Below are 163,772 nucleotides of genomic sequence, written 5' to 3' on the forward strand. Positions count from 1 at the left end.
ACCCGTACGGCCATGACGCCTCCGTGCACACCGCGGAGACGCTGCCCTACGGGATGTACGAGGACACCTACCGGCCCGCCTACGAGGCCCAGGCGTACTTCGTCACCGAGCCGGTGCTGCCGTTGCCGCGGCAGGTGGCGGGCGGGCACCGCGTTCCCGAACCGGTGATCCCGGAGCCCGCCGCGCCCGAGGAGGCGGTCGGGCGTGCGACGCGCCGGCGCAGGGCGCGCTCCGCCGAGCGCCCGGAGTCCGCGATGCGCCGTCTGCTGCCGCAGGCGCTGGTCGTCGCCTTCCTGGCCGGCGGCACCACCGCCTTCGTCGCCAAGGACAAGGCGATCGAGCTGAGCGTCGACGGCGAACAGCGCACGTTGCACACCTTCGCCGACGACGTGTCGGAGCTGCTGGCCGAGGAGGGCGTGCGCGTGGGAGCCCACGACGTGGTCGCCCCCGCCCCCGGAGCGGCGCTCGCCAGCGGCGAGGAGGTCGCGGTGCGCTACGGGCGCCCCGTGCGGCTCACGCTGGACGGCCGGCGGCGCGAGGTGTGGACGACGGCGCACACGGTGGACGAGGCGCTCAGGGAGCTGGGGGTGCGCGCGGAGGGCGCGTACCTGTCGGCCGCGCGTTCCCGGAGCATCGGGCGTGCCGGGCTCACGCTGGACGTGCGCACCGAGCGCGCGGTCACGGTCATGGCGGACGGCCGCAGCCGCACGATCCGCACCAACGCGGCCACCGTCGGCGAGGCCGTCGAGGAGGCCGGCATCACCCTGCACGGCCAGGACACCACCTCCGTCCCGGCCGACAGCTTCCCGCGCGACGGGCAGACGGTGACCGTGCTGCGGGTGACCGGTGTCAGGGAGGTGCGCGAGGAGCAGATCCCCTTCGCGGTCGAGCGGACCGAGGACCCCTCCCTCTTCAAGGGCACCGAGGTGATCGAACGGCCCGGACAGCCCGGGCTGCGCCGGATCACCTACCTCCTGCGCACCGTCAACGGCGTCCGGGAGAAGCCGCGCAAGGAGAAGTCCGAGGTGGTGCGGGGGCCGAGCAAGGAGCTGGTGAAGGTGGGGACCAAGCCCCGGCCGAAGTCGGTGCAGGGCGCCGACCACCTCGACTGGCACGGGCTGGCCGCGTGCGAGTCCGGTGGCCGTCCGCACGCGGTGGACCCGTCGGGGAGCTACGGCGGGCTCTACCAGTTCGACACACACACCTGGCACAGCCTCGGCGGCAGCGGGCGCCCGCAGGACGCGCCGGCGGAGGAGCAGACGTTCCGCGCGAAGAAGCTGTACGTACGCGCCGGGGCCAGTCCCTGGCCGCACTGCGGGGCTCGCCTGCACAGGTGAGTGCGGGCCGCCCTGCGGGCGCGGGCCGGTGGAGTCCGGTCGCGCCCGTGCGGCGGAGCCGCACATCGATACGTTCCCGCGCCCCCGAGGAGTTGCGGCCCCGTCGGCCGCACACGCACCCTGCGCGGCCGCGGCCGGCACCGATGCCCTGGCAACCCCCGCATCCACACCCCCGTACCCTTGTCCCGTGACCAGCCCCACCCCCGACGCCCTCCTCGGCCCCGCCGACATCCGTGAGCTCGCGGCAGCGCTCGGTGTCCGTCCCACCAAGCAGCGCGGCCAGAACTTCGTGATCGACGCCAACACGGTCCGCCGTATCGTCCGTACCGCCGAGGTCCGCCCCGACGACGTGGTCGTCGAGGTCGGCCCGGGGCTCGGCTCCCTCACGCTCGCGCTGCTGGAGGCCGCCGACCGGGTCACCGCCGTCGAGATCGACGACGTGCTGGCCGCCGCGCTGCCCGCGACGGTCGCCGCGCGCATGCCGGAGCGTGCCGAGCGGTTCGCGCTGGTGCACTCCGACGCCATGCACGTGACCGAACTGCCCGGACCGCCGCCGACGGCCCTGGTGGCGAACCTGCCGTACAACGTGGCCGTACCGGTGCTGCTGCACATGCTCGAAACCTTCCCGAGCATCGAGCGGACGCTCGTGATGGTGCAGTCCGAGGTCGCCGACCGGCTGGCCGCCGCGCCGGGCTCCAAGGTGTACGGCGTCCCGTCCGTGAAGGCGAACTGGTACGCCGAGGTGAAGCGGGCCGGCGCCATCGGGCGCAACGTCTTCTGGCCCGCGCCGAACGTCGACAGCGGGCTCGTCTCGCTCGTCCGGCGGGCCGAGCCGCTCACGACGACGGCCTCGAGGCGCGAGGTCTTCGCGGTCGTCGACGCGGCGTTCGCGCAGCGGAGGAAGACCCTGCGCGCGGCGCTCGCCGGCTGGGCCGGGTCCGCACCGGCCGCCGAGGCGGCGCTGGTCGCCGCCGGGATCTCGCCGCAGGCGCGCGGGGAGTCGCTGACGGTCGAGGAGTTCGCTCGGATCGCCGAGCAGAAGGAGGCGGGCAAGTGAGCGTGACGGTACGGGTACCGGCGAAGGTCAACGTCCAGCTGGCGGTGGGTGCGGCCCGCCCCGACGGGTTCCACGACCTGGCCAACGTGTTCCTCGCGGTCGGTCTGTACGACGAGGTCACCGTCACGCCGGCGGACGAGCTGCGCATCACCTGCGAGGGGCCGGACGCGAGCGAGGTCCCCCTGGACGGCACCAACCTGGCCGCGCGCGCGGCCGTCGCGCTCGCCGAGCGCCGGGGCATCGAGCCGGCCGTGCACATCCACATCGCCAAGGACATCCCGGTCGCGGGCGGCATGGCGGGCGGCAGTGCGGACGGAGCGGGCGCGCTCGTCGCGTGCAACGCGCTCTGGGGCGCCGGCGCCTCCCGCGGCGAACTCCTCGCCATCTGTGCCGATCTGGGCAGCGACGTGCCGTTCAGCCTGGTCGGAGGCGCGGCCCTCGGTGTCGGACGCGGTGAGCGGCTGACCGCCCTCGAGGTCGGCGGCACCTTCCACTGGGTGTTCGCCATGGCCGGGCGCGGGCTGTCCACCCCGGCCGTCTTCCGCGAGTTCGACCGTCTCGCCGAGGGCCGTACGATCCCCGAGCCGACCGCCTCCGCCGACCTGCTCGACGCGCTCGCCAAGGGCGACCCCGAAGCACTCGCGGCCGCCGTCTCCAACGATCTGCAGCCCGCCGCGCTCTCCCTCTTCCCGGAGCTGGCCGACACCCTCGACGCGGGTCGCGGCGCGGGCGCGCTCGCCGCGCTCGTCTCCGGTTCGGGCCCCACGACGGCCTTCCTCGCCCGTGACGCGGAGTCCGCGTCGAAGGTCGCCGAGGTCCTGCGGAATTCCGGCACCTGCCGCACGGTGCGCACGGCGACGGCGCCCGCGTCCGGCGCGACCGTACTGCCTGCCTGAGGGCGCTGACCTGCGGCGGGAAGGGGCACGGCCGCCGCCGACTACGCTGGAAGGTCGATCCGTCCCCCTTGGCAGGAGTGAAATGGCCGTCAACCTGGTCAATGTCGAGAACGTCAGCAAGGTGTACGGCACCCGTGCCCTGCTCGACGGTGTCTCGCTCGGTGTGTCCGAGGGCGACCGGATCGGTGTGGTGGGCCGCAACGGTGACGGCAAGACCACGCTCATCCGGATGCTCGCCAAGCTGGAGGAGGCCGACACCGGACGCGTCACCCACTCCGGCGGGCTGCGCCTCGGCGTGCTCACCCAGCACGACTCCCTCGACCCCGCGGCCACCGTCCGCCACGAGGTCATCGGCGACATGGCCGACCACGAGTGGGCCGGCAACGCCAAGGTCAGGGACGTGCTCACCGGGTTGTTCGGCGGGCTCGACCTGCCCGGCTTCCCGAAGGGGCTCGACACCGTCATCGGGCCGCTGTCCGGTGGTGAGCGGCGCCGTATCGCGCTCGCCAAGCTGCTCATCGAGGAGCAGGACCTGATCGTCCTCGACGAGCCCACCAACCACCTCGACGTCGAGGGCATCTCCTGGCTGGCCCGGCACCTGCAAAGCCGCCGCTCGGCGCTGGTCTGCGTGACGCACGACCGCTGGTTCCTCGACCAGGTCTGCACCCGCATGTGGGACGTGCAGCGCGGTGACGTCCACGAGTACGAGGGCGGCTACTCCGACTACGTCTTCGCGCGCGCGGAGCGCGAGCGGATCGCCGCGACCGAGGAGGCCAAGCGGCAGAACCTCATCCGCAAGGAGCTGGCCTGGCTGCGCCGCGGCGCGCCCGCGCGTACCTCCAAGCCGCGCTTCCGGGTGGAGGCCGCCAACGAGCTGATCGCGGACGTGCCGCCGCCCCGGGACAGCAGCGAGCTGATGAAGTTCGCGTCCTCCCGCCTCGGCAAGACGGTCTTCGACCTGGAGAACGTCACCGTGCAGGCCGGACCCAAGGTGCTGCTCAAGCACGTCACCTGGCAGCTCGGCCCCGGCGACCGCATCGGCCTCGTCGGCGTCAACGGCGCCGGCAAGACCTCTCTGCTGCGGGCCATGGCCGAGGCGGCGCGGACCGAGGGCGAGACGCAGCCGGCGGGCGGCCGGGTCGCCGTCGGGAAGACCGTCAAGCTCGCCTACCTCTCCCAGGAGGTCGCCGAACTCGACCCCGCCGTGCGGGTCCTGGAGGCCGTGCAGCAGGTCCGGGAGCGCGTCGACCTCGGCAAGGGGCGCGAGCTGACCGCCGGCCAGCTGTGCGAGACGTTCGGCTTCAGCAAGGAGAAGCAGTGGACGCCGGTCGGTGACCTGTCCGGTGGTGAGCGCCGGCGCCTGCAGCTGCTGCGCCTGCTCATGGACGAGCCCAACGTCCTGTTCCTCGACGAGCCCACCAACGACCTCGACATCGAGACCCTCACCCAGCTGGAGGACGTCCTCGACGGCTGGCCCGGCTCGATGATCGTCATCTCCCACGACCGGTTCTTCGTGGAGCGCACCACGGACCGGGTGTTCGCCCTCCTCGGCGACGGCGCGCTGCGGATGCTGCCGCGCGGCATCGACGAGTACCTGGAGCGGCGGCAGCGGATGGAGGAGGCGGTCGCCGCACAGTCCGCCGCCACGGCGCCCAAGCCGGACACGTCCGAGAAGAGCGCCGCCGACCAGCGCGCCGCCAAGAAGGAACTCCAGCGGATCGAGCGCCAGTTGGACAAGGTCTCCGAGAAGGAGTCCAAGCTGCACGCCCAGATCGCCGAGAACGCAACGGACTTCGCGAAGGTCGCCGAACTGGACGGCCAGTTGCGCGATCTGGCCACGGAGCGCGAGGAACTGGAGCTGCGCTGGCTGGAACTGGCGGAGGACGCCTGATCCCTCCCGCATGTCACGCAGGGGGCGCGTGCGCTGCGTGAAGGGGGCGTGAAGGCGCATAACGACGGCGTCACGGGCCGGTCCTCCCTTGGGAACAGGGGAGGGCACGGCCCCGTCTGCTGTCTGTCCTTGGTGATAGAAAGAGCCGTCTGAGAACTGTCTGAGTACGACCTTGGGTCCGTGAACGAACCTCAGGGCGTGGCTAAAAATCAGTGAACGAGGGGGAAGAGCGCTGATGACTCAGCCGCCCAACCAGCCGCCGCAGGGCGGCTTCGGAGCACCGCAGGACCAGCCGCCGTACGGCGGCGGATTCGGGGCCCCGCAGTCGCCGCCGCCTCCGGCGGCCCAACCGCCCCAGGCACCGGCCCAGCCCCCGCAGCCCCAGCCCGGCTACGGCTACCCGCAGCAGCCCGGCCCCTACGCCCAGCCGGGCCCGTACGGAGCCCCCGGCGCACCCGGCCCGTACGCCCAGCCCCAGCAGCCCGGCCCGTACGCCGCCCAGCCCGGCTACAACTACCCGCAGCAGCCGCCCCAGTTCCCGGGCGCGCCCGGCACCGTGCCCGGCGCCCCCTACGGCGGGAAGCCGGCGTCCAAGGGACGGACGGCGCTCATCATCGGTGCCGCGGTGGCCGCGCTGGCCGTCATCGGCGGCACCGTCTACGCGGTCACGAGCGGGGACGGCGGCGACAAGAAGCCGGTCGCCCACAAGAGCGACGACGGCAAGCAGTCCTCCGGCGACCCGGTCAACCCCGGTGACGGCAGCGGCGACGGCGGTGCGGACCCGGAGAACCTCAACGCCGGCCGCAAGCCCGGCGAGGCGAAGGTGCTCTGGTACAAGACCGCGCCCGACGCCCCCGGTTCCGGCGCCGACGCGCCCGGCATGTGGATCACCGGCAAGACGGCGGTGAAGGCGGCGTACAAGCAGCTCGTCGCCTACGACGTCGGCAATGGCAACCCGGCCTGGAACCCCGTCTCCTTCCCGCAGAAGATCTGCGCGGTCACCCCGGACAAGTCCGCCGACGACAAGATCGTCGTGGCGTACATGAGCGGCGTCAGCGACCGCGCCAAGTGCAACCAGATCCAGCAGATCGACCTGAACACCGGCAAGAAGGGCTGGAGCGGAGAGGTCGCCGACGGCGCGCTGTTCGACAGCGCGATCAGCATCGAACTGAGCATCAGCGGAAAGACGCTGATGGTGGGCCGTTCGCAGTCGGGCACGGCGTACGACCTCGAGACCGGCCACAAGCTGTTCGACAAGAAGAAGTACGGCACGGACTGCTTCCCGACCGCGTTCGCGGGCGGCACGGGCCGGCTGGTCCAGGTCGCCTCCTGCGGCGCCGGCGGCAGCAACGAGCACGACGAGATCCAGGAACTCGACCCGGCCAGCGGCAAGGTGAAGTGGACGCAGCCGGTCAAGAAGGGCTGGACGGTCGCGCGCACGTACTCCCTCGACCCGCTCGTGGTCTACCTGACCAACGAGAGCAAGAAGGCCTGGAACATCTCCACCTTCACCAAGGACGGCAAGTTCCGCTCGGAGGTCAAGGTGAACGAGAAGTTCGCCCCGCGCTGCGGCTGGGCGATCCTCGAACGCGACCTGCAGGGCTGCCAGGGCGTCGCCGTCGACGGCGACACGCTCTACCTGCCCACCGACACCACGAGCGGCGCCAACGAGATCGTCGCGGTCAGCCTGGCCAACGGCAAGCAGAAGTGGCGCGTCAAGTCCCCCGTGGACGAGTCGATGTCCCCGCTGCGGACCGAGGGCGGCAAGCTGATCGCGTATGTGCACCCGTCGTACGACGCGGGCGGCCGGATCGTGTCGATCCCGATCTCCGGCGGCTCGCACACCCCGGCCAAGGTGCTGCAGAACCCGGCGGGCACCGCGCAGATCGAGGACGGCTTCTTCGACGGTGACGTCCAGTGGGCCGACGGGCGTTTCTTCATCTCCTCCACCCGGTTGTCCGGCAACGACGACTCGAAGGAGAAGCTGATGATGGCCTTCGGCAAGTGAGTCCCGGCCCGTCTCCCGTCATCCTTCCGCCGTCCGGCCCCGACAGCTTCACCGAGGTACCTCCGTCATGACCCAGCCGCCTCCGCCGCCCCCGAACCAGCCGCCGAACCAGCCCCCGCAGCAGGGCGGCTTCGGCCCGCCCCAGCCTGCGGCACCTCAGCCGCCGCAACCCCAGCCCGGCTACGGCTACCCGCAGGCACCCCAGCCGCCCCAGGCCCCGCAGCCCGGCTACGGCTACCCGCAGGCTCCGCAGGCACCCCAGGCCCCGCAGCCGCCCCAGCCCGGCTACGGCTACCCGGGCGCGCCGCAGAACCCGTACACCCAGCCGCAGGGCTACGGCTACCCGGGCGCTCCCACGGTGCCGATGGCTCCGCAGCCCGCGCAGTCCGGCGGCGGGAAGAACAACAGCGCGCTCGTCATCATCGTGGCGGCGCTCGTCGTGATCGGCCTGATCGTCGGCGGCGGAGTCTGGTACGCCAAGTCCTCCGGGGGCGACGGCAAGAAGGACGACACCGCGAGCTCCAGCGGGGGTTCGGGCGGCAAGGACGGCTCCGGGGGCACGACCTCGGGCGGCGGCAAGGAGAAGGTGCCGGCGAACACCGCCGCCAAGGTCCTCTTCAAGGTCCCGATGCCCAGGACGAACGACTCCGTCGTGACCGCGGGCTCCTGGCTGACCGACACGGTGTACGCCAAGAGCGGGATCGCGGAGATCGTCGGCTACGACCCCGCCAAGGGCTCCAAGCTGTGGACGCTCAAGCTGCCCGGCCCGGTGTGCACGGCCAGCAAGCACGTCACCGCGGACGGCAGGACGGCGATCGTCTTCCAGCCGAAGATGCCCGCGAAGGGCTCCACCGCGGGATGCAGCCAGGTCGCGGCCATCGACCTCGCCAAGGGCACCAAGCTGTGGACGAAGACGGTCAAGACCGGTGACTCCCTGATCAGCCTGGAGAACGTGACGGTCTCCCAGCACACCGTCGCGGTCGGCAGCACCAACGGCGGTGCCGCGTTCGACATCGACTCCGGCAAGCCGCTGTGGCAGCCGAAGCCGACGGACTCCTGCTACGACAACGGGTACGGCGGCGGCCCCAAGCTGGTCGCGGTGCGCAAGTGCGGCAGTTACGGCAGCGGCCAGCTGCACATCCAGACCATCGACCCGACCTCCGGGAAGGTGATCTCCGACTACCAGATGGCGACCGGCATCGAGTACGCCAGCGTCGTCTCGACCGACCCGCTGGTGGTGGCCGCCGACGTCGGCAACAGCGCGGGCGACGGCAGCGGCATCTCGGACTACTTCTCCATCGACAACAAGACCGGCAAGCTGCTCACCCGCATCTCGGCGCCCGGTGACACCTACGGCGGCCGCTGCGACGGCATCACCCGCGTCGAGGACTGCCGCGAGGTCGTCGCCGGCGCCGGCAAGCTGTACGTGCCGACCGAGCAGCACGACGGCACCGGCCAGTACAGCAAGACCAACGAGATCGTCGCCTTCGACCTGACCACCGGCAAGCAGACCGGCCAGCGCGCCGAGGCAGGCGACGGCTACACGATCTCCCCGCTGCGCATGGACGGCGGCAACCTGCTCGCCTACAAGCAGCCCCCCTACAACAAGGGCGGTCAGGTCGTCAGCATCGACGGCGGCTCCTTCAAGGCGACCAAGCTGCTGGAGAACCCGGCCGCGCAGGACGTGCGGCAGGCGGAGTCCACGATGGCCCCGGACTACGCGGAGATCCGGTACGGGCAGGGACGGCTGTTCATGTCGGCCGCGTACGCGCACAAGGTGTCGTACGGCAAGGAGTTTCTGCTGCTCGCGTTCGGCGCGGGCGGCTGATCGCACGCCCCCGGGCGCTTCGGAGCGCCCGGGGTGAATGCCAGGTATTACCAGGGAGTGCCCCGGATTTCGTCGATCCGGGGCACTTCTCCTTCATAGGGGCAGCGCGACGTCGAACAAGCGTGTAGCTTCCGGGGGGCATGAAGGCAGGGGCGCCGGGGGGCGGCCCTCTGTCGTGGTGGACCGGTGGGCGTCCATAGTGGGGCATCCATGGGGGGGACTGGGGGGTTGCTCTATGGGAGTGCGGCTCATGGTCGTCGACGACCATCGCCTGCTCGCGGAGGCGTTGGCGTCGGCGTTGAAGCTGCGCGGGCACCGGGTACTGGCGGCGGCGGCGCCGGCCGCGGGAGCGGCGGATCTGGTGATCGCGCGGGCGCCGGAAGTCTGCCTGCTGGGGACGGCGGCGCCGGCCGAGCCGGGGGCCTTCGACCCGGTGGTGAAGATCAAGCGGGACCGTCCGCAGGTGGCCGTGCTGGTGCTCGGCCCGGTGCCGTCGCCGCGGGGCATCGCGGCGGCCTTCGCGGCCGGTGCGTCGGGGTACGTACGGCACGACGAGCGGATCGAGGGGGTCGAGCGGGCCATCATGAAGGCCCGCGCGGGGGAGGCGGCGGTGGCACCGCTGCTGCTGCAGGGCGCCTTCGGCGAGCTGCTCAACCCGGCGGCCCAGCCCGATGACGAGGGGCAGCGGCTGCTGCAGATGCTGACGCCGCGGGAGGTGGAGGTGCTGGTGCGGGTGGCCGACGGCGAGGACACCCGGCTGATCGCGGCGGGCATGGGCATCGCCCCGAGCACGGCCCGCACACACGTCCAGCGGGTCCTGATGAAGCTGGGCGTGGGTTCCCGCCTGGAGGCGGCGGCACTGGCGGCCCGCACAGGCCTGCTGGACAGGGCGGGCCCCCTGACGGATCCAGGGGGGCCGGAGCTGTAGCGGGGCACGATCCGCAGGGAAGCGGCGTTACTCCGCCTGCTTCTCCTCCTGCTCCTCCGCCGGAGGCAACGGCGGGGGAGTCGGGCGCAGCTTCAGCCACGCCAGGAAGAAGATGCCGAGGAGCAGCATGCCGATGCCGGTCCACAGGTTGATGTTGATGCCCTGGGCCTTGTCGATGGCGGCCTGGGAGTCGGTGATGCCGACGATGGTGACCATGACGCCGTAGACGACGAAGAGGCCACCGATGATGCGGCGCAGGTCGAAGATGCGGGCCGCGGTCGCCGACTTGCCTTCCAGCTCGGTGACCTCCCGCTGGACGTCCTCCTCCGAGTAGTGGAAGTGCTCGTGCTCGGGACGGCGAGAGTGCTCGGTCATGGTTTCCTCATCCTCCCGCGGTCAGAACGAGAACGGGATGTAGCAGGCGGCGGCCAGTACGATCGCGCCCCAGCCCAGCAGGGCCGGCTTGCGGTACCAGGCGTCGTCGCCGGCGGCCGGCGGTTCGGCCATGCCGGGGGAGCGGGTGCCGTAGACCAGGCCCTGCAGCTCGTGGGCCGGCTTCGGCCGGGTGAACAGGGACACGACGAACATGACCACCGCGCCGGCGACGAAGCCCGCGATCGCGGAGACGAAGTTGGCGCCCTGGTCGGTCGGGATCGAGATGATGCCCTTCTTGTAGAAGACGAAGTAGTTGACCATCGCCGTGACGGTGCCGGCGAGCAGGCCCCAGAAGCCGGACTTGGCGGACGCGCGCTTCCAGAACATGCCCACGATGAAGACGACGAACATCGGCACGTTGAAGAAGGAGAACAGCGTCTGCAGGTAGGCCATGATGTTCGAGAACGACGAGGCCAGGAACGCCGTGCCGATGGAGGCGACGACGCCGATCGCGGTGATCAGGCGGCCGAAGCGCACGTAGTACGAGTCCTCGCGGCCGCGCACGACGTAGCGGCCCCAGATGTCGTTGGTGAACACCGTGTTGAACGAGGACACGTTGGCGGCCATGCCGGCCATGAACGCGGCGAGCAGACCGGTGACCGCGATGCCGAGCACGCCGTTGGGCAGCAGCTCCTGCATCAGGAAGGGGATGGCGTCGTTGTACTGGTAGCCGGAGGCGGGGGTGCCGAACCTCGGGACGATCGCGGCGGCGACCAGCCCCGGGATCATCACCAGGAAGACGATGAAGATCTTCGGGTAGGCGGCGATCAGCGGGGTGCGCTGGGAGGCGGAGAGGTTCTTCGCGGACAGGGCGCGCTGCACCTCGGCGAAGTTGGTGGTCCAGTAGCCGAAGGAGAGCACGAAGCCGAGGCCGAGGACGATGGTCAGCCAGTTGGCGCCGAGCGGGTTGGCGCTGCCGATGCCGGTGCCGCCCCAGGCGGTGGTGAAGTTGTGGCCGTGGGTGACGGTGAGCTTGTCGGTCAGGCCGCTCCAGCCGCCGACCTTCTTCAGGCCGAGGACGGTGATCGGGATGAGGGCCGCGAGGATCACGAAGAACTGCAGCACCTCGTTGTAGATCGCGGAGGACAGGCCGCCCAGCGTGATGTACGCGAGGACGAAGGCGCCGGCGACCACGATGGCGACCCACTGCGGCCAGCCGAGCAGGGCCTCGACGACGATCGCGAGGGCGTAGAGGTTGACGCCGGCGATCAGGACGGCGGCGAAGGCGAACAAGATCGAACTGAGCAGGTGGGCGCCCCGGTCGAAGCGCAGCAGCAGGAACTCGGGGACCGAGCGGACCTTGCTGCCGTAGTAGAAGGGCATCATCACCAGGCCCAGGAAGACCATGGCGGGGATGGCGCCGATCCAGTACCAGTGCACGGTGTAGGCGCCGTACTGGGCGCTGTTCGCGGCCATGCCCAGGATCTCCGTGGCCGCCAGGTTCGCCGAGACGAAGGCGAGGCCGGTGATCCAGGCGGGCAGCGAGCGTCCGGAGAGGAAGAAGTCGAGGCTGGTCTTCACCGAGTGCCGGGCCGCGAAGCCGATGCCGAGGACGACGACGAAGTAGATCGCCAGGATCGCGTAGTCCAGCCCGTTCGTGGGGAGCCGTAGCTGCGCCGCCAGTTCTGTGGGGGCATATGTAGGGGTTTGCATGAGAACTCGCTTCGTTGCGCGAACTGATCCGGAGCGGAACCTATGCCTCCGTGTTCAGCAATTGAACACTTCTGTTGATGTCCTTTGTTTGATTGTGATGATCCAGGGTGTTGTCGGGTTGTGGTTTGTTATGTTTGGTTGTGTTGAGTGATTGGGTGCGGACACGCCCCGGGGGCTGCTGCCCCAGGGGCGCTTGATCAAGGAGTCCGGCGTGAAGAAGACCTCGACCCGGCTGGCCGACGGTCGTGAGCTGATCTACTACGACCTTCGGGACGACACCGTGCGGGGCGTCGTCGACCGCCGCCCGCTGGACCGTACGGTCACCACGTCCGAGATCCGCCGCGACGTGCTGCTCGGCGACTCGGTGGCGATCGCCTCCCACCGGCAGGGCCGCACGTACCATCCGCCGGCCGACGAGTGCCCGCTGTGCCCGACGCGGGGCGAGCGGCTGAGCGAGATCCCGGACTCCTCGTACGACGTCGTCGTCTTCGAGAACCGCTTCCCGTCGCTGGCGGGCGACTCCGGCCGCTGCGAGGTCGTCTGCTTCACCTCCGATCACGACGCCTCCTTCGCCGACCTCACCGAGGAGCAGGCCCGCCTGGTGCTGGACGCCTGGACGGACCGCACCTCGGAGCTGTCCCACCTGCCCTCCGTCGAGCAGGTGTTCTGTTTCGAGAACCGGGGTGAAGAGATCGGCGTGACCCTCGGACACCCGCACGGTCAGATCTACGCCTACCCCTTCACCACGCCCCGCACCGCACTGATGCTCAGCTCGCTCGCCGCCCACAAGGAGGCGACCGGCGGGGAGAACCTGTTCGACGCCGTCCTGGAGAAGGAACTCGCCGGGGAGCGGGTCGTCCTTGAGGATGAACACTGGGCGGCCTTCGTGCCCTACGCCGCGCACTGGCCCTACGAGGTCCACCTGTACCCGAAGCGCCGCGTCCCCGATCTGCTCGCGCTCGACGAGGCGGCACGCACAGAATTCCCCCAGGTCTATCTGGAACTCTTGAGGCGCTTCGACCGGATCTTCGACAGGCGGGACGCAGGGAAGGAAGGGGCGCGGGACGGAGCGGAAGAAGGGGCGGGCGAGCCCCCCACGCCCTACATCGCGGCCTGGCACCAGGCCCCGTTCGGCGCGCTGGAGGAGTTCGACGGTGTGACGCGGGACGACTTCGCGCTCCACCTCGAGCTTTTCACCATCCGCCGCACTTCCGGCAAGCTGAAGTTTCTCGCGGGTTCCGAATCCGGCATGAGTGTGTTCATCAACGATGTGCCGCCGGAGCGCGCGGCCGAGCGACTGCGAGAGGTAGCTAGTTCATGAAGTACCTGGTGACGGGCGGGGCGGGTTACGTCGGCAGCGTGGTGGCCCAGCACCTGCTGGAGGCTGGACATGAGGTCACCGTCCTCGACAACCTCTCCACCGGCTTCCGTGAGGGCGTGCCCGCCGGTGCCGCCTTCGTCGAGGGCGACATCCGCGACGCCGCCAAGTGGCTCGACGCCTCCTACGACGGCGTGCTGCACTTCGCCGCCTCCTCGCAGGTCGGCGAGTCGGTGGTGAAGCCGGAGAAGTACTGGGACAACAACGTGGCCGGCAGCATGGCCCTGCTCGGCGCCATGCGCGAGGCGGGCGTCCGCAAGCTGGTCTTCTCCTCCACCGCGGCCACCTACGGCGAGCCGGAGCAGGTCCCGATCGTGGAGAGCGCCCCGACGAAGCCGACCAACCCCTACGGCGCCACCAAGCTCGCCGTCGACCACATGATCACCAGCGAGGCGAACGCCCACGGCCTGGCCGCGGTGTCCCTGCGCTACTTCAACGTGGCCGGCGCCTACGGGGCGTACGGCGAGCGCCACGATCCCGAGTCGCACCTGATCCCGCTCGTCCTCCAGGTCGCCCAGGGCCGCCGCGACGCGATCTCCGTCTTCGGCGACGACTACCCGACCCCGGACGGCACCTGCATCCGCGACTACATCCACGTCGCGGACCTGGCCGAGGCCCACCTGCTGGCCCTCACGGCCGCGCGGCCGGGCGAGCACCTGATCTGCAACCTCGGCAACGGCAGCGGATTCTCCGTCCGCGAGGTCGTCGAGACCGCCCGCAAGGTCACCGGCCACCCGATCCCCGAGGTCGTGGCCCCGCGCCGCGGCGGGGACCCGGCGGTCCTGGTCGCCTCGGCGGACACGGCCCGCGAGAAGCTGGGCTGGAACCCGTCCCGCGCGGACCTCGCGGGGATCGTCGCGGACGCGTGGGAGTTCGCGCGGCACATCGCAAGCACGGCAAGGGAGCAGTAGTGGCGGCACAGCAGGTCCGGGAGCGCTTCGCCGAGCTGTACGGGGCCGAGCCGGAGGGAGTGTGGGCGGCGCCCGGCCGGGTCAACCTGATCGGCGAGCACACCGACTACAACGACGGCTTCGTGATGCCCTTCGCGCTGCCGCACCAGGCCACCGCGGCGGTCTCCCGCCGCGCCGACGGCGTCCTGCGCCTGCACTCGGCGGACGTCGAGGGCGGGGTCGTGGAACTGCGGCTCGACTCCCTCGCCCCCGGGAGCGACGGGAACTGGACGGCCTACCCGGCGGGCGTGGTCTGGGCGCTGCGCGAGGCCGGGCACCCGGTCACCGGTGCCGACGTCCACCTCTCCTCCACGGTCCCGACCGGCGCGGGCCTGTCCTCCTCCGCGGCCCTGGAGGTCGTGATCGCGCTCGCGCTGGACGACCTGTACGGCCTCGGTCTGCAGCGCTGGCAGCTGGCCCGGCTGTGCCAGCGCGCCGAGAACGTCTACGTCGGCGCGCCGACCGGGATCATGGACCAGACGGCGTCGGCCTGCTGCGAGGAGGGCCACGCGCTCTTCCTCGACACCCGCGACCTGTCCCAGCGGCAGATCCCCTTCGACCTCGCGGCCGAGGGCCTGCGCCTGCTGGTCGTCGACACGCGGGTCAAGCACGCCCACAGCGGCGGCGAGTACGGCAAGCGCCGGGCCGGCTGCGAGAAGGGCGCGGCCCTGCTCGGCGTGGACGCCCTGCGCGACATCGCCTACGCCGACCTGGCCGCGGCCCTCACCCGCCTCGGCGACGAGGAGGAGGTCGTCCGCCTGGTCCGGCACGTCGTCACGGAGGACCAGCGGGTGGAGCGCGTCGTGTCCCTCCTCCGCGCCGGCGAGACCCGGGCCATCGGCCCGGTCCTCACCGAGGGCCACGCCTCCCTGCGCGACGACTTCCGCATCTCCTGCCCGGAGCTGGACCTGGTCGTCGACACCGCCCTCACGAACGGCGCGCTGGGCGCCCGCATGACCGGCGGCGGCTTCGGCGGCTCGGCGATCGTCCTCGCGGAGGCCACCGACGTGGACACCCTCACCAAGGCGGTCGAAGAGGCCTTCGCCGCGGCCGGCTTCACGTCCCCACGCGTCTTCGAGGCGGTCCCGGCGGCGGGCGCCCGACGCCTGAACTGACCCCACCGGTCTCCCACGCGGGGTCGGACTACCGGGACAAGACCCGCGACTACCCCGCCATGGGCATCCCCCACTACCTGATCCTCGACCCACGCGACGGAACGTGGACCTACCAGTGAGGTATCGGCCGGGCCGAGGGCCGACCCGCCTACGAGAACCGGCTGCACCTCCCGTACGGCAAGCCGGTCACCGTAGCCACCGACCTGGGCACCGGGACGATCGACACCGCCGGCCTGCCCGCTACAGCGCGAAGGACACGGGACTGGCCACAGAGCCTAAGCAGCCGGGACGTCACTCTTTGTGATGACGGCCACCGAATCCGGCGGTTACCGTGGACGGGCAGGCCGAGAATCCCGCCCATGGGAGGAACCATGACCGCCGAGCCCATCGCCGAGCCCGGCCACCGCTGGCCGGTGCCGCCCCGGGACGGATACACCGTGGACGACCTGTTGACGTTGCCCGACCTCCCGCCGCACACCGAGCTGATCGACGGGAGCCTGGTTTTCGTGAGTCCGCAGCGTCGCTTTCACGCCAAGATGATCGAGCTGCTGATGAACGGCCTACGTCGAACACTTCCGGACGACCTGAAGGTCGAGCGCGAGATGACCGTCGTCCTGGACCGCCGTAACGGCCCCGAACCCGACCTCTCCGTCGTTCGCGCCGAAGCCGTGGTCGACCTGGAACAGACCCGCTTCAAGGCCGCTGACGTCCTGCTCGCCGCCGAGGTCGTCTCCCCGGACTCCGAAGCCCGCGACCGCGACACCAAGCCCCGCAAGTATGCGGCGGCGGGCATCCCGCACTTCTGGCTGGTCGAGATGGGCGACGCGAAGAAGCACCCGGTGGTTCGGACCTACGAACTTGACCCCGTCTCCAAGGCGTACGGGCTGACGGGCACGCATCGCGAACAGCTCAAGCTCAGCGACCCGTACGACATCGCCATCGACATCACCCTCGACGCCCTCAAAGAGCTGTGACCGGCTCAATCGAGCCGCTTCGTCAGAGTGAACTCCGTGATGCCCGGCGGATAGTCGGGGATCACGCACACCACGTCGTAGCCCTGCTTCTTGTAGAACTCCGGAGCCTGGAAGTCCCACGTCTCCAGCCGGGCACTCGTGCAGCCGCGTTCCGTGCGGGCGACGTGTTCGGCCTCGGCGAGGAGACGGGAGCCGAGGCCCGTGCCGCGGTGCGCGGAGTCGACCCACAGGTAGGTGACGTGCATCCAGTTCGTCCAGGTGTGGCCGACCAGGCCTCCGGCCAGATCTCCCGCCGAGTCCAGCGCCCAGACGTGCAGCGGGACTTCGCGCTCCCCCGGTGTGCCCCGAAGCGCCGCCAGGACCGGCGAGGCCGCCGTGTTGGTGTCCCGCAGCCGGGAGCGGAGCAGATCACGTCGGGCTTTGTCGACTTCCGCCTCAATACGAAACATGCGGCACACCATAAACGTGCCGGACGGCCAGTTCTGCAAATCGGCTTCCGCTCTCTGCTCCCATCCGTACTCTGATGAACAGCACCGGTGGGGGCCGGTGCATATCAGGGGGCGAGACAGGCGGGTACGGCGCCTGCGGTGGGGGTAGCAGTTTCCGCAACGGCGGCGGTCGTGCGGTCGGCGTTCCTTCCGCAGGTGTCGTGCCCGCGCGAGTCGTCGTGCTCCGAACCTTGGTCATCCCCTGCTCCACGCGGAGCCCGGGGAAGGGGGTTTCGTGGTTCGTATCCGAGTCCTGGTCGTCGACGACCACCGTATCTTCGCCGAGTCGCTGGCCGCGGCGCTGGCCGCCGAGCCCGACGTCGACGTCTCGGCCGCCGGCAGCGGCCCCGCCGCGCTGCGCTGCCTGGAGCGCGCGGCGGCCGAGGGGCGCCGCTACGACGTCCTGCTCGTCGACGCCGACCTGGGCGGAAACCTGCCCGGCGTGCGCCCGGCCGTGCCGGTGCAGGAGGGCAACGAGGACGGCCTGGTCGACGGGATCTCGCTGGTCGCGGGCGTCCGCACGGCGCAGCCCGCGGTGCGCACGGTGGTCCTCGCCGAGAAGGACGACCCCCGGCGCGCGGCCCTCGCGCTGCAGGCGGGTGCCTCCGGCTGGGTCGCCAAGGACTGCTCGCTCTCCCGGCTGCTGACGGTGATCCGGGGGGTGCTGCGCGACGAGACCCATCTGCCGCCCGCCCTGCTCACCGGCGTCCTCAAGGAGCTGACGGCCGCGCGCAAGCACCGCACCGAGAGCGAGCGGCTGGTGGAGTCGCTGACCCCGCGCGAGCGGGAGGTGCTGCGCTGCATGGTCGCGGGCCTCGGCCGCAAGGCCGTCGCCGAACGGCTGTTCCTCTCCCCGCACACCGTGCGTACCCACATGCAGAACGTCCTCGGCAAGCTGGGCGTCCACTCGACCCTGGCCGCCGTCGCGCTCGCCCGGCGGGCCGGAGTCGGTCCGGTGGACCTGGGGTCTGCCGGGCGGGTCGTGCCGGAGGAGACCAACAGCGCCTGATCAGCCGCGTCGCGGGCGGGAGACGCCCGGCAGGCTAGCCGGGGATGTTGTCGAACGGGGCGGTCAGCTGGCGTAGCAGGCCGGCGAGTTCGGCGCGCTGGGCCCGGGACAGCTCGGCGAGGATCGCCCGCTCCTGCTCCAGCAGTCCCGCCAGGGCCTGGTCCGCGCGGTCCCGGCCCGTGTCGGTCAGCCGGACCAGTACGCCCCGCCGGTCGCTGGGGTCGGGCAGCCGCTCCACCAGGCCCTTCTTCGCGAGCCGGTCGATCCGGTTGGTCATCGTGCCCGAGGTGACCAGGGTCTGCGTCAGCAGCTGCCCGGGGGAGAGCTGGTACGGCGTCCCCGCGCGCCTGAGCGCGGTCAGCACGTCGAACTCCCAGGGTTCGAGCTGGTGCTCGGAAAAGGCGAGCCGGCGTGCGCGGTCCAGGTGCCGGGCCAGTCTGCTCACCCGGCTGAGCACTTCCAGCGGCTCCACGTCGAGGTCCGGACGCTCCCGGCGCCACGCTGCGACCAGCCGATCGACCTCGTCCTCCATGGAGATCAGTGTAGTGGTTGTGTCGACATGAAGTCTCTTGATCTCAAGTCTCTTGACATCAAGATATATCGCCGGGAGAGTGGAGCCATGACGACGCCCACCTGGGACCCCGCCCAGTACCTCCGCCACGCCGGCCACCGCGCCCGCCCCTTCGCCGACCTGCTCGCCCGCGTCCCCGCGCTCCCGGCCCAGCCGCCCGCGGGGCGACCGCGCATCGCCGACCTCGGCTGCGGCCCCGGCAACGTCACCGCCCTGCTCGCCGAGCGCTGGCCCACCGCGCACATCACCGGCTACGACAACTCGCCCGAGATGCTCGACAAGGCGCACGTCGACCACGAGGGCGCCACCGCAGGAGGCGGCCGCCTGGACTTCGCCCACGCCGACGCCCGCGTCTGGACACCCGAGGGGCCGCACGACCTGATCCTCTCCAACGCCACCCTCCAGTGGGTGCCGGGCCACGCCGACCGCTTCGCCGACTGGATCGCCGCCCTGAAGCCCGGCGGCGTCCTCGCCTTCCAGGTCCCGGACAACATCGACGCCCCGCTGCACGCCCTGATGCGGGAACTGGCCGCCACACCCCGCTGGAAGCCCCGCCTCGCCGACGTCCTGCGCCACGAGGACTCCGTCCACGCCCCCGGCACCTACCTGGACCGCCTCGCCCGCCTCGGCTGTGCGGCCGACGTGTGGCAGACGACGTACTTCCACGTCCTGGAGGGCGAGGACCCGGTCCTGGACTGGGTCAAGGGCACCGGCCTGCGCCCCGCCCTCACCGCCCTCGCCGACGACCCCGAGGCCCGCGACGCCTTCGTCACCGAGTACCGGGACCTGCTCCGCGTGGCCTACCCGAGCGCGCCGTACGGCACGGTCCTGCCCTTCCGGCGCCTGTTCGCGGTGGCCGTGAAGGAGGCCTGAGGTGATCACCGCCGTGGACCACGTACAACTGGCCGCACCGCCCGGCTCCGAGGACGTCCTGCGGGCGTACTACGCCGACGTCCTCGGCATGACGGAGATCCCCAAGCCGCCGGTGCTCGCCGCGCGCGGAGGCTGCTGGTTCCGGGCGGGGACCGTGCAACTGCACCTGGGCATCGAGCAGGCCACCACCGAAGGCGGAACGTGCGGCTTCCGGCCCGCGAAGAAGGCCCACCCGGGACTCCGGGTGACGGGCATCGAGGCGTACGCCGCCCGGCTGACGGCAGAGGGAGCACCGGTCACCTGGGACGACAGCCTCCCGGGCCACCGCCGCTTCTACTCCGAGGACCCCGTCGGCAACCGGCTGGAGTTCCTGGAACCCCGCTGCCCTCAGCTCTTGCGGTGACCTATCAGCCGGGGCTTCGGCTCCAGCCCGTCCAGACCGTGCCACGCCAGGTTCACCAGATGCGCCGCGACCTCCGCCTTCTTCGGGCGGCGCACGTCCAGCCACCACTGGCCGGTCAGGGCGACCATGCCGACCAGGGCCTGGGCGTACAGCGGGGCGAGCTTCGGGTCGAAGCCGCGCGACTTGAACTCGCGGCCCAGGATGTCCTCCACCTGGGTGGCGATGTCGGAGATCAGCGAGGCGAAGGAGCCCGTCGACTGCGGGATGGGGGAGTCACGGACCAGGATGCGGAAGCCGTCCGTGTACTCCTCGATGTAGTCGAGGAGGGCGAAGGCGGCCTGCTCGCACAGCTCGCGGGGATGCCCGGCCGTCAGCGAGCCGGTGACCATGTCCAGCAGCCGCCGCATCTCGCGGTCCACCACCACCGCGTACAGCCCCTCCTTGCCGCCGAAGTGCTCGTACACCACCGGCTTGGACACCCCGGCCTTCGCCGCGATCTCCTCCACCGAGGTGCCCTCGAAGCCCTTCGCGGCGAAGAGGGTGCGACCGATCTCCAGCAGCTGCTGGCGACGCTCCGCCCCGGTCATACGGGTCCGGCGCGCTCGCCGCGGCTTGTCGTTGCTGGGGGTGCTGGAGTCGGTCGCCACGGCGTCAATCATGCCGCCTTCGCGGGCTCCTTCCGGCGTCGGGAGCCGCCTTCGTCGGTGTTACGGCGCGAATCGATACGTGAGCGTGACGGCCAGCGCACGTCGTACGCCCAGCCGAGCATCTCGAACCAGCGGATGATCCGCGCCGAGGAGTCGATCTGGCCGCGCATCACGCCGTGCCGCGCCGAGGTCGGGTCGGCGTGGTGCAGGTTGTGCCAGGACTCCCCGCAGGACAGCACCGCCAGCCACCACACGTTGCCCGAGCGGTCCCGCGACTTGAACGGCCGCTTGCCCACCGCGTGACAGATCGAGTTGATCGACCACGTCACATGGTGCAGCAGCGCCACCCGCACGAGTGAACCCCAGAAGAACGCGGTGAACGCACCCCACCAGGACATCGTCACCAGACCCCCGACCAGCGGAGGCAGCGCGAGGGACACGACCGTCCACAGGACGAACTGGCGGGAGATCGCCCGGAGGGCCGGGTCCTTGACCAGATCCGGCGCGTACTTCTCCTGCGGCGTCTGCTCCTCGTCGAACATCCACGCGATGTGCGCCCACCACAGGCCCTTCATCAGCGCGGGCAGCGTCTCCCCGAACCGCCACGGCGAGTGGGGATCGCCCTCGGCGTCGGAGAACTTGTGGTGCTTGCGGTGGTCGGCCACCCAGCGCACCAGCGGGCCCTCGACCGCCAGCGACCCCATGATCGCCAGCGCGATCCGCAGGGGCCGCCTGGCCTTGAACGAGCCATGGGTGAAGTACCGGTGGAAACCGATCGTGATGCCGTGGCACCCCAGGAAGTACATGAAGACCAGCAGGCCCAGATCGAGCCAGCTCACCCCCCAGCCCCAGGCCAGCGGCACGGCCGCCACCAGTGCCAGGAACGGCACGATGATGAACAGGAGCAGCGTGATCTGCTCGATCGAGCGCTTCTGCTCGCCACCCAGAGTGGCGGAGGCGGGAGTGTCGTCGGCCGTACGGGATTCATCGATCACATCGGAACGTGAGGTCATGCGTGTCCCCTGTGGGGTTCGAGGGTTGGGACAGGGCGCCGGGCCGACCGGACCGAGCGGGACTCCAGCGATGTTTCCCTACGGTTCCGTAACCTACGGCGACGTAAGTATGGCAGCGTGCCGAGCTGCGGCAAGAGCCCCAGAACCTGCGCGTCCGCATCGACACCTATCCTTGAAGTCGGTCGGACAGCGCGGTCCGCTCTGATTCCTTCCCGGACGCTCCGGCCCGTATGCGGCACTCTCGCCGTGTGGTGGATGGTGCCCCGGGTTCCCTCCCAGACGAGCTTCAACACTGCAAGGAGCCGCACCTGTGAGCAGTGCCGACGACCAGACCACCACGACCAGCACCGAGCTGCGCGCCGACATCAGGCGGCTGGGCGACCTCCTGGGCGAGACCCTCGTCCGCCAGGAAGGTCCCGAACTCCTCGACCTGGTCGAAAAGGTCCGCCGCCTCACCCGCGAGGACGGCGAGGCCGCCGCCGAGCTGCTGCGCGGCACCGAACTGCAGACCGCCGCCAAGCTGGTCCGCGCCTTCTCCACCTACTTCCACCTGGCCAACATCACCGAACAGGTGCACCGCGGCCGCGAGCTGCGCGCCCGCCGTGCCGCCGAGGGCGGCCTCCTCGCCCGCACCGCCGACCGCCTCAAGGACGCCGACCCCGAGCACATCAGGCAGAGCGTCGAGCACCTCAACGTCCGGCCGGTGTTCACGGCACACCCCACCGAGGCCGCCCGCCGTTCGGTCCTCAACAAGCTCCGGCGCATCGCCGCGCTCCTGGACACCCCCGTCCTCGACTCCGACCGCCGCCGCCACGACGTCCGCCTCGCCGAGAACATCGACCTCGTCTGGCAGACCGACGAACTGCGCGTGGTACGCCCCGAGCCCGCCGACGAGGCCCGCAACGCCATCTACTACCTCGACGAGCTGCACGCCGACGCCGTCGGCGACGTCCTCGAGGACCTCACCGCCGAACTGGAGCGCGTCGGTGTCAAGCTCCCCGACGACACCCGCCCGCTCACCTTCGGCACCTGGATCGGCGGCGACCGCGACGGCAACCCCAACGTCACCCCCCAGGTCACCTGGGACGTCCTCATCCTCCAGCACGAGCACGGCATCAACGACGCCCTGGAGATGGTCGACGAACTGCGCGGCCTGCTCTCCAACTCCATCCGCTACGCCGGCGCCACCGAGGAACTCCTGGAATCCCTCCGCGCCGACCTGGAGCGGCTGCCCGAGATCAGCCCCCGCTACAAGCGCCTCAACGCCGAGGAGCCCTACCGGCTCAAGGCCACCTGCGTCCGGCAGAAGCTGGAGAACACCAAGCAGCGCCTCGCCAAGGGCACCCCGCACGAGGCGGGCCGCGACTACCTCGGCACCGGCGAACTGCTGACCGACCTCCGGCTCATCCAGACCTCCCTGCGCGAACACCGCGGCGCCCTGTTCGCCGACGGCCGCATGAGCCGCACCATCCGCACCCTGGCCGCCTTCGGCCTCCAGCTCGCCACCATGGACGTACGCGAACACGCGGACGCCCACCACCACGCCCTCGGCCAGCTCTTCGACCGCCTCGGCGAGGAATCCTGGCGCTACGCCGACATGCCCCGCGACTACCGGGCCAAGCTCCTCGCCAAGGAGCTGCGCTCCCGGCGCCCGCTGGCCCCCAGCCCGGCCCCCGTCGACGCGGCCGGCGCCAAGACCCTCGGCGTCTTCGAGACCGTCAAGCGCGCCCTCGAGGTCTTCGGCCCCGAGGTCATCGAGTCCTACATCATCTCCATGTGCCAGGGCGCCGACGACGTCTTCGCCGCCGCCGTCCTCGCCCGCGAGGCCGGCCTCCTCGACCTGCACGCCGGCTGGGCGAAGATCGGCATCGTCCCGCTCCTGGAGACCACCGACGAGCTGCGCGCCGCCGACACCATCCTCGAGGACATGCTCTCCGACCCGTCCTACCGGCGCCTGGTCGCGCTGCGCGGCGACGTCCAGGAGGTCATGCTCGGCTACTCCGACTCCTCCAAGTTCGGCGGCATCACCACCAGCCAGTGGGAGATCCACCGGGCACAGCGGCGCCTGCGTGACGTCGCGCACCGCTACGGGGTCCGGCTGAGGCTCTTCCACGGCCGCGGCGGCACCGTCGGCCGCGGCGGCGGCCCCTCCCACGACGCCATCCTCGCCCAGCCCTGGGGCACCCTGGAGGGCGAGATCAAGGTCACCGAGCAGGGCGAGGTCATCTCCGACAAGTACCTCATCCCGTCCCTGGCCCGGGAGAACCTCGAACTGACGGTCGCGGCCACCCTGCAGGCCTCCGCCCTGCACACCGCCCCCCGCCAGTCCGACGAGGCCCTCGCCCGCTGGGACGCGGCCATGGACGTCGTCTCCGACGCCGCCCACGCCGCCTACCGCAGGCTCGTCGAGGACCCCGACCTGCCGACGTACTTCCTCGCCTCCACGCCCGTCGACCAGCTCGCCGAGCTGCACCTGGGCTCGCGGCCCTCCCGCCGCCCCGGCTCGGGCGTCTCGCTCGACGGTCTGCGCGCCATCCCGTGGGTGTTCGGCTGGACCCAGTCCCGGCAGATCGTGCCCGGCTGGTTCGGCGTCGGCTCCGGCCTCAAGGCGCTGCGGGAAACCGGTCTGGACACCGTGCTCGGCGAGATGCACGAACAGTGGCACTTCTTCCGCAACTTCATCTCCAACGTCGAGATGACCCTCGCCAAGACCGACCTGCGCATCGCCCAGCACTACGTCGACACCCTCGTCCCCGACGAGCTCAAGCACGTCTTCGACACCATCAGGGCCGAGCACGAGCTGACCGTCCGCGAGGTCCTCCGGGTCACCGGCGAACAGGAACTCCTCGACGCCCAGCCCGTCCTCAAGCAGACCTTCACCATCCGCGACGCCTACCTCGACCCGATCTCCTACCTCCAGGTCGCCCTGCTCAAGCGCCAGCGCGACGCGGCCGCCACCGGCGCCGAACCCGACCCGCTGCTCTCCCGCGCCCTGCTCCTCACCGTCAACGGCGTGGCCGCGGGCCTGCGCAACACCGGCTGACCGCCACCGCACGACGAAGGTGCCCCCGAGGTCCGTACGACCCCGGGGGCACCCGCGCGTCCAGCCGCCTCAGCCCTGCCGGGCCCTGCGCCGCCAGGCCACCAGACCGCCCCCCCCGCACCGACCAGCACGGCAGCGACGGCCGACAGCAGGTCCACCGGGGCACCATTACCGGTCTCGGCGAGGTCGCCGCCGCCTCCCTGGGCGGACGGCGCGGAGGACGGTGCCGACGCCGAGTCCGGCGACGCGGCCTGCGACGGGCTTCCGGGCGGGGACGCGGACCCGCCCGCCGCCGCACCGGACGCCGACGCCGACGGCGACGCCGACACCGGTACGCATGGGGTGATCGATCTTCGAGTGGGGAACGGGGAAGATGTGGAGGGGGCGGTTCAGCTTCCGATCCCGCCCGACGGCCCGGCAATCACGAACAGGCAGCACACAGGCCCCCACAGACGTGAAGAACGCCCCAACCCCTCAGCGGGTCGCGAATCAGCGGGGCACGACATCGGACGGGGCCGACATCGAACGGGGCCGAAATCAGAGAGTCGCGACAAAAGCACCCGTCAGCAGCGCGATCCCCGACCCCGCCAGCACCCACGCCGCCCGCGTCAGACGCATACCGCCCGCCACCACCACCGACGCCAGCAGCAGCGCACCGCCCAGCGGAATCCAGGCGTACAGAATCCCCGCCGGCCCCGACCGCACCACCTCGTCGGTCCCCGGCTTCACCACCACGGCGTACGTCAGCCCCTCGCGCACCGCGACCGACTGCGCGATCTCCACGCTCGACCGCGCCCGTGCCCCCTCGGACACCGGCGTGAACGGGCCCCGGCACGTGTCCCCGGCACAGCTCGTCACCCTGATCGTGCCGCGCTCGCGCCCCTTCGTCAGCATCACGTGCTGCGCGGTCCCCCAGGAACCCCACACCCCGGTGAACACGATCAGCGCGGCGAACACACCCATCGTGGCGACCCGCCCGAACCGCAGCGCGGTCACGGAGGCCTGGCGAGCGCTGGCAGCTGTGGCAGGCATGGCCGGGATCATTGGCCATACGCCCACGACCGGTCAACTCCGGCGGCCGCCAAGGCCGGACAAGTCAGGAGTTGTACGCGCTCTGCGCCCGCTCCAGGCCCTCGATCACCAGACACTCCACCGCGTCCGCCGCACGGTCCACGAAGTAGTCCAGCTCCTTGCGCTCCGCCGACGAGAAGTCCTTCAGCACGAAGTCCGCCACCTGCATCCGCCCCGGCGGCCGCCCGATCCCGAACCGCACCCGGTGGTAGTCCGCCCCCATCGCCTTCGTCATCGACTTCAGACCGTTGTGCCCGTTGTCGCCACCGCCCAGCTTCAGCCGCAGCGTGCCGTGATCGATGTCCAGCTCGTCATGCACCGCGACGATGTTCGCCACCGGCACCTTGTAGAAGTCCCGCAGCGCGTTCACCGGACCGCCGGACAGGTTCATGAACGACATCGGCTTGGCCAGGATCACCCGCCGGTTCGCCGGCCCCATCGGACCGATCCGCCCCTCCAGCACCTGCGCCTGCGCCTTGCCCGCACGCTTGAACTTCCCGCCGATCCGCTCCGCGAGCAGATCCACCACCATGAACCCGACGTTGTGCCGGTTCATGGCGTACTCCGGCCCAGGATTACCCAGCCCGACGACGAGCCAGGGGGCACTTGCGGGGGTGGTCACGTCCGTGTCTCCTCACGTGCAACAGCCGCTGCTCCCCCGAGGGAAGCAGCGGCTGGAGCGTACAGCTACCGCTTCGGCGGTCGTACCGCTACGGCCGAACCGCCGGTCAGGCAGGCTCAGGCCTCGGCAGCCTCTTCGCCCTCGACGGCCTCGCCCTCGACGGCCTCCTCGACCTGCGCCTGCAGGACCTGCAGGACGACCGCGTCCTCGTCCACGGCCAGGGTCACACCGGAAGGCAGCTTGATGTCCTTGGCGAGGACGGAGGCACCGGCCTCCAGGCCCTCGACGGAGACGGTCAGCGCCTCGGGGATGTGGGTGGCCTCGGCCTCGACCGGCAGGGCGTTCAGCACGTGCTCGAGCAGGTTGCCGCCGGCGGCCAGCTCACCCTCGGCGTGGACCGGAATCTCGACCGTGACCTTCTCGCCACGCTTGACCAGCAGCAGGTCGACGTGCTCCAGGAAGCCCTTCAGCGGGTCACGCTGCACGGCCTTCGGGATCGCCAGCTCGTTGGTCTTGCCGTCGATGTCCAGGGAGATCAGGACGTTCGGCGTACGCAGCGCCAGCAGCAGCTCGTGGCCCGGCAGGGTCAGGTGCAGCGGGTCCGAACCGTGGCCGTACAGCACACCGGGAACCTTGCTGTCACGGCGGATACGGCGGGCGGCACCCTTGCCGAACTCGGTGCGCGTCTGGGCGGCGAGCTTTACCTCGGACATATTGATCACTCCTCGTAGGAATCGCGAACGGACAGGGTCACCCGGCCACGAACGGCCTGCTACGAAGAGCGCGTCGATAACGGACAGCCGATACCCGTATGAACAGGTACGGCCTCCCTCGCCGAGCAACTGGAGCAGTCTACTCGGCAGGGGAGGCCGTACCCAAAAGGATCTTCAGCTAGCCCGCCCGGCGGGCCTGCAGAAACCTCACTGCTCGTCGAAGAGGCTGGTCACAGACCCGTCCTCGAACACCTCACGCACCGCACTCGCGATCGTCGGAGCGATCGACAGCACCGTGATCTTGTCCAGATCCCGGCCCAGCTCCGCCGGCGTCGGCAGCGTGTTCGTGAACACGAACTCACTCACCCGCGAGTTCTTCAGCCGGTCCGCAGCCGGACCCGACAGCACACCGTGCGTCGCCGTCACGATGACGTCCTCCGCACCATGCGCGAACAGCGCGTCCGCAGCCGCACAGATCGTGCCACCCGTGTCGATCATGTCGTCCACCAGCACACAGACCCGGCCCTTGACCTCACCCACGACCTCGTGGACGGTCACCTGGTTCGCCACGTCCTTGTCACGCCGCTTGTGCACGATCGCCAGCGGCGCACCCAGCCGGTCGCACCAGCGGTCAGCCACCCGCACCCGGCCCGCGTCCGGAGACACCACCGTCAGCTTGTCCCGGTCCACCTTCTCGCCCACGTAGTCCGCCAGCTGCGGAAGCGCGAACAGGTGATCCACCGGCCCGTCGAAGAAGCCCTGGATCTGGTCCGTGTGCAGATCCATCGTCAGGATCCGGTCGGCACCGGCCGTCTTCATCAGATCCGCGACCAGACGCGCCGAGATCGGTTCACGACCCCGGTGCTTCTTGTCCTGCCGCGCGTAACCGTAGAACGGCACGATGACCGTGATAGACCGCGCCGACGCACGCTTCAGCGCGTCGATCATGATCAGCTGCTCCATGATCCACTTGTTGATCGGAGCCGTGTGGCTCTGGATCAGGAAGCAGTCCGCACCACGAGCCGACTCCTGGTAACGGACGTAGATCTCGCCATTGGCGAAGTCGAAGGCCTTCGTCGGGACAACCCCGACACCCAACTGCTGGGCGACCTCCTCGGCAAGCTCGGGGTGGGCGCGGCCGGAGAAGAACATCAACTTCTTCTCGCCGGTCGTCTTGATCCCGGTCACAGCACTATCTCCTCAGAGGTGTCTCAGCAGCGGATATGCACTCGTGCGGGTGTGCACTTATCACGGTACGCCGTGTTTGGCGCACCCGTTTCCGGTCAGTCCTCGCCCTCGCCCTTCCGGGTCGCGGCCTCAGCCGCCTTCGCGGCAGCACTCCCAGGACGCTTACGGGCCACCCAACCCGCGATATTCCGCTGCTGACCACGGGCCACAGCCAGCGAACCGGGCGGCACATCCTTCGTGATCACGGACCCGGCGGCGGTGTAAGCACCGTCCCCGACCGTGACAGGAGCCACAAACATGTTGTCCGAACCCGTCTTGCAGTGCGACCCGACGGTCGTGTGGTGCTTGCTCTCACCGTCGTAGTTCACAAACACGCTCGCGGCACCGATGTTCGAGAAGTCACCGATCGTCGCATCGCCGACGTACGACAGATGCGGAACCTTCGTCCCCTCACCGATCGACGAGTTCTTCGTCTCCACATACGTACCGATCTTGGCCTTCAGACCGAGCCGGGTACCCGGCCGCAGATACGCGTACGGCCCCACGGACGCCTGCTCACCGATCCGCGCACCGTCCGACACCGTGTTGTCCACACGAGCCCCGGCACCCACCCGGGTGTCCTTCAGCCGGCTGTTCGGCCCGACCTCCGCACCCTCACCGAGGTACGTCGAACCCGTCAGCTGCGTGTTCGGATGCACAACGGCGTCCCGCTCGAAGGTCACGGTCACGTCGACCCAGGTGGAGGCCGGGTCCACGACAGTCACACCGTCGAGCATCGCACGCGTCAACAGCCGGTCGTTGAGAATCCGACGGGCCTCGGCGAGCTGCACACGGTTGTTGATACCGGCGATCTCCCGGTGGTCCGCAGCCACGGAAGCCCCCACCCGATGCCCCGCCTCCCGCAGGATCCCGAGCACGTCCGTCAGGTACTCCTCACCCTGGCTGTTGTCCGTCCGCACCTTCTTCAGCGCATCCGCGAGCAACTGCCCGTCGAAGGCGAACACCCCGCTGTTGATCTCCCGGATCGCCCGCTGGGCCTCGGAGGCGTCCTTGTGCTCCACGATCGCGGTCACGGCACCGCTCGCGTCGTCACGGACGATACGGCCGTAACCGGTCGCGTCCGGGACCTCGGCGGTCAGCACCGTCACGGCGTTGCCGTCCCCGTGATGGGTCGCGGCGAGCTGCTGGAGCGTGTCGGCGGTGAGCAGCGGGGTGTCCCCGCACACGACCACGACGGTCCCGTCGACAGCCCCGCCCAGCTCCTCGAGCCCCATGCGCACGGCGTGCCCCGTGCCGTTCTGCTCCGCCTGCACAGCCGTCCGCACGCCGGGATCGATCTCGGTCAGGTGCGCGGCGACCTGCTCACGGGCGTGGCCCACGACGACCACCAGGTTCGCGGGGTCCAACTCGCGGGCGGCGGCCAGCACATGGCCCACCAGGGAACGGCCGCAGATCTGGTGCAGGACCTTCGGTGTGGCCGACTTCATACGGGTGCCCTCACCCGCTGCGAGAACGACGACGGCTGCCGGGCGAATGGCGCTCACGGGGTTGCCCTTCGGCTCTGGATGGTGGGGGTGACAGCCGAAGGATACCGGGGTGGGGTTGGGGGGATATGAGAGCGGGCCCCGACAGTGCAGTCAGGGCCCGAACCTAGGTCTTGTGTGCTGTGGCTCCCCCGCAAGGATTCGAACCTTGTCCTGCTGGTACCAAAAACCAGTGTGCTGCCAGTTACACCACGGGGGACAGCGCTCCAGACCTTACCCGAGACGTGCCTGCGCCTGGGCCACGATTCCGCTCCACCAGCCCTCGATTCGGTTGTACAAGTGGGCACTCCTGGCTACGACGATGACCAGGCAGCCGTGGTAGTCGTCGCCGGTGTTCTTGCGGACCGTCTTGGGGTTGTGCTTCTTCAGGGTCGGCTTCGCGAAGACGGACACGTCCACGTCGGCGACGGCCGCCCAGTGCCGGTGGGCTGCCTCCACGTCCGCCGACTCGTGGATGAGTACGCGGAAGGCCAGGCGCCCCCTGTCCACGTCGAGCAGGTCCAGCCACGCGAGATAGGTCTGGATCACACCGGGGTCGCTGTTGACGAAGACGGCCCGCTCGCGCCGGTCGTACGGCTTGCTCTTCGATCCTTCCGCCCAGTAGAGCGCGACCCCCACCATGAAGAGCTCGCGATCCGTCAGGTCCCCGATCTCCCGGAGGGCGGAGGTCTTGGACTCCTTGCGCTTCGCGCGCTCTGCGGTGCGGCACCTTGCCAGTCCCTCCTGCATGAGCGCCAGCTGTTCCTCCTGGGTGTACCGAGGGTCGGGCTTCGGCAGGTCCCGGACCCACAGCGACACCGAGCTCCTGGAGCAGCCCAGTGCGACCTGGATCTGGTCATAGGTCCACCCCTGCAGCCGCAGCTCCCGTGCCCTCTCGCGCAGCTCGTCCTTCGCCCTCGGCCGCTTCGTCCACTCCGGTGGGGGCTCCCCCTTCACCAGTTGGTTGAGGAGGTCGTTGTTGAAGATCTTCAGCTCGTCCCGGATCTGCCGGAGGCTGAGCCCCTCCCGCCGCAACGCGACCGCTCGCTCCCGCAACCCCTCGAAGTCCTCGTACTTGCTGCCCTTGCCGGGTGAATGTGTCATACGCATACCGTCCGGGCGGAATGTTCGCTTCCAGGTGTGAACGGGTGACGTTCAGTAGTTCGAGGGATACCGGCGGGTTTCGAGGTCATTCGATTAAGGGGTGTGGTCCGTGCCGGTGGGTGAAAGTCACCGGAAATGCCGTTGCCCGCGCCCGTAGGCTGGAGGCATGACCGCGACGGGGGAAGAGCATGCCGGGGCCCTGACCGGCCCATGGTGGTGGGGCAGGCGGCGCAGTGCGGTGCTCGACGGGAGTCTCGCGCTGGTGTCCGCGGTGGAGTGCGGTGCGGAGGGTATTCCGTTCGCGCGGGATGCCGGGATCCCGGTGTCGGTGGGGATCGTTTTCGGTCTGATCGCCGGTTCGGTTCTGCTGGTGCGCAGGAAGTGGCCGATCGCCGTGGTGCTGGTCGCGATCGCGATCACGCCGGCCCAGATGGGCTTCCTGATGGGCATCGTCGGGCTGTACACGCTGGCGGCGTGCGAGTTGCCGCGGCGGATCATCGTGGCGCTGGCGGGGATGTCGTTGCTGGGCACGATGATCGTGACGTTCGTGCGGGTGCGGCAGGACATGGCGCGGGGTGATCTGACCCTGGGTGACTGGTTCGTGCCGTTCGCCTCGATCACGACGTCTCTGGGGCTGACGGCGCCGCCGGTGCTGCTCGGGTTGTACGTGGGGGCGCGCCGCCGGTTGATGGAGAGTCTGCGGGAGCGGGCGGACAGTCTGGAGCGGGAGCTTCAGTTGCTCGCGGAGCGGGCGGAGGAGCGGGCCGAGTGGGCGCGTAACGAGGAGCGGACGCGGATCGCCCGGGAGATGCATGACGTGGTCGCGCATCGGGTGAGTCTGATGGTGGTGCATGCGGCGGCGTTGCAGGCGGTTGCGCGGAAGGATCCCGAGAAGGCCGTGCGGAATGCGGCGCTGGTGGGTGACATGGGGCGGCAGGCGTTGACCGAGTTGCGGGAGATGCTCGGGGTGCTGCGGGCCGGTGACGGTGCGGGGCGGCGTGCGGCGTCGGTGTCGTTGGCCGTGGTGGGGGTGGCGGAGGCGGTGTCGGAGGCGGTTGCCGAGGAGGCGGCCGGGGACGGTCCGTGTCTGTCGGAGCTGGAGGAGCTGGTCGGGCAGTCGGCGGCGGCCGGGATGGTGGTGGATCTCTCGGTCGAGGGGGAGGCGCGGCTGTATGCGGCGGAGGTCGAGCAGACGGCGTACCGGGTGGTGCAGGAGGCGTTGACGAACGTCCACAAGCATGCGGCGGGTGCGAAGACGTATGTGCGGCTGGCGCATCGGGGGGCGGAGATCGCGATGCAGGTGGAGAACGAGCCGCCGGAGCCCGGGTCGGGGTCGGCGGCGCGGTTGCCGTCGGGTGGCAACGGTCTGGTGGGGATGCGGGAGCGGGTCGTGGCGCTGGGTGGTGTGTTTGTCTCGGGGCCGACGGATGCGGGCGGTTTCCGGGTGTCGGCGGTGATTCCGGCGGCGTAGCCCGGGGCGTGGCGCGGGTCAGGCGACGGTGAGGCGTACGGGTTCGGTGCCGCCGATGAGGGTGGACAGGGCGTGGTCGATGTCGGGGCCGGCGTACCAGTCGCCGGTGTGGTCGAGGGTGTAGACGCGGCCTTCGCTGTCGATGGCGAGGAGGGCCGCGGTGCCGGCTTCCTCGCCGAGGGGGCTGACTTCGGTGCCGAGGGCGCGGCCGAGGTCGCCGAGGGTGCGGGCGTGGTGGAGGCCGTGCAGCGGGTCGAGGTGGAGGGTGGCGGGGGCGACCTGGCGGCCGGGGCCGCCGGGTTTGATGTGCAGTCCGCCGAATTCGGCCCAGGCTTCGACGGCGGCGGGGAAGACGGTGTGCCGGTGTCCGGCGGGTGAGGTGTGTTCGCGCAGGGCGTCGGCCCAGATCTCCGCCTGCTTTATGTCCCAGCGTCCGGGTTGCCAGCCGGCGGCGCGCAGGGCGGCGTCGACGGGTACGGGGAAGCGGGTGGTCGAGGTGCGGTCGGGGTGCATCGGCCCTTCGATCGTCGTGCCGGTTCGTGCCGGCTGGGTGGTTCTGGTGGGTGCCGGGTGGGCCGGGGTGTCAGTCGGTGGTGGTCGGGTCGACGATGCGGACGCCGAAGTGGGCGCTGAGGGCGGTGCAGGCGCGGCAGGGGGTGGCGAAGCTGCCGTGGAGGGGGTCGCCGTCCTCGCGTATGCGGCGGGCGGTGAGTTTGGCCTGACGGAGGATTTTGCGGGCTTCGCCGTTGGTCATGGGTTTGCGGGCGGCGCGTTTGCTGCGGGTGGCGTCGGCGGCGGCGATGTGCCGGGAGATGAGGATGGTTTCGGCGCAGCGGCCGGTGAAGCGGTCGCGTTGGGCGCTGGTGAGGGTGTCGAGGAAGTCCTGGACGAGGTGGTGGAGGGGTGGGGGCTGGTCGCCGCGGGCGGCGGTGCCGGTGAGGGTGGAGCCGCGTACGGAGAGGGCTGCGGCGACGGTGGGGAGGATGCCGTCGCGGCGGTGCAGGAGGGTGGGGGCGGGAGGTGTGTCGGTGCCGCTCCAGCCGATGCGAGGGTCGCCGGCCCGCACGTCGTTACCTCCGGTCTGCAAGGTATTCATGATCGTCTTCCCCTCCCCGGGCATCCCCCCGAAGGACACAGAGTGCCAAATGCCGTGGCTGGTGCGGAAGCTGGGGCGGCGCGACACGCCCGGGTTTGGGCGGGCTGTCACGAGGGGGTGACGGCTGGTCACGAAAGGGGAGGCGGGAAGTGCAGGTGTGGGGTGGAGGGCCGGTGACCGGGGTTCGTGTACCGCATAGGCTGTCGCCATCCGCGATCGACACCGCCGTTCAGGCCAGAGAGAACGCCGCAGGGGGCAACCGCCATGACGACAGGTCGGCTCGGGCAGCAAGCCGCGCCGCCGAACGCGGCCTATGCCGGGCAGGTCGTGCACTTCCCGGATCCGGTCCGGGCGGCACGTCACCCGAGAGGGGTACGCATCGACGAGCGCGGTTACCCGGATTTCTCGCCGTACGCGCGCGCGGCGGCGGAGATCGCCGATCCGCCGGAGGGTTTCGGCGTCGACGAGTTGCGGCTGACGGACTATGTGTCGGCGAACGCGGTTCTCGCGGCGTCGGGGCACGAGTTGTGGGACACGGTGCCCGCGGTGGCGACGCCGCACGGCTGGACGTGGCATCACGTGGTGGGTTCGCGGCGGCTGGAGTTGGTTCCGGTCGAGGTGAAGGCGTTGCTGCGGCATCACGGTGGTGTGGCGACGGCTCGGGTGGACCAGGGCAAGCGTGGTACGCGGCCGTTGCAGGAGACGCGTCCGGCGCACTTCGGGCTGTCGAAGTCGGGTGTGGCGGTGACGGAGTCGCAGGTTCAGGGTGTGGAGGAGGACCTGGGCTATCGCCTGCCGGGTGCCTACCGTTCGTTCCTGAAGGCGGCGGGTGGTGCCGCGCCGGTGGGTGCCGCGCTGGACGCCGAGTTGGGGCTGTTGCTGGATCAGCCGTTCTTCACGGTGCGGGACGAGGCGGCGGTCAATGACCTGGTGTACGTCAACAAGTGCCTGCGTGACCATCTGACGAAGGACTATCTGAGCGTCGGTTTCGTGCAGGGTGGTCTGCTCGCGGTGAAGGTGAAGGGCGAGCGGATCGGGTCGGTGTGGTTCTGCGCGTACGACGATGCGCGGGACGTGGATCCGTCGTGGTCCCCGGCGGAGCGGGTCGAGCGCCTGTTGCTGCTGTGCGGTGACGACTTCGACGCGTTCCTGTCGCGGCTGGCGGGTAATCCGCCGGAGTTGGAGACGGTGGCGAACCTGATGGTGGACGGCGGTTTCGCGCGTGCCGTTCCGGTCTCTTCGGCTGGGGAGTGAGCTTCGCGATGGTGACGTTCGCACAGGCGCAGGAGCGCGCCGAGGAGTGGATCAACGGTGATGTTCCCGCGTATCAGCATCGTGAGGTGCGGGTGCGGGAGTTCGAGCTGGGTTTCGTGGTCTGGGGTGAGGACCGTGCGGAGGGCCCGCGTTCGGACGCGGGTGCGCAGCGGCTGGTGATCGCCCGGGACAGCGGCGAGGCGACGCTGTGGCCGGCGCTGCCGGTGGGTGAGGTGATCCGCCGGTACGAGGAGGAGTACGGCCGCACCGAGGTCGAGGACGCGGTGCCGGTGCCGGCGGCTGCGCGGGTGGACCTGAACCAGACGTCGTTCCTGCTGAGTCCGCCGGAGTGGTTGCAGGAGGCGGCGGACAAGCTGGGGATTCCGGACCGTCGGGCGGGGTCGGCGCAGGACGCGGGTGCTGCGGCTGCGGCCGGCTCCGGTGCCGGGGCCGGTTCTTCGGGCGGGGGTTCCGTCGGGGGCGGGGCGCTTGCCGAGACGCAGGCCGGGGTGCCTGCGGCTGCCGACGCGCGGGCCGGGGCCGATGGTGCGGGTACGGCCGGTGGGTCCGGGAGCGGTAGCGGTGCGTCGTGGCCGGCTGCCGGTGCGCCGGGCGTGGGTGCGCCCGGTGGGGTGCCGGGCGTGGCGGAGGTGCCGGACGGGGCTACGCCGTGGGCCGGTACGGACACCAACGGGGATGCGGGTGAGGACCGTTCGGTGCCGTTGCCCGCGACGGTGTTCGCGCCGCCGTTGAGCGATGTGGACGTCGAGCCTTCGCGGTCGCCGGCGGTGGCGCCGGACGCGAAGACGGCGCTGATGTCCGGGGGCAGCCAGCTGCCGCCGACGGCGGTCGCGCCGGCGCTGGACGGTTCGAACGGGCCGGGTGCGCAGAACTTCCCGCCGGGAGCGCAGGGCGGTGCGCCCGCTCCGGGTGGTGCCCCGGGGGCGCCCGGCTTCGCGCAGGCGCCGGGTGCGCCCGGTGCGCCCGCTGCTCCTGGTGTGCCGCAGTACAGCACGCCTCCGCCGCCTCCGGGTGTGTCGTCGTACGGCTATCCGCAGGGTCCGGCGGGCCAGGGCACGCCCCCGCCGGGTGCGCCCGCCTACTCCCCGGCGCCGGGCACTGCGCCCGCGCCCCCTGCAGCGCCTGGTGCGCCGGGTGTTCCGCAGGGCAGCACGCCGCCTCCGGGCGCCCCGCAGTACGGCTATCCGCAGGGCCCGGGCGCGCCGGGTGCTCCCGGTGGCCCGCAGGGTGTCCCCGGGTACGGGTATCCGCAGGCGCCGGGCGTCGTCCCGAACGCGCCGCAGCCGCCGGCCGGCCCGGGTGTCCCGGGGCGTCCGCTCGCGCCGCATGCCGGGGACATCGCGGACGCCGCGACGAGCAAGGCCGCGCCGCCGCCGCGCAAGGGGCGCGGTGGACCGGGTGCGCCGCCTCCGCCGCCGGGTGTTCCCGGTGCTCCGGGTACGCCGGGCGCCCGCCCGGGGAGCACGCCTCCGCCGCCCGCGCCCGGCGCTCCGGGTGCGCCTGCGGGCGGGTACGTGCCGACGCAGCTGGTGTCGTCGCTCGGGCCCCAGGGGCCTGAGGCGCCGGGCGCTCCGGGCGTTCCGGGCGCGCCGGGGGGCGTGGACGCGCCGCAGGCGCCGGGCGCATTCCCGAACGCGCCGGGTGCCCCCAACCCGCCCGGTGCGCCGGGCGTTCCCGGTGGCACCCCTCCGGGCAACGTGCACCACGCGGCCACGATGCTGGCCGACCCGAATCAGATGGGAGGGGGCGCGCCGCAGCCTCCGGGCGCCCCTGGCATGCCCTATCCGCCCGGCGCTCCCGCAGCACCGGGCGCCCCTGGCATGCCTCCGGCCCCCGGCGCACCGCAGTCCCACGGCGCTCCCGGCGCACCCCAGCCCCCGGGTGCCCCGGGCATGCCCGGCGCCCCCGGTGCTTCCGGAGGCGGGCGTGGTGCGGTGCACCACGCGGAGACCGTGTTGGCCGCGCCTCCCGTGGGCGGTCCGGGCGTGCCCCCGCCGCCGCCCGCCCCCGGTGCACTCGGCGCGCCGGGCGCTCCCGGCATGCCGCCCGGCGTCCCGGGAGCCCCGCAGCCGATGCCGCCTGGTGCCGTGCCGTCGGGTGCGATGCCGCCGCCGGGCGGGCCCGGGCCGGGGCAGCCTCCGGCGTACGGCTACCCGCAGCAGGGGCAGCCGACGGTGGGCCCGGGCTATCAGGCCGTGCTGCGCTACCGCGCGCAGGACGGTTCGGAGCAGCAGCTGATCCGGCGTTCGGCGCCGGGCACGCCGCACCCGGAGTGGCAGATCTTCCACGAGCTGCGGGCCATGAACGTGCCGCCGGACCAGGTGCTGGAGCTGCACACGGAGCTGGAGTCGTGCGAGCTGCCGGGTGCGTACTGCGCGCGGATGATCCGGGAGCAGTGGCCGCAGGCGCGGATCACGAGCATCGCGCCGTACGGCACGGATCACGCGAGCCGGCAGCAGGGCATGCAGCAGTTGCTGGCGCACCAGGGCGAGCTGCACCAGGTGGCGGACGGTCCCGCGCGGCCGGCTCCGGTGCGGGCGCCGCTGGCGCCGGTGCAGGCCGTGCCGCCCGTCCCGCCGGAGGGCATCGCACAGGAGCTGGCGGCGGCGTTCGGGCCGGGGGTCTTCCGGTTCGACCAGCAGGCCGTCTCGCGGCAGGGCGTGCCGCCGGTCGTGGCGCACACGCTGGTGGTGGCCGGACTGCCGACGGACATGGCCCCGTTCTTCTGGGCGCAGGCCCAGCCGGGCCGGCCGGTGCCGACGCTGGCGGAGCTGGCGGCCGAGCGCGGGGTGCAGCCGGCCTCGGACGCGGGCTCGTACCTGGTGATGGGCACGGACTTCGGCCGGGCGATCTGTGTGCAGTACGGGACGGCGAACATCGTCGCGGTGCCCGTGGAGGCGGGCCCGGGCGGTGCGCCGGTGCCGCCGCAGTTCGTGAACACCGGACTGCCGGAGTTCGCGCGCTGCCTGGCGCTGCTGGGCCGGATGTGGCGGCTCAGGTTCGGGCTGAACCAGGAGCAGGCGGGCCGCTGGACCGTCGACTTCCAGGCTCAGCTGGCCTCCCTGGACCCGGCGGCGCTGGGTTCGCCGGAGAGCTGGTGGTCGGTGCTGCTTGAGCAGATGTGGGACGGGCTGCTGTAGGCCTGTCCGAGGACGATCGCATCATGCCCTTCACGCGTGCGTGAAGGGCATGATGCGCGGGTGGACCTGGAGCCGTTCCGGGGTGAGCCGGTGGCGTACTGCTACTGCATGTCGCGGCTCGGGGCACCGAGCGAGGATCCGGGCGTACCGCTCACGCCGGCGCTCGACGCCTCCTGGAGGGCGATCTGCCGGAGGCCGTACCGGCCGAGCGGCGGGACGTGGTCGTCAGCGGCAGCCCGGCGGTCGTCCATGCGCTGAGGGCCGCCGACCTGGTCGACGAGTACCGGCTGATGACCTTCCCGGCCGTCCTGGGCGAGGGGCGGCGGCTGTTCCCCGCGGGGAGTCCGCCCGCCGGCCTCGCGTGCCTGCCGGCCGAACAGGCCGGGACCGCCGTCCTCACCCGGCACCGGAGGGCGAAGCGATGACCGTCCGCTTCCTCGCCCTCCGGCTCGCGCCCGTCCGCAGCATGATCGTCACCCTGGCGGAGGACGTGCTCCGGACACCCCGCCCCGTGCCCCCGGACGGCCGCGCGAATCGAGAAGTGCGGCATGCCGCGAGATTCCGACCGTGACATGTCTGCGGAGTGTCGCGTTATGCCCACTTACATCAGATCCATCAGGATGTGCGCCACATCGTCCTGTCGTGTATGTCCGGTGGAGAGGGGTTCCCAGGGTGAGCAGCGCATCGATGACGCCGCACGGCTTCCCGACCGTGCGGGGGCGCGCCTACCGCCCCGGCCAGGTCGACGCGTTCATGGAGGCGCTGTCGCTGGACCGGGACGCCGCGTGGGAGCGCGCCGCGCGGCTGACCGTGCTCGCCAAGGACATGGGTGCGGAGGCCGCGCGGCTGCGCGAGGTGGTCGCGCAGCTCGCTCCCCAGACCTACGAGACGCTCGGAGAGCGGGCTCAGCACCTCTACCGGCTCGCGTTGCAGGAAGAGGCGGACGTCCGCGACCGTGCGCGGCGCGCGGCGGACGAACAGGTCGCGCAGGCCGAAGCGGAAGCCCTCGGCCTGTGCCAGGAGGCGCGGGAAGCGGCGGACGCGCTCCGCGCGGACGCGGACGAACGCGCCCGCCAGTGCCTCCTCGCGGCGCGCGCGGAGGCCGACGGCCTGCGCGTCGGTGCCCGGCTCGAAGTGAAGGAAGCGCGCGGGGAGGCGCTCGCCGCGCTGCGGGAGGTACGGCAGCGCACCGCCTGCATGCTCGTCGAGCAGTCCCGGGAGCTGGCCGAGAGGTGGGAGGCCACGGAACGCGAGGACGCCGAGCGGGCGGCCGCGCTGGAGGCCGGGGAAGCCGAGCGGCTCACCCGGGCCGAGGCCGCCCTCGCCGAGGCGGAACACGCCCTCGGCGAGGCGGAGGAGTTCGGGCGCCGCTGCCAGGAGGAGGCGCGCGTACGGGCCGCGGAGATCGTCGCCGAGGCGCACGCGCGCGAGGAGCGCATCGCCCTGGACACCGAGCGGGTGCTGCGCGAGCACAGCGAGACCTGGGACGACGTCCAGGCGCACATGGACCACGTGCGCAGCAGCCTCATCTCGCTGACGGGCAGGGCGACCCTGGAGTAGCCCCCCGCGCGGACGTCGTCAACCGCCTCTGCGTACCGCCCCGGCGAGGATCCATCCCTCCACGGCCTCGTACTGGCGCCGCTGTTCCTCCGCCTTCCGGCGGCCCGAGACGACCGTGCCCAGCCAGCCGAAGAAGAAGCCGGCCGGGATGGAGACGATGCCCGTCGTGGTGAACGGGAACCAGTTGAAGTCGGCGTGCGGGAAAGCCGATACGGGCGAGCCGGAGACGAGGTTGGTGCCCGGCATGAGCAGGAGCACGGTCAGCGAGCCCCCGAGGAGCGTGCCCATCAGCCCGCTGCGGGTGTAGCGGCGCCAGAAGAGGCCGTACACCAGGGCGGGTGCCAGGGCGGAGGCGCCCAGGCAGAAGGAGAGGGTGACCAGGGGCTGCAGGCTGTACTCCTGCACCATGGTGGCCAGCAGAATCGTCGGCACGCCTATGGCGAGCGCGGACAGCCGGGCCAGGGTCATCTCCCTGCGGGCCGGCATCTCCTGGACCCGGGCGGCGAACACGTCGTGGGCGAGGGAGTTGGCGCAGGCGAGGATCATCCCGGCCACCGAGGCGAGCAGGGTCAGGAAGATCGCCGTGGTGACCATGGTGAACAGGAAGGTCTCCGCGGTCGACACGCCGACACCGAACGCCGCCCGCGAACCCAGCAGGTAGGCCGTGTTGCCCTGCGGGTCGGCCGCCGCGATCGCGCCGCGGCCGACGAGCGCCGTGGCGCCGAACCCGATCACCGTGATGGCCAGGACGAACAGTGCCACGATCGACACCGCCCAGGACAGCGAGCGGCGCACCTGGCGGGCGCTGGAGGCGGTGTATGTGCGCATGGTGATGTGCGGCAGGCAGGCGCCGCCGAGCACGATGGTCAGCTCGGAGGTGATCATGTCCAGGCGGGCGCGCGGGTGCCCGGCGAACTCGAGCCCGGAGTGCAGGAAGGCCGGTCCGGCCCCGCTCTGCCGCGCCGCGGCGCCGAACAGGGCGCCCGGGTCCCAGTCGAAGCGGCGCAGGATCAGTACGGCGATCACGGCGCCCGATCCGACCAGCATCACGATCTTCAGGATCTGGATGAGGGCGGTGCCCTTCATGCCGCCGATCGCCGCGTAACTGATCATCAGCGCGCCGAGGCCGACGACGCAGCCGGTCTTCAGCGACTCGTTCGAGAAGCCGAGGATGAACGCCATCAGCTGTCCGGTGCCCGCGAGCTGGACCAGCATCAGCGGCAGCAGCGAGGCGATCGTCACCGCACAGGTGGTGATCCGCACACTGCGGCCCGGCATCCGGCGGGCCAGCGCGTCACCCATGGTGAACCGGCCCGCGTTGCGCAGCGGTTCGGCCAGCAGGAACATCAGCAGCATCAGCGACAGCGCCGTGCTGAGGGCGAGCACGACACCGTCGTAGCCGCACAGGGCGATCACCCCGCTGGTGCCCAGGACGGTCGCGGCGGAGATGTAGTCGCCCGCTATGGCCAGGCCGTTGCGCAGCGGGGACAGGGAGCCGTAGCCCGTGTAGAACTCGTCGAGGTCGTCGCGGTCCGGGCCGGCCATCACGCACAGCAGAAGCGTGAGGGTGGCGACGGCGGAGAAGGCGACCAGCGACATGCTCTGCGCGGAGCTGCTGAAACCGGTGAAGCCGGAGAGGTCCGCGGCGGCGTCGGCGGTCATCGGGCCGCTCCTCGCCGTGCGTCCAGTTCGGCCTCCTTGCGGATGCGGTCCGCGAGCGGGTCGACATGGCGGCGTGCGGTGTGCTCGTACAGCGCGATCGCCAGCCAGGTGACCGGGAGTTGGAGGAGGGCGAGCAGCAGGCCCGCCGGGATGCCGTCGACGGCCGTTTTCGTCATGACGTCCGGTGCGAACGCGGACAGGACGAGGAACAGGGTGAAGTAGCCGAGCGCGGTGAGGGCGGCGGTGCGGCGCTGCCAGCGGTAGGCACCGCGCAGGATGCGCAGGTCGCTGTGGTGGCCGAGGGGTTCGCGGGGCGGAGTGCGGCGTGGGCGGGACGGTTCGGGGGGCGGAGGCTGCCAGGGGTAGGTGAGGTACGACGGAGGGCGCGGCGGGTCGTAGGACATCCCGGGGCTCCTTGCGTGGCTCGGGTCCGTGGCGGCGGACCGCAGGGAGGTGGGGGGGTGGGAGGAAACGGAGTCACGCACGTTACTCGCCGGTTCCGAGGCGCGCGGGGTTTTCGCCAAACTGGACGGTCGGTATGCGCTTACCGCACGGGAACGGATCTGACCTCGGATGGCACCCGCGTCCACCGGGCGAGCCGGGGAGGATCGCACCGCTTCCCGTGCGGTCACTCCTGCCGCACCGGGAACTTCCGCGGCGCCACCACCAGCAGCACCAGGAAGGCCAGCGCAGCGGCCCCGGCCGCGCCGAAGTACACCGCGTGCACCGCCGCGGCGATCGCCCGCCGCGTCGCCTCCGGAGCCGTACCGCCGTCCCACGCGCGCGTGACGGACTCCAGGTCGCCCGCCCCGCCCAGCCTGGCCGCCAGCACCGCGTTGGCGACCGCGCCGAACAGGGAGGCGCCCAGGGTCTGCCCGGTCTGCCGGCAGAACAGCACCGACGCGGTCGTCGTCCCCCGCTCCGACCAGCCCACCGTCGACTGCACCCCGATGATCAGCGGCAGCTGGAACAGCCCCAGCACGGCGCCCAGCGCCAGCATCAGCAGCATCGGCTGCCACCAGGACCCGGGATACGGCAGGAACGGGAACGCGAGCAGGACCAGCGTGCCCGTGCCGATGCCGATCAGCGCGGTGTCACGGAAGCCGATGCGCCGGTACACGTGCTGACTGAGCGCCGCCGACCCCGACCAGGTCAGCGTCCACACACACAGCACGAGACCGGCGGCCGCCGGTCCGAGCCCGAGCACCGACTGGGCGTACGTGGGCAGGAACACCGACGGCGCCACCATCAGCAGCCCCAGCGCGCCGAACGCCAGATTGACGGCCGCGATCGTCCGGCGCCGCCACACCCACCCCGGGATGATCGGCTCCGCCGCCCGCCGCTCCACCCACACCACCACGCCCACCAGCGCGAACCCCGCACCGAACAGCGCGAGCGAGGGCGCCGACAGCCACGCCCAGGCCACCCCGCCCTGCACCAGCGCGGTCAGCAGCACCCCGCCGCACGCGAACACCGCGAGCGCGCCCGCCCAGTCCACGCGCGCGCGTGCCGCCTTCTCCCGCTCGGGCTCGTGCAGATGACGGACGATCAGCCACAACGCGGCCGTTCCGATCGGCAGGTTGACCAGGAAGATCCAGCGCCAGTCGGCGTACGCGGCCAGCACCCCGCCCAGCCCCGGCCCGGCCACCGCCGACACCGCCCACACCGTGGACAGCCTGGCCTGGATCTTCGGGCGCTCCGCCAGCGGGTACAGGTCGGCGGCCAGCGTCTGCACCGTCCCCTGCAACGCGCCGCCGCCCAGCCCCTGCACGATCCGGAACGCGATCAGCGCCCCCATGTTCCACGCGCCGGCGCACAGCAGCGAGCCCAGCAGGAACACGGCGGCGCCCGCGACCAGGACCGGCTTGCGGCCGAAGGTGTCGGACAGCTTGCCGTAGACGGGCAGGGTGACGGTGACGGCGAGCAGATAGCCGGAGAACAGCCAGGAGAAGACGGAGAACCCGCCGAGGTCGCCGACGATCTGCGGCACGGCGGTGGAGACGATCGTGGCGTCCAGCGCGGCCAGCGCCATCGACAGCATCAGCGCGGCGACGACCGCACCTCTCCTGCCGGTGCGCTGCTCCGTCGTGGCGCCGTCGCGTATCGCGGGTGTCGTACTCCCCACCGGATCCCCCCTCCCGTGCCCCCTGCACCTATCTCCGGTACGACAGCTTCCCACGGCCCGCGTGACTTGACCCTGACGCGACGGGAGGGTGGAGGCTTTCTGGGCCGGAGGGTGGAGCCGACCCTGAGAGGGACTCCACCCGGCGGTGGACCACCCCTAGGGGTATCTCCGTACTACGACCTGGGGAGGGTTCGTACCGCCGGAGGAGGAGATGGACCGGGTGCCGTCCTTAATCTGGCTTTACGCCGTCGGGGGGCGGCTGACCGAACCGGCGGGGGTGGGGTTTTCCCCCGCACAAGAGGGGGCTTCGCACCAGCGCGGGGCACACCCGCCGCACGCGAGACTCGACGCCGTACCCAGGACGACGCACCGGCACACCAGGGCGCGACGGCACACCTGCCAACCGATTTAGGAGATATACCGTGACATCGGCTGTTACCACTACCAGGCACGGGGGAACTGGCGGGCGTACGGCCGTTGCCGCGCGGGCGCGCCAGGTCGTCAAGGCGTACGGGTCCGGCGAGACCCGTGTCGTCGCCCTGGACCATGTGGACGTGGACATCGCCCGGGGCCAGTTCACCGCGATCATGGGCCCCTCGGGTTCCGGCAAGTCCACCCTGATGCACTGCCTCGCCGGCCTCGACACCGTGACCGGCGGGCAGATCTACCTGGACGAGACCGAGATAACCGGTCTGAAGGACAAGAAGCTCACCCAGCTGCGCCGGGACCGGATCGGGTTCATCTTCCAGGCGTTCAACCTGCTGCCCACGCTCAACGCGCTGGAGAACATCACGCTGCCTATGGACATCGCGGGCCGCAAGCCGGACCGGGAGTGGCTGGACCGGGTCGTGGAGACCGTCGGGCTCGCCGGCCGGCTCAAGCACCGGCCCACCCAGCTCTCCGGCGGCCAGCAGCAGCGCGTCGCCGTGGCCCGGGCACTCGCCGCCCGCCCGGAGATCATCTTCGGTGACGAGCCGACCGGAAACCTCGACTCGCGCGCGGGTGCGGAGGTCCTGGGCTTCCTGCGCCGCTCGGTGGACGAGCTGGGCCAGACCATCGTGATGGTCACCCACGACCCGGTCGCCGCCTCCTACGCGGACCGCGTGCTCTACCTCGCGGACGGCAGGATCGTGGACGAGATGTACCAGCCGACGGCCGATCAGGTCCTGGACCGCATGAAGGACTTCGACGCCCGGGGGCGCACGTCATGACCGTCCTGAAGACCTCGATGCGCAACTTCTTCGCGCACAAGGGCCGCATGGCGCTGTCGGCGGTCGCCGTGCTGCTGTCGGTCGCCTTCGTCTGCGGCACCCTGGTGTTCACCGACACGATGAACACCACCTTCGACAAGCTGTTCCAGGCGACCTCGTCGGACGTGACGGTCACCGCCAAGAGCTCCTCCGACACCGGCCAGACCACCTCCCGCACCGGCAAGCCGCCGGTCCTGCCGGCCTCCGTGCTCGGCAGGATCCGCGGGGCCCAGGGCGTCAAGGCGGCCGAGGGCACGGTGTTCTCCACCACGGTGACCGTGGTCGACGCCGACAAGGACAAGCTGTCGCCCAGCAGCGGCGCGCCCACCATCGTCGGCAGCTGGAACGGCAACGACGCCCGCACCATGAAGATCACCTCCGGTACGGCGCCCAAGGGTCCCGGCCAGGTCATGGTCGACGCGGACACCGCCGACAAGCACCACCTCAGGCTCGGCGACGACATCGGCATGATCAACGTCGTCGGCACGCACCACGCGCGCGTGTCCGGCATCGCCACCTTCACCGTCACCAACCCCGGCGCGGCGATCTTCTACCTGGACACGAAGACCGCCCAGCAGAACCTGGTCGGCCGGACCGGTGTGTACACCAACGTCAACGTCACCGCCGCCAAGGGCGTCACCGACGCGCAGCTGAAGAAGAACGTGACCGCCGCGCTCGGCCACGGCTACAAGGTGCAGACCGCCAAGGAGGTCGCCGACGCCAACCAGAAGAGCGTCGAGAGCTTCCTGAACGTCATGAAGTACGCGATGCTCGGCTTCGCCGGGATCGCCTTCCTGGTCGGCATCTTCCTGATCATCAACACCTTCTCGATGCTGGTCGCCCAGCGCACCCGCGAGATCGGCCTGATGCGGGCCATCGGCTCCTCCCGCCGACAGGTCAACCGGTCCGTGCTCATCGAGGCGCTGCTGCTCGGCGTGGTCGGCTCCGTCCTCGGCGTCGGCGCGGGCGTCGGCATCGCGGTCGGCCTGATGAAGCTCATGGGCACCATGGGGATGCACCTGTCCACGGACGACCTGACGGTCGCCTGGACGACCCCGCTGACCGGCCTGCTCCTCGGCGTCGTGGTCACCGTCCTGTCGGCCTACCTGCCCGCCCGGCGGGCCGGCAAGATCTCCCCGATGGCCGCCCTGCGCGAGGCGCACGCCCCGGCCGACGCCAAGGCGGGCCTCGTACGGGCCGCGATCGGCCTGGTCCTCACCGGTGCCGGCGTCGCGAGTCTCTACGTGGCGGGCACCGCCGACAAGGCCAAGGCCGGCTCGTCCTGGCTGGGCCTCGGCGTCGTCCTCACCCTGATCGGGTTCGTCGTCATCGGCCCGCTCCTCGCCGGCGGACTCGTCCGCGTCCTCGGCGCCGTCATGCTGCGGGTCTTCGGCCCCGTCGGCCGGATGGCCGAGCGCAACGCGCTGCGCAACCCGCGCCGCACCGGCGCCACCGGCGCGGCCCTGATGATCGGCCTGGCCCTGGTGGCCTGCCTGTCCGTGGTCGGCTCCTCCATGGTGGCCTCCGCCACCGACCAGCTCGACAAGACGGTCGGCACGGACTTCATCATCCAGCCGGACAACCCGCAGAACGGTCTCATCGCACCCCAGGCGGTCAAGGCCATCAAGGAGACCCCGGGTCTCAAGCGGGTCACCGAGTACCGGCCGGCCGTGGCCGACTTCACCACCCCGGACGGCCAGACGCTCAAGAACACCGACATCACGGCGGCCGACCCGACGTACGCGACCGACCTGCACAAGAAGACGGTCGCCGGGAACCTGAAGGACGCCTACCTGCCCGACTCGATGTCCGTCCACGAGAAGTTCGCCAAGGCCCACGGCATCCACATCGGCTCGAAGATCACCGTCGCCTTCAAGGGGGGCTCCACCGCCCACCTGACGGTCCGCGCGATCACCAGCAGCGACGAGGTGATCGACCAGGGCGCCAAGTACACGTCCCTCGCCACGCTCACCAAGTACGGGCCCGTCGACGACATGCCGCTCGACGCGCTGGTCTTCGCCACGGCCGAGGACGGGCAGCAGGCGGCCGCCTACAAGGCGCTGAAGGCGGCCCTGCACGACGACCACCCCGAGCTGACCGTACGGGACCAGACCGACTACAAGAAGGCGCTGAAGGACCAGATCGGCCAGCTGCTGAACATGATCTACGGCCTCCTGGCCCTCGCGATCATCGTCGCGGTCCTCGGTGTGGTGAACACGCTGGCCCTGTCCGTGGTCGAGCGCACCCGCGAGATCGGCCTGATGCGGGCGATCGGCCTCTCCCGCCGCCAGCTGCGCCGCATGATCCGCCTGGAGTCCGTGGTGATCGCCGTCTTCGGCGCCCTGCTGGGCCTCGGCCTCGGCATGGGCTGGGGCGCGACCGCCCAGAAGCTCCTCGCCCTGGAGGGCATGAAGGTCCTGGAGATCCCCTGGCCGACGATCACCGCCGTCTTCATCGGCTCGGCCTTCGTGGGCCTGTTCGCCGCCCTGATCCCGGCGTTCCGCGCGGGCCGGATGAACGTACTGAACGCCATCGCGACGGACTGAGGCCCTCGGGCCGACAGCCACCGCATACGGGGGTTGCGGGGGAATACCCGGTGCCGGGAAGTCTCATGGGACTTCCCGGCACCGGGCTTTTCGCCGCCCGCGCTCCCGGACCACCCGAGTTGTCCACAGCCTCCGACGCCCACAGCGGCAGCGTCGTAGGCTGGAGACCCCCGGCTGCCACCCGCGCCGGGCTACTTGCGTTGCCCACCTCCGGACGGACTACCCCCCATGAGCCTGCACGGTCTGCTCGACGCCGTCGTCAAGGACCCCGCCCTCGCGGAAGCGATCACGGCAGCCGCGGACGGCAACCGCATGCACGTCGACCTCGTCGGCCCGCCCGCCGCCCGCCCCTTCGCGATCGCCGCCCTCGCCCGCGAGGCCGCCCGCCCGGTGCTCGCGGTGACGGCGACGGGCCGCGAGGCCGAGGACCTGGCGGCAGCCCTGCGCTCGCTGCTGCCGCCGGAGGGGGTCGTGGAGTACCCCTCCTGGGAGACCCTCCCGCACGAGCGCCTCAGCCCGCGCAGCGACACCGTCGGCCGCCGCCTCGCGGTCCTGCGCCGCCTCGCCCACCCCCGCCCGGACGACCCCGAGACCGGCCCGGTCTCCGTGGTCGTGGCGCCCGTACGCTCCGTGCTCCAGCCACAGGTCAAGGGCCTCGGCGACCTGGAGCCGGTGTCCCTGAGGACGGGCCAGACGGCGGACCTGAACGAGATCGTGGAAGCCCTCGCGGCCGCCGCCTACGCGCGCGTGGAGCTGGTGGAGAAGCGCGGCGAGTTCGCCGTGCGCGGCGGCATCCTCGACGTGTTCCCGCCGACCGAGGAACACCCCCTGCGCATCGAGTTCTGGGGCGACGACGTCGAGGAGATCCGCTACTTCAAGGTCGCCGACCAGCGCTCCCTCGAAGTCGCCGAGCACGGCCTGTGGGCCCCGCCCTGCCGCGAGCTGCTGCTGACGGACAGCGTCCGTACGCGCGCGCGTGCCCTCGCCGAGGAGCACCCGGAGCTGGGCGAACTGCTCGGCAGGATCGCCGAGGGCATCGCGGTGGAGGGCATGGAGTCCCTGGCGCCGGTGCTGGTGGACGACATGGAGCTGCTGCTCGACGTCCTGCCCAAGGGCGCCATGGCCGTCGTGTGCGACCCGGAGCGGGTCCGCACGCGTGCCGCGGACCTGGTGGCGACGAGCCAGGAGTTCCTGCAGGCCTCCTGGGCGGCCACGGCGGGCGGCGGCGAAGCCCCGATCGACGTCGGCGCCGCCTCCCTGTGGTCCATCGCCGACGTCCGCGACCGCGCCCGCGAACTGGACATGATGTGGTGGTCCGTCTCGCCCTTCGCCGCCGACGAAGAGCTCGACTCGGACACCCTCAAGCTGGGCATGCACGCCCCCGAGACCTACCGCGGCGACACCGCCAAGGCCCTCGCCGACACCAAGGGCTGGCTCGCCGACGGCTGGCGCACGGTCTTCGTCACCGAGGCCCACGGCCCGGCCGCCCGCACCGTGGAGGTGCTCGGCGGCGAGGGCATCGCGGCCCGCCTCGACGCCGACCTCGGCGAGCTGAACCCCTCCGTCGTGCACGTCTCCTGCGGCTCGATCGACTTCGGCTTCGTCGACCCGGCGCTCAGGCTGGCCGTCCTCACCGAGACCGACCTGTCCGGCCAGAAGGCCGCCGGCAAGGACGGCGCCCGCATGCCGGCCCGCCGCCGCAAGACCATCGACCCGCTCACCCTGGAGCCGGGCGACTACATCGTCCACGAACAGCACGGCGTCGGCCGCTACATCGAGATGGTGCAGCGCACCGTCCAGGGCGCCACCCGCGAGTACCTGGTCGTGGAGTACGCCCCCGCCAAGCGCGGCCAGCCCGGCGACCGGCTCTACATCCCCACCGACCAGCTGGAGCAGATCACCAAGTACGTCGGCGGCGAGGCCCCCACCCTGCACCGCCTCGGCGGCGCGGACTGGACGAAGACCAAGGCGCGCGCCAAGAAGGCGGTCAAGGAGATCGCCGCCGACCTGATCAAGCTCTACAGCGCGCGCATGGCCGCCCCCGGCCACACCTTCGGTGCGGACACCCCCTGGCAGCGCGAGCTGGAGGACGCCTTCCCGTACGCGGAGACCCCCGACCAGCTCACCACCATCGCCGAGGTCAAGGAGGACATGGAGAAGTCGGTCCCGATGGACCGCCTGGTCTGCGGCGACGTCGGCTACGGCAAGACCGAGATCGCGGTCCGCGCCGCCTTCAAGGCCGTACAGGACGGCAAGCAGGTCGCTGTCCTGGTGCCCACGACCCTGCTGGTCCAGCAGCACTTCGGCACGTTCTCCGAGCGGTACTCGCAGTTCCCCGTGAACGTGCGGGCGCTCTCCCGCTTCCAGACCGACACCGAGGCCAAGGCCGTCCTGGAGGGCCTCAAGGACGGCGCGGTGGACGTCGTCATCGGCACCCACCGCCTGTTCTCCTCCGAGACCAGGTTCAAGGACCTCGGCCTGGTCATCGTGGACGAGGAGCAGCGCTTCGGCGTCGAGCACAAGGAGCAGCTGAAGAAGCTCCGCGCCAACGTCGACGTGCTGACCATGTCGGCCACCCCGATCCCGCGCACCCTGGAGATGGCGGTCACCGGCATCCGCGAGATGTCCACGATCACCACCCCGCCCGAGGAACGCCACCCGGTGCTCACCTTCGTCGGGCCGTACGAGGAGAAGCAGATCGGCGCGGCCATCCGCCGCGAACTGCTGCGCGAGGGCCAGGTCTTCTACATCCACAACCGGGTCGAGTCCATCGACCGCGCGGCGGCCCGGCTGCGCGACATCGTCCCCGAGGCGCGCATCGCCACCGCCCACGGCCAGATGTCCGAGTCGGCCCTGGAACAGGTCGTCGTCGACTTCTGGGAGAAGAAGTTCGACGTGCTCGTCTCCACGACGATCGTCGAGTCCGGCATCGACATCTCCAACGCCAACACGCTGATCGTGGAGCGCGGCGACACCTTCGGCCTCTCCCAGCTGCACCAGCTGCGCGGCCGCGTGGGACGGGGCAGGGAGCGCGGCTACGCCTACTTCCTGTACCCGCCGGAGAAGCCGCTCACGGAGACCGCGCACGAGCGGCTGGCCACGATCGCCCAGCACACCGAGATGGGCGCGGGCATGTACGTGGCCATGAAGGACCTGGAGATCCGCGGCGCCGGAAACCTCCTCGGCGGCGAGCAGTCCGGGCACATCGCGGGCGTCGGCTTCGACCTGTACGTGCGCATGGTCGGCGAGGCCGTCGCCGACTACCGGCGGCAGCTGGAGACCGGCGAGATCGAGGAGGAGCCGCCGCTCGAGGTCAAGATCGAGCTGCCCGTCGACGCACACGTCCCGCACGAGTACGCCCCCGGCGAGCGGCTGCGTCTGCAGGCCTACCGTGCCATCGCCTCCGCCAACACCGAGGAGGACATCAAGGCGGTCCGGGAGGAACTCACCGACCGCTACGGCAAGCTGCCCGAGCCGGTGGAGAACCTGCTGCTGGTGGCCGGGCTCAGGATGCTGGCGCGGGCGTGCGGCGTCGGGGAGATCGTGCTGCAGGGCACCAACATCCGCTTCGCGCCGGTGGAGTTGCGCGAGTCGCAGGAGCTGCGCGTCAAGCGGCTGTACCCGGGCACGGTCATCAAGCCGGCCGTGCACCAGGTGCTGGTGCCCCGCCCGAAGACCGCGAAGGTGGGCGGCAAGCCGCTGGTCGGCCGCGAACTGCTGGGCTGGGTCGGGGAGTTCCTCGCCTCCGTCCTGGGCTCGTAGGCGACGAGGAGGATTTCGGGGTCGCAGGCCTTCGGAGGGCGTGCGACCCCGCCGCCCCGCGCTCCGTTCCCGGCATCACGTGCCCCCGCACAACACCCACTGCACGGAATCTCCTCGGCGGCCCCCGTCGGAGGGACGCCGTACGGCCGTTACGGTGGTAGGCGGAACGATCCGCCCCGCATGTGAGGGCGGACCAGGGCGAACCAGGGGGGACGCGCGTGAGGCGTCTGAGGGGTGGGGCGGTCACCGCTGCGGTCGTGATGGTCGCGGTGGCCGGGTGCAAGGCAGAACAGGACAAGGGGGCCTCCGGGCCCGAGCGGACGGGAGGCGGGGGCGCCGCCCTCACCGCCGCCGAGTCGCTGCCCGTCAAGGGCCGCGCCCCGAAGACCGGTTACTCCCGGGCCCGGTTCGGCTCCGCCTGGGCCGACACCGACTCCAACTCCTGTGACACCCGCGACGACATACTCAAGCGCGACCTGAAGGACGTGAAGGTCGCCGGCGGGAGCTGCAGGGTCACGTACGGCCTCCTGGAGCCCGACCCCTACTCCGGCAAGGACATCACCTACCGGCGCGGCCGCAGCCAGGTCGACATCGACCATGTCGTCGCCCTCTCCGACGCCTGGCAGAAGGGCGCCAAGTACTGGGACCCCAGCAAGCGCATAGCCCTGGCCAACGACCCCCTCAACCTGCTCGCGGTCGACGCGAGCACCAACCGCGGCAAGGGCGACGGCGACACCGCCACCTGGGTGCCGCCCAACCAGGCCTACCGCTGCACCTATGTGGCGGCCCAGGTGGCCGTCAAGCAGAAGTACGGCCTGTGGGTCACCGCCGCCGAGAAGACCGCGATGACGAAGGTCCTCACCGCCTGCCCGAACCAGAATCTCCCCACGGGCGGTAACCCGACGAAGGCTCCGGAGCGGTTCCGGGCGCGCTGAGCGGGGCCGGCCCACGGCCGAAACCCGGGTGCACCGGCGACGGCACGGCAGGCACCATGGCGGGATGCCTGATCTGCTCTGGGACGACGTCGCCGACTGGTTCGACCCCGAGGAGACGGGCCCGTTGCCGGACCTGCGCGTGCCCGGCGCCTCGACCGCGGACTGGCAGGCCGTCCTGGACCTCGTACGGGACAGCGGCCTGCGGTACTGCTACGAGGAGGGCGACGCCGTTCTCCCGCTGCCACGGGCGGCGGCTGTGCTCTCCCGGCCCGCCGGCGCCGAGTGCCCGAACCTGAGCGTATGGCTGGCGCCCGACATAGTGGCGATCTTCCGCTTCTACGCCGACGAGGAGATCGACTTCGACGTGGATCTGCGGGAGTTGCAGGGCCAGGAGCGGCTCGACGTCCTGTGCGGATTCCTGCGGTCGATCGGCCGGCGCTTGGACAAGCCGGTGCTGATGGATCCGGAGGGCGGTCACGGGCATCCGATGCTCGGGTACGACCCGGCCACCGACCGGGTCCTCTTCCTCGCCGACTCCGACTGAACGACCGGCCCTCGACGACCGGCCGAATTCGCTGTCCCCGCGGGTGCGTGCCGCTTACGGTGACCTGCATGGACGTAAAGGTAAGCACCCTCGCCGAGCGGCCCGACCGGCTGCCGGCGGTGCTCGGGATGGCCGACACATGGCCCGAGTTCGTGACCAACGACCCCGTGGGCAGCGCCCACTACGGCCGCATCCCCACCGAACTGCCGCAGTACGCGCTGTTCGCCGAGGACGAGCGGGGCGAGGTCGTGGCCCACGCCTTCAGCGTGCCCTTCTCCCTCGCCGCCGAGGGCCGGGGGACCCTGCCCGCCCGGGGCTGGGACGAGATCCTGCTGTGGGCCTTCGCCGACCGGCGCCGCGGCACCCGCCCGGACACGGTCAGCGCGATCTCCGTCGTCATCGCGCCGCACGCCCAGGGCCACGGCCTGTCCGCCGTCATGCTCTCGGCGATGCGGGAGAACGCCCGCGCGCACGGCTTTTGCGAGGTCGTCGCCCCCGTCCGCCCGAGCGCCAAGCACCGCGAACCGCACACCCCGATCACCGAGTACGCCCACCGGGTGCGCCCCGACGGCCTGCCGGAGGACCCGTGGCTGCGTGTCCACGCCCGGGCCGGCGCCACCATCGACTCGATCGCCCCGGCCTCCATGACCGTGGGCGCCTCGCTGGAGGAGTGGCGCCGCTGGACCGGGCTGCCCTTCGACACCGCGGGGGACGTCGAGGTGCCCGGCGCGCTGGTCCCGGTCCGCTGCGAACCGGAGCGGGGGTACGCCGTCTACGTCGAACCCAACGTTTGGATGCGACACCCGCTCTGATCCGTGCCGGCGCGGCCCGTGCTCGGTGTGACCCGTGCGAGGCGTGGCTCGGCCGTCGGTCCCGGTGATCAGGACTTGGCGGCCGCGTCCTTCAGGGAGCCCACGACGTGCCCCGCCAGCTTGGTGGCGTTGGCGGCGCCGTTGTCGCTGCCGGCCGTGGACATCACGGTGACCACGGAGCTGCCCACGCGGGCGGCCACCAGGGTGGTGCCGTTCTCCCAGCGAGGGCTGGTGAGCGTGATGGTGTAGGCCTCGTCACCGAGTCCGGAGGTGTCGCGGCCGGAGAGCTTCACCTTGGCGTGCGCGTCCGTGTCCGTGAACGTGGCGCACGCGGTGGCGGCGTTGCGCACCTCCTTCATCACCGTAGTCGCGGTGGTGCCCTGGAACGCGTCGATCCCCTGGACCATCTCTTCGCTCTGGTCCTTGTTCGCGTAGTCGTTCTGCGCGAACGACACGCCCCCCTTGAAGCCGGTCACGTCGATCCACGAGGTGTTCTCGAACTTGGAGCAGTCCGGCTTCGCCGTGTTCCGGCTGCTCGGGGCGAGGAACTGGCTGCCGCTGTCGGCGGCGCCGTCCGCGACGGGGGTGAGGTGGGAAGGGTAGACCGACGCCGGTGCCAGAGCCTTCTTCAGCTGGGTGCCCGTCATCAGGCCGGCGTTGGGGTCCTTGGCCTTCGTCGCCTTGGCCGACGTGGTGGCGTCGGAGGAACCGGTGGAGCAGGCGGCCAGGGCCAGCGGGAGCGCGGCGACGGCGAGGACCTTGACGAAACGGGACGGAAGACGCATGGAATTTCCTTGGGGGAGTCGGTACTTGGTGTGCGGTGGTAGGTGCGAGGCAGTGTGGTGCGAAGCGGCACCGGAGGCGGGGCTCGGGTGCCTGGGCGCGGGACGTGAGTGAAACGTCCCGCGCCGGCCGGAGGCGGGAGCGCCTGCCGGGTCAGGCCGTCTTCTTCCAGCCGCCGCAGCCGGTCGTCTTGAAGTAGGCGTCCGTGGACCTGATGGTGACGACGGCCGTGCCGGCGACGTTGTCGTTGGCCAGCACCGAGTCGGTGTCGCCCGAGGCGCCCTTGGTGCGCTCCCAGTAGCACATGCCGTCGGTGTTGCCGGAGGAGCGGTAGGTGCCGGGCTTGATGTCGGAGCCGACCTGGTAGTCGCCGTTCCCGCCGAAGGCCGCCTTCTTCTTCTCGGCCGCCTCGGCACTCCCCGGGTCCTTCTTGCCGCCGGGCCGGTGCGCGGCGGAGGCCGAAGAGTCCTTGCCGCTGCTGTCGGAGCCGGCGTGCTTGCCCTCGCTGTCGGCGTTCGCGGACACGACACCGATGACGACGACCCCTACGACGGCGCCCAGCGCGATCTTGCCCTTCATCCCCATGACGGGACCCCCTCCGCTGGCGTGGCGACCGCCCCCTCCGGCTGGCCGCTCGTTCGCTGGGTCAATAAGACCAGAGCTTGTGAACCGAGTCAACACGGTTCACATCATTGAATGTGTACACGTGTGTGAAGGCGGGGATCTTGTGTACGCCGGTATGCTCGGCGCACACACGGGACGAGGGGGAGTGGGGCCGGTGCAGGACAACGCGACAGAGGTGACCGCGGCCGGTATCGCCCGGCTCGCCGGGGTGGGCCGGGCCGCCGTCAGCAACTGGCGCCGCCGGCACGCCGACTTCCCCAAGCCGGTCGGCGGCACCGAGACCAGCCCGTCCTTCGCGCTGGCCGAGGTGGAGGCCTGGCTGCGCAACCAGGGCAAACTCGCCGAGGTCCCGCTGCGGGAACGGGTCTGGCAGCAGCTCGCCGGCCATCCCGAGGGGCCGGTCACCGCCCTGGTGCACGCGGGCTGCGCCCTGCTGCTCATCCATGAGCGCCCCACTGTCTGGCTCGACGTGAGCGCCGGCTCCGACGAGCGGCTGGCCGCGATGCTGCCCGGCGCGCTGGACCAGGTGCTCAGCCCGCGCTTCGGCGCCGCACACGCCCGCGGTGTTCACACCGACCGTTCCGCGGGCTCCTCACCGGCTGTTGACGGTCCACTTCCTGTGAACACCGATACGACGGCTCACAGCGAGGCCGGCCCCCCGCCCGCTCACACCGCTCACACCGCACCCGCCCTCCAGACCCCGACCGGCCCCCAGCTCCTCCCCTCCGCCCCCCTCCTGCGCGGCGCCGCCGAGCTGGCCGCCGAGACGGGGGCGCGGCAGACCTTCGAGTTCCTGCTGGGCCGGCATCTGGACGCGAACCCGCGCCAGTACACGCTCACCCCGGCCGAACTCGCCCGCCTCATGGCCGACCTCGCCGGTCCCGCCCGCACCGTCCTCGACCCGGCCTGCGGCACCGGCGCCCTGCTGCGCGCCGTGGACCCCCGCCCCGGCCAGGAGCTGTACGCCCAGGACAGCGCGCCCGACCTCGCCGCGCTGACCGCGCTGCGGCTCGCCCTCAACACCCGGGCCACCGTGCGCGGCGCCGTCGGCGACACCCTGCGCGGCGACGCCCACCCGCAGCTGCGCGCCGACGCCGTCCTGTGCCATCCGCCGTTCAACGAGCGCAACTGGGGCCACGACGAACTCGCCTACGACCCCCGCTGGGAGTACGGCTTCCCCGCGCGCACCGAGTCCGAGCTGGCCTGGGTGCAGCACGCGCTGGCCCGGCTGGCCGAGGGCGGCACCGCCGTCCTGCTGATGCCGCCGGCCGCGGCCTCCCGCCGTTCCGGGCGCCGGATCCGCGCCGACCTGCTGCGCCGGGGCGCGCTGCGGGCCGTGCTCGCGCTGCCGGCCGGCGCGGCGCCGCCGTACAACATCCCGCTGCACGTGTGGGTGCTGCGCCGGCCGGACCGGACGCCCGCGGCGCCCGAGGTGCTGCTCGCCGACACCGGACGGTTCGCGGGCGAGGCGCGGGGCGGCCCGGACTGGCAGGCGGTACGGGACGCCGTGCTGGACGCCTGGCGGACCTTCGAGCGCGCGGGGCGGCTGGAGGAGCGGCCGGGGCTGGCGCGTTCCGTGCCGGTCATCGAGCTGCTCGACGACGACGTGGACCTCGCCCCCGCCCGCCATCTGCCACCCCCGGCCGTGGCCGACGGCGTGGAGCAGCTCGCGGCGGTGCGCGAACGCCTCGGCGAGACCCTGCGGCTGACCGCAGGCCTGACCCCGCCCCCCGCCGACCCGGTGCCGCCCGCACGCCGGCCGCTCACCACCGTCGGCGAACTCGCGCGCGGGGGCGCGCTGGTGCTGCGCACCGGCGGAAACGGCGGCCGCGCGCGCGTGCCCGTTCTCACCGACCATGACGTGCTCGCCGGAACGGCACCCTCGGGGACGCTTCCGGAGAGCGACGAGGAGGCCGTGCTGACCGAGCCGGGCGACGTCGTCGTACCGGTGCTCGGGGGTGGTTCGGTGGCGCGCGTGATCGACGAGGCGACGGGGGGCGCCGCCCTGGGGCGCAGTCTCGTGCTGCTGCGCCCCGATCCCACGGCGCTCGACCCCTGGTTCCTCGCCGGCTTCCTGCGCGGTACGGCCAACCACCGCCAGGCCAGCAGCTACGCGTCCACGGCCACCCGCCTGGACGTGCGCCGCCTGCAGCTGCCCCGGCTCCCGCTCGACGAACAACGGCGCTACGGCGCGCGTTTCCGCGCACTCGACGAGTTCGAACGGGCACTGCGCCATGCGAGCCGGCTCGGGGAGCAGCTCGTGCGCGGGATGTACGACGGGCTCACGGACGGCATCGTCGCGCCTGATTGACGGCGGCGCCCGGACAACGGTTCGGTACAACCCGGGCCGGTTGTCCGCGCCGGGCCATATGCTCGAAGCGACCATCGCACGAGTGGTGTTGTCCGCCCGGCCGAGCGCATCGGGCGGGCACGTACACCCATGTCAGGCATCAGGAGCAGTCATGCAGGGCCACGGCTACGCACGGCCGGTGAAGCAGCCGCCCCACATCGGGTGGCTGGTCTTCATGCGTGTGCTGTTCGTGGCGATCGGGATCTTCAGCCTCGGCTTCCTGACCTGGGCGATACTGCTGCGGCTGGCCGTCGTCACACGCAAGTCGCTGGACTGGGGCCTGTTCGTGGCGGTGCTGGCGGCCGACTTCCTCGCCATCGTGCTGCTGGGCAGCGAGCCCGGCGAGGAGGTCCACACCACGGGCGGTTACCTGGGGATGGCCCTGATCCTCGGCGTCCTGCCCATCGTCCTCGTGTATTACCTGGTGGCCGACGCCCGGCACTTCCAGAACCTGCAGAAGGCGTACGAGGCGAGCCGCGGGCTGTCCGGGTACGGCTATCCGCAGCCCGCGTCGCCGTTCACGGCGACGACCGGGGCGCAGACCCCGGTGCCCGCCCCGTCCCCGCCCGCCATGCCCCCGGCGGCGCACACGCCCGTTCCGCGGCCCCCGTTGACGACCCCGCCGCCCCAGCGTCCGGCGCCCGCCCGGATCGACCAGGTGCGGGCCGAGCTGGACGAGCTGAGCGACTACCTGCGCAAGCACGACGGCCACCAGGACGGCCGTGACGAGGGCAGGCAGGACGCCGGCCACGAGGGCGGACGGTGACCGTGGCGACAGGACGTGTCGTCGCCGGCCGGTACGAGCTGTCCACGCTCATCGGACAGGGTGGCATGGGCCAGGTCTGGACGGCGTACGACCAGCGGCTCGACCGGCGCGTGGCGGTGAAGCTGCTGCGCCCGGACAAGGTGGCCGGGCAGGAGGCGGACGAGCTGCGCCGCCGCTTCGTGCGCGAGTGCCGGGTCACCGCACAGGTGGACCACCCGGGCCTGGTCACCGTGCACGACGCGGGCAGCGAGGGCGAGGAGCTGTTCCTCGTCATGCAGTACGTCGACGGCGCCGACCTCTCCGACCACCTCGCCGAGCACGACCCGTACCCGTGGCAGTGGGCGGTCGCGGTGGCCGCGCAACTGTGCGCCGTGCTGAGCGCCGTGCACGCCGTGCCGATCGTGCACCGCGACCTCAAGCCGCGGAACGTGATGGTGAAGCAGGACGGCACGGTCACCGTGCTCGACCTGGGCGTGGCCTCGGTCATGGACACCGACACCACCCGCCTCACCCACACCGGCTCGCCGATCGGCTCACCCGCCTACATGGCGCCCGAGCAGGCGATGGGCGGTGCGGTCGGCCCGTACACCGACCTGTACGCGCTCGGTGTGCTGATGCACGAACTGCTCAGCGGAGACGTGCCGTTCGCCGGATCCACGGCGCTCGGCGTGCTGCACCGGCACCTGTACGAGCCCCCGCTGCCCGTGCGCCGTATCCGCCCCGAGGTCCCCGAGGCGCTCGAGGCACTGGTCCTGCGCCTGCTCGCCAAGGACCCGCAGCACCGGCCGGCCTCCGCACAGGAGGTGTACGAGCACCTGGCGCTGCTCCTGCCCGCGCGCGGGACACCCACCGGGGCGCCTCTGGACCCCACGCGCCCCTTCCTGCGCCCGCACGCCCCGTGGCCGGACCGGGCGCGGACGCCCGCGCCCCAGCCCGCCCCCGTGACACCCGTGCCGAACACGGCCGAGAAGCCCGACGTCGCCGCCGCCGTCGACGAGGTCAAGCGGCTCCTCGGGGAGGGCCGGATCACCCAGGCCGTCGACATACTCGGCGCGATCCTGCCCGCCGCGGCCGAACAGCACGGCGAGCACTCCCCGGTCGTGCGCACCCTGCGCAAGCAGTACGCGGCCACCCTCATGGACGACGGCCAGTACCGGCGCGCACTGCCCGAACTGCGCCGCCTCGGCGACGAACGCGCCGCCGAGGCCGGCCAGGCCGACCCGCAGTCCCTGCGCTTCCGCTACGAGGCCGCCCAGTGCCTGGAGCAGCTCGGTGAGCCGGCGGCGGCACTCGCCGAGTACCGCGCGCTGCTGCCGTACTACGAGAACCAGTACGTCTCCGGAGACCCGCAGCTCGCCCACGACGTGCGGCGCCGCATCGGCCACCTGCTGCTCGCGCTCGGCGACCGCCCGGCCGCCCACGACACGCTCGCGCGGCTGCTGATGGATGTCGAACGCTTCCAGGGCCCGGGACACCCGCTGGCCGCCGAGATCCGCCGCACCCTGCAGTGGCTGGGACAGGTGCGTGGCTAGATTTTGCTGTTCCCTGAGGGATTCTTGTGATCTTCGGGGGATCGCGTTTCCCGAAGGCAGGGGCGGCGCCGTATAGGTTGCGCTTCGCTTTTCGCCAGGCACGTACGAGCAGGGGTGGGGTTTCATGGCCGGTCATCGGCAGTCGAAGAAGCGCAGGTACACCACGTGGGCGGTGGCCGGAGCGGCCGTCGTCGCCGGTGCCGGCATCGCCGCGCAGACCTCCATGGCCGCCACCGCCTGGCCCGCGCAGAAGACGTTCACCGGCCGTGCGTTCGACACCTGCACGGCGCCCTCCGAAGCCACGATGAAGGCCTGGCACACCGGCTTCTACGGTGCCGCCGCCGTCTACGTGGGCGGCAAGAACCGCGGCTGCAACCAGCCCAACCTCACGTCCAAGTGGGTCACGGACGTCACCGCCATGGGCTGGAAGCTCATCCCCCTCTACGTCGGCTCCCAGCCGTCCTGCGGGTCCGGCGGCTCCGTGAAGATCAGCGCCGCCACCGCCGCGTCCGTCGGCAGGTCCGAGGCGGACGACGCGGTGGCCAAGGCGTCGGCGCTCGGCATCAAGGCCGGCAGCCCGATCTACCTGGACATGGAGGCGTACGACACCACGAACACGTCGTGCAACGACGCCGTGCTGACGTACGTCCGCGCCTTCGACAAGGAACTGCACGCGAAGACGTACCGCGCCGGTTACTACGGCTTCACCAGCTCCAGCGCCAAGGCCGTCGCCACCGCCACCGACAGGACGGACCTGCCCGGCAACCTCTGGTACGCGCTGTGGGACAAGCAGAACACCACCACCGCGGACTGGCCGTGGGGCGCCACCCAGTTCACCGGTCACAGCCGCGCCCACCAGTACATGGTCAACAGCAAGGAGGCGCACGGCGGCGTCACGCTCACCGTCGACCGTGACGCATGGGACGCGCCGGTGGCCATCACCGGCTGACGGCGGCACCGCCGGCGCGCGGCGGTGCCTGAAGTCCCGGTGAATCGTTGGTCGAATGGCTTGGCCAGAGCTGAGCCGCTGCCTACCATCGATCACCGCAAGACTTTGTGCACCGTCGCACAATCTCCTCGGGAGGTTTCCTTGCACCGCCGCCGTCGCACCGCGCTCGTCCTCTCCGCCGCGATCGCCACCGCGGCCCCCCTTCTTGCCGCCTGCGGAAGCGATGCGCACCCCGGCGCGGCAGCCGTCGTGGGAGGGCAGCGGATCACCGTCGCGCAGCTGGAGAACCGGGTCAACGAGGTACGCAAGGCGCAGCGGGCCGCGGTGCCGGACGAGACCCAGTACCAACAGGTCCTCTCCTCCACCAGCAGCCTCACCCGCGACACCCTGCACAACATGGTCCTGGACCGGGTGCTGCACCGCGCCGCGCAGGACGGGGGGATCACGGTCACCCGCAAGGAGGTCCTGCAGATGCGCGGCGGCCTGGAGCAGCAGGCCGGCGGCACCAAGGGGCTGGAGACGGCCTGGCTGCAGAAGTACGGCATCGCGCCCGCGCGGCTCGACGACAACCTGCGCCTCCAGCTGGAGGCGCAGAAGCTCGCCGCGAAGCTCGGCACCGACACGACCCAGCCCGCCTTCTGGAAGGCCCTGTCCAAGGCCTCCGAGGAACTCCACGTCGACCTCAACCCGCGCTACGGCTCCTGGGACGTGCAGAAGAGCAGCCGGGTGGACGCCAAGACGCCGTGGGTACGGGAGGTCACGGCGGGCGAGCAGCAGCAGACGGCCTAGCGGGCGGTCTCCGGGGTGCCGTAACGGTACGGCGGGCGGCCTGTGGACGCCCGTCGGTCATACGATCACACGGCACCCCTGCCCCTGTGGACAACCGATCCCGTCCCTCTTCACCGTGGGTTAGGTTCGGATCGTGAACGCAACCAGCCCCGAAGCCGCCCCCGGCCGCATCGTCCTGCTCACCACCAGCCACCGTGTCGCGCCCGGCCTGCTGTCCTGGCCCGCCTGGCAGGCGCTGCGCGCCGCCGACGCGGTGCTGTGCGCGGACGGTGCGCACCCGCAGCTGCCGTATCTGCGGGAGGCCGGGATATCGGTGGCGCAGGCGTCCCCCACCGCTCAGGAGCTGGTCGACGCCTGTGCCGGCGGGCGGACGGTGGTGGTCGTGGCCACCGGTGAGGGGGAGCCCGCCCTCACCGACGGCCTGGCCCGCCTGGCCGGCTCCGGCCGGGTGCGGATGCCGGAGCTGGAGCTGCTGCCCGCCTCCTACGACCTGCCCGGCGCCCGTCTCCTCGACCTCGTCCAGGTCATGGACCGCATCCGCCTCGAATGCCCCTGGTCGTCCCGGCAGACCCACCAGGGCCTGGCGAAGTACGGCATCGAGGAGGCGTACGAACTGGTCGAGGCGATCGAGGCCGGCGACCGCGAGGAACTGCGGGAGGAGCTGGGCGACGTCCTGCTCCAGGTCGTCTTCCACTCCCGCATCGCAGAGGAGGACCCGGAGACGCCCTTCTCGGTCGACGACGTGGCCGGCGGCATCGTCGCCAAGCTGATCCACCGCCACCCGCACGTCTTCGGCGACGAGAAGGCCGAGACCCCCGAGGACGTCAAGGAGCACTGGCTGCGCACCAAGGCCGAGGAGAAGCGGCGCACCTCGGTCACCGAGGGAGTCCCCCTCGGCCAGCCCGGCCTCGCCCTCGCCGCCAAACTCGCCTCCCGCGTCCGCACGGCGGGCCTGGACGTCGCGCTGCCGCAGGGGGAGGGCATCGGCTACGAGCTGCTGGCCATGGCGGTACGGGCCGAGGCGGAGGGCGTGGACCCGGAGGCGGCGCTGCGGGCGGCGGCCCGGGTGTACCGGGACGCGATCAAGGAGACGGAGGGCTGATTGCCCACAGGGCGTCAGGGCCCTTGTGCCTCAGTACCGTTGACCTGAACGTGGTCGTGAGGTGTGGGGGCGTGCGTGAGGCTGGAGTCGGAGCTGGCGAGCGTTGGGGCCGAGGTCCTCGTGGCGAGGCGGGACCCGGTGGAGTGGACCCGGGTGAGGAAGGCGTTCGCGGCCTGGTTCAAGAGCAACGGCGCTCCCGGCTACGAGACCGAACTCCGCGTCGACCCGTGGCCCGCGGCCGGTCTCACGGAGCTGGAGCGGAAGGTCTGGTTCACGCGGGTACGCATGACGCTCGACCATGCACCGGACAAGGGCGCGGCGGCTGAGCAACTACACCTCCTGATAGGGGAGTTCGCTCCCGCTCCGGACGAGGGACGCGCCCCCGCTCCGGGCCCGGAACAGCGCACACCTCGCGTCCCGGACCACGTCGACTTCCGGCGCGGCACCTTCCACGGACCGGTTGTCGGCGTCCAGAACAACTACGGCACGCAGCCGGGTGCCGGGTACGGAGACCCCGACAACTGGCCGACCGTGGAGGAAGTCGACCTGATGAGGCTCGGGGTGCGGCGCACCCGGCGGTTCGGGACCGAGACCGGTGTTCCGGCCTACGTCCCGCGGGATGTGGACGAGATGCTGCGGGGCTGGCAGGAGCGTGACGGCCTCCTCGTCATCACCGGCGGCCCGTCGTCCGGCAAGACGAGGACCGCCTGGGCCGCCATGTTCGACCACCTGCCGCTGCACGCCCGGGTCTACGTGCCCCCGCCGAGCGCGGACCTCCGAGGCCTCCCCGGACTGCTGCGCGGCCGCGACGACCCCCACGTCCTCTGGCTCGACGAGCTGGAACGCCATCTGGGGGACAACGCGCTCGACCTGGGCCTGCTCGCCGAGCTGGCCCGTCTGCGGGTACCGGTGGTGGCCACGATGAGCGACGAGGAGTACGACAGACACCGGTTCGGCGCCGGACCGGCGTCCCGGCTGCTGAGCCAGGCCAGGACGGTGCCGTTGAGTTCCCGGTGGAGCGAGGGCGAACTCCGGCGGCTCGCCCAGCTGGCTCCCGGCGACCCCCAGCTGGCCGACGCCCTCCGGTGGCGCGGTGACAGCGGAGTCACCCAGTACCTCGCCGTCGGCCCCGAACTGTGGGAGCTGTGGCGCCGCGCCGCCCTTTCCAACAGCCGCCATCCGCGTGGGCACCTGGTGGTGAGAGCCGCCATCGATCTCGTGCGCTGCGGTGTCACCGGGGACATCCCCAGGCAACTGCTGGAAGCGGCGTGCGTCTGCTACGGAGCTGCCCACGTGGCCGGGCTGCCGGAGACCGAGTCGTTCGAGGACGGGCTGGCCTGGGCCGCCGAGCGACGGCAGGCGGTGACCGGCATGCTGGTGCGGGGAGTGCCGAGACACGTGGGGGACAGTGACGAGACGTGGCGGCCGTACGGCTCGCTGGTCGCGGACGTGATGCGGGACCCGTCCTCGGCGCCGGTCCCGCTCGCCGTATGGCGCTGCGCGCTCGACGGGACCCGGTACGACGCCGACGTGCGCCGGGGAGTGCTGGTCAGGGCGTACGAGGTGGTCGAGCCCTGCGCGGAGGGCGGCGACGCCGAGGCGATGCAGGTCATGGGGCTGGTGGGTGAGGCCGCGGGGGACGAGGCGATGACGCTCGCGTGGTTCCGCAGGGCGGTGGACGCGGGGAGGACACAGCTGGCGGGACGCGTCGGAGAAATCCTTCTCGACCAGGGGAAGGCGGAGCAGGCGCTTCCGTATCTCCGGACGGCTGCCCAGGACTGCCCCGAGGGCTCGGAGGGCCCCACGGCCAGGCTTCTCGGGCAGGCCTACCTGACGCTGGCCGAGCAGTGGTTGGGAAAGGCCGCGAAGGCCGGTGATGCGGAGGCCTCCCACCAGCTCGGTGATCTGCTGCTCGGCAGGGGAGACATCGAGGAGGCGAGCGATCTCTACGTGACCGCCGAGTCCCATGGACACGCTCCGGCCGCCAGGAGCGTGGGTGTGCACCATCTGTTGCAGGGCGAGGGAGAGGCGGCCCAGGTCTTCCTGAGCCGCGCGGCCGACACGGGGGACGAGCGGGCGGCCGCCCTGCTGCACCTGATCACCGGCAAGGCCCAGACGGTGGCGGAGGCCGAGGCATCCTTCGAGGAGGCCATGGAAACGACTCCTTACCCGTGGGACCACACGAACCTCGGCGTCGTACTGGAGAAGCAGGGACGCGAGAGTGAGGCCCTGCGCCACTACGAACAGGGCTCCAAGCGGGGCGACGCCCACGGTGCCTACCGGCTGGCCCTCCTCCTCGAAGCAGACGGCAACGCCGACCGGGCGAAAGCCTGGTACCGCAAAGCCGCGGCCCTGGGCCACCCCGCTGCCCTGAAGGCGCTCGGCGAGACGTCCGGGAAGCCGGATACCGTCAAGGAGTGACCAGCCAGCCCAGCCACCCCCACCCCCCGACGGCCCCCGACCTCTTCACCTGGGAGTTCGCCGGCGATCCCTACCCCGCCTACGCCTGGCTCCGCGAGCACGCCCCCGTGCACCGGACCCGGCTGCCCAGCGGGGTCGAGGCCTGGCTGGTCACGCGGTATGCCGATGCCAAGCAGGCTCTCGCCGACCAGCGGCTGAGCAAGAACCCGGCGCATCACGACGAGCCCGCACACGCGAAGGGGAAGACCGGTATCCCCGGCGAGCGCAAGGCCGAGCTCATGACGCACCTGCTGAACATCGACCCGCCGGACCACACCCGCCTGCGCCGGCTGGTCAGCAAGGCGTTCACGCCCCGCAGGGTCGCCGAGTTCGCGCCCCGGGTGCAGGAGCTGACCGACCAGCTCATCGACCAGTTCGCCGAGCGGGGCTCGGCCGACCTCATCCACGAGTTCGCGTTCCCGCTCCCCATCTACGCCATCTGCGACCTGCTCGGCGTCCCGCGCGAGGACCAGGACGACTTCCGGGACTGGGCGGGGATGATGATCCGGCACGGGGGCGGGCCGCGGGGCGGGGTCGCACGGTCCGTCAAGAAGATGCGCGGCTATCTCGCCGAACTCATCCACCGCAAGCGCGAGGCGCTGCCCGCCGAGCCGACCCCGGGCGAGGACCTGATCTCCGGCCTCATCCGCGCCTCCGACCACGGTGAGCACCTCACCGAGAACGAGGCCGCCGCGATGGCGTTCATCCTGCTGTTCGCCGGGTTCGAGACGACCGTGAACCTGATCGGCAACGGCACCTACGCCCTGCTCACCCACCCCGAGCAGCGCCACCGCCTGCAGCGGTCGCTGGCCGCCGGGGAGAGGGACCTCCTGGAGACCGGGGTCGAGGAACTCCTGCGCTACGACGGCCCGGTGGAGCTGGCCACCTGGCGGTTCGCCACCCGGCCGCTGACCATCGGCGGGCAGGACATCGCCGCCGGGGACCCGGTGCTCGTCGTACTCGCCGCCGCCGACCGGGATCCGGAGCGGTTCGCGGACCCGGACGTCCTTGACCTGTCCCGCCGGGACAACCAGCACCTCGGGTACGGCCACGGCATCCACTACTGCCTCGGCGCCCCGCTCGCCCGTCTGGAGGGCCAGACCGCGCTCGCCACCCTCCTCACCCGCCTCCCCGACCTGCGGCTGGGGGCGGACCCGGCCGAGCTGCGCTGGCGCGGCGGGCTCATCATGCGGGGCCTGCGCACCCTCCCCGTGGAGTTCACGCCCGTCCCCTGAGCGCGGCTCGAACGGGCCGGACGCGGGCAGAGGTTCGCCCGGTCGAACATGACAGGGACTCTCTTCTGTGATCTTCACGTGATCTGCGCGGCATTAACTTGTGACAAGTGATCGTCTGCCGATACGTTCACTCATCAGCGTGGCCCCCGAGTTCCATCGGCCACGCCGGCCCCGCTGTCGCACGAAAGGCTTCCGCATGCTCTCCGGGAACGGTCGTCACCGTCGCCCCCGTCAGGCTCCGGCCCTCCTCGTCGCGGCCGGCGTGACCGGATCCGCCATCGCCATCCCGCTCCTCGGCGCGGCCAGTGCCAACGCGGCCGACGGCACCACGTGGGACAAGGTGGCCGAGTGCGAGAGTGGCGGCTCCTGGAGTGCCGACACCGGCAACGGCTACTACGGCGGCCTGCAGATATCCCAGGACGACTGGGACAAGTACGGCGGCACGAAGTACGCCTTCAGCGCCGACCAGGCCAGCCGTTCGCAGCAGATCGCCGTCGCCGAGAAGATCCTCGCGGACCAGGGCACCACCCCCTGGGCCACCTGTGCCCTGCTCTCCGGCATGACCTCGAAGTCCGGCTCCGTGGACGTCGACACGGGCGTCTCGGGCTCCGACTCGGGCTCCGGTCACTCCGGTGACTCTTCCCAAGCCTCGGGCTCGTCCGACTCGGACGACAACTCCGACTCCGGCGAGAATTCCGACTCGTCCGGACTGCCGGATTCGCCCTCCTCGTCACCCTCGTCCGACTCCTCCTCGGATGCGAAGGACAAGCCGTCCAACAGTGCCGACAAGGGTGCCGGCTCCAACAGTGCCGACAAGGGTGCAGACGCTCCCAAGTCAGACAAATCCGCATCGCCCGGGTCCGGGCAGGTGCAGGGCGGCGAGTCCGTCACCACGGATCCCGCAACGGAGGACTCGGACAATTCGTGGCAGACCAGCAGCTCTTGGAGCCTGGTCGACACCGGCGCCCTCAGTAGCGGCGGGCGCCACCGCGGTGGCAGTGCGGACGAAAGTGCGACAAGCGGTCAGAACGCCACCCCCTCGGGTCGCCACGCCGGCCGCGAGGCGGGCACCTACGTCGTCCACGAGGGCGACACCCTCGTCTCCATCGCCGACTCCCTTGATCTCGACGGCGGATGGCACACGCTCTACGCCGAGAACAAGAAGGCCATCGGCGCCGACCCGAACCACATCAGTGCCGGTCAGACCCTGAAAGTCGGTACCGAAAAGGGCGATGAGTAGCGGGAGTTGACGCCCCGCTTCGCTCGCTAATGTCCGTTTTGGTGAAAGTGTGGGATGAGTCTCAGAAGCCCTGATCGTCTTTGAAATTCCGCCGATCGCCTGCCTACGGTCAAGGCCGCTCGTCACCACGAGCCCCGGCATCCGCAACGCCGAGTCCTGCCAGCGGCCGCCCGGGAACAGTCGTCGCGTCATGCGCCGTAGGCAGGAGCGGGGGACCCAAGGTAAGCGCCAGGACCGGCAGTTGATGCCGGCACCGGCTTGGGGTGAAGCCGCGTCCCGTAAGGGTCGCGGCCGGGCAACTCAACCGGCCCGAATCCGACAGCTCACCTCGCAGGCGTCGGTGAGGGGATCGATCCATGCTGTTTTCCGGCAAGGGCAAGCACCGTCGTCCGTTCAAGGCCACCCGTGCCATCGCGCTCGCCGGTGTCACCGGCGCCGTCGTCGCCGCCCCGCTGATGGCGGCCGGCAACGCCTCCGCCGCCACCGCCTCCGAGTGGGACGCGGTCGCCCAGTGCGAGTCCGGCGGCAACTGGTCGATCAACACCGGCAACGGCTACTACGGCGGCGTGCAGTTCTCCGCCTCCACCTGGGCCGCCTACGGCGGGACGGCCTACGCCGCCCGCGCCGACCTGGCCACCAAGCAGCAGCAGATCACCATCGCCGAGAAGGTCCTCGCCTCCCAGGGCAAGGGCGCCTGGCCGGTCTGCGGCACGGGCCTGTCGAGCACCCCGTACAGCGGCACCGCGGCGGCCCCGTCGAGCGGCAGCTCCTCGAAGACCACCACGACCACCACCCGCGCCGCCGCGCCGCAGGCCGCCTCCCGCTCCGCCGAGCGCCCGGCCGCGAGCCAGACCGTCACCACCCCGACCGGCAAGAAGGTCAAGAAGGGCGACGGCGAGTACAAGGTGGTCAAGGGCGACACCCTCAGCACGATCGCCGAGAAGCACAAGGTCAAGGGCGGCTGGAAGAAGCTGTTCGAGCTGAACAAGGACGTCGTCCAGGACGCGAACCTCATCTACCCGGGCCAGCAGCTGCACCTGAAGTGACACCTGGCTCCCACCGGAACCACAGTGCTCTCACAAGGCCTGCCCCCAATCTGAAGGCCTCGTGAGGGTCATCCCCCCGTCCCCACGGGCTCCCCACCCCGGCGCGTCTTCCCCCGTACGCGCCGGGGTGGGGTTGTTTGTGTCCCCGGCCTGCTCCCCGCCCCGATTCCTCTCCGTCTCCCCGCCCGTTTCCCACTCTTCGGCCGGGCCTCATCCGCAGGCCTCTTTGTTCCGAGCCTGAACAATAGGTACGGTCTCCCTGTTCCTCCCTGTCCACGGGACGGTCGGTCGGTGGCCGACGCCCCTGGGACGGTTAGGCTCTAGGCGCAAGGCACACAAGCCCCGCACAACCAGCGTCACATCCACGAAGGAGATGCTCGTGCCGTCCATCGACGTCGTCGTAGCCCGGGAAATCCTGGACTCCCGAGGCAACCCCACGGTCGAGGTCGAGGTCGGCCTCGACGACGGCAGCACGGGTCGTGCCGCCGTCCCGTCCGGCGCCTCCACCGGTGCCTTCGAGGCCATCGAGCTGCGCGACGGTGACCCGAACCGCTACCAGGGCAAGGGTGTCGAGAAGGCCGTCCTCGCCGTCATCGAGCAGATCGGCCCGGAGCTGGTCGGCTACGACGCCACCGAGCAGCGCCTGATCGACCAGGCCATGTTCGACCTGGACGCCACCGACAACAAGGGCTCCCTCGGCGCCAACGCCATCCTCGGCGTCTCCCTCGCCGTCGCCCACGCCGCCTCCGAGGCCAGCGACCTCCCGCTCTTCCGCTACCTGGGCGGCCCGAACGCGCACCTGCTGCCGGTGCCGATGATGAACATCCTGAACGGCGGCTCGCACGCCGACTCCAACGTGGACATCCAGGAGTTCATGATCGCCCCGATCGGCGCGGAGTCCTTCTCCGAGGCCCTGCGCTGGGGCACCGAGGTCTACCACACCCTCAAGAAGGTCCTGAAGGGCAAGGGCCTGTCCACCGGTCTCGGCGACGAGGGCGGCTTCGCCCCGAACCTCGGCTCCAACCGCGAGGCCCTCGACCTCATCCTCGAGGCCATCAAGCAGGCCGGCTACATCCCCGGTGAGCAGATCGCGCTCGCGCTCGACGTCGCCGCGTCCGAGTTCTACAAGGACGGCAAGTACGAGTTCGAGGGCAAGTCCCGCTCGGCCGCCGAGATGACGGAGTACTACGAGGAGCTCGTGGCGGCCTACCCGCTCGTCTCCATCGAGGACCCGCTGTTCGAGGACGACTGGGCCGGCTGGAAGGTCATCACCGACAAGCTCGGCGACAAGGTCCAGCTGGTCGGCGACGACCTGTTCGTCACCAACCCGGAGCGCCTGGCCCGTGGCATCGAGGAGGGCACCGCCAACGCCCTGCTCGTGAAGGTGAACCAGATCGGTTCGCTGACCGAGACCCTGGACGCCGTCGAGCTGGCCCAGCGCAACGGCTTCAAGTGCATGATGTCCCACCGCTCCGGCGAGACCGAGGACGTCACCATCGCCGACCTGGCCGTCGCCACCAACTGCGGCCAGATCAAGACCGGTGCCCCGGCCCGCTCCGAGCGCGTCGCCAAGTACAACCAGCTGCTGCGCATCGAGGAGATCCTCGACGACGCCGCGGTCTACGCGGGCCGCTCGGCCTTCCCCCGTTTCAAGGGCTGACCCATCTCGGGCTAAGCCTTAGCCAGTCGTACGTACGTCCCCGTACTCGGTCCCGTACCGTGTGCGGGGACGTACGCACGTGAAGGGGAGGCGGGGACATGGCCGTGAAGGACCGGGACCGGTTCTCCACCGCGACCAGGCTCAAGCTGCTCGGCGAGCAGACGGCGGCCCGCGTCTACCGCTCCCAGACCAAGCGGCAGGCTCGCCGCTCCCGCCTCACCGGCCGCGCGGCGCTGCTCGCGCTCGTGCTGTGCTCGCTGATCGTCGCGCTCGCCTATCCGATGCGGCAGTACGTCTCCCAGCGCGCCGAGATCGCCGACCAGCAGCGGCAGCAGGAACAGGCCCGCAAACGGGTCGAACAGCTGCGCGACCTCAAGGCGCGCTGGCAGGACGACGCCTATGCCGAGCAGCAGATCCGGCGCCGGCTGCACTATGTGATGCCCGGTGAGACCGGGTACGTCGTGATCGACCCGGGCGCGGCCAAGCAGTCCCGCGCCGACCTCGGGGCCGCCCACCGGCCCTGGTACGCGAACGTCTGGGACGGGGTCGACAAGTCCGACGCCTCCGACCAGTGAACCGACAGAAAGACAGCTGAACACAGTCATGGAAACGCCTCCGCCGCCCACTCCGCGTACCGAGCCGACCGACGCGGACGTCGAGGCCTTCAAGCAGCAGCTCGGGCGTCCGCCGCGCGGGCTGAGGGCGATCGCGCACCGGTGCCCGTGCGGGCAGCCGGACGTCGTGGAGACCGCACCGCGGCTGCCGGACGGCACGCCCTTCCCGACGACGTACTACCTGACGTGCCCGCGCGCCGCCTCGGCGATCGGCACGCTGGAGGCGGACGGCGTCATGAAGGAGATGACGGAGCGGCTGCAGAACGACCCCGAGCTGGCCGCCGCGTACCGGGCCGCGCACGAGGACTACATCCGGCGCCGGGACGAGATCGAGGTCCTGGAGGGCTTCCCGAGCGCGGGCGGCATGCCGGACCGGGTGAAGTGCCTGCACGTGCTGGTGGGCCACTCGCTGGCCGCCGGCCCGGGCGTGAACCCGCTCGGCGACGAGGCGATCGCCATGCTGCCGGAGTGGTGGCGCAAGGGGCCGTGCGTGCAGCCGCTCGTGGCGCCCGACCCGGCGGACGAGCACCCGGGCGAGGAGGGCGCGGTCCTCGACCCCGCCGAGGCCCGCAGCGGCTTCTTCGCCGGCAGGCCGCCGGTCGCCGAGGGCTTCTCGCGTGTCGCGGCCGTCGACTGCGGTACGAACTCGATCCGGCTGCTCGTCGCCGACGTGAACCCGGCGACCGGTGAGCTGCTGGAGCTGGACCGGCGCATGACGATCGTGCGGCTCGGCCAGGACGTGGACCGCACCGGCCGGCTGGCGCCCGAGGCGCTGGAGCGGACCTTCGCGGCCTGCCGCGAGTACGCGGACGTCATCCGTGAACTCGGCGCCGCCAAGGTGCGGTTCGTCGCCACCTCGGCCTCCCGGGACGCGGAGAACCGGGACGACTTCGTGCGCGGTGTCGTCGACATCCTCGGTGTCGAGCCCGAGGTCATCAGCGGCGACCGGGAGGCCGAGTTCTCCTTCACCGGTGCGACGAAGGAGCTCAAGGGCCGCGAGGACCTCGCCAAGCCCTACCTGGTGGTCGACATCGGCGGCGGCTCCACCGAGTTCGTGGTGGGCGAGGACCGCGTACGGGCCGCGCGGTCCGTCGACGTGGGCTGCGTGCGGATGACCGAGCGGCATCTGGTGCAGGACGGCAAGGTGAGCGACCCGCCCACCGCGGAGCGGATCGCCGCGATGCGGGCCGACATCGAGGCCGCCCTGGACCTGGCCGAGGAGAGCGTCCCGCTGCGCGAGGCGCGGACCCTGGTCGGCCTGGCCGGCTCGGTCACCACCGTGTCCGCGATCGCCCAGGACCTGCCCGAGTACGACTCCGCGCGCATCCACCACTCCCGCGTCTCCCGCGACCGCGTCCGTGAGATCACCGAGCGGCTGCTGCGCTCCACGCATGCCGAGCGCGCCGCGATCGCGTCCATGCACCCGGGCCGGGTCGACGTCATCGGCGCGGGCGCCCTCGTGCTGCTCGCGATCATGGAACGGACCGGGGCCGAGGAGGTCGTCGTCAGCGAGCACGACATCCTCGACGGCATCGCGTGGTCGGTGGCGTAGCTCTCTTTTGTTACTGGTCGGTAGCTGTCGGCTGAGCAGGTCGGATAACGTCTGAGCGGGACTGAGGGGCCCTCGAGGGCCCCTCGGTGACGGCCGGTCGGAAAAGTTCGTGAAGTTCTTCACAAGGAATTCCGTCTCGCGGAACCAGGAAAAGGGGCCGGTTGGCCCTTCCGGGGGCTTCCAGGCTGTTTGAACATGTTCAGACGGTGGGTGGAGCAGGGGCCCGGAGGGGGGTGCTCCAGGGGTGTTGCGAGGTGCTCACAACCACCCCGGTCACCCAGAGAGGCAGCTCACGCGGCCTTGACAACGGGGCAGACCGCCCAGGTGTTCACCCTCGGCGCCATGACCTGCGTCACGCGGGTCGCGGAGTTTAGCACAGGGCCTGTCGGACCTTGTGAAGGGGCGCACGAGCACCCCTCCCGGGCCGGGTGGATACTCGATGGCATGAGCACCACGGAGCGTCCCAGGATCCTCGTAGTAGGCGGTGGGTACGTAGGCCTGTACGCAGCTCGGCGCATCCTCAAGAAGATGCGCTACGGCGAGGCGACCGTCACGGTCGTCGACCCCCGGTCGTACATGACCTACCAGCCCTTCCTCCCCGAAGCCGCCGCCGGCAGCATCTCCCCTCGGCATGTCGTCGTCCCGCTGCGACGCGTGCTGCCGAAGGCGGAGGTCCTCACCGGCCGGGTCACCACCATCGACCAGGACCGCAAGGTCGCCACGATCGCCCCGCTGGTGGGCGAGGCGTACGAGCTGCCTTTCGACTACCTCGTCATCGCGATGGGCGCGGTCTCCCGCACCTTCCCGATCCCCGGCCTCGCCGAGCAGGGCATCGGCATGAAGGGCATCGAGGAGTCCATCGGCCTGCGCAACCACGTCCTCGAGCAGCTGGACAAGGCCGACTCCACGACCGACGAGGAGATCCGCCGCAAGGCGCTCACCTTCGTCTTCATCGGCGGTGGCTTCGCGGGTGCGGAGACCATCGGCGAGGTCGAGGACATGGCCCGGGACGCGGCCAAGTACTACAAGAACGTCTCCCGCGAGGACATGCGCTTCGTCCTCGTCGACGCCGCCGACAAGATCCTTCCCGAGGTCGGCCCCAAGCTCGGCCAGTACGGCAAGGAGCACCTGGAGAGCCGGGGCGTGGAGATCTACCTCTCCACCTCCATGGACTCCTGCGTCGACGGCCACGTGGTGCTGAAGAACGGCCTCGAGGTCGACTCCAACACCATCGTCTGGACCGCCGGCGTCAAGCCGAACCCGGCTCTCGCCCGCTTCGGCCTGCCCCTCGGCCCCCGCGGCCACGTCGACTGCGAGCCCACGCTCCAGGTCGCCGGCACCGACTACATCTGGGCCGCGGGCGACAACGCCCAGGTGCCCGACCTCGTCGGCCGCAAGGCGGGCAACGAGAACGCCTGGTGCCCGCCGAACGCCCAGCACGCGCTGCGCCAGGCGCGCGTCCTCGGCGACAACGTGATCTCCGGTATGCGGGGCTTCCCGCAGAAGGAGTACGAGCACGGCAACAAGGGTGCGGTCGCCGGTCTCGGCCTGCACAAGGGCGTGGCGATGATCGTCATGGGCAAGATGAAGATCAAGCTCAAGGGCCGCCTCGCCTGGTACATGCACCGTGGCTACCACGGTCTGGCGATGCCGACCTGGAACCGCAAGATCCGCGTCTTCGCCGACTGGACCCTCGCCATGTTCCTCAAGCGCGAGGTCGTCTCCCTCGGCGCCATGGAGAACCCGCGCGAGGAGTTCTACGAGGCCGCCAAGCCGGCGCCGGTCGCCGCCGCCAAGACCGAGGCGAAGGCCAAGGCCTCCTGACCTCCGGTCGTCCGACAGCCCGAAGGGGCCGCCCGCCATCCGTGGTGCGGGCGGCCCCTTCGTCGTGTGCGCCGTACCGTCGCAGGGAGCCGACCGTGCCGTCAGTGGGGTGATCTCTGCACGCGCCGCCCCGGCATCCCCGGCGCGGGTGGTACAGGAGCCACGTGAGCACGCAACCGCCGCTCGGCCCGCCACCCGGCCCCCTGTTCGGGGTCCCCGGCTCCGGTCAGCCGCCTCCCCGGCGCCCCTGGTGGCTCAGGCCGCCCGCGCTCATCGGCGCTGCCGCCGCCGTGGTGGCGATCGCGGTGGGGCTCGTGATCCTGCTCGGCGGCCCCGAGCCGGCACACGAACGTGTCGAGACCGCCGCGCAGGCCCGGGACCTCGCGAGACGCGTGGCCCTGAAGCCCACGGACTGGGGGTCCGGATATCTGCGCAGCACCCCCTACGAGACCGGCGACGTCACGGAGTCGGTCGCCGACGCCAGCTGCTACCTCGTGGTGCAGACACCGGTGAACATGCTGGCCGCGCTGGAGCGCAACGCACAGAGCCCGGACCGGAGGGTCGTCAACACGTCGACGGTCATCGTCCACCGGAACGCCGCGTCCGCCGCTGCGGGCATCACCCGGTTCCGCATGGACGCGCGGCGATGCCGGACGGAGTACGACTCCGCGAGCAAGCAGAAGTGGGAGGACGTGAGGGCGGTCGACGTTCCGGGCCTGAAGGGCTTCGACGAGGTCGCGGGCGAGGAGGGCCACCAGGTCGTCGACGAGACGGGCCTGAAGCTGGACGAGTACTACACACAGCTCACCGGCCGCAAAGGGCAGGTCCTGATGCAGGCGACCGTCGCCCGCTCGGGCGGCCAGGGGCGCGACCGCGAGGAGGCGGTGCACGCCCTCACGCTCATGCTGAGCCGCCTGTAGCGGGCGCCGGGTCACAGGGACCGGGTGGTGGTGCCGCTCGGCAGCTGGAGGCTGCTGAGGAACTGCCGGTAGTCCGCGTCCATGGTCTTCCGCGTGTCCTTGGTGCCGATGGCCAGGATCTGGACCATGTGGTCGCCGAGATCGACGAAGCGGGTGTGGCCGGCCGTGCCGTCACGGGCGGACAGGGCCGCGTCGACCACCGGCTGGCCGGCGTCCGTGGTGCTGTCCCGGACGTCGTGAGCGGTGAGCCGTTCGTCGGCGGACCGGGAGCCCTTGTTGTAGTTGTCCAGCGCGTTCTTGAGGCTGCCCCGCAGGTCCCACCGGCCACCGCCGCCCGGCGCGTCGTAGACCACGAAGCCGATGGCACCGTAGTCGGTGGCCACCTGGTAGGCGCGGCCCTGGATGCCGTTCACGGTGCACTTCTGCATCTGGGCGTCCCCGGGCAGCTCGGCCGTGACGCCGCTCGGGTCGTCGGTGGTCTGCGTCCAGTGTGCGGCGGCGTCGGCGACGGCCGCCGTGGCGGCTGCCGGGGGCGTCGACGGAGCGGCGAAGGCACTGGTGGGCAGCAGCACGCCGCCGGTGATCACGGTGGTCGAAGCGGCGAGCAGGGCAAGACGTCGGAACCTGGCGGGACGGGTCATGGGAGTTCACATCCAGAAGTGGGAGAGAGGGGAGTAAACGGGATGTTCTGCCTCTATTAGCCTCTTGTTGGGCAAGCGGGGCATGACCCTGGATCTCGTGACTTGACCGAACGCGGTCCCCGGCGCTAACGCGGGAGTGTGATGGTTCGGCCGTCGTGTCGGCAGGAGCGTGCGGAGGGGAATGACGTCGGCGTGCCGGGTCGTTTCCCTGCCGGCCGGACGGAGACGATCCGGCGGGCAGCCGATTCCTTTCACCGGAGGTGCGCCATGGCCGAAGCCGCGTCGCGGCTGAGGAGTCTTGCCGAGCAGATGCTGGGAGTCCCGCTCCCGGTGCGGCTACGAGCCTGGGACGGGTCACAGGCGGGTCCGCCGGACGCGCCGACGCTCGTCGTGCGCAACCGCCGCGCCCTGCGTCACATGTTGTTCAAACCGGGCGAGCTGGGCCTCGCCCGTGCCTGGGTCGCCGGAGACCTGGACATCGAGGGCGACCTGTACACCGCGCTCGACGCCGTGGCCGGACTGGTGTGGGAGCGCGGGGAGGACTCCCGCAGCCTCGCCCAGGCACTGCGCGACCCCGAAGTACGGGCCGCCGCGCGAGAGCTGCTGCGGCTCGTCGGGCCGCCGATCCCGCCCGCCCCGCCGCGCGAGGAGGTCCGCCGGCGCCGTCATCTGCACACGCGCCGCAGCGACAAGGAGGCCATCAGCCACCACTACGACGTCGGCAACGACTTCTACGCGATCGTCCTCGGACCGTCGATGGTCTACTCGTGCGCGTACTGGGAGGACGGCGGCACCCTGGAGTCCGCCCAGCGCGACAAGCTCGAACTCGTCTGCGCCAAGCTCGGCCTGAAGGAGGGGCAGCGGCTGCTCGACGTCGGCTGCGGCTGGGGTTCGATGGCCGTCCATGCGGCCCGTGAGCACGGCGTGAGCGTCGTCGGGGTCACGCTGTCGCAGGAACAGGCCGCGTACGCCCGTAAGCGCGTCGCGGACGAGGGTCTGACCGACCGGGTGGAGATCAGGGTCCAGGACTACCGGGACGTCGTGGACGGCCCCTACGACGCCATCTCCTCCATCGGCATGGCCGAACACGTCGGCGCCGAACGCTACCTGGCGTACGCGCGCAGTCTGTACGCCCTGCTGAAGCCCGGCGGACGGCTGCTCAACCACCAGATCGCCCGTCGCCCGCAGCACGACGAATCCGGGTACGAGACCGACCCGTTCATCGACGCCTACGTCTTCCCGGACGGCGAACTCGCCCCGATCGGCACCACCGTCACCCAGCTGGAGCGCGCCGGCTTCGAGGTCAGGGACGTGGAGTCGATCCGCGAGCACTACGCCCGCACCCTGCGCCGGTGGGTCGCCGGCCTGGAGGCCGACTGGGACCGCGCGGTCCGCCTCACCAGCCCGGGCCGCGCCCGCGTCTGGCTCCTGTACATGGCCGCCAGCGCGCTCGCCTTCGAACACAACCGCATCGGCGTCAACCAGGTCCTGGCGGTCCGCACCCCGGAGTCCGGCGGGTCCGGCCTGCCGCTGCGCACCCGCACCTGGAACTCCTGAGACGGCAAGGGCCCCGCTCCGTACCGGAGCGGGGCCCTTGGTCCGTCGTACGGCTACTCGGCCTTGATCGCCGTCAGCATGTTCAGCCGGGCCGCGCGCCGGGCGGGCCACAGGGCGGCCAGGATGCCGACCGCCGCGGCCAGCAGCAGGAAGACCGCCATCCGGCCCCAGGGCAGGACCAGTTCGTACGTGGCCATCTTCGTGCCCAGCAGCTCACCGGCCGCCCAGCCGAAGAACACGCCCAGACCGATGCCGAGCACGCCGCCGAACAGGGAGATCACCAGGGACTCCAGGCGGACCATCCGCTTGACGGCGGCCCGGTCCAGGCCGATCGCGCGGAGCATGCCGATCTCCTGGGAGCGCTCGAAGACCGACATGGCCAGGGTGTTGATGACGCCGAGGACCGCGACGATCACCGCCATGCCGAGCAGGCCGTAGAGCATGTTCAGCATCGTCGTGAACATCTTCGCGATGTCGTTGGAGATGTCCTGCTTGTCCTGGACCTTGATCGCGGGGTTGGAGCCGAGCGCCTTCTCCAGCCGGTCCCTGACCGAATCGGAGGCGCCGTCCGCCGTCTTGACCATGACCTGCATGTCCGAGGCGTCGCGCAGGTGCGGGGTGAGGACACTGTTGTCGATCATGATCCCGTTGAGCATGTCGTTGCCCTCGTAGACCCCGGCGACGGTCAGCTTCTGCGCCTTGCCGTCCTCGTAGTGCACGGTGAACCGCGAACCGGCCTTCCAGCCGTAGTCCTTGGCCCGGTCCTGGTCCACGACCACCTGCGCGCCGCCGACCTTGAAGGTGCCGTCGGACACCTTGAGGTCCGTCAGCTCGCTGATGGCCGAGCCGTTGACCCCGGTCAGGAACTCGGTCTGCCCGTCGACGCGGGACACCGCGTTGCGCAGCGGGCTGCTGGCGGTGACGTCGGAGTCGGCGGCGATCTTCTTCGCCACGTCGGGGGAGAGCGGGCTGCGGCTGGCCATCGAGACGACGTAGTCGGCACGGATCGCCGAGCTGGCCATCTTGTCGATCGACGTCTGCAGGCTGCCCGCCATCACCGTCATACCGGTGATCAGGGTCAGGCCGATCATCAGCGCGGACGCCGTGGCCGCCGTACGGCGCGGGTTGCGCACCGAGTTCTGGCGGGCCAGCTTGCCCGAGACACCGAACACGCGCAGCACCGGGGCGGCGGCCGCGATCAGCGGGCGGGACAGCAGCGGGGTCAGGATGAACACGCCGATGATGAGCAGGACCGCACCGAGACCCATCGGGCCCTCGGCGGCGTCGGCGTCCATCGTGGTGGCCATGAGGACCACCGCGACACCGGCCGCCGAGAACAGCGCGCCGAGCGTGTTGCGCAGCACCAGCGACCTGGTGGTGGCCTGGGCGTGCACGCTGCTCATCGCCGCCACCGGCGGGATCTTCGCGGCCCGGCGGCCCGGCAGCCAGGCGGCGAGCACGGTGATGACGACGCCGACCGCGAGGGCGGCCACGACGGTGCCCGGCGTGATCACCAGCGGCCCGTCCGGCACGCTCGCGCCGAAGGAGCTCAGCAGGCTCCGCAGCCCCGCGCCGATGCCGACACCGGCGACCAGACCGGTCACACCGGCGACGGTGCCGACCACGAACGCCTCGATCAGCACCGACCGGGTGATCTGCCGGCGGGAGGCACCGACCGCCCGCAGCAGGGCCAGTTCCCGGGTGCGCTGGGCGACCAGCATGGTGAAGGTGTTGGCGATGATGAACGTGCCGACGAACAGGGCGATACCGGCGAAGACCAGCAGGGCCTGCTTCAGACCGCTCATCGAGGAGGAGATCTCCCGCGCCTGGTCGTCGGCGAGCTGCTTGGCGGTGGTGGTCTCCACCAGTTTCGACGGCAGCGCCTGGTTCAGCGCGGCCCGCAGCGCGGTCTGGCTGGTTCCCGCCGCCGCCTTCACGTCGATCTCGTCGTACGCGCCCTTCTTGCCGAACAGCGCCTGGGCGGTCGGCGTGTCGAACAGGGCGAGGCTGCCGCCCGCGGCCACGTTGCCGTCGTCGGTGGTGAAGATGCCGCTGACGCGCGGGGTGAGCACCGGGCCGTCGACCGAGATGCGCACGGTGTCGCCGACCTTGTAGCCGGCGCGCTCGGCGGTCCTGGAGTCGATCAGGACCTCGCCCCTGCCGCTGGGCGCGTGGCCGCTGACCAGCGGGTAGCGGGCGTCCTTGGTGCCCCAGTAGTTGCCGCCCTCGGACTGCCAGCCGCCGCCGAGCAGCTTGCCGTCCTTGTCGGCGATCGCGGTGAAGCCGGTGACGACACCGGTGGCGGAGGCGGCGCCCGGGACCTTGCCCGCCTTGTCGAGCAGTGTCTGGGTCAGTTCGGGGGTCTTGCCGACCTTGTCGCCCTCGGAGGCCTGGTACTTGGCCGTGACGGCGACGTCGACATGGTCGAAGCCCTTGGCGGAGCTCTTCTGGTAGGCCTGGGAGATGGTGTTGGTGAAGACCAGCGTCCCGGACACGAACGCCACGCCGAGCATGACGGCGAGCACGGTCATCAGGAGCCGGGCCTTGTGCGCGAGTACGTTGCGCAGGGCGGTGCGGAACATCAGCTGGTACGGCCCTTCGCGTCGAACTGCTTCATCAGGTCGAGCACGGAGTCGGCCGTGGGGCCGTGGATCTCGTCCACGATCCGCCCGTCGGCGAGGAAGACCACGCGGTCCGCGTAGGCCGCGGCGACCGGGTCGTGGGTCACCATGACCACCGTCTGGCCCAGCTCCCGAACGGAGTTGCGCAGGAAGCCCAGCACCTCGGCGCCGGAGCGCGAGTCGAGGTTTCCGGTCGGCTCGTCACCGAAGATGATCTCGGGCCTGGAGGCGAGCGCGCGGGCGACGGCGACGCGCTGCTGCTGGCCTCCGGACAGCTGCGAGGGCCGGTGGCTGAGCCGCCCGGAGAGGCCGACCATCTGGATGACCTGGTCCAGCCACGCCTTGTCGGCCTTGCGGCCCGCGATGTCCATCGGGAGGGTGATGTTCTCCAGCGCGGTCAGCGTGGGCAGCAGGTTGAAGGCCTGGAAGATGAAGCCGATCTTGTCCCGCCGCAACTTGGTGAGCTGCCTGTCCTTCAGGGAGCCCAGCTCGGTGTCGCCGATCCGCACGGACCCCGAGGAGAAGTTGTCCAGGCCCGCCACGCAGTGCATCAGCGTGGACTTGCCGGAGCCGGACGGGCCCATGATCGCGGTGAACTCGGCCTGCCGGAAGTCGACGGAGACCCGGTCCAGGGCGACCACCCGGGTCTCGCCCTGCCCATAGATCTTCGACAGCTCCGTGGCGCGTGCGGCCACGGCCGTGGTCCGGCCGGCGGTGGGTGTGGTGGTCACGGGAAGGTGCTCCTGTCGGGACGACGTCGGTTCGTGGGGACGTATCCATCGTCCCGGCCGCCGGTGCCCGTGTAGTCAGTCGCTGATCCGGTTCCGAGGGGCGACTCCGGTCGGACGGAACGGGCCCGAGTCATACCTGGGGAGGACGGGCGACCCTGACGCCCGCAAGGTCCAGAACCGGACGACCGCCCTCGTTCGGTAGGTGAAATTCCGTCATTCCGCGTACGCACGCGCCCACGCCACGTCACGCTATTGGCAAGTGCGGATGGCTCGTTCCATGGGCTGATGCACCCTCAGACGTCAATAAAATAAGACAACATCGGGCCGTCCCCTCCGCTGTTCGAGGGATGCGCACCGATAGGCTCAAAAATCGAAGCGGAGCCCATGGCCTGCCCGGATGGTGGAATGCAGACACGGCGAGCTTAAACCTCGCTGCCCCTTCGCGGGCGTGCCGGTTCAAGTCCGGCTCCGGGCACTTTCCGCCGCCCCGCACAGGCTGCGGACCGCCCTCGGGCTCAGCCGAGGTAGAGATCCCTGTGCGCGGCCACGAACGTCTCGACCGACTGTGCGGGGACACCCGTCACCCGTTCGACGTCGTCGGAGGCGCGGTCGTAGCGGTTCTCGCGGTGCAGCCGTGCCATCGTGGCGATGTGCTGTTCGGTGTGCGGCGGCAGGCCCGCCTTCGCGAGCACCTCCTCCCGCCACTGGTCCAGGGGCATGTCCGTGTAGGTCACCGGACGCCCGAGCGCTCGCGAGAACTCCTCGGCCATCTCCGTCATGTCGAGCGTGCGGGGGCCGGTCAGCTCGTAGACCTTCCCGATGTGCGGCGCCGGGTCGGGAAGCACCTCGGCGACCACCCGGGCGACGTCGACCACGGCAACCGGCGAGGTGCGCCCGGTGCCGAACGGCAGCGCGATCGTGCCGTTCGCCCGGATCGACCGTGCCGCCAGCGTGGTGAACAGCGGATTGTCCAGGAACGACGTCGGCCTGATGTGCACCACCGGCAGGCCCGACCAGTTCAGCACCTGCTCCGCCAGCCAGTGCAGCCGCTGCTGGTTCGACTCGGAGGTGCTGGTGGCGGTCATCTGGGAGACGGTCATCTGGGACATGTCGATCAGGCCGTCCAGTTCTCCGTGCTCCCGGGCGACGCTCGCCACCACGGTGGCCGCCAGCAGATGGTCCGGTGACACGGGCATCGCGAAGTACATGCTCCGCACACCCTTCAGGGCGCCCGCGACGCTCTCGGGCCGGGTCAGATCACCGAGCACGACCTCCGCGCCGAGCGCCCGCAGCGCGGCGGCACGCTCGTCGTCGCGGCGGACCATCACGCGCACGGGCACGCCCTGCGCGCGCAGTTGCCCCAGGGCGGTGCGGCCGACGTCACCGGCGTTGGCGATGAGGACGAGGTCGCTGGAAGCCATCGGTCGATCTCCTTCCGAGGGGCCGGACACAGTGGGGGGAATCGCGTCGTCGCTTCGGCCCCGGGCATCTGGAGCATAGGCTCGTACGGCGGAGGGGGCCTCCGGAGGAGACCGTGCCCCCCGACCGACCTGCCCCGCCGATCCGTGCACCGACGTGACCGTTGACACCCGACGCCCGCGCCCGGAGACTCCCCTCCCAAGTGCGTGAAGAAAATTTCACCAGGCGAACTGAATGCGTGTCAGAGGGAAGGGGCCGCCGATGCGCACCACCGTCGGGATCATCGGAGCCGGTCCGGCCGGGTTGCTGCTCGCGCGGCTGCTGCACCGCGCCGGCATCGACTCGGTCGTCCTGGAGAGCCGCGACCGCGCCTACGTGGAGCACCGGCAGCGCGCCGGGATCCTGGAACAGGGCACGGTGGACGTGCTGCGCGAGGCCGGGGCCGGACGGCGGATGGAACGGGAGGGGCTCAGGCACGACGGCATCGAACTGCGCTTCGGCCGACGGCGTCATCGCGTCGACCTCCCCGGGCTCACCGGCGGGCGGTCCGTGACGGTCTACGCCCAGACGGAGGTCTGCAAGGACCTCATCGCCCTCCAGCTGGAGGAGGGCGGCCCGCTCCTGTTCGGGGCGGAGGCCCTCGCCGTCGAGGGCGCGGAGGGCGACCGGCCGCGGATCCCCTTCCGGCACCAAGGGCGCGAGGACGTGCTGGAGTGCGACTACGTCGTCGGCTGTGACGGCTTCTGGGGCGTGGCCAGAAAGGCCTTCCCGGCCGCCGTCTCCCGGGTGTTCGAACGGTCGTACCCCTATGCCTGGCTCGGCGTCCTCGCCGACGTCGCCCCCTCGCACGACGAACTGGTCTACGCCCGCCACGACCGAGGCTTCGCCCTGCTGTCCATGCGTCCGCCCGTCGCCCGCCGGCGCCCTTGCGGGGAAGCCGCTCCGCTCTCCGTCGAATCCTTCGTGTCCCGGCTCTACCTCCAGGTGCCGGCGGACGCGAGGGCCGAGGAGTGGAGCGACGACGCGGTCTGGGCCGAACTGGAGACGCGCTCGGCGACCGACGACGGCTGGACGCTGGAGCGTGGCCCGATCACCCAGAAGTCCGTCACCCCCATGCGCTCCTTCGTGCACGAACCGATGCGCCACGGCCGGCTCTTCCTCGCCGGTGACGCCGCCCACATCGTGCCGCCCACGGGTGCGAAGGGGCTGAACCTGGCCGTCGGGGACGCCGTGACCTTCGTCCGGGCGCTCGTCCACCAGCGGGAGACCGGCTCCCCCGGCCTCCTCGACGCCTACTCGACGACCTGCCTGCGCCGCGTCTGGCAGGCCGAACGGTTCTCCTACGACATGACGACCCTGCTCCATCGCGCCCCGGACGCCACCGACTTCGACGCCCGCCTCCAGCTGGCCCGGCTGGAACGGATCGCCACCTCCCGCGCGGCCGAGACCGATCTGGCCGAGGCCTATACCGGCTTCTCCTTGGACTGAGCGGCCCATGGCCGGGAATGAGCCTTCCGGTTAGCGTGTTGCGCAGCACGGCAGGGGAAAGATCCTTCCCAGGTATCACGGTCGATCCTTTGCCAATCCATTACTCTTGAGGCCGAGGCCCCGCACGGCGGCCATGGAGGAGTGAAATGAGGAGCAGCAACCCGGTCTTCTCGCGACGGGGGTTCAGCCGCGACAACGGCTACGCCGGCTTCAACACCGCAGCGCAGGCCGGGTACGCACAGGGCAACCCGTACGCGCAGAACCCCTACGCCCAGAACCCCTACGGCCAGCAGGGTGTCGGCGCTCCGCCGCAGGCCCCGGCCACCACCGGCCGGATGACGATGGACGACGTCGTCATGCGTTCGGCCCTCACGCTGGGCACGGTCGCCGTCGGCGCCGTCCTCGCCTGGGTGCTGCTGCCGGTCTCCACGACCAGCTACGGCCTCGCCTTCGGCGCCGGGATCATCGCGATGGTCCTGGGACTGGTGCAGAGCTTCAAGCGCACCCCGTCGCCCGCGCTCATCCTGGGCTACGCCGCCTTCGAGGGCATCTTCCTCGGCGTCATCAGCGAGATCTACAACAGCCGCTGGAGCGGCGCGCCCTTCCAGGCGGTGCTCGGCACCATGGCGGTCTCGGCCGCGACCCTGCTGATCTACAAGGCCGGCTGGATCCGCGTCACCGCCCGCTACGCCCGCATCGGCATGGCCATCGCCATCGCCTTCGTCCTCGTCATGGCGGTCAACCTGCTGCTGGTCGCGTTCGGCGTGGCCGAGCACGGCGGCCTGCGCAGCATGGGCCCGCTCGGCGCGATCGTCGGCATCATCGCCATCGTGCTCGGCGCGTTCTTCCTGACCCTCGACTTCAAGCAGATCGAGGACGGCATCGCCTACGGCGCCCCGCGCAGCGAATCCTGGCTCGCCGCGTTCGGCCTCACCATGACCCTGGTGTGGATCTACGTGGAGATGCTGCGGCTGGTGGCGATCTTCAGCAACAACGACTAAGCCGACACGCCGGTCGTACGAGAGGGCCCCGGGCTGTCACCACTTGCGGCTGCCAGCCGCGTGGTGCCGGGGCCCTCTCGGTGTCTCAGAGCAGCTTGCGGGCTGCCCTCCTCAGGTCGTACTCGTGGACGAGCGCCTTCGCGTGGCCGTACGCGAGGTCGTACTCGTGCCGGAGCCAGCTGACCTTCTCCTCGAAGCGGAACAGGGCGGGGCCTTCTTCAACGGTGCGCAGCCAGTCGGAGACTTCGCGGCCGGTGCAGTGCGGAATGCGGGCGAGCAGATTGCGGTGGGTCTCCTCGGAGAAGAGCTGGGACATCGGCGCCTCCGAACGCAAAGGGGATGTAAGCCGGTCCTTCACGTCACCGTGCCTGAGCGTTCGCGTATTGGCAACAGTGCGGCGCGTTACGCTCGGCGCGTGGTTGATACGACGCCCTTGACCCGAGCAGTGGATCACTTCGCCGACCGGTTGCGGGCGGCTCCGCAGAGCCGGCTCCAACGCGGCGCCGCGGCCGAGGCCTTGGCCGTGGCCAGGGAACTCTCACGGCGGGCACAGCTGCTGGAGGAGCCCGCCGCGGAGCCCCGGGAGATGCCGGACGCCGGCATGTTCGCGGCAGCCGACCAAATCATGGTGGCCGGGCACGACTTGGCGGTGCTGCTGGAGAACGCGGACCAGGTCACCGAGGCCGTGGAGCTGGTGGAGGAGGCCCGTAAAAGAGCCGGGGTCTGACGTCGGAGCCGTCAGAGCGACGCGATGACCCGGTCGGCCAGGATGTAGACCGTGTCCTTGCCGCAGGCGAAGGTCAGGGTGTAGGCGCCCGAGATGCCCGAGCCGCCGAGGAGGTACGGGGTCTCGCCCTTGCGCAGGGCCGCTGCCAGGTGCTCGGCCGTCTCACGGTGGCCGGGGGTCATGCACAGGGTCGTGCCGTCGGCGAAGACGTAGACGTCGAGGGTGCCGAGGGGGCCGGGGCGTACGTCGGAGAGCTCGACCTGGTCGGCGGCCAGCTGCTCCAGTGTGGTCACCGTGCGCTCGTGGTCGTTCACGGCGGGCGACTGCACCGGCACGAAGTCGGGGTGCGAGGGGTGGCGGCGGCGGGCCGCGGCCAGCTCGGGTGAGTCCGTCGGGGCGGCTCCCTGGACGAAGTCCTTGGGGGAGAACTCGTCGGCCTCCGTGGACGGCTCGGCCGCCGGCTCCAGCGGCTCCAGACCGGCGAAGTCGGCCTGCCGGGGCAGGAACAGGTCGTTCTCGGGGAGGCCGAGCAGAGAGGGCGCGTCGGAGGCGTCACGGGCCTCCTGGGCGGCCCAGAACGCACGGGCCTCGGCCAGCTCGCGCTCACGCTCCTCGGCGAGCGCCTCGGCCACGGCCGCGCGTATCTCGTCCGTGTCGGCGGCCGTGCGGGCCGCGGGCAGCAGTGCTCCCAGGGCGGCGGCCTGGTTCTCGGCGAGCTGGGCCTGCAGCTCCGCGAGCTGGCGGCGCAGCTTCAGCACGGTGCGCAGGACGGCGACGCCCACGGCGCCCGTGGCGGCCGTGGTGAGCAGCAGGGCGATGGGCAAGGCGCTCACTGACGTACTCCCAGGTTCAAAGTCGACCCCCGACTTCCTAACATCAGCTTGAAGGGCGGACTAAGCAGCTGTCAGTGCGTAACGTCACGAAACGGACAGGACTTTGGGCTCATGGTTTCGCCCGTCACCGCGCTGACCTGCGCTGACCTGCAGCGATACCTCCGGCGAGGGAGATAGGTCACATCCTGGGGGAGATTGGATCACAAAAAGACCCAGAACCCGGGTGTTTTCCGGGTTCTGGGTCGATTCCTGACCTTCCGTACCCGCTCGGCTACCGAGGGTGGATCAGGTCAGCTGAGGCGCTCGATGACCATGGCCATGCCCTGGCCGCCGCCGACGCACATCGTCTCCAGGCCGAACTGCTTGTCGTGCCACTGCAGCGAGTTGATGAGCGTGCCGGTGATGCGGGCGCCGGTCATGCCGAAGGGGTGGCCGACGGCGATGGCGCCGCCGTTGACGTTCAGCTTGTCGATGTCGATGCCGAGGTCACGGTAGGAGGGGATCACCTGGGCGGCGAACGCCTCGTTGATCTCGAACAGGTCGATGTCGTCGACGGTCAGGCCGGCGCGCTGCAGAGCCTGCTTGCTCGCCTCGACCGGGCCGAGGCCCATGATCTCGGGGGAGAGGCCGGAGACACCGGTCGACACGATGCGGGCGAGCGGGGTCAGGCCCAGCTCGCGGGCCTTGGTGTCGCTCATGATGACCAGCGCGGCCGCGCCGTCGTTCAGCGGGCAGCAGTTGCCGGCCGTGACCAGGCCGTCCGGGCGGAAGACCGGCTTGAGGCCCGACACGCCCTCCAGGGTGACGCCGGCGCGCGGGCCGTCGTCCTTGCTGACGACCGTGCCGTCGGGGAGGGTCACCGGGGTGATCTCGCGCTCCCAGAAGCCGTTCTTGATGGCTTCCTCGGCGAGGTTCTGCGAGCGGACGCCGAACTCGTCCATGTCCTGGCGGGTGACGCCCTTCCAGCGGGCCAGGTTCTCGGCGGTCTGGCCCATCGAGATGTACGCGTCCGGGACCAGCCCGTCCTCACGCGGGTCGTGCCACGTGGTGCCCTCCTGCTCGGCGACGGCGGCGGTACGGGCCTCGGCCTCGGCGAAGAAGGGGTTGTGCGTGTCCGGGAGGCCGTCGGAGCTGCCCTTGAAGAAACGGGACACCGTCTCGACGCCGGCCGAGATGAAGACGTCGCCCTCGCCGGCCTTGATGGCGTGCAGGGCCATGCGGGAGGTCTGCAGCGAGGAGGAGCAGTAACGGGTGATCGTGCAGCCCGGCAGGTGGTCCATGCCCATCTGCACGGCGACGATGCGGCCGAGGTTGTGGCCCTGCTCGCCGCCGGGGAGGCCGCAGCCGAGCATCAGGTCGTCGATGTCCCGCGGGTCCAGCTCAGGGACCTTGGCGAGCGCCGCCTGGATGATGGTCGCGGTCAGGTCGTCGGGGCGCAGGTCCTTGAGGGAACCCTTGCCGGCGCGGCCGATGGGGGAGCGGGCGGTCGAGACGATGACGGCTTCGGGCATCACGGCTCCAGGTGGGCTGACGGTGTTTGGCAGGGCCGGTTGGGAAGTTACCCGTACGTATGGCCCAGGTCACCGGTGTCACGGTGTGACACTGGCCGCAATTTACTAAGCGCTTGCTTTGCCGGTCACGGGGACGGAGCCGCGGGCTCGGCCTCGGGCACCCGGCGCCGCCGCCTGCGCTTGAGCAGGGCCCACGGCCCGCGCGGACCGGTGGGCATCGCCGCCGTGACCTCCGTGCCCGCCTCCGACGCAGCCTCCGCCGCAGCCCGTGCGACCGGCAGGAAGCCCTCGCGGCGGGACACGTCGGGCCGCTCCTCCTCCGGCCACAGCCCGAGCGCCGCACACACGGTGGGCAGTATGGCCATCGCCGCCGTCGCGTACCCCTCCGCCGAGGGGTGGTAGTTGTCCGGCCCGAACAGCTCCCGGGGATTCGCCTCGAACTCGGGCCCGAGCAGATCACCGAGCGACACCGTCCGCCCGCCCTGCTCCACCACCCCGATCGTCTGCGCCGCCGCCAGCTGCCGCGAGGCCCGGCGGGCCAGCCACCGCAGCGGCTGCTGCACCGGCTCGATGGTGCCGAGGTCGGGACACGTGCCGACCACCACCTCCGCGCCGGCCGTGCGCAGCCGCCGTACCGTCGCCGACAGGTGCCGTACCGAACGCGTCGGCGGCATCCGGTGCGTGACGTCGTTCGCGCCGATCATGATCACGCAGATGTCGGGGAGCGGATAAGGGGACGAGAGCACCAGCGCCACCTGACGGTCCAGGTCGTCCGACTGCGCCCCCGGCAGGGCCACGTTCCGCAGCTCCACCGGGCGCTCCGCCACCGCGGACAGTCCCGACGCCAGCAGCGCCCCCGGTGTCTGTCCCGCCCGGTGCACACCCTGCCCGGCCGCCGTCGAGTCGCCGAGCATGCTCAGCCTGAGCGGCGGTTCACCGGGGAGGCCGTACGAGGTGCCGTACACGCCCTCGGCCACCGGCACCCGTCCGCCGCTGCCGTTGCCCACGTGGCGCCGGGCCAGCCGCACCTCCGCCAGCAGCAGGCCGACGGCGGCCGCCCCGACCAGCCCGACCCCGCCACCGCCGTACGCCGCTCCGGCCGCGATGCGCCGGGCCACCCTCGCCCTCGACATGCTCGTCATGCGTCGCCGCCACCTCCTCGTAGCCGTACATCCACTCCTTGCCCCGTACAGCCCGTTCGTCAATCTCAACGGGGAGTGAACGCCCGCGCCACGTCACCCAGGGGCCGTAGGCTGGCGGAACCACATACGACCACTGTTTTTTGCAAGCAACCGGAGACAACGGTGCAATTCCACGACTCGATGATCAGCCTCGTCGGCAACACCCCGCTGGTGAAGCTCAACAGTGTGACCATGGGCATCCAGGCGACCGTCCTGGCCAAGGTGGAGTACTTCAACCCGGGCGGCTCCGTGAAGGACCGCATCGCCCTGCGCATGATCGAGGCCGCCGAGCAGAGCGGCGAGCTCAAGCCGGGCGGCACCATCGTGGAGCCGACCAGCGGGAACACCGGCGTCGGACTCGCCATCGTGGCCCAGCAGAAGGGCTACAAGTGCATCTTCGTGTGCCCCGACAAGGTGAGCACCGACAAGATCAACGTGCTGCGGGCGTACGGCGCGGAGGTCGTGGTCTGCCCGACCGCCGTCGCCCCTGAACACCCGGACTCGTACTACAACGTCTCCGACCGGCTGGTCCGCGAGACGCCGGGCGCCTGGAAGCCCGACCAGTACTCCAACCCCAACAACCCGCTCTCGCACTATCACTCGACCGGCCCCGAGCTGTGGGAGCAGACCGAGGGGAAGATCACCCACTTCGTGGCGGGCGTGGGCACCGGCGGCACCATCTCCGGCACCGGCCGGTACCTGAAGGACGCCAGCGACGGCAAGGTCAAGGTCATCGGCGCCGACCCCGAGGGCTCGGTCTACTCCGGCGGCTCCGGCCGGCCGTACCTGGTCGAGGGCGTGGGCGAGGACTTCTGGCCCACCGCCTACGACCGGACCGTGGCCGACGAGATCGTCGCCGTGTCCGACAAGGACTCCTTCCAGATGACCCGGCGCCTGGCCAAGGAGGAGGGCCTGCTGGTGGGCGGCTCCTGCGGCATGGCCGTCGTGGCCGCGCTGGAGGTCGCCGAGCGACTGGGCCCGGACGACGTCGTCGTCGTGCTGCTCCCCGACAGCGGCCGCGGCTACCTCAGCAAGATCTTCAACGACGAGTGGATGGCCGACTACGGCTTCCTGGAGGACGAGGGCCCCAGCGCCCGCGTCGCCGACGTCCTCAACGACAAGGAGGGCGGCTCCATCCCGTCCCTGGTGCACATGCACCCGGAGGAGACCGTCGGCGAGGCCATCGAGGTGCTGCGCGAGTACGGCGTCTCGCAGATGCCGGTCGTCAAGCCGGGCGCCGGTCACCCGGACGTGATGGCCGCCGAGGTCGTCGGATCGGTCGTCGAACGGGAGCTGCTGGACGCCCTGTTCAACAAGCGGGCCTCGCTCGACGACCCGCTGGAGAAGCACATGTCCTCCCCGCTGCCCCAGGTCGGCTCCGGCGAGCCGGTCGGCGACCTGATGTCGGTGCTGGGTTCGGCGGACGCGGCGATCGTCCTGGTCGAGGGCAAGCCGACCGGAGTGGTCAGCCGGCAGGACCTGCTGGCGTTCCTGGCCAAGGGCGGGAACAAGTAGCGAACCTGCGGTGAACCGGCCGTGGCGGCGGCGAACTTGCGGTGACCACGGCCGATCGAGCCGTTCCGGAAGTGGTACGAGCGTGTCACGTGCGCGCAGCACCCGCTTAACACGGGTCAGGCAGATTAGTGGGTGCCGGCAGGGCGGGAGCGGCTCCCCGCCCCGGCCGGCGCCGAACGGCGCCAAGGACCTCCGGAGCGGCTCCCGGACCATCCATGGACGCCTAGGACGCGCAAGCCCGGCCCTGACCCGGCCCGCGTCCCTCGCGGGGACCGCCGTCGTCCCGCCCCCCGGCAACGGGGGTGCGGCGGTCCCCGCGCACCATCTTCCTCAGCGGGAGTGAGCCGATTCCCAACTGCCCAGCAGGGCAAGCCGTTCCGCCGTCTCCGACCCAGGCTCGGGGGTGTACACCACGATCGTCTGCTCCGGGTCCGCCGGGACGGTCAGCGTCTCGTACGGGAGGGTGAGCAGGCCCGCCACGGGGTGCCGTACGCGCTTCACGCCGTACGCGCACTCCTTGACCTCGTGGTCGGCCCAGAGCCGGCGGAAGTCCTCGCTCTTGAGGGAGAGTTCGCCGACCAGAGCGCACAGTGCGGCGTCGTCGGCGTACGAGCTCGCGCCGATGCGCAGGTTGGCCACCGTCTGGGCGGCCACCGCGGCCCACTCGGGGTAGAGGTCCCGGGCGGCGGGGTCGAGGAAGACCTGGCGCGGCATGTTGCGTTCGTCCGGTGCCATGCGGCTGAAGCCGCCCACGGCGTCGCCGAGCGCGTTCCAGGCGAGCACGTCCATGCGGCGGCCCAGCACGAACGCGGGGGTCCGCTCCATGCTGTCCAGCAGCAGCTGCACGCCCGGCCGTACCCGGGGCGCGGCCGGACGGCGCTCGCGGCGCCCGCGCGGCCGGGCCACCGTCCGCAGATACGTGTGCTCGGTCTCGTCCAGCCGCAGCACCCGCGCGATCGCGTCCAGCACGGCGTCCGAGACGGACGGACCGCGCCCCTGCTCCAAGCGGATGTAGTAGTCCACGCTCACACCCGCGAGCTGCGCCACCTCCTCGCGGCGCAGGCCCGGTACGCGGCGCCGCCCGTGCACGGGCAGCCCCACCTCCTCGGGCTGGATGCGGGCGCGGCGCGAGCGCAGGAAGTCTCCTAGGTCCCCGTCCATGGGTCCGATCGTAGGGGAGCGGCGGTCTCCCAGCCTGGTACTGGCAGACCCAGGAAAAGCGCATCCCTGGGTACGGCGGCCGGACCCGGCGAGGGTGGTGCCAGCCGCCGGGGAGACGCCCCGGCACCCAACGGGGAGAACACCCATGTCGTACGAGAACCTGTCCGGCCGTACCGCCGTCGTCACCGGCGCCGCCAGCGGCATCGGCGCGGCCGTCGCCCGGCAATTGGCCGCGCAGGGCGCCCGGGTGGCGCTGTTCGCCCGGCGCGCGGACCGGCTGGAGGCCGTCGCCGGGAAGATCCGGGCGGAGGGCGGCGAGGCGCTGGTGGTGGCCGCCGACGTCACCGACGACGCGTCCGTCGAGGCCGCCCGGGACCTGGTCCACCAGACCTACGGGCGCGTCGACCTCGTCGTCAACAACGCCGGTGTGATGCTGCCCAACCCCGTCGACGACGGCCGGATCGACGAGTGGCAGCGCATGCTCGACACCAACGTGACCGGCGTGCTGCGGGTCATCCGCGCCTTCACCGCCGACCTGGTGGCCGCGGCCGCCGAGGGCCGCACCGCCGACCTGGTGAACGTGTCGTCCATCGGCGCCCACGTCACCTTCCCCAACTACGCGGTGTACGGCGCCACGAAGGCCGCCGTCACCTACCTCTCGCAGTCCCTGCGCACCGAGTTGGGGCCGCGTGACGTACGGGTCACCAATGTCGAGCCCGGGCTCACTCGGACCGAGCTGAAGGCGCACGTCGGCAACGCGGAGCTGTCCGGGCAGCTGGACGGCATGCTCCAGGCGATCGGCGGCCTCGCGGCGGATGAGGTCGCGGACGTCGTCGCCTACGCCACCAGCCGCCCCCGGCACGTCAACCTGCGCCAGATCATGGTGCTGCCGACCCGGCAGGCGTGAACCCCTCAGTCCTCCCGGGAGGCCCGGCGCCCGGCGAGGATCTCCGGGTTGTGCCGGACCGCCTGGGCCGCGTTGACGGCGACGATGCCGACCCAGGTGGTCACCACCCCGGTCAGCCCCGCGAGAGCGCCGCCGATCGCGGACAGCGGGATCGCCAGCACCAGCGAGACGATCGCGAGGCCGAAGCGCTCGGCCCAGCTCTCGCCGCCCCTGGGCCGCCGGGAACCGCGGGCGTCCGCCATCCGCTGCTCGGCCAGGTGCCGCCGCACCCGGCGGTCCACCACGTCGTCGATCCGCTGGTCGACCTTCTCCAGGAACGACTCGACGAGTGCGGAGTCGTACTCCTCGCCCAGTTCCCTGCGTGCCCGCACGGTGGCGTCCAGGTCCTTCTTCAGGTCCACGTCCCGTGAGTCCAGTGCGCTCATGCGCTCCACCCTAGGGAGCGGTCATCCCCTCCGCACGGGGGACAACCCCCCTCTTCGGCGCGGCCGGCGGGACGCGGTCAGGGCAGCAGGGAGACGAGCCCCGTGTCGAGGTCGAAGCGGGCGGCCGCGACGTGGGCCGAGGTGAAGGCCGGATCGGCGCGGATCGCGTCCCGGACCCAGGCCGTGTGGGCGCGCATGGTGTGCTCGGCCCAGTCGCCGGTCAGCGCCCGGGTGCGGCGGGCGGCGGGGGCGATCTCGTCCACCAGCAGTTCCAGGTGGCCCGGCGCCGGCGCGCCCGTGCGCAGATGATCGAGCGTGGCGGCGACGGCCCCGCAGCGCTCGTGCCCGAGCACCAGCACCAGCGGGACGCCCAGCTCCTGGACGCCGTACTGGACCGAGCCGAGCACGGCCTCGTCCAGCACCTGGCCGGCGGTCCTCATGCACAGCACGTCGCCGAGTCCGAGGTCGAAGACCAGCTCCGGGGGCACCCGGGAGTCGATGCAGCCGACGATCACCGCGAACGGGTCCTGTGCGGCGGCCAGCAGGCGGCGCCGGCCGGGGCTGTCGTGCGGGTGCCGGGGGTGGCCGGCGGCGTAGCGGCGGTTGCCGGCGAGGAGCTCGTCGAGGGCGGCGCGCGCGGTGTGCGCCGCGCTCGGTGGGAGGGGACGGGGACCGGGGGCGGCCGTCGCCGGGGCGGCGGTCAGGGCGGTGACGGCGGTGGCCGTCAGGAAGGCCCTGCGGTTGGAGGCCATGACGCTTCCTCAGGAGTCGTGCCAGTAGCGCGTGTTCACCGTAAGCAGCCGTACGGTCACCCTGAGTGTCGGTTTAACGACACTTGGTTGTTTCGTCGTCGGATCATCGCCACGGCGATACCGCCCCTTGCCCGGCTGCATAACGTCATGCAGAGTTCTTGGTGTGTGAATAGCTGAGGGGAGTCCAGGCGTGCTGTCGTCTCGTATCGGGGGTGTGCCGGCGGAGCGCGCTGTACTCTCCCGGGGCGCGGGGGAAGGGGCGGGTCTCGCCCCGCTCGCAGCGTCGGCCCGGAGGGGGAGCACGGCATGAGCGTGGACAGGAGTACCGGTGTGACGACCGAGGGAGCGGCCGAGGAGGCTCCCGAGCTGATGTCCGTCGTGGCGGACAGCCCGGCCGCCCGGCTGCAGGTGCTCTTCGAGGGGCACCGGCTCACCCCCACCCAGCGCCGCATCGCGCACAGCATGGTGCGCCGGGCCGCCGACGTGCCCTTCCTGTCCAGTGTGGAGCTGGCCGAGCTGGCCGGGGTCAGCCAGCCGTCGGTGACCCGGTTCGCCGTCGCCCTCGGCTTCGACGGCTACCCCGCGCTGCGCAGGCACCTGCGCGAGGTCGTGCCCGCCGAACCGGCCGCGGAGGCGGGCTCCTACAACGAGTACCAGCAGGCCGTCGAGGCCGAGATCGAGAACCTGAAGCACCTCGCGGAGCTGCTCGCCGACCCGCGCCCGGTGCAGCGGGCCGGCCGGGTCCTGGCCGCCTCCCGCCCGCTGCCGGTGCTCGGGCTGCGCGCCGCCGCCTCCCAGGCGTACGGCTTCGCGTACTTCGCCGCCAAGGTCCACCCGGACGTCCGGCTGCTCAACGAGGGCGGCACGATGATCCATGACCGCATCGACGCGGCCGTCCGCGCGGGCGCCACAGCGCTGCTGTGCTTCGCGCTGCCCCGGCATCCGCGCGAGGTCGTCGACACCCTCGCCTACGCCAAGGAGGCGGGCCTGACCGTCGTGACGGTCGCCGACTCCGCCTTCGCGCCCGTCGCCAAGTACTCCGACCTGCTGCTGCCCGCCGCCGTCGGCACCGGACTCGCCTTCGACACCGCGTGCGCGCCCATGCTGCTCGGGCGGGTGCTGCTGGAGGCGGTCTGCGACGACCTGCCGGACGCCCAGGCGCGGCTGGAGGAGTTCGACGCGAACGCGGCGGCCCGCGGACTGTTCGTCGAATAGGCCGCACGGGCCGAGCGGCCCGGCGCGCTCTCAGACTCGTCTCACGTTCGCCCGTTACCGTGCCCGGCCGACAGCACTGTGCCGGGACGAGGAGGCGGATCGTGGCGCGCGGAGGACATGGACTGGCCCGGGTGGCCGTCGTCGTACGGGCCGGGGCCGCACCACTGTGGTGGTTCGGGGTGTTCGCCGCGGGGACCGGGGTCCTGCTGCCCGGGGTGACCGGGCGCCGGATCGGCGTGCTCGCGGGAGCCGCGCTGTTCCTGATCACCGCCGCCGTCGTGGCGCTGACCCGGCGCAAGGAGTACGCCGCTCTCGCCCGCGGGGCCGCCCGTGCCGGCAAGTTCGACGTCCTGCAGGACCGGGCGGTGACGGTGCGCAGCTGGCGCCGGGGACACCGCTGGTGGCTGCTGCTCGCCTTCGCCGTCGCGTTCGGCAGCTCCTTCGCGGTGCCCGCGGCCGGGGGCATGCTGCTCGCCGGGGCCGGCACCGGGCTGCGGCTGAAGGCCGCCTGGCTCGGGCGGCGCGAGCGGGCCGAGGACACCCTGCTGTGGGTGCGGGTCGACTGGCTCGACCGCCGGGGCGGGAGCCCGGCGGGCGCGGCCGTGAAGGGCCTGCGCGGCACGGGCCTCGCGGCCGGCGACGCGGCCCCGGGCGGGACCCGCCGCCGCTCCGCGGCGCTCGTCTGACCTGTCAGACCTCCAGGACCGCCTCGATCCCCTTCAGCTGGTGCCGGGCCATCGCGAGGTTGGCCCGGCTGGCGTCCAGGACCAGGTAGAGGAACAGGCCGTTGCCGCCGCGGCCCTTGAGCAGGCGGATCAGGTGGTACTGGTCCGACAGCGTGATCAGGATGTCCTCGATGTCGCCCTTGAGGCCCAGGTGCTCCATCGTGCGCATCTTGGCGCGGATCACGTCCGTGTTGCCGGCGGCGGCCACGTTCAGGTCGAAGCTCTTGCTGCCGCCCATCGTGCCCAGCGCCATGCCGCTCGTGTAGTCGACGAGCGCGACGCCGGTGGCGCCCTCGATGGAGGTCAGCGCCTCTTTCAGTGCGGTCTCGGTGTTGGCCATGGTGGTCCTTTCAGCTGTCGGTTGCGGTGCGCGCTTCGGTCGTGGTGCGTGACGCGCGCGTGGTTCTGTTCCGTGGTGCGGATGTGGTCCTGGTGGCCGGGCGGCCCGCTTCCGCGGCGGCTTCGGCGGCGTCGAGCAGCTCCCCGACGCGGGCGGCCGAGCGGCGGCCCTCCAGATGCAGCCGGCCGACGTTGACCCGGTCCTCGGCGAGCAGCGTCAGCACGGCGGTGCGGCCGGCCGCGTAGGTGGCGACGTAGCCGTTCTCGCCGCGCACCAGCAGTTCCCGGAAACCGTCGTTCCCGGTGGCGTCGGCCATCCGTACGGCGACGCCCAGCGCGGCCGCGGTGAGTGCCGCCAGCCCCTCCGGGTCGACACCGGGGGTGTCGTGGGCGACGGCGAGACCGTCGACGCCGGCCGCGAGGGCTCCGGTGAGCTGCGGCACGCGGGTCCGCAGCCGACGCAGTTCGTCCAGGACGGCGTCGAGGTCCTGTGCGGACACCATCAGCTCTCTCCTCTCGGCGGGTTGGTGCCGTTCAAAGCGCCTCCAGCGCATCCCTGAGCCTCTTCAGCAGCGCGATGTCGGGGTCGGTGACCGTGAGCGGGGGAGCCGGGGGAACCGGCGGCGGGGCGGGGGCCGCGGGTATCGGCCTGAGGAGTCCGGCCGCCGAGAGGCGGCGTACGTCCACCAGCGTGTGGAACGCCTGCCGGCCCAGGTTGCGGGCGATCTCCGGGGCCGTGCGGACGCCGTCCACCCGGTCCAGGACCGCGCGCTGGCGGGGAGTGACCGGCGCCGTGGCGACCGGGTCGGCGCGGATCAGCGGCGCGCTGTCGGTCGCCGGGTCCGGCCACAGACGGTGCAGCAGCAGCCGGCGGCGCAGCGTCTCGCGTTCCAGCGCGATGACCGGGACCGAGGGCAGCGGGCCGGGGCGGGGCGCCCGCGTGTACCGGAAGCGGCCCGGGGCGCTGCTCGGCGACAGGGCGAAGTACCCGGCGTCGTACAGCGCGTCCAGGTGGCACAGCTCCAGCGCGCCCTCCGGCAGCAGCCCGGCGTCCAGCAGCAGCCGGGCCGCGTCCGCCGGGCCGTCGGCCTGCCCGGTGGCCCGCTGCCAGGCGGTCGTGGCCAGGGTGCCGTGGGCCGTGAGGAGCACGTCGAGACCAGGGGCATGGGGGCTCTCGGCGTGCACCACCCGGCCCTCGACGAGGTGCAGGGTGCCGTGCTCGCGGACGAGGACGCCGGTGGCCTGTTCCTCGGCGAGCCGCCGGAGCATCGGGGACAGCGCGCCCGCCGTACGGTCCTGGACCGCGGCCCTGTCCCGCACCGGCAGCGGCGGAGGCGTTTCGACCATCGTCATCCCAGCACCAGCCGGGCGGCCATCTCGCCGAGCCGGATGCGGGCGAGGGCGAGATTGCCCTCCTCGCGGCCCAGCCACAGGTGCAGGAAGACGCTGCTGTCGAAGGACGTGTCCACGAACCGCAGCAGGTGGTAGCTGTCGTGGTTGCTGACGATCACGTCCTCGACGGGCGGGCCGAAGTCGTCGCCGTCCCCGGCCGCGAAGGCGCCGTGTTCGGCGGCGAGCCGGGCCAGTTCGGCGGCCTCGGCGGCGGTGGTCTCGTGGTCACCGCCGGGGGCGTCCCCGACGGTGCCCAGGGCCAGTCCGCTCGTCCAGTCCACCAGGGAGGCTCCCCGCGCACCGGGCAACCGCATCGCTTCCAGCAAGCACTCGTCGATTCCGGGCACCCTGGCTTCCCTCCCGCCTGTGACTCCGGTTGAGTGACAGGGACACTACGCAACGTGTGCGCGAGGGGTGAGTCCTTTGGCATTTTCCGGTGGAACATGCGCCCGGCGTACTAGTGTGGGTCAACTGACGACTGTTTTCGGGCAGTTGACCCAGTTGTTCGAGATGTACCCGAGGTGCGTCAACGGCTCCCGGGCGTGCGCAGGGTGGTGAGCGTGGACGCGTGCGCCCCACCGGACTCGGCCACGACCTCCGCCACGGTCTGCGGCTCCCGCACGGTCGCGAAGGCCACGCCTCCCGTGCCGTCGGGTGCGAAGCCGTAGATCCCCGGCCGGGCGAGGGAGTTGTAGGCGTAGTGGTGGGCGAAGTAGTACGCGCCCGTGTCCAGTGCCGCCGCGTAGTCGCCCTGCTCCAGCAGGGGCAGCGTGCGCCCCTCGGCGAGCAGGTCGCCGGAGAAGCAGGCCGGGCCGGCCACGTCCTGCACCACCTCGGGCCCCGACCGGGGCCGCCCCTTGGGGTCGTACGCGGCGATCCGCAGCGGCCACGCCCCGGGTGCGTACACGGTCCGCGCGGCCACCTGCACGCCCGCGTGCGTCACCGCGATCCGCCGCCCGCCGGAACTCTTGGTGTACTCCACCCGCGCCACCACCGTGCCGTGCCTGGCCAGCAGCGACCGCCCGAACTCGGTCACCAGCCCGTACCGCCCGTCGAACAGCCCCGGCACCTCCTCGGCCAGCAGGCGCGCGTACTGCGCGTACGTCGGTGCCGTCGCCTCCGCCGTGAAGTCGACCGGCAGCCCGCCGCCGATGTCCAGCGTGTCGATCTGCCGCCGCCCGATCCGCGCGTTGATCTCCTCCGCGAGCGCGTACGTCTCCGCCACGCCCCGTGCCAGCAGCGGCAGCGGGATGCCCTGCGAACCGGTGTGCGCGTGCAGCCGGGTCAGCCACGGCCGGTCCGCGTACGCCCGCACGACCCACTCCCGGGCCCCCTCGTCGCGCAGCGCCACCCCGAACTTGGACGTCTGCGTCGCCGTCGAGGTCGCCCCGATGGTGCCGCCGCCGATCTGCGGGTTGACCCGGATGCCGAGCGGCGAGGAGCCGGGCGCCACGGGGGTGCCTCCCGTGCGCTTGGGGCCATGGTGGACGAGGGCGTCGAGCCGGTCCAGCTCCTGCGGGTTGTCCGCGTTGACGGCGACGCCCAGCGCGAGCGCCTCGCGCAGCTCGGCCGGGGTCTTGGCGGGCGAGTCGAGCACCGTCCGGTCCGGCGGCACCCCCGCCGCCCGCGCCAGCGCCAGCTCGCCCGGGCTCGCCACCTCCGCGCCGATGCCCTCCTCGTGCAGCAGGCGCAGTACCGGCACCAGCGGGGTCGCCTTCACCGCGAAGGCGTGCAGCACCGGCGTGCCCGGCGCCGTGACCGCGTCGAACGCCGCCCGCAGGGCCGCCGCCGACTTCCGGATGCCGGTGACGTCCAGCAGCGCCACCACGGCCGCGTCCGGCCCCAGCAGCCCCTGCTCCACAGCGCCGCGCACCGCTTCGTCCCGCCGGGCGGCCCGCTCCCGGGCCTCGCTGTCGGTGTCCTGGTCCACGCCTGTCCTCCTGTCGCCCTGCCCTGCCGCCGTATCCGCGTGTTCGGGTGATTCCAGCCAAACACCCACGACGCGCGGACGGGCTGCCGCCGATGTATTGACTAGTTCTATTCAGGAAGTCAGGATGTGAATAGAGATAGCAACAGGAGGAGGCAGACGATGTCGGGACCCCGCCCCGTACGAGCACCGCGCGGCACGGAACTGAGCACCCTGGGATGGCAGCAGGAAGCCGCTCTGCGGATGCTGCAGAACAACCTCGACCCCGAGGTCGCCGAGCACCCCGACAAGCTCGTCGTCTACGGCGGCACCGGCAAGGCCGCCCGTGACTGGCGCTCCTTCGACGCGATGGTGCGCACGCTGCAGACCCTCAAGCAGGACGAGACCATGCTGGTCCAGTCCGGCCGCCCGGTCGGCGTCATGCAGACCCATGAGTGGGCCCCGCGTGTCCTCATCGCCAACTCCAACCTGGTCGGCGACTGGGCCAACTGGGAGGAGTTCCGCCGTCTGGAGGCCCTCGGCCTGACCATGTACGGGCAGATGACCGCCGGCTCCTGGATCTACATCGGCACCCAGGGCATCCTCCAGGGCACCTACGAGACCTTCGCCGCCGTCGCCGCGAAGAAGTTCAACGGCACCCTCGCCGGGACCATCACCCTCACCGCCGGCCTCGGCGGCATGGGCGGCGCCCAGCCGCTCGCCGTGACCATGAACGACGGCGTCGCCATCTGTATCGACTGCGACCCGCGCGCCATCGAGCGCCGTATCGAGCACCGCTACCTGGACGTCAGGGCCGACAACCTCGACCACGCGCTCCAGCTGGCCACCGAGGCCCGTGACCAGCGCAAGCCGCTCTCCATCGGCGTCCTCGGCAACGCCGCCGAGCTGGTCCCGCAGCTGCTCGCGATGAACGCCCCGATCGACATCGTCACCGACCAGACCTCCGCCCACGACCCGCTGTCGTACCTCCCGGTCGGCGTGGCCTTCGAGGACATGGCCGACGCCGCCGCCAAGGACCCGGCCGGCTTCACCACGCGGGCCCGTGAGGCGATGGCGAAGCACGTCGAGGCGATGGTCGGCTTCATGGACGCCGGTGCCGAGGTCTTCGACTACGGCAACTCCATCCGCGGCGAGGCCCAGCTGGCCGGCTACGCGCGGGCTTTCGCCTTCCCCGGCTTCGTCCCCGCCTACATCCGCCCCCTGTTCTGCGAGGGCAAGGGCCCCTTCCGCTGGGCCGCCCTGTCCGGCGAGGCCTCGGACATCGCCAAGACCGACAAGGCGATCCTGGAGCTCTTCCCGGAGAACGAGTCCCTGCACCGCTGGATCAAGATGGCCGGCGAGCGCGTCCACTTCCAGGGCCTGCCCGCCCGCATCTGCTGGCTCGGCTACGGCGAGCGCGACAAGGCCGGCGAGCGCTTCAACGACATGGTGGCCTCCGGCGAGCTGGCGGCCCCGCTGGCCATCGGCCGCGACCACCTCGACTGCGGCTCCGTCGCCTCCCCGTACCGCGAGACCGAGGCCATGCTCGACGGCTCCGACGCGATCGCCGACTGGCCGCTGCTGAACGCCATGGTCAACGTGGCCTCCGGTGCGTCGTGGGTGTCCATCCACCACGGCGGCGGCGTGGGCATGGGCCGCTCCATCCACGCCGGCCAGGTCACGGTGGCCGACGGCACGAAGCTGGCCGGCGAGAAGATCCGGCGCGTCCTCACCAACGACCCCGGCATGGGTGTCATCCGGCACGTGGACGCCGGGTACGACATCGCGGAGTCGGTCGCGCAGGAGCGCGGGGTCCGGGTGCCTATGCGCGAGGGTGACCAGGCGTGACCTTCCACAGCATGTGGGCGGAGCTGCTGCCGATCGGCCGCAGCTCCGCCTCCGGCGGCTACCGGCGCTACGCCTGGACCGGCGCCGACGCCGAATGCCGGACCTGGTTCCAGGAGCAGGCCGAGGCGCGGGGGCTGGCCTACGAGGTCGACCGGAACGGGAACCAGTGGGCCTGGCTCGGGGATCCCGCCGCCGGTGACGCCGTCGTCACCGGGTCGCACCTGGACTCGGTGCCGGACGGCGGCGCCTTCGACGGGCCTCTCGGGGTCGTGTCCTCCTTCGCCGCCCTGGACGAGCTGCGAGCGCGGGACGTACAGCTCACCAAGCCCCTGGCCATCGTCAACTTCGGCGATGAGGAAGGGGCCCGGTTCGGGCTCGCCTGTGTCGGGTCGCGGCTCACCGCCGGGGAGCTGACCGTCGAGCAGGCGCAGCGGCTCACCGACGGCGAGGGGATCACCCTCCCGAAGGCCATGGAGGCCGCCGGGTACGATCCCGAGGCCATCGGGCCCGACCCGGAGCGGCTGTCCCGTATCGGCGCCTTCGTCGAGCTGCACGTCGAGCAGGGCCGCGCGCTGGACCTGTCCGGTGACCGGGTCGGCATCGCCAGTGCCATCTGGCCGCACGGCCGCTGGCGCTTCGACTTCCGGGGCGAGGCCAACCACGCGGGCACGACGCGACTCGTGGACCGGCGTGACCCGATGCTGTCGTACGCCGAGACCGTCCTCGCCGCCCGCCGGGAGGCCGAACTCGCCGGCGCCGTCGCCACCTTCGGCAAGATCTCCGTCGAGCCGAACGGCGTCAACGCCATCCCCTCCCTGGTGCGGGGCTGGCTCGACTCCCGCGCCGCCGACCAGCAGACCCTGGACACGGTCGTCGGCGGTATCGAGAAGGCCGCCCGGGAGTACGCCGACGCCCACGGCATCGACCTCGACGTCGTCCGGGAGTCCTTCACCCCGGTCGTCGAGTTCGACCACGCCCTGCGCGACGAACTCGGCCGCATCCTGGGGACTTCGAGCGACCGCCTGAAGGTGCCCGTGCTGGGGACCGGTGCCGGACACGACGCCGGAATCCTCTCCGGGCGCATCCCGACCGCCATGCTGTTCGTGCGCAACCCCACCGGTGTCTCGCACTCCCCGGCCGAGTTCGCGGCCGAGGACGACTGCGTGGCCGGCGTGAGCGCGCTCGCCGACGTACTGGAAGGACTGGCCTGCAGGTGACCAAGGGAACCTACTGGTTGGAGCACGCCTGGCTCGGCACGAACGTCGAGCCGGGCGTGGCCCTCGACGTCGAGAGCGGGCGGATCACCGCCGTCCGTACCGACGTCCCCACCCCGCCGCCCGGCGCCGAGATCCTGCGCGGCCTCACGCTGCCGGGTCTGGCGAACGCCCACAGCCACGCCTTCCACCGGGCGCTGCGCGGCACGGTCCAGGTCGGCTCCGGGACCTTCTGGACCTGGCGCGAGGTGATGTACTCCGTCGCCGACCACCTGACCCCGGAGACCTACCACGCGCTCGCCCGCGCGGTGTACGCCGAGATGGCGCTGGCCGGCATCACCTGTGTCGGCGAGTTCCACTACGTGCACCACGCCCCCGGCGGCACCCCCTACGCCGACCCCAACGCGATGGGCGAGGCACTGATCGCGGCCGCCGCCGACGCAGGTATCCGCATCACCCTCCTCGACACCGCCTACCTCTCCTCCGGCTTCGGGGCCGAGCCCAACGTCCACCAGCTGCGCTTCTCCGACGGCAGCGCGGAGGCCTGGGCCGAACGCTGTTCAGTTCTCAAGGAGCGGGATCACGCGCGGATCGGTGCGGCGATTCACTCCGTACGGGCCGTACCCGCGGACCAGTTGGCGACCGTGGCCCGCTGGACCGAGGAGCGGCGGGCCCCGCTGCATGTGCACCTGTCGGAGCAGACCGCCGAGAACGACGCCTGCCTCGCCGCGCACGGCTGTACCCCCACCCGGCTGCTCGCCGACCACGGAGTCCTCGGGCCGCGCACCACCGGCGTGCACAACACCCACCTCACCGACGAGGACATCGCACTGCTCGGCGACTCCGGCACCGGCACCTGCATGTGCCCGACGACCGAGCGCGACCTCGCGGACGGCATCGGCCCGGCCGTCGCCCTCCAGCGGGCGGGCTCCCCGCTCTCCCTCGGCTCCGACAGCCACGCCGTCATCGACCTGCTCGAAGAGGCGCGCGCGATGGAGCTGAACGAGCGGCTGCGCACCCGCACCCGGGGCCACTGGACCGCCTCGGCCCTGCTGCGCGCGGCCTCGGCGGACGGCCACGCGGCACTGGGCTGGCAGGACGCGGGTAGCCTGGAACCGGGTGCGCTCGCCGACTTCACCACCGTCGCCCTCGACTCCGTCAGGACAGCGGGGCCGGTGCCGCGACTCGGCGCGGAGACCGCCGTATTCGCCGCCTCCGCGGCGGACGTACGCCACACGGTCGTGGGCGGCCGCCATGTCGTGCGAGACGGCGTCCATACCCTCGTGCCGGACGTTCCGTCCGCGCTGGCGGACTCCATCGAGGCCCTGCGAGGCTGAAACCCATCGTCATCCCTGAGGACACCATGAGCAGCAGCACCGTCATCACCAACATCGCCACGCTGGTCACCAACGACCCCTCCCTCGGTGACGGCTCCCCTCTCGGTCTGATCCAGGACGCGGCCGTTGTCATTGAGGGCGACCGCATCGCGTGGACCGGTGAATCCAGCAAAGCACCCGCCACTGACAACCGGGTCGACGCGGGCGGCCGGGCGGTGCTGCCGGGCTTCGTGGACTCCCACTCCCACCTGGTCTTCGCCGGTGACCGCACGCAGGAGTTCAACGCCCGCATGTCCGGCCGCTCCTACACCGCGGGCGGCATCCGCACCACGGTCGCGGCCACCCGCGCCGCGACCGACGCGGAACTCGAGGCCAACCTCACCCACTACCTGGCGGAGGCCCTCCGCCAGGGCACCACGACCTTCGAGACGAAGTCGGGCTACGGCCTCACCGTCGAGGACGAGGCCCGCGCCCTGCGCATCGCGGCTCAGCACACCGACGAGGTGACCTACCTCGGCGCCCACATCGTCTCCCCCGACTACGCCGACGACCCGGCGGCCTACGTCGCCCTGGTCACCGGCGAGATGCTGGACGCCTGCGCGCCGCACGCCCGCTGGATCGACGTGTTCTGCGAGAAGGGCGCCTTCGACGGCGACCAGGCCCGCGCGATCCTCACCGCCGGCAAGGCGAAGGGCCTGCTCCCGCGCATCCACGCCAACCAGCTCTCCTACGGCCCCGGCATCCAGCTCGCCGTGGAGCTGGACGCGGCCAGCGCCGACCACTGCACCCACCTCACGGACGAGGACGTCGACGCGCTCGCCAACGGCAACACGGTCGCCACCCTCCTTCCCGGCGCCGAGTTCTCCACCCGCGCCGAGTGGCCCGACGCCCGCCGTCTCCTGGACGCCGGTGTCACGGTGGCCCTGTCGACGGACTGCAACCCGGGCTCGTCCTTCACCTCCTCCGTCCCCTTCTGCATCGCCCTGGCCGTCCGGGACATGCGCATGACCCCCGACGAGGCGGTCTGGTCCGCCACGGCGGGCGGTGCCGCGGCCCTCCGCCGCACCGACATCGGCCGCCTCACCCCGGGCGCCCGAGCCGACCTGACCCTGCTGGACGCCCCCAGTCACGTCCACCTGGCCTACCGGCCGGGAGTGCCGCTGGTCAGCGAGGTGTGGCGCCAGGGCGTACGGGTGGTGTGACCTCGGTCCTCACCCGACCTGTTCTCGCGGGGCCCCGGCCCTCACCGGGGCCGCCCCGCGTGCCATTTCGACGCGCTCCCGTCGTCAGGCTCCAGCCCCACGTCGTAGCCGCCGGTGGCGGTCACGGCCGTGCCCCGGTCGATGTCCGGCACGATCAGCCCGTCGTCGTGCACGGAGAACCTGAGGTTCTCCCCGTTGCCGCCGTCGACCGAGGAACACGTCCAGACGCCGACGCCGCGGTCCGTCGCGCCGCGGCTGTCGAGGCAGAAGTCGTCGTCGGCGTACGACTGGACGACCTGGCGCCCGGCGTCGACGCGCCACAGTTGGGTGTCGGTGCCGTCGCACGGTGCGGTGACCACGTCGTCGCCGTTGTCGAACCAGCCGTCCCGGAGGTCCGCGGCCCGGACGTCCAGGCACCACCCCGTCGCGTTGTTGACGATCGGGGCGTAGGTGCCGTTCGGCGCGTGGGTCGCCGGAGCCTGCTGCGGCTTGGGCGTGGGCTTGGGCGGGGGAGCCGCCGGCGTGGTCGGCCGGTGCGAAGTCCTGGTGGGGGACGGGGACTTGCTCGTGCGCGAGGGCGTCGGTGACGGGGACGGGGAAGGGGACGGGGATGCCGAGACCGTCACCGGTGGGGGTGCGAGGGTCGCCGCGACCGGCCGGCCGTGGGGGTCGTCGGAGCGGGTCAGGAGGAACACCAGGAGCGGGGCGAGGGCCACGCCCAGGGCCGCGGAGGCCAGCAGGTAGCGGCGTTGGGGCCGCCAATCCGGGCGTGTCGTCAGCGGCTTGGGCGCAGGGGCCGTCGTGGCGCTGTTCCGGATGTACGACGTTCCCCGCCAGGGCAGCAGGCCTTCCGCCAGCGCCTGCCTCGGGGTGTCCCGCAGGGCGGCCAGGTCCTCGATCGCGGCCGCGCAGTAGGGACAGTGCGCCCGGTGGGCGTCCAGGTCGGCGCTGTAGCGGGGCCCGTCCGGCCGTACCGCCTCCTCGATCAGCCGGCGGAAGTCGGCGCAGCGCGGGTCGTCGGAGGCGGCCAGACGGTGTCTCAGGCAGGCCTGGGCCAGCGCCTTGAGAGCCTGCGGGGTGTCGTAGACGACGTCGGCGGGGCCGAGGCCGAGGAACGCGGCGGTTCGCTCCGGGGGTTCCTCTTCGAGGACGCCGTACCAGAGCAGGCCCTGCAGGCGCGACGAGAGCAACTGGAACGCGGGGAGCAGGGACGGGGTCGGCCCGTCGGGCAGACCGCCGGCGTTCAGCACCAGCAGCAGGGCGGGGTCCAGGCCCGCCGCGCGCTCGTCGCGCGCCCAGAAGGCCGTCGACCGGGCGGCCAGGAGCAGCAGGTGGTGCCGAAGGGGGACGGTCGGCTCGGTGCCGCGTGCCAGGTCGCGGGCCGCGGTGGTGAGGGCCTCCGCGGCCAGCCGGCGGGCGGTGGACTCGCTGGTGGTGCACAGGCGGGCGTAGGCCAGGACCGACGGCTGGTGCCGGCGGCGCAGTTCCTGCAGCGCCGGGTAGGCCGTCGCGGAGGCGGAGCGCAGCAGTTCGGTGAGCCGCGCGTCCGGCACGTCCTCGATGCCCTCGCCCGAATCGGTCCGGTCGCCCTGAGTCATGCGTGCCCTCCGTCCCCCATGGTCCTGACGTACCAGTCGGTTTGGGTGGCCCATGGTGGTGGAGGGGCGCCCTTCGGAAAAGATGTTACCGAGGGTAACCGGATAACGGTTCACGCAACGTCCCGTCGCGTCCGACGAGTTCGAGCAGCGGCACGGCCGAGTGCCGCGTACGGCGAGGTGTTCCGCGCGGCGGTGTGCCCGTACGACGAGGCACCCCCGCGCGGCGAAGCACCTCTGAACGGCGAAGCGGCCCGGCGTGTTCCGCCGGGCCGTGCCGCGTGAGTCGACGGAGGGCCTGCCCTCCCGCCACTCCTCCGGTCGCTCGCGCGCCGTCACTCCTCGACGGTCAGCCCCCTGCGCAGCCGCACCAGCGTCCGCGACAGCAGCCGCGAGACATGCATCTGGGAGATGCCCAGTTCCTCGCCGATCTCCGACTGGGTCAGGCCCGCGACGAAGCGCAGGGAGAGGATCTTCCGGTCCCGGGGCGGGAGTTCGGCGATCAGGGGCTTCAACGACTCGACGTACTCGATGCCTTCGAGTCCGTGGTCCTCGTACCCGATGCGGTCCGCCAGCGCGCCCTCGGAGTCGTCCTCCTCGGGCTGGGCGTCCGGGGAGGAGGCGGTGTAGGCGTTCGAGGCCGCCATGCCCTCGAGGACCTCGTCGTTGGACAGGCCGAGCCGTTCGGCGAGTTCCCCGACCGTGGGGGCGCGGTCCAGCTTCTGGGCCAGCTCGTCCCCGGCCTTGGCCAGGTCGAGGCGCAGCTCCTGCAGCCGGCGCGGTACGCGTACGGACCACGAGGTGTCGCGGAAGAAGCGCTTGATCTCGCCGATGATGGTCGGCATCGCGAAGGTGGGGAACTCCACACCGCGAGTGAGCTCGAAGCGGTCGATCGCCTTGATCAGGCCGATGGTGCCGACCTGGACGATGTCCTCCATCGGTTCGCTGCGGGAGCGGAACCGGGAGGCCGCGAACTTGACGAGCGCGAGGTTCAGTTCGACGAGTGTGTTGCGCACGTACGCGTACTCGTGCGTGCCTTCCTCCAGCGACGCCAGCCGCTCGAAGAGGGTCTTGGACAGCGCCCGCGCGTCGACAGGGTCGACCTCGTCGAAGGGCGGAATCTCCGGGAGCCCCGCGAGGGGGGCGTGGGTGTCGACGGGATCGAGGGGGTGATCCAGTTGTTCCCGTGGGGGTGTCGACGTCGCGATACGGGTAGGCGATTCGTCGAGCCGGGGTGACATGGGTGTCCTCCGTCGTTCTCGGCATATGGCTGCCGAAGCCAATACGTGCACTGCGGTGTGCGGCGCCTCCGAAGCCGGCGTGTAGGGATGTGTGTCCCTACTAGCCCTACCCGCTTCGGTGAGTCGATCGCAAGTACGTTCCGTAGTGACCTGTCCTACTATGTGAGGTTGTTCGGGTGTCAGAGAGTGTGAGGAAGGCGTAGTGTTCGAGTGCGTCAACAGCAGCCACGACCTCGGGAGAGAGAGACGGCATGGACCACGGGACGGTCGGCAGCGCACAGTCGGGCCGGCTTCTGGTGGAGGTGCGCGAAGTGGGCTCCAGCGCCGTACTGACACCGGCGGGTGAGCTCGATCACCACACCGCCGATCTGCTGCGCGAGCCGCTCGACGACTTCCTGGGCAAAGGGTTCTCACGTCTCGTGGTGGACTGCTCACGGCTGGAGTTCTGTGACTCCACCGGCCTGAACGTATTGCTCGGAGCCCGACTGAAGGCGGAGGCCGCCGGTGGTGGAGTCCACCTGGCCGGAATGCTCCCGGTGGTCACCCGGGTGTTCGAGATCACGGGAGCGACGGCGGTCTTCACCGTCCATGACTCTCTGGAGGCGGCGCTGGCCGGCGAAGCCGACTGAGCCCCGCGCCCCGGCCGTCCCCTGCGGGGCGGCCCGGCGTGGCGCGCGGCATGCCCAGAACGGGGGTGTTCTCCCGGATCATCCGGGCAGGAGGATGCTGAGCGCGTCGGCCGTCGGGGGGCGGACCGCCCGGGTGACCGGCGAAACGGCCCCGGCTTGACGTATGAGTTATTGAGTCGTGTGCTTTTGAATCGTGTACTGGTGAATCGGTGAGGTGAAGCGCTGATGAGCACCACCCGGCCTTACTCGCCGGGCGACCGCGGCCCGGAGCCGAGCGGCGCTTCCGGGACGTCCGAGGGGGGTGCGCCGGAGGACGGCGTGCCCACGGGGGCAGCCGCGCCGTCCGTGCCGTCCGAGGGTGTGCGGGAAACCCCGCGGGAGACCCCGGGGCGGCAGATCCGCAGGCTGCGCCTGGACGGTGAGAGCGGGGTCGTGCCGCTCGCCCGTGACTTCGCCCGCCAGGCGCTGTACGCGTGGGGCTGGCTGCCGGCCGCCTCCGCCGACCGGCGGGCCGCCGCCGAGGACGTCCTGCTCGTCGTGTCCGAGCTGGTCACCAACGCCTGCCTGCACGCCGAGGGTCCGGAGGAGCTGCTCCTCGCCCGTGACGACAAGGCGATCCGGGTGGAGGTGGCCGACCGCGGCGCCGGTCAGCCGGCCCCCCGCACCCCGCACCGCGCCGGCCGCCCCGGCGGGCACGGCATGTTCATCGTGCAGCGGCTGTGCCTGGACTGGGGCGTCGTCCGCACGCCGGGCCGCTCGGGCAAAACCGTCTGGGCGGAACTGAGCGCTCCTGCCTGAGTGTCCGGGTGGCCGGCCGGACGCAGTCACCGTGGCCCCCGTCTCCACTCGAACCCCCTTTCCCACACGCCGGATCGACACAACTCCGGCGTGCGCCGCGTCTTCCCTCCTCAAGGCCCCCGGCGTACCTTGACGGCCGAATCTGATATGCCGTCAGGAATGAATGGGGTGGACCGAACGTGTCGTACCCGAAACGAACCGCCGCGCTCGTGTCCGCCGCGGCCCTGGCCGGCTCGGCGGTGCTGCTGGCCGCGCCGGCGGCCCACGCCGACGTCGTGGACGTCAACTACCACTGCAAGACGCCGATCGGCGACAAGAGCGCCCTCTCGCCCATCGACATCAAGGGCGTCAAGAGCGGCAACAGCTACAAGATCACCATGTCCTGGCAGAAGGGCGTCTCCTCCAGCCCGGTCGAGCTGGGCAAGGGGGCGATGAAGCCGAGCGCCACCATCGTCGTCGGCGGCGCAGACAGCGGCACCCTCGCCGTCACCGGTCCGGCCAACGCGGCCGCGATACCCGCCAACACCCCCATCAAGATCAGCGACTTGAGCGGCTCCTACACACCGGAGAAGAGCGGCAAGGTCACCTTCACGGCGGGCACGCTCACCATCAAGGCGCTCGGTACGACGACCACCTGCACCCCCACCAACAGCCCCAAGCCGTCCCTGACGCTGGACGTGACGGCGGCCGGCGGATCGTCGTCCTCCTCCTCGTCCTCCTCGTCGGGGGGCTCCGGCGGGCAGCTTCCGCAGACCGGCCCCGAGGACTCCGCCGTCGCCCTCGGCACCCTCGGCGGAACGGTTCTTCTTGCGGGCGCGGCGGGCGCGTTGTGGCTGACCCGGCGGAACCCGGCCACGCGCCGCTGAACCAGCCGCACGCCGCCGAACCGCAGCCTCCGACCGCTGGAGCCGCCCATGCCGTCCGCCGCCGCCCGTGTCCTCGGCCTCGCCCTGTTCCTGCTGCCGGTCTCCGCACCGCACGCGGAAGCCGCGGCAGCCTGGTCCCTCGCGCCCGCCGGCACCGGACGCCCCTCCTTCTACGCCGAGGGCGCCCCGGGAACGGTCCTGCAGGACACGGTGTCCGTGACCAACCGGGGCCACAAGCCGCTCACCGTCCGGCTGCGCGGCACCGGCGTGCGGATCGCGTTCGCCCGGACCGGGCTGCGCGTCCCCGCGCGCACCCGCGCCGAGGTGCCGTTCACGGTGACCGTGCCGGCCGGCGCCGCACCCGGCGACCGCTCCGGCACCATCACCGCCCGGGGCGCGGACGGCCGTACGGCGGCCGTCCCGCTCCGGCTGCGCGTGGGCGGCCCGGCCCTGTCCGCGCTGACCGTCGAACATGTGGCGGTGCACGGCGACCGGATCACGTACGAGCTGGTCAACCGCGGTACGACCACCCTCGTACCGAAACTCGCGGTCCGTGCCGACGGCCTCTTCGGCCCGGTCCTCGACCGCCCCGCCCGCAGCCTGAAGGTCCACCTGGCCCCGGCGTCCCGGCGCACCCTCAGCGAGCCGTGGCCCGGCCGGCCCTCGCTGGACGCCGTCGACGTGCGGCTGACGGTCACGGCGGCGGGCGGCGCCCACGACACCACGCACACCTCCGCCCGGTTCGTGCCCTGGGGCGGGGTGACCGCGGCCCTCGGGGCGCCGGTGGCGGCGGCCTCGCTGGTGGCCGTACGGCGGAGCAGGCGTCGTAGGAGCAGCACCGAGGACGGCGAACACACGGACACGGAAGTCGAGCCGACGGGAGCGGTGACGTGAGCGGCACAGCCGAAGGGGCGCGCCGGAAAGGGGCCCGGATGCCCGTGCTGACGGTGGTGCTCGCGCTGCTCCTGCTGCCGCTCTGCGCCCCCGTGGCCGCGGCGGACGGGCCCGACGTGAAGCTGTCCACGGCCCAGGCGGGCACGGGCGGTTCGGTCACCGTCAGCGGGAGCGGCTGGCGGCCGCACACGCTGCTGATGATGCTGATCTGCGGCCGGTCCACCCCGTCCCGGGGCGTGATCGGCGGCACCAACTCCTGCGCCAACGGCGACGGCCGGGCCGTGACCACCGACGCCGGCGGGTCCTTCACCAGGAAGCTGCCGGTCGCCGAGCCGCCCGTGCCGTGCCCCTGCGTGGTGCACGTCGCCACGGTGACCGGTGCGAAGGCCGAGGCGGACGCCGTTCTCCAGGTCGCCGGACACCCCGTCGCCCCGCTGCCCGCCGAGCCCGCCGGCGGCCGGCTGTCGATCCTCTCCGACACCCGGCTGACCGGTTCCAGCGGCGTGCTCACCTGGTTCGGCGCGCCCCCGAGCCGCACCCTCGTCTTCACCGCGGGCAACGTCGGCTCCACCGAGATCAAGAACCCGGTCTTCCGCGTCGGCACCGCGCACGGCGTCTTCGCGCCCCAGTGGGACGAGCAGCAGTGGCGCGGCACCCTCGCACCCGGGAAGAAGGCGCAGATCAAGCTGCCGGTCGAACTGGCCGCCGGGGCGCACGGCGACTACACCGTCTCCCTCCGGTACGACGGCAGGGTCCTGGCCGAGCAGCCGTGGGGCGTGAGCCGCCCCTGGGGAGTGACGCTGTTCTGGATCCTGCTCTGCCTGGTCGTCCCGGCCGCGGTCTTCCGCGTCGGGATGGCCGTCGTGGACCGGGTGCGGCCGCGCCGGCCGGGTGGTGTCCGCCACCGGCGGCGCGCCCTCCCCCACCCCCGGCTTCGCTCGGGCGGGGGGACCGCCAAGGCGCTGCGGCTGCCCCGCTCCCGCACCCCCGGGCCCGAGCCCGACCCGACTCCGACCCTGCCGTGGTTCAACCCGGACTCCGCTCCGGGCAGCCCGGCCGGCCGGCTCTCCGCACCGCACGACGACAGCCCGACGAGTCCTACGACTCCCACCACGAAGGGACCCACGTGAGCATGCGAAGGAGAGTCACACCGGCCCGCAGGACGGGCGCCGCCGGCGCCGCACTGGTGCTCTGTTCGGCGGGTGTGCTGCTGGGCGTGGCGGCCGTGCCCGCGCAGGCGGCCGAGGTGTCGTTCGCCACCCACTGCGTGCCGCCCGCGGGCATCGACCCGGTCGACGGCACCACGAAGGTCGAGATCACCGCGCCGGCCACGGCCAAGGTGGGCGACACGATCGACATCGTGTGGAAGTTCGTCCAGGCCGCCTCCAAGAACCCGGACATCATCGACCTGCCCGCCAACTCGGTGCAGCCGTCCGGGGTGCTCAAGGCGGCCGGTGCGCAGGCCGCCGACATCGCCATGCAGGGCCCGCGGCAGAACCCGGCGATCCCCAAGGGCGGCGCCATGGTGCTGTCCGACATGAAGGGCACCCTGAAGCTGACGACGGCCGGCGAGGTGACGCTGACTCCGGACGCGTACACGGTCAACGCGATGTCCACGGACACCAAGTGCACGCCGAAGGAGACCGTGCAGAAGGCGGCGACGATCCAGGTGACGCCGGGCGACGGCGGCACGTCCACGCCGACGCAGTCGGCCACGCCGACGAAGAGCGCGACCCCGACCCCGACCGCGACCGGCGGCACGGGCCGGACCGACTTCCCGGGCAAGGAGGTCCAGGTCCCCTACTCCTGCAAGACGCCGATCGGCGACAAGAAGGCGACCTCGCCGGTGCAGATCAACGCCAGGAAGAACGGCGGTGACTACGACCTCACGGTGCAGTTCAAGAAGTCGGTGATGAACAGCCCCGCCGACATCCCGAAGGACTCCGTGAAGCCGTCGATGGAGGTGGCGCTGGGCGGCGCGGACAAGGGCACCGTGCATGTGGAGGGGCCGACGAACGCACAGCCCATCAAGTCCGGCGACCCGATCGAGATCCCGGACCTCACCGGCACCTACAAGCCGGGCGCGAGCGGCACCTCGACGCTGGCGCCGGGCGTCCTCACCATCAAGGCCCTGGGTACGACGACGACCTGTACACCGGACAAGTCGCTGGTCTCCCTCACCCTGGACACCGCCCAGCAGCCGGGCGGCGCCTCGGGCGGCACGTCGACCTCCGGAGGCTCGTCGTCCGCCGGCGGCACCAGCGGCAGCGGTGCGGGCGGCCTCGCCGAGACCGGCTCCGGCGACCACGGGGCCCTCAAGGCCCTCGGTCTGGTGGCGGGCACGGCGATCCTGCTGGGCGCCGCGGTGTTCACGTTCATGCCGCGGCGCAGGACGCGGTAGTTCCCGGACAACGCAAGAGGGCCACCGCATCGTCAGGGATGCGGTGGCCCTCTCGGAGCCCTGGGCTACGTCAGTGGACGTCGCCCATGAGCTTGTTGACCTTCTTGCGGTACATCCACACCGCGGCACCGGCGAGCACGGCGAGCACGGCCTCCAGCGTGACGAAGCCCGTCCGGTCGAGGTTCACCCCGCCGATGGCCGGGTTGGAGAGCAGCGCGGTGATCGAGTCGCCCGCGGTGACCGCGAGGAACCAGACGCCCATCATCTGCGAGGCGTACTTCTTCGGCGCCATCTTCGTCGTGACGGACAGACCCACCGGAGACAGCGTCAGCTCACCGATCGTCTGGACGAAGTAGATCGCGACCAGCCACATCGCGGCGGCCTTGTGACCGCCGTCGGCGATCGACAGCGGGGCGAGGAAGAGGAAGAACGACGCACCGATCAGCACCAGGCCGGAGGCGAACTTCACGATCGTGCTCGGCTCCTTGCCGCGCCGGTTCAGCCACAGCCACAGCCAGGCGAAGACGGGCGCCAGGGCCATGATCATGACCGGGTTGACCGACTGGTACCAGGAGACCGGGAACTCCCAGCCGAAGACGGTGTTCTCGGCCTTGCCGTCGGCGAAGATCGACAGGGTCGAACCACCCTGGTCGTAGATCATCCAGAAGACGGCGGCGGCCACGAAGAACCAGACGTAGGCCGACACCTTCGAACGCTCGGCACCGTCCAGGTCCTTGTCCCGCAGGATGCGGGTGATGACGAAGATCGGAACGATCAGACCGATGACGGTCAGCGGGATGAGCGCCCAGTTCAGGGTGAAGTGGCCGGAGAAGCCGACGGCGGCGTAGAAGACCGCGGCGATGCCCAGCCAGATCAGGCCCTTGCGCAGGGTGGCGGACTTCTCCTCGGCGGACAGCGGCGTGGGGACGACGCTGCTCTTCTCGCTCAGGTGACGGCTGCCGAGCAGGTACTGGGCCAGACCCAGCGCCATGCCGAGCGCGGCCAGCGCGAAGCCGAGGTGCCAGTTGACGTTCTCACCGACGGTGCCGATGATCAGCGGCGCGGCGAAGGCACCCAGGTTGATGCCGATGTAGAAGAGCGTGAAGCCACCGTCACGGCGCGGGTCGTCGGCGCCCTTGTACAGGTGACCCACCATCGTGGAGATGTTGGCCTTCAGCAGACCGGAGCCGATGGCGACCAGGCCGAGGCCGACGAAGAAGCTGGCCGAGACCGGCAGGGCCAGGCACAGGTGGCCCAGCATGATGATCAGGCCGGAGACGGCGACCGTCTTGCGGGGACCGAGAACGCGGTCCGCGAACCAGCCGCCGGGCAGGGCGAGCAGGTACACGAGCGACACGTACACCGAGTAGATCGCGGTCGCGGTGCCCGCGTTCAGGTGCAGGCCACCCGGGGCCACCAGGTACAGCGGGAGCAGGGCCCTCATGCCGTAGTAGGAGAATCGCTCCCACATCTCGGTCATGAAGAGAGTGGCCAGTCCGCGGGGGTGGCCGAAGAAGGTCTTCTCGGAACCGGGGGTGCCCGGGCGGACCGAGTCCTTCGTCAGGCTGGACGCCATGGTCGTTCCTTGCTGGTCGGGACGCGGCAGCTGGAGCGTTGCGCGCCCGGTGGGGGTGTGGCCGGCACCGGCAGGGTCGGTCGTCCACCCCCACGCCCAGGGGGAGTCCGGTCCGGATCACGGAGCGGTGGACGGCGACCACCGGGATCCACGCCCTGGACGCGTCACTGCGTCCGGAGCCCGGCCAGAGGTCATTCCTTTCAAGGCTGATCTTCGTCAGCCCGCACACAAAAGAGACCTTCAGCGTCAATCCCGCCAAAGGTCCCCGGTGTGCTACAGGCGTTCAGGTCACCATACGGCAGGACAGTGCCGGATATGGAAGGACTTGAGACGCGGATCACAGGTGTCGAGGGAACCGCGCGACCTGTTTCGAAGGCGTTATCTACCATCGCACCTCCCGGGCAATGGTTCGTACCACGGGTCCGGCAAGGTAAGAAGTCCTGCAACCGATCACACCCCAGCACTGCGCACGGGCGGTCTACCATCACCTCATGACCCGTGTACTGCTCGCCGAGGACGACGCGTCCATCTCGGAGCCGCTGGCCCGCGCCCTGCGCCGGGAAGGTTACGAGGTCGAGGTGCGCGAGGACGGACCCACCGCGCTCGACGCCGGAATGCAGGGCGGCGTCGATCTCGTCGTGCTGGACCTCGGCCTGCCCGGCATGGACGGCCTGGAGGTCGCCCGCCGGCTGCGCGCCGACGGCCACACCGTACCGATCCTCATCCTGACCGCGCGGGCCGACGAGGTGGACACCGTCGTCGGTCTGGACGCGGGCGCCGACGACTACGTGACCAAGCCCTTCCGGCTCGCCGAACTGCTCGCCCGGGTGCGGGCCCTGCTGCGCCGCGGCGCCGCCGAGCCGCAGCAGCCGCCGGCCACCCACGGTGTGCGGATCGACGTCGAGTCGCACCGCGCGTGGATGGGCGACGAGGAACTCCAGCTGACGGCGAAGGAGTTCGACCTGCTGCGGGTGCTGGTGCGGGACGCCGGCCGGGTCGTGACGCGCGACCAGCTGATGCGCGAGGTCTGGGACACCACGTGGTGGTCGTCCACCAAGACACTCGACATGCACATCTCCTGGCTGCGCAAGAAGCTCGGGGACGACGCGGCGAACCCCCGGTACATCGCGACGGTGCGTGGAGTCGGCTTCCGCTTCGAGAAAAGCTGACCGCTGCCGCTGGGGCTTGGCCGACTTCGCGGTCGTGTCGGGGTTCTCCTGCGGGGTGCGCGGCTGCCGGCCGTCGTGGGCCGGCCGCGCAGTTCCCCGCGCCCCTCAGGGGGTTGCCACACTGGTGTCGTAGAGCCAACCCCCGGAGGGCCCCGTGCGTCGCCGTCTCATCCAGTCCACCCTTGCCGTCGTGCTGGTGGTGATCGCGGTCTTCGGCGTGTCTCTCGTCATCGTCGAGACGCGGACGATCAGCAACAGCGCCCAGGAGCGGGTGGAGTCCGAGGCGGTGCGGCTGGCCAGCATCGTGGACAGCCGCATCCTCGCCGCGGAGAACGTCAACGCCGACGTCCTGCGCAACCCGGTCAGCAAGGAGCAGTACGCCGAGATCCGGGTCCCGGGCCGGCAGGCGATCGAGATCGGCACCAAGCCCGAGGGCGACGTCATCCGCTCCACGCAGTCGGGCGAGGAGGGCGAGACCGTCACCGTCGAGGAGCCCCGCTCCGCGGTGACCCGCGAGGTCGGCCGGACCCTGCTGATCATCGGTCTGGTGGCGCTGCTGGCGGTGGTCGCCGCCGTCCTGCTCGCCGTACGCCAGGCCAACCGGCTCGCCTCCCCGCTGACCGACCTCGCCGAGACCGCCGAACGCCTCGGCTCGGGCGATCCGCGCCCGCGGCACAAGCGCTACGGCGTCCCCGAGCTGGACCGGGTCGCCGACGTGCTCGACTCCTCGGCCGAGCGCATCGGCCGGATGCTGACCGCGGAGCGGCGCCTCGCCGCCGACGCCTCCCACCAGCTGCGCACACCCCTGACCGCGCTGTCCATGCGGCTCGAGGAGATCACTCTCACCGACGACCCGGACACGGTGAAGGAGGAGGCGACGATCGCGCTGGGGCAGGTGGAGCGGCTGACGGACGTGGTGGAGCGGCTGCTGACCAACTCGCGCGACCCGCGCACCGGCTCCGCCGTCTCCTTCGACCTGGACGAGGTCATCCAGCAGCAGCTCGCCGAGTGGCGGCCCGCCTACCGCAGCGCGGGCCGGGCCATCGTCAGCTCCGGGAAGCGGCATCTGCGGGCCGTCGGCACGCCCGGCGCGGTCGCGCAGGTGCTGGCCGCGCTGATCGAGAACTCGCTGATGCACGGTGGCGGCACGGTCGCCCTGCGAACCCGGGTCACCGGCAACCAGGCCGTGGTCGAGGTCACCGACGAGGGGCCGGGCGTCCCCGGCGACCTGGGCGCCCGGATCTTCGAGCGCACGATCAGCGGGCGCAACTCGACGGGGATCGGGCTGGCCGTCGCCCGTGACCTCGCGGAGGCCGACGGCGGACGCCTGGAACTGCTCCAGTCCCAGCCACCGGTCTTCGGTCTGTTCCTGTCCCGCACGCACCCGACCCGCAAGCCGGCGCCGGACGGGGACCAGCCGACGGTCCGCTAGCGGGTCCCTACGGGACGCGCTGCTGCGGCGCGGGCTTTCGCGACTCCTGCTCCAGGATCGATTCGGCACGCGCCACGGCCTCCCGGGCGGGCATCGTGCGGAACACCCAGGTGCGGTACGACCAGAACCGGAACAGGGTGGCGACGCCGATGCCGAGGAACTTGAAGATGTTGCTCTGCAGCGGGCTGTCCCAGCCGAAGCCGTACGTCGCGAGGAAGAGCACGCCGTTCTCGATCACCAGGCCGATCGCACTGAACATCAGGAACAGCGTGAGTTCCCTGGTGCGGCCGCCCTTGTCGCGGTCCCGGTACGTCCAGTAACGGAAGCCGACGTAGTTGAAGGCGATCGCGACGACGGTCGCGATGATGCTGGCGCGCACCACCGGCAGGTCGGAGACGTGCCGGACCAGGTTGAACACACCGAGATTGACAAGGACGCCGGCGCCTCCGACAGCGCCGAACTTGGCCACCTCGCGTACGAGCCGTTGCAGCCCCGAGGAACGAGGTTCCATGGCTGTGCAGCTCCCGTCGGTAGGTTTCGTCAACCCAGCCATGCTATCCAGGCGACCTGTCCGCCGCCCCCGGACCAGGCCACAGCTTGGGAACGGGTCGGAAAGAGCCGGGAAAGCCCCGGGTAAGACGCGGTGTGAGGGACGTAATCCGACCCGGTCGGCGTGGCCGATACCCTAGGGGCGTGACGTTCCCGGTAGTCGGCATGGTCGGCGGTGGACAGCTCGCGCGTATGACGCACGAAGCTGGCATCCCGCTGGGCATCAGGTTCAAGCTCCTCAGTGACACCCCTCAGGATTCCGCGGCGCAGGTCGTCAGCGATGTCGTCATCGGCGACTATCGCGACCTGGACACGCTGCGTGAGTTCGCGCGCGGTTGCGATGTGATCACCTTCGATCACGAACATGTACCCACCGAGCACCTCAGGGCCCTGGAGGCGGACGGCATCCCCGTGCGCCCGGGGCCCGACGCTCTTGTGCACGCCCAGGACAAGGGCGTGATGCGGGCGAAGCTCGACGCGATCGGTGTGCCGTGTCCACGGCACCGGATCGTGAGCGACCCGGAGGACGTCGAGGCCTTCGCGGCGGAGGGGGACGGCTTCCCGGTCGTCCTCAAGACCGTCCGCGGCGGCTACGACGGCAAGGGCGTGTGGGTCGTCGAATCCGCCGAGGAGGCCGCCGACCCGTTCAGGGCGGGCGTCCCGGTCCTCGCCGAGGAGAAGGTCGACTACGTCCGCGAGCTGGCCGCCAACGTCGTGCGCTCCCCGCACGGCCAGGCCGTCGCCTACCCGGTGGTCGAGTCGCAGCAGGTCGGCGGCGTCTGCGACACCGTGATCGCGCCCGCGCCCGGCCTGGACGAGGAGCTGGCCCTCCAGGCCGAGGAGATGGCGCTGCGCATCGCCAAGGAACTCGGCGTCGTCGGCCACCTCGCCGTCGAGCTGTTCCAGACCCGCGACGGCCGCATACTCGTCAACGAACTGGCGATGCGTCCGCACAACTCGGGCCACTGGACCCAGGACGGCGCGATCACCTCCCAGTTCGCCAACCACGTGCGGGCCGTGCTCGACCTGCCGCTGGGCGACCCGCGCCCGCGCGCCAGGTGGACGGTCATGGCCAACGTCCTCGGTGGCGACTACCCGGACATGTACTCCGCGTACTTGCACTGCATGGCCCGCGACCCCAAGCTCAAGATCCACATGTACGGCAAGGACGTGAAGCCCGGCCGCAAGGTCGGACACGTCAACACCTACGGCGACGACCTGGACGACGTGCTGGAGCGCGCCCGTCACGCAGCCGGCTACCTGAGAGGCACGATCACCGAATGAGCCCTGTTGTTGGCATCGTCATGGGGTCGGACTCCGACTGGCCCGTCATGGAGGCCGCCGCCAAGGCGCTGGACGAGTTCGAGATCGCGTACGAGGTCGACGTCGTCTCCGCGCACCGCATGCCGCGCGAGATGATCGCGTACGGCGAGCAGGCCGCCGACCGCGGTCTGAAGGCGATCATCGCCGGTGCCGGCGGCGCGGCCCATCTGCCGGGCATGCTCGCCTCGGTCACCCCGCTGCCGGTCATCGGCGTGCCCGTGCCGCTGAAGTACCTCGACGGCATGGACTCCCTGATGTCCATCGTGCAGATGCCGGCCGGTGTCCCGGTCGCCACCGTCTCCGTCGCCGGCGCCCGCAACGCCGGTCTGCTCGCGGCCCGTATGCTCGCCGCGCACGACGAGGAGCTGCTGCAGAAGATGCGCGACTTCCAGCAGGACCTCAACGACCAGGCCACCGAGAAGGGCAAGCGGCTGCGGGCCAAGGTCGGCGGCTCCGCGGGCGGCTTCGGCTTCGGGAAGTGAGGCCCGTGACCTCGCTGGACGACGCCCGCGCACTGCTGCGCGAGTTCCCCGTCGTCGACGGGCACAACGACCTGCCGTACGCGCTGCGCAAGCAGGTCCGCTACGACCTCGACGCCCTCGACCTCGCCGCCTCCCAGAGCGCGAGCCTGCACACCGACCTGCCGCGGCTGCGCGAGGGCGGGGTCGGTGCCCAGTACTGGTCGGTGTACGTCCCCTCCGACCAGCCGGACGCGGTCCCGGCGACGCTGGAGCAGATCGACGGCGTCCGGCAGATGCTGGCCCGCTACCCGGCGCAGCTGGCCCCGGCCCTGACGGCGGCCGACATGGAGGCGGCCCGCGCGGAGGGCCGTATCGCCTCTCTGATGGGCGCCGAGGGCGGTCACTCCATCGGGAACTCCCTGGGCACGCTCCGCGGCCTGTACGCGCTCGGCGTGCGCTACATGACGCTCACCCACAACGACAACGTGGACTGGGCGGACTCGGCGACCGACGCACCGAACGTGGGCGGCCTGTCCGCCTTCGGCCGCGAGGTCGTCCGTGAGATGAACCGGCTCGGCATGCTCGTGGACCTCTCCCATGTGGCGGCCACGACCATGCGGGCCGCGCTGGACGCCTCGTCCGCGCCGGTGATCTTCTCGCACTCCTCCGCGCGTGCCGTCTGCGACCACCCGCGCAACGTCCCGGACGACGTCCTGGAGCGGCTGCCGGGCAACGGCGGCATGGCGATGGTGACCTTCGTGCCGAAGTTCGTGCTCCAGGCGGCGGTCGACTGGACGGTCGCGGCCGACCAGAACATGCGCGCCAACGGCTTCCACCACCTCGACACCACCCCCGAGGCGATGAAGATCCACCGCGCCTTCGAGGAGCGGAACCCGCGCCCGGTCGCCACGGTCTCCACGGTCGCGGACCACCTCGACCACATGCGTGAGGTGGCGGGCATCGACCACCTCGGCATCGGCGGCGACTACGACGGCACCGCCTTCACCCCGGACGGCCTGAACGACGTCTCCGGCTACCCGAACCTGATCGCCGAGCTGCTCGACCGCGGCTGGTCCAAGGCCGACCTGGCCAAGCTGACCTGGCAGAACGCGGTGCGGGTGCTGGGCGCGGCGGAGGACGTGGCCCGCGACGTTCAGGCCACGCGCGGCCCGTCCAACGCGACCATCGAGTCGCTGGACGGCTGAGCGTCGAGGGCGGGGTAGTCGGTGTAGCCGTCCGCCCCGCCCACGTACATCAGGTACCGCTCCCGGACCGGGTTGAGCGGGGCGCCCAGGCGCAGTCGCGCGACCAGGTCCGGGTTGGCGAGGAACGGCCGGCCGAGCGCCACCAGGTCGGCTCCGGCGGCCAGCATGCGCGCGCTCTCCCGGGTGACGGCCGCCGTGGTGAGGTCGGTCAGGTCCGGGTTGCCGATCAGGGTGCCGGGCCAGTCCGCGCGGATCCGGCGGTACCAGGCGGACTCCGGTGCGGAGCGCACCAGGTGCAGATAGGCGAGGTCCAGTTCCTTCAGGCGGTCCGTGAGGGCGGCGTAGAGACCGGTGGTGTCGTCCTCCCGGACGCCGTTGACGGTGGAGCCGGGGGAGATCCGGATGCCCACCCTCCCCCACTCTCGGCTTCGCTCGAGCGGGGGGACCCCCATGGCGCCGATCGCGTCGGCCACCGCTTCGGTCACCTCCGCCGCGAACCGTACCCGCGCCTGGACGGAGCCGCCGTAGGCGTCCGTGCGGCGGTTGGTGTTGTCGGCGAGGAACTGGTGCAGCAGCATCCCGTTGGCCGAGTGCACCTCCACGCCCTCGAAGCCGGCCTCGACGGCCCGGCGGGCCGCTGCGGCGAAGTCGGCGATCGTGGCGCGGATGTCCTCCGCCGTCATCTCGCGCGGAACCGCGGCCGGCCGGTGGCCGCCGGGAGTGAAGATCGTCTCCGGCAGCGGGACCGGGGACGGCGCCACGGGGGTCAGGCCCGTGGTCGCCGGATGGCTCACCCGGCCGCCGTGCTGCAGCTGCAGGAACATGCGCCCGCCGGCCGCCCGCACGGCGTCGGTCACCTGCCGCCATCCCGCCGTGTGCCGGTCCGTGTGGATCGCGGTGATGTCCGGGTACGTCTGCCCGACCGCGTTGGGTGTCGAGCCCTCGGCGATGATCAGGCCGGCCGAGGCGCGCTGGGCGTAGTGGCCGGCCATCAGCGCGGTCGGGGTGCCGTCGGCCTCCGCGCGGTTGCGGGTGAGCGGGGCCATGACCAGGTGGTTGGGGAGTGCGAGCCGGCCGAGCCGGGCCGGGGCCAGGAAGTCGGTTGTCCGTGTCATGGCCGTACGGTAGAAGCTGACACTGATGTCAGATTCAAGTGGCCGACGGCCCCGGAGGCGGACGATGCGGATCGGTGAACTGGCCCGGCGCACCAACGTGAGCGAGCGGTCGCTGCGCTACTACGAGACCCAGGGGCTGCTCGCGGCCGAGCGCACGCCCGGCGGACACCGGGACTACCCGGAGGCGGCCGTCGACCGGGTCGTACGGATCCAGGAGCTGTACGCGGCCGGGCTGCACAGTGCGAAGATCCGGCAGCTGCTGCCGTGCATGCGCGACCAGGACGGCGGGCCCTCCGTGATCGCCACGCCGAGGCTGGTCGCCGACCTCACCGCCGAACGCGACCGCATCGACCGTACGATCGCCGACCTCGTCCGCTCCCGGGAGACGCTGGACGAGGTGATCCGGGCGGCTGCGGACACGTGACCGTTCGTACCCCCGAACGCCCCACTCATCAGGAAGGATCCCCGCGCCCCGTGCGACCGTGGCGGTACGCCAGCCGCATCAGACGTAGCTCACGACCGACGTAGCTCTCGACGACGTACGGAGCCGCCATGGCCGACCTGCAGGACGACAGGCCCACCACGACCGGGGTCGGCGGGGACCACGGCCTGCCGGACGACCCGTTCCAGGAGGAGTCGTACGCCCAGGCCGACGAGACGCTGCGGCGGGCGCACTCCCTGCTCGCCGACCACCCCGTCGCCGACGGCTACAGCGGCCTGCCGTGGGCCCTGCGCCAGCTGTCCTGGTACGACCTGGAGCTGGGCGAGCTGGCCGTCGACACCGATGTGCCGCGGATGCGCGAGGGGCACGTGGGCGTCCTGTTCTCGTCGCTGCACCTGCCCGAGGGCCTGGCGGGGGACCGCCCGGTGGGCGCCACCCTGGAGCAGCTGGACTTCGTCCGCTCGGTGATCGACTCCCATCCGGAGGGACTGCGCCTGGTGCGCACCGCCGGACAGATCATCGATGCCCGCAACTGCGGCCGGACCGCCGTCGTGCTGGGCCCGGCCGGGGCGCCCGCGCTCGACGACTCCCTGGGCATCCTGCGCGTCCTGCACGCCCTGGGCCTGCGCGTCCTCACCCTGGCGGGCACGGCCTGGGCGAGCGAGGCGGGGCTGACCCGGTTCGGCGAGGAGGTCGTCCGCGAGATGAACCGCCTCGGCGTCCTGGCCGATCTCTCCGGCGCCTCCGACGCCACCGTCGGCCGGGCCACCACGCTCTCCAAGACCCCGGTGCTGTGCACCCGCTCCGCCGCCCGTGCCCTGCGCCCGCACCCGGCCAACCTGCCCGACGACCTGCTCGCCGAGCTGGGCGCCGCGGGCGGTCTGTGCATGGTGCCGCTGACCGCCGAGCAGACCGGCCCGACCGTCCAGGACGTCGCCGACCACCTCGACCACGTCCGCGCGGTCGCCGGCCCCGAGTGCGTCGGCCTGTCCGGCACCTACGACTCCGGCGCCGCCCACCCGCACGACCTGGCCGACGCCTCCCGCTACCCCCACCTGATCGCCGAACTGCTCCGCCGTGGCTGGTCCGAGTCCGAGCTGTCCCTGCTGACCTGGGGAAACGTCCAGCGGGTGCTCCGCAGCGCGGACTTCACGGCCCGCGCCGCACAGCACCGCCGGGAGCCGTCCAACGCGCGGATCGCGGAGCTGGACGGCTAGGGGCTGCCGGCTCCGGCCCGCTCAGCAGGCGCAGAGACAGAAGGGGTGTCCGGCCGGGTCCGCGTAGACCCGGAAGCTGCCGCCGCCCTGCTCGGCCAGCGGCTTCGCCCCCAGCTCCAGCACGTCCTTCTCTGCCGCGTCCAGGTCCTCCACCACCAGGTCCAGATGGAACTGCTGGGAGGCGTCGGCCGCGGGCCACCGCGGCGGCACGAATCCGGGCGCGCGCTGGAAGGCCAGCGCCTGACCGCCCGGCACCGACAGATCGACCCAGTCGCCCTCGCCCTCCACCGTGCCGCCCAGCACCCCGGCGTAGAAGCCGGCCAGCGCGCGGGGATCGGGACAGTCCAGGACGACCGCACCCAGCTTGGCGAGTGCCATGACTTCCTCCTCGAAGTCGGAGTTACCTTTAGAGATGCGTAACCGGTAACGCGTTACCTGATGCTCCCGTATGAGAGGTAACGCCGCAACCGGATTCGGGAGGTAACTTGCAGTCATGAGTGAGAGATCGCCCGCGCCGGGAGGCCTGGCCCTGGTCGAGTCCCTGGTGAACACGCTGGACCTCGAGTCGGGCGCCGACTCGCTCGACACGGCGGACGGCCGGACGCGCCTCGGACTCACCGTGGAGGAGCTGCCGCAGGCCCGCGCGCTGCGCGAGTCGCTGCGGGCCACGCTGCTCGCGCACGCCGGCCATCCGCCGCACGGCGAGGTCACCCCGCTCGGCGAGCTGCTGGCACACGCGCCCCTGTACGTCGCCGTGGACGACCACGACGGCTCCGCGAGCCTCGCCCCGGCCGACACCGGCCCGCTGCTCGCGCGGGTCGCCGCCGCCGTGGCCGAGGCGCTGGTCGCCGGCACCTGGGCCCGTCTCAAGGCGTGCGAGGCCGAGACCTGCCACTGGGCGTACTACGACCGCAGCCCCGCGGGGCGGGGCCGCTGGTGCTCGATGCAGGTGTGCGGGGCGCGCGCGAAGATGCGCCGCTACCGCGCGAAGGAGCCGTGAACCACAGGGAGTTCATCGGCCATGTATGTGTCCGGTGGTGCAGAATGCGGGAAGACGCCGGTTCGGCCGACTGAGCCTCGGCCGAACCGGCGTCCTCGTGGATGCCTCTGTGGCGGTGTCGCTGCGGCGCCGGACTACGCGGTCGGGCGGCCCATGGCCCGGTACGTCCACCCGGCCCGCCGCCACTGCTCCGAGTCCAGGGCGTTGCGCCCGTCCAGGATCAGCCGGGCCGCCGCGACCTCGCCCAGCGCCGCCGGGTCCAGCTCGCGGAACTCCCGCCACTCGGTCAGGTGCAGCACGACGTCGGCGCCCCGGACCGCGTCGAGAGCCGAGTCGGCATAGCCCAGGGTGGGGAAGACCCGGCGGGCGTTCTCCATGCCCTTGGGGTCGTACACGGTCACCTGGCCGCCCTGCAGGTGGATCTGCCCGGCCACGTTCAGCGCGGGCGAGTCGCGGACGTCGTCCGAGTCCGGCTTGAACGTGGCGCCCAGCACCGCCACCCGCTTGCCCAGGAAGGGACCGCCGCCAAGCGCCTGCCGGGCCAGCTCCACCATCTGGCCGCGCTGGCGCATGTTGATGGAGTCGATCTCGCGCAGGAAGGTCAGCGCCTGGTCCGCGCCCAGCTCGCCGGCGCGCGCCATGAACGCCCGGATGTCCTTCGGCAGACAGCCACCGCCGAACCCGATACCGGCGCGCAGGAACTTCTTCCCGATCCGGTCGTCGTAGCCGATGGCCTCCGCCAGCTTCACCACGTCGCCGCCCGCGGCCTCGCAGACCTCCGCCATCGCGTTGATGAAGGAGATCTTGGTGGCGAGGAAGGAGTTCGCCGAGGTCTTCACCAGCTCGGCGGTCGGGAAGTCGGTCACCACGAACGGCGTGCCCTCGCCGACCGGCGTCGCGTACACCTCCCGCAGCAGCTTCTCCGCGCGCTCGCCGCGCAAGCCCACCACGATCCGGTCCGGGTGCAGCGTGTCCTGCACCGCGAAGCCCTCGCGCAGGAACTCCGGGTTCCAGGCCAGCTCGGCGTCCGCACCGGCGGGCGCGTGCTCGGCCAGATAGGCGGCCAGCCGCTCGGCCGAGCCGACCGGCACGGTCGACTTGCCGACGACCAGGGCGGGTCCGTGCAGATGCGGGGCGAGGGAGGCGAAGGCGGCGTCGACGTACGACATGTCCGCCGCGTACTCCCCGTGCCGCTGGGGAGTGTTCACACAGACGAAGTGCACGTCACCGAAGGCCCCGACCTCGGCCCAGTCCTGGGTGAAGCGCAGCCGTCCGGTGGACCCCTCGAAGCCCGCGACATGCCGGCGCAGCAGTTCCTCGAGCCCCGGCTCGTACATCGGGGTCTCGCTGCGCTCCAGCATCGCGATCTTCTCGGGCACGACATCGAGCCCCAGCACCTCGAATCCGAGTTCGGCCATGGCCGCGGCGTGCGTGGCGCCCAGGTAGCCGGTGCCGATCACGGTGATCTTCAGGCTCATGGATGTGCTCCAGATCGGGTACGTCGGTGATGCGGAGCCGAGCATAGTCGGGGCGTCCACCGGGCAATTTCCCCGCTGTCGCCCATCTCACGTAGGCGTCCTTCGGGCGGCCCTCTAAAATTTGAGTTACTTAACGGTAATTAGCGTCAGTATCACTGCGTCTTTGGAGCGTGAGAGACCGTGGCCGGATCGGCTGACTTCGACCTGTACCGCCCGTCCGAGGAGCACGACATGCTCCGGGACGCCGTCCGTTCGCTGGTCGAGGCGAAGATCGCGCCGTTCGCCGCCGCGGTCGACGAGGAGGCCCGCTTCCCGCAGGAGGCCCTCGACGCCCTGGTCGCCAACGAGCTGCACGCCGTGCACGTACCCGAGGAGTACGGCGGCGCCGGCGCCGACGCGCTCGCCACGGTCATCGTGATCGAGGAAGTGGCCCGCGCCTGTGTGTCCTCCTCCCTCATCCCGGCCGTGAACAAGCTGGGCTCCCTCCCGGTCATCCTGTCCGGCTCCGAGGACCTGAAGAAGCAGTACCTCACCCCGCTCGCCAAGGGCGACGCGATGTTCTCGTACTGCCTCTCCGAGCCGGAGGCGGGCTCGGACGCGGGCGGCATGACGACCAAGGCGGTCCGCGACGGCGACCACTACGTCCTCAACGGCGTCAAGCGCTGGATCACCAACGCAGGCGTCTCCGAGTACTACACGGTCATGGCCGTGACCGACCCGACCAAGCGCACCAAGGGCATCTCCGCCTTCGTCGTCGAGAAGTCGGACGAGGGCGTCTCCTTCGGCGCCCCGGAGAAGAAGCTCGGCATCAAGGGCTCCCCGACCCGCGAGGTCTACCTCGACAACGTCCGCATCCCCGCCGACCGCATCATCGGCGAGGAGGGCACCGGCTTCGCCACCGCCATGAAGACCCTGGACCACACCCGCATCACCATCGCGGCCCAGGCCCTCGGTGTCGCCCAGGGCGCCCTCGACTACGCCAAGGGCTACGTCCAGGAGCGCAAGCAGTTCGGCAAGCCGATCGCCGACTTCCAGGGCATCCAGTTCATGCTCGCCGACATGGCCATGAAGATCGCCGCCGCCCGCGCCCTGACGTACCAGGCCGCGGCCGCCTCGGAGCGCGGCGACAAGGACCTCACCTTCCAGGGCGCGGCCGCCAAGTGCTTCGCCTCGGACGTGGCCATGGAGGTCACCACCGACGCCGTCCAGCTGCTCGGCGGCTACGGCTACACCCGTGACTACCCGGTGGAGCGCATGATGCGCGATGCGAAAATCACGCAAATCTACGAAGGAACGAACCAGGTCCAGCGGATCGTCATGGCCCGCAACCTGCCGTAAGGCACGCCCTCCGCACTTCCCGGCAGCCCCCGTCCGCCTCGGACGGGGGCTGCCGGCGTAGCGTGGACAGCGGGGGGTGTTCCCGGGCCCGGTCCCGGTCACGGAAGGCACCGTCACCATGCCCACCAGCGAATCCCTCGACGGCCGGCGCGCGCTGGTCACCGGCGGCACCAGGGGCACCGGAGCCGCCGTCGCCGAACGCCTGCGCCGGGCCGGCGCGAGCGTGCTCGTCACCGCCCGCAGCCGCCCCGACGAGGTCGACGAGAAGACGTTCGTCGCGGCGGACCTCTCCACCGCCGAGGGCGCCGCCGAGGTCGTCTCCGAGGTGCACGCCCGCCTGGGCGGCGCCGACATCCTCGTCCACACCCTGGGGGGATCCGAGGCTCCGGCCGGCGGCTTCGCGGCCCTCGGCGAGGCCGACTGGGCCCGCGAGCTGACCGTCAACCTGCTGGCCGCCGTACGCCTGGACCGCGGCCTGCTGCCCGGGATGATCGAGGCCGGCCGGGGCGTGATCGTGCACGTCACCTCCATCCAGCGCCGGATGCCGCTGTGGAACGGCACCCTCGCCTACGCCGCCGCCAAGGCCGCGCTGACCACCTACAGCAAGGGCCTGGCCAACGAGGTCGCCCGGCACGGGATACGGGTCACCGCGGTCTCGCCCGGGTTCATCCGGACCAGCGCGGCCGACCAGTTGGTGACCCGGATCGCCGAAGAGGCGGGCGTCACCCGGGAGGTGGCTCTGGACCGGCTCATGGACTCCCTCGGCGGCATCCCGCTCGGGCGTCCCGACCGCCCCGAGGAGGTCGCCGACCTGATCGCCTTCCTGGTCTCCGACCGTGCGTCGGCCATCCTCGGCGCCGAGTACGTCATCGACGGCGGCACGACCCCCACCGTCTGAAGCCGCCCTGTGGGCCGAACGGGTGCGAGGCGGGACAGGCGTCGAATGGCAGAGCGGGGCACTCCGGCGTAGGACGGAAGCACACGGGGCCCGCCCCGGACCCCTCTCCCTCCCCAGGAGGAGCCATGACCCAGCCCGGAACCACCATGCCCGCCATGACCAAGGAGATGCAGGACTGCGTCGAGGCCTGCATGACGTGCCACAACGTCTGCGAGGAGACCATGAGCTCCTGCATGCAGATGGGCGGCCAGGCCCAGATGCAGATCATGCGCGCGCTCATGGACTGCTCCGAGATGACCCGCATGTGCGCCGACATGATGATGCGCCGCTCGCCGATGTCCGCCGACATGTGCGCGATGTGCGCCAGGGCCTGTGACATGTGCGCCGAGGCGTGTATGTCCATGCCCGACGACAAGCAGATGATGCGCTGTGCCGAGGCGTGTCGCCGCGCCGCGGAGATGTGCCGGGCGATGGCGGGCGCACGCATGTGATCCCTGCCCATGAGGGCGTTCAAGGGCACCCCAGTGGGTGCCCTTGAACATCTTTGCGGCACGCTGGGGTCATGATCGAGACGGATGCGACGGCGGCCTTCGACGCCGCCGAGCGGGCGATGTGGGCGGGGCGGACCGAGGCGTACGCCGCGAGCTTCGGCCGGCTGTGCGCGTACCCGGTGCCCGCGCTGCTGGACGCGGCCCGGGTCGGCGCGGGGACGCGGGTCCTCGACGTCGGGACCGGGACCGGCACGGCCGCCCTGGCGGCGCAGGAGCGGGGCGCGCTGGTACGGGCCGTGGACGCCGACGCCGGCATGGTTGCCGGGGCGCGGCGGCGCGGGGTGGCCGCCGAGATCGCCGTCCTGCCCGAACTGCCCTTCCCTGACGGTGAGTTCGACGCGGTGGTCGGCAACTTCGTACTCAACCACGTGGGCCGGCCGCGGGCCGCGCTCGCCGAGCTGCGGCGGGTGCTGCGACCCGGCGGACGGATCGCCCTGACGCTGTGGGGCGCCCGGCGCGGGGCCGGACAGGAGCTGCTCGGGCAGGCGTGCGCGGCCGGCGGTGCCGTACCGCCGTCGTACCTGCCGCGCCTGGACCCGGACGAGGACTTCACGCGCACCCCGCAGGGCCTGGCGGAGCTGCTCGCGCAGGCCGGGTTCGGCGGTGCCGAGGCGGCCGAGCTGGCCTGGGATCACCGGGCCGGCGTCGAGGAGTGGTGGGGCGGTGCGGCCGGCGGGGTCGCCACCGTCGGGCTGGTCGTGACCTCCCAGGACGCGGAGACGGTCGCCCGGATCCGGCGGGAGTACGAGCGGCTGAGCGCCGCATACGCGGACGGGGAAGGGCGGCTCGCCCTTCCCCATGTCTCGCTGCTCGCCTCCGCGATGGCCTAGTTGCCGGTGACGGTCACCTTCTCGTCGTTCTTCAACTGGCTCACCAGCGTCTTCACCTTCGCCTTGTCCCAGACGAGGTTGCCGCCGGTGGACCCGGAGATCGGCATGTTCATCGAGGTGCCGTCACCGCCGCTGACGCCCTTCATCGCCCAGAACATGGACGCCAGGTCCCACAGGCCCATGTCCTTGTCGACGATCAGGGAGTCCAGGCCCGCGCCCATGGTCGGGTAGAGCTTGAAGGGGTTCAGGACCGTCGACGGGGTGGCGACCTGGTGGGCCAGCGCGGCCAGGAACTTCTGCTGGTTCTTGGTGCGCTGCAGGTCGCTGGTGGCGAAGGCGTGCCGGGTGCGGACGAAGGCGAGGGCCTGCTGGCCGTTGAGGGTCTGCTTGCCCGCCTTGAAGTCGGCGCCGGACCACTTGTCCTTGAAGCCCTTGTCGATGTCGATGTCGACACCGCCGACCGCGTCCACGATGTTCGCGAAGCCCTGGAAGCCGATCTCCACGTAGTGGTCGATGTGCAGACCGGTGTTGTACTCGATCGTGCGCACGAGGAGGGTCGGGCCGTCCTCGGCGTAGGCCGCGTTCAGCTTCTCGTGCCGGCCCTTGGCCGGGTAGACCTTCCCGGACGACGACCCCTTGTACGAGGGGACCTCCACGTCCGAGTCGCGCGGCAGCGAGATCAGCGTGTCGCCGTTGTCGCCGACGTGCAGGATCATCATCGAGTCGGTGCGCTTGCCCTGGGCGGCACCGGTGTGCAGCTTCTTCTCGTCCGCCTTGGACATGCCCTCGCGGCTGTCCGAGCCGACGATCAGGTAGTTCGTGCCCGAGCCGGCCTCCGGCCGGTCGATGACCGTCGCCAGGTCGACCTCGCGGCGCAGCTTCGAGTCGGCCCAGAAGTACGTCGCCACCGACGTGACGATCAGCACACTCGCCAGCGTGATCGCGGTCCACTTGATGCGACGGCGCCAGTTCGGCCGCGGCCGGTACTGCCCGGCGGCCGGGTCCGCGTCGTTGGGCACGGAGCCGCCGCCCTGGCCTCCGCCGTAGACCTGGCCCGTGTTGTAGCCGCTGTCGTACTCGCCGTAGCCGGCGCCGTCGTCGTATCCCTGGCCGTCGACGTACGACGGCTGCTGCGGGACCCCGGCGCCGTACCCGCGCTGCTGCCCGGGCGGTCCCGCAGGGCCGCGCCGCACCTGGCGCATCACACGGGCGCCTTCCGGCTGCGTGCCGCCGCTGCCGCGTCCGTAGCGCGGGCCGCGATTGTCGTCGGACCATCCCTGGGGCCAGTCATTCATGCGCCCCAGTGTGCAGGGCGCGGGTGTGGGCCTTACAAGGGGTGTCGGAAAATCAGAGCGGCGCTGTTGCGAAGCCGTCACAAATTCCGTGAATGTCCTTCGGCATAAGGTGGGGGCCATGACAGATCAGGCCTCGGACGCGGATCCGGACATCCCGGGCAAGCCGATATCCGCTTCCCGCACCACCCTCAGCCACATCATGACCCACAACGACACCAACCTGCTGGGGACGGTGCACGGCGGGGTGATCATGAAACTGGTCGACGACGCGGCGGGCGCGGTGGCCGGCCGGCACTCCGGCGGTCCCGCCGTCACCGCGTCCATGGACGAGATGGCCTTCCTCGAACCGGTCCGCGTGGGCGACCTGGTCCATGTGAAGGCCCAGGTCAACTGGACCGGCCGGACCTCGATGGAAGTCGGCGTGCGGGTCCTGGCCGAACGCTGGAACGAGTCGACGCCGCCGACCCAGGTCGGCTCGGCCTATCTGGTCTTCGCGGCCGTGGACGCCGACGGCAAGCCGCGCCGGGTGCCCCCGGTGATCGCGGAGACCGAGCGCGACCGCCGCCGCAACCAGGAGGCCCAGATCCGCCGCACCCACCGCCTGGCCCGCCGACGCGAGATCCGCGAGCTGCGCGAGAGGCGCGCGGCGCAGGGCTTCGAGGACTAGAGCCTGACCCAGGGCCTGCCCAGGATCTGCCCCAGGATCTGCCCGGACCTCCGGGCCGTCCAGGGCTCCTGTGCCTCCCGGGTCCTCCTAGGCCCCTTGGGAGGCTTCCCCGGAAGCCGAGCAGACCACCTCGTTGCCGCGCAGCGCGCTCTGCTCCGGCCTGGCCGGGTCCTCGACCTTCACTTGGTGCACGGTCTTGAAGTCGGACCCGCCGGTCACCTTCAGCGTCTGGCCCATCCCCGGTACCGCGCGCAGCGCGCTGCCGGGCAGGGCCGCGGCCAGGGTGCGGGCGGAGCGGTCCCAGCGGGGGTCGTAGGAGATCACCGTGCGCCTGACGTCGTGCACGGTCGCGGTGGTCGGCCGGTGGGTGGTGGCGAAGCCGGCCGCCGCGAGCGCCGCGTCGATCCGCTTGGCGAGCCCGGCCGTGCCGGTGCCGTTCTCCACCTGGACCCGGACCTGCCGCGGGGCGACCTCGACCGGCGCGGGCCGAGGTCCGCGGTGCGGGTGGTCCACGGCGAGCGGCTTGTCGTCGCGCAGGGCCTGGAAGAGCCGGCCGGACGCCGCCGGATCCCACTTCAGGGTCGATCCGAGGCCCTTGACCTGGAAGTTCATCTGGCCGATGGGCACCATGGAGAACTCGGAGGAGGACGGGGAGAAGTTCCGCATCGCCCGGCCGAGGTCGAGCAGCTCGTCGGTGCCGAAGCCCTCGTCGGCCCGTACCGAGCCGAGCACCGCCCGGGTCACGTCCCGGAAGCGCATCGGGTTCAGCAGCACCCCGGAGGAGGTGGCCCGCTCGATCAGCGAGGCCAGGAACCGCTGCTGACGCTTCATCCGGCCCAGGTCGCTCGCCCCGTCCACGTGCCGGGCGCGCACGTACTGCAGCGCCTGGCCGCCGTTGAGGGTGTAGGTGCCGGGCGCGAGGTCGAGTCCGGTGTACGAGTCCTTCAGCGGCGTCGCCGTGCAGATGCGGACGCCGCCGAGCACGTCCACGGTCTTCATGAAGCTGGTGAAGTCGACCTCCAGATAGTGGTCGATCTTCACATGGGTCATGTTCTCGACCGTGGCGATGGTCAGCTGGGGACCGCCCTCGGCGTAGGCCGCGTTCAGTTTGGCGGGGTGCGGGGCGTGCCGCCGGCCGGTGCCCGGGTCGACGCGCTCGGGCACCTCGGCGTAGGAGTCGCGCGGCAGGCTCACCACGCTCGCCCGCTCCCGGTCCTCCGAGATGTGCACGATCATCATCGTGTCGGTGCAGTGGCAGGGCTGTCCGCCCAGCCGGTACGCGCGCCGCTGCGACTCGCTGATCTTGTCCCGGCCGTCGGTGCCGACCAGCAGGACGTTCATGCCGTGCCCCGCGCGGGGCCGGTTCTTCATGTCCTTGAAGGCGTCGACCCGGGTGATGCCGGCGTCCAGGCTGGTGACGACCGCATGGCCGATCCCGGCGGAGGCGAGCACGACCACGGACAGCGTGGTCACCGCCCGCATGGCCCAGCGCGGCCGTCTGGGGCGCGGGGGCCGCACGACCCGTTCGGGCTGCCGTGGCACCCGGCGGGGCTGTTGCGGTCGGCGCTGCGGCCGGGCGGGGGACCTAGGCGGGCTGGGCAAGGGACACCTCCGGGCTGCGGCCGTATGTGGGATTTGTGAGAACCGTAGGCCGATACGATCTCCAGCCCGCCTGCACGCGCCCGGCGGCGCGCACCGGTGTCCCCCGTTCGCGGTAACGTGAGCCCTCTATGAACGCCAAGCCCGACGTGCGACACCCCGCCGTTTCTGTGATCATGCCCGTCCTCAACGAGGAGCGGCATCTGCGCGGGGCCGTCCAAGCGATCCTCGCGCAGGAGTACGCCGGCGAGATGGAGGTCGTGATCGCCCTCGGTCCGTCAAAGGACCGCACGGACGAGATCGCCGCCGAGCTGGTCGCGGAAGACCCCCGTGTGCACACCGTCCCGAACCCCACCGGCCGCACCCCCGCCGCGCTGAACGCGGCGATCAAGGCCTCCCGGCACCCGATCGTGGTCCGTGTCGACGGCCACGGCATGCTCTCGCCGAACTACATCGCGACCGCCGTGCGGCTCCTGGAGGAGACCGGCGCGCAGAACGTCGGCGGCATCATGCACGCCGAGGGCGAGAACGACTGGGAGCACGCGGTCGCCGCAGCCATGACCTCGAAGGTCGGCGTCGGCAACGCGGCCTTCCACACCGGTGGCCAGGCGGGCCCCGCCGAGACGGTCTACCTCGGTGTCTTCCGCCGCGAGGCGCTGGAGCAACAGGGCGGCTACAACGAGGAGTTCATCCGCGCCCAGGACTGGGAGCTGAACTTCCGCATCCGCGAGGCGGGCGGCCTGATCTGGTTCTCGCCGGAGCTGAAGGTGTCGTACCGGCCGCGGCCGAGCGTGAAGGCGCTCGCCAAGCAGTACAAGGACTACGGCCGCTGGCGCCATGTCGTCGCCCGCTACCACGAGGGCTCCATCAACCTGCGCTACCTCGCCCCGCCGACCGCGGTGTGCGCCATAGCGGCGGGTCTCGTGGTGGGCGCCGCCCTCACGCCGTGGGGTCTGGTGATCCCCGGCGGCTACCTGGCGGCGATCGTGGCGGGTTCGGTCCCGGCGGGCAAGGGGCTGCCGGCCAAGGCCCGGCTGCAGATCCCGGCGGCCCTCGCGACCATGCACATGTCGTGGGGCTGGGGCTTTCTGACCAGCCCCAGGTCCCTGGCGAGGCGAGTGATCGCCTCGCGGCGGCCGGCGGTGCTCGAACCCCGCTGAGCCCAGGAACGAAGAGGGCCCCTCCGCATGCCGCGGAGGGGCCCTCGTGCTGCGTTCACCACTGGTAGGGCTTGTACACGTCCATGCACTGGGAGGTGTCCGAGCCGTTGATGGCGTCGGAGTCGCCGGGCAGGTCTCCGGCCTTCGGCGCGGACTTCTTGGGGTAGGCGGTGCCCGTGCGCCAGTCCGCGCCCACGACGACGGTGACCCCCGACACGTCGGTCGACTGCTTCACCTGGCTCATCGGGATGCCCAGCGCCTTGGCGACGGCCTGCGCGTCCCCTGCCAGATCGGCGCTCGGGTAGCGCACGACGGTCCGGTCCGCGGACAGCGACGCCGAGGTGTCGGCGGTGGCCCTGCCGTACCCCTTCTGCACGAGCGCCTGGCTGACCGTTCCGGCCCGGCCGACGGCCGCGGCCTCGGTGGAGGACTGCGTGGCGTTCTGCACCAGCACCCCGAGCCGGGCCGCGTCGACCGAAGGGGTCTTCGTCGGCTGCGACGTGCCCGCCCCCTTCTTCGCCCCCGACGGCTTGCCGTTCTTGTCGAAGGGGACGTCGTCGCGGAGCATCTGCCACAGCTTGTCGGCGCCGGCCTTCTCCGGCACGACGTGCTCGCCGTTCTGCGCGTCCTCGACGTTGGGCATCGTCACCGACGTGATGCGGTCCGCCGGCACCGACTTCAGCTCCGTGCCCAGGTCGTACAGCTTCTTGACGGTGCCGATCTCCTCGGACACCTTCAGGGACTTGGTGGCCGCCTCGGCCAGGTCCATCAGCCGCCCGGTGTCGGTGAAAACGTTCTGCTGCTTGAGCGTGCGGATCATCGAGTTGAGGTACATGTGCTGGGCGCGGGCCCGCATCACGTCACTGCCCCAGGCGTGCCGCGTACGCAGCCACTGCAGGGCCTGCACACCCTCGACCTTCTTCCGCCCGGCCTTCATCTTCAGCCCGGAGCCACCGCGTTGGGCGGGCGTCGAGTGGTCCCACACGTTCTGCCGCACGCACACCTCGACGCCGCCGATGGCGTCCGCCATCTTCACCACGCCCGCGAAGTCGATCGTCATCCAGTGATCGATGTAGACACCGGTGAGGTTCTCCCAGGTGCTCAGCGTGCAGCCGGCACCGCCCCGGGCCAGGGTGGTGTTGATGATGGCGTTGGTGGCCGGGTACACCTTGCCGGTGTCGGGGTCCGTGCACTTGGGGATGTCGACCCGGGTGTCCCGGGGAATGCTCACCATGGCGGCGCTCTTGCGGTCCGCGGAGAGGTGGATGAGCATCTGCACGTCGGCGAGCGGAGGGCTGCCGCGGTCGTACTTGGCGCCGCCGAGCTTCACGTTCTCGTCCGAGTTCCGGCTGTCGGAGCCGATCAGCAGGATGTTCAGCGGAGTCTGGCCGGCCGCGTTCGGCCGGGTCCGTTGCGCCTTGTCGTCGCCGTTGCTGCGGCGACCCTTCTGGATGTTGCCGTTCAGGTGCTGGTAGTACAGGTATCCGGCGCCGGCCGTGCCGAGTATGACCACCGTCAGCACGGTCGCCGACCAGCGCAGCACGCGCCGCCGGGGCCCCCGCTGCTCGGTCTTCCTCGGGCCGCCGCGACGCCCGCCACCGTGCCGTCCGGACCCCTCAGGCGCCCGAGCGGCCTGCGGCGTGAGCGCCATCGTGTCCTCGACCGCAGGAGGCTCCCCGCGCACATCGCTCTGCGACAACTCCCTGCCCTCCCCACCCTGCGCCATGAAACGGGTCCGTCCCGCGCCGAGTTAGACGCACGACGGACCCGTTGGGTTACCTACGAGGCGCACTGAACCTTGTCGGCGGTGGACTTGTCGACCGACGGAGCCTTCGACGGAGGGGTGAGGGAGACACCCGCACCCTTGAAGTCCTTGCCCAGGGTGAGCGTCATCGCGGGCAGGCCCTGGGAGTTGGTCACGCTCTTGCCCGGCTTCAGCGCGGACCCCGGCAGCCCCATCAGGGCCGCCAGTTCACGCGCCTGGGGTGCCTGGTCGGGCGCGTACTCCAGCGTGGTCCTGCTCAGTTCCGCGGGCGCGTTGCCCGCGTTCTCCGACTTGAGCACGCCCTCCTGGGTCTGCAGCCACTGCAGGGTCTCCTGTGCGCTGCCGGCCTCGGCGCCGCCGTTGAGGACCCGCACCCGCACCTCGGAGGGCTGGGACTTGCTGCCCTTGAGACGGGCGGCCGCCGCGTCCTTGGCCGCCTTCTGCTTCTTCTTCACCTCGGTGAAGGAGACGTCGTTCCTGATGGCGTCGAAGACCTCGGGTGCCCTCGTTTTGTCGACGACGACCGTCGCGTGGACCTTCTCGGCCGGGTTGTCGACCACCGGCACCGTCATGAACGAGATGTTCTTCGGCGGCACCTTCTTCAGCTCCAGCGCCACGTCCTTGAGCGTGCTCACCTTGCCGATGCCCTTGTCGACGGTCAGCGCCTTGGTGGCCGCCTCCGCGAGGTCGATCAGCTTGGCCGGGTTGGTGAGGGTGTCGCTGGAGGACATCTTGCGCATCAGCGAGCCCATGAACTGCTGCTGCACCTTGATGCGGTCCAGGTCGCCCTGGTTGCCCCAGCTGTGCCGGGTGCGGACGAACGCCAGCGCCTGCTCGCCCTCGATCTTGGACGGGCCGGCGGGCAGGTCCAGATGCGACTGCTTGTCCTTCACCGCGTGCTTGAGGCACACGTCGACGCCGCCGACCGCCGTGGTCAGCGTCTTCACGGCGTTGAAGTCGACCATCATGAAGTGGTCGGGCTCGATGCCGGTGACCTCCTTCACCGTGCGCATCGTGCAGCCCGGGTCCCGGCCCTCCTGGCCCAGGCTGGTGTTGAAGCGGACCCCGTCGGTGCCGGGAATGATCTTCTTGGTGTCGTCGGCCTGCGTGGTCTCGCAGTCCGGCACGTTCACGATCAGGTCGCGCGGAATGCTCAGCGCGGTCGCGTTCGTACGGTCCTTGGCGACGTGCAGCAGGATGTTGGTGTCCGCGTGCCCGACGCTGCCGGAGTCGCCGTAGCCCTCGTTGCCCTTGCCGGTCCGTTTGTCGGTGCCGATGATCAGGATGTTGAAGGCGTCGTCCTTGCTGAAGCTGTTCTTGGCCGCGTCACCGACGTCCGTGGTGGTGACGTTGCCTTCCAGGTGCTTCAGGTAGAGATAGCCGGCCGTGCCGACGGCGACCAGGACGAACGCCGTGCCGCCGGCTGTCCACGCCAGCACCTTCTTGGCCTTCGACTTCTTCTTCACCGGCCGCCGGCCGCGCCGGGTGGGCGGCGGCTCGGGCTCGGCGCCCTTGCGCCGGCCCGAACGGGGACCCGGCACCTCCGCGCCGCGCACCTCCCGCATCTCGCGCGTCCCGCCCCCCGCCGCGTCACCGCGGCCGCGCCCGGCACCGCCGGAATCACGGGAGTTCGGTCTACGCGGACCGGGAACCGACGACTGCGGTGCGGAAGCGCTCAGTCGCAGTTCGTATTCGCCGGTATTCGGATTGAGTACCCACTGGTCTGCGGGGTCGATGTTGTCCGCCCGCCCACGGCCTTGCGCGTCCACGGTTGTCCGAATCCTCCGTCGGGGCCACGCGGCGCCTTCCCCCTCAAAGGCGCTCGGGTCTCGGTGAATCGGCGCACGACCCCAGGGCTGACCTCGCGGGGGGTGCACCGGATCGCTCACACTATCCGCCCAGTTCAGCGTCAAGCGACGCCGGTGACAAATTCCACCTTCCTACAACTGGGCAATCCACCCCATATTTCTGGACTGAAGTTCGTCGCCTTGATGCACGCCTTACTCGCAGGTGTGCTCGGCCGCCGTGTTCCCGCGGAACGTCGGAGCGGCGGAGGGGTTGTTCCCGGGACTCGCCCCGGGGGGCTCCCTGAGAACTTCCTGAGAATCCGACCGCGCCACCACCACCGGCTGGTCCGCCCGCAGCCGCGCGAACAGCTTCTCGGCATCAGGCTCCACGAGTTGGTCGCGATTGGAGTCGTAGACGTACGACTCGCGTGGAACTGTCAGGAACTGCACATGTTCCGCGGGGATGTCCCGCAGGCCGCGCACCAACTGATACAAACCGCGCAGACTTGCCAGTTCCGGATCCGTGGTGAGCGAGGAAGTGGCCGCGTCCAGCACCGGATACAGCTTCACGGGGTTCAGCAGGACGTCGTTGCTCTGGACCTTGTTGACGAGCGCGCCGAGGAACCGCTGCTGCCGCTCCATCCGCTCGGTGTCGCTGCCGTCGCCGATCGACTTGCGGGCCCGCACGTACCCGAGCGCCTGCTCCCCGTCGAGGGTCACCCGGCCCGCGGGGAGCTTCAGTCTGGCCGCCTTGTCGTCGATGGGCTCCTTCAGGCAGACCTGGACCCCGTCGACGGCGTCGACCATCTTCTTGAACCCGCTGAAGTCGACCACCACGTGATGGTCGATCCGGATGTCCGTCAGCTTCTCGACGGTACGGATGGTGCAGGCCGAACCACCCACCTGGAAGGCGTGGTTGAACATCGCGAACGCCGGCTCGCTGCGGCTGCCGTCCGCCCGCAGACAACCGGGGATGTCCACCATCAGGTCCCGGGGCAGCGAGACGGCGGTGGCGCTGCGCCGGTCGGCGGCCAGGTGCAGCAGGATCGTGGTGTCCGACCGCTCGCTGCCGAGGTCCCGCCCGTACTGCCCGTTCCCGTCCCCGGCCCGGGTGTCGGACCCGATCAGCAGGATGTTCTGCGCGTCCCGCACCAGCGCGGTGGGCCGCTCCCGCTCGTAGCGGGCGAGTTCCGCGGCGGCCGCGTCGTCCGGGGTGATGTTGGCGCTGAGCTTGGCGTACACGGCCCACCCCGCACCGGCCGCCGCCACGACGACCACGCCCATCGCCAGCGCCGCCCCCTGGACCCACCGCCGTCGATGCCGTCGCAGGAGTCCCTCCCCGGCGGCCGAGGCCCCGAGCCCCCGACGAACGCTGTCGTTCACGGTGCGGGCCCCCTCATGGCGTACGAGCGTCATGCCTCTGCTCTTACGACGATGGCGGGGGAGAGGGGCGGGGGTCGCCCTTTGCTGCTCCACATGGGTGAGGGCGGCCGAGCTGAGGGGGCGTGGGGCCGTGCCGATGTGCGGCTCCGCCGCGTGGGCGCGAACGGCTTCCCCGCACCCGCGCTCGCCCAGCCCCCTCTCAGCGGCGCAGCACGGTCACCCGCTCGCTCTCGACCCGCTTGGCGAGGGCTTCCTCGTCCAGCCGGTCGACGTTCCTGCACAGCACCACAGACCCCCCGGCGGCCAGCGGCGCGTACAGCCCCGCGCTCAACCCCTCCCACGTGTCGTACGGAAGGGCGGACAGCAGCCTCGATCCCGGCCCTGCCAGGCCCAGCGGCACCGCGTCCGCCAGGGCCCGCTCGACGACCTCGCCCCCGCTGAACTCGGCCCCCGCGACGATCAGGGCCGCCTCCTCGGGGTCCACCGGCGCGAACGGCACGAACCGGTCCCCCTGGCTCGGCACCTCCACGGCATAGTCGGCGAAGCCGTCCGGCGCCTGTGGGAAGCGCCCTCCCAGTGGCCGCAGCGCGAGAGCGATCCGCTCCCCGCGGCACGCCCGCGCCGCCTCCAGGGAGTCCGGCCCGCTGACGACGACGTCGGCGGCGGCCGGGTCCCCGGACACGTCCGCCACCGCCCCCACCGACGCACAGGCGAGCAGCCACACGGCCGTCTGCCAGTGTGCGGGCAGCAGCAGCGCGACCCGGTCGCCCGGCCCGGCGGACAGGTCGCCCTGAAGGAGATTCGCGGTCTTGGCCACCCAATTGGCGAAGGTGGCGACGGACAGTTCGACGCGTTCGCCCGTGGCGTCGTCGTAGAAGGTCACCAGGGGGCGGCCGGGATCCGCGGCGAGCGCGGAACGCAGCAGGTCGGCAGGGGTGCGATCGGTGGCATTCACCCGCGCAAGGGTACGCCGGGGCCGGCCTGCGCACCGCGCGCCGGGGCCATCGGTTCGGCGGAACGGCTCCCGGCGGTCCGTCAGTTCCCCGATGACACCGCCTCGGGCAACAACCACACCTGCTCCCGGGGCCCCTCCGTCATCCGCGGTATCCACCGCTACCACGTCAAGGGCATGGGCTGGCGGGACATCGGCTACAACGTCGTCGTCGACAAGTGCGGAAGCATCTACGAGGGCCGGGCCGGAGGCCTGGCGACTGCGGTGCTGGGTGCCCACACCCTCGGGTTCAACAGCAACAGCATGGGCAGCGCCGTGATCGGCACATACAGCTCCCCCAGCCGTCCGCCGCCGCGGTGACGGCCGTCGCCGGGCTCACCGCCTGGAAGCTCTGGCTCTTCGGGGCCGATCCGGGCGGAAGGACATACCTGACGTCGGGCGGTGGCAATCTCTACCCAAAGGGGAAGAACGTACGACTGAACGTGATCTCCGGCCATCGGGACGAGTTCGCCACCGAGTGTCCGGGCAAGCGGCTCTACGCCGAGCTCGGCACGGCCCGTTCCAGCGCGGCGCGGTATCAGGGGCGCCGAGGGCACGGGGGCGCGCGTTCACCGCCGTCAGGGGGACGGGCGGGGGAGGCTCGCGGACGGCGGGGGTCGGTTGGGGGAACCGGACGCCGATCTCGCGGGACACCGCGCGGCCAACGAGGGCACCGTCGCACGGTCTGCATACACTGGCCGGCCGAAACGAGTCGTTCGGCCGGTCCCGGCAGGAAGCAGAGACGACAGGTGACAGAAGCGATCCTCCTGGTCGGCGGCAAAGGCACCCGGCTGCGTCCGCTCACGGTGCACACACCGAAGCCCATGGTCCCGGCGGCCGGGGTGCCGTTCCTCACGCACCAGCTGGCGCGGGCGAGAGCGGCGGGCGTGGAACACATCGTCCTCGCGACGAGCTATCTCGCCGAGGTCTTCGAGCCCTACTTCGGTGACGGTGCCTCCCTCGGGCTGCACATCGAGTACGTCACCGAGGAGGAGCCGCTCGGCACGGGCGGCGCCATCCGCAACGTGGCCTCGCGTCTGCACTCCGGCCCCGACGACCCGGTGCTGATCTTCAACGGCGACATCCTGACCGGCCTGGACATCAGGCGGCTCGTGCACACCCACGAGTCGACGGGCGCGGACGTCTCCCTGCACCTCACCAAGGTGACCGACCCACGCGCCTACGGCCTGGTCCCCACCGACGACACCGGCCGCGTCCTCGCCTTCCTGGAGAAGCCGCAGACACCCGAGGAGATCGTCACCGACCAGATCAACGCGGGCGCGTACGTCTTCCGCCGCTCGGTCATCGACACGATCCCGGCGGGCCGCCCCGTATCCGTGGAACGCGAGACCTTCCCGGACCTGCTCTCCGCCGGGGCCCACCTCCAGGGCATGGTCGACTCCACGTACTGGCTCGACCTGGGCACCCCCGCCGCCTTCGTCCGCGGCTCCGCGGACCTCGTCCTCGGCCGGGCCCCGTCCCCCGCCGTCCCCGGCCGCTGCGGCGACCGGCTGATCCTGCCCACGGCCACGGTCGCCCCGGACGCGAAGCTGACGGGCGGCACGGTGGTCGGCGAGGGCGCGTTCGTGGCGAAGGGCGCGCGGGTCTTCGGCTCGACGATCCTCCCCGGCGCCGTCATCGAACCCGGCGCCGTCGTCACCGACTCCCTCGTCGGCGCCCGGGCCCGAGTGGGCGAACGCTCCGTCCTCACCGGCACGGTCATCGGCGACGGCGCGGTGGTCGGCCCCGACAACGAACTCCGCGAGGGCGTACGCGTGTGGTGCGACGCCCGCATCCCGGCGGGGGCGCTCCGCTTCTCGTCCGACCAGTAGCTGCGCGGCCAGGCAGGGGGCACCGTCCATGGGGGCTGTGCCCCCAGCCCCCCTTGGGCTGTCCGTCGCCTGCGGGTGCGTGGTGGGTGGGGGCCGGTCGTGCAGTTCCCCGCGCCCCTCGGGCTGCGCCCCCGTGGGCCGCTCACAGCAGACCGATGTCCACCCGAGGCATCTTCGGCGCCCTGCGCGCAGGTACCTGACCGCTCAGCAGGATCAGCCGAGCCGCCCGATGCCGCTGCCCGGCATACGGCTCCAGCAGGCGCAGCATCTCCGCGTCGTCGGCATCCCGGTCCCCGGCCAACGCCCACCCCACGATCCCCGGCAGGTGCAGGTCCCCGACGGTCACCGCGTCAGCCGCCCCGTGGCTGCGCTGCACGACCTCCGCCGACGTCCACGGCCCGATCCCCGGCACGACCTCCAACCGCGCCTGAGCCTCCCCCGCCGACATCCCCACCGCCTGCTCCAGCCGCGCGGCAACCCGCACGGCGCGCAGGATCGTCGAGGCCCGCTTGTCGTCGACCCCGGCCCGGTGCCACTCCCAGGACGGAATCAGCGCCCAGGCACGAGGCGCCGGCATCACCCACATCGGCCGCTCGCTCACCCCCGCGGGCCCGGGTGCCCGCTCCCCGAACCTCCGCACCAGCAACCGCCACGCCCGATACGCCTCATCGGTCGTGACCTTCTGTTCCAGCACCGACGGGATCAACGACTCCAGCACCAGCCCGGTCCGCGTCAGCCGCAGCCCCGGCCGCCGGTGCCGCGCCAGCGCCACGACCCGGTGCCGCGGCACGAACGCGTCCGGATCGTCGGCGCCACCGAGCAGCTCCGGCACTTGCTCCAGCAGCCACTCGGCACCCGGTCCCCACGCCTCCGCGCGCACCTCACCACCGCGGACGTACACCCGCAGCGTCCCGGGCCCGGCGGGCGTACGGCAGGCCCGCCACACGGACCCGTCCCGCGTCGTCCGGAAGGTCGGATCGGCCGGCCCGCGCCGCAGCGGTCCCAGCACCAGCCCGAGATCGAGCGGCGCTTCCGGCACCCAGCTGCGCACCCGCGCAGCGGCCCCCGCGCCCTGCCGGGGCACCCCGGCGGGCACGGCGACCTCCCCACCGCGCACGGTGGTACGGGTGGGCCGCGGAGCGAATCGTCCTGACACGAATGAGTCCTACGGGTTCTGAGGGTGCCGGCGGCGCCGGGTCTGCCGTCCTGCGAGACCAGGTCTGCCGTCCTACGAGACTAGGCGAGAGCGGGCGGTCGTACGGGACCCTCACCGCACCTCGATGAACGCCCCCGCGTCCCGCTCGGGCCGCGGCCTCGGCTCCTCCGCCGGATTCCCGATCGCCACCGCCCCCATCGGATCCCAGTCCGCCGGCAGCCCCAGCACCTCGCGCACCACGTCCCGGCAGAACATCGTCGAGGACACCCACGCCGACCCCAGCCGCTCCCCGGCCAGCGCCACCAGGAAGTTCTGCACGCCGGCGCCGGCCGCGACCACGAACATCTCCCGCTCGGCGCCGTCCCGCCGCGGGTCCCCGTAGGTGTGCGAGCCGTCCATGACGAGGCAGGGCACGGCCAGATACGGCGCGTGCCGCAGCACGTCGCCACGCCGGACCCGCTTGGCGATGGACTCCTCGCTCTTGCCGTCCCGGCGCAGATCCGCGATCCAGGCGTCGCGCATCGCGTCGAGCAGCCGTACCCGCGACTCCTCCGACTCCAGCAGCACGAACCGCCAGGGTGTGGTGTGGTGCGGCGCGGGCGCGGTCACCGCCGCGGCCACCGCACGCCGGACCGCGCCCGGGTCCACGGGGGCGTCGGTGAAGGCCCGCACGGTACGGCGCTGGGCCACCGCCTCGCGCACGGCCTCGGACGTGCCGAGCCGGAACATGTCGTCCTGCGCGGTACGCACCAGCGCCCGCGCCCCCTCACCGTGCTCGTCGGCCACGGCATGGGCCAGCCCGCGCACCACGGCGACCGGTCGTCCCGCCGCCTTCCCCTTGACCAGGTCACCGGCGGCGGCCAGTTCGTCCGCGGTGGCGACGACGGTGGCGCTGAGCGGATTGCCGTACGCGTCCGTGCCCCCGCGCAGATCGTCCAGCACGCGCACCCCGGCGGCGCCGATCGCGACGTCCGTGAGTCCTGAGCGCCAGGGCCGTCCGAAGGTGTCGGTGACGATCACCCCGACGTCGACGCCGAGGGTGTCGCGCAGCCCGTCGCGGATCGCGCGCGCGGAGGCGTCGGGGTCCTCGGGCAGCAACAGCACGGTCCCGGCCGGGGTGTTGGAGGCGTCGACCCCGGCGGCGGCCATGACCAGGCCCTGCCGGTTCTCGACGATGCGCAGTGTGCCGCGCCGGGCCACCACCCGTACGGTCTCGGCGTCGATCGCGGCCTCCCGGTCGGCCGCCTCGACGATCCGTCCCTCGGCCTTGGACACGATCTTGGACGTCACGAGCAGCACGTCCCCGTCGGCCAGGCCGGGTTCGGTCGCGGCGATCAGCTTGGCGAGATCGTCGCCCTGCTGCACCTCGGGGATGCCGGGCAGCGCCCAGACCCGGTACTCCGCGCGCTCCTCGCTCACGCTCCCCGTACCTCCTCGGCGAGCGCCAGCGCCTCCCGCGCCATCTGCGCGGTCGCGTCCAGATCGGTCATCATCAGCGGTACGGCCCTGCAGCGGATCCCGTCCGCCTCGACCCGCTCGACCACACCCGCGTCGACGGTGTCGACCAGCCAGCCGTCCAGCAGCCCGGAGCCGTAGTGCTCGGCGACCGCCGCCGCCGTGGACTCCACGCCGACCGCAGCGAGCACCTTGTCGGCCATCCCGCGCACGGGCGCGTCACCGACGATGGGGGAGAGGCCCACGACCGGCACGCCCGCGTCGGCGATCGCCTCCCGGATACCGGGCACGGCGAGGATCGTGCCGATGGACACGACCGGGTTGGACGGCGGGAAGAGGATGACGTCCGCCTCGGCGATGGCCTCCAGGACGCCGGGTGCGGGCTTGGCCTGCTCGGCGCCGACCGGCACGACCGCCTCGGCCGGGACCGAGGCGCGCAGCCGCACCCAGTACTCCTGGAAGTGGATCGCCCTGCGCTCGCCGTCCGTCTCGACCGCCACGTGCGTCTCCACGCGGTCGTCGGTCATCGGGATCAGCCGTACGCCCGGCTTCCAGCGGTCGCACAGCGCCTCGGTGACCGCGCTCAGCGGAAAGCCGGCGCCCAGCATCTGGGTCCGCACGATGTGTGTGGCGAAATCCCGGTCGCCGAGCCCGAACCAGTCCGGGCCGACGCCGTAGGCCGCCAGTTCTTCCTTGAGGTGGAAGGTCTCGTCGGTCCGCCCCCAGCCCTGTTCCTCGTTGATGCCGCCGCCCAGCGTGTACATCACCGTGTCGAGGTCCGGGCAGACCTTCAGACCGAAGAGGTGGATGTCGTCACCGGTGTTGCCGATCACCGTGATGTCCGCGTTCGGCACGGCCTGCTTCAGACCGCGCAGGAACCGGGCACCACCGATGCCGCCTGCCAGAACCACAATGCGCATGGGGCCCAGTCTGGCAGGCGGGTACGACAACGCGTCAGGTGGTCAATCGGCCAGACGATCATTCGGCCGGGCGGGCGATCGGCCGGATGGCCCATCGGCCGGACCGCCGGCCGGTGATCTGCCGGGCTCGATCGCTCAGGCGGTCACCGGGCGCGGCTCGGTGCGCGCCTCGCAGTGCTGCGCGTGCATCGGCATCTCGGTCAGGCCCGGGTAGTAGACGTGCAGGCTCACCGCCGGCTCCAGCGCGTCGTTCACCACCTCGTGCACGTACCCGGGCGCGAACACCCGCTGAGTGCCGGGCTTCAGCGCGCGCGTGGTCCGCTCGGTCCGCTCGGTCAGCGTGCCCTCCAGAACGGTGAGGACACCGGAGGAGCGGCCGTGGTCGTGCAGTCCGCTGCCCTGCCCGGGCACCCAGGACAACAGCCACACCTCGTAGCCGGGACCCGTGCTCAGCCGGTGGTACCAGCGGGTGGTGGCGTCGTAGCGGACGAGGTGCGCCCACTGGGAGCGGTCGCCGGCGATCTCGCGGGCGAGGCCCGCGAACTCGGCGACGGTGGCCGGGTGCTCGCGCGGCGGCTGGAGCAGGTGCGGGACTTCGAGGATGTCGCCGGCGATCTGGAGGTCGCTGTCGCTGTTCATAGGGATGCTGTGATTCCTCGGCGGAAGAGCGGAAGAGCGGGTGCCCTGAACGGGGGTTCTGCGAAGGAGAAGACGGCCGGGTCACAGGACTCGGCGGCAGCCGGAGCGCGTCGGGCTCAACAGCTGGGACAGCAACAACAGCTACAGCGGACCTGGGCAGCACCGAAGGACCCGGCGGTGCGGGTCGAGGTGAGTGCCGAGTTCGCGAGCATGCCCCCTAGGACAGCGGTTCACACCCGCACTGTCAACTCGGCGCCCGGGATGTGGGACACGTTTCACCTCATCCGGTTCATCCGTCAGGTGAAAGGTTTGTTCACCCGACCCCGAGGACACATGGCGCACAACCGAGCGCTCAAGCCTCGCGGAACGCGATCGAACGCGAGGGCGTCCTTCTTCGTACAGAGGTTTGTACGGGGTCCGCCGCCCCTCTGGGCCTCGCTTGCGTGGCAAGGTTTATGCCGATTTGAACACTTTCCGCACGGCCTTGGTTCCGCAGAGTGAATAACGGGCTCAATAGCAGATCTCGGCTTGACTCGCCCGGAGCAGCACACTTGTAATTTCACTCGTGTCGTTCAGCCGAAATCGGTAACGGCTACACACGGGGACGCGAAAGACAGACGAGGGGCGCACATGACCGAGCTGGTGCAGCAACTGCTGGTCGACGACGCGGACGAGGAACTCGGCTGGCAGGAGCGCGCGCTGTGCGCCCAGACCGACCCCGAGTCCTTCTTCCCCGAGAAGGGCGGCTCCACCAGAGAGGCGAAGAAGGTCTGCCTCGCCTGTGAGGTGCGCTCCGAATGTCTTGAGTACGCCCTCGCCAACGACGAGCGCTTCGGCATCTGGGGCGGCCTGTCCGAGCGTGAGCGCCGCCGCCTGAAGAAGGCCGCCATCTGAAGGCGCGAAAACGCACAAACCGGACGAACGGCCCGTTGCTCGTGGGTTATCCACAGGCGGCGGGCCGTCGTCATGGCCAGCCGATAGTGTGGGCGCTCGTCCGAGACGCCCCGCTGCCCCCCGTGGGCACAGGCGTCCACCGCAGTCCATCGAACCGGGGCCCGTACCTCGATGTCCGTGCACAGCCATACGGCAGCCCAAGAGCAGGCCGCCACTCCTGAGTTCCCGCGTCATGTGGTGACCGCGGTCCTCGTCTCCCACGACGGCGCCCGCTGGCTGCCCGACGCGCTCGCCGGGCTGCTCGGCCAGGAGCGCCCCGTCCAGTACGCGGTGGCGGCCGACACCGGCAGCGCGGACTCCTCCGCCCAGCTGGTCACCGAGGCCCTCGGCGACGACCGCGTGGTGCACCTCGCCCGGCGCACCGGCTTCGGCCAGGCCGTCGAGGAGGCGTGCCGCACCGTCCCCGTCCTCGGCCCGGACGAGCTGTCGTACCTCAAGCGCCCCAGTGGCTGGGACCCGGTCACCCGCTCGTGGCGCGACGACGCCTACGACATGCCCGAGCTGCCGCACGGCGAGCCCGTCCAGTGGCTGTGGCTGCTGCACGACGACTGCGCACCCGAACCCGACGCCCTCGCCCAGCTGCTCCGCGTCGTCGAGAACGAGATCGAACTGGGCCGCGACGACGTGGCGGTCGTCGGCCCCAAGCTGCGCGGCTGGTACGACCGCAGGCAACTGCTGGAGGTCGGCGTCTCCATCGCCAACTCCGGCCGCCGCTGGACCGGTCTGGACCGCCGCGAACAGGACCAGGGCCAGCACGACCACGTCCGCAACGTGCTGTCCGTCTCCACCGCCGGCATGCTCGTCCGCCGCGACGTCTTCGAACAGCTCGGCGGGTTCGACCGCCGGCTGCCCCTGATGCGCGACGACGTCGACCTGTGCTGGCGCGCCCACCGGGCCGGCCACCGCGTCCTCATCGCCCCCGAGGGGGTCGTACGGCACGCCGAGGCGGCCTCCCGCGAGCGCCGTACCGTCGACTGCGTGGGCCGCACCGCCGCCTCCCCGCACAAGGTCGACAAGGCCGGCGCCGTCTACACGCTCCTCGTCAACAACCGTGCCGCCGTGCTGCCCTGGGTCCTGCTGCGACTCGTCCTCGGCACCCTGCTGCGGACCGTCGCCTACCTCGTCGGCAAGGTCCCGGGACAGGCCGTCGACGAGATCCGCGGTCTGCTCGGCACCCTGCTGCGGCCCGAGCGGATCCTCGCCGGACGCCGCCGCCGCGGGCCCTCCCAGATCGACAAGGGCGAACTGCGCCAGCTGTTCCCGCCGCCCGGCGCCACCGTCCGCGTCACCGTGGAACAGATCGCCGGCAACTTCTCCGGCGGCTCCGACAGCGACACCGCCTCGGCCGGCCGGCACGGCGGCGCCGTGGAGTCGGGTCCCGGCGGCGACGACGCCGAATTCCTGGAGATCGAGCAGTTCGCCCGGCTCAAGCGGATCGCCCGCAAGCCCGGCCCGGTGCTCTTCCTGGCCCTGCTCCTGGTCTCCCTCGCCGCCTGCCGTGCCCTGCTCGGCGGCGGCGCGCTCGCGGGCGGCGCCCTGCTGCCCGCCCCGGCCGACGCCGGCGACCTCTGGTCCCGCTTCGCGGACAGCTGGCACCCGGTCGGCGCCGGCGGCACCCCGTCCGCACCGCCCTACCTCGCCGTCGTGGCGGCGCTCGCGTCGCTCCTGTTCGGCTCCACCGGACTCGCGGTCACCGTCCTGCTGATCTGCTCGGTGCCGCTGGCCGGCTTCACCGCCTACTTCGCCTCCCGGCCCCTCGTCACCTCCCGCCTGCTGCGCGCCTGGGCGGCCATCGCCTACGCCTTCCTGCCCGCCGCCACCGGCGCCCTGGCCGGCGGCCGCATCGGCACCGCCGTCCTCGCCGTGCTGCTGCCGCTCATCGCACGCGCCGGCATCGCCGCGAGCGGCCTCGCCCACGCCTCCGGCGCGCGCGGCAGCTGGCGGGCCACCTGGGCGTACGCGCTGCTGCTGACGGTCACCACCGCGTTCACGCCGATCGTCTGGCCCATCGCCCTGTTCCTCGGCCTCGGCGTGCTGGTCGTGCGTCGCGGCGACCTCGTCGCCCACGGCCTGCGCTTCGTCGCCCAGCTCGGCACCCCGCTGCTGGTCCTCGCCCCCTGGTCGCTCACCCTGCTCCCGACGGGCTTCTTCAAGGAGGCGGGCCTGGAGTACGGCTCCTCGTCCGCCACCGCGCTGGACCTGCTCGGCGCGAGCCCCGGCGGCCCCGGCACCGTCCACGGCCTGATGCTCATCGGCATCGTCCTGGCCGCCCTGGCCGCACTCCTGCGCTCCGAACGCCAGTTGGGCATCCGGACCGCCTGGGCGGTCGCCCTGGTCGGCCTCGTCTTCGCCGTCCTGTCCAACCACTCCACCTGGGCCGGACCCGCCACCCTCGTCTACGGCATCGCCCTGCTGGCCGCCGCCGCGCTCGGTGCCGACGGGGCACGCGCGCGCGTGGCCGAGCAGAGCTTCGGCTGGCGCCAGCCGGTGGCCGCCCTCATCGCCTTCGCCTCGGCCGCGGGCCCGCTCCTGGTCGCCTCCGGCTGGATGATCCGCGGCGCCGACGGCCCGCTGGAGCGCCGCGACCCGGTGCAGGTCCCCGCGTTCGTCGCCGAGGACGCCACCACCGACGACCAGGCCCGCACCCTGATCCTCGACAGCGACTCCACCGCGCGCGTGCGCTACACCCTCGTCCGCGGCTCCGGCGCCCGCCTGGGCGACGCCGAACTCGCCGCCGCCGACGGCGAGAACACCAGGCTCGACAAGGTCGTCGCCAACCTCGTCGCCGGCTCCGGCGCCGACCAGGCGGGCCAGCTCGGCGGCTTCGCGGTCCGCTACGTCCTCGTCCACAAGGGCGCACCCCGCGAGGTCACCCGCGTCCTGGACGCCACGCACGGCCTGAGCAGGCTCAGCCAGCAGGACGGCAGCGCCCTGTGGCGGGTCGACCAGCAGGTCTCCCGCGCCACCATCGTGCCCGCGGGCGGCTCCGGCGCCGCCCAGTCGGTCGCCGCCGGACCGGTGGACATCCACACCACCGTCCCCTCGGGCTCGGGCAACCGGGTCCTGCGCCTGGCCGACGCCGCGTCCGACGGCTGGACGGCCACCCTGGACGGCAGGCCGCTCACCCGCACCACGGTCGACGGCTGGGCCCAGGGCTTCCAGCTGCCCTCCACCGGCGGCAGGCTCGACGTCACCTACGACGCCCCGGTCACCCACACCGCGTGGCTGTGGACCCAGGGTGCGCTCGCCGTCGTCCTCGTGGTCCTCGCCCTGCCCGGCCGCCGCCGAGACATCGACGACGACCTCCCCGAGGAGCAGCCGCTGCCCGCCCAGGCCGCCACGGGCGAGGGCCGCCGCGCCCGCCGCCTGCGCGCCCAGGCCGAGGAAGCGGCCGACCAGGAACAGCCCGGCGTGCCTCCCGTCCCGGAGGAGGTCCCGGCCGCCGTCCCGCACCAGCAGGATTACGCCGACTGGGACGCCGCGTCCTACCAGGGCGCCGAGTACACCGGCTACGGCACCGACCAGTACCAGGGCGCGGGCCAGTACCCGGCCGGCGGCTACGACCAGCAGGCGTACCAGCCCGACCCCTACCAGAACGGCCAGTACGACCCCTACGCCTACGGCGGTACGGACGGGCAGATGCCGTACGACCCGACGGCGTACCAGCAGGGCTACGACCAGGCCCAGCACCCCTACGGCACCGGCAGTGAGCGCCCCGACGGGAGCCAGCAGTGAACCGCACGACCCTGTCCCTGATCGCCGGCACGACCGCACTGGCCGCCGTCACCGCTTTCGCCGCGCTCGACTCACCGTCCGCGTCCGGCGCGAGCACCGCCAAGGCGGCCGCCGAACTGCCCGTGGAGCGCGCCAGCCTGGTGTGCCCCGCGCCCAGCCTCTCCGACATCGCCGACACGTCGTACACGTCGTTCACACCCGTCACCAAGGGCGCGGCGAGCGGCGGCAAGGCCGAACTCCAGGCGGCCACCGAGCAGTCGGCGGACGGCACGAGCGGCACCAAGACCGGCAAGGACACCTCCAAGAAGAAGGCCGAGAAGCCGGTCCTCACCCCGAAGGAACCCGGCACACCGGTCACCGGTGACACCTCCGGCGCCGACGCGCCCGCGCTGATCGGCACCGCCGACGGGAAGTTCGCGCCGGGCTGGACCGTCCAGGAGACCACCGAGGTCGCCGCGGGCACCGGCCGCGGCCTCCAGGGCGTCAACTGCACCGCCCCGGACACCGAGTTCTGGTTCCCGGGCGCCAGCACGACCACCGACCGCACCGACTACGTGCACCTCACCAACCCGGACGACTCCGCCGCGGTCGTCGACATCGAGCTGTACGGCAAGGGCGGTGCGATCAAGTCCACGGTGCCGGACGGCTTCACGATCCCCCCGCACTCGAGCAAGCCCATCCTCCTGTCCACCCTCACCGACGAACAGCAGACCGATCTGACGGTGCACGTCAACGTGCGCAGCGGCCGGGTCGGCGCGGCGGTACAGGCCCTGGACGACAAGGTGGGCGGCGACTGGCTGGCGGCGGCCGCCGACCCGGCCGGCAGCCTGGTCCTGCCCGGCATCCCGAAGGACGCCACCGACGTCCGTCTGATCGCCTTCACGCCCGGCGACGCCGACGCGGACCTGAAGGTCCGCCTGGCCTCGCCCGACGGCCTGATCACCCCGGCCGGGAACGAGACTCTCCACGTCAAGTCCGGTATGACCACCGCGGCCGACCTCGGCGCCGTCACCCGCGGCGAGGCGGGCTCCCTGGTGCTGACGCCCACGGACCAGTCGGTCCCGGTGGTGGCGGCACTGCGCGTGATCCGCGGCAAGGGCGCCAAGCAGGAGACGGCGTTCATCCCCGCCACGGCCCCCGTCGGCACGCGCGCGACGTCGGCGGACAACAGCGGCAGGTCCTCGACCCTCTCGCTGACCGCCCCCACCGCGACGGTCACGGTCAAGGTCACCGCCTCGGCGGGCAGTGAGGGCGGCTCCCCGGTGACGAAGACCTACACGGTCAAGTCGGGCACCACACAGGACATTTCGGCCCCCGTCCCCTCAGGCCTGAAGGGCACGTACGCCCTCACGGTGGAACCCACCTCCGACGCCCCCCTCTACGCCGCCCGAACCCTCTCGGCCACGGAATCCGGCATCCCGGGCTTCACCATCCAGACGCTTCCGAGTGACCGGGGTCTGGTGGCGGTACCGGAGGCGGACGAGGACTTGTCGGTACTGCAGAAGTAGCCGGTCAGGAGCGGGGCCGGGGCGAAGCCGGCCCCGGCCGGCCACGGCGTCGGGCGACCGGAGAGCCGGCTAGTCCTCCCCGTAGCGGGGATCAACGGTCTCCGGAGTCAGCCCCAACAGCTCGGCCACCTGCTCCACGACCACCTCGTGCACCAGCGCGGCCCGCTCGTCCCGCCCCTTGGTCCGGATCTCCACCGGCCGCCGGTACACCACGACCCGGGCCCGCAGCCCGTCCCGCGCGGGGATGATCCCGCCCAGCGGCACGGCCTCGTCGCTCCACGCCTCGGTGTCCCGGCCCTCCAGCCGGGGTACCTCGAGCACCAGGAAGTCCATGTCGGCCAGCTGCGGCCACCGCCGCTCGAGGCGCTCCACGGAGTCCTGCACCAGGTCCGCGAACACCTCGGCGCGGCTGGCCGCCAACGGCACCTGCGGCGGCGCGACAGGTCCCCTCATGCCTCGCCCGTGGCGATCACGTCGACGGGGCCCGGGGCCGGTGGCGCGGGGCGGTACACGGTTGTCCATCACTGGTGAAGCGTAGTCCCCGGACGCTCCCCCCGCCCGGCACCCACGCGGCAACCGGCCTCCGACCGCACGGCAACGGGCCATCGACACCTCATGTCACAGGATGACCATTCCGGCCAAGGTCTGGCTCGTTTCCGTAACCCTCCAAGACCGCCAGACTCAAGGCAATTGACGTTGTTTGTACCGACTCATGACCGGACGGATTCCCGGCCGACACCTCCAACAGGCCTGTCCCCGCAGGTCAGAAGGGCGTGTTCGGAGGGGTGTGTGGGACGTCTCACAGCACGACACGGTGGAGTGACCTGGTGGAGAGTCGTCGCGGCCCGCTCAAGAGTGCGGTACCGTCCAACGTCGTGAGCCCTGTACGTCGCTGTTCGCGAACCGCCTGCGGCCGACCCGCCGTCGCGACGCTGACGTACGTCTACGCCGACTCGACCGCGGTCCTCGGCCCGCTCGCCACCTACGCCGAACCCCACTGTTACGACCTGTGCGCCGAGCACTCCGAGCGCCTCACCGCCCCTCGCGGCTGGGAGGTCGTCCGCCTCCTCGACGGCTCCGCTCCGGCACGGCCCAGCGGCGACGATCTCGAAGCGCTCGCCAACGCCGTGCGCGAGGCGGCCCGCCCCCAGGAGCGCGCGGCCCAGGCGGGCAGCGGCGGTCGTACCGCGGACCCCATGGAGGTCGCCCGCCGCGGCCACCTGCGCGTCCTGCGTTCCCCGGACAACTGAGCCCCGCCCGACGGCAGTCGGCCCCGGGCACCGCTCCACACCCCTCCCGCCCCGCGTTACGGCGCGGAGGCACCTCGGGGTCCACTTGGTGTCCACACACCCACCCCTTACCCCTGACGGGTAGTTTGTGGTCACCCATAGGACTTTCAGGAGGGTTGGCCGTGGCTGCTGATCTGTCGCAGATCGTGAAGGCGTACGACGTACGCGGAGTGGTCCCGGACCAGTGGGACGAGACGCTGGCCGGTCTCTTCGGTGCCGCCTTCGCCGAGGTGACGGGTGCGGCGGCGATCGTCGTCGGGCACGACATGCGCCCCTCGTCCCCGGCCCTGTCCCGTGCCTTCGCGCGCGGCGCGGCGGACCGCGGCGTGGACGTCACCGAGATCGGCCTGTGCTCCACGGACCAGCTGTACTACGCCTCCGGTGAGCTGAACCTCCCGGGCGCGATGTTCACGGCCTCCCACAACCCGGCGCAGTACAACGGGATCAAGATGTGCCGCGCGGGCGCCGCCCCCGTCGGTCAGGACACCGGTCTCGCGCAGATCCGTGAACTGGCCGAGCGCTGGCTGGAGTCGGGCGCCCCCGCACCGGTCGCCGAGCCGGGAACCCTCACCACGCGCGAGACGTTGGAGGATTACGCGGCGTACCTCCGCTCCCTCGTCGACCTGACCGCCATCCGCCCCCTGAAGGTCGTGGTCGACGCCGGCAACGGCATGGGCGGCCACACGGTGCCCACGGTCTTCGCCGGTCTGCCGCTGACCCTCGTCCCGATGTACTTCGAACTGGACGGCACCTTCCCGAACCACGAGGCCAATCCGCTCGACCCGGCCAACATCGTGGACCTGCAGAAGCGGGTCCCGGAGGAGGGCGCCGACCTGGGCATCGCCTTCGACGGCGACGCCGACCGCTGCTTCGTCGTGGACGAGAACGGCGACCCGGTCTCCCCGTCGGCGATCACCGCGCTGGTCGCCGCCCGAGAGCTGGCCCGCAACGGCGGCAGGGGCACGGTCATCCACAACCTGATCACCTCCCGCACGGTCCCGGAGGTGGTGCAGGAGAACGGCGGCACCCCGGTCCGCACCCGCGTCGGCCACTCCTTCATCAAGGCCGAGATGGCCCGCTCCGGCGCGATCTTCGGCGGCGAGCACTCGGCCCACTACTACTTCAAGGACTTCTGGAACGCCGACACGGGCATGCTGGCGGCCCTGCACGTCCTCGCGGCCCTCGGCGGCCAGGACGGCCCCCTGTCCGCCCTCGTCGCCCAGTACGACCGTTACGCGGGCTCCGGCGAGATCAACTCCACGGTCGCCGACCAGGGCGCTCGCCTCGCCGCGATCCGCGCCGCCTACGAGGGCTGCCCCGGCATCACCCTCGACGACCTCGACGGCCTCACGGTCTCCGCCGCCGACTGGTGGTTCAACGTCCGCCCGTCCAACACGGAGCCCCTCCTCCGCCTGAACGCGGAGGCGAAGGACGAGGCGACGATGACCAGGATCCGCGACGAGGCACTGGCGATCATCAGGGCCTGACCCCCTGCCGGGCCACGCGAGCCGCACCACCTGGACCGCGCTTCCCAGCCGCCCGAGACGGGTGGGCAGCTGGGAAAAATCCATGGGCCCAGGGGGCAGAGCCCCCTGGGCGGCACGCAAGCCCAGCTCAACCCACCCACCAGCGGTACGCTGACCGCACATCGGCAAAGCCGTCCACTCCCGAAGGGAAACCCCATGCCGCTCGAAGCCGGCCTCCTGGAGATCCTCGCCTGCCCGGCCTGCCACGCCCCCCTCAAGGAGCAGGACACCGAGCTGATCTGCACCGGCCAGGACTGCGGTCTGGCGTATCCCGTCCGCGACGGCATCCCGGTCCTGCTCGTCGACGAGGCCCGCCGCCCCGCGTAAGAGGCCCACCGCCCCGCAACGGCGAGGCGCCCACCCCCGCGCTCGACCCCCTGCACCGGACCCCCGGCGATCGGAGGCTGCCGCCCATGCTCGACGAATCGCTGCTCGACGCCCCGGAGGGCCTCGCCGAGGCCGACCGACGAGGCCTCCTCCGCGGCGCGGCGGAGGCCGGCGCCCGCGTGCGCACCGCGGCCCGGCACGCCATCGAGGCCGGCCTCCGCGACCTCAAGCCCGACGGCCGGCCCCGCGCCGTCCTGATCGCGGGCCCCGGAGCAGCCGCCACCCACACGGCCGACTTCATCAGCAGCCTCGCCGGCCCCGGCAGCCCCGTCACCCGATTGGCCCCGACCGGCGTCGCCCCGGCCGCCGGCGCCCTGCGCTGGGAGCTACCGGGCTGGGCCGGCTCCGTGGACCTGCTGCTGATCGCCACCCCGGACGGCACCGAACCCAGCCTCTCCATGCTCGCCGAGCAGGCCTACCGCCGCGGGGCCACTGTCGTCGCCGTGGCCCCCGCCGGCACCCCGCTCGCCGAGGCGACGGCCGGCGCGCACGGCCTGTTCGTACCGATGGCGACAACGCCGTACGACCAGGAAGAACCCCTCGCCGCGTCGTCCCCGGGCGTCTTCTGGGCCCTGCTCACCCCGCTGCTGGCTCTCCTCGACCGCGTCGGCCTGCTCACCGCCGGGCCGGACGCCCTGGAGAAGATCGCCGACCGCCTGGACCACATCGCCGAACGCTGCGGCCCGGCCATCGCGACCTACAGCAACCCGGCCAAGACCCTGGCCGCCGAGCTCGCCGACGCGCTGCCCGTCATCTGGACGGAGGGCAGCTCGGCCGGGCCCGCGGGCCGCCGGTTCTCCGCCGCCCTCGCCGAGCTGGCCGGCCGCCCCGCCCTGGTCGCCGAGCTCCCCGAGGCGCTCGCCGCGCACAGCGCCCTGCTGGCCGGTCCCCTCGCGGCCAGCGCCGACCCCGAGGACTTCTTCCGCGACCGCGTGGAGGAGACGCCCGCGCTGCACGCGCACGTGGTGCTGCTCCGCGACCGCCCGAGCGGTGGCCTCACCGCCGCTCCCGGCGCCCGCGACCTGGCCCTCAGCCACGACACACCGATCAGCGAGCTGGAACCGGAGGAGGGCGGCGATCTGGAGACCCTCGCGGAACTGATCGCCATCACGGATTTCGCCGCCGTTTACCTGGCGCTCGCTTCCGGGGCCTGATCTTGCTCCAGGCCGTCCGGCCCGCGCCCACCACCGGGGCGGGACCGGCGACGGCGCCGGCCGAGCAGCGTATGCAACGGAGACAGAGAAACCACATGGACCGCCTCGACAACACCGTCCGCCCCTACGCCTGGGGTTCCACCACCGCCATCCCGCACCTGCTCGGCGTGGAGCCGACCGGCGAACCGCAGGCGGAGATGTGGATGGGAGCGCACCCGGGTGCTCCCTCGCGCACCGAGCGCGGGACGCTCGTCGAGGTCATCGCCGCCGACCCGGAGAAGGAACTCGGAGCGGAGACGGTCGCCAAGTTCGGCCCCCATCTGCCCTTCCTGTTCAAGATCCTCGCCGCCGGCGCCCCCCTCTCCCTCCAGGTGCACCCCGATCTGGCACAGGCCAAGGAGGGCTACGCAGACGAGGAGCGGCGCGGCATCCCCGTCGACGCCCCGAACCGCAACTACCGGGACGCCAACCACAAGCCGGAAATGATCTGCGCGCTGACCGAGTTCGACGGCCTGTGCGGCTTCCGTGACCCGGTCCGGACGGCCGAGCTGCTCGACGGTCTCGGCGTCGACTCGCTCAAGCCGTACGTCGACCTGCTGCACGCCCACCCGGAGGAGGCGGCCCTGCGCGAGGTCCTCACGGCGATCCTCAGCGCAGACCCGGAGGAGATGGCCCACACGGTCGCCGAGGCCACCGCCGCCTGCACCCGTCTCGGCGGCGACTACGCGCCCTACGCCGACATCGCCCACCACTACCCGGGCGACCCCGGCGTCATCGCGGCGATGCTGCTCAACTACGTCCGCCTGCAGCCCGGCGAGGCCCTGTTCCTCGGCGCCGGAATCCCGCACGCCTACCTCAACGGCCTCGGCGTCGAGGCCATGGCGACCTCCGACAACGTCCTGCGCTGCGGCCTGACCCCCAAGCACGTCGACGTCCCCGAACTCCTGCGCGTCGTCCGCTTCGAGGCCGGCGATCCGGGCGTGCTGCGCCCCGAGGCCTCCCCGGACGGCGAGGAGGTCTACGAGACGCCGATCGACGAGTTCCGGCTCTCCCGGTACGTGCTCCCCGAGGGCGGCACCACCCACGACCTCACCCTGAACACCCCGCAGATCCTGCTCTGCACGGCCGGTCGCGTCCGGGCGGGCGAACACGAACTGGCCCCCGGCCAGTCGGTCTTCGTCCCCGCCGACGAGAAAGCCGAGGTGTCCGGCGCGGGCACGGTCTTCCGCGCCACTGTGATCGTATGACCAAGGCTGTGGACACCTGAGGCGTCCCCGCCCGGGCGGGCTGCAAGAATGACCCACCGGCAAAGCACGGGCAAAGCCGGGTACACGCCCGGACGGCGTGGACGGACGAGGGCGAAGGGACAACGCGGACACATGAGCGCGTCAGGCGGTACCAGGGCGATCGTGGCGGCACTCGGCGCCAACCTCGCGATCGCGGCATCGAAGTTCGTGGCGTTCGCGTTCAGTGGCTCCTCGTCGATGCTCGCCGAAGGCGTCCACTCGCTCGCCGACTCGGGGAACCAGTTCCTGCTCCTGATCGGCGGCAAGAAGGCCCAGCGCGAGGCGACCCCGCAGCACCCCTTCGGCTACGGCCGCGAGCGGTACATCTACGCCTTCCTCGTCTCGATCGTCCTGTTCTCCGTCGGCGGCATGTTCGCCATCTACGAGGGCTACGAGAAGATCCTGCACCCGCACGAGGTCGAGCACTGGTACTGGCCGGTGGGCGTCCTCGTGTTCGCGATCATTGCCGAGGGCTTCTCGTTCCGTACGGCCATAAAGGAGTCGAACGAACTGCGGGGCAAGCTCTCCTGGTCGCAGTTCATCCGCCGTGCCAAGGCGCCCGAGCTGCCCGTGGTCCTGCTGGAGGACTTCGGAGCGCTCATCGGTCTGGTCCTCGCCCTCGGTGGCGTCGGCCTCGCCCTGCTCACCGGCAACGGCGTCTGGGACGGCATCGGCACCGTCTGCATCGGTGTCCTGCTCGTCCTGATCGCCCTGGTCCTGGCCGCCGAGACCAAGTCGCTGCTGCTCGGCGAGGCCGCGGGCATCGACGAGGTCAAGAAGATCGAGGCCGCGATCGTCGACGGCGACACCGTCACCGGCATCATCCACATGCGCACGCTGCACCTCGGCCCCGAGGAGCTGCTGATCGCAGCCAAGATCGCCGTCCAGCACGACGACACCGCCGCCGAGGTCGCGAAGGCCATCAACGCGGCCGAGGCCCGCATCCGCGCCGCCGTCCCCATCGCCCGGGTCATCTACCTGGAGCCGGACATCTACAGCGAGGCCGAGGCCGCCAAGGGCGCGGACCCGGCGGCGACCCCCGGCGGGCCGACCCCGCACCCGGTCGGTCACTGAGGGTCCTGCCCCCGAGTCCCGCTCGCCGTGGACTCGGAGCGCGGTAATTCTTCCCCGGCCAGGGCAGAAGCTGGTGCGGACCTGGCGGGGCGAGCACCCAACCCTCGGCTCAAAGGTGCGAAAGCCCCAGGTCATACCCCTCTGAGACCTTCCGCCCACGCTCTTTCGCCACCTGCCCGCCCGCCCGCGAAACCCCGCTCCGGCCCCCGGCCACGTCCCCGGAACGACCTGAACTGTTCGCATGCGGACTGGGGACGACCCGGACCTCCGGTGTAGCTTGGGACGGAGCCAGACGTCGCTGCTGATGGCGGTCGGGCGGTCCCCCTGCGGACCGACCGAGGGAGAGAGGGCCTCCGACGGACTGCGCTGCGCGTACGTGGGCATGCCTGTGCCTCTTTCACGGGCACACCTGTGTCCGCCGCCGCGCAGACCAGCCGTACCCACCTCGCCCCAACCCCGAGGAGCAGCTCGCAATGACGACTGTCGACAGCCGACAGGACTTCAAGGTCGCAGACCTCTCCCTGGCCGAGTTCGGCCGCAAGGAGATCACCCTCGCCGAGCACGAGATGCCTGGCCTCATGGCGATCCGCAAGGAGTACGCCGAGGCGCAGCCCCTCGCCGGCGCCCGTGTCACCGGCTCCCTGCACATGACCGTGCAGACCGCCGTGCTCATCGAGACCCTCGTCGCCCTGGGCGCGCAGGTCCGCTGGGCGTCCTGCAACATCTTCTCCACCCAGGACCACGCGGCCGCCGCCATCGCCGTCGGCCCGAACGGCACGCCCGACAACCCGCAGGGCATCCCGGTCTTCGCCTGGAAGGGCGAGACCCTGGAGGAGTACTGGTGGTGCACCGAGCAGGCGCTGACCTGGCCGGACAGCCCCACCGGCGGCCCGAACATGATCCTGGACGACGGCGGTGACGCCACCCTCCTCGTCCACAAGGGCGTCGAGTACGAGAAGGACGGCAAGGTCCCCGGCCTGGAGACCGCCGAGTCCGACGAGCACCGCGTCATCCTCGACCTCCTGCACCGCACCATCACGGACGGTTCGCAGAAGTGGACCCAGCTGGCCTCCGAGATCCGCGGCGTGACCGAGGAGACCACGACCGGCGTCCACCGCCTGTACGAGATGCAGCGCGACGGCGTGCTGCTGTTCCCGGCGATCAACGTCAACGACGCCGTCACCAAGTCGAAGTTCGACAACAAGTACGGCTGCCGCCACTCCCTGGTCGACGGCATCAACCGTGCCACCGACGTCCTGATCGGCGGCAAGACCGCCGTCGTCTGCGGCTACGGCGACGTCGGCAAGGGCTGCGCGGAGTCCCTGCGCGGCCAGGGCGCCCGGGTGATCGTCACCGAGATCGACCCCATCTGCGCCCTGCAGGCGGCGATGGACGGCTACCAGGTCACGACCCTCGACGAGGTCATCGACAAGGCCGACATCTTCATCACCACGACCGGCAACAAGGACATCATCATGGCCTCGGACATGGCCAAGATGAAGCACCAGGCCATCGTCGGCAACATCGGCCACTTCGACAACGAGATCGACATGGCCGGCCTCGCCAAGATCCCCGGCATCGTCAAGGACGAGGTCAAGCCGCAGGTCCACACCTGGACCTTCCCGGACGGCAAGAAGATCATCGTGCTGTCCGAGGGCCGCCTGCTGAACCTGGGCAACGCCACCGGTCACCCGTCGTTCGTGATGTCCAACTCCTTCGCGGACCAGACCCTGGCCCAGATCGAGCTGTTCACCAAGCCCGACGAGTACCCGACCGGCGTCTACACGCTGCCCAAGCACCTCGACGAGAAGGTCGCCCGTCTCCACCTGGACGCGCTCGGCGTGAAGCTCACCCAGCTGCGCCCCGAGCAGGCCGCCTACATCGGCGTGGAGGTCGACGGCCCGTACAAGTCGGACCACTACCGCTACTGAGTCCGTAGGTCCGCAACCAGTTCCTCCGAGGCAGGCCCCCGCACCCCCGTGCCGGGGGCCTGCCCCTTTGGCCTCAGGCCGGACCCGCCCGTCGAGCCCCAGGACCCCCATGCCCCGCGGCCGCTATTCGCTCCACGACCCGCACGATCACACCCCTCTCGCAGAAGAGCACTTCCAGTGCGCCCCCGGCCCGTCCGGCTGGCGCTACGTCTCCCAGCTGACCACCCCCGCCGGAGACCACAGCGGCTCGGTCGACCTGGCCCTGGACGACCTCGGCCGCCCCATCCGCCTCGAACTCCACGCGGGAGGCTGGCAGGTACGGGGCGCCGCCCTCGACGGCGTCACCTGGGTCCGCACCGACCCCACCGGAACTCATGCCACCGAAGGCAATGTGCGCGCTCACGCCTTCACCGGCACGTCCCCCGCGTTCCTCGTCGCCACCGCCCGTCTGCTGCGCCTCACCCCCTCGTCCGCCGCCACCCGCGTACGCCTCGTGGCCTTCACGGACCCGGTCCTCGCCCCCCGCACCGTGGACCAGTCCTGGGCCTTGGTGAACAGCGAAGCACACGCCACTGACAGCGCCCCCCTGACCGTGGACGAGTACCAGGTCACAGCCCTGGACACGGGTGAACAGCACACCGTGCACATCGCCGGGGACGTGGTCCTGTCCGCGCCCGGAATCGAGCTGGAGGACCTCCAGTCACCGCCGTCGAGATTCGACTGAGCCGACGCCGCCGAGCCTGCGGAGAGGCCGGCTACGCGGGCGGGGCGAACCCGGTGGAACCGGAACCCTCGGCCGGCCGCTCGGACGGGGTCTCGCCCCGCTGCGTCGACGCGGGCGGTACGACCGGAGCCTGGGACGGGCCGGGCTGACCGGGATTCTGCGGCCACACCGGCGCCTGCTGCTGATATCCGTTCGCCACGGGCGCCTGAGGCACCGGCGGTGCATAGCCACCGGGCACAGCACCACCGGGCGCGCCGGGCACGAAGCCGGCGGACGCACCCCCGGCCACCATAGGAGCCGGGCCCCCGAAGGCCTGCCGCGCGTCGCGCGCCTGCCTCTCATGGACCACAGCCGCCAGGAAGGCGGCCGGGTGGACACCCTGTGGTGCCGGAGCCCCGGTACGGGCCGCGAGATCGGCCGCGAGCCGCCGGCCCATGTCCCAGGACACCTGAGGATCGAGCTGCTGCATCCGCGTCAGGTACTGCCGCACGGCGAGCCACAGCCCGTCCGGCACGGCCGACAGGTCCAGCTCGGCGAACCGCCCCGCGAGCTCCGGCGGAGGCGGAGGCACGAGGCCGGCCCGTCCCACGGGAATCCGCTCGCGCACGACCAGGGTGCCCGCGAAGACGTCCCCGAGCCGCCGGCCCCGCGCCGACACCAGCGAGGCGATACAGGCCACGATCCCGAACGTCATCAGGATCTCGACCACGCCGATCGAGCCCCGCACCAGCGCGTGCCGGAACCGGATGGGCCCACCGTCGTCCCGCACCACCCGCAGCCCGAACGCCAGCTTCCCGAGCGAGCGCCCATGACTGAGCGTCTCCACCGCGATCGGACCGCCGACCAGCACCAACATGAAGGTCGCGATCGACACCGCGAGCTGGGCCGCCTCGTCCAACGACGAAGTCGCGGCCACCAGCGCGAAGGTCACGCCCAAGTACACGAGCACTGCCACGACCAGGTCGAGCAGCACCGCCAACGCCCTGCTCGGCAGCTTGGCGGGGCGCAGTTCCAGCGCCACCGCCTCGCCGGTCACCAGCTCACTCACGCCCGCCGTCCTTCCCCTGGTCTGCCCCGTGAAGCGCAAGTCTGCCAAGCTGAGGGCGCATCGCGCCCCAGTAGGACAAGCTGACAGCATCACGAGCCTCCACCCAAGAGCAGTGGACGACCAGCCGAGGAGCAGGCAGACCCGATGGACCTGGACGTCTTCGTCTCCGCACACCGAGCCGAATGGGACCGCCTCGACGCCCTGCTCCGCCGCCAGCGCCGGCTCAACGGCGCCGAGGCCGACGAACTGGTCGCTCTCTACCAGCGCACCGCCACCCACCTGTCGCTCATCCAGTCCAGCGCTCCCGATCCACAGCTGACGGGACGGCTCAGCCAGCTCGTGGCACGCGCGCGCAGCGCCGTCACCGGAACCCGCCGCGCCTCATGGCGCGACGTCACGCGCTTCCTCGGCCAGGGCTTCCCCGCAGCGGTCTACCGGGCACGCCACTGGTGGGTGCCCACCGCGCTCGTCTCCACCGCCATCGCGATCCTCCTGGGCTGGTGGATAGGCACCCACCCCGAGGTGCAGTCGACCATCGCGGCTCCCAGCCAGCTGCGCGAGCTGACCCGCCCCGGCGGCGAGTACGAGACCTATTACTCGAGCCACCCCGCGGCCTCCTTCGCCGCGCAGGTGTGGACGAACAACGCCCGGGCCGCCGCGATGTGCCTGGTCCTGGGCGTCTTCCTCGGTCTGCCCGTGCTCTGGATCCTTTTCGAGAACATGCTCAACCTGGGCGTCGGCATCGGCCTGATGTCCTCCGCCGGCCGCCTCGACACCTTCCTGGGCCTGATCCTCCCGCACGGCCTGCTCGAACTGACCGCGGTCTTCGTCGCCGCGGGCACCGGCCTGCGCCTGGGCTGGACCGTCATCGACCCGGGCCCCCGAAGCCGCCGCACCGCGCTGGCCGAGGAGGGCCGGGCAGCCGTGGGGATGGCGATAGGCCTCGCACTGGTCCTGTTCGTCTCCGGTGCCATCGAAGGCTTTGTAACCCCGTCCGGCCTGCCCACCTGGGCCCGAATCGGCATCGGGATCGCGGCCGAGGTGGCGTTCCTGGCGTACGTCTACGTCCTGGGCGGCCGCGCGGTACGCGCCGGTGAGACGGGCGACCTCGAAGAGGCCGAACGCAGCACGACCCTCCCGACGGCCGCCTGATGTGCGTCCGGGGCCTGTGAGCTGCTAGTCTCCTCTTCGCCCCGCAAAACCTGTTGACACGGGTGGAGTGGGGAGGTAGATTCAATGAGTTGCCTAGAGCTGGACAAGCTCAGGGCTGATCGTTTAGAATCTATGTGCTTCCAAAGGCGTCGCGACTGTGACCCTGAGAAGCATCCTCGACTTACTACTCAGAAATGAGCGGCCGGTCAGACCGGCCAAAAACTTCTGATAAAGTCGGAACCGCCGGAAAGGGAAACGCGAAAGCGAGAACCTGGAAAGCACCGAGGAAATCGGATCGAGAAAAGATCTGATAGAGTCGGAAACACCGAAGAGAAGCCCGGAGGAAAGCCCGAGAGG

Annotated in this window: 140 protein-coding genes, 2 tRNA genes, 2 pseudogenes and 1 riboswitch (1 of these 145 only partly in view); of the genes and pseudogenes, 89 read left to right on the forward strand and 55 right to left on the reverse strand. The window is 71.5% G+C overall.

Annotated features, from left to right (window positions below):
• The 7 genes from FB157_RS05645 to FB157_RS05675 form a co-directional block, all read left to right on the forward strand.
• Nucleotides 1–1,337 carry the 3' portion of a resuscitation-promoting factor gene (locus FB157_RS05645; protein ID WP_145876526.1) on the forward strand. It extends 28 nt beyond the left edge of the window, so only the last 1,337 of its 1,365 coding nucleotides appear in the window; the start codon falls outside the window, past its left edge; the stop codon is at nt 1,335–1,337.
• A 187-nt stretch (nt 1,338–1,524) separates the two neighbouring features.
• Nucleotides 1,525–2,394: a 16S rRNA (adenine(1518)-N(6)/adenine(1519)-N(6))-dimethyltransferase RsmA gene (gene rsmA / locus FB157_RS05650; protein WP_145876528.1), complete on the forward strand. Its 870-nt coding sequence runs from the start codon at nt 1,525–1,527 to the stop codon at nt 2,392–2,394.
• A complete protein-coding gene (locus tag FB157_RS05655; RefSeq protein WP_145876530.1) occupies nt 2,391–3,290 on the forward strand; it encodes a 4-(cytidine 5'-diphospho)-2-C-methyl-D-erythritol kinase in 900 nt (299 codons plus the stop codon). Before rsmA ends, FB157_RS05655 begins: the two co-directional genes overlap by 4 nt.
• Nucleotides 3,291–3,372: 82 nt before the next feature.
• On the forward strand, nt 3,373–5,181 hold the full coding sequence (locus FB157_RS05660) for an ABC-F family ATP-binding cassette domain-containing protein (RefSeq protein WP_145876531.1): 1,809 nt from the start codon (nt 3,373–3,375) through the stop codon (nt 5,179–5,181).
• A gap of 235 nt (nt 5,182–5,416) precedes the next feature.
• On the forward strand, nt 5,417–7,189 hold the full coding sequence (locus FB157_RS05665; RefSeq protein WP_145876533.1) for a PQQ-binding-like beta-propeller repeat protein: 1,773 nt from the start codon (nt 5,417–5,419) through the stop codon (nt 7,187–7,189).
• Nucleotides 7,190–7,256: 67 nt separating this feature from the next.
• Entirely contained in the window at nt 7,257–9,017 is a 1,761-nt protein-coding gene (locus FB157_RS05670; protein WP_145876535.1) for a PQQ-binding-like beta-propeller repeat protein, read from the forward strand.
• A gap of 235 nt (nt 9,018–9,252) precedes the next feature.
• On the forward strand, nt 9,253–9,945 hold the full coding sequence (locus FB157_RS05675) for a LuxR C-terminal-related transcriptional regulator (RefSeq protein ID WP_145876537.1): 693 nt from the start codon (nt 9,253–9,255) through the stop codon (nt 9,943–9,945).
• A 27-nt stretch (nt 9,946–9,972) separates the two neighbouring features.
• On the opposite strand, the gene FB157_RS05680 is transcribed toward FB157_RS05675, so the two are convergent.
• Together FB157_RS05680 and FB157_RS05685 are read right to left on the reverse strand one after the other, a co-directional pair.
• Nucleotides 9,973–10,320 carry a hypothetical protein gene (locus FB157_RS05680; RefSeq protein ID WP_145876538.1) on the reverse strand — a complete coding sequence of 116 codons (348 nt, stop codon included), beginning with the start codon at nt 10,318–10,320 and terminating at the stop codon, nt 9,973–9,975.
• Nucleotides 10,321–10,341: 21 nt separating this feature from the next.
• Complete coding sequence (locus tag FB157_RS05685; protein WP_145876540.1) at nt 10,342–12,033, reverse strand: sodium:solute symporter family protein; 1,692 nt, start codon at nt 12,031–12,033, stop codon at nt 10,342–10,344.
• Nucleotides 12,034–12,244: 211 nt separating this feature from the next.
• On the opposite strand from FB157_RS05685, the gene FB157_RS05690 reads away from it, so the two are divergent.
• From FB157_RS05690 to FB157_RS05705, 4 genes are all read left to right on the forward strand, one after another.
• Nucleotides 12,245–13,354 carry a DUF4931 domain-containing protein gene (locus FB157_RS05690; RefSeq protein WP_145876542.1) on the forward strand — a complete coding sequence of 370 codons (1,110 nt, stop codon included), beginning with the start codon at nt 12,245–12,247 and terminating at the stop codon, nt 13,352–13,354.
• Nucleotides 13,351–14,322, forward strand: a complete 972-nt coding sequence (gene galE / locus FB157_RS05695) for a UDP-glucose 4-epimerase GalE (protein ID WP_145876544.1) — start codon at nt 13,351–13,353, stop codon at nt 14,320–14,322. Before FB157_RS05690 ends, galE begins: the two co-directional genes overlap by 4 nt.
• Complete coding sequence (gene galK, locus FB157_RS05700; protein WP_145876546.1) at nt 14,322–15,476, forward strand: galactokinase; 1,155 nt, start codon at nt 14,322–14,324, stop codon at nt 15,474–15,476. The genes galE and galK overlap by 1 nt, the downstream gene beginning before the upstream one ends.
• Nucleotides 15,477–15,847: 371 nt before the next feature.
• Entirely contained in the window at nt 15,848–16,450 is a 603-nt protein-coding gene (locus FB157_RS05705) for a Uma2 family endonuclease (RefSeq protein ID WP_145876548.1), read from the forward strand.
• Nucleotides 16,451–16,455: 5 nt separating this feature from the next.
• On the opposite strand, the gene FB157_RS05710 is transcribed toward FB157_RS05705, so the two are convergent.
• Nucleotides 16,456–16,911, reverse strand: a complete 456-nt coding sequence (locus FB157_RS05710) for an N-acetyltransferase (protein WP_186581373.1) — start codon at nt 16,909–16,911, stop codon at nt 16,456–16,458.
• A gap of 262 nt (nt 16,912–17,173) precedes the next feature.
• On the opposite strand from FB157_RS05710, the gene FB157_RS05715 reads away from it, so the two are divergent.
• Complete coding sequence (locus FB157_RS05715) at nt 17,174–17,947, forward strand: response regulator transcription factor (RefSeq protein WP_145876552.1); 774 nt, start codon at nt 17,174–17,176, stop codon at nt 17,945–17,947.
• A 34-nt stretch (nt 17,948–17,981) separates the two neighbouring features.
• Here FB157_RS05715 and tamR read toward each other — a convergent pair whose 3' ends face one another.
• Nucleotides 17,982–18,479 (reverse strand): MarR family transcriptional regulator TamR, encoded by a 498-nt coding sequence (gene tamR, locus FB157_RS05720; RefSeq protein WP_053661755.1) that lies wholly within the window; start codon nt 18,477–18,479, stop codon nt 17,982–17,984.
• Between the two features lie 87 nt (nt 18,480–18,566).
• Between tamR and FB157_RS05725 the strand changes: the two genes are divergently transcribed.
• Both FB157_RS05725 and FB157_RS05730 read left to right on the forward strand, forming a co-directional pair.
• Nucleotides 18,567–19,391, forward strand: coding sequence for a trans-aconitate 2-methyltransferase (locus FB157_RS05725; protein ID WP_145876554.1), 825 nt, complete (start codon nt 18,567–18,569; stop codon nt 19,389–19,391).
• Between the two features lies 1 nt (nt 19,392).
• Nucleotides 19,393–19,794 carry a VOC family protein gene (locus FB157_RS05730; RefSeq protein ID WP_145876555.1) on the forward strand — a complete coding sequence of 134 codons (402 nt, stop codon included), beginning with the start codon at nt 19,393–19,395 and terminating at the stop codon, nt 19,792–19,794.
• Here the strand turns inward: FB157_RS05730 and FB157_RS05735 are convergent.
• Together FB157_RS05735 and FB157_RS05740 are read right to left on the reverse strand one after the other, a co-directional pair.
• Nucleotides 19,779–20,453, reverse strand: coding sequence for a TetR/AcrR family transcriptional regulator (locus FB157_RS05735; RefSeq protein WP_037852782.1), 675 nt, complete (start codon nt 20,451–20,453; stop codon nt 19,779–19,781). The genes FB157_RS05730 and FB157_RS05735 overlap by 16 nt on opposite strands.
• Complete coding sequence (locus tag FB157_RS05740) at nt 20,450–21,454, reverse strand: fatty acid desaturase (RefSeq protein WP_145876557.1); 1,005 nt, start codon at nt 21,452–21,454, stop codon at nt 20,450–20,452. The genes FB157_RS05735 and FB157_RS05740 overlap by 4 nt, the downstream gene beginning before the upstream one ends.
• 310 nt (nt 21,455–21,764) lie before the next feature.
• On the opposite strand from FB157_RS05740, the gene ppc reads away from it, so the two are divergent.
• Complete coding sequence (ppc, locus tag FB157_RS05745) at nt 21,765–24,497, forward strand: phosphoenolpyruvate carboxylase (protein ID WP_145876559.1); 2,733 nt, start codon at nt 21,765–21,767, stop codon at nt 24,495–24,497.
• Between the two features lie 537 nt (nt 24,498–25,034).
• On the opposite strand, the gene FB157_RS05750 is transcribed toward ppc, so the two are convergent.
• From FB157_RS05750 to FB157_RS05780, 7 genes are all read right to left on the reverse strand, one after another.
• On the reverse strand, nt 25,035–25,541 hold the full coding sequence (locus FB157_RS05750) for a hypothetical protein (protein WP_145876830.1): 507 nt from the start codon (nt 25,539–25,541) through the stop codon (nt 25,035–25,037).
• Between the two features lie 52 nt (nt 25,542–25,593).
• On the reverse strand, nt 25,594–26,190 hold the full coding sequence (gene pth, locus FB157_RS05755) for an aminoacyl-tRNA hydrolase (RefSeq protein ID WP_145876560.1): 597 nt from the start codon (nt 26,188–26,190) through the stop codon (nt 25,594–25,596).
• Nucleotides 26,191–26,306: 116 nt separating this feature from the next.
• The gene (locus FB157_RS05760; RefSeq protein WP_145876562.1) at nt 26,307–26,903 is read right to left on the reverse strand and encodes a 50S ribosomal protein L25/general stress protein Ctc; all 597 of its coding nucleotides are present in this window, start codon (nt 26,901–26,903) and stop codon (nt 26,307–26,309) included.
• A gap of 207 nt (nt 26,904–27,110) precedes the next feature.
• Complete coding sequence (locus FB157_RS05765) at nt 27,111–28,091, reverse strand: ribose-phosphate diphosphokinase (protein ID WP_145876564.1); 981 nt, start codon at nt 28,089–28,091, stop codon at nt 27,111–27,113.
• A 95-nt stretch (nt 28,092–28,186) separates the two neighbouring features.
• The gene (gene glmU / locus FB157_RS05770) at nt 28,187–29,635 is read right to left on the reverse strand and encodes a bifunctional UDP-N-acetylglucosamine diphosphorylase/glucosamine-1-phosphate N-acetyltransferase GlmU (RefSeq protein WP_145876566.1); all 1,449 of its coding nucleotides are present in this window, start codon (nt 29,633–29,635) and stop codon (nt 28,187–28,189) included.
• Nucleotides 29,636–29,758: 123 nt separating this feature from the next.
• Nucleotides 29,759–29,834: transfer RNA gene (locus tag FB157_RS05775), tRNA-Gln, on the reverse strand.
• A gap of 14 nt (nt 29,835–29,848) precedes the next feature.
• Nucleotides 29,849–30,718, reverse strand: coding sequence for a helix-turn-helix domain-containing protein (locus FB157_RS05780; protein WP_145876568.1), 870 nt, complete (start codon nt 30,716–30,718; stop codon nt 29,849–29,851).
• Between the two features lie 166 nt (nt 30,719–30,884).
• Here FB157_RS05780 and FB157_RS05785 point away from each other — a divergent pair, with 166 nt between their 5' ends.
• Nucleotides 30,885–32,189 (forward strand): sensor histidine kinase, encoded by a 1,305-nt coding sequence (locus FB157_RS05785; RefSeq protein ID WP_145876570.1) that lies wholly within the window; start codon nt 30,885–30,887, stop codon nt 32,187–32,189.
• An 18-nt stretch (nt 32,190–32,207) separates the two neighbouring features.
• Here the strand turns inward: FB157_RS05785 and FB157_RS05790 are convergent, their stop codons facing one another.
• Both FB157_RS05790 and FB157_RS05795 read right to left on the reverse strand, forming a co-directional pair.
• Nucleotides 32,208–32,702: an SUKH-3 domain-containing protein gene (locus FB157_RS05790; protein WP_145876572.1), complete on the reverse strand. Its 495-nt coding sequence runs from the start codon at nt 32,700–32,702 to the stop codon at nt 32,208–32,210.
• Between the two features lie 70 nt (nt 32,703–32,772).
• Nucleotides 32,773–33,285 carry a YwqJ-related putative deaminase gene (locus tag FB157_RS05795; RefSeq protein ID WP_145876574.1) on the reverse strand — a complete coding sequence of 171 codons (513 nt, stop codon included), beginning with the start codon at nt 33,283–33,285 and terminating at the stop codon, nt 32,773–32,775.
• Nucleotides 33,286–33,549: 264 nt separating this feature from the next.
• On the opposite strand from FB157_RS05795, the gene FB157_RS05800 reads away from it, so the two are divergent.
• The 4 genes from FB157_RS05800 to FB157_RS05820 all read left to right on the forward strand — a co-directional run bounded on the left by FB157_RS05800 (nt 33,550) and on the right by FB157_RS05820 (nt 39,260).
• Nucleotides 33,550–34,539 carry an SMI1/KNR4 family protein gene (locus tag FB157_RS05800; RefSeq protein WP_145876575.1) on the forward strand — a complete coding sequence of 330 codons (990 nt, stop codon included), beginning with the start codon at nt 33,550–33,552 and terminating at the stop codon, nt 34,537–34,539.
• A gap of 8 nt (nt 34,540–34,547) precedes the next feature.
• Nucleotides 34,548–37,700: an SUKH-4 family immunity protein gene (locus tag FB157_RS05805; RefSeq protein ID WP_145876577.1), complete on the forward strand. Its 3,153-nt coding sequence runs from the start codon at nt 34,548–34,550 to the stop codon at nt 37,698–37,700.
• Between the two features lie 218 nt (nt 37,701–37,918).
• Nucleotides 37,919–38,125, forward strand: coding sequence for a dihydrofolate reductase family protein (locus FB157_RS05815; protein WP_145876580.1), 207 nt, complete (start codon nt 37,919–37,921; stop codon nt 38,123–38,125).
• 247 nt (nt 38,126–38,372) lie between these two features.
• Nucleotides 38,373–39,260, forward strand: coding sequence for a cellulose-binding protein (locus tag FB157_RS05820; protein ID WP_186581357.1), 888 nt, complete (start codon nt 38,373–38,375; stop codon nt 39,258–39,260).
• A gap of 18 nt (nt 39,261–39,278) precedes the next feature.
• On the opposite strand, the gene FB157_RS05825 is transcribed toward FB157_RS05820, so the two are convergent.
• The 3 genes from FB157_RS05825 to FB157_RS05835 all read right to left on the reverse strand — a co-directional run bounded on the left by FB157_RS05825 (nt 39,279) and on the right by FB157_RS05835 (nt 43,047).
• The gene (locus FB157_RS05825) at nt 39,279–40,922 is read right to left on the reverse strand and encodes a cation acetate symporter (protein ID WP_145876582.1); all 1,644 of its coding nucleotides are present in this window, start codon (nt 40,920–40,922) and stop codon (nt 39,279–39,281) included.
• The gene (locus FB157_RS05830) at nt 40,919–41,326 is read right to left on the reverse strand and encodes a DUF485 domain-containing protein (RefSeq protein WP_145876584.1); all 408 of its coding nucleotides are present in this window, start codon (nt 41,324–41,326) and stop codon (nt 40,919–40,921) included. Before FB157_RS05830 ends, FB157_RS05825 begins: the two co-directional genes overlap by 4 nt.
• Before the next feature lie 224 nt (nt 41,327–41,550).
• Nucleotides 41,551–43,047: an MFS transporter gene (locus FB157_RS05835; RefSeq protein WP_145876586.1), complete on the reverse strand. Its 1,497-nt coding sequence runs from the start codon at nt 43,045–43,047 to the stop codon at nt 41,551–41,553.
• A gap of 422 nt (nt 43,048–43,469) precedes the next feature.
• Between FB157_RS05835 and FB157_RS05840 the strand changes: the two genes are divergently transcribed.
• The 6 genes from FB157_RS05840 to FB157_RS05865 all read left to right on the forward strand — a co-directional run bounded on the left by FB157_RS05840 (nt 43,470) and on the right by FB157_RS05865 (nt 52,896).
• Entirely contained in the window at nt 43,470–44,258 is a 789-nt protein-coding gene (locus FB157_RS05840; protein WP_145876588.1) for an ABC transporter ATP-binding protein, read from the forward strand.
• Nucleotides 44,255–46,843 (forward strand): ABC transporter permease, encoded by a 2,589-nt coding sequence (locus FB157_RS05845; RefSeq protein ID WP_145876589.1) that lies wholly within the window; start codon nt 44,255–44,257, stop codon nt 46,841–46,843. Before FB157_RS05840 ends, FB157_RS05845 begins: the two co-directional genes overlap by 4 nt.
• A 228-nt stretch (nt 46,844–47,071) precedes the next feature.
• Nucleotides 47,072–50,605, forward strand: coding sequence for a transcription-repair coupling factor (gene mfd, locus FB157_RS05850; protein ID WP_145876591.1), 3,534 nt, complete (start codon nt 47,072–47,074; stop codon nt 50,603–50,605).
• A gap of 218 nt (nt 50,606–50,823) precedes the next feature.
• Complete coding sequence (locus tag FB157_RS05855; protein WP_261386180.1) at nt 50,824–51,540, forward strand: HNH endonuclease family protein; 717 nt, start codon at nt 50,824–50,826, stop codon at nt 51,538–51,540.
• A gap of 64 nt (nt 51,541–51,604) precedes the next feature.
• Complete coding sequence (locus tag FB157_RS05860; protein WP_145876592.1) at nt 51,605–52,084, forward strand: hypothetical protein; 480 nt, start codon at nt 51,605–51,607, stop codon at nt 52,082–52,084.
• Nucleotides 52,085–52,152: 68 nt separating this feature from the next.
• Nucleotides 52,153–52,896 carry an N-acetyltransferase gene (locus FB157_RS05865; protein ID WP_186581358.1) on the forward strand — a complete coding sequence of 248 codons (744 nt, stop codon included), beginning with the start codon at nt 52,153–52,155 and terminating at the stop codon, nt 52,894–52,896.
• Nucleotides 52,897–52,964: 68 nt separating this feature from the next.
• Here FB157_RS05865 and FB157_RS05870 read toward each other — a convergent pair whose 3' ends face one another.
• A complete protein-coding gene (locus FB157_RS05870) occupies nt 52,965–53,681 on the reverse strand; it encodes a hypothetical protein (RefSeq protein WP_145876595.1) in 717 nt (238 codons plus the stop codon).
• A gap of 151 nt (nt 53,682–53,832) precedes the next feature.
• On the reverse strand, nt 53,833–54,264 hold the full coding sequence (locus tag FB157_RS05875; protein WP_186581359.1) for a hypothetical protein: 432 nt from the start codon (nt 54,262–54,264) through the stop codon (nt 53,833–53,835).
• A 193-nt stretch (nt 54,265–54,457) separates the two neighbouring features.
• Here FB157_RS05875 and FB157_RS05880 point away from each other — a divergent pair, with 193 nt between their 5' ends.
• The 16 genes and pseudogenes from FB157_RS05880 to FB157_RS05950 all read left to right on the forward strand — a co-directional run bounded on the left by FB157_RS05880 (nt 54,458) and on the right by FB157_RS05950 (nt 74,342).
• A complete protein-coding gene (locus tag FB157_RS05880; protein ID WP_145876597.1) occupies nt 54,458–56,614 on the forward strand; it encodes an N-6 DNA methylase in 2,157 nt (718 codons plus the stop codon).
• A 151-nt stretch (nt 56,615–56,765) separates the two neighbouring features.
• Nucleotides 56,766–57,419: a hypothetical protein gene (locus FB157_RS05885; protein ID WP_145876598.1), complete on the forward strand. Its 654-nt coding sequence runs from the start codon at nt 56,766–56,768 to the stop codon at nt 57,417–57,419.
• 38 nt (nt 57,420–57,457) lie between these two features.
• Nucleotides 57,458–58,951, forward strand: coding sequence for a serine/threonine-protein kinase (locus tag FB157_RS05890; protein WP_261386188.1), 1,494 nt, complete (start codon nt 57,458–57,460; stop codon nt 58,949–58,951).
• 124 nt (nt 58,952–59,075) lie between these two features.
• The gene (locus FB157_RS05895) at nt 59,076–59,900 is read left to right on the forward strand and encodes a glycoside hydrolase domain-containing protein (protein ID WP_145876601.1); all 825 of its coding nucleotides are present in this window, start codon (nt 59,076–59,078) and stop codon (nt 59,898–59,900) included.
• Nucleotides 59,901–60,041: 141 nt separating this feature from the next.
• Entirely contained in the window at nt 60,042–60,689 is a 648-nt protein-coding gene (locus FB157_RS05900) for a SurA N-terminal domain-containing protein (RefSeq protein ID WP_145876603.1), read from the forward strand.
• A gap of 133 nt (nt 60,690–60,822) precedes the next feature.
• A complete protein-coding gene (locus FB157_RS05905) occupies nt 60,823–61,791 on the forward strand; it encodes a nucleoside triphosphate pyrophosphohydrolase (RefSeq protein WP_145876605.1) in 969 nt (322 codons plus the stop codon).
• Between the two features lie 75 nt (nt 61,792–61,866).
• Nucleotides 61,867–64,212: a tetratricopeptide repeat protein gene (locus tag FB157_RS05910; RefSeq protein WP_145876607.1), complete on the forward strand. Its 2,346-nt coding sequence runs from the start codon at nt 61,867–61,869 to the stop codon at nt 64,210–64,212.
• Nucleotides 64,209–65,486 carry a cytochrome P450 gene (locus FB157_RS05915; protein ID WP_145876608.1) on the forward strand — a complete coding sequence of 426 codons (1,278 nt, stop codon included), beginning with the start codon at nt 64,209–64,211 and terminating at the stop codon, nt 65,484–65,486. The genes FB157_RS05910 and FB157_RS05915 overlap by 4 nt, the downstream gene beginning before the upstream one ends.
• Before the next feature lie 196 nt (nt 65,487–65,682).
• Nucleotides 65,683–66,726: a transglycosylase family protein gene (locus FB157_RS05920; protein WP_145876611.1), complete on the forward strand. Its 1,044-nt coding sequence runs from the start codon at nt 65,683–65,685 to the stop codon at nt 66,724–66,726.
• A 183-nt stretch (nt 66,727–66,909) separates the two neighbouring features.
• A riboswitch (cyclic di-AMP (ydaO/yuaA leader) is annotated at nt 66,910–67,078 on the forward strand.
• A gap of 4 nt (nt 67,079–67,082) precedes the next feature.
• A complete protein-coding gene (locus FB157_RS05925) occupies nt 67,083–67,772 on the forward strand; it encodes a transglycosylase family protein (RefSeq protein WP_145876613.1) in 690 nt (229 codons plus the stop codon).
• 373 nt (nt 67,773–68,145) lie between these two features.
• Nucleotides 68,146–69,432, forward strand: coding sequence for a phosphopyruvate hydratase (eno, locus tag FB157_RS05930; protein WP_145876615.1), 1,287 nt, complete (start codon nt 68,146–68,148; stop codon nt 69,430–69,432).
• Between the two features lie 98 nt (nt 69,433–69,530).
• Nucleotides 69,531–70,007 carry a septum formation initiator family protein gene (locus FB157_RS05935; protein ID WP_145876617.1) on the forward strand — a complete coding sequence of 159 codons (477 nt, stop codon included), beginning with the start codon at nt 69,531–69,533 and terminating at the stop codon, nt 70,005–70,007.
• 28 nt (nt 70,008–70,035) lie between these two features.
• Nucleotides 70,036–70,437, forward strand: a pseudogene (locus tag FB157_RS48230) (DUF501 domain-containing protein); the annotation flags it as partial.
• A 258-nt stretch (nt 70,438–70,695) separates the two neighbouring features.
• Complete coding sequence (locus FB157_RS48235) at nt 70,696–71,598, forward strand: Ppx/GppA phosphatase family protein (protein WP_261386189.1); 903 nt, start codon at nt 70,696–70,698, stop codon at nt 71,596–71,598.
• Between the two features lie 444 nt (nt 71,599–72,042).
• Nucleotides 72,043–73,422 (forward strand): NAD(P)/FAD-dependent oxidoreductase, encoded by a 1,380-nt coding sequence (locus tag FB157_RS05945; protein ID WP_145876621.1) that lies wholly within the window; start codon nt 72,043–72,045, stop codon nt 73,420–73,422.
• A gap of 164 nt (nt 73,423–73,586) precedes the next feature.
• Nucleotides 73,587–74,342 carry a hypothetical protein gene (locus tag FB157_RS05950; protein ID WP_145876623.1) on the forward strand — a complete coding sequence of 252 codons (756 nt, stop codon included), beginning with the start codon at nt 73,587–73,589 and terminating at the stop codon, nt 74,340–74,342.
• A gap of 11 nt (nt 74,343–74,353) precedes the next feature.
• Here FB157_RS05950 and FB157_RS05955 read toward each other — a convergent pair whose 3' ends face one another.
• Nucleotides 74,354–74,983 (reverse strand): hypothetical protein, encoded by a 630-nt coding sequence (locus FB157_RS05955; RefSeq protein ID WP_186581360.1) that lies wholly within the window; start codon nt 74,981–74,983, stop codon nt 74,354–74,356.
• A gap of 267 nt (nt 74,984–75,250) precedes the next feature.
• On the opposite strand from FB157_RS05955, the gene FB157_RS05965 reads away from it, so the two are divergent.
• Nucleotides 75,251–76,540 carry a cyclopropane-fatty-acyl-phospholipid synthase family protein gene (locus FB157_RS05965; protein WP_145876626.1) on the forward strand — a complete coding sequence of 430 codons (1,290 nt, stop codon included), beginning with the start codon at nt 75,251–75,253 and terminating at the stop codon, nt 76,538–76,540.
• Between the two features lie 53 nt (nt 76,541–76,593).
• On the opposite strand, the gene FB157_RS05970 is transcribed toward FB157_RS05965, so the two are convergent.
• Nucleotides 76,594–79,122 carry an ABC transporter permease gene (locus tag FB157_RS05970; protein ID WP_145876628.1) on the reverse strand — a complete coding sequence of 843 codons (2,529 nt, stop codon included), beginning with the start codon at nt 79,120–79,122 and terminating at the stop codon, nt 76,594–76,596.
• Nucleotides 79,122–79,892, reverse strand: coding sequence for an ABC transporter ATP-binding protein (locus FB157_RS05975; protein WP_145876629.1), 771 nt, complete (start codon nt 79,890–79,892; stop codon nt 79,122–79,124). Before FB157_RS05975 ends, FB157_RS05970 begins: the two co-directional genes overlap by 1 nt.
• Before the next feature lie 391 nt (nt 79,893–80,283).
• Between FB157_RS05975 and FB157_RS05980 the strand changes: the two genes are divergently transcribed.
• Nucleotides 80,284–80,367, forward strand: a tRNA-Leu gene (locus FB157_RS05980).
• Between the two features lie 40 nt (nt 80,368–80,407).
• Here the strand turns inward: FB157_RS05980 and FB157_RS05985 are convergent.
• A complete protein-coding gene (locus FB157_RS05985) occupies nt 80,408–81,313 on the reverse strand; it encodes an NAD(P)H-binding protein (RefSeq protein ID WP_145876632.1) in 906 nt (301 codons plus the stop codon).
• Nucleotides 81,314–81,572: 259 nt separating this feature from the next.
• On the opposite strand from FB157_RS05985, the gene FB157_RS05990 reads away from it, so the two are divergent.
• Nucleotides 81,573–82,799 (forward strand): 4-hydroxybenzoate 3-monooxygenase, encoded by a 1,227-nt coding sequence (locus tag FB157_RS05990; RefSeq protein ID WP_145876634.1) that lies wholly within the window; start codon nt 81,573–81,575, stop codon nt 82,797–82,799.
• 146 nt (nt 82,800–82,945) lie between these two features.
• Entirely contained in the window at nt 82,946–83,800 is an 855-nt protein-coding gene (locus tag FB157_RS05995) for a Bax inhibitor-1/YccA family protein (protein WP_145876636.1), read from the forward strand.
• A gap of 85 nt (nt 83,801–83,885) precedes the next feature.
• Here the strand turns inward: FB157_RS05995 and FB157_RS06000 are convergent, their stop codons facing one another.
• Nucleotides 83,886–84,116: a DUF4287 domain-containing protein gene (locus tag FB157_RS06000; RefSeq protein ID WP_145876637.1), complete on the reverse strand. Its 231-nt coding sequence runs from the start codon at nt 84,114–84,116 to the stop codon at nt 83,886–83,888.
• 99 nt (nt 84,117–84,215) lie between these two features.
• Here FB157_RS06000 and FB157_RS06005 point away from each other — a divergent pair, with 99 nt between their 5' ends.
• The gene (locus tag FB157_RS06005) at nt 84,216–84,527 is read left to right on the forward strand and encodes a hypothetical protein (protein WP_186581361.1); all 312 of its coding nucleotides are present in this window, start codon (nt 84,216–84,218) and stop codon (nt 84,525–84,527) included.
• A gap of 11 nt (nt 84,528–84,538) precedes the next feature.
• Here FB157_RS06005 and FB157_RS06010 read toward each other — a convergent pair whose 3' ends face one another.
• From FB157_RS06010 to FB157_RS06020, 3 genes are all read right to left on the reverse strand, one after another.
• On the reverse strand, nt 84,539–85,351 hold the full coding sequence (locus FB157_RS06010) for a hypothetical protein (RefSeq protein ID WP_186581375.1): 813 nt from the start codon (nt 85,349–85,351) through the stop codon (nt 84,539–84,541).
• A gap of 299 nt (nt 85,352–85,650) precedes the next feature.
• Nucleotides 85,651–86,871: an acetyl-CoA C-acetyltransferase gene (locus FB157_RS06015; protein ID WP_145876641.1), complete on the reverse strand. Its 1,221-nt coding sequence runs from the start codon at nt 86,869–86,871 to the stop codon at nt 85,651–85,653.
• 125 nt (nt 86,872–86,996) lie between these two features.
• Nucleotides 86,997–88,013 carry an SGNH/GDSL hydrolase family protein gene (locus FB157_RS06020; protein WP_186581362.1) on the reverse strand — a complete coding sequence of 339 codons (1,017 nt, stop codon included), beginning with the start codon at nt 88,011–88,013 and terminating at the stop codon, nt 86,997–86,999.
• Nucleotides 88,014–88,175: 162 nt separating this feature from the next.
• Here FB157_RS06020 and FB157_RS06025 point away from each other — a divergent pair, with 162 nt between their 5' ends.
• Nucleotides 88,176–89,567 (forward strand): cystathionine beta-synthase, encoded by a 1,392-nt coding sequence (locus FB157_RS06025; RefSeq protein ID WP_145876643.1) that lies wholly within the window; start codon nt 88,176–88,178, stop codon nt 89,565–89,567.
• A 330-nt stretch (nt 89,568–89,897) separates the two neighbouring features.
• Here the strand turns inward: FB157_RS06025 and FB157_RS06030 are convergent, their stop codons facing one another.
• Nucleotides 89,898–90,728 (reverse strand): helix-turn-helix transcriptional regulator, encoded by an 831-nt coding sequence (locus FB157_RS06030; protein ID WP_145876645.1) that lies wholly within the window; start codon nt 90,726–90,728, stop codon nt 89,898–89,900.
• Nucleotides 90,729–90,873: 145 nt separating this feature from the next.
• On the opposite strand from FB157_RS06030, the gene FB157_RS06035 reads away from it, so the two are divergent.
• Nucleotides 90,874–91,635, forward strand: coding sequence for an SDR family oxidoreductase (locus FB157_RS06035; RefSeq protein ID WP_145876646.1), 762 nt, complete (start codon nt 90,874–90,876; stop codon nt 91,633–91,635).
• 5 nt (nt 91,636–91,640) lie between these two features.
• On the opposite strand, the gene FB157_RS06040 is transcribed toward FB157_RS06035, so the two are convergent.
• Together FB157_RS06040 and FB157_RS06045 are read right to left on the reverse strand one after the other, a co-directional pair.
• On the reverse strand, nt 91,641–92,060 hold the full coding sequence (locus FB157_RS06040) for a hypothetical protein (protein WP_145876648.1): 420 nt from the start codon (nt 92,058–92,060) through the stop codon (nt 91,641–91,643).
• 77 nt (nt 92,061–92,137) lie between these two features.
• The gene (locus tag FB157_RS06045) at nt 92,138–92,812 is read right to left on the reverse strand and encodes a carbonic anhydrase (protein WP_145876650.1); all 675 of its coding nucleotides are present in this window, start codon (nt 92,810–92,812) and stop codon (nt 92,138–92,140) included.
• A 306-nt stretch (nt 92,813–93,118) separates the two neighbouring features.
• Here FB157_RS06045 and FB157_RS06050 point away from each other — a divergent pair, with 306 nt between their 5' ends.
• Nucleotides 93,119–94,027, forward strand: a complete 909-nt coding sequence (locus FB157_RS06050; protein ID WP_385163272.1) for a MurR/RpiR family transcriptional regulator — start codon at nt 93,119–93,121, stop codon at nt 94,025–94,027.
• 101 nt (nt 94,028–94,128) lie between these two features.
• Nucleotides 94,129–94,713: a hypothetical protein gene (locus tag FB157_RS06055; RefSeq protein WP_261386181.1), complete on the forward strand. Its 585-nt coding sequence runs from the start codon at nt 94,129–94,131 to the stop codon at nt 94,711–94,713.
• A gap of 4 nt (nt 94,714–94,717) precedes the next feature.
• Here the strand turns inward: FB157_RS06055 and FB157_RS06060 are convergent, their stop codons facing one another.
• The 5 genes from FB157_RS06060 to FB157_RS06080 form a co-directional block, all read right to left on the reverse strand.
• Complete coding sequence (locus FB157_RS06060; RefSeq protein WP_145876651.1) at nt 94,718–95,092, reverse strand: hypothetical protein; 375 nt, start codon at nt 95,090–95,092, stop codon at nt 94,718–94,720.
• A gap of 10 nt (nt 95,093–95,102) precedes the next feature.
• Entirely contained in the window at nt 95,103–95,594 is a 492-nt protein-coding gene (locus tag FB157_RS06065; protein WP_145876654.1) for a roadblock/LC7 domain-containing protein, read from the reverse strand.
• Between the two features lie 31 nt (nt 95,595–95,625).
• Nucleotides 95,626–96,444: a transcriptional regulator gene (locus FB157_RS06070; RefSeq protein ID WP_145876656.1), complete on the reverse strand. Its 819-nt coding sequence runs from the start codon at nt 96,442–96,444 to the stop codon at nt 95,626–95,628.
• The gene (locus FB157_RS06075; protein ID WP_145876658.1) at nt 96,441–96,830 is read right to left on the reverse strand and encodes a hypothetical protein; all 390 of its coding nucleotides are present in this window, start codon (nt 96,828–96,830) and stop codon (nt 96,441–96,443) included. The genes FB157_RS06070 and FB157_RS06075 overlap by 4 nt, the downstream gene beginning before the upstream one ends.
• Before the next feature lie 179 nt (nt 96,831–97,009).
• On the reverse strand, nt 97,010–98,413 hold the full coding sequence (locus FB157_RS06080; RefSeq protein ID WP_145876660.1) for a diaminopimelate decarboxylase: 1,404 nt from the start codon (nt 98,411–98,413) through the stop codon (nt 97,010–97,012).
• Nucleotides 98,414–98,572: 159 nt separating this feature from the next.
• Between FB157_RS06080 and hutU the strand changes: the two genes are divergently transcribed.
• From hutU to hutI, 4 genes are read left to right on the forward strand one after another with little or no spacing between them, the layout of a single operon-like run.
• Nucleotides 98,573–100,237, forward strand: a complete 1,665-nt coding sequence (hutU, locus tag FB157_RS06085) for a urocanate hydratase (protein ID WP_145876663.1) — start codon at nt 98,573–98,575, stop codon at nt 100,235–100,237.
• Nucleotides 100,234–101,454, forward strand: coding sequence for an allantoate amidohydrolase (locus FB157_RS06090; protein ID WP_145876665.1), 1,221 nt, complete (start codon nt 100,234–100,236; stop codon nt 101,452–101,454). Before hutU ends, FB157_RS06090 begins: the two co-directional genes overlap by 4 nt.
• The gene (locus FB157_RS06095) at nt 101,451–102,788 is read left to right on the forward strand and encodes a formimidoylglutamate deiminase (protein WP_145876667.1); all 1,338 of its coding nucleotides are present in this window, start codon (nt 101,451–101,453) and stop codon (nt 102,786–102,788) included. Before FB157_RS06090 ends, FB157_RS06095 begins: the two co-directional genes overlap by 4 nt.
• A gap of 26 nt (nt 102,789–102,814) precedes the next feature.
• The gene (gene hutI / locus FB157_RS06100; protein ID WP_145876669.1) at nt 102,815–103,990 is read left to right on the forward strand and encodes an imidazolonepropionase; all 1,176 of its coding nucleotides are present in this window, start codon (nt 102,815–102,817) and stop codon (nt 103,988–103,990) included.
• A gap of 41 nt (nt 103,991–104,031) precedes the next feature.
• Here the strand turns inward: hutI and FB157_RS06105 are convergent, their stop codons facing one another.
• Both FB157_RS06105 and FB157_RS06110 read right to left on the reverse strand, forming a co-directional pair.
• Nucleotides 104,032–105,588, reverse strand: coding sequence for an RICIN domain-containing protein (locus FB157_RS06105; RefSeq protein WP_145876671.1), 1,557 nt, complete (start codon nt 105,586–105,588; stop codon nt 104,032–104,034).
• Nucleotides 105,589–105,920: 332 nt separating this feature from the next.
• On the reverse strand, nt 105,921–106,826 hold the full coding sequence (locus FB157_RS06110) for an RNA polymerase sigma factor SigF (RefSeq protein ID WP_145876673.1): 906 nt from the start codon (nt 106,824–106,826) through the stop codon (nt 105,921–105,923).
• Between the two features lie 251 nt (nt 106,827–107,077).
• Here FB157_RS06110 and FB157_RS06115 point away from each other — a divergent pair, with 251 nt between their 5' ends.
• The 6 genes from FB157_RS06115 (at nt 107,078) to FB157_RS06140 (ending at nt 112,414) form a co-directional block, all read left to right on the forward strand.
• Entirely contained in the window at nt 107,078–107,455 is a 378-nt protein-coding gene (locus FB157_RS06115; RefSeq protein WP_145876675.1) for an STAS domain-containing protein, read from the forward strand.
• Between the two features lie 225 nt (nt 107,456–107,680).
• A complete protein-coding gene (locus FB157_RS06120; protein WP_145876676.1) occupies nt 107,681–108,253 on the forward strand; it encodes an ATP-binding protein in 573 nt (190 codons plus the stop codon).
• A gap of 179 nt (nt 108,254–108,432) precedes the next feature.
• Complete coding sequence (locus tag FB157_RS06125; RefSeq protein WP_145876679.1) at nt 108,433–109,119, forward strand: LPXTG cell wall anchor domain-containing protein; 687 nt, start codon at nt 108,433–108,435, stop codon at nt 109,117–109,119.
• A gap of 48 nt (nt 109,120–109,167) precedes the next feature.
• Nucleotides 109,168–110,013: a hypothetical protein gene (locus FB157_RS06130; RefSeq protein WP_145876681.1), complete on the forward strand. Its 846-nt coding sequence runs from the start codon at nt 109,168–109,170 to the stop codon at nt 110,011–110,013.
• Between the two features lie 38 nt (nt 110,014–110,051).
• Nucleotides 110,052–111,143: a hypothetical protein gene (locus FB157_RS06135; RefSeq protein WP_145876683.1), complete on the forward strand. Its 1,092-nt coding sequence runs from the start codon at nt 110,052–110,054 to the stop codon at nt 111,141–111,143.
• Between the two features lie 2 nt (nt 111,144–111,145).
• Nucleotides 111,146–112,414, forward strand: coding sequence for a hypothetical protein (locus FB157_RS06140; RefSeq protein WP_145876685.1), 1,269 nt, complete (start codon nt 111,146–111,148; stop codon nt 112,412–112,414).
• Between the two features lie 70 nt (nt 112,415–112,484).
• On the opposite strand, the gene FB157_RS06145 is transcribed toward FB157_RS06140, so the two are convergent.
• Nucleotides 112,485–113,990 (reverse strand): oligopeptide:H+ symporter, encoded by a 1,506-nt coding sequence (locus FB157_RS06145; RefSeq protein WP_145876687.1) that lies wholly within the window; start codon nt 113,988–113,990, stop codon nt 112,485–112,487.
• Nucleotides 113,991–114,481: 491 nt separating this feature from the next.
• Between FB157_RS06145 and FB157_RS06150 the strand changes: the two genes are divergently transcribed.
• Both FB157_RS06150 and FB157_RS06155 read left to right on the forward strand, forming a co-directional pair.
• Complete coding sequence (locus tag FB157_RS06150) at nt 114,482–115,159, forward strand: response regulator transcription factor (RefSeq protein WP_020940464.1); 678 nt, start codon at nt 114,482–114,484, stop codon at nt 115,157–115,159.
• A 154-nt stretch (nt 115,160–115,313) separates the two neighbouring features.
• Complete coding sequence (locus tag FB157_RS06155) at nt 115,314–116,591, forward strand: ATP-binding protein (protein WP_145876689.1); 1,278 nt, start codon at nt 115,314–115,316, stop codon at nt 116,589–116,591.
• A 7-nt stretch (nt 116,592–116,598) separates the two neighbouring features.
• Here FB157_RS06155 and FB157_RS06160 read toward each other — a convergent pair whose 3' ends face one another.
• Nucleotides 116,599–117,102: a GtrA family protein gene (locus FB157_RS06160; RefSeq protein WP_145876690.1), complete on the reverse strand. Its 504-nt coding sequence runs from the start codon at nt 117,100–117,102 to the stop codon at nt 116,599–116,601.
• A gap of 182 nt (nt 117,103–117,284) precedes the next feature.
• On the opposite strand from FB157_RS06160, the gene FB157_RS06165 reads away from it, so the two are divergent.
• The 3 genes from FB157_RS06165 to FB157_RS06175 are packed head-to-tail and all read left to right on the forward strand — an operon-like array spanning nt 117,285 to nt 120,129.
• Complete coding sequence (locus FB157_RS06165; protein WP_145876693.1) at nt 117,285–118,424, forward strand: 5-(carboxyamino)imidazole ribonucleotide synthase; 1,140 nt, start codon at nt 117,285–117,287, stop codon at nt 118,422–118,424.
• Nucleotides 118,421–118,945 (forward strand): 5-(carboxyamino)imidazole ribonucleotide mutase, encoded by a 525-nt coding sequence (purE, locus tag FB157_RS06170; RefSeq protein WP_145876695.1) that lies wholly within the window; start codon nt 118,421–118,423, stop codon nt 118,943–118,945. The genes FB157_RS06165 and purE overlap by 4 nt, the downstream gene beginning before the upstream one ends.
• A 5-nt stretch (nt 118,946–118,950) precedes the next feature.
• A complete protein-coding gene (locus FB157_RS06175; protein WP_145876696.1) occupies nt 118,951–120,129 on the forward strand; it encodes a dipeptidase in 1,179 nt (392 codons plus the stop codon).
• Here the strand turns inward: FB157_RS06175 and FB157_RS06180 are convergent.
• Nucleotides 120,078–121,244: an alkene reductase gene (locus FB157_RS06180; protein WP_145876698.1), complete on the reverse strand. Its 1,167-nt coding sequence runs from the start codon at nt 121,242–121,244 to the stop codon at nt 120,078–120,080. The two genes, FB157_RS06175 and FB157_RS06180, sit on opposite strands and share 52 nt — an antisense overlap.
• Nucleotides 121,245–121,308: 64 nt before the next feature.
• Here FB157_RS06180 and FB157_RS06185 point away from each other — a divergent pair, with 64 nt between their 5' ends.
• Nucleotides 121,309–121,668, forward strand: a complete 360-nt coding sequence (locus FB157_RS06185) for a MerR family transcriptional regulator (protein ID WP_145876700.1) — start codon at nt 121,309–121,311, stop codon at nt 121,666–121,668.
• A gap of 128 nt (nt 121,669–121,796) precedes the next feature.
• Nucleotides 121,797–122,903, forward strand: coding sequence for a dipeptidase (locus FB157_RS06190; RefSeq protein ID WP_145876701.1), 1,107 nt, complete (start codon nt 121,797–121,799; stop codon nt 122,901–122,903).
• Nucleotides 122,904–122,924: 21 nt separating this feature from the next.
• Here FB157_RS06190 and FB157_RS06195 read toward each other — a convergent pair whose 3' ends face one another.
• Nucleotides 122,925–123,281 carry a VOC family protein gene (locus FB157_RS06195; RefSeq protein ID WP_145876703.1) on the reverse strand — a complete coding sequence of 119 codons (357 nt, stop codon included), beginning with the start codon at nt 123,279–123,281 and terminating at the stop codon, nt 122,925–122,927.
• Nucleotides 123,282–123,396: 115 nt separating this feature from the next.
• Between FB157_RS06195 and FB157_RS06200 the strand changes: the two genes are divergently transcribed.
• On the forward strand, nt 123,397–123,903 hold the full coding sequence (locus tag FB157_RS06200) for a CGNR zinc finger domain-containing protein (protein ID WP_145876704.1): 507 nt from the start codon (nt 123,397–123,399) through the stop codon (nt 123,901–123,903).
• Between the two features lie 134 nt (nt 123,904–124,037).
• On the opposite strand, the gene FB157_RS06205 is transcribed toward FB157_RS06200, so the two are convergent.
• The gene (locus tag FB157_RS06205; protein ID WP_145876706.1) at nt 124,038–125,381 is read right to left on the reverse strand and encodes a UDP-glucose/GDP-mannose dehydrogenase family protein; all 1,344 of its coding nucleotides are present in this window, start codon (nt 125,379–125,381) and stop codon (nt 124,038–124,040) included.
• Between the two features lie 180 nt (nt 125,382–125,561).
• On the opposite strand from FB157_RS06205, the gene FB157_RS06210 reads away from it, so the two are divergent.
• The 4 genes from FB157_RS06210 to FB157_RS06225 all read left to right on the forward strand — a co-directional run bounded on the left by FB157_RS06210 (nt 125,562) and on the right by FB157_RS06225 (nt 128,998).
• Nucleotides 125,562–126,719 (forward strand): acyl-CoA dehydrogenase, encoded by a 1,158-nt coding sequence (locus FB157_RS06210; RefSeq protein ID WP_145876707.1) that lies wholly within the window; start codon nt 125,562–125,564, stop codon nt 126,717–126,719.
• Nucleotides 126,720–126,837: 118 nt separating this feature from the next.
• On the forward strand, nt 126,838–127,617 hold the full coding sequence (locus FB157_RS06215) for an SDR family oxidoreductase (RefSeq protein ID WP_145876709.1): 780 nt from the start codon (nt 126,838–126,840) through the stop codon (nt 127,615–127,617).
• A 125-nt stretch (nt 127,618–127,742) separates the two neighbouring features.
• On the forward strand, nt 127,743–128,108 hold the full coding sequence (locus FB157_RS06220; protein WP_145876710.1) for a four-helix bundle copper-binding protein: 366 nt from the start codon (nt 127,743–127,745) through the stop codon (nt 128,106–128,108).
• A 71-nt stretch (nt 128,109–128,179) separates the two neighbouring features.
• The gene (locus FB157_RS06225; RefSeq protein WP_145876711.1) at nt 128,180–128,998 is read left to right on the forward strand and encodes a class I SAM-dependent methyltransferase; all 819 of its coding nucleotides are present in this window, start codon (nt 128,180–128,182) and stop codon (nt 128,996–128,998) included.
• Here FB157_RS06225 and FB157_RS06230 read toward each other — a convergent pair.
• Nucleotides 128,995–130,293 carry an LCP family protein gene (locus FB157_RS06230; protein ID WP_186581363.1) on the reverse strand — a complete coding sequence of 433 codons (1,299 nt, stop codon included), beginning with the start codon at nt 130,291–130,293 and terminating at the stop codon, nt 128,995–128,997. The genes FB157_RS06225 and FB157_RS06230 overlap by 4 nt on opposite strands.
• 118 nt (nt 130,294–130,411) lie before the next feature.
• On the opposite strand from FB157_RS06230, the gene FB157_RS06235 reads away from it, so the two are divergent.
• Nucleotides 130,412–130,960, forward strand: a complete 549-nt coding sequence (locus FB157_RS06235; protein WP_145876712.1) for an acyl-CoA thioesterase — start codon at nt 130,412–130,414, stop codon at nt 130,958–130,960.
• An 87-nt stretch (nt 130,961–131,047) separates the two neighbouring features.
• Here FB157_RS06235 and FB157_RS06240 read toward each other — a convergent pair whose 3' ends face one another.
• A complete protein-coding gene (locus FB157_RS06240; protein WP_145876846.1) occupies nt 131,048–132,442 on the reverse strand; it encodes an LCP family protein in 1,395 nt (464 codons plus the stop codon).
• A gap of 248 nt (nt 132,443–132,690) precedes the next feature.
• On the opposite strand from FB157_RS06240, the gene FB157_RS06245 reads away from it, so the two are divergent.
• Nucleotides 132,691–133,719: a glycosyltransferase family 2 protein gene (locus FB157_RS06245; protein ID WP_145876713.1), complete on the forward strand. Its 1,029-nt coding sequence runs from the start codon at nt 132,691–132,693 to the stop codon at nt 133,717–133,719.
• 55 nt (nt 133,720–133,774) lie between these two features.
• Here FB157_RS06245 and FB157_RS06250 read toward each other — a convergent pair whose 3' ends face one another.
• From FB157_RS06250 to FB157_RS06265, 4 genes are all read right to left on the reverse strand, one after another.
• The gene (locus FB157_RS06250) at nt 133,775–135,370 is read right to left on the reverse strand and encodes an LCP family protein (protein ID WP_145876848.1); all 1,596 of its coding nucleotides are present in this window, start codon (nt 135,368–135,370) and stop codon (nt 133,775–133,777) included.
• A gap of 128 nt (nt 135,371–135,498) precedes the next feature.
• Nucleotides 135,499–137,253, reverse strand: a complete 1,755-nt coding sequence (locus FB157_RS06255) for an LCP family protein (protein ID WP_145876714.1) — start codon at nt 137,251–137,253, stop codon at nt 135,499–135,501.
• A 231-nt stretch (nt 137,254–137,484) separates the two neighbouring features.
• Nucleotides 137,485–138,687, reverse strand: a complete 1,203-nt coding sequence (locus FB157_RS06260; protein WP_145876715.1) for an LCP family protein — start codon at nt 138,685–138,687, stop codon at nt 137,485–137,487.
• 166 nt (nt 138,688–138,853) lie between these two features.
• Nucleotides 138,854–139,609, reverse strand: a complete 756-nt coding sequence (locus FB157_RS06265; RefSeq protein ID WP_145876717.1) for a TIGR03089 family protein — start codon at nt 139,607–139,609, stop codon at nt 138,854–138,856.
• Nucleotides 139,610–139,708: 99 nt separating this feature from the next.
• On the opposite strand from FB157_RS06265, the pseudogene FB157_RS47895 reads away from it, so the two are divergent.
• Together FB157_RS47895 and FB157_RS06275 are read left to right on the forward strand one after the other, a co-directional pair.
• Nucleotides 139,709–140,193 (forward strand): annotated as a pseudogene (locus FB157_RS47895) (N-acetylmuramoyl-L-alanine amidase); the annotation flags it as partial.
• A 201-nt stretch (nt 140,194–140,394) separates the two neighbouring features.
• On the forward strand, nt 140,395–141,477 hold the full coding sequence (locus FB157_RS06275) for a sugar phosphate nucleotidyltransferase (protein WP_145876850.1): 1,083 nt from the start codon (nt 140,395–140,397) through the stop codon (nt 141,475–141,477).
• Between the two features lie 142 nt (nt 141,478–141,619).
• Here FB157_RS06275 and FB157_RS06280 read toward each other — a convergent pair whose 3' ends face one another.
• The 4 genes from FB157_RS06280 to FB157_RS06295 all read right to left on the reverse strand — a co-directional run bounded on the left by FB157_RS06280 (nt 141,620) and on the right by FB157_RS06295 (nt 145,647).
• Nucleotides 141,620–142,633, reverse strand: a complete 1,014-nt coding sequence (locus FB157_RS06280) for a DNA-3-methyladenine glycosylase (RefSeq protein ID WP_186581364.1) — start codon at nt 142,631–142,633, stop codon at nt 141,620–141,622.
• A 111-nt stretch (nt 142,634–142,744) separates the two neighbouring features.
• Nucleotides 142,745–144,052 carry a coenzyme F420-0:L-glutamate ligase gene (locus FB157_RS06285; protein ID WP_145876719.1) on the reverse strand — a complete coding sequence of 436 codons (1,308 nt, stop codon included), beginning with the start codon at nt 144,050–144,052 and terminating at the stop codon, nt 142,745–142,747.
• A complete protein-coding gene (cofD, locus tag FB157_RS06290) occupies nt 144,049–145,008 on the reverse strand; it encodes a 2-phospho-L-lactate transferase (RefSeq protein ID WP_145876721.1) in 960 nt (319 codons plus the stop codon). The genes FB157_RS06285 and cofD overlap by 4 nt, the downstream gene beginning before the upstream one ends.
• A gap of 135 nt (nt 145,009–145,143) precedes the next feature.
• Nucleotides 145,144–145,647 (reverse strand): cysteine dioxygenase family protein, encoded by a 504-nt coding sequence (locus tag FB157_RS06295; protein ID WP_145876722.1) that lies wholly within the window; start codon nt 145,645–145,647, stop codon nt 145,144–145,146.
• A gap of 630 nt (nt 145,648–146,277) precedes the next feature.
• Between FB157_RS06295 and FB157_RS06305 the strand changes: the two genes are divergently transcribed.
• From FB157_RS06305 to FB157_RS06315, 3 genes are all read left to right on the forward strand, one after another.
• A complete protein-coding gene (locus tag FB157_RS06305; protein WP_010986447.1) occupies nt 146,278–146,541 on the forward strand; it encodes a WhiB family transcriptional regulator in 264 nt (87 codons plus the stop codon).
• Nucleotides 146,542–146,712: 171 nt separating this feature from the next.
• The gene (locus FB157_RS06310; protein WP_145876724.1) at nt 146,713–150,336 is read left to right on the forward strand and encodes a glycosyltransferase; all 3,624 of its coding nucleotides are present in this window, start codon (nt 146,713–146,715) and stop codon (nt 150,334–150,336) included.
• Nucleotides 150,333–151,844 carry a DUF5719 family protein gene (locus FB157_RS06315; protein WP_145876726.1) on the forward strand — a complete coding sequence of 504 codons (1,512 nt, stop codon included), beginning with the start codon at nt 150,333–150,335 and terminating at the stop codon, nt 151,842–151,844. The genes FB157_RS06310 and FB157_RS06315 overlap by 4 nt, the downstream gene beginning before the upstream one ends.
• Before the next feature lie 69 nt (nt 151,845–151,913).
• Here the strand turns inward: FB157_RS06315 and FB157_RS06320 are convergent, their stop codons facing one another.
• Nucleotides 151,914–152,366, reverse strand: a complete 453-nt coding sequence (locus FB157_RS06320) for a metallopeptidase family protein (protein WP_145876854.1) — start codon at nt 152,364–152,366, stop codon at nt 151,914–151,916.
• 305 nt (nt 152,367–152,671) lie between these two features.
• On the opposite strand from FB157_RS06320, the gene FB157_RS06325 reads away from it, so the two are divergent.
• From FB157_RS06325 to FB157_RS06360, 8 genes are all read left to right on the forward strand, one after another.
• Nucleotides 152,672–153,094, forward strand: a complete 423-nt coding sequence (locus FB157_RS06325; protein WP_145876728.1) for a DUF3499 domain-containing protein — start codon at nt 152,672–152,674, stop codon at nt 153,092–153,094.
• Between the two features lie 161 nt (nt 153,095–153,255).
• Entirely contained in the window at nt 153,256–154,620 is a 1,365-nt protein-coding gene (locus FB157_RS06330; RefSeq protein ID WP_145876730.1) for a phosphomannomutase/phosphoglucomutase, read from the forward strand.
• 195 nt (nt 154,621–154,815) lie between these two features.
• Nucleotides 154,816–154,986, forward strand: a complete 171-nt coding sequence (locus tag FB157_RS06335) for a Trm112 family protein (protein ID WP_007382472.1) — start codon at nt 154,816–154,818, stop codon at nt 154,984–154,986.
• A gap of 86 nt (nt 154,987–155,072) precedes the next feature.
• Complete coding sequence (locus tag FB157_RS06340; protein ID WP_145876732.1) at nt 155,073–156,200, forward strand: SIS domain-containing protein; 1,128 nt, start codon at nt 155,073–155,075, stop codon at nt 156,198–156,200.
• A 95-nt stretch (nt 156,201–156,295) separates the two neighbouring features.
• Nucleotides 156,296–157,447, forward strand: coding sequence for a mannose-6-phosphate isomerase, class I (gene manA / locus FB157_RS06345; protein ID WP_145876733.1), 1,152 nt, complete (start codon nt 156,296–156,298; stop codon nt 157,445–157,447).
• A 132-nt stretch (nt 157,448–157,579) separates the two neighbouring features.
• Nucleotides 157,580–158,560 (forward strand): cation diffusion facilitator family transporter, encoded by a 981-nt coding sequence (locus FB157_RS06350; protein ID WP_145876735.1) that lies wholly within the window; start codon nt 157,580–157,582, stop codon nt 158,558–158,560.
• 473 nt (nt 158,561–159,033) lie between these two features.
• Nucleotides 159,034–160,491, forward strand: a complete 1,458-nt coding sequence (gene ahcY / locus FB157_RS06355) for an adenosylhomocysteinase (protein ID WP_145876737.1) — start codon at nt 159,034–159,036, stop codon at nt 160,489–160,491.
• Between the two features lie 109 nt (nt 160,492–160,600).
• On the forward strand, nt 160,601–161,215 hold the full coding sequence (locus tag FB157_RS06360) for a hypothetical protein (RefSeq protein WP_145876739.1): 615 nt from the start codon (nt 160,601–160,603) through the stop codon (nt 161,213–161,215).
• A 31-nt stretch (nt 161,216–161,246) separates the two neighbouring features.
• Here FB157_RS06360 and FB157_RS06365 read toward each other — a convergent pair whose 3' ends face one another.
• Nucleotides 161,247–162,263, reverse strand: coding sequence for an RDD family protein (locus FB157_RS06365; RefSeq protein WP_145876740.1), 1,017 nt, complete (start codon nt 162,261–162,263; stop codon nt 161,247–161,249).
• A 144-nt stretch (nt 162,264–162,407) separates the two neighbouring features.
• Between FB157_RS06365 and FB157_RS06370 the strand changes: the two genes are divergently transcribed.
• Entirely contained in the window at nt 162,408–163,415 is a 1,008-nt protein-coding gene (locus FB157_RS06370; protein ID WP_145876743.1) for a stage II sporulation protein M, read from the forward strand.
• Nucleotides 163,416–163,772: the final 357 nt, after the last annotated feature.

Source organism: Streptomyces sp. BK340 (genome assembly GCF_007827595.1).
Lineage (GTDB): Bacteria > Actinomycetota > Actinomycetes > Streptomycetales > Streptomycetaceae > Streptomyces.

Excerpts from the sequence above, each read along its gene's own strand:
- FB157_RS06135 (WP_145876683.1), top strand. The coding sequence starts at position 110,052 with ATGCCCGTGCTGACGGTGGTGCTCGCGCTGCTCCTGCTGCCGCTCTGC.
- FB157_RS05705 (WP_145876548.1), top strand. The coding sequence starts at position 15,848 with ATGACCGCCGAGCCCATCGCCGAGCCCGGCCACCGCTGGCCGGTGCCG.
- FB157_RS05935 (WP_145876617.1), top strand. The coding sequence starts at position 69,531 with ATGGCCGTGAAGGACCGGGACCGGTTCTCCACCGCGACCAGGCTCAAG.
- FB157_RS06115 (WP_145876675.1), top strand. The coding sequence starts at position 107,078 with ATGGACCACGGGACGGTCGGCAGCGCACAGTCGGGCCGGCTTCTGGTG.
- FB157_RS06360 (WP_145876739.1), top strand. The coding sequence starts at position 160,601 with ATGCCCCGCGGCCGCTATTCGCTCCACGACCCGCACGATCACACCCCT.
- FB157_RS05805 (WP_145876577.1), top strand. The coding sequence starts at position 34,548 with ATGGTGACGTTCGCACAGGCGCAGGAGCGCGCCGAGGAGTGGATCAAC.
- FB157_RS06260 (WP_145876715.1), bottom strand. The coding sequence starts at position 138,687 with ATGACGCTCGTACGCCATGAGGGGGCCCGCACCGTGAACGACAGCGTT.
- FB157_RS06305 (WP_010986447.1), top strand. The coding sequence starts at position 146,278 with ATGACCGAGCTGGTGCAGCAACTGCTGGTCGACGACGCGGACGAGGAA.
- FB157_RS06370 (WP_145876743.1), top strand. The coding sequence starts at position 162,408 with ATGGACCTGGACGTCTTCGTCTCCGCACACCGAGCCGAATGGGACCGC.
- FB157_RS06245 (WP_145876713.1), top strand. The coding sequence starts at position 132,691 with ATGAACGCCAAGCCCGACGTGCGACACCCCGCCGTTTCTGTGATCATG.
- FB157_RS06015 (WP_145876641.1), bottom strand. The coding sequence starts at position 86,871 with ATGCCCGAAGCCGTCATCGTCTCGACCGCCCGCTCCCCCATCGGCCGC.
- FB157_RS05895 (WP_145876601.1), top strand. The coding sequence starts at position 59,076 with ATGGCCGGTCATCGGCAGTCGAAGAAGCGCAGGTACACCACGTGGGCG.
- purE (WP_145876695.1), top strand. The coding sequence starts at position 118,421 with ATGAGCCCTGTTGTTGGCATCGTCATGGGGTCGGACTCCGACTGGCCC.
- FB157_RS06070 (WP_145876656.1), bottom strand. The coding sequence starts at position 96,444 with ATGACGATGGTCGAAACGCCTCCGCCGCTGCCGGTGCGGGACAGGGCC.
- mfd (WP_145876591.1), top strand. The coding sequence starts at position 47,072 with ATGAGCCTGCACGGTCTGCTCGACGCCGTCGTCAAGGACCCCGCCCTC.
- FB157_RS05785 (WP_145876570.1), top strand. The coding sequence starts at position 30,885 with ATGACCGCGACGGGGGAAGAGCATGCCGGGGCCCTGACCGGCCCATGG.
- cofD (WP_145876721.1), bottom strand. The coding sequence starts at position 145,008 with ATGCGCATTGTGGTTCTGGCAGGCGGCATCGGTGGTGCCCGGTTCCTG.
- FB157_RS05920 (WP_145876611.1), top strand. The coding sequence starts at position 65,683 with ATGCTCTCCGGGAACGGTCGTCACCGTCGCCCCCGTCAGGCTCCGGCC.
- FB157_RS06225 (WP_145876711.1), top strand. The coding sequence starts at position 128,180 with ATGATCGAGACGGATGCGACGGCGGCCTTCGACGCCGCCGAGCGGGCG.
- FB157_RS06240 (WP_145876846.1), bottom strand. The coding sequence starts at position 132,442 with ATGCGGGCGGTGACCACGCTGTCCGTGGTCGTGCTCGCCTCCGCCGGG.
- FB157_RS06250 (WP_145876848.1), bottom strand. The coding sequence starts at position 135,370 with ATGGCGCTCACGCCGCAGGCCGCTCGGGCGCCTGAGGGGTCCGGACGG.
- FB157_RS06160 (WP_145876690.1), bottom strand. The coding sequence starts at position 117,102 with ATGGAACCTCGTTCCTCGGGGCTGCAACGGCTCGTACGCGAGGTGGCC.
- FB157_RS06320 (WP_145876854.1), bottom strand. The coding sequence starts at position 152,366 with ATGGACAACCGTGTACCGCCCCGCGCCACCGGCCCCGGGCCCCGTCGA.
- FB157_RS06190 (WP_145876701.1), top strand. The coding sequence starts at position 121,797 with ATGGCCGACCTGCAGGACGACAGGCCCACCACGACCGGGGTCGGCGGG.
- FB157_RS05680 (WP_145876538.1), bottom strand. The coding sequence starts at position 10,320 with ATGACCGAGCACTCTCGCCGTCCCGAGCACGAGCACTTCCACTACTCG.
- FB157_RS05965 (WP_145876626.1), top strand. The coding sequence starts at position 75,251 with ATGGCCGAAGCCGCGTCGCGGCTGAGGAGTCTTGCCGAGCAGATGCTG.
- FB157_RS05710 (WP_186581373.1), bottom strand. The coding sequence starts at position 16,911 with ATGGTGTGCCGCATGTTTCGTATTGAGGCGGAAGTCGACAAAGCCCGA.
- FB157_RS05740 (WP_145876557.1), bottom strand. The coding sequence starts at position 21,454 with ATGACCTCACGTTCCGATGTGATCGATGAATCCCGTACGGCCGACGAC.
- FB157_RS05885 (WP_145876598.1), top strand. The coding sequence starts at position 56,766 with ATGCAGGGCCACGGCTACGCACGGCCGGTGAAGCAGCCGCCCCACATC.
- FB157_RS05790 (WP_145876572.1), bottom strand. The coding sequence starts at position 32,702 with ATGCACCCCGACCGCACCTCGACCACCCGCTTCCCCGTACCCGTCGAC.
- FB157_RS06065 (WP_145876654.1), bottom strand. The coding sequence starts at position 95,594 with ATGGTGTCCGCACAGGACCTCGACGCCGTCCTGGACGAACTGCGTCGG.
- ahcY (WP_145876737.1), top strand. The coding sequence starts at position 159,034 with ATGACGACTGTCGACAGCCGACAGGACTTCAAGGTCGCAGACCTCTCC.
- FB157_RS05970 (WP_145876628.1), bottom strand. The coding sequence starts at position 79,122 with ATGTTCCGCACCGCCCTGCGCAACGTACTCGCGCACAAGGCCCGGCTC.
- FB157_RS06200 (WP_145876704.1), top strand. The coding sequence starts at position 123,397 with ATGAGTGAGAGATCGCCCGCGCCGGGAGGCCTGGCCCTGGTCGAGTCC.
- FB157_RS06215 (WP_145876709.1), top strand. The coding sequence starts at position 126,838 with ATGCCCACCAGCGAATCCCTCGACGGCCGGCGCGCGCTGGTCACCGGC.
- FB157_RS06335 (WP_007382472.1), top strand. The coding sequence starts at position 154,816 with ATGCCGCTCGAAGCCGGCCTCCTGGAGATCCTCGCCTGCCCGGCCTGC.
- FB157_RS05685 (WP_145876540.1), bottom strand. The coding sequence starts at position 12,033 with ATGCAAACCCCTACATATGCCCCCACAGAACTGGCGGCGCAGCTACGG.
- FB157_RS05990 (WP_145876634.1), top strand. The coding sequence starts at position 81,573 with ATGCGCACCACCGTCGGGATCATCGGAGCCGGTCCGGCCGGGTTGCTG.
- FB157_RS05735 (WP_037852782.1), bottom strand. The coding sequence starts at position 20,453 with ATGATTGACGCCGTGGCGACCGACTCCAGCACCCCCAGCAACGACAAG.
- FB157_RS06230 (WP_186581363.1), bottom strand. The coding sequence starts at position 130,293 with ATGAATGACTGGCCCCAGGGATGGTCCGACGACAATCGCGGCCCGCGC.
- FB157_RS05725 (WP_145876554.1), top strand. The coding sequence starts at position 18,567 with ATGACGACGCCCACCTGGGACCCCGCCCAGTACCTCCGCCACGCCGGC.
- FB157_RS05830 (WP_145876584.1), bottom strand. The coding sequence starts at position 41,326 with ATGTCCTACGACCCGCCGCGCCCTCCGTCGTACCTCACCTACCCCTGG.
- manA (WP_145876733.1), top strand. The coding sequence starts at position 156,296 with ATGGACCGCCTCGACAACACCGTCCGCCCCTACGCCTGGGGTTCCACC.
- FB157_RS05665 (WP_145876533.1), top strand. The coding sequence starts at position 5,417 with ATGACTCAGCCGCCCAACCAGCCGCCGCAGGGCGGCTTCGGAGCACCG.
- galE (WP_145876544.1), top strand. The coding sequence starts at position 13,351 with ATGAAGTACCTGGTGACGGGCGGGGCGGGTTACGTCGGCAGCGTGGTG.
- hutU (WP_145876663.1), top strand. The coding sequence starts at position 98,573 with ATGTCGGGACCCCGCCCCGTACGAGCACCGCGCGGCACGGAACTGAGC.
- FB157_RS05995 (WP_145876636.1), top strand. The coding sequence starts at position 82,946 with ATGAGGAGCAGCAACCCGGTCTTCTCGCGACGGGGGTTCAGCCGCGAC.
- FB157_RS06185 (WP_145876700.1), top strand. The coding sequence starts at position 121,309 with ATGCGGATCGGTGAACTGGCCCGGCGCACCAACGTGAGCGAGCGGTCG.
- FB157_RS06120 (WP_145876676.1), top strand. The coding sequence starts at position 107,681 with ATGAGCACCACCCGGCCTTACTCGCCGGGCGACCGCGGCCCGGAGCCG.
- tamR (WP_053661755.1), bottom strand. The coding sequence starts at position 18,479 with ATGGAGGACGAGGTCGATCGGCTGGTCGCAGCGTGGCGCCGGGAGCGT.
- FB157_RS05675 (WP_145876537.1), top strand. The coding sequence starts at position 9,253 with ATGGGAGTGCGGCTCATGGTCGTCGACGACCATCGCCTGCTCGCGGAG.
- FB157_RS05750 (WP_145876830.1), bottom strand. The coding sequence starts at position 25,541 with ATGATCCCGGCCATGCCTGCCACAGCTGCCAGCGCTCGCCAGGCCTCC.
- FB157_RS06295 (WP_145876722.1), bottom strand. The coding sequence starts at position 145,647 with ATGAACAGCGACAGCGACCTCCAGATCGCCGGCGACATCCTCGAAGTC.
- FB157_RS05860 (WP_145876592.1), top strand. The coding sequence starts at position 51,605 with ATGCCTGATCTGCTCTGGGACGACGTCGCCGACTGGTTCGACCCCGAG.
- FB157_RS05795 (WP_145876574.1), bottom strand. The coding sequence starts at position 33,285 with ATGAATACCTTGCAGACCGGAGGTAACGACGTGCGGGCCGGCGACCCT.
- FB157_RS06130 (WP_145876681.1), top strand. The coding sequence starts at position 109,168 with ATGCCGTCCGCCGCCGCCCGTGTCCTCGGCCTCGCCCTGTTCCTGCTG.
- FB157_RS06040 (WP_145876648.1), bottom strand. The coding sequence starts at position 92,060 with ATGAGCGCACTGGACTCACGGGACGTGGACCTGAAGAAGGACCTGGAC.
- FB157_RS06050 (WP_385163272.1), top strand. The coding sequence starts at position 93,119 with ATGAGCGTGGACAGGAGTACCGGTGTGACGACCGAGGGAGCGGCCGAG.
- FB157_RS06035 (WP_145876646.1), top strand. The coding sequence starts at position 90,874 with ATGTCGTACGAGAACCTGTCCGGCCGTACCGCCGTCGTCACCGGCGCC.
- FB157_RS06105 (WP_145876671.1), bottom strand. The coding sequence starts at position 105,588 with ATGACTCAGGGCGACCGGACCGATTCGGGCGAGGGCATCGAGGACGTG.
- FB157_RS06110 (WP_145876673.1), bottom strand. The coding sequence starts at position 106,826 with ATGTCACCCCGGCTCGACGAATCGCCTACCCGTATCGCGACGTCGACA.
- FB157_RS06000 (WP_145876637.1), bottom strand. The coding sequence starts at position 84,116 with ATGTCCCAGCTCTTCTCCGAGGAGACCCACCGCAATCTGCTCGCCCGC.
- FB157_RS06045 (WP_145876650.1), bottom strand. The coding sequence starts at position 92,812 with ATGGCCTCCAACCGCAGGGCCTTCCTGACGGCCACCGCCGTCACCGCC.
- FB157_RS06340 (WP_145876732.1), top strand. The coding sequence starts at position 155,073 with ATGCTCGACGAATCGCTGCTCGACGCCCCGGAGGGCCTCGCCGAGGCC.
- FB157_RS05865 (WP_186581358.1), top strand. The coding sequence starts at position 52,153 with ATGGACGTAAAGGTAAGCACCCTCGCCGAGCGGCCCGACCGGCTGCCG.
- FB157_RS06310 (WP_145876724.1), top strand. The coding sequence starts at position 146,713 with ATGTCCGTGCACAGCCATACGGCAGCCCAAGAGCAGGCCGCCACTCCT.
- FB157_RS05825 (WP_145876582.1), bottom strand. The coding sequence starts at position 40,922 with ATGACCGCCGACGCCGCCGCGGACCTCTCCGGCTTCACCGGTTTCAGC.
- FB157_RS06220 (WP_145876710.1), top strand. The coding sequence starts at position 127,743 with ATGACCCAGCCCGGAACCACCATGCCCGCCATGACCAAGGAGATGCAG.
- FB157_RS05955 (WP_186581360.1), bottom strand. The coding sequence starts at position 74,983 with ATGACCCGTCCCGCCAGGTTCCGACGTCTTGCCCTGCTCGCCGCTTCG.
- FB157_RS05660 (WP_145876531.1), top strand. The coding sequence starts at position 3,373 with ATGGCCGTCAACCTGGTCAATGTCGAGAACGTCAGCAAGGTGTACGGC.
- FB157_RS06020 (WP_186581362.1), bottom strand. The coding sequence starts at position 88,013 with ATGACGAGCATGTCGAGGGCGAGGGTGGCCCGGCGCATCGCGGCCGGA.
- FB157_RS05670 (WP_145876535.1), top strand. The coding sequence starts at position 7,257 with ATGACCCAGCCGCCTCCGCCGCCCCCGAACCAGCCGCCGAACCAGCCC.
- FB157_RS05780 (WP_145876568.1), bottom strand. The coding sequence starts at position 30,718 with ATGACACATTCACCCGGCAAGGGCAGCAAGTACGAGGACTTCGAGGGG.
- FB157_RS05945 (WP_145876621.1), top strand. The coding sequence starts at position 72,043 with ATGAGCACCACGGAGCGTCCCAGGATCCTCGTAGTAGGCGGTGGGTAC.
- FB157_RS06180 (WP_145876698.1), bottom strand. The coding sequence starts at position 121,244 with ATGACACGGACAACCGACTTCCTGGCCCCGGCCCGGCTCGGCCGGCTC.
- FB157_RS05760 (WP_145876562.1), bottom strand. The coding sequence starts at position 26,903 with ATGTCCGAGGTAAAGCTCGCCGCCCAGACGCGCACCGAGTTCGGCAAG.
- FB157_RS06235 (WP_145876712.1), top strand. The coding sequence starts at position 130,412 with ATGACAGATCAGGCCTCGGACGCGGATCCGGACATCCCGGGCAAGCCG.
- FB157_RS05870 (WP_145876595.1), bottom strand. The coding sequence starts at position 53,681 with ATGCGTCTTCCGTCCCGTTTCGTCAAGGTCCTCGCCGTCGCCGCGCTC.
- FB157_RS05800 (WP_145876575.1), top strand. The coding sequence starts at position 33,550 with ATGACGACAGGTCGGCTCGGGCAGCAAGCCGCGCCGCCGAACGCGGCC.
- FB157_RS06060 (WP_145876651.1), bottom strand. The coding sequence starts at position 95,092 with ATGGCCAACACCGAGACCGCACTGAAAGAGGCGCTGACCTCCATCGAG.
- FB157_RS05875 (WP_186581359.1), bottom strand. The coding sequence starts at position 54,264 with ATGGGGATGAAGGGCAAGATCGCGCTGGGCGCCGTCGTAGGGGTCGTC.
- FB157_RS05845 (WP_145876589.1), top strand. The coding sequence starts at position 44,255 with ATGACCGTCCTGAAGACCTCGATGCGCAACTTCTTCGCGCACAAGGGC.
- FB157_RS06030 (WP_145876645.1), bottom strand. The coding sequence starts at position 90,728 with ATGGACGGGGACCTAGGAGACTTCCTGCGCTCGCGCCGCGCCCGCATC.
- FB157_RS05985 (WP_145876632.1), bottom strand. The coding sequence starts at position 81,313 with ATGGCTTCCAGCGACCTCGTCCTCATCGCCAACGCCGGTGACGTCGGC.
- hutI (WP_145876669.1), top strand. The coding sequence starts at position 102,815 with ATGAGCAGCAGCACCGTCATCACCAACATCGCCACGCTGGTCACCAAC.
- FB157_RS06140 (WP_145876685.1), top strand. The coding sequence starts at position 111,146 with ATGCGAAGGAGAGTCACACCGGCCCGCAGGACGGGCGCCGCCGGCGCC.
- FB157_RS06150 (WP_020940464.1), top strand. The coding sequence starts at position 114,482 with ATGACCCGTGTACTGCTCGCCGAGGACGACGCGTCCATCTCGGAGCCG.
- FB157_RS06145 (WP_145876687.1), bottom strand. The coding sequence starts at position 113,990 with ATGGCGTCCAGCCTGACGAAGGACTCGGTCCGCCCGGGCACCCCCGGT.
- FB157_RS06350 (WP_145876735.1), top strand. The coding sequence starts at position 157,580 with ATGAGCGCGTCAGGCGGTACCAGGGCGATCGTGGCGGCACTCGGCGCC.
- FB157_RS05925 (WP_145876613.1), top strand. The coding sequence starts at position 67,083 with ATGCTGTTTTCCGGCAAGGGCAAGCACCGTCGTCCGTTCAAGGCCACC.
- FB157_RS06195 (WP_145876703.1), bottom strand. The coding sequence starts at position 123,281 with ATGGCACTCGCCAAGCTGGGTGCGGTCGTCCTGGACTGTCCCGATCCC.
- eno (WP_145876615.1), top strand. The coding sequence starts at position 68,146 with ATGCTCGTGCCGTCCATCGACGTCGTCGTAGCCCGGGAAATCCTGGAC.
- FB157_RS06205 (WP_145876706.1), bottom strand. The coding sequence starts at position 125,381 with ATGAGCCTGAAGATCACCGTGATCGGCACCGGCTACCTGGGCGCCACG.